Source organism: Sphingobacterium sp. UBA3519 (genome assembly GCF_002377215.1).
In the GTDB taxonomy this organism is placed as follows: Bacteria; Bacteroidota; Bacteroidia; order Sphingobacteriales; family Sphingobacteriaceae; genus Sphingobacterium; species Sphingobacterium multivorum.
The window spans coordinates 1-230686 of sequence record NZ_DFPI01000011.1 but is presented as its reverse complement, the minus strand read 5'-3'; the positions used below and the strand labels follow the sequence as shown (position 1 = coordinate 230686).

Genomic DNA, 230686 nt, shown 5'->3' with positions numbered 1-230686 from the left:
GCTGACTTCCGCAATTGCTCTATATCTTCTGCTGACTTATAAAATACTTTAGACATCTAAAGAAATTAAATTGCCGAATGATCCATTCCCTCAACAGACGCGGCCGAACGACCTTTAATACGACCTGTTTTCATTAATCCATCGTAATGACGCATCAATAAATGAGATTCGATCTGTTGCAAAGTATCCAACACTACACCTACTAAAATCAATAATGACGTACCACCGTAGAAGTGCGCAAATTGATTATTAATACCAAACAAACTTGCAATAGCAGGTAGAATAGCAATGATCGCTAAGAAAATTGCACCTGGAAATGTAATATTTGATATTACGCGGTCTATAAAATTACTAGTTTCCAATCCCGGTTTAATACCCGGCACAAAACCTCCGTTCTTCTTCATGTCGTCCGACATCTGTTGTGGGTTCACCATAATCGCTGTATAGAAAAACGTAAATGCGATAATTAACACCGCAAATGTCACGTTATATGCTACAGAAGTATAGTTACTCAACGAAGTCAAAAATTCCGACTGAAGATTTGGGAAGAACTGTCCTAAACTCATTGGCACAAACATGATTGCCTGCGCAAAAATGATAGGCATTACACCTGCAGCATTTACCTTTAAAGGTATATACTGACGTACTCCACCGACTTGCTTGTTTCCAACGATTTTCTTCGCGTATTGTACAGGGATCTTACGAACACCTTGTACGATCAAGATCGTAAAGATCACAACAAAGAACAAAGCTACAAATTCAAGCAACAATGGAATTGGACCACCACCACCTTTCGCCATTCTAGAAACCCATTCCGCAGTGATACCACTTGGCAATTGAGCGATAATACCAGTCATGATGATCAAAGAAATACCATTACCGATACCTTTATCCGTAATTTTTTCCCCTAACCACATCACAAATAAAGTACCGCCTGTCAAAACTATAGCAGTTAGAATAGTGAATAATGGGTCAGCTATTGTCTTAGCACTTGGCTCGATTTGAGTACGTACATAAGCAAAAGCCTGAAGCAAAGTAATCCCTAAAGTTAAATAGCGAGTAATTTGATTCATTTTTTGACGACCACTTTCCCCTTCCTTCTGCATCTTTTGGAAGTAAGGAACCGCGATGCCCAGCAATTGAACAACAATGGATGCCGAAATATATGGCATTACCCCTAAAGCAAAGATAGCCGAACGAGAGAAAGATCCCCCCGCAAACATATCCAGTAAGCCCAATAAACCCTCTTTTTGACCAGAAGCCAAAGCATGAGGATTTACACCTGGTAATACCACGTGACATCCAATACGGTAAATCAAAAGAAAAAGTAAGGTATTTAGAATACGCGTACGTAAATCATCGATTTTCCAAATATTGGTTAAGGTTGTGATTAGTTTCTTCATTTATTAAATTTTAACGATAGAACCGCCTGCAGCTTCAATAGCTTTTTGAGCAGAAGCAGTAAACGCGTGCGCTGTTACTTCAACTTTAGCTTTCAATTCACCGCGACCCAAGATTTTAACTTTGTCATTTTTAGACACTAAACCATGAGCTTTCAATGCATCGAAATCTACAGCTGTTAAATTGTGTTTCTCGATCAACGCTTGTAAAGTATCTAGGTTCACACCATTGTACTCAACACGGTTGATGTTTTTGAAACCAAATTTAGGCACACGACGTTGCAAAGGCATTTGACCACCTTCGAAACCGATTTTCGTAGAGTGACCTGAACGAGAACCAGCACCTTTGTGACCACGTGTTGAAGTACCACCACGACCAGAACCAGTACCACGGCCAATACGTTTGCTACTTTTTACTGCACCTTTTGCAGGTTTTAAATTACTTAAGTTCATTTTAAACTAAATTGTGCTAGCCCTTCGCTCTCACTAAACAGGTACTAGCGATTAAAAAATAATGATTATTAATAACAAGTAATGGAAGAAGCCCAAAGACCTCTTCCATATGCTAATATTAAATAGTTTCGATAGCTACTAAATGGTTTACTTTACGTACCATTCCAATAATTGATGGAGTAGCTTCAACTTCTACTGAGTGGTTGATTCTTTTCAAACCCAATGCCTCAATAGTTTTCTTTTGGCGCTCGCTTCTGTCGATAACGCTCTTTATCTGGGTGATTTTAATTTTTGCCATGATAATTAACCGTTAAATACTTTATTTAAATCGACACCGCGGTGTTGGGCTACTGTATATGCATCGCGCATGCTTGCTAAAGCTGTTACAGTTGCTTTTACCACGTTGTGTGGGTTAGAAGAACCTAATGATTTAGCCAATACGTCTTTGATACCAGCAGACTCCAATACTGCGCGCATTGCACCACCGGCTAAAACTCCTGTACCTGCGATAGCTGGTTTAACCAAAACTGAACCACCAGAATATTTACCATATTGCTCATGCGGAACAGTACCTTTGATAATAGGAACTTTCACCAAATTTTTCTTTGCGTCGTCAATACCTTTCGTGATTGCTTCTGTTACCTCTTTAGCTTTACCTAAACCGTAACCAACAATACCGTTTTCATCACCTACTACAACAATTGCAGAGAAGCTGAAAGTACGACCACCTTTAGTAACTTTAGCTACACGTTGGATACTTACTAAGCGATCTTTTAATTCAATTTCGCTTGATTTTACTCTTTTTATATTGCTTAATGCCATTTCTTTCTATGATTAAAAGTCTAAACCGCCTTCGCGAGCACCTTCAGCCAAAGATTTGATACGGCCATGGTATAAGTACCCATTACGGTCAAAAACTACTTTATTAATACCTGCTGCTAATGCTTTTTCAGCCACTAGTTTACCTACAGCTTTAGATTGATCAACCTTGTTACCAGATGCAACAAACTCTTTTGACAAGCTAGATGCAGCAACTAATGTTTTACCTGCATTGTCGTCAATGATTTGCGCATAGATACCTTTGTTACTTCTAAAAACCGATAAACGTGGACGTTCAGACGTTCCAGCAAGGTTTTTTCTGATTCCTTTTTTGATTCTCTCTCTACGAGATGCTTTTTGTCCTGCCATGATTATTATTTTTTAGCTGATTTACCTGCTTTTCTTCTCAATACTTCACCTGCAAACTTAACACCTTTTCCTTTGTAAGGTTCTGGTTTACGGAAGCCACGGATTTTTGCCGCTACCTGTCCGATCAATTGTTTGTCAGCACACTCCAAAGTGATTGTAGGGTTTTTACCTTTATCAGCAGTAGTTGATACTTTAACCTCTTTTGGCAATACAAAAACAATCTGGTGAGAGAAACCTAAAGTTAACTCTAATACATTACCAGTACTTGAAGCACGGTAACCTACACCGACTAACTCTTGCGTAGTTTTGTAACCTTCAGTCACACCGTGAACCATGTTAGCCAACAGGGAACGGTATAGACCGTGTAATGCTTTGTGTTTCTTTTGATCAGTTGGACGTGTTACAACGATATTGCCCTCTTCTTGAGCAATCGTGATGTCACGATCAACTTGTTGTGTTAATTCGCCTTTAGGACCTTTTACTGAAACTAAGTTTTTGTCCGAAATAGTAACAGTTACCCCAGCAGGGATAGCGATAGGCGCTTTTCCAATTCTTGACATTTCTTTGTGCTTTTACCTAGATTAATAAACGTAACATAAAACTTCACCACCAACATTTTGAAGTCTAGCTTCCTTATCTGTCATTACACCTTTAGATGTTGACAAGATAGCAATACCTAAACCGTTCAAAACTCGAGGCATAGTATCAACGCTTGCATACTTTCTTAAACCAGGTTTACTCACACGTGTCAACGTACGAATAGCCGGAATTTTGCTAATTGGATTATATTTCAATGCGATTTTGATCGTACCCTGTACGCCATTCTCATCGAATTTGTAATTAGCAATGTAACCTTTGTCAAAAAGAACTTTCGTGATCTCTTTTTTAAGGTTCGATGCAGGAATTTCAACAACCCTGTGGTTGGCCTTGATGGCATTCCTTACTCGTGTAAGGTAATCCGCAATTGGATCTGTAGTCATTATATATGAAAATTTGTGACAGCGGTTTCCCTCCCAACCATTGGTATGGGACCTTCTATCTGTTAAACAATTTTAAAATGCAAAAACCCCGGCAATCCTCAGTTGAATTGCCCGGGCAAAATTAAGTATTTTTTTTTAATTACCAAGAAGCTTTTTTCACCCCTGGGATTTTGCCATCTAAAGCCATCTCACGGAATGTTACACGAGAGATACCGAATTGACGCATATATCCTTTAGGACGGCCAGTCAATTTACAACGATTATGTAAACGTACTGGAGAAGCATTTTTAGGCAATTTATCTAATGCAACGTAATCGCCAGCAGCTTTTAATTCTGCACGTTTTGCCGCATATTTAGCTACCAATTTAGCGCGTTTTACTTCGCGTGCTTTTAATCCTTCTTTAGCCATTGTTATTAGTATTTTGATTTTTAAATGGTAAACCGAATTGTTTCAACAATTCTAAAGCCTCAACATCATTTTGAGCAGAAGTCACGAAAGTGATATCCATACCTTGGATCTTGTTGATTTTATCAATGTTGATCTCAGGGAAAATGATTTGCTCAGTGATACCTAAGTTATAGTTACCACGTCCGTCGAAACCTTTATCGTTGATACCGCGGAAGTCACGAATACGTGGAAGCGATACTGCTACCAAACGATCCAAGAATTCAAACATATTGTTGTCACGTAAAGTAACACGTGCCCCTACAGGCATACCTTTACGTAATTTAAAGTTTGAAATATCTTTTTTCGATTTTGTAGCAACGGCTTGTTGACCTGTGATTAAAGTCAACTCAGCAATAGCGTTATCGATTAATTTTTTGTCAGCTGTTGCAGCTCCTACGCCTTGTGAAACAACGATTTTCTCAAGTTTAGGAACCTGCATAATACTTTTATACTGAAATTTTTCTTGAAGTGCTTTACGGATTTCTTCCGCATATTTCACTTTTAATCTTGGTACGTAAGTCATTATTTAATTTCCTCCCCTGATTTTTTAGCGTAACGAACTAATTTACCATCTGCATTTAACTTACGACCTACACGTGTAGTTGCACCTGTTTTAGGATCGATAACAGCTAAATTAGAGATGTGAATACCAGCTTCTTTCTCAATGATACCACCATTAGGATTAGCTGCACTTGGTTTAGTGTGTTTTTTTACGATGTTAGCGCCCTCAACGATAGCTCTATTTTTATCCACTAAAACAGTTAATACTTTTCCTTGAACACCTTTAGAGTTACCAGCGATAACTTTCACTAAATCACCTTTTTTAATTTTGATTTTGTGCGTAGTTGTTTTTGTTTTTTGTGCCATAATTATAAAACCTCCGGTGCTAATGATACAATTTTCATGAACTGTTTCTCACGCAACTCTCTAGCAACAGGGCCAAAGATACGTGTACCACGTGGTTCATCATTATTATTTAATAATACAGCGGCGTTGTCATCGAAACGGATATATGAACCATCTTTACGACGGATTTCCTTTTTCGTTCTAACGACTACTGCTTTAGAAACGGAACCTTTTTTCACGTTTCCTGAAGGCATAGCGCTTTTCACCGATACAACAATCTTATCTCCGATTGATGCATAACGCTTGCGCGTACCGCCCAATACACGGATTACTAAAACTTGTTTAGCACCGCTATTGTCAGCTACATTAAGTCTTGATTCTTGTTGTACCATGTTATTTAGCTCTTTCTATAATTTCTACTAATCTCCAGTTTTTTGTTTTACTCAGCGGACGAGTTTCCATGATTAATACCGTATCGCCGATACCGCAGGTATTAGTTTCGTCATGAGCTTTAAATTTAGTAGTTTTTTTAACGAACTTACCATAGATCGGGTGTTTCACTTTACGTTCCACTGATACCACGATAGACTTGTCCATCTTGTTGCTAACTACTAAGCCGATTCTTGTTTTTCTTAAATTTCTTTCCATTTCGACTTTAAATTTTACGCCTCAGAGGCTGTTTCATTTTTAGCTGCAGCTTTGCGTGCACTGATCTCTGTACTGATACGAGCGATAGTTTTGCGTGCTGCTTTGATCACGTTAGGGTTCTCAATAGCTGAAACAGCATGTGCAAATTTCAATTTTGTAAGGGCTGTTTTCTCTTCTACAAGACGAGCTTTTAAGTCCTCATTAGATAATTCTAAAATTTCTGAATTTTTCATGTTTTTTCAGTTGTTATTTGGGTTATCATCGCTTTATATATAGCGTTAGGGGTAACGGCCCTAACGCTTAAATGATGACATTACCAAGATTTTTATGCTTCAACGTAGTCTCTACGAATCACAAACTTAGTTTGAACCGGAAGTTTTTGAGCTGCAAGGCGTAAAGCTTCTTTGGCAATTTCCAAAGGCACACCTTCTGCTTCAAATAACATACGGCCTGGGCGTACTACTGCTACCCAGTATTCTGGAGCACCCTTACCTTTACCCATACGTACCTCTGCAGGTTTTTTCGTAACAGGTTTGTCAGGGAAAATACGAATCCAAACTTGACCTTCACGTTTCATATAACGTGTAACCGCAATACGAGCTGCCTCGATTTGACGACTAGTGATCCATGCTTGCTCCATTGTTTTGATACCGAAAGAACCGAAAGCTAACTCCGCTCCACGAGAAGCGTTACCTTTCATGCGGCCTTTCTGCATCTTTCTGAACTTCGTTCTTTTTGGCTGTAACATGTTCGTATACTTTTTAAATCTGCTTTTTCAGCAGGTTTTTGTTGTAATCTAAATAACTATTAATCTTTTTTCGGACCACGGTTGCTTCCACCACGGTTGTTTCCACCACGGTTATTTCCACCGCGACCACCTTTGTTGTTACGGTTGTCACGACGTTCGCCACCACCTTCGTGGTTGCCACGTGATTTTACACCAGATGCTTGACCAATGTTTGGAGATAAGTCACGTTTACCGTAAACCTCACCTTTACAGATCCAAACTTTGATACCAATTTTACCGTATGTAGTCAATGCTTCAGCTAAAGCGTAGTCGATATCAGCACGCAATGTGTGTAAAGGAGTTCTTCCTTCTTTGTATTGTTCAGTACGCGCCATTTCAGCACCACCTAAACGACCAGAACACATGATTTTGATACCTTCTGCACCCATACGCATTGTAGAAGCGATTGAAGTTTTCATTGCACGACGGAATGAAATACGTGCCTCTAATTGTTTAGCGACACCTTCAGCTACTAACTTCGCATCTAACTCAGGGCGTTTGATCTCGAAAATGTTGATTTGAACATCCTTTTTAGTCAGTTTTTTCAACTCTTCTTTGATCTTGTCAACTTCTTGACCACCTTTACCGATAACGATACCTGGACGAGCAGTGTGAATTGTAACAGTGATACGTTTTAAAGTTCTTTCGATAACAACTTTAGCTACACCACCTTTTGCAATACGAACAGAAAGATATTTTCTGATTTTTTCGTCTTCAACTAATTTATCGGAATAGTTTTTACCTCCGAACCAGTTAGAATCCCAACCTTTGATGATTCCTAATCTGCTACCTATTGGATTTGCTTTTTGTCCCATTTCTCAATAAATTAGTTTTGTTCAACGTTTAATTTGCTATCAACTACCAACGTAACGTGATTTGAACGTTTACGAACTCTGTATCCGCGACCTTGAGGAGCCGGACGCAATCTTTTCAATTGACGACCACCACCTACTGATACTTCTTTTACAATTAGTTCGCTTTCTTCCACTGATTTACCTTCGTTTTTGGCTTCCCAGTTTTTGATTGCAGATAATAATAATTTTTCTACACGAGCAGCAGCTTCTTTACTTGAGTGTTTCAAAATGTATAATGCATTTTCCACACGTTGACCGCGAATTAAGTCTACCACTAAACGCATCTTACGAGGCGAAGTAGGGCAGTTCAATAATTTGGCATCCGAAGCTCCTCCTTTTTGAGCTTTCTCTTGCTCTTTGCGTTGTCTAATTAAGACAGACTTTTTAAGTTTTTTTGTTGCTTCCATTACCTATTATTTTTTCTTTTCTGCGTGGCCTCTGAATGTACGCGTAGGCGCGAATTCACCAAGCTTGTGACCTACCATATTCTCTGTTACATAAACAGGGATAAATTTGTTCCCGTTGTGCACTGCGAAGGTATGGCCAACAAAATCAGGTGAAATCATTGATCTACGAGACCATGTTTTGATAACTGACTTTTTGTTAGTTTCATTCATAGAAAGAACTTTTCTTTCTAAGTTGTGATCGATATAAGGACCTTTTTTAATTGAACGAGCCATTATTTTTTCCTTCTCTCAATGATGTAACGATTCGATGTTTTCTTCTTGTAACGTGTTTTGAAGCCTTTAGCTAATACACCTGTACGTGAGCGTGGGTGACCTCCTGAAGTACGGCCTTCACCACCACCCATAGGGTGATCTACTGGGTTCATCGCAACACCACGAACTCTTGGACGACGACCTAACCAACGTTTGCGACCTGCTTTACCTAACACTTGGTTAGATCTTTCATGGTTCGATACCGAACCAATTGTAGCAACACAAGTCAATAAGATCATACGTGTTTCGCTCGAAGGCAATTTGATGATGGCATATTTACCATCACGAGCAGACAATTGAGCATAAGTACCAGCCGAACGAGCAATTGAACCACCTTGACCAGGATTTAATTCAATGTTGTGGATGATAGAACCCAATGGAATGTTTGCTAATGGTAATGTATTACCAACTTCTGGGGCAACTTTATCACCTGCAATTACAGTTTGACCAACTACTAAACCAGCTGGAGCAAGGATGTAACGTTTTTCACCATCAGCGTAATGCAACAAGGCAATACGAGCAGTACGATTTGGATCGTACTCGATAGTAGCTACTTTTGCAGGGATATCTTTTTTATCGCGTTTGAAATCAATTAATCGGTATACTTTTTTATGTCCCCCACCGAGATAACGCATAGTCATTTTACCGGAGTTATTACGACCGCCTGATTTCTTGTTGATTTTTACTACTAACGATTTTTCAGGAACGTTTGTAGTAACATCAGAGTAGTCAGCGCCTACTCTAAAACGAGTACCAGGGGTTACCGGTTTGAATCTTTTAACTGCCATTTTTTATTATATAGTACTGTAAAAGTCAATAGTTTCGCCGTCTTTAATAGTAATGACAGCCTTTTTATACTTAGGAGCTCTACCAGATACGAAACCTGCTTTTGTGTAACGGCTTTTTGCTTTACCAGCTACTACTGCAGTGTTTACAGCAAGAACTGTAACACCAAACATAGCCTCAACAGCTGCTTTAATCTGGATTTTGTTTGCTCTGTGATCTACTTTGAAAGCGTAACGGTTTAATTTCTCCGTTAACAAAGAAGCTTTCTCAGTCAAGATAGGTTTTTTAATAATTTCCATATTACTTAGCTAATGCTTCCTCCAAAGATTTAACAGAATCTGTAGTCAACAATAATTTTGTTGCGTTCAATACATCATATGTATTTAAATCAGATGCAACAATAACTTTTGCTTTTTTCAAGTTTCTGCTTGATTTATAAACAATTTCATCGTAAGCTGGCAATACCAACAATGTTTTCTCATCAGCTACATTCAACGCATTGATTAAAGCAACATAATTTTTAGTTTTGATAGCATCGAATTTTACTTCATCCAATACCACAATGTTATTATCTTTTGCTTTGTAAGATAACGCTGATTTACGTGCCACTTGTTTCAATTTTTTGTTCAATTTGAACGAGTAGTCACGAGGTTGAGGACCGAATACACGACCACCACCATTAAACAATGGAGATTTGATAGAACCCGCACGAGCACCACCAGTACCTTTTTGTTTGTGTAATTTACGAGTAGAACCCGCGATTTCGTTACGTTGTTTAGATTTGTGAGTTCCTTGGCGTTGGTTCGCTAAGTATTGTTTCACATCCAAATAGATCGCATGATCGTTAGGCTCTAACCCAAATACCGACTCAGGAAGTTGCACCTTGGCACCTGTTTCTTTACCTGATAAATTTAAAACTTTAACTTCCATCTCTACTATTTGTCTACGATTACATAAGAACCTTTAGCTCCTGGAATGGAACCACTAACAACGATAAGGTTTTGCTCAGCGTAAACTTTCAACACCTGTAAGTTTTGAACTTTAACTCTGTCACCACCTGTACGACCAGCCATGCGCATACCTTTGAATACGCGTGAAGGCCATGATGAAGCACCTAATGAACCTGGAGCACGTAATCTGTTGTGCTGACCGTGAGTCGCACCACCTACACCACCAAATCCATGACGTTTCATTACACCTTGGAAACCTTTACCTTTTGAAGTACCGACTACATCTACGTACTCACCTTCTTCAAAAAGAGTAACGTCAACTACGTCACCAAGTTGTTTTGCATCTGGGAAAGTTTTAAACTCTACCAACTTACGCTTAGGCGTTGTGTTTGCTTTCGCAAAGTGCCCTTTCAAAGGAGCTGTCGTGTTTTTCTCCTTAGCTTCGTCGAAACCAAGTTGAATTGCCGAGTAGCCATCCTTTTCTTCCGTACGTATCTGCGTAACCACGCACGGCCCGGCCTGAATCACTGTACAAGGAATATTTTTCCCATCAGCGTTAAACAGGCTCGTCATTCCTACTTTTTTTCCAATAATACCTGACATGTTGTAAATTAATTAATTAAAAGTCCTTCGAAGCAGTAGGGCTTCGCTCAAGACATACTATTCCCATTAAGGGACTGCAAAGTTACAAACATTTTTATAACTGTCAAATAATTAGTGAATTATTTTTTTTATTTTCTAGATCTTTTCTTTATCCGCGTCAAATTTCCGAATAATACCTGTCCAGCTCTCCGCTCCGATTAAATCACCTCCAGAAAAATAAAATTACTTGCATTTATTTCTGCTGCCATACAGTTGTCACAGATCACCCTAATTTTGAACTATCGTACAACGCAGAAGGCGATGTATTGCTTACTATAAAAACTTTAAAATACGAGAATCATGAAAACAGAAATCATTTCCAAAAACGAGCTACTTCAGCATTGGTTAGGCCACAGAAACCTGACAAGACAGACTATTGAAAAATTTCCAGAAGAAGGATTGTTCAATTACAAAGTAGAAGGCATGCGCACTTTTGCAGATATGATTAAGGAGCTATTAGGTATTGCTGCGCCAGGTCTCCAAGAAATTGTCACCAACAAGAGCGGCGAACTCAATGAGAATCTCAGTTATTCGACCAAAGCACAATTGCTTCAGGCCTGGGATGAAGCTACTCCTCAGATCAGTGAATTGTTCAATCAAATTCCAGAAGAACGCTTTGCCGAAGAATTCAACCTATTCGGCCAGTACAAATCGCCAGTCATTCACAGCATCCTTTATTTTATCGATAATGAAATCCACCACCGTGGCCAAGGATTTGTTTATCTAAGATTACTTGGTATAGAACCTCCATTTTTTTGGGAAAGAGGGTAGTTAGTCACCTCCTCAAAAACTCATACTCGCCCCGATTATCCATTGCGCCGATCTTGAGTCCGTGTTATTCCCACTATTTGAGCATCCTTCGATTTCTATTCGCCCCTCTTTCTGGTCTGATTCGTGCCCTATCGCACATAAATGCGGGGTGAGAAAGAAGTACAACCGTGGTGACTCCGAGTTTAACTCGGAGTCACCACGGACTCATGTCAGACTCACCACGGATACAAGCTGACTCTGACACGAAGCAGGCTCGAACAGATACCGAAGGCATATCGAATCTCTGCATCCGCAGTTGCTCAAAAAACTACTGTAAATTAGGTTATGGATAGTATCTTTTAGATTTGTTCCAAAGCCGATGAAAGCAGACGCTTTACGACCTCTTTTAACGATTCGGGTTCAATAATTGTTCCTTTATCAGCAAACATCAGATACCAGCGCGCAAAGCCGTTCTCCATATTAATGCATTCGAAATGCATCTCTACATAATTATCGGTGACAGTTTCCTTTTGGAAACCAAAATAGTGACGATCCCATTCCATATAGCGGGCCATATCCTTATCTACTTGCACAACGACTTTTGTCGTGGGAACGTCATGACGTTTATTCAGAAAGAAAGATAACTCGGGATGCTCTTTTCCAAAATCTTCGGCAAGTATTCTAATATTGTTTATTCTGTCCAAACGGAATTGCCTGTAATCTTGTCTTAATCTACAAAAAGCGAGGACATACCAAAACTTGCTCTCCACAAAAATACCCACAGCTTCGATTTCACGCCTTTCTGGAGTTTTATCCGAAGGTTTGGAATAATAGATTTCCACACATTTTTTAGCAGCGATGCTTTCGATCAGTATATTGGTGCCATAGGTTAGCTTCTCATTGAATTGATGACGCCCACCGCGCACCAAAAAGTTATCCCCAACTAAGGCTACCTGTTCTTTTTCGTTACCCCGTAATATGGCTTTCATTTTCAGCAATGCTGTTGTAAAATGATGCGCAAGATTCCGATCTGTATACTTTTCCACCAGTTTCTCCGCCGCCACAAAACTCAATGCCTCCTCTCGGGTAAATTGCAGAGGTGGCATTTTATATCCCTCCACCAAAGAATAACCGCTTCCCGCTTCACCGTAAATCGGAATCCCTGCTTGCATCAGGGATCTGATATCACGATAAATCGTACGCGGACTTACTTCATAGCGTTCTGCCAAAGCAGCAGCAGTGACCACAGGTTTAGCTTGTAGATGCATATAAATAGCAAGTATGCGGTCGAATCTCTTTTGAATATCGGTCATTGGGATAAAAGTACAACAAAAAATACACCGATTTAAGCTTTAAAGTGCAAAGTTAGCTCTCAAACATAATGATAATTCGCTATTCGAAAACTACAATTACAACTATCATATTCTAAATTCATATCCATAGTCCAATCTTAATTTAACCAGGTATTTTTTTCCGATCGTGTAACTTCCAGTAACCATGAGCTCTTCTTAAGGTTCCAACTAGCTTCTGTTTAAATTTGGGTGTACCTGAGAAGTCTAATTTCTCTAAAAAGCTAATAAAAATTGTATTCTGTACCTTCTTATCAACCAAAGGCAAATTTTCGTTAAGAAAAGCTACCACAGCATCAAATAGATCTGAGTTGTCATCATCTATAGCTTTCTGAATATACCGTTTAAGACTTCCCATTTGTAAAGTAATAGAAAAACTATAATCTTCATCCAGAATTTCTTCTTCTAAATTTGGAAATATCCTAATCAAATCGGCGATAAATAAATCTTTATTTTTCATAGCACAATATCAAAACATATTATTCATATCTCTTCTAGCTCTATTTAAGTTGAATAATCTCAAAAATGGCAAAGCTTTAAATTATAAAGCCTTGCCACTAATCTTATCTTTGCGCATAACATCTTTCTAAGCCAGCTTATGGACTCAGTCGAAAACAACTATATAACCCCACAATAGATGGAATTCGAGAAGTCTCCCTCCAGTGTATCCCACACACCAACATAAACATGGAGATCACCTGTTTTTCTGCTTATCTCCTCAAATTGCAACGAGCAGGTGCCCTGATTGACATTGGCAATAGAGGTTCTTAGATGCGACTCGGCATCTAAGCTTATCAATCCCAGATTGATTTTATATATGCTACTTTTATACTGATCATCTACAGTCCAGCTAAGATCAATCTGGTCGCCATCCAAGCTTACTTGACAGTTGGCTAATGGGGTAAGCGGACCCGAAAACAGCAATAGCTTTTCAAGGTTAACAAAAGGCTTATTCTCTTCATCTAATTCAAGAGTTTCTTTAAAAATGTGGCGCTGTGCCAATTGGAAAGCACCTACACGACTTCCCTTTTTCGCTAGAGACTGATAGCCAAACTCAAGAATTCTTTTATTCCATGCGGCAAACTTACCTGCAATTTTCTGTTTTTCTCTATTTAATAGCTCGGCCTCGCTAGGCGGAGACGTTCGTTTTCTTTTACCGCCGCGTATGATATTTTGGCCATTCAATAGGTAAGCATTCACCGAACCAAATTTCCCAACAATAGGGCCGTTCGGACCATTTTGTAAAATTGCCATAAAGTTTCTCTCCTTTTGTTTATAATTAATTGGTATATAAATTATTACCAAGATAACACCAAATTCCCTATTAAAAGAGGAGTAACACTATTTTTACTAGGGGTTAGCAGGGGGTTAACCCCCTGCTAACCCCCTGTTATACCCCTATAAAAGCCCTGTTAATATAGAAATTGATATAAGCTAGATATTGTTATGTGCACTAGACGAAAGAGCCTGTATTTGACAGAGAATAGGATCAAATACTACATGAAGAAACATGTCGTAAGATAGAGCGGGTTCAATCCTATAAAACAAAAAAAGTGAAGTACCTTACATACTTCACTTTTCCACATCGTGTTAATAACTTTGTTGAAAACTCAAAAAAACAGCTCTTATTGCTTGATTACCTTTTCTCCAAGGGGCAACCGGTCATATCGCACCAATGTTTCTACATAGAAGAAATGGACATAGGTCAAGCACACATCAACTTCTGTTTTATGTGGAATGGATCCAACACCATGTTTCAAGATATAGCCACCGGCTTCTTTATAATAGCTGCCCCAATGAAGACATTGAGACAGCAACATTAACTATTATGCGTAACTTAATTGCTTCCGACATCTAATGATGTACAGCCAGTATCGCTCAAATAGACATTTTCGAAAGTGTAATATTGTCCGGAGCCCGAATGACCGCAACTCATCGCATATTACATTGTTAACCAACTAGGGCAACTTGCATAAATATCATAATTTCCACTTTGAATATTAACGGGATAGGAAAGCGTATTCGCAGCGACTACAACATGCTGTGTGGTTCCTCCTGGAAAATCCCCACTAAAGGTCAAATAAATGGGGGAATTACTAAAGTTATACACATAGAAGTCGAATGTGCCACTTAGCGTTTTAATATTCGTTTTGGTATTTTTTTTTGCACCAACGTTTTCCGTAGAAATTACATTTCGTTTATTAGATAGTTTGACAACTGGTACACTCAAATCTCTAGCTTGAACGAACAAACCAGTGACAATAAATAACGCAAAGGCTATTACAAATGAATTTTTTAACATAATTTAAAAGTGTTTATAAATAATTGACTATTTCAATAAGCTTTTTTGAGATATAGCTTATCAACAATTGGCTTTTATCTTAACTAAATCATAAGGGCCTCCTTTCTTTTAGATAAATTGACTAAAGTTTCTCGATCATTAGCGAATGATGCCTCACCATTAATAATTATGGTTGAAAGATCAACGGCACATCGCTTTAAAAAATTCTCCGTAAAAAAATAGGTGTATTACCTACTAATACGTCCAAATGATTACTTGATCAGAATATACAATTTTGAAATACAAGAACTTACCGACCCCTAAAAAATACAATAAGTGTAATCTCAATAAATCTGACTTTACTATTTGTTGTTTTCATTCTTTGTTAGATTTATGAAATTGGCAACGTATAAACGGAGCGGTATAGATCTGACACATCCGGGTGACAGATCTCGCCAAATATTATGTGTCTATCGCGACTATTACAACAGGAGATGCTCCAATGAAAATTTGGGATTGGTTGGAACTGCATTTTTCCCAAGAGCACAAACGACTAAAACTGTTCCTAAAACAACACTTATTTTAAGAACTGTTTAAAAGTGCCTTATCGTCTATTGTTTAATCACCTTTTCTCCGCGGAGCAATCGGTCATACCGCACCAATGCCTCTACATAATAGTAATCGGCATAGGTTAAAGGCACATCCACCTCTGTTTTATGTGGGATTGAACCGACGCTATGTTTCAAAATATAGCCCCCGGCTTCCTTGTAATCTGCTTTGTAGGGTTTAGAAGAAAGCGAGCGCAACATCTGCTCAGCCTTCGAGATATACAGCTGGCTTTCACTGCCTGTTGTGTATTGTGCCAGTTCCAGCAAAGCCGAAGCAGTTACTGAAGCTGTCGACACATCACGAAGATCTTTCTGGCTATAATATTTACTATCTGGAGTAAGCTTGTTCTGGTCCATATCCCAATAAGGAATCAGGTCTTTGGGAAGATTAGGATGATTCAGATAAAACTGTGCAATATGCCTAGCCTGCTCCAAATATTTCTTGTCGCCAGTCTCACGATACATCATCGTATACCCATAAAGTCCCCAAGACTGTCCCCTAGCCCATGCAGACTCATCAAAAGCTCCTTGGGCAGTTTTTCTCGAAATAATACTTCCATCATTCGGATTGTAATCCACCACATGGTAGGAACTATAATCTTTTCGGTAATGATTGATCATCGTTGTATTGGCATGTTGTACCGCAATATCACGATAACGCTTATCACCTGTCATTTTGGAAACTTCCGTCAAAAACTCCAAGTTCATCATATTATCGATGATTACTGGATAGGTCCAAGGCTGACCATCCCAGTTTTTTCCACCGTCCCATGAACGAATTGTTTTCGGTGCTTCATGGAAACGTGTTGCCAGAGATGCTGCTCCAGTACTTAAAATTTCCTTATAAGCAGCCGAATCTCCCGTCAAACGTAATGCATTCCCAAAACTGCAGTATAACATAAAGCCCAAATCATGTGTTCCTTTGTTATTTTTTTCTTTTTCCAGCTGCTTCAATTTACGTTTAGCCTCCGTCAAAAGTTTTTCATCCTTGGTATACTCATATAGATAAAGCACTGTGCCGGGATAGAACCCAGAGCACCACCAGCTTGAACCCCAATTCACATATTTACCATCTTTATAGGTCGTGGGCATATCGGATTCATTGATCGATGCGGCAAGATAGGCGATTTGCTTATGTGCATGCGCTAAATTTGAATGAACGAATTCTTTGTCAAGTCCCAACTTAACGGTTCCTAAATTCCGTTGACTAGAACAAGAAATCCCTTGCATTCCCAGCCCAATTATTAGGGCTCCCGTAATATAATGTTGTATCTTCATGTTTATATAAAATTTAGAACCCTCTATTCTTGTTTAATTTAATAGCTTACATAATAGTCCTTCGGAAATTGCTCGGCACTCCAGCATTTCTGAGAAGTCCAGGGTTGTGAAGCACAGGTCCAGAACTCATCGTCTGCTGGTAATCCCAAAGGCAAGAATGACAGGGAGGCCACATACATAGACCCTGCATTTGTATAGTAATCTGTGAGATTGGATTGTTTATCACCCACCACTCCCATACGCAGCCATCCTGACGGGGCAAAGGTTTTGTCTATATAAATATGCCTTAATATCGCTGTAAGAGCTGCCCGGACCTGTCCTTTTGAGATATCTTCAGGTAGCTTGTTTTCTAAAGCAACTGTCGCCAAAGGTTGGAACGCTGCATTCTTATAAGTTGAGGAGCGTCCAACAACTACATAGTGACCTTCTGGAGAAATCATACGTTCCAAATGATGTGCATATCGCTGCATTCGTTTATACGCTCTATCATACATTTCTTTATATTTTCCGCCGGCGGTAATATTATGGCGTAGCGACTCCACCTGCATGCAGTGAATCACATACCCATTGTAATGATCAAAACTAAAACGGGCGCCGTCGCTGTACCAGCCATCTCCGACATACCATTCCTGATCAAATTTATTGACTGCATAATCGATCTTCTCACGAGCGCACTCCTCCCCGATGCTATAGAGAAACGTCTCTGTCATCGCGGCAAACAGCAACCAATTATTCTCGTTCGGCTTGATCTTCCGCAACAGTTTGAATTCTTCAACTACTCTTTTTTTAGTCACTTGGTCCAAAGGCTGCCATAAAGCCTGTGGGGCCCTCAAAAAAGCCAGCGCAAGATGCGCCGCATCGACGAGTGTTTGGGATGAAGGGCCTCGCCAGGTAAAATAATCCGGCGATTTAGGATCGACACCATATTGTATACCGAGTAATGCGTGGTTACGTAATTTTTTACGCAATTGACCTTCTTCAGTTGCGTCATCCGGTAAGGCCAACCAAGGAGCCATACCTGCCAACAAGCGACCGAAAGCTTCCAAATAACCGACTCCAGGGTCTCGACTATCAAAAGTAGGGCTCACTTCCATCGGCATATTTTTACGCCATTGTTGCTTACTGATATTGCCTAATATTGGAGCAGCCATCTTATGTAAAATAGATACCCAATAGGCGCAATCGTTCTCGCTGTAATTATTTCCTTCCGACGCAGCAACATTGGCTTTCGCCTCACCAGCAAAAGATGTCGCCAGTGCGCCTATCCCGGCACCGCCCAATAGTTTTAATAAGAGTCTTCTTTTCATTGACATTGGTTTATAACGAACACAATCGAAGTGTTACACAAAACATTAAAAATCTTTATTTTAAGCTAAAAAAACAAATCAAAAAAAATCAATCGCTCTAGCAAACGATTGCGTGAGCGATTGATAACAACTTCTTTACTTAATAAACCCAGCCTGGTGTTGGCTTCAAATTTTTATTTAACTCTATTTCAGATTTAGGGACTGGCCACGTGTACCATTGGTCACCTATCCATTCATAAGTGGTACCGCCCGTATTTTCTGTACCACCCCAAGCATGTTGTGCAAATTTTTCGTTGAACTTTGTCTCTTTCAGTGTTTTCCAACGCATTTCATCAAAAAAGTTAACTCCCTCACCAATTAATTCCCGACGCCGCTCGTCTCGTACATAATTACGTGCTTTGCTTTGATCTGAAAAAGAGGAGGCCATTGTTGGAATTCCAACCCGATCTCTGACCTGTTTTACTTTTGCCATAGCACCAGGTAAATCATTCATCTCGACTAACGCTTCTGCCCACATCAACAAAACATCTGCATAACGAATAATAGGCTCGTCTACTGGGTTTTGCTCACGACGAGCGTATTCTAAACCTTCCCCCACAAACTTGCGATGGATATACTTAAACTCAGCCTGTGCATTGGCGCTTCCCGAAGTATAATAAGTACTAGGTAAACTACTATTCAAATTAGGCTCAGCTCCAGATTGGTCCACATAGTATTTACCAGTGACCGGGAATCTATAGGTATACATACCTGCAGTAGTGGAATTGCTGTTTACTCCCTGGAAAGATGCATAAGGAGTTACCACGTTATACGCTAAACGTGGATCCCTATTTGCGTAAGCTGCTTTAAGGCGTGCTTCATTCCCTTCTGGTAGGTAAAACGCCCGCGCAGTACTATTCAATTTATTCAATTCTGTATTGATTACCGTGGTAACAGTAGAATGGACATCATTTCCGTTAACTTTTTGATCCCGGATAAAAAAGACTTTTCTATTGGGAGCTCCTAAAGCATTTACCGTATTCCATTCAGGAATATAGTCTGACCAACTAAAAGGACGTACGGTAGTTCCATCAATTATTTCTTCATACAAATTAACCAAAGCTGGGGTCACTTGGAGATCTGTCCAACATCCCCGGCTATCTTTTGCCCCCTGTTGAAATGCGGCGGTATACTTCTGTACGGCCGAACCGTATCCTGAAGGTTCCTCTATATATTGAACGCTCAAAATCATCTCTTCACAACGTTCATTGGCAACTTTAAATAATTGCTTATAATTTGAAAAGAGTTTATAGCCGTTCTCTCCAACTTTCGCAAAATCAGCTACTGCCTGATCGTATTTTTTGGTCATAAGATAAGCACGGCCACGTAGTGCATAAGCGGCACCTTTACTCACACGTCCTTCTCCTTGGATTTGATTGTTCGGCAAAGCACTCTCATTGATTGCATCTGTCAAATCTTTAATAATAAGTGCCCAAACCTCCTCTTCTGAACTCTGCCCTTTGTTACCTTCTGCAGGACTGATAGGCTCGGTGTAAATAGGAACACCTAAACCATTCCGACCGTACAGTTCATTGAGCCGCATGTAAAAAAAGGCGCGTAACACTTTACATTCGGCTACTAATTTATTCTTTTTTTCCTGAGCCATCGTCGCACCGGGAATATGAACAATTGCATCGTTAGCGCGATGTACACCATCGTACAACCATTTCCATTGGAATGAAAAATAGGAATTACTTGGATTCACAGCGCTGGAGAATAGGTTATTTAAGTTATATTCACCTTGACCAGTCATACCAAATGCCTCATAAGCATAATACCCAATATTTGCAGATGTCCCTACGATTCCGTCACTTCTTACCGGACGTTGTAATGAATAGTAAACACCTATTACCCCTTGATCAACCAGCGTTTCCGTTGACCACATTGTTCCCGAAGATATTTTGTCATTAGGTGCAAGGTCCAATATTTTCGTACAAGACGATAAAGAACTTGCTATACCAATTGCTATGACAGATTTTAATATTTTTTTCATCTCTATTTCTATTTTATTTGACTAAACAGAATTAAGATTAAGATGCTAGTCTAAGTCTTACTCTATTGAAAACTCAAATTAACTTATCCTTCTGTTCTGAGATTAAGTTAAAAAGTTACTGATACCCCGGCGGAATATAGCTTCGCGATCGGATAAACAATCAATGAACCACCTAATTCCGGGTCCACTCCTGGAAAGTCTTTATGTTTAAAAGTCAATAGGTTTTCTCCTGTTACAAATACCCTTAAGTCTTTAATTTTAGCTTGATTAATCCATTTTTTAGGAAATGTGTACCCCAACTGCAAAGACTTTAATTTTAAATACGAGGTATTATACAGGTAGAATGTATTAGCCTGCATGATTGAACTTGAAGAAAGTAAACGTGGATATTTACCATTTATATTTGCATTTGGATCTGTAGCAGGATCATAATTATCATAATCGCTATTTGCTCTTACTGCATCATAAGAATAATATTTGGTCCAGGCATCTGCTGGCAATTGATCACCTGTATTTGCCAATATTGATCCATTAGATCCACGCTCATTAATATAATGATAAGATCCGACACGTCCCGCCAAAAGCATGTTTAGATCAAAGCCCCTGTAGGCTGCTGTCAGATTTAAGCCAAACACAAATTTGGCAACAGAAGACTTCCCAGTGAATTCACGGTCATCATCATTACCGTACTTACCATCACCGTTCGCATCTGCCATAAGCATTTGGCCATACCAAATATTTGCTGCTCCTGGCCCCACTGTATTGTTATTGAAAGAATAATTTGCAGCTATCATGGATTTCACCCACTCCAGATCGGCTTTAGTACGAATCATTCCATCTGTTGGACCACCATTAGGATCTACACTTCCATCAGATTTCATATAAGTTCCAGTACCTGCGTAAGGCCTTCTTAAAAACCATTCGTCAAGCATATGTTGTTCAACACGACGTTCGTTTCCTCCTGTAGATACATCTGCTAAATTCGTATAGCGCCAAGTTGGATTACCCCAAATATCGAGAGTCGATGGATCTTGTTCATACTTTAACGTTCCTTTAAATCCGGAAACTCTGTTCATGTTGTAAGAGATATTACCACTAACTCCATACCTAAAATCTCCGATTTTGTCGTTCCACCCCAAATTTAGTTCTATCCCTTTATTATTCATTGAAGCGGTATTGGACATCGGTGCATTGATATTACCCATTGTCAAATAAATAATAGCTGCTGTTAAGATATCAGAAGTCTTTCGGGAGTACATATCGGCTTCGACACTCAAACGACGATTTAAGAAACTGGCTTCCAACCCAACATTATATGTCGTTAGTTTCTCCCATGATAAACTAAGATTTTGGATAGTTTGCTGAATAACCCCATTCGCAACCGACTCGTTAAATACATTATTCACTTTTTGATAAAGAGTCTGCCAATCGTAATTCCCACTTATTGTATTCCCTAAGGTTCCATAGGACCCTCTAAGCTTTAAGTAATTAACCGTTGTTTTGGCTGGGTCAAAAAAACGTTCGTTACTGATTACCCAACCTGCTGAGAAAGAAGGGAAAAATCCTGTGCGATGTCCGGGAGCAAACTTAGATGACGCGTCCGAACGAAAGTTTCCTTCGAACAAATATTTACCATCATAGGCATAGTTTACACGGCCAAAATAAGAAATCATTGCGTTCTCCGCTTTAGCGTCACCTCCAATTGATTCCATTGTCGCACCTGAAGTTATATCCGTTACGTCCCAGTCTAATAAGCCCCTTTTTGTAGCGTTAAACCCACTTGTCTTTGAATAATATTGCTCGTATCCTACTAATCCGCCAACATCATGTTTCCCAAAAGTATGCGCGTAACGCAATAATGCATTCGCTGTATAACTGGAAGATTTATAAGAGTATCTATATGTCGTTGCCTGGTCTAAATTCCCTATCCCCTCTTTAGGCTTCTCAAAGCTTTCTCTAAAACTATATCTCGGCAAGTTTTGGGAATAATTTTCATCCTCACGCATATAATCACTATAGTTAAAGCGAGCTTCTGCAATAATTCCTTTCCAAAGATCCGCGTTAACATACCACGTGCTATTGATACGTGTGTAGTTGTTTTCTCCACCATTCGAAGCCACCTGTTGGAGAATATTATCCTTATTTGTTGTGTTGGGATCTTCACTGGATCCATATTTTCCCTCATAAATTGGTGTCATTCCCGGAAAAGCTTGAAGCAAATAAGTCATTGAAGTGCTACCTGGCTGCTTATACTCCTTTGTTGCATAGGTTTGTGTTCCAAAAGTAATTCTATCCGCAATTTTTGTTTCCAAATTGGTCCGAATGTTGAATCTCTTCATTCCAATATTTGCCAACGTTCCAGGATTATTCTGGTATCCGGCGGACATGAGATAAGAAGATTTATCACTACCCCCAGTTACTGAAACACCATATCGCTGATAATATTGGGGCTGGAAGAGAACCTGCGCCCAATCTGTGTTTGGATATGCCAACCAATTAGGGATGCTATTCCCAGTGATCGGATTAGTATAAATACCATTAGGATCAGCATTTGCTTTGCGCCACTCTTCAATCGTTGAAAGTGTATAATCAGGAGATGTCGAAGTTGGGTTAGCATTCACCTTAGCGATGTTGTGTAGTTCCATCCAATCTGCGGTACTTGACATAAACTTCAAATCAGTTTGTGCTTTCTCACGTGCATACAATGCATTGAATGTTATATTAGGGGCCTCACCTTTCCGCCCTTTTTTAGTAGTCACGAGAATGACACCATTAGCAGCACGAGATCCATAAATTGCTGCCGAAGCCGCGTCTTTCAAAATAGAAATATTCTCGATATCATCGGTATTTAATGGAACCATATCGGCGACAGCACCATCAACAAGAATCAGTGGGTTATTATTATTGAAAGATCCTGTACCACGAACACGAATGGAAACATCCTCGCTTCCAGGATTTCCATTGCCCTGCGTAACACGTATACCGGGTGCAGTTCCACCTAGAGCCGCAGCAAGGTTCATTATCGGCCTATTTGTAAGTTTATCTGCGCCGACAGTAGCGACAGATCCAGTCAAATTGACTTTTTTCTGCGTGCCATAACCAACAACAACAACTTCATCAAGTGCTGAGGTATTTTTTTCCAGACTGATATTAATTATCGAACGCCCTTTAGGATTGATTTCTTGATCCTGATATCCTATATATGAAATCAGTAATGTAGCATTTTCTAAAACAGAAATGGCATATTGACCTGCCTCATTTGTTGAAGTGGCGGTCTTTCCGCCCTTTTCTCGAATCGTTACACCCGATAAAGGTGCTCCCTGACTGTCTGTAATCCGCCCCGTAATTGAAATTTTCTGTTGTGCCATACTCGCACCCACAGTAAACATCATCATAGCAGACAGTCCAACTTTGTAAAACTTTGCCATACTTTAGGAAATTAGTTTTATAATAAAAATTGGTTGTTTAATAGGTCAAAGATGGGTTTATGAGCAAATTAAGAGGGGTGAAATTCATAAATATTTGGGGGTAAAATCTTAAATTTGACACAAATACCCCATAACCATGAGCATACTACCTATTTTATCGCGACAATTTCTGCTGTTGATATCCATCATTTCCCTTTGTCATGCCCAGAATTTAAAATTTGAGACATTAAGCCAGGAGAACGTATTGGATAAACAGGCGGTATTAACAATTGCTCAGGATAAACAAGGTAAACTTTGGTTCGGCGGCGGAGCCAACCTTTTTGTATACGACTCCCAGAATATCACTAATATTCTCGTACAGGATACGGTATTTAAAAAGGTAGATTACATTAACAAGATTGCCATCAACGCAAACAATGACCTTTTCATTGCTACCGCAACGCAGCTATTTATTTTCGATATCGACAAACGCAAAGCGGTATTTAAACAAGGAAAACCTTTTCAAGAAAAAATTGCTGTCGCCGACATACAGTTCCTTTCAGACAAAATATTTCTGTGCACCGACAAAGGGCTCTATCAGGCTATCCCCACAGCGGGTACCTACAATCTCAAAAAACTCATTAACCAATCCCGGGTACAATCGATTATTCAGACAGGACCTGAAACCTATATCATGGCGAGCATGGATGGCATAACGTCTTTTTCATTGAAAAATAATCAAATTTCTACGAACCAGAATCTTATAGCATCTCCCCTGCCGTTAAAAGAGCAGATTTTCAGCACAATGTATCTTCATAAAAACATCCTGTGGGTTGGCACAAAATTGCATGGAATATTCCAATACAACTTCGTTGATAAAAAATGGAATAACCTAACAGAAACAAATAGCAATCTGCTCAGCAATAACATCCGGAAAATTGTCCCAACTAAACAGGGAGACCTACTGATCGGTACATTAAAAGGACTCTCTATCTTTAATGGGGCACCACATTTCTTAAACTATAAACATAATACCTCCGTCAAAAACTCATTGAGTCAAAACTCTATCTATGATATTTTTATTGATCGACAACAGATCACCTGGATAGGAACTTATTTTGGGGGAATCAATGCCATCTACCCCGATCTGATCCCCATACAGCATTATTCAACGCGTTCGCGTCCTGGGCTCAGCCTTAATAGCGATATCACCGGCAGTTTTGCAGAGTCAGAAAATGCGTTTTGGATTGGAACAGAAGAAGAAGGAATCAACAAAATTGACAAAAGAACAGAAACGACCTCTCCTTTGTCTAAATTAACCCAGTCAAACCTGATCAAGGATCTATACGTTAGAGATAACAAAATTTATGCAGCACAGTATGGCGGTGGTTATTCCATTATCGATGCACAATCTGGAAACACACAACACTTTTACCTTGAAAAAGATCTCCTGAATCTCAAAAACAATATTTATAGCATTTACGTCGATCCCGTACATCGCATTTACCTCGGAACCAATAAAGGGCTTTACATCGTCGATCCCGGAAAGCCTGCAGCATATAACGCTGCCTTAAAAACAGGTACAATTGATGATATCCAAGCTGATCATAAACAGCAGACCTATTTTCTTAGAGGCGGGACACTTTTTCGCAAAAAACCGAATGAATCAAACATACGACCAATAAAATAGCTTGATACATTAGCCCTGGGTGGATTTTATGTGCATCCGAATGGTGACATCTGGCTGACGTCAAAAGAAGATCTTTATCATCTTGATCAGCACGATAAGCTTACCAAAGTATCACGTTTTCCAAACAATTCCTTAGGCTGGCCCATCATTGTGAACAATCAAGTGTGGCTTACAAGTAAAAATGGATTAATATGCTACAATCCCAAAACAAAACAGCGTTATCTCCTGAATCAATATGACGGTTTACCGGTCAAAAATCTACTTGGTGCCAAAGTCTTTGCCAGCAAAGCAGGAACACTATTCGTCACGACACTAAATGGTGTAGTTTCTCTAGATACCCGAAAAATTATCTTTAATCAGAACATCCCCGAAGTACTCTTTCGAAATATCTTTCTCGAAGACACGCCATTGAACTACGGACGTTTACAGAAAACGTCAGACCCCAACAGCTACCAGCTCAAACTCCGACACGATGAAAACTTTGTAACGATTAATTTCTCAGGTTCCAATTTCATCAAACCGCAGAAGAACAGATACCGCTATAAGCTCGAAGGTTTCGACAAGGATTGGGTTGAAACAAATACCCCCTCTATACGATATACCAATATTCCTACAGGTATGCACACCTTGACCATTTTCGCCAGTAACAACGATGGTATCTGGAGCAGCATACCCCTGCGGATCAATATCGATATTAAACCTCCCTTTTGGAGGACCTGGTGGGCCTATCTTTTGTATGCCGGCTTGTTTACTCTCGGTGTACATTTTGTTATCAAGTTTGTTGTCGAACGTGAGATGTTGATCAACTCAGAACGGGAACAGGAAAAGAAAATAAAGTTCTTCACACAGATATCCCACGAAATCCGTACACCACTGACTTTGATAACGGCTCCTTTGGATGAAATTATTTCCGAAACAGCCAATCTTACTTCTACCCAGAACAAGGTAAAACGGATAAAAAAGAATGCCAGTAAACTCCTGGGTGTTATCAATTAGCTACTGGATTTTAAAAAATTCGATGACAAACACTTTGTACTGAAGAAAACAGACATCTCTTTTCGGGAATATATAGAAGATACATTCTACCTATTAAATGACCTTGCAAAAGCAAAACACCTCAACTACTATATCCGGCAGCTGGATGCTGTGGGGCTACAATCCATAGATACTGTACAATTTGATAAAGTCATGTTTAACCTCTTATCAAATGCGATCAAGTACACACCAGAACATGGCACAGTTTATCTGGATCTTATCGAAAATGATCACACAATAGCGATCAGTATTATCGATAATGGTATCGGTATCGCTACCGACAACCAATTTAAAATATTTGAAGAGTACTATCGTGAAGAACAGGCTAATGACGTGATCGGAACAGGTATTGGTCTAGCACTTACCAAACAAATTGTGCAGCAGCACGAAGGAGATATTCGCTGCTCAACGATGAATGATGAAAAAGGCCAATGGACTGTATTTACTGTTAGTCTCCCCAAGCAAATAAACCAAAAAACCGGAGTTATACCGCTAGAAATATTAACAAAAGAGACAGAGGAAGCAAACACAACGAATTTAGGCACGCTGGATATTTCCTTAAAGCAGACCATCTTGATTGTAGAGGACAATAGCGAATTATTAGCAGCCGTTGTCAGTCTATTTGAGGAGAGCTTCAGCATTATTACTGCTGTCAATGGTGAGGAAGCCCTTTCTAAAGCATTGGAATATATCCCTGATCTGATTATTTCGGATCTGATGATGCCTTACATGGACGGTGCTCAGCTATGCCAGGCCATTAAAACAAATATGACGACCTGCCATATACCATTCATCTTGCTGACTGCTGTAACCGACAACGATTCCCAAACTTTGGCCTTAGAGCATGGCGCAAACATCTATTTGACAAAACCTTTCGACAATAAACAGCTTTTTCTTTCTGCACACAATCTCATAGCGGTCAGTCAGAAAAGAAGCAAGGAATTTGAAGTCAAAACGGCTATATTCGACAATGAACTCGATGCACAATTTATCTCATCCCTAAATCAGTTGATTGAAGAAAATATCCAATCAGATGGCTTTGATGTCAATTTTATAGCGCGAACAATGGGAATGAGCGCACCAATCCTCTATCGCAAGCTAAAAGCCATATCCAATTTGTCACTCAACAATTATGTAAAAACGTATAGGCTAAACAAAGCGAAAGAGTTACTAACATCCGCAATGAATATCAGTGAAATCGCTTATGCCGTAGGCTTTTCCGACAGGAAATACTTCAGTAAGGAATTTAAAAAACAGTTCGGATACAATCCGTCAGAGCAAACAACAAATTCTAGCCAGACCACTGAAACTTAGTGATATTTCAAAGTAGTCTAGATCCTATCCCATAAAAAAAGAGATGTCTCTAACATCTCTTTTTTTATCTATACCTGTGTACTTAAAACGAGTTAATTTATCAACGACAAGCTTTCTTTGATGGTCCTATTTAGCGATCTCTTTGATCATTGGCTCTCCTGACAATAGGCGTTGATAACGCACCAAGGCTTCAACATAGTAATAATCTGCATAAGTCAAAGGCACATCGATTTCGGAATTCAATGGCAACGCTCCAACACTATGTTGTAAAATGTAACCGCCATTTTGACCATAAGGAGCAAGATAAGGCGCCTTCGACAGGTTTTTAAGAATAATTTCTGCTTTGTTAAAATAGTTCACAGCCTCACTTCCCTTTGTGTATTGCGAAAGTTCTAATAAAGCCGATGCATACAATGCCGCTGCCGACACATCCCGAAGGTCCTTATTTGGATACATTTTGTCCGACTGCGCAATTTTATCTTTATCAAAATCCCAGTAAGGAACCAGATCAGCAGGCATATTTGGGTTACTTAAGATATATTTTGCGATTTGCTGTGCCTGCTTCAAAAATTCTTTCTTCTTGGTTTCGCGATACATCATCGTATAACCATAGAGTGCCCATCCCTGCCCTCTTGACCATGCCGATTCATCAAATGCACCCTGATGTGTTTTTTTTCCAATAGCCTTACCAGTCTTCTTATCATAATCGATCACATGGTAGGAACTATAATCTTTTCTGAAGTGATTTTTCAAGGTTGTTTCGGCATGAGCTACCGCAATGTCATAGAATTTTTTATCTCCAGTCATTTTAGATACCTGTGTCAAAAATTCCAAATTCATCATGTTATCAATGATTACAGGATATTGCCATGATCCGTGATCCCAAGAACGAATTGTTTTGGTAACGGGACTATAGCGAGATGCTAGGGAATTCGCACCAGTGCTGAGTATCGGCTCATACTTTTGCGTATCTCCCGTGAGACGAAGTGCATTTCCAAAACTACAGAATAACATAAATCCTAAGTCATGCGTACCCTTGTTGTTCTTTTCTTTCTCCAGATACGTCAATTTCTCAGTTGCTTTCTTTAATAATCCCTCATCTTTGGTGCCTTCATATAAATACAGCAATGTCCCCGGATAGAAGCCCGAACACCACCAACTGGATGAAGAAAATACCTCTTTCCCATTTTCGAAAGTTTTTGGAAACTTTTCTGCCGGCGTTTCATTCGCCAGGACTTTTATTTGCTTTGCTGCAGCATCTAACTGTTGCTGAATGAACTCTTTGGATAGATTCGGTTTTGCTGTTTGGGCCTGAACGACAGTCGAAGTGCCCAAAACGGCCAATAATAACACAGAAAGTTGTTTTAATTTCATTATTTTTTATTCGTTTATTTTTATTTGGTCAGCGCATGAGCGCGTCAATTCTATAGTTAAATAATCAGCTCTTTTCTCCATTTTAATATGGAGCGTGGGTTCAAAGCATCTGCCTATCCAGCTTTTCCTGTCTTCCTTTCTCTAAGCTCGATTATCCATGTGCGTTGATCAAAGCGACTGCTCCCTTATCGAGCTGCAGATCAATTATTCCGTCTTGCGCTACAGTAAAGGTACCTTTTCCCTGTATTTTTACCTCTGGTGTTCCGATATCGGATTTTAAACGTAGACGACCGCCATATTGACTTCGGATTTGGATGCCGACCGTTTTTCCATTTTTACGCTCCGCTGATACGAGATTTCCACCATCTGTCAAAAAATTGGTAAAGGAAACATCCTTCCATTTAGAAGGAATTGCAGGAAACACACGTAATATGCCATTCCAATACTGCATACACAGTTCTTGAATACTCGCCATCGCTGCGAGTGGGGTTTCTATCACCGGACCGCTTTCGGCATATAGTGTATTGGATTTAAAATATTTCTGTAACAAAACATCCAGCGAAGCCAAAGCCGAATTTCCTCTCCCCATCATGGCATACATTGAGGCAGCACCCGTAAATGAATAGCCCTGTAACCATTGCTTTTGGCTCTGCCAATGTGCAATAGAACGTTCAATAAGCGCTTGGTTATTTGCCTGATCCCAGTTTATGTCGTAAAACGGATAAATCATCATGAGATGCGAATAATGACGATGCGACTCACCATAGGGAAGGTCTCTTGCGATCATAAAGCCATCGGCATCTTGTGGATAATCAATCAAGTTGGCTAACACGTCTTTCCAGACCGCATAAAGTTTATCCTTGCCGCCTCTTTCTTGATCCAGCTCTATAAGTGTCTTGAGTCCCCACCTGAAAATGGAAAGATCATAATTTGTATCATAAGCATAACCTTTAGGGTATTCCGGTGAATAGGTTTTCACCCCGATATGGTATTTACCCTGTTGGTCCTTTTGCAATAAGTGCAAATGATAATTTATAGCTTCCTTCAGTAGCGGGAACAAGCGATCATATACTTCCTGAGAAAGGGTCGCTCGATAATACTGATAATAACTATGCAGAAGCCAAACGAGATTTCCCAATTCTTTTTCTCCATCGGAAGCGCCTTCCAGCGCAACATTTTTTGCCAGAAGAACCGGACTCCATAAACTTGGTCCCGAGGAGCGACCTACAGCCAAACTATTATAGCGATAAGGCTCGGGAACATTTTGTCTTAGCTTATCTTTATTTCGATCAATCATCTGGATCAACGAGTTTGCAATACCGAGCTGGTTGGCTTTGAAAACTGGTGAATAAGCAAGTTGCATATTAAGATTAAGCCAGTAAGCTGGCCAAGGAGTTGGACTCGTCCATGGCCCCTGTAAATCCATGGCGGGTTTATCTGACCTTGTTGCACTGGCAAGCTTATACAGTTGCATATCATAAAACCGCTGATAAACCGTATCTGGCAATTCTAGCGTCGATGCCTTAAAATAGTTTGTCCACCACTTGCGATGGGATGCCAGTCCTTTCGTTAACTGTAGAGCATTAAAATTCCGAACATAATGAATCGCCTTTTTGAAATAAGCAGTCCCATGCTGGCTATAATCTACAGTAATTAAATAGGTATCCACTTCTTTATCAGATTTGCTCCAATAAGCCGTTACATACCCTCCCCCCGCTAAGAGAGGCTGGTCAAAATATTTAATTCCGCCTTGTGTACCAAAACTGCCTTTTGGATTTGTCGGATAGTTTTTCGGTTTTTGCGTATAGCTGAATCCCATCCTTGGGCTGATGGCTTCGTCGGGTTTCCATGTAAGCTGGTAATTCCCGTTAAAATCTTTTTTAAATACCTCCAGCAAGATAATATTGTCATTCGATAAGGTGGTTGTCCGAATTCTCATTATGCCCTTATCCGTGCTGACTTTCGCCTCTGCATAAGCATCTTTTAAATAAATTTCTCCTTGTGCCTGTACAATCGGGCTTTCAAATTCCATTTCAAAATGACCTAACGACATACGCGCCTGATCAAACAATTTATCGGCCGAATTCGCGCGATGATCATAAACATCAGTTCGTCCAATATCCACACGCATTGAATTCTTGCCGGCTAAGTAAGTCATCGTTCCCAGTAGACCATTTCCGGTAAATACACCTTCATAGATCGTATGACCCAACACGGGAATTCTAAATTGAGCTGATCCTCCAAATGGCCGGCATAGGATGCAAACGAGTAAAAATAGTATTCTTAGATTCATCATTAGGATTTAATGCTATCAGAGCGACCATAAAGATGCTGGATTATTCGACTGAAATCAAGCCTCTTTTACGAAAACGATTGAGAAAAATTGATCGGTAGGGCTTTCCGAATCTATCCGACAGGTCGGTTACCAAGCTGAAATGTAACAATTTAGCAGACACAATGACGTGGCATAGGCAAAAATTGGACACTATATATGAAAGAAATGAATTCAACAGTATTCTTTTGTTATTTTTTAATAAAACACAAATAAACAATACGTAAAATTTTAGTTATCAGTTTACATTTATCAGTTTTTTATCTATTTTTAAGATTAAATATCCAATGCCGTTATTTTTAACAGCCTAATAGTGGATCAATTATAAAACAACTAATCCAACCAAAATGAAAGAACAGAATTCATCAAGGCGTGATTTCATAAAAAAATCCGTGGTCGGTGCTGCGGCATTTTCTATTGTACCACGCTTTGTACTCGGAGGACAGGGCTATCTTGCTCCGAGCGACCATCTAACCAAAGGTGTAATTGGTGTCGGCAATATGGGGCGTGGACACTTTGGCTACGCCGGAACTAAAACAGTAGCTATTTGTGATGTGGACAAAACCCATCTGGCGGCAGCACAAGCAGACTTAGGCGGTGGTGTGAAGGAATACCATGACTTTAGGGAGTTGATTAAATCTCCGGAAGTAGATATCGTACATATTGCTACTCCGCCACATTGGCATGGACTGATGTCCATTGAAGCGGCAAAAGCAGGAAAAGATATCTGGTGTGAAAAACCGATGACACGCACTATCGGTGAAGGTAAAAAAGTGAAAGAAGCCATTGCACAGCATGGTAATATCTTTCGTTTAAATACCTGGTTTCGTTTTAAGGATGATTTTTATGGAATGAATGTTCCCGTAAGCAAAATCAAAAAATTAGTTGATACAGGGATGTTGGGTTGGCCTTTGAAAGTGACGATAAGCAAACATACGGGCTTTGACTGGAAATTTTATTGGGTAGGAAAGGAAAACCTACCGGAAGAGAAAGTACCAGCGGAACTTGACTACGATTTTTGGCTAGGCCCAGCACCATACAAACCTTATAATAAGCACCGTGTACATACGACCTTTAGAGGATATTGGGATTATGATGGCGGCGGCCTAGGAGATATGGGACAACACTATATGGATCCTGTTCAATACTTCTTAGGAAAAGACAACGAAAGTCCCGTTACTGTTGACGTTGATGCTCCGCAGCAACATCCGGATGCCGTGGGCACATGGAGACGAATTACATTTACCTATGCCGATGGTTGTCAGATCATTCTAGATGGTGAAGCGAAAGATGAAAAGGCAGCCTATATTGAAGGTCCAAAAGGTAAATTATATCGAGGGTTTCAATCAGATATACCAGATTTGGAAAGAAAACTTGCACAATATCCTGAACCAGCACCACAGATTACCGACTTCCTGGAATCTGTGCGCACAAGAGAAAAGTTTGCACTGAATGAAATCAATGGACACCGTTCTTGTACTTTGGTCAACATGGGGTTAGCAGCATTGCGACTAAACAGATCATTAAAATACGACTCTCAAAACGAGCTATTTATTAATGATGACGCCGCAAATAGACTGATTCACCAACCAATGAGAGGCCCTTGGTCTATTTAAAAAGAAATCCCAATGAAAAGAATATTCAATTCGCTGACTGTATTGCTTCTTATATCTAGTGCAACTTACGCTCAGCAACCACAAAATAGAACGACTGCAACCAAAATAGCAGACGTATTGGCACAGCAGCCTGCCGAAGACAAAGAAAAATTTTTGCTTGCCATGCATGAGTTGGAAGGTTTTTCGTCTGACGACGTTGTCACTTTCCTCAAGGGACTTAAAGCACCGGGAAGCAATAATGCTCCGATAGAATTTGCAGCAAACAGCTATTCATTCTATGTAAATCAACCAGGTAAAGAACAGCATAAAAGAGTTTTTGTTGAAGGTTTGGCAAAATCCATCTCGCAATTGAGTGAACCAACAAATCAGGTCTTTGCCCTACGCCTATTACGTCAATGTGCAGATAATACCGCTATACCCGCTGTCGCAAATTGCTTGGCAAACGATTATCTTGCCGATGCTGCAGCGAGAACTCTGGTATCTATTCGTACCCCTGAGTCGACAGCAGCATTAGAAAAAGCTTTAGCTGCGTCAACGACAGAGAAAACTGCTATTGCCTTAGTTACTGCACTCGGAGATTTAAAGGATAAAAATGCTGAAAATGCTATTTTGGGATTGACCAAAAAATATAATTCGGACGGTTTTCAACGGACAGCATTAATCGCATTAAGCAAAATAGGTGGCACAGCTTCTGAATCGCTGTTCCAGGAAAAACTAACTGCTGCAGGTTACAGCTACGACAAATTTGATGCGGTTGGTCTTGGTATCGACTATGCCCAAGCATTGATCGACAATAAGCATGATCAAGATGCAATCAAGTTTCTGAACAAATTTTTCCAAGAATCCCAAAAAGCCAAATCAATCAACGGTCAAATTGCATCGCTTAAATTATTGACAACTCTTGACCCGGCGAAACAACAAAAGAACTTATTAGCAGCAGTTAAGAGCGATAATGGTGCTTACCGTAACATTGCTTTACAATTACTCGGAAAATACGGAAAGGGCAGCGACGCAAAAAGCTTGCTTGCTTTAGCAAGCAAGGGTACGCCTGAAGTTCAAGAAAGTGTATTGAACTACTTAGCCCACAATGGTTCGGCAAGCAGTTTAAAACTAATCCAGGCGTTAGTAAATAAAACACAATCTCCAGTAACTAAATTAGCTGGATTAAGTGCACTAAATACACTATCACAGGGAAAAGAAACCAATACTTTAATCCAGGCTCTCAACACAGATCAACAGTTCAACAATTCGGTAAAGGCGTTGATCCTATCATCTAAAGATGCAAATGTTGTTACCGATGTCAACAATGCGCTCGCCACGGTAGATGACGACAAAAAGATTCAATTACTGGATATTTTAAGTAAACGTTCCAACAATGCGTCATCCAAAGCTGTATTAGCAATAAAGAGTTCAAATCCTGCTGTCGAAGAAGCGATCAACAAAGCACTTCCCAATGTTGCCCAGGAGTCGGATTTAGAAGAACTATTCAATAGGCTAAACAATACGACAGATAATAAATCTGCCGTTCTATTGCAGCGTGCCATTGTCAATGTGATTCAGTCAAGCACAAATTCAAAAGGATTAACAGAAAAACTAGCAACTAATATAGCGAAATCAGCAGCGCCTAATACCGCTAAATATTTCCCTATTTTTGCTGGGCTTGGTGACGCACAGTCATTGAAAGCTGTAACTGCATACCTTAACAATAATAATACAAGTCTACGGTCAGCAGCAATTGAATCTTTGGCTGGCTGGTCTTCCTCCAACGCACTTCCAGAATTGGTATCTCTTTCCCGAACAGAAAAAGACGATAATCTGTTCAATACGGTATACCGGGGATTAATTAAATCAATTTCTTCTTCTTCGAATACGCCTGAACAGAAAACGTTGTTATTAAGAGATGCATTCAGCGTTGCCAAAACAGCAGATCAGAAAAAAGCAGCATTATCGGTGTTACAACCTACAGGAACATACCAGTCTTTAGTTTTTGCCGCCGACTTAATGAACGATGCACAACTGGGCGGAACTGCTGCCAATGTAGCAATGAACATTGCAATGGACAACAAGTTCTATGGAAAAAAGGTCAGAGAGGTTCTTGAACAGGTAATCGGTAAATTGTCGGGTAGTGAAAGTGGATACCTTAAAGAAGCCGTTGTTCGCTATCTCGCTGAAATGCCCATCAAAGAGGGTTACGTTTCGATGTTCAATGGTAAAGACCTAAGTGGCTGGAAAGGTTTGGTAGCGGATCCGATCAAACGTAGTAAGATGAAGGAGAAAACTTTAGCAGCAGAACAAGCTAAAGCCGATGACATCATGCGCAAAGGCTGGACAGCATCCAATGGCGAAATTACCTTCAGTGGTAAAGGAGATAACCTGGCTACCGTAAAAAAATATGGCGATTTTGAAATGCTTGTAGATTGGAAATTGGAGAACTATGGTGGTATAGAAGGTGATGCCGGTATTTACTTGAGAGGTACTCCACAAGTACAGATTTGGGATATTGCGAATACAAGAGTCGGTGCCCAAGTTGGCTCTGGTGGATTATATAACAACCAGAAAAATGAAAGCAAACCATTGAAGGTTGCCGACAATGCTACCGGCGAATGGAATACGTTTAAAATCAAAATGGTAGACGATAAAGTCACGGTTTGGTTAAATGGACAGTTAGTAACTGATAATATTCCTCTTGAAAACTATTGGGATAGAAACCAATCCATTTTCCCTACCGAACAAATTGAGTTACAAGCGCATGGTTCAGTTGTTTATTATAGAGATCTTTTTATCAAGGAATTCCCAAGAAAGCAAATCTTTAAATTGAGCGATCAAGAGAAAAAAGAAGGTTTTGAAGTACTTTTTGATGGAACAAACCTCGACAAGTGGACAGAAAACCAAGCCTATGTCATCAATGACGAAGGTTATATCTGGGTGTATCCAAATGCAAAATTTGGTGGAAACCTCTACACAAAAGAAGAATACGCAGACTTCATTTATCGCTTCGACTTCAAATTGACCCCTGGTGCCAACAATGGTGTGGGAATAAGGGCTCCTCTAGAGGGGGACGCCGCATATGAGGCAATGGAAATCCAGGTACTTGATGATGGCGCAGATGTTTATAAAGACTTGAAGCAATACCAATATCACGGTTCGATTTATGGTGTTGTTCCTGCCAAAAAAGGTCATTTAAAACCTGTAGGTGAATGGAACTCCGAGGAAATAGTCGTGAAAGGAAATCGTATCAAAGTTACACTAAATGGCGCTGTTATTGTTGATGCGGATATCGCCGAGGCAAGCAAAAACGGAACCTTGGATGGCAAACAACATCCTGGACTTAAACGAACCTCTGGTCATATCGGGTTCCTTGGACACGGTACCGAAGTATTCTTTAAAGATATTCGAGTAAAAAAACTCAAATAGTCTTAACTTATACGTAGAAAGGGGATAAGGAATCTTATCCCCTTTTTGCTAATTAGCCCACTTGTTTGTCAAGTGAGAAAAATAACCAAATGATTCCAAAACTTTTGCTAAATTAAAGCCCTGAGGATTCTATTTCAAAATATGATGTTTTATGACTAAAGCCGTAAACTTACTGATTAACAAAAAATTGGAGAGTAAACCTGAAAAGAAAAATCTGTTCAATAAAATCTCCATTATAAAATTAATAGCCGAATTAGGATCTGTATCGGTAAATGACATTGTAAAAAACCTCTATTTAAGCCTGCCTACGGTGAATAGCCTCATTGCAGAGTTGCTGGAAGATGATTTTATCCGTCAATTTGACAAAGGAGAATCTATTGGCGGACGTAAACCCAATTTATATAAGCTATGTGATGGATTGTTTCAGGTGCTTTCGATTGAGCTCCAACGTTTCTCTATCACTATGAGCATAATGGACAACAACCAGAACATTATTGCTGAAACTGTTGAGCTGGATAATGAATTATCTCGCAATGGAGAAAATCTAGCCGCTATCACACAAATCGTTGATCAATATCTTATCGATAAATCAGTTGATATCGAGAACCTAACAGGGATTATCATTGGTATGCCTGGGCTAATCAACGCTGAAGAAGGTACCAACGAGACTTTTTTACATGACGACAATCAATCCATAACAAATTATTTTGAGCGCATATATAAAAAACCAGTCTTCATTCTCAATGACGTCAAAGGCGCTGCTTATGCTGAATTGAAATTTGGATTGGCAAAAAACACAAAAAACAGTTTAATTATCCTAATGGATTGGGGGATTGGTTTAGGAATCGTGTCCAATGGCGAAGTCTATCTGGGACGTGATGGCTACTCCGGCGAAGTGGGACATATGCCCTTTATCGATAATGGCGAACTATGCTACTGTGGGAAAAGAGGTTGTTTGGAAACCGTAGCTTCCGGAATTGCTTTAGTCAACAATGCGAAACAGGAAATCCAGAAAGGAGAGCTGACTAAATTAAACGAATTGCAACCCGATGAATTACAACATTTAACACCAACGCATATTATTGAAGCTGCAAACAAAGGTGATCAATTTGCAATAAACCAGATTTCAAAACTAGGGACAAATCTAGGGAAAGCATTTGCATCCTTGATACAGCTCCTCAACCCCGAATTGATCGTATTGGGGGGGAAAATTGCAAAAGCAAATGAACTGATCACGATTCCGATACAGCAAGCCATCAATTCTTATACCATGGCAATATTGAAGGAACATTGTGACATAAAAGTGTCAAGCCTAAATCTCGACAGCAATACCGTGGGACTTACAAATTATTTTATCACGAAGTACCTATCGGTTGAATTGCTTCATAAATCCAAAATCTAAAACTGCCCTGTACTCAACAAGACAAGAGTACAGGCTCTTTCTGTCTTAATACCGTGCTCCATAGCGAGCTGTTCCAATGCTGAATTCTCCGCACCAGGATTAAATATTATTCGTTTTGGCTTCGTCGCTAATATATAATCGTAATATTCTTTCTGATTAGGCTCACTAAGATACATTGTCACCGTATCAATATCTGTATGGATATCACCTTTCTTTTCAATAGGAACTCCGGCGGCTTCTCCTCCACTCAAGCCAATATTAACGATAGCATGCCCATGTTTATGCAACATATTTGCGGCTTTATTCGAATAACGTGAAGGATTGGTACTAGCACCTAAAATCAATGTTTTTTTCATCCCTTTTTATATCTTTTGTGTTTACCTGTTGCATGCATACTCAGGGCATGTAGATTATCTTCTTTGCCTTCTCGTTACAATAGGATAAAGAAGATAATCTAAATTCTCAAAGTAGCATCGCTCAAAAATTACTCATCGATGATAAAATCACCATGGTTGCTATAGGCATTTTTACGCAATACCGGCATTCCCATGATTTTATAAAGCTCATCCAATTTGACCAAGCTTCCATTGGTCATATTAGAAAGTAAAACAATAACAATGTTTCTTTTTAAATCTCTTACATAAATATGTCTAAAACCGTGCCACCAGCCTGTATGGTATACGATATGATCATTACCATGCTCAAAGGTACGCCAACCATAACCATAGCTAAAAATTCCTTTTTTGGCATCGGGATATCCTCGGTATGCTGAATCCAATGTTGACTGCTTTAACAATCGTCCATCTCTCAAAGCCAGATCAAAACGATAAAGGTCACGCACTGTACTATAAATTCCTTTGTCACCAAGCGGTCCATCCTGAAAATTTTGCACCACCGATCTTCGCCATACCTTATCATGCCCGATAACGTTGGTCGGAATTTTATCATACACGGCCTTAGAGAGTGCGGCTGTATTTGTCATTCCGGCAACATTGAATACGCTATCTTTCATATACGTCGCATAATCTTGCTTTGATATCTTTTCAATAATGGCCCCTAAGACCATAAAGTTCGAATTATTGTAAAAGAAACGGCCTCCTGGCGCACCATAGCGATTAGGCTTAAATTCGGTCAGCATTTTCATCACATCTTGATTTGTCATTCCTTTCTTGCGATCAGGCCAATGTTCCTCCGAAAAATAAACGTAATTAGGTAATCCCGAGCGGTGTGTCAATAACATTTTTATGGTAATACCAGGATAAGGAAAATCCGGATAGAAGTCATTGATCGTTTGATCGAGACGTAGCTTTCCTGCCTCCACTAACTTCAAAATTCCGACAGCTGTTAACGGTTTAGAAACTGAAGCGAGTTCAAATTTGTCATCTATTTTTAGACTATCCCGTTTTAAGTAATTGGCCCAGCCGAATATATTCTGATATAAGATTTTCCCATCTTTAGCAACAAGAACGTTCCCATTGAATGCAGCTTTTGAATGAAGGTTTTTCATAAAAGCATCGATTTTCTGATCTGCATTATTTGGATTATAGACGAGTCTCGTGCTATCTGCTTTTGCCTGCGCTATTGCTGCTTCCTTCTGTTTTTTCTCTTTTGAACTACAAGCCACTGTAGATACCATCAAAAGAGCGACCATTCCCTTTAAAAAAAATAATTTCACTATACTAAGTCTCCCGGATTTTTGTGTTTTATGTATTGTTTATCAATAAATACCTCCTATTTCCTTTGTTCTAAACAACATTAAATTATTGAAGCTCGTAATAGAAGGACCAGCCTACTGATAATAATGCTAAAATGAAGATTTTAGTATAAAAAAACGAATTTTTCACCACAATAATTGATATTCATCGGATATGTTACCTTTTTTATGTGCGCAGTCTCTTTCACTCTAGCAACGGACAACCTGGGCTTACTTCAAACAAATGGATAACGATGGAAAACTATAGGTAAAAAAACTTTTCCCTATCATAAGATTAACCAATTAAGGCCATAAAAAAAGCCACCTTATTACTAAAGTGGCTTTTAATTCCTCAACTAAAGGATTATGCTAATAATCTTACTGGATTTTCAACCAAAGATTTTAATGTTTGCAAAAATGCAGCTCCAGTTGCACCATCGACCACGCGGTGATCACAACCCAATGTCACTTTCATTACATTACCAGAAACTACAGCACCGTTTTTAACAACAGGAACTGCTTGAATAGCACCAACAGAAAGGATTGCTCCATCTGGTGAGTTGATAATGGATGTAAATTCGTCAATTCCAAACATACCTAAGTTGGACACTGTAAATGTAGATCCTTCCCAATCGGCAGGCTGTAATTTTTTAGCTTTCGCTTTTTGAGCGAAGTCTTTCACCTCTGCAGAGATATGCGACAATGATTTACCATCTGCAAAACGCACAACAGGGACTAATAAACCATCTTCAACAGCCATTGCAACACCAATGTTGGTATGCTCATTGAAACGGATTTTATCACCTTGCCATGAAGAGTTTACGGCAGGATGTTTTTTCAAGGCAACAGCAACAGCTTTTACAACGATATCATTGAAAGAAACTTTTACTGGAGCAACCTCATTAATCTGCGCACGAGCAGCCATTGCATTGTCCATGTCAATTGATACAGTCAAATAGAAGTGTGGAGCTGTAAACAATGACTCTGCTAGACGACGCGCAATAGTTTTACGCATTTGGTTAACTGGTTTTTCAGTATAACGCTCTTCACCAACAAATGTAGGTAAAGTGATTGCTTTTGCTTCTGTTGCAGGAGCGGCTGCAGCTTTTGTTTCCGCAGGTTGTGCAGCAACAGGAACAAATGATTCTACGTCTTTCTTCACAATACGGCCACCATCTGCGGAACCTTTGATATCACTTAAGTTGATACCTTTCTCCTGTGCAATTTTACGTGCTAAAGGAGAAGCTTTCACACGAGAATCATCGCTTGAAGTCGATGCTACCGGTGCGGCAGTTACAGCAGCAGCTGAGTCAGCTTTAGGAGCTTCAGCAGTTTCTGCCTTTGCAGGTGCAGATTTTTGATTTAACAAAGGTGTGATATCAGTTCCTGCAGGACCAACGATCGCGATGATGTCGTTAACCTTTGCCGCTTGTCCAGCTTCAAGGCCAACATATAATAAAGTACCATCAGCATAAGCTGTAACTTCCATTGTCGCTTTATCAGTTTCTACATCAGCAATAGCATCGTCAGATTTAATCGTATCACCAACTTTGAAGTTCCATTGCGCAATGACACCCTCTTTCATGGTATCACTTAACAAAGGCATTGTAATTACCGTACATCCCAATTCCTCAGGAGTTACAGTACTAGCCGAAGATTCTGGACCAGAAACTTCTTCTGCTTTTTTTTCTTCTGTTTTTTCCGGTGCTTTTTCAGCTGCAGGCGCATCACCGCTCAACAATGCTTGAAAATCTTCACCTGGCTCACCTAAAACAGCAATAACAGCATCAATAGCTACTGCTTCGCCTTCTTTAGGACCAATATATAAAAGAGTTCCTTCTTGGTAAGACTCAAAGTCCATTGTAGCTTTATCTGTTTCAATCTCAGCTACTAAATCACCAGAATTTACTTTATCACCAACTTTTTTGTGCCATTTCGCGATGACCCCTTCGGTCATTGTATCGCTCATTTTCGGCATTCTTACTACTTCAGCCATTCTTTATTATATTATCAAGTTAAAGAGTATTAATCTAAAATAAATGGATAGTCTTGTTGTACATATACATCTTTGTACAATTCATCTGCAGTTGGATAAGGAGATTCCTCTGCAAATTTTACAGACTCTTCAACGACCTTTTTCACATCAGCCTCAACCTCTGCAAACCAAGCGTCATCCGCATAGTTGTTTTCTAAAATAGCATGTTTAGTCGACAACAATGGATCACGGTCTTTATACGCTTCAAGCTCTTCTTTCGTACGATATTTAGCCGGATCAGACATTGAGTGTCCTTTGTAACGGTATGTACGAATTTCTAAGAACGTTGGACCTTCACCTGCACGAGCACGTTGAACAGCTTCGTCCATCGCATTGTGTACAGCAACAACATCCATTCCATCAACCGGAGCAGAAGGCATATCGAAACCTAAGCCCATTTTGTAAATATCCTGCATGTTCGTTGTACGTTGTACAGAAGTACCCATTGCATAACCGTTGTTTTCACATACGAAGATAACAGGGAGTTTCCACAACATCGCCATGTTCAATGTCTCATTGAATGCACCTTGACGCACAGCTCCATCACCCATATAACAGATATTTACATTATCTGTACCAAGATATTTTTCAGCAAATGCGATACCAGCACCTAAAGGAATCTGACCTCCAACAATACCATGGCCACCCATGAATTTGTGCTCTTTGGAGAAGAAGTGCATAGAACCTCCTTTACCTTTTGAACAACCAGTGATCTTTCCATATAATTCAGCCATACAAGCATTTGCAGAAACGCCTTTAGCCAAAGCGTGGGCGTGATCACGATAAGCAGTGATTAGAGAATCCTCAGGTTTGATTACTGACATCGTTCCAGCGACTACAGCCTCTTGTCCTATGTACAAGTGACAGAAACCACGAATCTTTTGCTGTCCGTAAAGTTGACCTGCTTTTTCTTCAAACTTACGCATAAGTAACATAGACTTATACCACTCCAAATATGTCTCTTTTGTTATAGGTGTTGAACTCATTTCAAAGTTTTGATTTTCTTACTATTCTAGACTACAAATCTAATAATTTTGGACGAATTTCCTTGCCCAAAAATCAATTTTATTTATACTTTAAGACACTTCTAAGACATTTGATTTAAAGTATATAGCATTTGATTACAAATAAATGAACGGCACAATCAAATAAATCAAAAACTTATGAAAATAAAAAAGCCAAAGAACTTAATAATCATTTGGCTTAATCTATTTTATGCAAACTGTTTGCTATCGAAGTTTTTGGATCAGCTCACTTTCAGTTACCTTTACCTGCTCCCCGCTTTCCATGTCCTTTAAGGACAATTGCCCCGATGCAGCCTCCTCTTCACCGACTAATAACACGTAGGGAATACCCTTCCCATCCGCATAACCCATTTGTTTTTTCAATTTTACAGGAGATGCATAGAGTTCCGAAGCGATATTTTCCTTGCGAAGCTTGTTGAGTAAGCTCAGGGTATAACTTTCCAGCTGTTTGTCAAAATTGATGATCAGGAGCTTGGTAGAATCAGCTTTCCCAGCAGGAAATAAGTTCAACTCTTCCAGCACATCATAAATGCGGTCTGCACCAAAGGAAACGCCTACACCGGTCAGTCCCTTCAAACCAAACATTCCTGTAAGATCATCGTAGCGGCCACCTCCACCGATACTTCCCATGGCAACCTCATTCGTCTTGACCTCAAAGATACAGCCCGTATAATAATTGAGACCTCGGGCCAATGTAATATCCAGATCTATAATTTGATGAAGCAACTTTTCTTCAGCACCTAATTTGGCCACATAGTCAAACACATCCTCAATCTCTGCAATACCATTTAAGCCGACAGAAGAAGTTGCTAAAATCGCTTTTAAGGAAGCAAGTTTCTCATCATTTGAGCCTTCCAATAAAATTATAGGTTTCAAAATAGCAAGATCTGCTTCTGTAAAACCCCTTTCCAACAGTTCTTTGTTGACACCTTCCAACCCGATTTTATCCAATTTATCGATCGCGACAGTCATGTCTACGATCAGCTCCGGTTTGCCGATGATTTCAGCAATACCCGAAAGAATTTTCCTGTTGTTGATTTTGATATTAAAATCTTTCAGTCCAAACCGTTCGAAGGCTTCTTGATAAATCAAAATAAACTCCGCTTCATTCAATAGACTTTCTGACCCGACAACGTCGACATCACATTGGTAAAACTCGCGGTATCTTCCGCGCTGCGGACGATCTGCACGCCATACAGGTTGCACCTGAAAGCGCTTAAACGGTAAAGTAATATCATTTTGGTGCATCACAACATAGCGCGCAAAGGGCACCGTAAGATCATATCTTAGTGCTTTCTCGGTTATATGCGGAATGAGCTTATTGGAATTTTTATCGTGAAGCAGGCTGTCGGGCGCTTTTGTCAGGTAGTCACCCGAATTAAGAATCTTAAAGATCAATTTATCACCCTCGTCGCCGTATTTACCGGTGAGGGTCGTCAAATTTTCAAATGAAGGGGTCTGTATTTCATTATAGCCATATTTTCTGAATACCGTTTTCAGTGTATCGAAAATATAGTTGCGTTTGATCATTTCGGAAGGCGAAAAATCACGCGTTCCTTTTGCCAAAGAAGGTTTTACTACTGCCATATTTGGCAAAGTTAATAAAATCCTTTATTCTACTTCCAGAATTTTAAGGAATTCACAGGCTTTTTCGGCGGCAGATTTCTCGGCAGACTTCTTATTAAAATCACGGCCAAGTCCACAAACAATACCATCCACGACCGCTTCAATACTAAACATCTTAGAAGATTCCCCTTCCGGGTTGTCTGTTTGCCGAAATACAATCTCTTTGCCAGTATGTTGACACCACTCGATCAACCGACTTTTAAAGTTTGTTTCCGTCTGTTCCAATAGGTGAATATCGACGTGCGGTTTAATAATTCGATTCAACAAAAAGCTCTTGGTAAAAACATAGCCCCTATCTAGATAAACTGCCCCAATCAATGCCTCAAAAGCATCACCCAATAAAGATCCTTGTTTATTTGGAAAACTGATCATTCGCGCATCAAACTGGATAAGCTCATTAAACCCCAACTTTCTGGAAAGCTGGTTTAGATTTGCTCTACTGACAATTTTTGAGCGCATTTCAGTCAGGAACCCTTCGTCTTTATAAGGATATTTCTTAAATAACAGTTCAGCCACAACCGAACCCAAAACAGCATCACCTAAGAATTCTAAACGTTCGTTGCTATTTTTTGCGCCCTCTTTAATTGTAACGGCGACAGACTTGTGTCTAAACGCCATCTTGTACAGATGTACATTTCCGGGAACAAATCCTAGCAGGTTTTTTAGTTTTCTAACGTATTCCCGATCTGGCGAAAAATATAATTTATATATCCTTGCAAAAGGCATCTCTTCTAAAAATAAGGCGACAAGTCCTAGTTAAAGAACCTGTCGCTAGCTCATATTATCAAACCATGTTTGAAGGATCAAACATTAAGCTTTATATTTTTTCACAATAACGGTAGCATTATGCCCACCGAAACCGAATGTGTTGCTCAAAGCGGCATTAACGATACGTTTTTGCGCTTTGTTGAATGTAAAATTCAAGTTGTTATCAATTTCCGGATCGTCTGTAAAGTGATTGATTGTCGGAGGGACAATATCATTTTGAACAGCCAATATAGAAGCGATAGTTTCAATAGCCCCTGCAGCACCCAAAAGGTGCCCTGTCATTGATTTAGTTGAACTGATATTCAATTTATAAGCGTGTTCACCAAACAGGTCAACAATAGCCTTCGTTTCACTAATATCACCGACCGGTGTAGATGTTCCATGAACATTGATATAATCAATATCTGAAAAATCCATCTCTGCATCATTTACAGCCATTGTCATAGCCAGTTTTGCGCCCAATCCTTCAGGATGCGAGGCTGTGATGTGATGTGCATCTGCACTCATTCCACCCCCTGCAATCTCTGCATAGATTTTTGCTCCACGTGCTAAGGCATGCTCCAAACTTTCTAAGATCAATGCACCCGAACCCTCTCCCGAAACAAAACCGTCTCTGTCTTTATCAAAAGGACGTGATGCTGTTTTAGGATCATCATTCCGGGTTGACAACGCATGCATAGCATTGAACCCACCAATTCCAGCTTCATTGACTGTAGCTTCTGATCCACCTGTAACAATCACATCAGCTTTGCCCATACGAATATAGTTAAAAGCATCTATCATTGCATTGGTAGCCGAGGCACAAGCCGATACGGCAGAAAAGTTAGGGCCACGTAGACCATGACGCATTGAAATATGTCCTGGAGCAATATCAACGAGCATCTTAGGAATGAAGAAAGGATTGAAACGAGGTGTTCCATCTCCCTTTGCAAAGTTTGCAACTTCTTCAGTGAAAGTTGTTAAACCTCCAATTCCTGATCCCCAAATTACTCCGATACGATTTGTATCTAATTTTTCAAAATCTAAGCCAGCATCTTTAATTGCCTCATCTGTTGACGCAATTGCATACTGGACAAAAGGATCGACTTTACGAGCTTCCTTTCGATCCATAAATTCATGCGGATCAAACCCCTTTACCTCACATGCAAACTGAGTCTTGAATTTTGACGCATCAAAATGCGTAATAGGAGCAGCTCCGCTTACACCATTTATTAACGCCTCCCAGTAAGCTGAGACGGTATTACCAATTGGTGTAAGGGCGCCTAATCCTGTTACTACTACTCTTTTAAGCTCCATTTATTACGATTAGCCTAATTAAATTAGTTAGTTAACGTTTTTTTCTAAATAAGCGATTGCTTGACCAACAGTACCAATAGTCTCTGCTTGATCATCAGGAATAGCAACGTTGAATTCTTTTTCAAACTCCATGATCAACTCAACAGTGTCAAGTGAATCAGCACCTAAATCATTAGTGAATGAAGCTTCTGGTGTTACTTCGTTTTCGTCAACACCTAATTTTTCAACGATAATTGCTTTTACTCTTGAAGCGATATCTGACATGATTTTATAGTTTAATTGTTTAATAAATCTGTGCAAAGAAAAATAAATTTCATCAAAATTCAAACCTAAATTGATATTTAGATGAAAGTCACCATGTTAGGCGACCGAACTTATTCGCGTCTTATACTAGCTAACCCACTCTATATTAACTTAGTTCAAGTATAACAAAAAATATTTTGTATTCCAAACGCTCAGCTAATTAACTCAAATTTTACACAAAAAGTATATTCCTACCTCAAAATTATTAGTACCTTCGTTAGCAGAGGGACATATATTTAAACATTAAAGTGGTCAATAAGTTAGTAGCAAGATTGGATATGGACATGAATGAAGAGTTGGATTTTACCCTACTCGCCATCACCTGTTCGTTGAAAGATTACCGACTCTGCCATTTCATCAACAAGGAGACTAACCTGAATTTTTCCAGAGGAAAAGAAAGCAAGTACGACCATGATGGTCGACAAAAAAACAAAACCGAAGAAGAGCTTGAATATCACATTGTCTTTGATCCAAAGAAAAAAATAAGCTACCACTTCACTGCTTTTCATTACCTTATCGCCGATGCCGACACCGAATATTTCTTGATCAACAATAAGAGCATCGAAGGCACTTATTTAATCCCGGAAAACCCCCACTTCGATTTTTTTATCATCATTAAAAACTACATCTGTGAGGATGACGTGGAACATATTATCAAAAGGATCAACAAATTACCCGAAGTCGTCATTGCAAAAGAAATATCACCAAAAATATTGAAATCTAAAGAAAATCTCATATTTTAGCAAACTGTAGGTTAGTGTAGCAAATACACCCCAACTTAGATCTAAATTAATTCGATTTAGTTTTGACAAAACACAACAATATAGTAGGCTATTTGTTGTGATTAATGAAGAACATTTAAAATACAAAATAACAGATGGAAAAAGTTCAAAAAAGGACTAAAATTGTCGCAACATTAGGCCCTGCCTCGGCAGACAAACAAGTTTTGACCAACATGATTGCCAAAGGGGTTGATGTGTGCCGGTTGAATTTCTCTCATGGCAGCCAGGAAGATCACCTTAAGGTAATCGAAACTATAAATGCAATAAATAATGAAACAGGATTCAATGTTGCCATCTTAGCCGATTTACAAGGTCCAAAAATTAGGATCGGAAAAATGAAAGAAGGTGGAGCTATTCTCGTGAATGGTTCAAAAGTTGAAATTACAACACAAGAACTCATCGGAGACGAAAACAGAATCTACATTACATACGAAAACTTTCCAAACGATGTTGAAGCCAACGAAATCATTTTACTTGATGACGGAAAACTTCAACTTCGTGTTTTAGAGACCAATCATAAAGATACTGTTACCTGTGAAGTTGTACACGGAGGTGTCCTTACTTCACGTAAAGGCGTTAACTTACCGAACACCAAAGTATCTATCCCATCGTTGACGGAAGAAGATTTAGACAACTTGAATTTTGCCCTGGATCATGGTGCAGACTGGATCGCGATGTCTTTCGTACGTTCGGCAGAAGATATTTTTCAATGTAAAAAAATCATCGAGGCAAAAGGAAGCCATGCTCGTGTCATCGCAAAAGTTGAAAAACCGGAAGCGATTGAAAATATTGATGCCATTATCGAAGCTACAGATGCTGTTATGGTTGCTCGTGGTGACTTGGGCGTTGAGCTTCCAATGGAAGAGGTACCAGGACTTCAAAAGATCATCGTACAGAAATGTAGAGATCTTTCAAAACCGGTAATCATTGCGACACAGATGTTGGAAAGTATGATCACTACACCACGTCCTACACGTGCTGAAGTAAATGACGTAGCCAACTCCGTATTGGATGGAGCGGATGCTGTGATGTTAAGTGGCGAGACTTCAGTTGGTGAATTCCCTGAAATCGTTATCGAAACAATGAGCAAAATCATTATCCACGTGGAACAAACTTCTTATCCTTATTATAATGAGAAAGTTAGTGAAATCCACGACGGAACACTTATTCCGGACGCGATTTGCGCATCTTCGGTTTATCTTGCTCAAAAAACAAATGCATCTGCAATTGCGGTATTGACATCATCTGGTGCAACAGCGTTTGAAATTACAAGTTATAGACCAAATGTAGATATCTTAGTTTTCACAGGAACACAAAAATTGCTGAAACAACTCAGCCTACTTTGGGGCGTAAAAACTTTTATCTACGACAAGTTCGAAAGCACAGATGGATCTATTCATGATGTTAACAAATTTATTGTAAAAAATAACTACGTTAAACCTGGATCTATCATTATCAATACAGCTTCGACACCGTTAATCGAAAAAGGTAAAACAAATACAATCCGTGTTTCCCAGCTATAATGGACAATAAGGATTAAAGCAAAAAAAATAGCGTTCTATCTAGAACGCTATTTTTTTTGCTTGTTTGGATACAAGGAGTCGATTTTTAATTTAAAGTCCTTCACCTTTAGCGAATCATTCAAGCGCCTAAAAGGAAGATTGTTTTCTTTCTCATCACCTTTGGGCATTTTTTCCGTTCCTGGCATTGGGGCTAGACCGTCCACACGATTTGGCTTCTTAATGGGCATATGATACTTTTCATCTGAAGAATCCAATTTAAAGACAGGCATCTTTGATTCTTTTTCCTCCATTAAAGGAATCTGCGGTTTCACCTTTACTTGTCCTAAAGCAATGGTCCCTATGGAAGACAATACCAATAATAATACGTAGCTTTTCATCTTTATATAGTTATTAAAGAGCACTCATTGTACCAATGAACGCGTCATATTCGGCTTATTCACTTCTCCAGCAGTTAGACTCAACCGCGTAGATTAAAATTTGTCCACAGCGCAATTCAGCACATAATCCATTTCTATTCACTAATTTACAAAGAACAGCATCTATATTTAAACAGATTGCTGTTAAACATTGTTAAAACAGCTACAAAACACATTAGCATCTTTATATTTGTAACAATTTAAGAAAAAATGAGCTATCGCACCTTAAATGGCCGCTCACATGGCATAAGGGATGAATACGCAAATGGTAAATAAACTGAGCGCTATAAACTTTTTGATATATTCAAAATACATTTATTTAATACCCAATACTAATGAAGAAAAATAGCATTGTATTAATCATTGGACTGATGTCTCTCGCTCTAATTGGGGTATTGGCCATGCAATTCTATTTTCTGAGAGATTCTTATCGCCAAAAGTCTCAATTATTTGATGAGTCCGTCAATGCTGCGATTACAGCTGTTGCCGGTAAGCTTGAACGACGGGAGGTAGTTGACTTCGCTAAGGTTCAACAGGAGCGTAACATTGAAAAATCCAAGCAGGAACAGGCCAAACAACGTCTTTTGGCCGAGCAACTCGAAATACAGTATAGAATTGAAGAATTAAAAAACAAACAACATGTTGTTTTCTCAAACTTTAAAGAGCAAGAAGACCAATTACGTGCATTGTATCCAAATGTAATTGAAATCAAAAATTCATTCTACGAAACATACATCAAAAGACCGGAGTACCAGAAATTTATCAAATTTTCTGTTTCAAATGAGCTTACCGACGATAATTTGGTACAGGCTTTTATCATGTTAAATGCTTCAAAGGTAGATGATCAGATCAATGGGAAGGACGATAGCACGCGGTTTGTTATCCCCCTAATGGACCCACTGGTCAATCAACAAACAAAATTCCGGGTAGCCACATTACCTCCAAGAGAGAATGCGAAACTTGCGAAAACAATTTCTGATTTGGAAAAAAGATTGGATATCCTCAACAGAAAAAACGCGTGGAGTGGCTTTAATGTATATGATTCCGTTGCCATGCTGGGCGGCAAAAAAGCAGACTACATCGAAGATATTGCTATTGGAATGGAGCTTGCTAAACGTCCATTAAAGGATCGATTGAATGTGATCATCGTTCAAGAACTTATCAAAGAGGAGTTGGCTCAACGCGACATTAAAGCTCCTTTCAATATTGAAATATGGAGCACAAACAATATATTACTAAATAATATTTTAAACGAAGCCGCTTTAAATAACCCAACAAATACAACCAAATACTCAACGGCACTTTTTAAAGGTGATATCGGTGCTGCGCCAGGAAAATTAACCATCTATTTCCCCAATAAAAAGGCGATAATTGCCGATAATATGGGCTATCTGTTGCTGCCCATGCTGGCACTGCTTTTCTTGTTGGTGGGGTGTTTTGCTTATACACTGATTATCATCTTCAGACAAAAGAAAGTTTCGGAAATGAAGACGGATTTCATCAACAACATGACGCATGAGTTTAAAACACCTGTTGCAACAATTATGATTGCCAGTGAGTCACTTAAAGATCCAGACATCAATGCCGACCACAAGCGCGTTCAGAAATTGGCTAATATCATCTACGACGAAAATGTTAGACTCGGAAATCATATTGAACGTGTGCTCGATTTGGCAAGACTAGAAAAAGAAACGCTAAAACTCGACCAGGTAGAAGTATGCATCAATGATCTTGTTTCGGCAGTAACGGATAGTATGCAGCTACGGATGCAAAATATTGGCGGGAAATTCAGTATAGATCTTGCAGCGACCAAGGATGTTGTCGTTGGTGATGAGTTACATTTTTCCAATGTATTTTACAATCTTTTGGATAATGCCATCAAGTACAGCAAAGGAGATTTACATGTCAACATCAATTCAAAAAATGTTGGCGACACCATTGTTGTCACCATAGCCGACAATGGTATTGGGATGAGCCGGGATCACCTGCAAAAGATTTTCGACCAGTTTTACCGTATTCCAACTGGGAATGTTCATAATGTCAAAGGATTTGGCCTTGGCTTAAGTTATGTACAGGACATTCTGAGAAGGCTGAACGGAAAAATTACAGTTAAAAGTGAAAAAGATAAAGGCACGACCTTTGAAGTAATTTTGCCTATTAAAAAATAAAACGTTCCTTTTTTGTATATTTCCTCTTTAAAAAATTTCAAAGGTTGAGGAAGGCTGATTTATCAGCATCAAGGGACATTGGTGAAAATTAATATATTCATTATGCAAAAGATATTATTAGCAGAAGATGATCCTAATTTGGGGGATCTTTTAAAAGACTATCTCGAATTAAAGGGAAAATTTGACGTCACATTATGCACGGATGGAGATGAAGCGATTTCTCAATTCAAAAAAAATAACTACGACCTTTGTATTTTTGATGTCATGATGCCAAAAAAGGACGGATTTACAGTTGGACGTGAAATCAGAAAAACAAACAATACTGTTCCTATTATCTTTGCCACAGCAAAGGGGATGATGGAAGATAAGACCGAAGCCTTTGAGCTAGGAGGAGATGATTATATCACCAAGCCTTTTCGAGTGGAAGAATTATTGCTCCGCATCAATGCTTTGCTGAAACGCAGTGTTCGAGACAAAGAAGAAGAAGTGGTTGCGGATAAATTTGAAATTGGCGATTATTTCTTTGATTATACAAGTCAGCAGATTTCTTACAAAGGACAGATGCAAAAACTCTCCACGAAAGAAGCTGAACTACTCCGCTTGCTTTGCTTAAAGAAAAATGATGTGCTGACCCGGGAAGAAGCGTTGTTAAAAATATGGCATGATGATAACTATTTTACGGGTAGAAGTATGGATGTATTTCTCAGTAAACTTCGTAAATATCTAAAAGAAGATAGCAAAGTTGAAATTGTCAATGTGCACGGAAAAGGTTACAAACTTTTGGTCAGCTAAAAAAAGGGGAATGAAAAATATAGTCATTCCCCTTTTTATGCTACACACGTATTCAAGCGTGACTTACTCGAATTCGTGGATGAAAATAAAAGAACAAAACAATTTCATCCTTAGTAGAATATAAAAAATTGACGCACTTTTATAAAAAATTTGCATTTCAAAAAGAAATGTTCTAACTTAGCGTCGCTTATAGAGAAAGGCAGAGGGAATAGACCCGATGAAGCCTTAGCAACCTGTCCCTTGACAAGGTGCTAAATTCTACCCTACTTGATATGGGAATGATAAGCCGAAGTCACCAAATTCTAGTGTGTCCTTCTCTCTCTAGCAAGAAATATAGTTGAAAAAGAAATATTAAAAACATTCATTATGTTATTGACTAACAATTTAGGTTACCCTCGTGTGGGCGCGTTCCGCGAATTGAAAAAAGCCAATGAGGCCTATTGGGCTAAAAAATCTTCTGTTGAGGAATTATTGGACACAGCAAAAAAAATTCGTGAAGGCAATTGGAAAACACAAAAAGATGCTGGAATAGATTTGATCCCTTCCAATGATTTCTCTTTTTACGATCAAGTATTGGATTTAACCCTCACTGTTGGTGCAATTCCTGCTCGCTACCATTCTTTATTGAATAAAGTAGACAACAATTACAGTTTAGATCTATATTTTGCCATGGCGCGCGGTTTCCAACAAGAAGGAATCGACGTGACTGCAATGGAAATGACCAAGTGGTTGGATACGAACTACCACTACATGGTACCAGAATTCACCAAAGATCAAGAATTCAAATTGACTTCCGAAAAATTCTTAAATGAATACAACGAAGCAAAATCATTGGGCATCGATACTAAACCAGTTCTATTAGGTCCTATTACATACCTTTTGATCGGTAAAGAAAAAGAAGCTGGCTTCGACCGTATCGATTTATTGGATAAACTTATTCCAGTATATGAGCAAATACTAGCTAAACTAGCTGATGCTGGTGCACAATATGTTCAGATTGACGAGCCTTTCTTAGCATTGGATTTAGATGCTAAAGTAAAAGCTTTATATCAACCTACTTTCGAAAAATTAGCTGCAGCAGCAAAAAATATCAAATTAATCGCAACGACTTACTTCGAATCTTTAAAAGACAACGAAGATATCGCAGTTAACCTACCTATCCATGCTTTACATTTGGATCTGGTACGCGGTGAAAATCAATTGGATACGGTATTGGCTAAAGTTCCTGCTTCATTAACATTATCTTTAGGTATTGTTGAAGGCCGTAACATCTGGAAAAATGATTACGAAAAATCATTGGTTAAAATCAAACAGGCTGTTGATGCATTAGGAAAAGACCGTGTATGGGTAGCTCCTTCTTCATCACTGTTGCACGTTCCTTTTGACTTAGACAATGAACACAATGAACAATCGCTACCAGCTGAAGTAAAAAACTGGTTAGCATTTGCTAAACAAAAATTAGCTGAAGTAAAAGACTTAGCCGTACTAGCGGAGGGAGAAGTTGATGCTGAAACAGCAAAACGCTTCGAAGCGAACAAAGCGGCTGCTGAAAGCCGCCGTACCTCTCCATTGATCCACAAACCAGAGGTTAAAACACGTACAAGCAATATTACTGATGACGATGCAAAACGCACTTCAGCATTTGCAGACCGTAAAGCAGCGCAACAAGCGAAATTCAACTTACCGGCGTTCCCGACCACAACTATCGGTTCATTCCCACAAACGAAAGATGTTCGTAAATGGAGAGCAGATCTGAAAAAGGGTGCTATTACGCAGGCAGAATACGATAAAGCAATCGCAGAAGAAACAGAAAACACCATCCGTCTTCAAGAGCAATTGGATATCGACGTATTAGTACACGGCGAATTCGAACGTAATGACATGGTTGAATACTTCGGTGAACAATTGGCTGGTTACGCTTTCACACAAAATGGTTGGGTACAATCTTACGGTTCACGTTGTGTAAAACCTCCGATTATCTATGGTGACGTATACCGTCCTGAAGATATGACTGTCCGTTGGTCTTCATATGCACAATCATTGACAAATCGTCCGGTTAAAGGTATGTTGACTGGTCCTGTAACAATCTTACAATGGTCTTTCGTACGTAACGATCAACCGCGCTCAACAACGACTTACCAAATTGCATTGGCGATCTTGGATGAAGTACAAGCCTTGGAAAAAGCAGGTATCAAAATCATACAAATCGATGAACCAGCTATCCGTGAAGGATTACCGTTACGTAAAGCTGATCAAAAAGATTACTTGAACTGGGCAGTACGTGCTTTCCGTGTCTCTTCATCAAATGTTGAAGACGATACACAGATTCACACACACATGTGTTATTCTGAGTTCAATAATGTGATCGAAGATATCGCTGCAATGGATGCCGATGTTATTACGATTGAGACTTCACGTTCTCAAATGAAATTATTGAATGCTTTCGCCGGTGATTTCAAATATCCAAATGATATTGGTCCAGGTGTTTATGACATTCACTCACCACGTGTTCCAAGCAAAGATGAGATGGTAGATCTATTGCGCAAAGCAAAAGCAGTAGTTCCAGCAGAACAACTTTGGGTTAATCCTGACTGTGGTTTGAAAACTCGTGCTTGGCCAGAAACCAAAGCGGCTTTAGAGTCTATGGTTGAGGCTGCGAAAATCTTAAGAGCAGAATAATTCTTAAACTATATTGATAAAGCCCTAGCTGAAATTTCAGCTAGGGCTTCTTTATTGGGCTTCGTTCAAAATAAAAACTGTTATCCGAATAAGGTGAGATTATTTTCGGCTGTTCTTCCGTTCTTTCTTGTTTTCCTTTTCGTTCCCGTTCTTAATTTCCTGTTTTCCTTTAATCCGATCTTCAATCGCCTTCAGGTTTGACGAAAAATCGAGGTCAACATTTTCAAGTTTAGCCTTTTTTAACGCCTTCAATGCCTTTTTGTATTTTCTCATTTTTTCAAATAGCAGTGCTTTCTTGATCCAGATTCCTGTCAAGGGCATGGCCGGAAGTGTCAAAGCAAATTTGATCGTCTTTTTTGCAGCTTCATACTCCCCCATATCAATCAATGTCTGAATGAAATAAGGATATACTTCCAGTGCCTGCACATTATGCACCAAAGCTTCCTGGAAATACCTTTTTGCCTGCTCATAGTCCAATAGCTGTTCGGCATGAACTCTTCCCATCAAACACAGCGCCATTGTATTGGACTCATCATAGGATAGCGCATAGGATAAGGATTCCATGGTCTCCTCCAAATACATCGGATAGTTATCCAGCGCCTGAAGGACATATTTATTTACTGAATTCATAAAATTTTCTAAAACATAACATTCATATCCAGCTTTCACGATAACTTTGAAAGTAACTGGATTTTTAAAACTCCTGAATAAGCTAAGCATATTGGAAAAGTGGACTACCATTTCGAGCGCCACGTTTTAGCCAATATCAACCTAGGTTACTTAACGTATTAAGAAGAAGATTAGGAAAGGGCCGTATTCCGAAGAATATTCCCGAGAATCTTCTCTGTGGACGAAGCGGGATTTTCTAATATTGCAAACATATTCTTCCGTTTTTATTAATTACTCTATTGAATTGCAAAGATTCAAAATATTTACCAAATTCCAAAAACTTTTGATTATTAATCTGTTATATTGTTCAGCACGATATTGGCATATTATTGTCGCATCAATTTCACTAAAATTCACCGACTATTTCCCCATATTTGAACCATGGAAAGTCAATCAGCTAATCAATTAATCAAACTAGCAAGAAAACGTAAGGGACTAACGCAGCAGGAACTCGCCGATCAAGCGGGGGTATCGCTAAGAACAGTGCAACGCATAGAAAAAGGCACGGAAGAAATCAGTGGATTTAGTCTCAAACAGATCAGTCAAATTTTGGAAATACCATTAGTACAACTCATTATGCCAAATGTAAATCAAATCAGTATCGACAACAATCAAACAGGAAGTATTAAAGCGCTATACTTATCATCGCTCACCTTTTTGGTCAATCCATTATTAGGGCTATTGGTCCCAGCAATTATGGGTTATACGAAACAAAACAAAGACGCCTTATACAGTAAGCACCTAAAAAAAATAATTATAATACACGCTGTTGGACTATTTTTTCTCGGAAGTTTCATAGGCTATATCATTATTGCAGATTTTTTTAAAATTGCACTACCGTCTTTTTTAACCAATATCTTTAATAGCGCCTATTTTCTACTCATCCCAGTATGCTATTACATATTGATTCTAACGTTTACTATTTTTAATTATATCGCAATAAGAAAAGCCAAGCTCAGTTCTGCAAACTAAACCAATACATATGAAATGTTGCGATCAATATCACAGCGGTTTCTTTTGAACAATCAATACCCAATCATTCTCCAACAACAGATAGCCTGTTTCGTAAATAAAGTTATAGGTCTGCCCCTTGTTATTGGAAAAAGTATGTGTATGAAACTTAAAATCAAATCCCAACCGCTTTAACTTTTCACGTTGGATCTTCACCATACCCTCCCCACTCAATGCATCTAATAAAATACGGCGGTTTTTTCGTAGGATATTATTCACATTGCGCACCAGATTGGTCTGGTCGCTATTTAATTTATTGTTATAGGCGTTCCGGCAAGCATCATCACAAAATCGCTTGTCCGAACGGCCATATATTACTTTGCCACATTCAAGGCAGACTTTTTCTCCAGAACTCATAACGGAAGATTAAACGACAACAAACGGTTACAACCGACTATAGTCGAATACAAATGGTAAATAGACGACTATAGTTATTTCCCCGCCCCACCTTTGCTTAAGATCATTCGGCGTTCATAGCCAATGACCATCAACTAAAATAAGAATTATTAAAAACTTTTAAAAATTAGACACATGAGCACATTACGCAACAAAGTACAATTGGTTGGGCATTTAGGAAACGACCCGTTAATCAAAACAACTTCCACTGGCACCAATTACTCCATATTACGTCTCGCCACCAATGATCTTTTCAAGAACAAAGCCGGTGAATGGGTTGAAGAAGTTCAATGGCATACACTCGTGGTTTGGGGTAAGCAAAACAATACCATTGAAAAGAAATGCCAACGTGGGACCAAACTCATGGTTGAAGGCAAACTCACCTATCGTAACTATGAGAACGCAGATGGGGTAAAACAATATGTCACAGAAATTAAAGTAGATAATTTTATGATTTTATCTGATTCGAACGGCGCCAAAGATGACATCCCAACACCTCCAGATGAAAATGAAGACGATCTGCCTTTCTAGTATGATCAACGAGGTAGGTTTTCAAGCCCCTACCTCGTCGATTGTTTCCAACTTATTTTGTCAGGCTTGCAGTCAACGCTCTTCCTAGGTTCTCTGCATACGCCTTCCATAATTTAGCATCTTCTGGCGTAAACTTAGCAACAGCTTCAGTTTCTTTGGCCGCCCATTCCTGTCGCTTCGCTGCAAGCTCCTTGAGTTTAACAACATCGCCGCTTTTAGCAACAGCGATAAATTCTTTGATATATTTTGTATAATCCTCCGCCAATTTTTGTGTCCCAGCAGAACTAAACTTCGGTATTGGCACTTCGCCACCGCTATTTTCTACCGACGTTTCGGCCGTATCTTTTTTTAAGTCAATAGCGGCAGTTGTATCTTTTACTTCGACTTTTTTAGTCGCGGAATTATTGCAGGAAATAACAAAAAATCCAGCAATTAATGCTGATAAGGCTACTTTCTTCCTTTATTTAAATTTAGTTTTTTATGTCTGGTCATTTATTCGTTTATGCGTGTTGCTCTAAAGCTAAATAAATCACTCTAGTTTTATCGGATCGACAAGTTCACCATCATCTTAATCACAACCCTACCTTTTTGTAACGTTACTTTATTATCGAACTAATTTAATTACAATGCCCGACTCTACGAAATTTTTTGTGGACACTCACATTCTGCAGGCCTGAGTTAGGAGTCTTCTTTTCTTGTAGGCAAGTCAACATCAGATCAACTCCAAGGCCGTACATATTAGGGGTATTACAAGGGTAAACCCCTGCAAACCCCTTGTTAATACCTTGTAAATGGACTGCGATTACATAATTAACCACGGATATGATAACAACATGGAAATACGCCCGATACCGGCAAAACCGAATAAACAATAGGAAAAAGTTCCACGCAATTAGATTCGCTCAAACCTGCCATACAATTTCCAGAAATATGCTTTCTCCCCCATAGTGAGATCAATCTTCTTCCAGGCATTTAAGGCTAAACTAATCTCCTTTTCCTGCAAACTGTATTTTCCAATAAAGAACTCTTCTTCGGAAAAATACAAACCAAATGCTTTATCCAACGTATGTAGGCTCTGAACATCTACCTCTTCAAAAAATAAAATGGATTGAGGGCCAGCCAAAAAATCACTCGGCACCGGAATAGCGTCAGCGTATTCGATTGCGATGAGGCGGTTCCTACTTTGCAAAGGAAATTCAATTATTGGAAGCTCTTCTAATTTCGAAAAATAACTACCCGCCTCAAAAATACCATCTCGTTCCAGCAGCGGGATTTGTAACAATCTTTTACGTCCAATAAGAGAAACATTTGGATCAAAATAATCATTGAAATTAAGAATTTCATTGACAGATAGATTTTTTTCAATAAGATGCTGCACAGGAATGCCAAAATAATTTGCAATTTTTAGAACAATCTCAATTTTTGGCTCTGCACGCATTTCTTCGTAAGACGAAATATTACCTCTAGTAAGATTAAAAATATCCCCAAATGCCTGTTGACTCATTCCTTTCACTTTTCTTAATTTCTTAATATTGTTGCCTACGTTGCTCATTTTAAAAAAAATTGAATATTTATTGCAAAATATTTTTGCATTTTTATTACCTTTATGCAAAGAATATGTGCAATATATAAAAAACTTGATTATGTACTTCTCAAAAATTGAAAATTATATCGCCAATATCGGTTACACCATCACCCATAAGGATACAAAAGAAGGAATCTTTGTCATCGAAAATGAAGACGACGGAATCCGTAACCTGATTGTAGGCATTGCCCAACCCATCCTGATTTTTGAGCAATATCTTTTTACAATCAGCAATGACACCATGGATATGTTCAAATCACTATTGATAAAAAATAGAGATATTATACACGGTGGGTTTGCATTAACAGAAGATGGTACCAAAGTTATATTTCGGTATACCTTACAAATACATAATCTCGATCAGAATGAGTTTGATGCAGCCATTAATTCGCTGAGTCTTTTGATGAGTGAATATTATAATCAGTTAATAAGTTTTTCAAAATTATAGAATAATGAATATTTTTAAGAGAATTTTCAGAATTGGTCAAGCCGAGATCCACGCAGTCGTGGACAAAATGGAAGACCCTATCAAAATGACGGAACAGGGTATCCGTGAGATGAAAGAGGACCTGGAACAATCGTTAGAAGCCTATGCTAAAGTTAAAGCGTTAGCCATACGTACCCAAAACAATTGTGAAAGGAAAAAAGAAGAAGCCAATGAATTCGAAAACAAAGCTATTCTATTACTCCAAAAAGCACAAAAGGGAGAATTAACGACAGAAAAGGCAGAAGGTCTTGCAAAGGAAGCGCTGTTGTTGAAAAAACAGTTATTAATCGAAGCTGGTGAATTGGAGAAACAAGCCGTGATTCATCAAAGTTCATCGGATGAGCTACACAAAAATGTAGACATTCTCAAATTCAATATATCGAAATGGGAAGGTGAACTCTCTACTTTAAAGGCACGTGTAAAGGTATCCAACGCAGCTAAAATGGTCAATCGTCAGCTCGCTAATATCGATTCCAATAGTACGATTTCCATGTTAGAACGTATGAAAGAGAAGGTCGAGGAAGACGAGGCACTAGCAAAGGCCTATGGCGAGATTGCACTAGGTAACAAAAGTAAAGTTGATGAGATCAACGAGACCATCGGCGGGTCTGAAGCCGTCAACAACGAATTAGAAGAACTAAAAAGAAAATTAAATAATGATGAAAAGATTTGAATATAAAACGCTAAAAATTGAACCTAAAGGTTTTTGGGGAACAAAGTTGGATCCCGAAAAAATTGATGAAATCTTAAATGATCTTGGAAATCAAGGCTGGGAATTGGTAACCATGCAGGACCTTGAAGTCAATGGGAATTCCTGGTCTTTTCATTATACTTTCAAGAGAGAGAAAATTTAAACAATAACACTATGACAGAACTAATCAATATCTTATTCAATCCATTGTCCAATGGAATTATGACAGTCTTAACTGGCATGTCTGTAGTGTATTGGTTATTTATGTTTCTGATGGGTGATGGAGTACATCTATTTGATGCCGATGCAGATATAGACCTCCATCCTACACCTGATGTCACGGACGTTGATGGCTCACATGATATCGCAACTGAGGGCGGCGATCATGCACACCATCATCATACGGATACGGACGCTAATACAGAACCTGGTTTCTTTGCAAAAGCAATGGATTACATCAATGTTGGCAAAGTACCCATCATGCTTATTGTAACACTGTTCAAATTTATAGGCTGGATAATTACCATTGTTTCTTCGCTCTTTATCGACGTTGCTTCATGGGGGATAAAGTCCGTATTAATCCTGATCCCTGTTTTTATTGTTACATTTATTTTAATGCATTTTCTGACCAAACCTTTAGCTAAAATGTTCAAAAGTATAGGTTACAATGGCGAAGAAAGTCACGATTTTCTTGGTCGCATGGGTAAAATGAGAGCCAGTATTGAAGGCAAGAAAATAGGTTCTGCCGAATTTATCATCCAACAGGATCCTATTCGCCTCAATGTTGTCAGCCATAATGGGGAGAAAATAGGCTATGGAGACGATGTCATTATTGTTGACGAATCCAAGGACAAGAAATATTATTATGTGACCAAAGAAATCACGATAGACAATATTTAATGGAAAAGGAATAAACGCAAAGCCCCGACACTAAACAACTGTCCTAAAAGAGCGAATCTTTATCCTTTTAAATTCTAATCGTAAACCCAAATATTAAAATCTAAATAAATACAAATCATATGCTATATCAACCTCTTTTATTTTTAAGTGGCTTAAACGGAATTATACTTTTAATTGTCGGTTTGGCTGTCTTTTTAATTTTTGCATTCTTTGTTGTATTGAGTGCATTCTACAAGAAAATTCCACAAGGGAAGGCGATTGTACGAACCGGTGTTGGTGGTACAAAAGTAGCATTCAACAAGGGAATGTATGTTGTACCTGTATTTCACAAGATGGAGATCATGGACATCTCAATCAAAAAAATTGAGATTGCCCGTATGCAGGGTGAAGGTTTGATCTGTAAGGACAATATTCGTGCAGATATCAAAGTTGCTTTCTTTGTTCGTGTCAATAAAAATGTAGATGATGTGATCAATGTAGCCCAAAATTTAGGTTGCGACCGCGCCAGTGAACCAGAAACATTAAAAAGTATTTTTGAATCTAAATTCTCCGAAGCACTCAAAACAGTAGGTAAGAAATTTGATTTCATTGAATTATACGAAGCCCGTCGCGAATTCCGTGATGAGATACTCGACGTCATCGGAACTGATCTTAATGGTTATATTTTGGACGACTGTGCGATTGATTACCTTGAACAGACCGACATCGAACATCTCAATCCAAATAATATCCTAGACAGTGAGGGTATCAAAAAGATCACCGAATTAACAGCCAAACAAAATATAAATGCCAACTTCATTCGTCGTGATGAGGAGAAACTAATCAAAAAACAAAACGTGGAAGCAAGGGAAGCGATTCTAGAACTAGACCGTCAGCTTGCCGAAAAGGAAGAGAAACAAAAACGGGAAATTGACAACATCAGAGCACGCGAAGAAGCAGAAATAGCAAAGGTACGCGAAGAAGAACGTCTCAAGTACGAAAGCGTCCGGATTTCTACCGAAGAGCAACTCGCTGTTCAAGAAGAAAATAAACTGCGGCAGATTATCATTGCTGAAAAGAATAAACAACGTACCGATGCTGTGGAGGCCGAACGTGTAGAAAAAGATCGCGCCTTAGAACAAACAGAACGCGAGCGCATTGTTACCTTAGCACAGATCGACAAAGAACGCTCGATCGAAACCGAAAAGAAAAGTATCCAAGGCGTTATCAAAGAACGTGTACAATTGGAAAAAGGTGTTGTTGAAGAGCAACAAGGCGTCAAAGACATCGAAGTATTCCGTGAAGTAGAACGTAAAAAACAAGCGGGTGTTATTGCGGCATCACAAGAAGCAGAAGAAAAATTAATTTCAACTGTTAAAGCTGCCGAAGCTGCAAAAATTGCGGCAGAACAGGAAGCAGAGAAAAAAGTAATCGACGCGGAGGCTGCTCGTAAAATCGCCGAAAAGCGTGCACAAGAGCTATTGATCGATGCGGAAGCGAAAAAAGAAGCATCACTCAAAGAAGCCGAAAGTCGTAAGATTATTGCCGAGGCACAAGCCAAAGAAGAAGCTGCACTTGGCTTATCCGAGGCCGAAGTTATGGTTGCCAAAGCTGAAGCTGAAGAAAAACAAGGTACTGCAGAAGCTAGTGTCATTGAGAAGAAAGCAGAAGCGATGCGTAAAGAGGGCTTAGCACAGGCGGAAGTTGTGCGTGAGAAAGCGCTTGCTGAAGCCAAAGGTATCGAAGAGAAAGCTGAAGCGATGAAGAAATTAGACGGCGTGGGCAGAGATCACGAAGAATTCAAATTGCAATTGCAAAAAGAACGTGATATTGAACTCGCACACATCAATATCCAAAAAGACATTGCTCAAGCACAAGCCGGCGTATTATCGGAAGCACTTAAAACAGCAAAAATCGATATTGTTGGTGGTGAAACCATGTTCTTTGAGAATATCGTCCGTCAAGTATCCAACTCCAAAGGTTTTGATCACTTGATTGACAACTCCAAACATGCCACAGCTATTAAAAATTCTTTGATAGGTCCAGATGGACAAGGAGACCTCGCAGATAAGGTGCGTGGATTAGCCGATAAATATGGAATTTCCACAAACGATATTAAGAACCTCACCGTTTCAGCAGCATTGATCAAACTTCAACAAGCGGCGACTGATGCTGAAAATGGCGAAGATACAAGCTTCATTAATTCTTTGTTCGGATTGGCGAAAAACTTGGGCATATCAAACAAAAAACTGTCCTAGTCCCTCCCCAATTCATTATTGCTTGCAATGATAATTACCATTGCAGGCAATAAACAAAAGATTTTATCACATATACCAAGTCGAGAAAGCTCATTTTATGCCAGAAGAAAACGTAATAAATCAGAACGACTCCCTTGATCAAGGTGCATACGAGATTATTCGGAAGCGGCTTCTTACACAAAAAGAAGAGCTTACTATCAAACTCCAACAACTAAATAATGCCCGCAAGGAAATATTTAATGCGACAAGTTTTATACTCAGGGCCAATCAACGGATCACCACAGAAAATAACTGTGTTGCTCGTGGTATTTTAGCCCTGGACAAGCTATGTATATTTGGTTATAATGTCCATTTTGGGTTACGCACCGAAATTAAACTCGAAGATGTTTTCAGTGTATATACATTCGAAAACAATCAGTTTATCCCACAATCACTCGATCTGATCAATGATCCTAATTTCATTGGCGATTACCAAAATTTATACAAATACTATCGCGACTCGATCTTTTCCAAGTTTCGACGTACGGAAAACTATCTTTATATGATCTTTCAGACCAGCAAAAATCCTGCTGACCTGAAGGCATTCAAGTGGTTGATTAAAGACGGAAAGCTCCAATATCAGGACGACCGCAGCATCCATGAAGTCAAATTACCCAACCAATTTGAATTTGAATGGACAAAAACAACCTTGGAAGACCGTCGCCTCGGAAAACACCCACACATATCCATTAAGGACAAGATCTTTATAGAAGCGATCAATGGCGATATTACTTTCAAAATTGAAAATAACACCGATACAGGGAAAGGAATCTTCTCCGAAAAAGTTTCAAACGCCGACCAACAATTGGATGATGCGGATTACTACTATGCAGACCTTGGCAATTTGATTGCCGTTCGCATCAAACCGTATCAAGAAGATTTCCGTGCATTTGTCTTTAATCAACGGACAAAAGAAGTGGTGAATCTTAAATCCCTTAATGAATCAGCCATTTTACTACCCGATAATCAAGGAATCATTTTTTCTAACGGATACTACCTGCAGAATGGCACCCATAAAATCTTTGACGTCCAGTTTGACCGGGTTAGTTTCCTTAGACGCATCGCATCACCAAACGGTGAAGACTTCCTCTATATCTTTTGTCAGGAGGAAACGAATACCTACATCTTACTGTCTTATAACATCATTCAGCAGCATGTCGAAACGCCGATCATCTGCAATGGATTCACACTTTTTAAAGACGGTAGTTTAATTTACTTCCATACAGAGGCCGAAGCAACAAGGCATCATCAGGTTCAGATCTGGGAAACCCCTTACATGGCCGTGCTCAAAGAAAATGAGTTAAAAAAAGACGACCCGCTTTATAAGGTTGGTAATAAACAGATCGTACAGGCCATGGCCGAAGCACAAGAAGTCATACAGCTCATCAACAAAGAAGATAGTTATGAAGGCCTTTACGAGGATATACTCAAAAAATCGACTGTCCTTCTTGACTCTTATTTTTGGATAAAGGATGAAGCCTTGTCCAACCTTGGTCAGCCATTAGCTCAGATCAAGGAGGTCGCTAATACGGCAATTGACGAATTTGTTAAGGTCCAAGCCCAACGTAAATACGCTACAGAGCTCAATAGCACTGCCGAGAAGAAAATGGAAGAGCTTACCTTTTCCATCAATAGTACTGTAGTCGAAAAGCTTGACCAACTTGTTCATCAACTGGCAGATTCACGACGTTTACAGGGCGAAATCATTGACCTCAAAAATGTCAGATATATTGATATAGTCCGTATCGATGCTTTACTCGAGAAGCTGCAGTCAATCACCACCGAACTTGCGGAAAAGACAATTGCTTTCTTGCTCCGCGACGAGGCTTTACAACCCTATGAGCAGAAAGTGGAGCAGCAGAAAAACAATGTTGCTGCAATTGTCAAAGTCTATGACGCCAAAGCGATTGAGGAAGCCAATTCGGCTATATCGAGTGAATTGGAGCTGTTGATCGATATTCTAAACAGTTTAAAAATTGACGACTCCACCCAAACCACCAAAATCATCGAGAAGATAGCCGTTATTTTCTCGTCCTTGAATGAGGTTCGGGCGCAGCTTACGCGTAAACTCAATTCATTAAAAAGTACGGAAGCCATTGCAGAATTTTCCGCCCAACTTACGCTACTGGAACAGTCTGTCACCAATTATCTTGAACTCTCTACGACAACTGAAAAAGTAGACGAGTATTATACCAAGGTCATTGTTCAACTGGAAGAACTCGAAAGTAAGTTTTCAGAATTTGAGGACTTCGCCCTGAAAATAGCAGATAAACGCGATGAGATCATCAAAGCATTTAATTCCCGCAGAGAGCAAATCGTTGAACAGATCAACAAACGTAGCTCTTCACTCGAGCAAATTGGACTTCGCGTATTAAAGAATATCGAAAACAAATCAAAGACATTTGCAACGCGTGAGGAAATCCTAAGTTTCTTTGCTTCAGATTTGATGATTGACAAAATCAGACAGCTTGTGCAAGAGCTGAAAACGCTCAGTGATGTTTCAAAAGCCGAAAATCTTGAAAACCTGCTCAAAAAATCTCAGGAGGATGCATTACGCATTTTACGTGACAAGAATGATCTTTTTGTAGATGGAGAGAACATTATTGCGCTTGGCAAGCATAAATTTGCCGTCAATAGTCAGTCACTCAGTTTAACACTCGTACGCAAAAATGACGAACTATTCTTCCATCTTACCGGAACGAGCTTCTATCAAAAAGTCAAAGGATCCGAGATCGAAAACTTTAGCGATATTTGGGATCAGGAACTGATTTCCGAAAACAAGGACGTATACCGGGCTGAATATCTCGCCTATAAAACATTCCTTGCTTCCAAAGGACAGTTAGATTTTGATGCCAACCTGTTTATCAATCAGACTGTCGAGCAAAGTTATTCGGAAGGTTATGTCAAAGGAGTGCATAACTTTGATGCCTTGGTAATCTATGATACCATCAAGCAGCTAGATAGCAAACTTGATCTTTTACGTTACGATGCTCATTTGCGTGCTATGGCACAATTGTTTTGGCATTCACTTGCGCAAGACGAGCAGGAAAAACAGACAGCGTTGATTCAATCTACACATTCGGTATTAAAAGCATTTCCAAATTCCACACGCTACCAATCTGTCGTGGATGAACTCACAAAATTATTCATCAATTGGGACACCCATTTGGATCGTTCGACATTTCATGCGGAGGACGTCGCGAGCTATCTCTTCCAGACTTTCACAAGCTACAGCAAGTTTGTCGTCAGTGAGCAATCGGATGAACTTAAAAAGGCTTTCATCAGGCTATTGGAAAACAAGAAGAGTTTTAAACTCTTTGAAGCAGATATTCAGCATACACAATTTAGTCTCGTAGACCGCTTCTATTTGACCTTAAATTGGCTAAATTCTTTTATCGACGAGAACGACGATTACCAGGCTTTCCAAAAGTACGTGGAGGAAACTGCAGTCACGCTTCTTTATCCGAAGGATGAATACCAATTGATCATCGCCAAAGACAATGCACTCATCCAGGGATTAAAGGGAAATCACGTGATCTTGAACAATGGAGAAGAGCAAATTCAATACCATCAATTTCTGCGTAGATTGAAGACTTTTGCAGAATGGAATGTTCCTCGTTTTCAAGAATTCGCTTCTTTGAAGGAGCAGCTTGGAAAAACATACGCCAAGGAGCTGAAAATCGGAGAATTTGAACCAAAAGTCCTAACATCTTTTGTCCGAAATAAGTTGATCAACGAAGTTTACTTCCCATTGATCGGAAATAATTTGGCCAAACAGCTGGGGGCAGCTGGCGACAATAAACGTACCGCCAGGATGGGTATGCTTCTCCTCATTTCTCCGCCAGGTTACGGAAAGACAACATTAATGGAATACCTCGCGAAAACCATGGGATTACATTTTGTAAAAATCAACGGACCTACAATAGGGCATTCCATTACTTCAATAGATCCTGTGGAAGCGAAAACCTCTGGTGAACGTGAGGAACTTAAGAAGATCAATCTTGCTTTCGAAATGGCCGATAATGTGATGCTTTACCTCGATGATATCCAACATTTGAATCCCGAATTCCTTCAGAAATTCATTTCATTGGCTGATGGGCAACGTAAGATCGACGGTATTTTTGAAGGTGAGAGTAAAACATACGATTTGCGTGGGAAAAGATTCTGCATCGTAATGGCAGGAAACCCTTACACCGAAAGTGGGTCCAAATTTCAGATTCCAGATATGTTGGCCAACCGTGCGGATGTATACAATCTTGGGGATGTGATCGGTGATACCGAAGCACTTTTCAATCTCAGCTTAATTGAAAATGCGGCAATTGAAAACAGCTACCTTGAAAAAATAGCAAGCAAATCTTTCAACGATTTCTATGCTTTAGTGAACTATGCACAATCGGTTGTAGATCAACTTCCCGATTTAGAAGGCAATTACCTGAAGCAAGATATCGATGATTTTATCACAGTATTAAAACATGTATTAAAGATCAGAAACGTTGTCATCAAGGTCAATCAAAATTATATTCAAAGTGCGGCCATGCAGGACAATTACCGAACAGAACCGCCGTTCAAACTGCAAGGGTCTTATCGGAATATGAGTAAGCTCGTCGCCCAAGTTGTGCCGATGATGAACGAACAGGAAATCGATCAAGTTCTCCTCGCACATTATGAAAGTGAGTCACAAACCCTTACTGCCGATACGGAAAGTAATCTTTTAAAATTGAAAGAACTTGCTGGATTAATCAATACAGTGGAACAAGAACGGTGGGAACACATCAAAGAAATATTCCGCAAGAACAATAAACATGGTGGACTTGCCAAAGATGATAAGGTCTTTGCACAAATGCAGGACTTTAACGAAAACCTGGAGGGCATCATACAAGCTATCCGTGCTTATAGGAATTAATATTCGTCCTGATTATTCCAGCTGACGTAATTGGAAGCGTCAGCTGGAATAATCATTACCCTAAACAAAGACATAACTTTTCACTGCTAAGAATAGCGGAATGGCTACCCATTTACCGTCCCTGAAGACACCGTAAATATGCCAAAGTCATCGATCAGCATACGTTCCTTAACAACTCCATTGTACGCCATCAGACGATCTAATTCTTTCTGCGAACGACGACGCATCACCCAGTCCTTTTTCTGATGACTGTTTAACACGTAAGCAATCATCTTTAACTGTGGATGCCATGGCTGTCCAGTATAAACCAAATGACTGCTTGATTCGCAAATCGAAATTGCGCCTTTTACAGCCCTACTTGCCATTTCATTGTCACCAAAAAGTTCAAAAATACCTGAGATAATAACAATATTAGGCTCGAATTCCAGTTTGGAATAGGTAGCTGGATCAAAACAATCGTAATTGGTAAATCGTATCCCCTGCAATCCATTTCTACGGATAATCCTCTCTCCCACCTCAATATTGGACAACAGGAATTCATTAATCACGATTTCGGCTTCGGGATATTTCGCTTTGATATCAAATAAGTAATTGCCGGTGCCACCTGCAATATCCAATATCTTCACGGTCTTTCCAGCAGCTTTGACCTTCGCGATATTCTCTTCCAATAACTGTAATAAGTGCTGTTTTCGAATGCGAATTCCTTTCCATCCAATCGCCTCCAGATAACCTCGGTCGAGGATACGACCGAACCGATTTTTACCCTGCGATTCATTGCGATAGACGTAGTCCAGCGATATCCCCGAATCAAATCCAAACTGCAGGCCTAAATTCATTCCTTTACTTAAGGAACCTATTTTGCCCAATGCCCATTTCTGGACAGCATAGTTCAATTTTTCACCTGCAGGAAGTAATTTATGGTATAATTGTTCATACTCTTTCACCGAAAAATCATCGGGTTCGAGCGTCAGTTCAGGACTTTGTCGGGCATAGGCTTTGTCGATAAAATTTCGCAGATAGTGATAAACTTTCTGCCGATTTGTTTCAAATAGAATCCCGTGGTAGAAATTACGTAAAGTGATAAAAGTCTTCAACTTTGAAGCTATTGTCACAAAGAATTTTTTCTGCACCGAATTTTTGACCACATAATCTTTTTCAGCAGAAAGGACAATTACTGGGATATCAATCGCCGCTGCGTCTTCAACGATACGCTCGCCGGCTTTTAATAGATCAACCAACAAAGCGCCATTGATAGATTTGGAAATCAACGGATCAGCATCGTAAGCCTTCTGCTGATCGATATCGTGAGTCAACACCTTGGATTTGACGTAACTCTGGATAATCAGATCTTTTTTTAGCTTTGTTCCCAAAGCAATCATCCGATTGGCTAGGGGCACATATAATTTAATTTCAAATGCAGGTGCCAACAATGCAATACCTGCGACTTTAGGCGCAAAATCGTGTACCCACGCACTGACAACAACCCCCGCAATACTATTGGCGATAACGAAGATGTCTTTCGAATCAACCAAATATTCACGGCCTATATAATGAAAGAAACTATCCAAATCACGCACATAATCCATAAAGATCGGTGAAACTGGTTCTTTCGTATAACCATGTCCGCGCAAATCAAATGCAAAGATGGAGTGATCGGCAAACTGTGGATCCGTAGCCATCTCCTGCAGACGTTCCGAATGCTCATGCCCCCGGTGCAGTACGACCAATGCCCGCTGTCCGGCCTGATAATTCCAAACGCGATATAATAACTCTCCTTGATCAAAACTCTTGAAGTAACCTGATTTCATGTATAATTTTTACGTACTAATATCAAATAGTATATTTCATAACAAAGATCATGCAAAGGACCGTCTAGCTATTTCTCTCGACCAGCACCTCCATCAACTCAAGTGCATGTCTATGCAATACAAAATGCTTATTATGAGATTTAACCCGATCTATAGCATCCGTTAAATCTAAAGATAATATTTTTTGTGACAATAGAACAGCAAAAATCATACTCCTGCTGTAACCCATTGTACAATGTATAATCATATTTTCACCTCGCTTCAATTGTTGATAACTGATTACGAGCGCTGCCAATATCCTTTCGGCATCCGACAATTTAATTGCTGCTATATCCAACAATGGAAACGAATGATAGTTTTTCTCTAAATGTAGAATAGGTATTTCTTCCAATTCAGCAGCCAGATCAAAAACAACCAGATGCTTATTCAGACCAAGCACACGGAGATCTCCTGCAGTCATCCTCGGCCCCACATAACAACCTGGTAAAATTTCAAATAAAGGCGGATTATTGCTGCGTCTGACAAAACGCCACAGTAACCAATATATGCATTGATATGGACAATAAAACCATTTTTTAAATCTAGGTATCCAACCTTTTTCATTTTTTAAAAACCTTGGATTATTGATAACATAATTCCTTCCTACCGCAATGCAGACCAGGGATGGCCAACACAGAAGATATAATCCAAAAGCATGAGCTCCGCCCCACAATGCCAGTAACAATAAACTCCAGCCAATGGCATAGTAAACGTTACCAATTCTTTGGTTTCTACGACAAATCTCCGTTTCGAGGTCTAATTTCGTCTTTTCGTATAAATTTGCCTTTTCGGTACCAGCCAAAAAGGGAAAATTCCCAGCCTTTAACATAGATAATGCACTGTCATGAAGCAGTCCCGATGGAGATGGGAATAGAACGAATCCCATATGAACCAAAATCAATGCGGTCAGCACATCCACCAGATGGTGCTGATAAACGGTGAGTGTAGCAATGCCCATGAGTAGTAGCCAAATTCCCACTACCCAGCGTTTCCAGCCTTTTAGCTGCTTACCGAGCACCGACCAAAACAGACATGCATAGGCCACATGCAACGAAGGTGCTTGATTAAATGGGGAATCGTACTTCCCTAAAAAGGCGAAGAAAAATTCAAAAACTGAATGCTCAACGCTAGGCCTATCAAAAGAAAATCGCAAGGGAAAAATAAAAAAACAACAAATAGAGAAGATGGTAATGAAACTGAAACGCTTCGTATAGACCCAAAGCTCTTCTCGACTTCGACAACAGAAAGGAACCACAGCGAAGAACAAACCACTGCTCATGTAGGGGATAATCATCCAAGAAACGAACGGCATAAAGTGTTCAAAAGGAAACACAAACGAAGATACAGTAGTCTGATTTGCAGCATGGACCGCAGCAGCAGAATAAGTCACCTGGAAAAATAGCGCACAATAAAGGAAAACAGCAAATTGCAGTCCCCCATTTTTCAGTCGTTTTTCATCCATTTGGCCTTCCTCGACATAATTTTATTCAATACGATATTTGGAAGTAGTCCCAGCGATGCCATTAACCACTTCATACGCTTCGGAAACACTACTTGCTTCTTCTTCTGTTCGATAGCTGCCATTATACGCTGTGCCGCATCGCCTACGGGGATTAAAAATGGCTTTTTAGACAAATCTTGCTTATTGAGCGCTCTCAGTTTATCCGTATCAACATAGCCCGGGGCGATAACAGTAACCGCAATTCCATACGGCTGGAGTGCCCTCCGATATGCATCAGCCACTTGGATTGCAGCACGCTTGGTCTTACTATATAGGCTTGAATTGGGAAAATGAAGCGTTCCCGATACCGATGCGACGATTGCAATCTGTCCTTCCGACTGACCCTGCATAACCATTCTTGCCGCTTCGAAACAATTTATCGTACCCATCATATTCACCTGTAGCATGGCAACCGCCTCCTGATAACTTATCTGTTGAGCAACGTCATCTGCGTAACTCCCGGTACAATTGATAAAGAGGTCCAAAGATGAATGTGCACAAAATGTGCTGACCGCATCCTGCAGACTGTTTGATTGACATACGTCTACTTCAAAACTTTTAAGGCTATGCGTCCAGGAATATGCTGACATTTTCGGCAGATCACGTCCACATACCGCTACCTCTGCTCCTTGATCAAGATAACGCTTGGCCAAAGCAAGGCCTATTCCACTTGTACCACCGGCAATAAATACTTTCATCCAATTACTTCTTAAACGAATTTAAAGTCACCTGATAACCATAACTCCATTGCGCTTCCATCGCTTCAGCAAATTCTTCCAGATCTCTCGGGAAAGAAAGCGTAACTTCAAATTTACGCCAATCAATTCCTTTTTTACAGTATTTCCCAGCTAATTGTTTCGCGGCATCCTGTGTATCTATCCAATGTGCATACGGAAAATGTTGTTCCAAATCTGCTAACCGTTTATTTCCACTAAAGCCCAATACTGCCCGTACCAACGCTTCTTCTTGTGGTTTGTAAGGTTGTTTTCGCTCACATATAATGTTTTCAGCAAGCACATTTGCTAGCTCCATTGGAACGAGATCAATTGCTCCACCAGCGTAATGAGTATTATTGGAACATACAGGTTCAATATAAAACATATCGGACATTGAAATACGGGCCGCCTGTAGCACAGAAAATTCAGCGCTCAAACGAACTTCTTCAGCCACTGCACTGTGCACATAATTCTCATCCGCAATGCCTATTGCCTCAACAGGCACATTGGCCAATACATCCTTAGTTCCCATCAGCATTTTTTGATAGAGTTTCCGATCTCCACGCCGCTGCCCTACTTCAGACGGGCTGAACAGCATTTTAGCGCCGACCACCAGTGCCGGTATTGCTGCCGAGAATGGTCTATCCAAGGTAGGCAATAGTAAGGAAAGATCCTGTTCCATATCTACGAGATAGCGACTAAAGACATCCTCGATAAAGGGCGCCCGTTTTTTGTTCAGCTGTTTTTTCAAAACATACACGCCCAGCTTCCCCAAACGACGCTGTTCAGTGAGCCGATGATGCAAGAAAAATCGATAAAGTTCTTCAGATTGTAGATAGCACTTGCGGGCTTCATGTGTAGCAAAGGCCTGTATAACAGCGACTGCCATTGAACCTCCGCAGCTCGCTATAAGCAGATCTGGTTTTAAGCCCAGCTCATCTAACGCAGCGTACATGCCCAGATATAGACTGAACCGCGTTCCACCCCCTGAAAATAAAACAGCACGTTGATAAGCCATCACATTGAAATTTTAATTAACCTTCTCTCTACTACATTCATCCAATCCTATTAGATTCCCAACAACAGGATAATCAAAGCATAAAACAGTGGTGCATTGAAGATCAGACTATCGATACGGTCCAATAAGCCACCATGCCCGGGAATCAATGATCCAGTATCTTTCACTCCTGCCTTTCTTTTCAGATAGGAAAAAAGAACATCTCCCCAGAATCCCAAAATACCGAAGAACAAACCGAACAACGAAAAGTATAGAAAATTCTGAAAAGGCAGTAGGAAATACCCCAATAAATTACTCAGTATAATTGTTAAGCCGATACCGCCCACACATCCAGCAATTGTCTTATTTGGGCTAATACGCGGAACGATTTTACGTTTGCCGAAAAACTTGCCCATCAGGTATTGAAAGACGTCATTCAGCTCCGTTAGCACAACAATGTAACCAATTAATTTTAATCCCACCATTACGTTGTTATCCATTTTTATGGATCGGATAAAAGCTAAATGGCTAAAGGCAAGCAAACAAGCTACTGCTCCAAAAAACAGTCCAAATACGGCTCCCTTCTTAACCTTTAAACCATAGTTGAAAAATAAAGCAGTCCCCAAACACATGAAGCTGGCCAACACTAAATATTCTTGATAGGAACAAAAGTAAAGGAGCAACGCTTGCAACATTGCCATGGAAAGAAATACGAATGGATTCGCCTTCCATTCAGGGATAAACATACGCGCAAACTCGCACATCCCTTGAAAGGTTATCCAGGCAACAAACAAAGGTGATAATGTTGGTGGGACGAAGGCAACCGCCAGCACCAAGACAATGTATCCCCAACTTCTAACGCGAACAGGAACATCTGCGAATTTGCCATTGGCATCAGCCATGCGCCAAAGCCTTTCTCAATCGAGTTACCGAACTCAAAAGTAAGAGTAAGCACAAAACGCCAAAAATATAGCCCGAAATAGCAACGATAGAAATATGCAATAATGCTAAAATTCCATATACGCCCAACAGCAAAGCACGATCACTTTTGCCCATCGGCCCATCGTAACGACGATCATTGGCAATTACCTTCCCTATCAATCCACAAAATTCATTCACAACACTCAAGACAATAAAAGCGACGATTGGATACACGCTTTCCGGATGAAACTTCAACAAAGGAAAAAATAGCACGACATCCGAAACAATATCTCCGACTTCGTTCAAAACCTCTCCGGTCTTGCTGGTCTGATTAAAAAGCCTCGCCATCATACCATCTAAGGCATTCAAGGCCATGCGTATTAACAATCCGATTGGCAGGACCAAAAAGAAAATCGGGAAACGATCAGCATACCAAAAAAACAAAGCAATGATCAACGAGAATACGATCGATCCAATTGTAATTTGATTGGCCGTTATCTTCCTGTGATGCAAAAAATTCAAGATCGGCATCAGCAACTGCTGAAATTTTGGTTTCAATTTATAAACAGAAATCATATAGCGTTAGCTGTAACTTATTTTTTATTTTTTTTAAAAAAAGTTTGCATAGTGTAATAAATACACTATATTTGTGTCATCATAATTTAGGTTTATAATTGGTTATTTAAGGTTTTCATTCTCCCCGTTTGGAAACCTTTTTTTTGCCCTAAATTACGGATTACCATCTTCCGCCTGCACCACCGCCACCAGAAGATCCGCCACCAAAACTACCACCACCGCCACTACTACTCGATCCTCCGCCAGAGCTACTCGATGTTGAGCGCACTTTAACTGGAGTTGAATGTTCACCATGGGATACCCGATGGCCACAGTTCTTGCATAAGTCAAAGCGTTCTTCCAATCCCTGCGAACTATACGTTGCTGCACGTATCGTCTTGGTACGCCCGGTCTCAAAAGTTCTGTAATGACATGCAGGACAATCACTGAACCCAACATTTTCATCCCAGGGAACCAGCTTTGTTTCATTGGTCGTCTGATCTATCCATATTTCGTACGAACGGCTACCGATTTTTTCCTCCAAAAGCTGCCCCTTATCCAGGTATGCACTTTCTCGGGTAGACACATCATCCTTATTCATGCGCAACCAACGTCCAGATTGATCTGGAGGGGCCAATCGAAGTTGATTCTTCCGAATGCGTTTATTTAATCCAATGAGATCAAATAGCGCCAATGGACTAAGCAATAGCGGAATTAAGCCCCAAACACGAAATTTGCGCAAAGCTTTTTGTATATTTTCTTCGTCCTGATAAGAATTGACAATCTGCGTACGACTTGCATTATACTTCATCGCCAAGGTAATACTACCAAAAACACCAATAAAATAAGGTAAATTTTTCCACTGATAGACCTCCTCAAAATTATTGAGGGCAAATGCACAGATAAACACCGAGATAAACATTACTATCCCCATACAGCCGCATCCGCTGACTAAAGGCGGGAAATATTTACTTTTTTTGGTCAACTTCCCTTTGATCGCTCGGGTCACCTCACCCAACCAGATATAACAGATTGCAAACAAACCTAAAACCAACAGTGAATTTCGCAGGATTGGACTTTTAAAGCTCCAGACAGGTGTTGCCTCTGGCATTAAGCGTTCCAGCTCGGCTTTACTATCCGGTGAGGTGAGAATGGTCTTTATAAATTCTGAAGCCTCCATAACACCCCGGTCGTAATCCTCATTCCTAAAATTAGGTACGAGATATTTTTCGCCAATGCGCTTTAAATAAGCGTCGGGCAAAATACTTTCCATACCATACCCAGTGATAAAACGGTATTCATGGCGGTCTTTAGCAATAAACAACAAAAGCCCATTGTTACTTTCCTTCTTACCGATCCCCCAGGCATTGAATAATTTTAAAGCAAATTCGAAATCACTGTCGCCAACGTAATCGTTCACAACAACGATGGCAAATTCACTTTTTGTAGTAGCCTCAATCTGCGTTGATAAACCATCTAATTCCGCCACTGTACCCGAAGATAGAATCCCATCGGGATTGGACACAAAATAATCCTGCCCCTTTATTTTTGGACTGGGCAAATTGTCTACTGTATAAGCAATTGATTGTCCAAAAGACGGTAACCCAGATAGGCAGCTTACCAACAGGATTGAGCAAAGTATATAAAATCGGTGTAATCTCCACATAATTTTAGAACAACAAAAATTTGGTTCATTGTCACGATATTAAGAAAAAAAAATCAAACAAAGGTTTCCGTCAAAAAAAAGCCCATAATCAACCGATTATTGGCCTGTATAATTCAATATTCGTTTGAGCTATTACTATACATCCTTACGATTACTTCATATCATCACTTTGTTGAGCTACCGTGACAGTACACGATCGTGTTTATGTTGTTTATAAAAAAGCAATGCTTAGAAAGCCAAGAGTATTAACTAAAGATGTATGACAATAGGAAACTTTCCCATTCGCTGTCAATGACCAAGCCAATGTAAAATCAAGACGCCAATCAATCCAACAACAGAAACGAGCGTTTCCATCACCGTCCATGAGCGAAACGTATCCTTCATGCTCACTCCAAAATAAGATTTAAACATCCAAAACCCAGGATCGTTGACGTGTGAGAACATAAGACTACCCGCTCCCGTCGCTAGCACCATTAATTCAGGAGTAACCTTTCCTGCCTGCACAATGGGAAGCATAATGCCCGCTGCCGTGAGCCCAGCAACACTAGCCGAACCGATAACTAGGCGAATGATACCGGCTATTAACCATGCAAGTACAAGAGGCGACAAGCTCAGGTCTGCGGTTATGTCAGCGATGTAGTTCGCTACACCACTGTCTACCAAAATTTGCTTAAAGGCGCCTGATGCCGCAATGATAAAAAGGATCATCATTATCCCGCGGATTGCTTCCTCCACACTTTCTGATTGCTCCCGCAAACTTTTACCTTGGCGGATACCCATTGTGTACATCGCCATTAGCGATGCAATCATTAAAGCCACAACCGGGTCACCCAAGAAACGTAGTGCCTTCAGCCAAGAGGAGCCTTCTGGAAATATTAGATGTGAAAATGAACCAAAAGCAATTAAAATTATTGGAAAAAGCCCCGTAAATATGCTAATTGCAAATCCGGGAAGCTCTTTCCTATCCGCTTGATTGTGTTCAGGAAAAAACTCGGTCGGTGGGTTGGTCGGAATATGCTTAAGCATCCTTCCAAAGAGCGGTCCACCGATAATGATGGCAGGAATTGCCACAATAATCCCATAGACCATTGTTAAACCGATATCCGCTTTGTAGGTAAGCGCTATGGCCGTAGCTCCCGGATGTGGTGGCAAATAACCATGTGTCACGGACAGCGCTGCCAGCAACGGAATGGCTATGTAAAGCAAAGGCATTTTATTGGAAACACATACCATGAAAACGAATGGTACTAAGACGATAAAACCGACATTGTAAAATAAGGGAATTCCTACTAAAAAGCCCGTGAGAACCATTGCCCAAGGTAAGTTCTTTTTACCAAATACAGCCGTTAGTACCGTTGTAATCTTTTCTGCAGCACCACCCTCCGCCATCAATTTTCCCAGTAAAGACCCGAAAGCCAACAATAGTGCCAACTGGCCCATAGTGGTACTCACTCCGTTTTCAACAGATTTAAGGATGTCGACGGCACTCATATTCATAGCAAAACCGACCGCAACAGAGGTTATCAGTAATGAAAAGATCGTGTTTAACCTGACGACGGTAACTAAAAGAAGTAGTAAAGCTACTCCCAAAATAACGATGATTAGAGGCATAATAATTTATATTTAGTTAAAACTCACCTTCCAATATATGGTACAGGCGTTCAAATTTCCGGAAGTTTTTAATATATACAGCGTGATTCTCCGCACTCGGTTTATAATAATGCTCGGTCTCTTGCGCTCCTTCCGCTTGTTTGTTTTTTATAGTAGGCTCACATCCCTGAATACCCAAGGCTTCCAAGCCTATCAATGCTGCTCCCCATGCAGAGCTTTCTACTGTATTTTTGGTGAATACAGGTTTATTGAAAATGTCTGCAAGCATCTGCACGAACAACGATGACCGCGCCAAGCCGCCGCTTGCAAAGATCGTATGAATGGGACCGGTGTTCTCCTCTAACGCGATTCCTACACTGTAAATTGCAAACAACATCCCTTCCATCATGGCACGTGCAAAGTGCGCCCTGCCATGATGCAACTGTATTCCAAAATAAACACCTTTAGCATTGGAATTCCAATGTGGTGCCCGTTCACCAGTTAAATAGGGCAAGAATATCAAGCCCTCTGCCCCCGGAACGACGGAGCCGATCAAAGCATCTAACGACGCCGAAAGATCTCCATCTGCTTCCATTTGGGTATATTCGTTCAAAAAGTTGTCTCGAAACCAGTTTCGTAATACACCGCCATTATTAACCGCACCACCAATTATATATTCATTTGATCTCAGTAGGTAGGTAAATAGTCTTTGTTTTTTTTCTTGATTTGCCTGCGAGCTTGCTACGCGAATAGCTCCACTGGTACCTACAGTTACCGAAGCCACTCCAGGACGTATAGCTCCTACTCCGAGATTAGCCAAACAACCATCGCTACCACCTATAACAAAAGGGGTATCTTCAGGGATATGCATCATGGCCGCAATTTCTCGGCTAGGCATATTTAAAATATAATTGACCGGAACTGGAGATGCTAGCTGTTCTTCCGATATGCCCGCCAAGCTTAACGCCTGATCAGACCATCTTAGGTGATGTATGTCGAAAAGCCCTGTTGCAGATGCAATGGAATGATCGACCACATACACGCCAAAGAGCCGGTAAAAAAGAAATTCTTTGATACCGATAAACTTGTACGATTGAGCAAATAATTTTTGATCATTGGCCCCTATCCACATTAATTTGCAAAGCAAAGACATGGGATGTATTGGTGTGCCCGTCTGCTGATAAAGCAACCTGCCCGCCTCACTTGCCTCCAAGGCAACCGCAATATGCTCACTTCTGCGATCTGCCCATATAATGCAATTGCTAAGTGGCTGTCCTGCCGAGTCAACAGCGATCAGTCCGTGCATAGCACTGCTCACCGAAATACATACAGGTTTCGGTATCTCCCCACTAGATTGCCTTAAGCTAATCATGACATGCATAATAGAATCAATACATGCGCCATAAACAATCTCCGGATCTTGCTCATACCACCCTTCCAACGGGTTTATTATAGGATAAGGTATACTATGCTGGGATAAGATGTTACCCGCGTGGTCAAATGCAACAGCTTTCGCAGATGATGTCCCAATGTCTAATCCAATGATCATAAATAAAATTGATGTTTAGGAAAGTTCAATATACGGAATATCTGTTAGCTTACAACAAAAGGCTCAATACCAGCAAAGTAATTGGAGCGAGAAAATCGCCGCATACCGATCTGCTGATAATTGTCTTTCGTAGTATCAACATAAATGGTAAATTTCAACTTAGAAAAATGGTATTAAACGATGAGTATAGACAAAAAGAATAACTACGATTTTGGAATAGTTGGACTCGGCGTAATGGTATTGATCGGGAAGGTGTCTTTCACACACTTTGGGATTAAGGAAAAAAAGCTTGAAGGCTCGATTAATATTCTTTTAAAACATAAAAAGCGGCTTTTATATCAAAAAGCCGCTTTTTATAACTGAGCCCCTATCGGGTTTTACACGACGTTTATCTAGATGCTAACGTTCAATATCTTTCAAGCTACTCATCTTCTTGTATTCCAAGAAACCTTTAATATCTTCAAAATGCTCCCGTACACGTTTATTTCCGAATTCAAAGACTTTCTCTGCCAAACCATCCAAAAAGTCACGGTCGTGCGAAACAAGGATCAATGTACCATCGAAATCTTTTAAAGCATCTTTGATAATGTCCTTTGTCTTCATATCCAAATGGTTTGTGGGCTCATCAAGAATCAATACATTGACCGGTTCCAACAACAATTTTATCATCGCCAAACGCGTTCTCTCCCCTCCAGATAATACTTTCACCTTTTTAGTTGTATCATCGCCGCTAAACATGAAAGCCCCCAAAAGATCTTTCATTTTAACACGTACATCGCCTACTGCGATTTGATCAATGGTATCAAAAACAGTCATTTCACCATCAAGTAAGGCTGCCTGATTCTGTGCGAAATAGCCAATTTTTGCATTGTGGCCAACTTTTAACGTACCTTCGAAATCGATCTCACCCATAATTGCTTTGATCATGGTAGATTTACCCTCACCGTTCTTTCCGACAAAAGCAACCTTTTCACCACGTTCGATAACCATATTTGCTTTTTGAAACACAACATGTTCATCATAAGCTTTGGTTAGATCCTCAACAATAACAGGATATTGACCCGAACGCGGAGATGGTGGGAACTTAAGACGCAATGCGGAAGTATCCACTTCGTCAATCTCGATGATTTCCAATTTCTCCAACATCTTTACACGTGATTGTACCTGCAATGTTTTAGAATAGGTTCCTCTGAAACGATCAATAAACTCCTGATTGTCCGCAATAAAGCGTTGTTGCTCTTCATATGCTTTTAGCTGATGCTGGCGACGCTCCTGACGTAATTCCAGGTAATGACTATACTTGGCACGATAATCATAAATCCGTCCCATCGTCACCTCAATGGTCCTATTGGTGATATTGTCGACAAATGCCCTATCGTGCGAAATAACGATAACTGCTTTAGCCGAATTGACCAAGAAATCTTCCAGCCATTGAATACTCTCGATATCCATGTGGTTGGTTGGCTCATCCAATAAAATCAAATCCGGCTTCTTCAATAATATTTTAGCTAATTCGATACGCATCCGCCAACCACCCGAAAACTCAGAAGTCTGTCTTGTAAAATCAGAACGCTCAAAACCGAGTCCCTTCAAGACCTTTTCAACTTCTGCATCATAATTAACTTCCTCAATTGAATAGAACTTTTCGCTTAATTCGGATACACGTTCGATCAATTGCATATAATCATCAGACTCATAGTCTGTACGGATATTTAATTGCTCATTCAGGTTTTCCAACTCATCACGCATACCATAGACTTCTTCGAAAGCCTTTGACGTTTCCTCAAAAACAGTCACGTTATCCTCTGTTAGCAAATGTTGCGGTAAATAGGCTATAATGGCATCTTTCGGACCAGCAACATTACCTGTAGTAGGTTTACCCACTCCAGCGATAATTTTCAATAAAGTCGATTTACCGGCGCCATTTTTACCCATCAATGCGATCTTATCATTCTCATTGATGGAGAAGGATACATCTGAAAAAAGAGTTGTTCCCCCAAAGGAAACAGAAATATTATTTACGTCAATCACTGTATATACACTTAATTTTGGCACAAAGATAAGCGAATCAATCTTATAAATAGACAATGGTGCATTTTTGTGTATCTTTGCCCCATGCGTTTTGATATTATTACGGTCTTACCTGACCTCTTGGAAAGTCCATTTGCACACTCTATTTTGCAACGAGCAAAGAACAAAGGCTTGGCTGAAATATATGTCCATAATTTAAGAGACTATTCAACAAATAAACACAAAAGTGTCGATGATTATCCGTACGGGGGCGGATCGGGCATGGTCCTTCAAATAGAACCCTTTGCCAAGTGTATTGAGGAATTGCAGTCTGAACGGGAATACGATGAGATCATTTACATGACTCCCGATGGTGAAACATTCAATCAGGATATTGCGAACGGATTATCGACAAAAGGAAATATGATGATTCTCTGTGGGCATTACAAGGGAATAGATCAACGTATCCGTGATATTTATGTAACAAAGGAGATATCTGTAGGTGATTATGTATTGTCTGGAGGTGAACTTCCAGCGGCGATTGTTACAGATGCTGTGATCCGTCTGATTCCCGGAGTTTTGTCGGATGAAACATCCGCGCTTTCAGATTCTTTTCAGGATGGATTACTTGATGCACCTATCTATACACGCCCTGCAGACTGGAAAGGCCACAAAGTGCCTGATATTCTCCTTAGTGGTCATGAGGCAAAAATCGCTGCATGGAAAGATGAACAACAGTTAAAAAGAACACAAGAAAGACGTCCTGATTTATTAAATGATTAAGAAATAAGGTGAATTTTTGTTTTTTTGTCACAAAAAGTTTGCTTATTTATTTTTTTTTATAAATTTGTGTAATAATGACACGAAGATATACAAATACAAATTGGTGGTGGCCTGAAGCAATAAGCATCGGGAACTAATTGGTATTGTCATAATATTTCATAATCAACCAAAACCATTTATGGAAATTCCAACCCCGATGCTGACCAGTATCGGGGTTTTTTTATACATAATTTACAAAAAGAAGATAAGACACAAAAAATGAAGTATACATTCAAAACACAAACCAGAAAGTTGCTTGCGGATACAACTACCCCCGTGAGCATCTATCTTCGTCTAAGAGATATCTTTCCAAACTCCTTGTTACTGGAAAGCTCCGACTACCATAGTCGCGACAACAACATAAGTTATATCTGTTGTCAACCAATAGCTGGAATCCAGCTCGATGAGGAAGAGCTGACGCTCACTTATCCGGGTAGAGAACGTATCGCAAAAAGTGCACACGAAATCGAATTACGTCAAGAAGTTTCCGATTTTAGAAATTCGTTCGAAGATCATACAATTGCTGAACTTAACTTGATCTCCAATGGCCTATTTGGTTACTTCACCTTCGATTGTATTGAACACTTTGAGGACATCAAACTCACAACAACGGTAGATCCAGCACGGAAAATACCGTTTATGCAATATCATGTTTACAAATATGTCATTGCCATCGACCACTTCCGTAATCAACTCTATATTTTTGAACATCTGCTGGACGACGAAGAATCAGAACTTGAAAGAATGCAGTTCCTTATTCAGAACAAAAACTTCCCTGAATATACCTTCAAACTAGCTGGTGAGGAAAGCTCCAATCGTACCGATGAAGAACACCGTCAGCTGGTCAAGAAGATGAAAGAGCATATCCAACGTGGCGATGTATTCCAGATTGTTCCATCCAGAGGCTTTAAGACACCATTCTCTGGTGATGAATTCAATGTCTATCGTGCACTCCGCTCCATCAACCCATCACCTTATCTTTTCTATTTTGACTACGGTGACTTTAAACTTTTCGGATCTTCGCCTGAGGCTCAACTGCGTATTCACGGAAAACAAGCGACGATTTTCCCTATTGCAGGAACATTTAAACGGACAGGCAACATGGAAGAAGATCAAAAAATAGCCACCAAACTCAAAGAAGATCCAAAAGAGACTTCAGAACATGTTATGCTCGTAGATCTTGCCCGCAATGACTTAAGTAGACATTGTACCCAAGTTAAAGTTGAGTCCTACATGGAACCACAATATTACTCCCATATTATCCACTTGGTCTCTAAAGTAACGGGCACATTAAAAGATAATATCAATCCATTTGACATCGTAGGCGATACGTATCCAGCGGGTACACTTTCAGGTGCTCCAAAACATATGGCGTTGACACTGATTGATCGTTACGAAGGATTACAACGCTCATTTTATTCTGGTGCAATTGGATTCATGGGTTTTAACGGCGACTTTAATCATGCCATTATGATTCGTTCCTTCCTAAGTAAACAAAACACCCTACACTATCAGGCCGGCGGTGGTATTGTACTAGATTCAGATCCTGAAATGGAGCTACAAGAAGTAAATAACAAAATTGCTGCTCTACGAAAAGCATTACAATTAGCAGAAACATTATGATCAGACCATTGGAATACTGTGTCAACAAGCAACATATCCATGATTCGGTAGACACTATTGACAACCGCATCGTTGAGCTATTGGCATTACGAAAAACCTATATCGGTAAAGGTAAGGCCTTCAAGGATGAGCAAAACGAAGAGCAGCATATTATTCGGAACCTGGGCAGTAATTATGGAGTGCTGGCAAAAAGATTTAATTTGCCAACCGAATTTATTCAATCTATATTTCAGGAAATTGAAAATTATATTAATCAAGATTTTATAGTAAAAGGTTATGAGCAACAATAAAATAGTCGTTATAGACAACTACGATTCGTTCACTTACAACTTGGTCCATTTGTTACAGGAATTAGATCAAGAGTATGTTGTATGGAGAAATGATAAATTCAAACTGGAAGATATTGATGCTTTCGATAAAATACTTCTTTCGCCCGGACCAGGCATTCCGGAAGAAGCTGGATTATTGCTTGATGTTATCCGTACCTACGCTCCACATAAAAGTATATTGGGCATTTGTTTGGGCCAACAGGCGATCGCAGAGGTTTTTGGTGGTACGCTATTCAATATGGAAAAACCTTTGCATGGCGTAGCAACAAATATTACCGTTGTTGATGAGTCAGAAAAATTGTTTCGCGACTTCCCAAAAGATTCCAAAATAGGACGCTATCATTCTTGGGCCGTAAACAAAGACACCTTACCGGCTAGCCTCAAGGTAACGGCGATCGACGAGAATGGCATCATTATGGCCTTAACCCATACTGAATACGATGTAAGGGGAATGCAGTTCCACCCAGAGTCGGTATTGACCACAAATGGTAAGAAAATAATTGAAAACTGGTTGGGAATCTAACATCTAGAAAAATGACTATACTTGATAAAATCATTGAACGAAAAAAAATAGAAGTAGAACAAGCAAAAGCTTTAGTTCCTTTGGAGGAATTATTAAACTATCCCTATTTCAATGTGGCTTGTCTATCGTTGAGAGAATCTATTCTTGATCCTGAAAAAACAGGAATTATAGCTGAATACAAAAGAGCATCGCCATCAAAAGGAGACATCAATAGCACTTCAGCAGTGGAAGATGTTGTAAAGGCATACGAGGAGGCAGGTGCTTCAGCGGTGTCTGTTCTGACGGATGGGGAATTTTTCAAAGGCAATTTAGAAGATCTATCGAAAGCACGTAAGGCTATTAGCATTCCTATCTTAAGAAAAGAATTCATCGTCGATAAGTATCAGATCGCCGAAGCAAAAGCGTATGGCGCAGACATCATTCTTTTAATTGCAGCATGTCTGAAAAAGGAGGAAGTTCAGGAATTTGCAGCCTATGCACATCAATTGGGTTTAAATGTCTTACTTGAGGTGCATAACGAACAGGAACTGTTGGATAATCTTTTTGATGACATTGACGCAATCGGTGTTAATAATAGAAATCTGAAAGATTTTTCAGTCGACATTCAGCATTCCTATGATCTCCTAGACAAAATACCAACAGAATATATTAAAGTATCTGAGAGCGGCATAGCTGATCCTTCGACAATTAAAGCCTTAAAAAAAGCTGGATTCCAAGGTTTTCTAATTGGTGAAAATTTCATGAAGACAGCCGATCCTGGACAAGCCATCAAAGACTTTGTAAAAGAAATATAGGGAAATCGAACCCTGACAGCAGGACGGCTATCCTCTCCTTTAATTATCGATTTGGCGGGCTTAGCGATTTGAACAGTCAACGTTCGACAGGGTCTGAAGAGATCAAAAATAGGCTTTAAACTCGTGACAGTGAGTTAACTTTATACTAATGCCAAATTTTGTACCTTTGTAAAAAATTATCGAAGATGTCGGTCAAGATTGGTGAAAATATTGATTTGGGTAAATTCCCTTTGTTATTAGCTCCGATGGAGGATGTAAGTGATCCTCCGTTTCGCTATGTGTGCAAACAGAATGGTGTTGATTTAATGTATACTGAATTTATTTCTTCGGAAGGGTTAATTCGGGATGCTGCAAAGTCAATTCAAAAATTGGATATTTTTGAGTATGAACGTCCTATTGGCATTCAGATCTTCGGTGGAGATATTGAAAGTATGCGTCAATCTGCTGAAATCTGCACAAAAGCAGGACCTAATTTAATCGACATCAATTACGGCTGCCCAGTTAAAAAAGTAGTCTGTAAAGGAGCTGGTTCATCCCTGCTACAGGACATCGATAAAATGGTTGCAATGACAAAAGCTGTCGTTGAGGCTACGGATTTACCCGTAACGGTGAAAACACGTCTTGGTTGGGATGACAACACAAAAAATGTATACGAAGTTGCTGAAAGACTACAAGATGTGGGGATCAAAGCACTGGCTATTCATGGACGTACGCGCGCACAATTGTATAAGGGTCAGGCGGACTGGTCCATGATTCGGGATATCAAACGTAATCCGCGTATCAAAATCCCAATTTTTGGCAATGGCGATGTAGACTCTGTCGAAAAAGCTGCGGCATGGCGCCAGGAGTTTGAAGTGGATGGCATTATGATTGGCCGTGCAGCAATCGGATACCCTTGGATCTTTAGAGAAATCAAACATTTTTTCAATACTGGCGAACGTTTAGAAGGACCTACCATTGCTGAACGTGTCGAGGTTTGCCGAACACATCTCAACAAATCCATCGAATGGAAAGGTGACAAATTGGGTATTTTTGAAATGCGTAGGCATTATGCGAATTACTTCAAAGGAATCCCCAACTTTAAAGAACACCGCATGAAATTAGTCAGCTTACAAAGCCAGGCAGAGATTCTTGAGGTACTTTATGAAATTGAACACAATTTCTCCGCAGAAATGGTATAATACTGAAGTCTACAATTTATAAAGAAAAAGGTCGTGCTAAGTTAACATTAGCACGACCTTTTTTCTTTTAAGCATCTTTCTTGATAAATCGCTTGAGCTGATTTCGTTCCATCAAAAATACACCTCCCAGGTAAGCGATTAAAAGTCCATTACCAATAAAAACATTATGATGAAATACAAAGTAAGAAAGGTAGGAGAAACATATTCCCGCAAATATATACATCAGGATCTTTCCCAATTTATAAGGTATAGGGTAATGTTTTTGCCCCCATACATAAGATAGCACAACCATAGCAAAGTAGGCTAAAAACGTGACTATTGATGCTCCCACATAGCTGTATCTCGGAATCAGATAATAATTTGCCACGATGGTTATTCCTGCGCCTACCAATGAAATATACAAAGCGTACCGCGTTTGATCAGAAAGCTTATACCATACCGAAAGATTCATATAAATCCCCAGCAGCACATAATTGAACAGCAACAAAGGAACAATGAAAAGTCCAGACCAATATAAGTCACGTGTTTCCACATTTCCTTTAATAAAATACTTCAGCCAGTCAATATTCGCTGTAATCCCCAACATAACTAACATCATGGCAATGACGAAATATTCCATAATTAACGCATAGGTCTTTTTCGCATTTGCATTTTTTGCATAAGAAAAGAAAAATGGCTCTGCCCCCAATCGAAAAGCCTGAACAAAAATACTCAGAAACATCGCCAATTTTCCAACGGCTCCATAGATCCCCAAATCGCGATCACCAATATCCTTAGGCAGGTAGATTGGCAATACAATTTTATCTAAATTTTCGTTGATGATATAAGAAATATTGGCTATTAAAATCGGAAAGCTATAGGATAGCATCTTTAAGATTAGCTGCTTTTCGGGTTTAAAATAAAAACCTCTCATTTCAGGCAGAAGAAATAGAAAGGTCGCTGCACTTGCCACAATATTGGAAATAAATACATAACCTATCCATTCATTTCTGTACCAACCGGAACACCAAGAGCCCAATGCACCTCCATCTTTTATCAAATAGGGAACCAGAGCAATAAAGAATAGGTTAAGAACAACCATAATACCGATATTGGCCAATTTAATAGCACCAAATCGGATAGGTCTTCCCTCCGATCTCAATTTCGCAAAAGGAACAATAGCTAAAGCATCCAATGCCAATATGAGGGCAAAATACTTCACATAGCTCTCGTAATCGGCATTGTAAGTTCCCTTATTCAACCAACCACCAATAGTGCCAGCAAAGACAATGGCCGTTATAAAAAATAATGTTGCCAGAGTGGCAATGACGATAAAACTATTATTGAAAACCTGCTTCTTATCCTTTTCTTCGACTTTTTGGAGAAACCTAAAAAAAGTAGTTTCCATACCAAATGCCAAAACGGCATTGATCATGGACGCCCAGGCGTACATATTGGTAAATATTCCGTAGGACGCAGGTGGATATTTGAGGACATAGAGTGGCGTCATAACGAAATACAGCATACGTGCTATAATCGTACTCAGGCCATAAATCATGGTCTGTCCAGCGAATTTTTTAAGTACTGACAAGGTGAAAAGACTTAAGATTGAACTCTTTTAACTACTTCAAAATTGGAAAAGCCCTTCATTTCGCCTTCCTTTACTTCAACACTTTCAACAATTGCACCCTCGGGCCCTTCTTGGCAGAACTCCAACAGTGAATCTAGTGCAAACTCGTCGCCCTCGCCCTCAATATAGACAGAACCATCTTTTAAATTGACAACAAAGCCCCTAACACCAACTTGATCTGCAACCGCCTTGGTTGTCAATCTAAAAAAGACTCCCTGTACTTTACCTCTTATTGAAATATTCAAATGTTTCATCTGTAACTTATTTTTTCTTCCATCGGTCAGATGGAACTTACCATGACTATAGTTCCGTTATTATAGTCATGGACGGTTCAATAAGAGCAAAAGTACAGAAGTTTTGGGGAATTAAATACTACGCTAAACGTTTTACCTTAACATCTTCATGTAGGCGCATGTGTTCCATACCTTGCAACAATACAATCCCAGGCTTTTTACCCACTTCAAGTGAGCCAAATTCATCCTCAATGTTCAACGCGATCGCACCATTAATCGTAGCCCATTGAATAGTCTGCAAGAAATCGAGATCCTCAAAGTGCGCATGCAATACCTTTAGTTCCTCCAAAATGGATAATGTATCATTTGAAGCTAAACTGTCCGTTCCGATTACTAAACGCTGTCCGGCATTCATAAAATTCTGAACCTTTGGTAATGTTCCTTCAATATAAAGGTTGGCTTTTGGACAAAGACACCACATCACATCACGATCCATGCGCTCTACAAAATCCAGATCTTTAAGAGAAGTATAGGTATTATGAACCAACAATAATTTATTGGGATATGGCAAATAAGGAAGATAGGACTGAATCGAATTTCTTGCCTGCGCCTTAATCGCATCGGCGTTTTTTCCTATACTTTTATAAAAGTCCAGGAACTCCCCCATTTTATAACGAAACAGTTTATTCTCCTCTTCACTTTCTTGATTGTGGATACTGATAATATTTGTTTCCGGAACCATCTTCTTGAATTTTTTGAAAAGTACTTTCGAACAAGAATATGGCGCGTGTGGCGTAATGGATACATGCCCATTCCTAAACTCTTGAGTCAACGATTTAGCCTCTTTTAACTTAAAGTCAGCTTCGTCAGGTTCAATTCCGAGCACCTCCACAAACGTATGATATAAGATCTGAGAATCTTCCTTCAGTTTCGAGGAATTATCTGTGTTGGCATGATCTCCGACTGCAACAATACCATTTTCATACATCTCTCGATCGGCTTTTGCCATAGCGTCGTCTATTTTTTTCATCGACGCCGACCGCGTTGTCATCACCTTACTAAGAAAACTCGGAAGTCCCGTACCTTTAGGGACAATACCTTTCATATGCGACAATTCAATGTGGCAATGTGCATTGATAAAACCTGGAATTATCACTCCTTCATATCTCTCAACCTTCGTTTTGTCTGAAGGTGTAAATGAAGTTGGGTCATAGATACCTTGAATTACCCCCTCCTCATCTACCGAAACAATACCATCTTTTATTGGCATTGAAGTAATCGGCAGAATATAATTAGCGCTTAAATATTTTAACATTTTATCTCCTCACTATCAATTTAGTAACTAAAAATTTTTGACCTGTATGAATACATACCTCTAGTAGAAAAATTCATGCCAAGGTACCTAAAAAGAACAATAAATACCAAAAACAACAATTTGCACAAATTTTTAACCAAAAAGAAATAAAGCCGTAAATCCACTCTTTTGTATTTGTCATAAATTACTTCTTTATACTTCATTTCAATTTTAAATTTATATATTCGCAGCATCGAATAGGGGTGCCTTGTTTTGTCAGGAACACAAATAAAGGCTGAGATTATACCCAACAGATTAAATTCTGTACACCTGATCCAGATAATGCTGGCGTAGGGAGAGGTTAGTTAAATAGTGCGTTCATAGTAACCCCTTGCTATGATTTGTTTAACTCAAACAAAATACATTACCATGATCAAATTTTTGATTTGTAGCTCCTTAGCTACTATTTCAAGTCAAATTGCCATTGCGCAACAAAATCTGACAATTAAAGCTGTAGACAATACCAATCAGACTCCCTTACAGTACGTTTCCATATCCATCGATGGACAAGCATCCTTCGCTGGCCAATCGGACAAAAACGGACTGATTAAACTATATCGTATCAATACAGGTAAGCATCAGATTCAGGTATCTTCTCTTGGATATAAAACATGGAGCCGAAATGTGGATATTAAAGACAATTTGGAACTTACGGTAGCATTAGAACCTAGTACAATTCAAATGGAAGAGGTCCTTGTTCAATCTACCCGTGCCAAAAGAAATGCTCCTACAACCTTTAAAAACATCTCCAAAGAAGAAATAACACGTAACAATCTCGGTCAGGATATCCCATTTCTTTTAAATCAGACCCCGTCCGTGCAGGTAAATTCCGATGCCGGTGCGGGTATAGGTTATACAGGAATGACGATCAGGGGATCCGACAATCAACGAATCAACGTAACACTCAATGGAATCCCCTTAAATGATGCAGAGAGCATGGGTTCCTTTTTTGTAAACCTTCCCGACTTTGCCTCTTCTACCGAGAGCATCCAAGTTCAGCGTGGTATTGGGACCTCGACGAATGGCGCCGGATCATTTGGAGCCTCATTAAATATCCAGTCCAATACTCTAGTAGAAACCCCTTACGCAGAACTCAACAATTCATTTGGCTCTTATAATACTTGGAAAAATACGGTCAAAGTCGGTACCGGACTAATTGACGACAAATTTGCCTTCAATGCCAGATTATCTCGAATAAGTAGCGATGGTTACATCGAAAGAGGTAGTTCAGACTTACAATCTTTCTATGTGGACGGAGGGTATTATGGCAAGAAACATATTTTAAAAGGAATTGTATTCTGGGGAAAAGAAAAGACCTATCAAGCCTGGAATGGCGTTCCTGAACCATTGATTACAGGAGATCGGTCGCGCATGGATGATTATGCAGATAATGCACTCGAAATTTCCGGTGCCGAGAAGGATCGTTTCATGAACGCTGGCCGTAATTATAACCTATACACGTATAACAATCAAACAGATAATTATACGCAGAAACATCATCAACTTCATTATACCAATATACTGAACGACAAATTGACGCTCAATACAGCCTTACACTATACAAGAGGTTATGGTTACTATGAAGAAATGAGACCGGGAGATAAACTAAGTAAATACGGTTTGCCTAACGTCATTATTGGTAAGGACACCATTCAAAAAACAGATCTTGTCCGCAGGAGATGGCTGGATAATTATTTTTACGGAATGACTTATGCTCTGAATTACAGGCCGAACGATCAGCTTGAAATTACTTGGGGTGGAGCTTATAATCAATATAAAGGAAAACATTATGGCCAGGTGATTTGGGCACAATATGCATCAACAGGATTTCTTGACGACAAATATTATTTTGGGAAATCACAAAAAAATGATTTCAGCAATTTCTTAAAAATCGATTACAAACTAGACAAATGGATATTAATGGCCGATATTCAATATCGGAATGTAGATTACCACATGTATGGTGATGATGATAAGGTAAAAAATTATAATTATCATCCTAAGTTTAATTTCCTGAATCCTAAAGCCGGTGCAACTTATCTGCTAAATGACCATTCAAATGTATACGCTTCTTATGCCTTTGCACAAAAAGAACCTGTCCGAAAGGATTTTATAGAGAAAAATAGCGCCTTACCAGATCCTACCCCAGAGAAAATGCAGGACATTGAATTGGGCTATCGTTTTACAAATGAAAAATTCAACATCGGATTAAATGGATATGGCATGTTTTACAAGGATCAGTTGATCCCAACAGGTGAAATTAGTGATACAGGCTCTCCAATTCGACAAAATGTCAATGATAGCTATAGAATAGGTCTTGAATTCGATGGATCATGGAACATCAGCAAGCAGTTCAATTGGAAAGCAACAGCTAGTTTCAGCCACAATAAAATTAAGGACTTTGAAGAGGTCATCGGCGATACAAGGATATTTTATTCGAAAACAAACATTGCTTTATCACCGGGAACTATTTTGTCAAGTAATTTCTCTTATAGTCCAATAACATCACTTACATTTTCGCTTCTATCCAAATTTGTAGGAAGACAATACCTGGATAATTCTTCTGCAAAAGAGAGAAGCATTTCCGCTTATTTTGTCAACAATCTGTTAGCAAACTATAACTTTACAGCATTAGGTATCAAAAACATCAGTGCAACCTTACAGGTCAACAATATACTGAACGAGAAGTACGAGGCCAATGGCTACACCTTTGGCTGGATGGAAGGAGATACCCGGAAGTATTATAATTTCTATTTCCCACAAGCCCCAACGAATTTCTTACTGGGCTTGAATTTCAAATTCTAAACCACCCTTTATAAAAGCCTCCTGATTCCAAACGCATTAGTAGCTGGGAAGGCGGACTGAAGGTCGCTTCTGATCAAATCCTTTAGCATAATTAGCGTCCCTTTTTCCTTCGGGAGAAAGGGACGTTTCTATATATACCTTGGAGAAAACTGAATTTCCCATCGTGTTTGACAATCGGAATTTTTACCTTTGGTTTTATACTTTTCACTATGCGCGCAGTTATACAACGAGTTACCAAAGCTTCTTGTACGGTAGATAATCAGATAACAGGCCAGATCCAGAAGGGTCTAATGATTTTATTAGGAGTTGAAGAAGCAGATACAACGGAAGATCTGAAATGGTTAGGACAGAAGTTCATCAACTTACGCATCTTCGAGGATGAACAGGGTATGATGAATAAGTCGATACAAGATGTAGACGGAAATATCTTACTCATCTCACAATTCACGCTCTTTGCTCAAACAAAAAAAGGAAACAGGCCTTCCTTTATCAGAGCAGCAAAACCGGACAAAGCCAAACCAATGTATGAAGAGATGGCTTTACTGCTAAGTCAATTGCTCCAAAAAGAGGTTCAGCTTGGCATATTCGGAGCCGATATGAAAATCGACCTACTGAATGATGGTCCAGTTACCATCGTCATGGACACAAAAGATAAGGACAACTTTTAATTTTTAATTGAACACAAGATGACTATTAAAGAAGCACAAGAGATTATTGACAAATGGATCAATAGTACCGGAGTACGTTATTTCAACGAGTTGACAAACACCGCCATACTCATGGAAGAAGTCGGTGAAGTTGCCCGAATAATGGCTCGGCAATACGGAGAACAATCTTTCAAAAAGTCAGACAAAGAAGTTAATTTAGCAGATGAAATGGCCGATGTATTATTCGTTTTGATGTGCCTTGCCAATCAAACGGGAATTGATCTAACAGCGGCTTTGGAACAAAATCTTCAAAAGAAATCAATTCGGGATGCCGACCGCCATAAAAACAACGAAAAACTTAAATAACCAAGAGTAGTATTGTTTGTACACCTCTTTGAGATAATATTTAATTTTAAATCGCGTACGATGTATAAATTCATAACCTATTCGCTCATAGCAAGCATATGCTTTGCCTCTTGTGCGACAAGACAGCAGCTAAATACTAAGGTTGAGCAGGCCAGTACTTTTAATAAGGCTGCCGTTGTCACAGCACATCCTTTGGCTTCAGAAGTCGGGGTAAAGATTTTAAAACAAGGTGGGAATGCAATAGATGCTGCAGTTGCCGTACAATTTGCTCTTGCAGTTGTTTATCCCAATGCAGGAAATATTGGCGGCGGTGGCTTTATGCTCTACCGCGATCATCGGGGTAATTTAGATGCCTTAGATTTTCGTGAGAAGGCTCCCCTAAAAGCATCCCGGGATATGTATCTCGATGCCCAAGGCAATGTTATTCCGGAGTTGAGCCTTTATAGTCAATTGGCCTCTGGTATCCCTGGATCTGTTGCTGGTATGTGGGAAGCCCACAGAAAGTACGGCAAATTACAATGGAAAGATCTCGTACTCCCAGCAATACAGCTAGCCAGAACAGGGTTTAAAATCAGTCAACGACAAGCCAATGAGTTTGAAAGCCATAAAGAGCGTTTTGTCAAACTGAATCCCGCTGGTGCTGCAATTATCAAAACCACAGTTTGGCGAGCAGGTGATCTATTTATCCAGGAGGAACTTGCAAAAACACTGGAAAGAATCGCAATCGAAGGCCGAGACGGTTTCTATAAAGGTAAAACGGCCGATTTAATTGTTGCCGAAATGGACAAAGGGAAAGGCATTATTAATCATCAAGATCTACTGGATTATCAGGCACTTTGGCGTACCCCAATTTCCACAAATTATAGGGGCCACAAAGTTATTTCCATGCCACCACCTTCGAGTGGGGGAACATCTCTTTTAGCCCTGCTCAAATCAGTCGAACAGTTTCCACTTCAACGCTGGGGCTTCCAAACCGATTCAACCATTCGTGTTATGGTCGAAGCTGAACGCTATGTATATGCCAATCGGGCTAAATATTTAGGAGATCCTGATTTTATTAAGGTACCTGTCGAACAGCTTATTGACTCAAGCTCAAATGCGCATAAACTCCATTCAGTCAATTTCCATAAAGCGACATCAAGCAAAGATGTCAATGCAGATGTCATTCCGGGTTATGAAAGTGAACAAACGACGCATTTCAATATTGTAGACGAGCAAGGGAATGCAGTATCCATTACAACAACACTTAATGATTCTTATGGCTCAGGAGTATTTGTGGAGGGCGCAGGTTTTCTCCTAAATAATGAAATGGACGATTTCTCCGTAAAGACCGGTATCCCAAACATGTATGGGCTTACTGGGGAAAAAGCGAACGAGATTCAGCCCGGCAAAAGGATGCTCAGCTCCATGACACCCACTATTGTAGAAAAAGATGGCAAACTATTTATGGTTGTAGGAACCCCTGGAGGATCAACCATCATTACCTCTGTTTTTCAGACCATCCTCAATGTTATTGACTTCCGACAAAATGCCCAATCAGCTGTGAGCCTGCCAAGATTTCATCATCAATGGCTTCCTGATCGTATTGACGTTGAAAATAACGCAATCGATGTCAATCTACGTGATCGATTGACAAAAGATGGCTATACGATAAATCCGAGAGGGACAATCGGCCGCGTGGAGAATATACTTGTATTACCAAATGGTAAATTACAGACAGGAGCCGACCCGCGTGGAGACGATACGGCAAAAGGCTATTAAAGAACAAAAAGAAAGGCTCATTTGGAATTCCAAATGAGCCTTTCTTTTTTATTTAGAAATGGGATGATCTTACATCATTCCACCCATACCGCCACCCATTGGAGGAGCACCAGCACCTACAGGGTTTTCTTCAGCTTCGTCAGCCAATACACACTCTGTAGTTAATAACATTGAAGCAACTGAAGCTGCATTTTCCAATGCTACACGAGATACTTTAGTTGGATCAATTACACCAGCAGCGATTAAGTTTTCGTAACGGTCTGTACGTGCATTGTAACCGAAATCTGCAGTTCCTTCTTTCACTTTTTGAACGATTACTGCGCCTTCGATACCAGCGTTATTACAGATCTGACGTAATGGCTCTTCGATAGCGCGTTTGATGATGTCAATACCGATTTGCTCATCTTCGTTGTCACCTTTAAGGTTTACCAAAGCTTCAGTTGAGCGAATGAAGGCAACACCACCACCAGCGATAATACCTTCTTCAACAGCTGCACGAGTTGCGTGTAAAGCATCATCAACACGGTCTTTTTTCTCTTTCATTTCAACCTCAGTAGTTGCACCGACATATAACACGGCTACACCACCTGACAATTTTGCTAAACGTTCTTGTAGTTTTTCGCGATCGTAGTCAGAAGTTGTTGTTTCGATTTGTGAACGGATTTGAGCAACACGTGCTTTAATATCCTCTACATTACCAGAACCATTGATAATCGTTGTGTTATCTTTGTCAACTTGAACTTTTTCAGCTTGACCTAAGTAAGATAACTCAGCATTTTCTAATTTGAAACCTCTTTCTTCAGAGATAACAGTACCACCAGTTAAGATAGCGATATCTTCTAACATTGCTTTACGACGGTCACCGAAACCTGGAGCTTTAACAGCCGCAACTTTCAACGAACCACGGATTTTATTAACAACTAATGTTGCCAATGCCTCACCATCTAAGTCTTCAGCAATGATTAATAATGGTTTACCAGTTTGAACTTGTTTCTCCAAGATAGGCAACAATTCTTTCATGTTGCTGATTTTCTTGTCGTAGATCAAAATGTATGGATTATCTAATTCCGCTTCCATTTTGTCAGAGTTGGTCACAAAATATGGAGACAAATAACCACGGTCAAATTGCATACCTTCTACAGTTTTTACTTCTGTTTCAGTACCTTTTGCCTCTTCAACAGTGATAACACCGTCGTTACCTACTTTTTCCATTGCTTGAGCAATCAAAGCACCAATTACTTCGTCGTTGTTTGCAGAAATAGTAGCAACTTGTTTAATTTTATTATTGTCTTGACCAACTTCTTGAGATTGAGATTTCAAGTTAGCAACAACAGTTGCAACAGCTTTGTCAATACCACGTTTTAGATCCATTGGATTAGCTCCAGCAGCCACAGATTTGATACCTGGAGCAACGATTGCTTGTGCCAATACAGTAGCAGTAGTCGTACCGTCACCAGCTTGATCTGCTGTTTTAGAAGCTACTTCTTTTACCATTTGTGCACCCATATTTTCTAAAGCGTCTTTCAATTCGATTTCTTTCGCTACCGAAACACCATCTTTAGTAATTACTGGAGCACCAAATTTTTTCTCAATAATTACGTTACGTCCTTTAGGACCCAATGTTACTTTAACTGCATTCGCTAAAGTATCTACACCTTTTTTAAGGGCCTCGCGAGCCTCAACGTTATATTTTACTTGTTTTGCCATTTTTATATGAGTATTTAGTATTTCTAAGAAGTGTAATTCGAGTTTAAATTAAACCGTAAACCGATTTATTTTTTACACGTCCAATTTTACAGCTTCACTAAAATAACCTATTGAATTTTTAATTGAGCCAGTAAGCTCGTTTTAAATAAACTGTTCCTATTAATTAGATAACCGCGTAAATATCAGACTCACGCATAATTAAGTACTCTTTTCCTTCGTAAGTAATTTCAGTACCTGCGTATTTTCCGTATAATACTTTGTCACCAACTTTCACAGTTAACGGTTCGTCAACTTTACCTGTACCTACAGCAACTACTGTACCTTGAGATGGTTTTTCTTTTGCTGTATCGGGGATATACAACCCTGAAGCTGTTTTTTCTTCTGCTGGAGCAGCTTCTACTACTACTCTGTCTCCGATAGGTTTGATACTTAATGCCATAATTAATTTACTTTTTATCTGTTATTGAATTTATTTTAATGTTATAATCGCTATAAACACATCATCTTTTATGCCAATTGTAATTAAGACAGCTTATAAGACAATTTTTCACAGAAAAGTTAATATCTCCATCGACAAAAATTCATTTTGCTGTCACACTGTCATTCCCAGTCTGTCAGTCTTACTTCCGTCGACAGATAGACTAATAAATTTATCGCTACATACCTGTCTTAAACAAAATATCGAACATAAAAAAGCCCCGTCTGTACAAACAAACGGGGCTCATCATTTTTTACTGACAACTATTTCTTAGCTTCTTCTGCTGGTTTTGTTGTCGGTGTAGCCGCTGGAGCCTTTTCTTGCGATTGAGCCGGAGCAGCTTGCCCTTGTCCCGCCGGAGCGCCAACAGGTTGTTGTCCAGTACCCAAGTTCAATGGACCTTGTTGTTTAGGCGCTTCGATTTGACCCCCCAATCCACCTTTAGATGTACTTGGAGACGTACCAATAACATTTACACCTAAGCTAAATACCATAATGGCAATAACCATGATCCAGGTACCTTTTTCCAAAAAGTCACCTGTACGTTTTACTCCCATAAGATTCGTTCCACCTGAAAAACCAGATGACAAACCTCCTCCTTTTGGATTTTGGATTAAAACCAAAAACGCCAAAATAATACTAGCTAATATGATTAGACCGATTAATAATCCTTGCATCTCTTTATGTTATTAATTTAATTTCTTTTCTAATTCTGTTATGCGTGCCGCAAAGTAAGCATTTTTTTCTGGATATTTCAAAACTAATTTTTTGTAAACATCTATTGCTTTTGGATATAAGCCCTGTTCCACATAGATCTTTGCAAGTGTTTCGGTAACAAGTGAATGCTGATCTTCCGAACTTTTTCTAGCTTTATTCTCCAAGTCTAACTTTTCTGCTTGCAGGGGCTGAATCATAGGTTCTTCACGAATAAATTTTTCGATTACCTCGTCTGTTTTACGCGGTATTTGAAAAGAGATTGTCGTTTTAACCTCATCACTTAACTTTGCTTCAGGCGATTGTAAATGAAAGATATTTTCCCGGATCTGTTGATCGAGTAGCTGATTATCCAGCTTCTCATGAATTTTAGCAATATCGTCATTCGAGGGCGTCATTGGGCGTAATGAAGATTTTACATAGGGCTGATAGGTATCAGCATATTCTAATCTCGTCTTATGCAACCACCACAAGAAACTGTAGGGCATGGTATCATCATCATAGACCGAAACACGCTCCTGACCATCATCCATTGTATTGGCAACAGCTTCCGCTACAACAGGTGCTACTAATGCAGGTTCCTCTGAATCGACACTATTTTCTTGCTGCTGATCGTTTGACCGAAAATAATCTTTTGCAACCCCGGCTTGAATCAAACGATCCAATTCATCAACCTCAATCTTGGATAAAACTGGTTCAGCTACCGTTTCACGCTCAGCTTCAATTTCGATAGTCCCATCATCGTCGCGAAGTGCTCCATCCACTGGAATTTCATCTGACGGCATGAATACATCAGGCTCTGTCGTTGGTTTACAATGCATAAATTCATACAACCAACTCGGAGAAGATGCATAGAGCAAAGTAGACGATAAATTCTGAACTGAACTATGCTTGCCAAAAACTTTGCGTTCATAGATAAATCGCAGGCTTTGGGCATAAGGGTATTTTTCAATCAATGCTAAAACAACATCTTCCGCCACAGTGTCGGGATGATTGATTGCTTGAAAAAAAAGCTCGTTATTGGATAATGATATAATAAGATTCATCTTGGAAATAGAATTACCAATTAGCAAACGCTTTATTGTATATATCCTCAGTTAGCATTTGAATAATTTCTTTACCCAAGGTCTCTTCTTGTGCACTCTGAAGATTACCTGCAAACTCTTTAAATCGCGTAAAAGGCTGTTCAAAATCATCCTTCGGATTAATTTTATTATGATAACTAACCTTGATTGTAATCGTCAACCTATTCATCGCTGCACGATCTGTCCCAGCTTCAACAGCTGCAGGACTTATCGAATACTCTGTAATAAATCCCTCAAAGGTAGCATCACCGTCTTGATTCACCTGACTCAATCGAGATTGGTTACGGATACGTTCTTTCAGTGCCTCCGTAAAATTCTGACTTAAGGTTGGATAAACCAAAGGAGCTATATTTTCGAAATATTGAATATTAACTGTTTTCATTCCCTCAGGAATGGATCCACCAGTAAATCCATATTTTACCCCACAACTATTCATTACAAACAAAAAGATTGTGGTGAGAAAAGCATATAAAATTTTTCTTGACAACATCTGTAAACCTTAATCTAAATTTAAGTCTTTAATTTTTCTGTACAAAGTTCTTTCAGAAATCCCCAACTCTTGCGCAGCAGCTTTACGTTTACCTCGGTGCTTTTTCAGCGCTTTTTTAATCAGATCAGACTCTTTATCAACAAGCGATAAAGATTCCTCAACTTCTTGAGCATCCTGCAGGTATTCATCCTGTGCAACAGGACTTTTTAATACGTTTGTTGTATTTGCTGGAGAATGTATGGTGAGCGTTGGGGTTGTATTATAATTTTCTGGTTCTGCTTTCAATTGTGGTTCAATCTCCTGGTATAACTGATTAATGTAAGGGGAATTTTGATCAAATGTGCTCGAATCGACACCTTTCTGAATTAATTCAACCACCAGTTTTTTCAGATCAACCATATCCTTCTTCATATCAAATAAGACCTTATACAGCAAATCTCTTTCGGAGAAATCCTCTTTTCCACCATTATTTGAAGGAACTACCGCTGGCAAACTCGTTCGGGATTCATTGGGCAGATAATTTTGAAGTGTATAGGCATCGACAACGCGTTCTTTCTCCAAAACTGCAATTTGCTCCGCAACATTTTTCAGTTGACGCACGTTTCCGGGCCAGCTATAGTTGCGCAGCATATTTTGTGCATCCTCTGTCAATTGAACCCCAGGTGTACGGTATTTCTCAGAAAAATCTACAATAAACTTGCGAAATAATAAGTTGATATCTTCAGGTCTTTCACGTAATGACGGTACACGCAACGGTACAGTATTCAGACGATAATAAAGATCTTCGCGAAATTTACCTTTTTGTACAGCTTCAAATACATTCACATTTGTCGCAGCAACCACACGTACATTTGTCTTCTGTACCTTGGATGACCCTACCCGTATATACTCACCTGACTCCAATACACGTAATAATCTTGCTTGCGTACCCAAAGGCAACTCACCTACTTCATCCAAAAAGATTGTTCCACCGTCAACGACCTCAAAATATCCCTTTCTGGCTTCATGGGCACCTGTAAAGGAACCCTTTTCGTGACCAAATAACTCAGAGTCAATGGTCCCCTCTGGTATAGCTCCACAATTGACCGCAATAAAAGGGCCATGCTTACGTGAGCTTAATTGATGGATAATATGCGAAAAAACCTCTTTACCACTCCCACTTTCACCTTGTATTAGTACGGAGATATCAGTTGGAGCCACTTGTCGTGCAATATCAATAGCACGATTCAACAAAGGCGAATTACCAATAATTCCAAATCTATTCTTTATATCTTGGTTATCCATAAATTTCCAGTTGGAAATAAAACAATCTAAGTTTTCTTAATCAACAATCTTTCCCAATAATGTCGCAGAGGTACATGACTCGATAAGTACATTCACATAATCGCCTTGTTTAAATCGAGGATCAATTGGAAATACCACCAATGCATTTTGATCATTACGGCCACAGAAATCAAACTCAGATCTTTTCGAAAATCCCTCAACAAGCACTTTACAAACTTTGCCAATAAAATGTTGATAACGGTATAAACTATGATCGCGCTGTTTATTGATCACTTCTGTCAAACGACGTTTTTTAACATCTTCAGGAATATCATCTGCGTATCTTTTTGCCGCCAATGTACCTGGTCTTTCTGAATAAGCAAACATATAGGCGAAATCGTATTTGACATAATCCATCATAGACAATGTTTCTTGATGCTCCTCTTCTGTTTCAGTACAGAAACCTGTAATAACATCTGTGGAAATAGCACAATCCGGAATAATACGACGGATGGCATCGACACGCTCCATATACCATTCACGGTCATAGGTACGGTTCATTAATTCCAATACTCTAGAGTTCCCTGATTGAACTGGCAAGTGAATATAATTACAGATGTTTTCATGCGAAGCGATTGCATATAAAACTTCATCTGTAATATCTTTTGGATGGGAAGTAGAGAAGCGAATACGTAAAAGCGGGCTGATTTCAGCAACCATTGTAAGCAAGCTAGCAAATGTTATGGTTTCACCCGGTTCCTCCCCTTCAGCTACTGGAGCAGTATATTTATACGAATCCACATTTTGTCCCAACAACGTAACCTCCTTATATCCGGCATTGAAAAGATCTTGGGCTTCCTTCACGATAGATTGTGGATCACGACTACGTTCACGTCCACGTGTAAAAGGAACAACACAAAAAGAACACATATTGTCGCAACCGCGCATAATCGAAATAAAAGCTGTCACACCGTTCGAGTTTAAACGGACAGGATTAATATCGGCATACGTTTCCTCCCGAGATAATAAAACGTTTACAGCTTTAGCTCCATCGTCAACTTTATCAATCAAATTTGGTAGATCGCGATAAGCATCTGGCCCCACCACGACATCCACCAACTTTTCTTCTTCTAAAAATTTCGATTTCAAACGCTCCGCCATACAGCCCAGCACACCAACGATCATTCCGGGATTTTTTGCTTTAGCAGCTTCAAATTCCTTTAGACGATTGCGTACCCGCTGTTCTGCATTTTCGCGGATTGAACAGGTATTAATAAAAACCACATCAGCTTCCTGATAATTCTTGGTTGTTTCAAATCCCTTATCCAACAAAATAGAAGCAACAATCTCACTATCCGAAAAATTCATCTGGCAACCGTAACTTTCAATATACAGTTTGCGTCCATTACTTAAAATCGGATCCTGTTCTAATAATAATGCCTCACCCTGACGAGATTCGTCGTGTTCCTTAGTGGTATGTGTTAAATCTAGCATAGCTCGATATTCAATAGAATATAATTTTTATTATTTTCGATGGAATAACTAACGCAAATACTCATCTTTTGCTGATCTGATTTCAAGCCCTTAGTTATTTCAAAGACTACAAAGTTAGAAATTTAAATCCATATAATGACAGTTTGTCAGACAGAAATATGGTTTATACTTTGTCAAATTTTAGGCGTAAATGGGCCGTATAAAAATTCGGACGGCTGTATTCCACAAAAAAAGCGCTGAATTTATCAGCGCTTTTTCTATGATTCGCAATCAAGTCAAACAGACTCCGAAAAGACCAAAGTCCTGAATCAGATTTATTGACCTGCTTGTTGTTTTGCTTCTTTCTTCATTTGATCACCTGCCACAATCACGATTTCAACACGACGATTTTGAGCACGTCCTGCTTCCGTATCGTTACTTGCAATTGGCTCAGAGAAGTTTCTACCTTCAGTTCTAATACGCGAAGACGCTAAGCCTTTAGATACCGCAAATGCACGTACAGAATTTGCGCGGTCCAAAGACACTTTTTCATTCGCAGCCAACGTACCTACATTATCTGTATGTCCGATAACCAGGATTTCAGTACCTTGTTCTTTGTTCAAGGTTGTTACCAAATTTGCGATATTATCTTTAGCTGACGCTTTTAAATCTGATTTATTGAAATCGAATAAAATACCTGAATCAAACTTAACCACGATTCCTTCCGCAGATTGTGTAACTTCCGCGCCTTCAACAGTTTTAGAAATCTCAGCGGCTTGCTTATCCATTTTTTTACCGATCAATACACCTGCAGCACCACCAATGGCAGCACCAGCCAAAGTACCTATTGCCGTATTACCAGCTTTACCTCCGATCAATGCACCCAATGCACCACCGGCAACACCACCGATTACGCCGCCTTTAGTTGTATTATTTGTATTTTGGATGGTAGAACAACTTCCAAATAACATAGCTGAGGTTGCAACTGTTAAACCTAATACAGCCAATTTTCTATTCATTTTCATATGTATGCTATCTAAGACTTTTAATATTCAAATTAAATACCGTTCTACTAAAATCAAACAAAGTGCCAAAAGATATTTTTATCAACTTTTTTGTTACAAAACACGACAAAAGGCCCTTAAAACTTCCGAAAATGACGTTGATACGCTACAAAATTTTAAATCACCTTTTCCGACCTTACAATCAGCTAACAGTAACAAAAGCAAAATGTTTTTATTTTTCTTGAGTCTTTACTTCAATATCAGGTAAAAGAGCCCCTTTAGGCCTTCCCTTGGCATTAAAGTCGTCCATAGACTGCTGTACGTAATGCATTAGATCGTACTGTCCCCAATGCTCAGCAAGATCAAACGATGGACGATAGCGTATCATAAAAGCATCTAATTCTGTACTATCCAGTTTCGTCAGGTTTTTAACAGCCTCCCGAGAAAAAATACGATCAACTTGCAACTCATCCTTCTCCCTATCCATAAAACGCCCAAAGCGTTTGGCGTTCTTGGCTTCCCGTCCAAAAAGATTATAAAGCGCTGTTGCCGGGCTACCCAGATAGGTCCCGAACTTATTTTTACCCCCATTATAAACGCCCTTTTTAGCGTAATTACTCATGGCATCATTTAATTCGGCCTCCTTTGTTTTTCGTTCAACGATGACAGTCTCCAATCGGATCCCTTCTTGCAACTCCACATAAAACTCGTTCAGGTTGGTCAGCACAGTTTTAACCGGTGAATACCCAACTTTTGTAAAAGACAAGGAATCTCCTACCGATGCATCAATCGTAAAAACACCAAAAGAGTTACTCAACGTAGACCTGTGTGTACGCATATTAAGCACCACAGCATCTCCAATGCGATTACCGTTACCTTTTTGCAGCACCATCCCCGAAACCTTCTGCAACTGTTGCGCAGTAGCACCGAAATAGGTGAATAACAGTAAAAAAAGCCCTAATATATGTATCTGTATTATTTTCATCCTAATATTTCTCTTCAATTACCCCAATTGGTTTCAGTGCGATTGTGATTCTCAACAATTTTATTGGGTCAAACATTTATTTCCGCAAGAACAGTTTATAATTTATTTCAATTTATTAATTCCCTGTTACACCTAACCTACTTTGCTAAAAGTAGTAATAGTTTGACACTTGTACTGTTAAAAAAGTTTAAATATTCTTTGTTGATCACTTGTATGGATAAAAAACAAAATTAGCGCCTTCAGCAACGACAACAAATAAGCACATATAGTCTTTCGCAGGTTTATAGTTCTGAATAAAAGAAGCCTTACGATCTTCTTGAATAATATCCATTTCTACAAACTCTTCCAATGTAGAGGCATTTATACTCCATTTCGTTTCCAATTCTTTACGATCCAATATCAGTTCACCAACAGAAACTTCATGCTGATGTGCAACAAAAATAGGATAGTCAGAATAACCTTCTTCAACAATCTCCTGCGCTACCTCACGGATTGATTCACTATAAAAATCGAGATCTACCTGCAAACTCTTCAATGGACTTTGCGCTGTAGACGCTGCATTTTCTTCTCTTGCAGATCCTGCAAATAAATCTTCTACTTCCATATGGTATCCTATTACTTCTTTAACTCCAATAAAACGACATTCTCAACGTGTTGCGTATGCGGAAACATATCTACCGGCTTGATCCGCTTCACCTCATATTTTTCGCCTAACAACACCAAATCGCGGGCCTGTGTAGCAGCATTACAACTGACATATACAATACGCGGCGATTCCATTTCTAACAAACGCGCTACAACGTCAGCGTGCATTCCTGCACGTGGTGGATCGGTAATAACCACATCCGGTTTACCGTGTTCGGCGATAAAGGAAGGGGTCAACACATCTTTCATATCACCGGCGTAAAACTTTGTATTCGTGATATCATTGATCGACGAATTCACTTTAGCGTCCTCAATGGCAGTGGGAACATACTCTACACCCACAACTTCTCTTGCCTTCTTAGCGACAAAGTTTGCAATTGTACCTGCTCCTGTATACAAATCATACACCAGCTCATCCCCCTTTAAATTGGCAAAGTCACGTGTGATTTTATACAGCTCATACGCTTGTGCAGAGTTTGTTTGATAGAACGACTTAGGCCCCACTTTGTAACGCAAGCCCTCCATCTCCTCATAGATAAAGTCACGACCTGCATATACATGAATATCCTGGTCGAAGATTGTATCATTGCGTTTCTGGTTTACGATATATAACAGGGAAGCGACTTGAGGAAACTTTTCTTTAACAAATTCCATCAACAACTCAACCTGTCCTTCTTCAGGATATGCAAACACAACGATCACCATCATCTCCCCGGTAGACGAGATACGGATAATCAAATTGCGCAATACACCGGTGTGTTCACGCAGATCGTAGAACGTCATACCTTGACTAAGCGCAAAATCACGAATGCTGTTGCGAACTTCATTTGACGGATCTTCTTGCAAAAAACAATGATCAATATCTAAAATCTTATCAAAACGCCCTGGCACGTGAAAACCTAGCGCATTCATTTCCAATTGGGACGCATCTTCATCAACTGAAGTCAACCATTTTTTGTTGGAAAATGTATATTCTAATTTATTTCTATAGTATTCCGTTTGCGCAGAGCCCAAGATACTTTCCATCGCTGAAGTATCCACTTTCCCAATACGCGATAGGGCATTATCGACAGATTGTTGCTTGAATTTTAATTGAGCATCATAGGTCATATGCTGCCATTTACATCCACCACACACACCGAAATGTTCACAAAACGGATCTACGCGATAAGATGAAGCCTCTTTTAAACTGGTTACCCGAGCTTCCGCAAAATTCTTTTTCTTGCGCATAAGCTCCACGTCAACAACATCACCGGGAACAGCTTTTTCTACAAACAAAACCAAATCTTCGGTTTTTCCAACACCTCTACCCTCTTCGGCAATATCAATGATGGCAATATCTTTCAAGAACTTTTTCTCTTGCGGAATTCTTCTACTCATAGGGTGCAAAAATACAAATTTATACCGATTTTTCATCTGCATAAATGATTTATAGCCATTGATTATCACTGGCATAAACGAGTACCTGACGGGTATGATAAGTTTCAAGCGAATAAAATACGGGGATCAGATTCGGACATTGTTCGTACCTTATTCGGATGCGATACAGATTGTGTACCAATACTGACCAGATTCTGACCTGACTCTGAACAGGAATTATCTGTTCCGAGTCAGGTCAATAATAGTTGCAAGAGTGTTCATCTCCGAAGGTGGTACGAACACAATACGAATACAACCCGGCAACAGCATGAACGTTGCAGAGCATCATAAAAAAGTGAGCATGCAAAAAAGATAAGATGTAAACCTTTTTCAGGAATGGACATAACGTCGCGAATTAGAAAGGGATGCGCGCGTTATAACAACTTTACTGAACTGTTGCCTGAACAAGATAAGGAAGGATTTCTTTCTGAAACGAAATAAAGTTTTTCCGCACATCGGCATCTGAGACAGCCGTAAAAGCAAAAGAAAACACAATACTTTTACTGGACTTGATCAAAAAGGTTAGCTTCTCTTCGCTAATCGCTTCATTTATCTTTTCATTCTGAATGAATGTACTTAAGAGCAGAAACTCCAAATCTTCAGACAGCGTTTTTAAATATTCTTGGGCGTTTGCAGATTCCCGGATAAATTCCCAGCCGATCAATTCATTGCAAGCCGTATAGGTCAGTCGGCTTACCCGCAATATTGTAGACGCCAAAAACGAAGCCATATCATCTTCATATTTGGTTGTTTTCAAAATATCCTGCAGACTCGCACGAAGATAATCCATGAGAATGGCATGCAGGATCATTTCTTTACTATCAAAATACTTGTACACTGTCGCCTTCGCAATCTTAGCTTTTTTTGCCAATGTGTTCACACTGGTTTTATGATAGCCATTTTGACGAAAGAGCTCACGTGCTGTTCTTTTTATGGATTCAATAATATAATCTGGTTCCATATACGTTAGATCGTACGAATGTTGAAAGTCATCTACAAAGCCTAAAGACCAAAAAGCATCACATTGTTCTCTTGCCTAGTTATCGTAGAGAATAATGTGATGCCACAATCTTTACAATGAATAATTTATATTAATTCAGTCTCAAATTGAGACAAGAAACGTGTGTCATTTTCTGAGAAAAGACGTAAGTCTTTAATCACATATTTAAGGTTTGTGATACGTTCTATTCCCATACCAAAAGCAAAACCAGAATACTTTTTACTATCTATACCACAGTTATCAAGCACGTTAGGATCGACCATACCGCAACCTAAAATTTCTACCCAGCCAGAGTACTTACACAAGTTACACCCTGCCCCCTTGCAGATTGTACAGGAGATATCCATTTCGGCCGAAGGTTCAGTGAAAGGAAAATAGGACGGACGGAAACGCACTTTGGTACCTTCACCATACATCTCTTGAACAAAATGATATAACGTTTGTTTCAAATCGGCAAAAGAAACATTTTCGTCTACATATAAACCTTCTACCTGATGAAAGAAACAGTGCGCACGGGCTGATATAGCTTCATTTCTATAAACACGTCCAGGCATTATCGCACGAAATGGCGGTTTACCGGCTTCCATTAAACGCACCTGAACCGAAGAGGTGTGCGTTCTCAATGTAATGTCATTACCTTCTTGTTTTTTGATAAAGAAAGTATCTTGCATATCACGCGCAGGATGTTCCGGCGGAAAATTTAGTGCGGAGAAATTATGCCAATCATCTTCAATTTCCGGTCCTTCTGATACAATAAAGCCTAATTTCTTGAAAATTTCAACAATTTCTTTACGAACTAAAGAGATGGGATGTCTAGACCCCAGCTGAAAACCTTGACCAGGCAATGTTAAATCACCCGCTAGTTCCTGGGATTTTTGCTTCTCACCAGACCCGAACTTTTCTTGTGCTTCTTTGAATGTATTTTCTGCTAACTGCTTAAATTCATTCAACACTTTTCCCAAAGTACGCTTCTCTTCAGGCGTAACTGTTTTGAATTCATCAAAAAGATTTTTCACAATCCCTTTGGAAACCAAAAACTTCAATCTGAAATTTTCTACATCGGCTGAAGAAGCTGGCGCAAATGCCTTAATCTCTTCAGTATACTGCGTAATTCTATCTTGCAACATAATTAGAGCAAACATAGCCAAAATTTCCACCAAAAAGAAATTTTGAACTTCGACCGGGCATTAAAAACATCACAACAGAAACAGCATGCTCGCTTGGGAGAAAGGAATCAGATTATACGGCTAAAACGCTGATAAAACAAAAGAGCGGGCTTAGTTGCCTGCTCTTTTGTTTTATCGATGATTTTACAATAGTTATTATACATGTAAAGTTTTTACATAATCTCAAATTCTTCAGCTTAAAATGGTAATGGATTATCCTCCTGATCATTCTCCGTAAAATCGACCTCCACTTCCTTATCTTCGACTTTTTGCGCCTGCGTGTTTGCTGTATTACCAGCACTTACACCAGCATTCGGTTCAAAATCCGATTTACGACCTAAAAGCGTGAAGGTTTCAGCGACAACCTCTGTAGCATATCGTCTAATACCCTCCTTATCCTCATAAGTACGCGTCCGCAGTCGACCTTCAATATAAACTAACTTCCCCTTTGTTAGATATTTTACAGCCACGTCAGCCAGACCTCGCCACATTACAATATTGTGCCATTCGGTTTGTTCTACTCTTTTCCCGTCTTTGTTATACGTTTCTGATGTTGCCAATGGAAAACTGGCAACAGAGACATTACCTTCTAAATAGCGAATTTCGGGATCTTTTCCAAGATGTCCCACTAAAATGACTTTGTTAACTCCTGACATAATTTAAAAGCATAAATGGTTAAAAATTTGACCTTTCCAAAAAGGTAAAGATCAACTTGTGTTTAGCTAATTTATCTAAATCTTTTAGAAATACATAATCCCAATTGGATTTTTTTTGAATTAGATCGCCTTTTAACCGCACCTCAAAAAATGTCGCGTAGATATTCTGATGACTCAGGATATGTTTTGTCTGCTGCTGTAAAACATAAAGTTGTGCATCGGGGCCGAAACAGGAAATAAACCACTCATCGCTAAGAACATCCGGAATAGACAAGCTGTAGTTAGACTCCAAAAGCGGAAACTCATATAGGTTCTGCCAAACGTCACTTGCACCGCGTTTGGACATCAGTATCCGATCGTTGTCCTTCAAGATAAAATAATTAAAGTATCTATCTTTACTTGCCTTGGCTTTAAGCTTTACAGGCAACTGCTCTACCTGCCCCTGACTCAGCGCATAACAGGAAGGACGAAACATACAGAATTCACATAAAGGCAGCTTGGGCTTACAATGGGTAGCCCCAAAATCCATAATTGCCTGATTATACAATGCCGGGTGTTTACGATCAAGATTTTCTTTAGCGATAGCTGTAAAAATCTTCTTTCCTTCTGTAGAATTGATAGGTGTTTCTATGCCATAGTATCGCGCTAGTACACGAAACACATTTCCATCCAATACCGCCTGGGCTTCATCGTTCGCAAAAGAAGATATCGCCGCAGCAGTATACTCACCTATTCCCGGAAGCGTTATTAATGTTTGATAATCTACCGGAAAGACACCCTGATACTGATCGCGAACAATTCGGGCAGCCTTATGCATGTTCCGTCCTCGAGAATAATAACCCAGACCTTGCCAAAGATGGAGAATATCATCTTCTTCTGCATTCGCAAATTCCACAACATTCTTAAATCGCTCGACAAAACGTACATAATAGGGTAAGCCCTGTTCGACACGAGTCTGTTGCAGAATAATTTCAGAAAGCCATATTTTGTAGGCATCTTTTGTTTCTCGCCACGGCAGATCTCGTTTATGCTGTCGATACCATGCTTGCAATTCCTCGCCAAATTTCATAGCGACAAAAATGCGCAATTTTTCGCTAAAACCAACATTTCATCATTCGAGGATAGGCCTACGAATGTAGGTAATCTGCTCATCAGGTTCCAAAATCGTATTTTCCAACGTGATAAAGCCCTTGTATTTTTCTTTTAGCGCCTGATAGAGACGTCCGTCATAGGAAACAGCAAATCGCCCATCTGCTTTGAGATAAACTGGCAGATGCCGATTGCCCACGTCGAAGCAGAACTCGCCCACAACTGATAGATTCTGACAATCCAACAATACACAAAGACAAGGTAAAATGTTGACCTGGATAAATAAATCACCGCGATGATAAATACACTGTCCTGAACGCAGTGCGCTGCTATCATCGCGCTGTATGCGCACCAGATTACCCTTTCTTGTTTTTCGCTGGATAACGCGCTTATTTACTTCATAATAGGAAAGATCCAAAATATCTGAATCGCGGCCCAGCTTCAATTGGTCAAAATCAGGGATAACATCAATCCATATCTCCTCGTGCAGGCTCTCCTTATGCATAATTAGTTCCTTCCACCACGACAGCTTCCATCAACTCGGGCTTACTTTTTCGACGGGGTTTGCGCTGTTCAATGACGCTGATTTCCTCGGCCTTCGATTTCTCATCTTCCGCTATCGCTTCAACTGTTGTCTCTTCCTTCTTTTCAGAAAGCTTATATTGTGTAAAATCCCAACACAATTGGCCCAACATGTGTAAGAAGTCGTACAATAACTCTCCATCAGTACCCAAAGCACGCAGGATAACCACATCTTTTGAAGCCTGTGTAAAACCATAAGAAATATCGTTGTATTCGACAGTTAAGATTTCATCCAATTCATATTTTAATTCTTGCGCAAAAAGAGCCGAGAACACAAAAGTGGCCTGATGGGTGTATCCCTCAAAAAACAACATCTTCTGTATCGGCTGACTTTTGGGCCGCAAAACCTGATTGTCAATAAAAGACAGTTTACCATTTCTAAAAATCTTGGTTTGCGTATGCAGACTATCGAACTCAAATGCCTCTTTCATGTGGATTCTACCCACACTAATAATATCCCCCCACATCAAAACCGCATCTTCAGCCAAGTGAATATGATTGCTTGCCTTGAAAATAGAATCCTTAAACGGCGTTACTGGGTGTGGAATGTAATGAAATAGGCCTCCGGCATCCACATGCACATCCGTATGTTGCTTTGCTCCCGTTTTCATGGGGTGAAGCTTATTGAAGGACTGTGTAAAAAGCTTCAATTGTGCATCTTTTTTCACACGAACATCAATATGCAAATAATCCGTATCCATAATACCAGGCGATGCACTCATGATGATCATTTCCAAATGGTTGGTCAATCCTGCAGCGCCATAATGCGTTAGTTTATAAGGTGCATTATGATAACTCTCCTTCAATCTGCTTCTGCCGTCCTCTTTGGCAACATTTAATACGATTTTGCTATCCATATACGATAAAATTTAGCCTACAGGCTCCAACAAAGCATACTTTTTGATCCATGATTTTACATCTTCCAAACCTTCTAAAGTCATTAAGTTTGTAAAAATAAATGGTCGTTCACCGCGCATGCGGATGGTGTCCTGACGCATCACTTCCAAGTCCGCATTTACATAAGGGGCAAGGTCTATTTTATTGATCAACAACAGATCCGAGCGCGTAATACCTGGCCCGCCTTTACGTGGCATTTTTTCGCCTTCAGCAACATCAAGAACGAATATGGTCAAATCGGCTAGATCCGGACTAAACGTGGCTGTCAGATTATCACCCCCACTTTCAACAAATATCAGTTCCACATCCTCAAAACGATGCGCTAATTCTTCTACAGCTTCAATATTCATCGAAGCATCTTCACGGATTGCCGTATGCGGGCAACCTCCTGTTTCAACACCAATAATACGTTCAGCGGGCAGTGCCGAATTCTGCTGTAGATACATCGCGTCCTCACGCGTATAAATATCATTCGTTACAACACAAATACTATAATCTGCCGACATCGAACGTGTCAACCGTTCAATAAGTGCCGTCTTGCCAGAGCCCACAGGACCAGCAACACCAATTTTCACGTAATTTCTCTTAGACATCTTTATTTCAATTTTTTTACGAAATGTAAATTCTCGTGTATAATTTTTCATGTTGCATGCATCGAATATCCTGAGCGATACAACAATTTCCAATTAGATCCTCATCCAGTTCGGGCTGTAATCCGACCAATTTATTAATCAAGGGCTGCAGTTTAAACAAAATCTGCTGTGCATCCATTTGGCTAATGGGAACCAGTTTGGCACAATTCGTCATAATACCATTCAAAGAATTATAATAAAAAGCGCTCAGTGCGTCTGCATAACTAATTTCCTGTGCATGGGCAAACATGGCAAATGCCATTGCATAGTGACCATGCAGTTCTTGCGCATTGATAGCCTTTAGATAAGCCGAACAACGCTTGACCGGTTTTAACTTTTCTGTTAATTTCAAAAACCGTATTCCCAATTTTTTACTGGCATCCCGAATCTCATAGGGGGCTTTGAAAGCAGTAATTAATGCATCCAGTTCAGCGATCTTTTTCTTGGTTGCTCTTGATTCACACAATTGCCAGGCCTTATGAAAAAAAGCGGCATCGTTGTAATAGAAGCTATGCTCCAATAAAGTCTGTGCATATTCTTTTGCTGTTTTAGCATCATGTACAATCTCTTTATTGATATAGGTTTCCAAGCCATAGGAATGTGTGAAGCCTCCAATCGGAAATACAGAGTCGTTAATCTGCATTAATGTCAACAATGGATTCATATGTAATCGTTATTAATTAAGTATTAAAGCCCCTTGGCCAAGGTAATTTTATGCTGGACTACAGCATACTGATGTATGCGTAAAGTATGGGTTCTTTCAATCACCCGTAACTCTTTCGTCGGTGTAAAACCGGCCCTTTCTAAGATTTCCCAGAGGGGGTTTTCATACGCTGCAATAATTTCATGTGCAGCGTTTATGAAAACAGGGATATGTTTATTGCCAATTTCGAGACATATCCGAGCCATATCCAAGAGGTTTTTGGGGCGTACAACAAGGCAAGGACAGGGCAATATTCGAACAGCGATGCGCAGGTCCTTTGTTTCAAACAAAATATCACCGTCGAACAAGGATTCCGTTCCTAAATTTTTAAAGCCTATTTCGCGGCCTGCAACAGTGAAGCCCCGGATAATACGTCTTTCCGTATCGAACCATTCGAGTTCCAAAAAATCAAGTTCAACGCCGTCCTGATCGGTGCCATCGGTCCAAATATTCCCCTTAATGTCTCTTGCTAACAACATAAATAACCAATTAGAATAAGAAGTACCGTTGGGCCATTGGAAGTTCCTTCAACGGTTCACAGGTTGCCAACACACCATCTACTGTCACTTCGTATGTTTCTGGATTAACGACGATATTTGGTGTAGCATGATTATGGACCATATCTTTTTTCATCACCGTACGACATCCCTCCACAGGCAGACATTTACGCGATAAATTCAATTTTTGAATATTTCCGTTCTCCAACGAAATTTTCGAAACGAAATTGAAGCATAGTTTTGAAACTGCTTTACCGTAATTTCCAAACATTGGCCTATAAATAATAGGCTGTGGTGTCGGAATCGACGCATTGGCGTCCCCCATTTTAGCACCCAAAATCATACCTCCTTTGATGATCAACTCGGGCTTTACACCAAATAATTCCGGTTTCCAAAGGATCAAATCGGCATACTTTCCTTTTTCAATCGAACCGATATATTGATCAATACCATGTGCTTTAGCAGGGTTGATTGTAAATTTAGATACATAACGTTTGACACGGAAGTTATCATTTTCTTTGCCTTTATCTTCAGCTAAAGGGCCGCGTTGGATTTTCATCTTATGGGCCGTTTGGAATGTACGGGAAATAACCTCTCCCACACGTCCCATCGCTTGGCTATCCGAACTCATAATGGAGAATACACCCATGTCTTGCAAAATATCTTCGGCAGCGATGGTCTGAGGACGGATACGTGAATCAGCAAATGCTACATCTTCTTTCACATTTTTATCCAAGTGATGGCAGACCATCAACATGTCCAAATGTTCTTCAGCAGTATTTACCGTAAAAGGTTTTGTTGGATTGGTAGATGCAGGGAGGATATTGGGATACATGGCGATCTTAATAATATCCGGAGCGTGTCCACCGCCAGCTCCTTCCGTGTGGAAAGTATGGATTACACGACCATCTATGGCGGCAACAGTATCTTCCAGGAAACCGGCTTCATTCAACGTGTCGGTATGGATTGCGACTTGTACATCGTATTTATCAGCAACTTTCAATGCCGCATCAATTGTTGCCGGAGTAGCCCCCCAATCTTCATGGATTTTGACGCCCAGTGCTCCAGCTTCAATTTGTTCTTCGATAGGTTTAGTGGTCGATACGTTACCTTTTCCGAAAAAGCCAACATTGATAGGAAGGTTTTCAAAAGCTTCAAACATACGCTCGATATACCACTTTCCTGAAGTCACTGTCGTGGCCAGTGTTCCGTCGGCTGGTCCCGCACCGCCACCAATGAACGTGGTTACTCCAGAATATAGGGCTGTTTCAATCTGTTGCGGCGAGATAAAGTGAATGTGCGTATCAATACCGCCGGCAGTTAGTATATAGCCTGCTCCCCCATGTACTTCCGTAGACGCACCGATGATCATGCCCTCGGTTACACCATCCTGTACATCTGGGTTTCCAGCTTTACCAATACCGACAATTTTACCATCCTTAATTCCGATATCACCTTTTACGATACCCCAGTGGTCGATGATAATGACATTAGTGATGCAAAAATCCAATACCCCCTCATCACGCAAGGCACGGGCAGATTGTCCCATACCGTCACGAATGGTTTTACCACCGCCAAACTTGTTCTCTTCTCCGTAAACATTGAAATCTTTTTCAATTTCAATGAAAAGCTCTGTATCTGCCAGACGAACCTTATCTCCAGTGGTGGGTCCAAAAAGAGCAGCATATTTGTCTCTTGGGATATAAAGTTCCCCATCAACATATTTTACAGATGATTTATCTAAACCTAGTTTATCTAAACCAAGCGCATGTAGACCAACAGTAGTTCCCAACGTGGTGAGTCCTACGACTTTAATCCATTCGCGTCTATTCCATCCTCCCATAGTTACTTCGATTGTCTGAATTTTAATTTTTTCATTTTATCAATGGCTTTGCTTTTCACCGATTGATCTGTATACTTACCATTTGTCAATCCATTAAAACCGTGGATTTCCTTACTTCCGCCAAATTCAACCAGAACAACTGATTTTTGTTCCCCTGGTTCAAAACGAACAGCGGTACTGGCTGGAATATTCAAGCGCATCCCAAACGCTTTCTCTCTGTCGAAGGAAAGCAACTTGTTGGCTTCAAAGAAATGATAGTGTGAACCCACCTGAATAGGTCGGTCACCTTCATTTTTCACAACGATGCTTGTGGTTCTGTGCCCAACATTAGCTTTGATTTCCTCTTTTTTTAAAATGTATTCTCCTGGAATCATATCATTCAATATTTATTAACGAATAGGATCATGGACAGTCACCAATTTAGTACCGTCCGGAAAAGTTACTTCGATTTGAACATCATGGATCATTTCGGGGACTCCTTCCATGACTTGGCTCCTTTTCAATAAAGTAGTACCATAAGACATTAAGTCCGCCACAGACCTCCCGTCCCTAGCCTCCTCCATGATCTGGGCACTGATGTAAGCGATACACTCTGGATAATTTAATTTTACCCCGCGTTTCAATCGCTTAGCCGCCAATTCGCCGGCCAAATGCAACAGCAGCTTTTCTGTTTCTCTCGGTGTTAAACGCATAAAAAAATAGTTATTTGTTAATTTGTTAAAGGAATTATTATAAAACTGGAATGGTAAAATATGCCCCAAAGGCTAAGCGGTTGTACTGACTCTTGGCCATATCCATATAGTCCTTATAGTTTACGGTGTTACCGACGTAACCTAGATAGAACCGAAGATCCTGGTTATGAAACGGCTTATGTTGCAAAGCCGCAAAATAGGTCCAGTTTTGGCGAAAATTCTTGCCGAGTTGCTTATCATCCCGCGATCCCGCAATCTCATAGCCACCTTTCAACGCCAGCTCCCATTTTTTACTCAAAAATTGATCATAGCGCAGTATGGCAGAGCTGTAGTTTACATCTTTGGCCAATACACGGTTCTCGCCAGTTCGACCATAAAATTCGTTGATCGCGGAAGATGCAATCATTGCATGATCGACAGCAAGATAAGAGTACTGTAAATCAAGATATAGCATCTGCTTTGCTGTTTTGAATTTATTCGCTAATGAAATGGCATGATTGGTATGTCCCTTTGCGAACTGAGCGATGTTGTAAGACCATTTCGTATTAAAACGTTTGTCCATAAATGCACCCACCCATGTGAAATAGGCTCCCATAGGCACAGTAGAGCGTTCCAAATCACCTACAGCAAAACCATTTTTTGTATGAAGCTCCATAAAACTATCATTGGTTGTGTTGTAAACTTGGGCATGCAACGAATGATTCGGGTTGACTTCATAGGATAACATTCCTCCGACGACGAAGAGATTCAATATACGGTCTACATAGTCTGTGAACTTATATTCGTAAATTGGGTTATTTTCGAACTCATAACTCCCGACCATTGCACTTTGTTTACCGGCCGTAACAGACCATTTGAGATCCTTGCCAAACTTGTACTTAATATAAGCCATATCCAAGGCACGCGATCCATTATCCTGACTCGTTGGAGCAAATGACCTATTGAAGCGAAAACGTACTTTATAGGATAATCGATCATTGTATTCCCCGCTCATCAGAATACGGGCGTCATCAAGGTTTGCTTTTGCTTGAGAAGCACCCTCGCCATTGTCCGTTTGCAGACCTGCTCTTAACAGGACATCCAATTGAAATGATTTTGCTCTCGCGGGTTCTTTCAGTAGCAAGCTGCTTCTCTGTGCCTGAACAGAGTCCGTTTGGACCTGCTCCTGCGCATGCAATGATGCTACGCCAATCCCAAGTGTTGTAAAAAGTAAACGTGTTTTTTTCATCCTTATAGTGTATTCCTCTAGGGTAAAGAAGCCATCCCGCAGTTTCAAAACAGAATTCGATTCAAAACAACAAGATAGATCCATGCTTTATACTTATCTCCGGTACAAGTATATCACAGCCACCTAAAAATGGAATAAGGATGAGATTAAAATGAAATTAGAAAGGAGTTTTTGGGATTGTAACAACGACCAAAGTGCCTTGACCTTCCGCTGAATGGAGGAGCAATTCAGCACCATGGAGGTCAAAGATATTTTTGGCTAAAACAAGCCCCAAACCATTGCCATAGATATCACCGACATTAGAAGCACGGTAAAAAGAGGTAAAAATATGTGGCTGGTCTTTTTTAGGAATACCGATCCCTTGATCAAACACTTTTATCGTAATATTTTTGCTATCGCTACTTATTGCTACGCCAACCTGCAGTCCATTGCCGTACTTAAATGCATTTGAAATAATATTGCTAAAGGCAATAAAAAACAGATCCGGATTCGCCAAAACCGTAAGTTCATCACTATCTTCCGGGATTTCCGTTAGATCAAAAGAAAGCTTGAGGTCCTTATGAATACTTTTTTCCGCTTTATAAATTTCATAGAGTAACTCGTCAATTCGAATAATTTCTTTATTGTCCACTTCCCCCTTGAAACCCATGCGAGATAGCTGCAAAAGATTATTGATAATCAACTCCATTTTATCCGCATATTTTGCGATAGTCTCCAGGGAATAATAGGCTTCATGCTCTTTCGACAAGAGCTGTTGCGCCAATTCGGCTTCTCCCCCAATAATTGTAAGTGGGGTTTTTAGCGAATGTGAGGCATTTCCGATAAAACTCTGTTGCGATTGAACCGAAATATCCAATCGGTTAAGCATTGAATTTAAGTTCGCAATCAAAACACCCAATTCATCTTTGCTATTACTGAATTTACTGAACAGGCGATGGTCTAAATGGGCGATATCAACTTTATCTAAATCATTGTTGATATCTTTAATAGGTTTCAATAATCGGTCAGCAAAGTAAAAAGACATGAGTACGATTAAAAAAATCGCCAAAATCCCACCTGTGATCAGTGTCCGATCCAATTGACACTGTTCCTCATGACCGTAATCATCGATCCCTTCCGATACAACAATCAAATTCTCGTGGTGAAGATGATCTTGAAAGAATACCGCTACAAAAGCAGTCTTACCATGCATGTATCTTCCCTTTCCATGGCGAATTACGTCGGTATAGAATGTTTCGGGCATGGGCAACTCAGGCCGCATTTGAACACGATCACTTCCTTTAACAACACGAATAAGATGGTCTGTTCCCTCAGATAACTGTTTCAGGTATTTACGTTTTACCTGAATATAGAGCGCTCTATTTTCATCCTTCTGATGGACGATGTGATCTCCAACAATCACGGCATTCTCTTCTAGCCGATGAAAAAATTTAGTTTGCAGACTGTCGTACGTGAAATAAGACACATAAATGGCAAAAACAACAAGCAGCAGGGTACTGATGATCGAAAATAGAAGAACTATTTTGGTCCTAATTTTCATGACGGATTACATAGCCCATACTAATCACTGTATGGATAAGTTTACGCGAAAATTGTTTATCGATCTTTTTCCGAAGGTAATTCACATATACGTCAACAACATTGGTACTTAAGTCAACATCCATACCCCATACTTCCTCCAGGATATCGATCCGGCTCAATACCTTATTTCGATTGAGCATTAAAAATTCAAGTAGACGAAATTCAGTAGCGGTAAGAATAATAGGAGAATTGGCACGTTGAACCGATTTGCTGTCTCTATCCAATTGAAGATCGTCAAATACCAATATATTTTTCTGCTCGGTCACTGTTTTGGATTTGCGGCTGTAGCGGCTGATTCGAGCCTTTAATTCCTCTAAACGGAAGGGCTTCGTCAAGTAATCATCCGCATCCCTGTCAAATGCCTCGACGATGTCCTCCGTTTGATTTAATGCCGTCAAGATAATAATAGGGACTTCGTTGTTTGACATCCGAATGTTTTTACAGACATCCAAACCATTCATACCAGGCAACATTACATCCAACAGGATGAGGTCATAATGATTCAATCCCGCCATTTTTAGACCAGTATAACCGTCCATAGCAATACTAATATGATAGCCTTCTTCTTTTAAGCCTCTTTCGATCAATGATATGACAGATGGTTCGTCCTCAATTAGTAATAGTTCCACAGGTATCTCTTTTAAACAGTAAAAAATTCGAGGTTTGTAAAATACAAAATTAACATGTCACCTTTTCTCAAAAAGCTACATTCTTAAATTATTTTCGCTTTTTCTTGACGATTATATGATAATAACACATAAAATAAGTATAAAAACACATACACCCTCAAGATCCCTTAACCACCGCCCTAATATCAATTTACTTTACATGATATAAAAAATATGTCCCCCTCTAGGTCTCTACTCAAAGGACGAGGCTACGTCTATCCCCAAAAAAATAAGCACAGACCAAAAACCGGATTTAAGCATTCGAATACAATAATATCTATTTTTGAAAGAATTTCCACAAATAACGAAAGATTATTTCAAAAATCAATTGAATTTCAATATTTTTGTAGCTCAAAATCACACAATGAAACAATTTATCCTTTGTTTACAGTTTGCGTTTTTACTCCTTATAGGACAAGGACATGCTCAGGAGAAACTATATAAAATTTCATACCAATTTGCTGATCCTGAAACGGGAACAGATACGGCATCTTCAGAATTCATCAAAATATTGGCTGGAAATAATGAAGCGTTAATGCAGGCCTTCATCGCGAAAGACCAGATGCGCATTGAAAGTTTATTATTTGGAAAATCGATACAGATCAGCAATATCCGCGAAGGCAGTTCTTTTCTACTGGATGAAGTAAATAAAACCTATACCGCAACAGAACTGGCCACGGGCAAACTCATTGAGACTTTCGCAAACGAAGGCGATAATTATGCCTATTCAGGGGATTTTGAGATCAGCTTAATTCCTAATCAAAAGAAAATAATTGCAGGAATCACCTGCGAAAAAGCAACATTCAATCTAACAGGTAGTCAAGACCAACAAACAGAAATTACCGTTTGGTATGCACCCAAATTACCAAAGTTATACTGGGGCACTTACGATTATCTCGAAAAAGTACCTGGGGCAGCGCTCTATATCGGATCGGCGGGTTTAGGAATTCAGGCCACTAAAGTCGAGGAGATACCATTCGACCAATCGCTCTTTGAAATTCCAGCGGATTACGAAGAAGGTGAAGCTACAGATGAAGCTGTAGATTCCACGTTAAACGACCATCTATCTTGGTATCAAGATTCCAGCACATCATATTTTGGTGTACAGGACAGCTTAGGAAACAAATTAACACCAGCAAAATATACGGCAATATATAGCTATGTAGGAGACTATGCCATCGTAAACGATGCAGCGCAAATGTTTGGCTTGATAGACCTCCATGGCAAAGAAGTTATTCCATGTCAATATGAATCGCTCAGTTTAGAAACCGAAGGCGGTCCTGTGGTTTATATGAGCGATCTTAAGTATGGACTTCTGGATACAAACGGTAAAATATTGCTGAAAGCGAAGTATGACTTTATTTCAGTACCTAGCCCAGCATATGGACTTTTTACGGAAGGAGAATACACGGGTATTATTGATCAAAAAGGCACTGTTTTACTTCCTGCCAAATATGAGACCATTTCAGATTATCGCGATAATCTCGCGTTAATTATAGTAAACCAATCCTACCAGCTTATTAATAAAACGGGGCACAATCAACTTAAGAAGGACTATGAATTTCTGTCTTTTGCAGGAGAGAAACTTCTTCTGGCCTTTAAAGACGACAAGTATGGATACATTGATTACACAGGAAAAGTCGTGGTCCCAATTAAATTTCAGAATGCCCAAGCTTTTGAAAACGGGCTAGCGCTTGTAACGGAGGATCTAGAGAATTTTTACTATATTGACGCAAAAGGGAAGTTTATCAAGAAATATGAAGAGTAATCCACAGACATTCCACTTGTCGACATTGCATCGTGGAAAATACATGTTAATCTTGCTGGTTTCAATCTTTTTGATCGGAATGGTCATGTCTAAAGTTCCCATACAAGAAATTCTCAAGATTATTGTTGCTCTTTTAATAATCCCTTTAGCACTGTATTTGGCCATAAAGTGTTCGACTTTATCATCGACTTGGGTCTTGGACGAAAATACACTGCAGATAAGCAATGCTAAAAAAACAATCGTTTTCCCTCTGAATAATATTTCTCATATCAGGAATCTTAAACGTTCTGGCGGAAACCTGATCATTATCAACCAAAACAAAGGACCGGCTTTTCGTACTTGGCGCAACAAATTGTTTCAAAAAGAAGATGATCTTCCTCTGCTAACCGAAGCCTTAAAGACCGCAGACATCGAATATTACGACCTATAAATTCTTTCTTCCTTCGGTAACATTTGTTACAGGCTTTTGCAAAGGCAGTATGTACCTTTGTAACATCACTTAAGAACATTGTTATGCTATTGGAATACATTAAACAACCATGGCCCTGGTATATTTCAGGACCTTTAATTGCGCTAGTCATGTACCTGCTGCTCAAACAGGGGAAGGATTTTGGCATGTCCAATAATCTACGCACCATGTGTACTGTATTAGGTGCCGGAAAAACTTCCTCTTTTTTCAGATTCGATTGGAAGACCCAATCATGGAATTTATTGGTGGTACTCGGGACAGCCATTGGCGGTTTTATTGCACATCATTTTCTGAGCGATGGCGCTGCAAGCCAGATTAATCCCAAAAGTATTGCCGACCTAAAAGAGCTGGGTATTATCGACCAGCTACAAGGCTACCTTCCTGAATCCATATTCGTTTTCGACGGATCTTTGTTTCAGTTTCTAATTTTAAGTATTGGCGGTGTATTGATTGGATTTGGAACACGCTATGCTGGTGGATGTTCATCAGGCCATGCTATTTCTGGACTTAGCAATTTTCAGCTTCCTTCTTTGATTGCTGTTATAGGTTTCTTCCTAGGCGGGATCATCATGGTTCATTTTTTATTCCCACTAATTTTCGCATAAATGAAAGCACTAAAATTTATTTTCATCGGTATATTGTTTGGAATCATCTTATACAAATCGGAGGCCGCGTCATGGTATAGAATCTACGAAATGTTTCAATTTCGTTCCTTTCATATGTATGGCATCATCGGTACAGCACTGACCACAGCAATTAGAATCGTACAGATCATCAAGAGAAAGCGAATCAAAGATAGTAACGGGATGCAAATAGCATTCTATGACAAAGACAAAAGTATTACACGATACCTGGTCGGAGGAACAATCTTTGGCTTGGGATGGGCATTGACAGGTGCGTGTCCGGGCCCCATGTTTGCCCTAATCGGTGCCGGTTATTGGACTATTGGAATCGTCCTTCTTTTTGCTTTGTTGGGTACTTGGCTTTATGGGCTGTTGCGCAATAAGTTGCCGCATTAAGTTGAACAGACTTTGTTATGAAACTACCTCATATATCCGAAATCTGAGGCCTGTACCTGGAGTTTAAATTTTAGAAAGAGAACATGGAATTAATATTTATAGCTGGTTTTATATTAGCTGTTCTGGTCGGGCTATCAATGGGCTTGATGGGTAGCGGCGGAAGTATTCTAACATTGCCCATCTTTGTTTATATTTTTCATATAGAACCTCAATATGCATTGGACTATTCGCTGTTTTCTATAGGAATATTAGCCTTGGTCGGATCAATTTCTCCGTTGAAAAAAAGAGAAATTGATCTGAAAACTACTGCCATTTTTCTCTTTCCATCGCTAATTTCTGTCTTTCTGACCAAGCGTTATCTGCTTGTAGCCATACCAGAGTCATTTCACCTGGGCGAAATAGCGGTTTCCAGAAACCATATCATCATGTTACTTTTCTCGATGGTGATTCTGATTTCTGCAACAGCAATGGTGCGAAAACGTAAACAGGTTCAGCACGATCAATTCAGAAGCGGAATTGGTCAGATTTTCAACGTTTTCCTCGTCGGATTGCTCGTCGGTATCATGACTGGCTTGGTGGGCGCGGGAGGAGGCTTTATCATTGTACCTGCCCTCGTTTTACTCTTAGGAATCCCACTTAAACAGGCCATTGCCACTTCGTTGTTTATAATCGGTTTAAACGCTTCATTCGGTTTGATCGCGAATTATCAGTTCCTGGAACATATGAATTGGTTTATATTGGTTACCTTTACGTTAATCACTTTAATAGGCCTCCAAATTGGTTCCAAATGGAAAGACAAATTAGATGCAGCAAAATTGAAAGGTATTTTTGGGTACTTTTTAATTAGTATTGGCATCCTAATTTTTGCTTTCGAATTCATTCAATTTGTAAATCATTAAAATCACACGCTATGTTTTTTCAACACATTTTTGAGTCATCTTTAGCACATTCAAGTTATATCATTGGTTGTCAAGCCAAGGGTGTCGCTATTGTCATTGACCCTAAAAGAGATGTAGACAGCTATCTTGAGATTGCACAAAAGAATAATCTGACCATAACGCATATTGCGGAAACACATATCCATGCCGACTACCTTTCAGGTACGCTAGAGTTAGCCGCATTGACAGGCGCCAAACCTTATCTATCCGATGAAGGTGGAGAAGATTGGCACTATGAATTCCCACATATTGGATTAAAACATGGCGATCAATTTCACGTTGGAAATCTGATTTTCCAGGTTATCCATACACCCGGACATACGCCCGAGAGTATCAGTTTTGTATTGATTGATACGCCTGCAACCATGGAGCCGGTCATGCTATTTACAGGTGACTTTGTGTTTGTTGGCGATATCGGACGCCCAGATCTGTTGGAAAATGCAGCGGGAATGGTCGGAACCAAGGAAATTGGGGCCCACCAAATGTACCGATCGTTACAACATTTCCTGACGCTACCTGATCATATTCAGGTATGGCCCGCGCATGGGGCCGGATCCGCTTGTGGAAAGGCGCTGGGCGCCGTTCCGAGTTCAACGGTTGGTTATGAAAAAATACGCAATTGGGCACTTCAATACCAAAACAACGAAACAGCCTTCGTGGAAGAACTATTATCAGGACAGCCCGAACCGCCACGCTATTTTGCCATGATGAAAAAACTCAACAAAATAGCGCGGCCATTGCAAACGGCAGTTCCTCAGTACAACAAGTTAACGAACGAAACTTTTCTGGATTTATACCAGCAAGGAACAACCGTCATTGATACACGCTACAAGTTTGATTTTGCCAAAGGGTATCTCCCCAATAGCATCAATATTCAGAACAACAAAACATTTAATACCTGGGCTGGCTGGATCCTTAATTACACAGATCCGTTTATACTCATTGTAGCGGAAAGTCAATTGGACGACATTGCCCGCAAGCTTATGCGCATTGGATTGGATCAAGTCGCTGGATATGTTACGCCAGATACGATCCCGCATTTGGGAATTGCATTGGAGCACCAGCAACTCATCGGTTTCGAAGAGATGAATAGTGTATTGGGCAGATCCGATATCCAAATACTTGATGTACGCAATTCTAGTGAGTTTGCAGAGGGGCATTTACCTCATGCTACTCATATCTTTGTCGGTACAATTGCAGACAATCTCCACAAAATTGACCAAAACAAACAGCTGTACCTGCACTGTCAGTCTGGAGACCGCGCAACAATAGCAGCATCCATATTGGCAAAAAACGGTATTAAGGACGTCAAAATTTACAGTCCTTCCATCAATGAATGGAAATCAAAGGGCGGAACTTTGGTGCAATAACCTTAAGAAAAAGATCCCAGAATAAACATTCCTGGGATCTTTTTTTAGAGAACCAAACGATACCATCGAATTTGAGCTGCCAATGCATGATAAGGAGCAACTCAACTCGGCAGTATATTTCGTTTATAGACTATTTCTATTGATCCGCAAAAATTCGATAACCTCATCCTTCTTCTCTTCCATCTTGCCTTTCTTTTCCGTAAACTGATGATTATAGATGGTCAGATACTGATGGTCGTCCGTTTCAGATCCATATAATTCGGCCGTGGCAAAAGAGAAATGCTCTTCTTCATCTGAAAGATGATCATACACATAGGCAAAATCATGATTCCCCAAGGAGCTTACGACGGCATCTTTATCCGCCACGAATTTCAACCTTCCGGGCAATGTCCGCTTATTCATCCATACTTCGTCTTTTTCAGAAAAAGGATAAATAGTAATACCGCGGAAAGCCATAATAAGCGGCGTAATCAGAATAATACCCATCTCAATCGCCCAAACGGCCCACAACATACCACCCGAAACCGGGCTCTTTTTCAAGGTAAAGGTACCGACTTCGTTTAAACCTTGCATCGCTTCCCAAATAAATGAAGGGTGTAAGAAAAAGGCTTTGAACCCTTCCAGATTGAAAGATGATTTTACCCAGGTATCTCCGCCCATGGTTCCCTCCGCATTGTACATCAGCGAAACGAAAAGAGCCCATTGCGCATAAAAGGCTAAAAGCGCGACTAGCAAAGTAATCAATAGTGCAATGCCCTTATTTCTTAATTTCCATTTTTTGAAACAGAAATTCAGCAAATAGAATATCCCAGCACCAAATCCCAATGTAATAAATACATTAAAATAAATAATAGGGATAAACCACTGCAAAGCGATGTAAACAATTGCCAATACAACGGCACTGATTGTTCCTAGCACAAGAGATCCGATAAATGCCAAAGCAGGAGCCTTTCCCGAGGGCTTATAATATAGATTTTCCATAAAAACAGTAAAATTGATTTTTAACTTAACAGTTAAATTCCCTAACCAAAACCAAGCCAATTCCCAAAGAACAGTCAACTTTCGTCAAGATTTGATGACATTAACTTCGTTACATTCGTTTAAGTGCCATTTATTGAGACAATTTTGTAAGTTTGGGGCATGAAAATCAAAATAATATCCTTTTTTACACTTGCATGTGTATTGAATATTTGGGGGGCAGTAGCGAAGGCCCAAAGAAAAGGATTCTGGCAACAGAAAGTTGACTACCATATGGATGTCAACGTGGATGAAAAAGCATATCAGTACGATGGAAAAATGACCTTGAAGTACAGCAATAATTCAGGGCAATCACTTAAAAAAGTATATTTCCATCTATATTTCAATGCTTTTCAACCAGGATCGATGATGGATTACCGCTTAAAAAACATCAGTGATCCAGACAAGCGCATGGTGACCAACCTTGGCACAAAAGAAAAGCCGGTATATCAAAGCCGCATCGGAGAGCTTAAGACCAATCAAATTGGTTATCAAAAAATCAAAAGCTTAACAATGAATGGGGCTAACGCATCATTTAAAATTGACGGAACGATCTTGGAGGTCGCTTTACCAACTCCTATCCAAGATGGCGAAACAGCACGTTTTGATATGGAGTGGACCGCACAAGTTCCGGAACAAATCAGAAGAACTGGCCGGAATTCTGCCGAAGGTGTAGCATTATCTATGGCGCAATGGTATCCGAAGATGGCCCAATTCGATGAATTCGGCTGGCATTTGGATGAATATACAGGTCGTGAATTTATTGCTCCTTTTGGCAATTTTGACGTCACCATACACCTCAATAAAAATTATGTTGTTGGTGCCTCAGGTGTTCTTCAAAACCCATCAGAGGTCAAAGGTTATCAACAGAAAGCGAAAGTAAAAGCCATCGACAATAAAGCGACCTGGCACTATAGAGCCCAAAATATCCATGATTTTGTCTGGGCCGCAGACCCCAAATTTGTTGTGGATTCCGCTTCAAGTAAAAATGGTATAAAAGTATATACCGTATTCTTGCCAACTGACAAAGAAGTTATTTCAAATTGGAAAACGGCAATAGGCCTTTCTACCGAATTCTTTGACTTCTGTAGTGCGAAGTTTGGTAAATATCCATGGCCAACTTATACCATCATTCAGGGTGGCGATGGTGGTATGGAGTATGGCACAGCTACTCTGATCACAGGCGGCCGCAATCTAAAAAGTCTTGTTGGTGTCATATTCCATGAATCGGCACACTCCTGGTACCAACAATTGTTTGGGATCAATGAAACCGTAGATGAATGGTTTGATGAAGGTTTCACCTCCTATGTCGAAGAGTTGGCCATGCAACATATCTTTGAAAAAAGAGGTGCTATTGCCTCCAACCCACAAATTGCCGCCTACCGTGGCTACTATAAATTGGCTCTTTCAGGTAAAGAAGAACCGATGAGCTTACTGGCAGATTATTATAACACCAACTACGGCTACAGCAACGAAGCATACAACAAAGGTGCCGTGCTTGCAGAACAGTTGGGTTATATTATTGGTCAGGAAAATTTGGAAAAAACCTTCCTGAAATTTTATGACATCTGGAAATTTAAACATCCGACACCAAATGATTTTAAACGCGTTGCTGAAGAGGTTTCCGGTATAAACTTAAAATGGTATTTCAATCTGTTTATCAATACAACACGTCAAATTGATTACGCCATCGAAAAAGTAACAGACACCGACATTTTATTGGCTAATAAGTCAAATTTTGCCATGCCACTGGATGTTCTGGTAGAATACACAGATGGAAGTAAAGAACTATTTTATATTCCTTTGCGTGAAATGCGGGGAGAAAAACCGGAAGAACATTTTGACATATACAAAGGTGTTAAAAGGACCGTGCTTGAAGATTGGTTTTGGACCAAACCCGACTATACTATCCATGTGTCGAAAACACCAAAAGCGGTAACTATTGATCCTTCACTACGCTTAGCGGATGTAGAATCGGCAAACAACAGTTTTAGCAAATAACTCGTAGATTCCCATTATCTGAACAGATCGGGGCAAAAAAAGCTTCCAAACCACTTCACATATACCTGGTTTGGAAGCTTTTTTTCTAATCACCTAACCTGAATTAGGTATTCTTAAGAGGAATAACCATATTCCATGTGCGTTCAAATTGATAGGGCGCCGAACCATCTCCCGTAGCAGCAAACAAATGCGTAGGTTTCCCATTTTCAAATAATAAAAACGGTCGTTCAAAATTGGCCTGATGACTCGTTGTGCCGTCATCCCATTGAATTGTTTTAGAATAAGCTTTTACAGACTTTGAAAGATGCCAATCTATACCATCTTTCGAATAAGCGTGTATCCCGCCCCCCTCTTCACCGCAGATCTTTCCGTAACGGTCCTTCATAATAAGTTCAAACTGCTGACCATTATGCCACACAAATGGATCTTCTACATCATTTTCATGGTTTTGGTCCGTATGGAATGAAAAAATGGGTTTTTCCGACAAACGGCGATAAGGTCCGAGAAAAGAATCTGCTTGTGCAGCTCCCAATAGAAGTGGCGGATTATAATTTAGTGGGGAAGATTTATACACTAAATAAACCTTTCCGTTCGGTAAGACAACTGGCGAAGGGTTTGATGTAATGGAGGCATCCCATTCTCCTTTCCGCGGATTCAGAATCGGTTGATCAACTCGTTTCCATGGCCCTGCAATTGATCTGGAATAGGCCATCCCAATACGTTTATGCATCCAGGCTTTCTGGCCTAGGCCCGACTCCCATACATTTTCTGTAAAAGCAGGAGTTGGCTCATCATAATTATTGCCAAAGTAATAAAGTACATAATAGTCACCGCTTTTTACAATGCGCGGATTGTGTGTTGTACAACCATCAAAATATTGCTTCCCCCGAGCGGGCAAAACAACTTCAACAAATTCGTATGGCCCTTCAGGGGTATCTGAAATAGCCCTGACGACTTCTGAGTTTGTGACCCAATTACCAAAACCATATTGTTTGCTCCAACGCGAAGCAAACATATGATATCGTCCATCCTCTCCTTTTATAACCGAAGGATCCCAAATCCAATAATCTTTCATCGCAAATCCGCCGCCTTTTGGTGCCGGTAACAACCGATCGATAAAAGAGTCCTGATTATTAAAAAAGTCTTTAGGAATAGCCCCAAACGCATATCCATGGTTTGAAAACAGGAAGAGGCCGGAAACACCGGCAACGTTTTTTAGAAAGTCTCGACGGGAGGTTTTCATACATTTTACTTTTATTAGAAGAAAATAATTCGTTTTCTAATCTATTTGATCGGCTCCCATGAAATAATTTACACGAGGCTGATACCCACAATTTTTTAGAAAGAAACTCTTGAATTCACTTTCCTTCATCAGACATGAGGTGTTATATTGGTACTTCTACAAAAATATCGACAACAAGATAACGAATAACCAGCTCGTTGTCAACCTTCTTGTGGATGATTCTTCCATCCTATTGCACTTTCTTTTTAAATCCTTTAATGAACTGCGGAAAAGTCCAACAGCTATCTTACCCGGAATTTATTCGGCTAGTGGCTACCGGAAATAGTTAAACCTATAAATTCCTCTTGCATCTAGGCATAAGTCTAGAAAAGATTTCCGGTATGCATACTCGAAAGAAGAAAAAATAAGGAGCGATTTGGTCAGGTCTTGGTATATTTGTCCCCATGATTTATGTCCATATTCCCTTCTGTAAACAGGCTTGTCATTATTGTGACTTCCATTTTAGCACTTCACTACAATACAAAAGTGAGATGATCAATGCCATACGACGGGAAATTGAACTCAGGGCATCCTATTTGGAAGACAAAAAGGTCGAATCGATCTATTTTGGTGGCGGTACCCCTTCCTTACTGGAAGCGGATGAGATCGCCCAGATCATCGATACGATAGGGAAGCATTTTGACATCGCAAATCATGCTGAAATTACACTGGAAGCTAATCCCGACGATTTAAATGCCGCCAAAGTAAACAGTCTACGGAATACAGTAATCAATCGATTCAGCATAGGCATACAGTCTTTCTTTGAAGAGGATCTTAAATGGATGAACAGAGCACATAATCAACAAGAAGCACTGGCTTCAATTATGCGGGTGCAAGATGCGGGCTTTGAAAATATTACCTGTGATCTTATTTATGGCTATCCGTTACTGACTGACGAGAAATGGCGCCACAATATGCAACAGCTGATTGACTTTGAAATTCCCCATATTTCTTCGTATTCCATGACTGTAGAAAATAAGACAGCATTGGATCACTTCATTAAAAAAGGCTTAAGTCCAGCAATTGATTCGGATCAGGCCGCAGATCAGATGAGTCTCCTTATCCATACATTGAAAGCTGCGGGATATGAACAATATGAAATTTCCAATTTTGCAAAAAATGGCCTTTATGCGCGTCACAATACAAATTATTGGAAAGGTAAACATTATCTTGGTATAGGCCCTTCGGCACATTCGTTCAATGGAATTTCCAGAGCCTGGAATGTTTCCAACAACGCGAAATATATGACCGCAATCAATTCAAACCAACTTCCCCTGCAAATTGAGGAGCTTTCAACATTGGACCAAATCAACGAAAGTATCATGACTTCGCTGAGAACCATGTGGGGGCTCGATTTGATTGCGCTGGAAAGTAAATTCGGGCAATCTATCAAAAACCGCGTATTGAAGGATGCAGAGCCATTTCTGGAAGAGGGCAATCTTGTTTTGGAAGAAAGTAAATTACGTTTAACGGATGCAGGTAAATTAATGGCCGATCATATTATGTCCGACCTATTTGTTATAGAAGATTAATAAATAAAATAGATAAAAATTACAAAAACAATAATAACAACCGTGTTTATGTTTTAAATATTACGAAAATAAAAATATAGGTTATTTTTTTTGGCTCTTTGTGCTATGTTTGCAACATAATCTATTATAACATTATTATGTCACACAAGCCATCTTTTGACTTAGAGATCAAAAGTTACAGAGAGCAACAAAACGCTGCCGTAAGCTTAATTCAAATTGTCAGTAACCTGTGGTATAACCGCGCTATTGAACTTGTATTTTTTCGAAATCAACTCATTGATGTAAAATCGAGTTCAATTCTTAACCTGGTCAAGGAAAGCGTCCTCCTTACCGAAGAGCCATTCGATATTTTTGACACTCTTCAGGTGGCACAGGAATTGGAAAAGCTCACCCTATCTCCTGCACGTATCGATATCGGAAAACTTACCTTACAGGTCAAGAAACAGGCAATTGACAACAACGACCTGCCGAGTTTTATAACAAATGAATTAAAGGACATCAATCAACAAGCGGAATTAAAACCACGCGATGTTGTTCTTTATGGATTTGGCCGTATCGGCCGTTTACTCGCCCGAGAGCTTATGCATAAAGCCGGTGCCGGACAGCAGCTTCGCCTTCGTGCCATTGTAACCCGGGACGCCAATGACAGCAAGTCCATATTGAAAAGAGCGACACTATTAAAAACAGATTCCATACATGGTGCATTCGAGGGCGACATACAGGCCGACATTCCTAATCAGGCACTTATTATCAATGGTATCACTGTCCACCTTATCTCAGCCAAACAGCCAGAAGATATCGATTATACCGAGTATGGAATACAGCATGCTTTGGTCGTCGACAATACGGGCGCTTTTCGAGATGAGCAAGAACTAAGTCGTCACCTGCAATCCAAGGGTGTCGCCCAAGTTTTATTAACAGCACCGGGGAAAGGTGTTCCAAATATCGTATATGCAGTCAATGAAAATAATATTGACTTGCAAAAGCATGCGATCTTTTCCGCTGCTTCCTGTACGACGAATGCAATATCCCCTATTTTGGCGGTGCTTGAAAATAAAATAGGCATTGAAAAAGGACATATCGAAACCATACATTCCTATACCAACGACCAGAATCTTGTCGACAATATGCACAAAAAGTCCAGACGGGGTCGTGCTGCGGCGCTCAATATGGTGATCACAGAAACTGGAGCGGGCGCTGCTGTTTCAAAAGTATTGCCATCGCTAAAGGGCAAACTGACCTCCAATGCCATTCGCGTTCCCGTGCCAAACGGATCATTGGCAATTTTAAATCTCGAAATTAAAGCCAAAACTACGGTCGACGAAATCAATGCACTTTTAAAAGAGGCATCTCTGCAGGGTGACCTGGTCGAACAGATTAAATTTTCTAAAGATCATGAACTCGTTTCTTCGGATATTATTGGTTCCACTGCCACCGCAATCGTGGATGCTCCAGCGACGATCGTTTCGGGAGATGGCAGGAATGTTATTTTATATGTCTGGTACGACAATGAATACGGATATTCCCATCAGGTGATGCGCTTATCGCGTCACATTACCGGTGTAAGAAGATATACCTATTATTAGGAGGCAGTCAAGCATCAAGAATAAGAAACCACGCGTAACCTGCAGAATATAGGCGGCGGCAGTACAGCTACCGCTTATATTTTCACGGAATTGCTTTTGAGGTATTTCATTATAATTGCTGTTGCTCCGGCCTTCTGCAGCACATACGCACGGGCCAGTTTTCCCGCCTCTTGACGGACAGCCTGATCTTGTAGAACAGCAAAGATTTTCTTTAGTTCTTTAGCACTACCAATGGCGAAACCGGATCCATTTTGCACGAGCTCTTTCGCCTCCTGAAACTTCTTGAAATTTGGACCAAATAGCACCGGTATGCCATACGTTGCAGCCTCGAGTGTGTTATGTATCCCTACGCCAAAACCACCACCAATATAAGCCAGTTGGCCATAGCCATACAAAGACGAAAGCATACCAATGTTATCGATAACCAGCACCTTTGAATCGGCAACTAATGCGGCATCGTAGCTAGCCATCTCCGAAAAGCGGAGCGCCTTCGGCCAAAGGTTAAAAATGCTCGCCAAATGTGATTCATTGATTTCATGTGGCGCCAAGATCAGCTTATAGTCTGAATAACCCTGAAGCAATTCCTGTAGAGCCTGTTCATCTTCCGGCCAGGTACTTCCTGCGACAAGCGTCGGACTTTCACCAACAAATTGGCTGATCTCGGAAATCATTTTTCTATTTTTAGGAATGTCTACCACGCGGTCAAAACGTGTATCTCCGGCTAACCCAGCATTCCGTATCCCATATTCTTTCAAAAGACGTACACTTTCTTCATTTTGCACAAAGAAGTAAGTCACAAAACTTAAAATTTTCAGAAAAAAAGTACCATAAGCCTGAAAAAAGATCTGATCGGGTCTAAATATTGCTGAGATCAGAAACAAGGGAATGCCCCGTTTATGTAGGCCTTCAAAAAAATAATACCAATATTCATATTTCGTGAACACAGCGAAACTTGGATTGATCAGGTCGAGAAAAAGCCGTGCATGCTGAGCAGTATCATAGGGGAGATAAAAAACATAATCGGCCAAAGCGGTGTTTTTTCTGATTTCGTAACCAGAGGGAGAGTAAAATGTTACAATTATTTTATGATCCAAATAATTATTTTTCACCGCTTCCAGGACAGGTCTTCCCTGCTCAAATTCGCCCAATGATGCAAAGTGAAACCAAATATGTTTTTGGGAAGAATCAACCGTTTGTTTCATCCTCGAATACCAGTCTTTTCGCCCCTCTACCATAAGCTTGGCTTTGGCGTGAAAAGGAGCCAAAATACGCAGTAAGAGTCCATAAAGAAAGATTCCAATTGAATAAAGCAAACGCATGTTTTTAAAATAATGTTTATCTTAGTCAAAGATATTAAACCCATTTCATTAAACGGAACCATTGAGTGGAAAATAAACATCGCAAACGGATTTTGATAACAGGAGCAGCTGGCTTCCTCGGTTCTCACCTTTGCGATCGCTTTATTGCGGAAGATTACGATGTCATTGGAATGGACAACCTGATTACCGGAGATCTACAGAATATAGCACATCTATTTAAGTTGGAAAATTTCGACTTCTATCATCACGATGTATCGAAATTTGTCCACGTTCCCGGACACTTGGATTATATCTTGCATTTCGCTTCGCCAGCCAGTCCCGTTGATTATCTTAAAATTCCGATACAAACATTGAAAGTCGGATCTTTGGGAACACATAATCTCTTGGGCCTTGCACGCGCCAAACAAGCACGCATATTAGTCGCCTCCACCTCTGAGGTTTATGGCGATCCACTTGTTTCGCCACAATCCGAGGACTACTGGGGCAATGTAAATCCCGTTGGACCTCGCGGTGTATACGATGAAGCGAAGCGTTTCCAGGAGGCAATAACAATGGCCTATCATAATGCACATGGTCTGGATACCCGTATTGTCAGGATATTTAACACCTTTGGTTCTAGAATGCGCCTCAATGATGGCCGCGCTATTCCTACCTTTATCGCACAAGCGATTCGGGGGGAAGACATTACGATTTTTGGGGATGGTTCGCAAACACGATCATTCTGTTATATTGACGATCAGATCGAAGGCATTTATCGCCTACTGCATTCGGCATGTGTCACACCGATAAATATTGGTAATCCGAACGAAATCAGCTTGCTGCAATTGGCCCATGAAATTGTCGAATTGACAGACAGCTCGAGTAAAATCGTCTACGAACCATTGCCGGTTGATGATCCAAAACAACGGAAACCGGATATTGGCCTGGCGAAATCTAAATTAGCCTGGGAACCTCAAATAGATCGAAAAACAGGATTGAAAAAAACCATAGCATTTTACAAAAAGATCCCTTTGAATACCTTATCACATAAAGACTTTACTTACTATAATCAACAATAATGAACAAAAAAATATTAGTCACAGGAGGAACAGGTTATATCGGTTCGCACACAGTGGTCGAACTACATCAAGCAGGATATGTGCCTGTCATCGTGGATGATCTGTCCAATTCAAACATCAAAATTTTGGATCAGGTTGAGAAGATCATCGGCGTTAGACCTGAATTTCACCAGTTTGACCTTTGTGACACAGACCGCGTGAATGAATTTGTAAAAAACAATACCGATATCTCGGGCATTATCCATTTTGCGGCCTCTAAAGCTGTAGGTGAATCTGTACAGAAGCCCTTAAAATATTACCACAACAATTTTTTCTCGTTAATCAACTTATTAGAAGCATATCAAAATAAGCCGATTAATTTTGTCTTTTCTTCAAGCTGTACCGTATATGGTGAGCCAGACTATTTACCTGTCGACGAAAGTGCTCCCGTGAAGAAGGCCACCTCTCCTTATGGCAACACAAAACAAATTGCGGAAGAAATTTTACAGGAGACTGCCGCTGCATATGATAACTACAACATTATCGCACTCCGTTATTTCAACCCAGTAGGTGCACATGAGTCGGCTTTGATCGGTGAATTACCAAACGGTGTTCCTCAGAATCTGCTTCCATTTATCACACAAACTGCCATTGGAAAAAGAGAAAAATTAACGGTATTTGGCTCTGATTACGACACACCGGATGGATCTTGTATCCGCGACTACATCCATGTTGTTGACTTAGCAAAAGCTCACGTTGCAGCAATCAGATTGTTGGAACAAGGCAACCCCAACGGAAAATACGATGTCTTTAATGTGGGAACAGGAAACGGGTATTCTGTCCTTGAAGCGATCAAAGCTTTTGAGAAAGCTTCTGGACAAAAACTGAATTACGAATTTGGTCCACGTCGTGATGGAGATATTATCAAGGTTTATGGCGACGTTACTAAATCAGCTAATCAGTTGCATTGGAAAGCAGCACTTGGTATTGATGAAATGATGGCTTCTGCCTGGGCATGGGAAAAAAATCTAAAAGAAAATCCCTTGGATTAAACAGTAGCCTATTGTGCGGCAACAAAGCATAATACTTAGCTTAACGTTATATGACCGTCTTAAAAACTAAGACGGTCATATTTTTGGCAGTACGAGTCCTTCGACATCCCTTCTTTCGAATCCTTCCAACCACATCATTCAAGCTGAAAAGCAGTTAGAATCGAAGCTGGATTAAAATCCTTCTCGTTGAGTATATTTGGCCGACGACGATCCTTCGCCAGATACAAAATAGTAAAGCCAACAAAAATAGAACTGCCTACAAAATCGCCACATGCTATGGACAAGGATTTTTCCGGTATGATGTTCTCTTTATACTTCACATCATATTCCCATTCCGTGTCTTGAATGACGACAGATTTAAGTTGATCAAAATTGAATGCGAATGCTTGAAATTTGAATACAATGGCATTACATCTTTTAGGAAGGATCATGGCTCTTTTCATATCAAACTCCGGAAAAGATACCTTCAGTTATTTCTTTTTGCTCAGTGAAATGGCAGGATCGATAAAAAGATAGTCCTGTGTTGGACAGTTTTCATTGAATTGAAAATTTACCAAGCGATCCAGTACACAGTTACTCAGTGTTCGACTGCCTTTTTCGCGATCAAGATTTGTCTTTATCGCACGGTAGATCTGCCTATTAAGGCGATTGCCCATCTGCCCATCGTGGAGCTGCTGATGGATTTCACTAAGATACGTTCGAATCAGTGCACCGGCACGGCTCACCGTTCCAAACTCCCGCCCTGCTTTTTTTGTATCTTCCTTTTGTTTGACAGGTTTTGGCCTACTCTGAACATAATTTTTGTCACCAACTTTTCTATTTACGAGAGGACCAACCAGCCCCCTGATAAATCCATTATCATTGACTCCCATACTTCAATTTACTAAGGGAAAGCCTGAAAACCAAACATCAGCTTGATTTTTAGTGATTTACAAATAGCAGTCAAACGAGGATTTTCAATCTTGCAATTTTCAAGGGTCTTTTTTGCAAATACCTTATAGCCAAATTCGCCTTATGTTCTGCCTGCTCCCAACTTGTAAAAAACGTACCAGCACAATGAAAGCACTTAAAAAGGTAGACTCAACGTGGACTCACTGTAGACTCACCCTGCATACAGGTCGAAGTCGACCACAATACGATCTCAACTTGGCATCCAAAAGGCCCCTCGGCCAACCGATGATCGACATTAAACAAACTCTTTGTCGGAAATGTAATCCATAAGCACCCCAGCTTGATCTCCAAGCTTCTTTTTCAAGCGCTGCATAGATTTTTTTATGGCGTCTGGAGTGACCCCCAATACATTGGCTACTTCCTTATTATTTAACCCCAGTTTCATAAGTACAATTACCCTCAAATTGGATTCCGTTATATCGCGAAATCTGGATTGTATATCCTGCAGTAAATTGGGAAACTCTTTTACAATCAATAATTTAAATTCCTGCCATTTCTCTTCGGTGATGAGATGTGACTGCAACAATATTTTTAGTTCCTCACGATCTTTTTCAACAACATTCCCTTTTTCCTCAAGCATAGCAGAAAGCACATTGATCTGTTCATTATTCCGCTTAAGGTAAGCGACGTACTCTTCCACCTGGCTTTTAGAGCTCACCAGTTCCCTGTCCAATTCCGCTTTTGTATACTTTAAATTAAGAAGCTGATATTCATAGTCACGTATACGTTTTCTCGCACGGTATCGAACCGCATTATAAATAAAAAAGAATACCACCAGTACCAACAAACTTATTATGACCCATAATCGTCTCTCAGCTTGCTTTTTCTTAATAACAGCTTGCGCCAGCGATAACTTATCGGCATACTTTTGCTTATCGGCCATAAACTTCAACTGGGTCAATACTGGATCACCATCTAAAAAGCGTAGGGAGTCTTGGAGGCGTTCTATCCGTCTTCGTGCATTCAGCTCACGACCGATATCGTTACTTTGCATGGCCAAATTCAACTTGTGAATTTCCAGTTCAAGTATGGTCTTCTTATCATCCGAGCCTGACAAAAGCGATTCAGCTTCCGCAATCATAGGACGGACATCTTTCGTTTCCTTATTCGCTATATCTAAACGAATTCGCATCATTAAGGCGAAAATTGTATTTCTATCATTACCAAGTGATCTTGAGATCTCAATATCCTTATCGAGGAGCAATAAGGCTTTATGGTAGTCCTTCATCCCTTCGAACACAGCAGCCTGATTACCTAAAATCTTCGCGTAGCGTAATGAGTCATTTTCTGAAAGTGCCAACGTCTGCGCCAATTCAAAAATTTTCATCGCCTGCAAGGTATCACCACCACTTTTCAGCGTCAATACACCTAAATTGTCTAAGATTTCAGCTTTCAATCTCGGCGAAATTTGTTCTTGTCGTTGCCCTAAATCCAGATATTTAATTCCAGAAATATAATCACCTAAGGTTCCAAAAAAATAGCCAAGCTTCTTGTACGTTTGAGTTAGGTCTAAAACAAGTTCTTTAGGTACATCTTCTAATCCTTTCTCCCCTTCCAAAATAAAAGGTAATGCCTCAGAGGCTTTCAGGCATCGATATAGGTAAAAGCCATACATCACTTTTACCCAAACGCGTACATTTTGGTAGCTATAGCCTTCTTCAAGGTCCAGCGCTTTTAAATAGTATTTATCACTAAAGTTATTTCTTGTACCTTCATCATTAAACGACTGATCCGCCAGTAAACAATAATAGATTGCCAAAAGCGCCTTATCATTTTTTCGTACCGCCTGACTAAAATAGGGTGCAAGATATTTACTCAATGACAGACTGGAGGATTGATACTGCGCTGATTCTTTTATAATTGTTTCGTAAAAGTTCTTCTCTTCTATCGAGGAATTGGAATCCATTAAATCCATCCCATAGACCACATGACAAGGTATGATTGCTAGGAAAAGAAAAAATAGAAGATATCGAAACATATCGGCGCAGGCATTGAATTTCGCAATAAAAATAAAAAATAATTTTAATTAAATCAGCATGCGACAAAATCAACCAACTACTTATCAAAAAAATGATAAATATGATCTGGCGTAATGGCCTGCGTCAATTGGACATCGTATTCATTTTTATCCGCAATAACATCAATTGGATCAAAAAAAGATAGTCCAACACGCTGCACATCAACTTTACAGGACGCGAAAAAACGGTCGTAAAACCCTTTTCCGTAACCTACTCTGTAGCCCAAAAGATCAAAAATTAACAAAGGAACTATAATCATATCAATAAGCGATGAATTCACCTTAATGCCGGATACTGGCTCAGGAATACCCCAGTTGTTCGTCTCAAATAGGGTATGCTCATCCAATATGAAATGTTGCATCGAATAGTCCTCAAAATTAGATCGCGAAACGACGATCTTTATCTGTGGAAAAGATTCTTGAATATAGTTGATTATTAAATATGTATTGGGTTCGTGATATTTCCCTATGGGAATGAAAATATGCAAAAATTCGACCTCCGACAGATCAAGCTTTGTAAACTGCGAAAGTAGTCGTTCATTGAGCGTAGTTTCTGTCTCTACAGACAATTGACAACGCTTAGTTTTATACTCAAGCCGTAATTCTTGTTTCGATTTCATTTGTACAATAGTTATTTTTAAATTTTATTTCCCTTCTTCACCAAAATCCCCATTTAAGTCTACCACTTATGCCACGATTAATCAAAAATAGCATTCCTCCCAATTCAATTTTTATTTGATCTTCAAAAGCCATTAGAAATTCTTATTCTGAATCGAAAACCGTATGCTCAACTCAGTTGAAACTTTTGTAAAAAAAAACGGCCTTGTAGCGAGCGCTAACAAGACCGAATAATCAACCTAAACCTAAAATCTTTGTATTATTTTACGCGCTCGATATAATTACCTGTTTGCGTATCAACTCTTACTTTCTCACCTTGATTAATGAACAACGGCACCATAATTTCAACACCAGTCTCTACAGTTGCTTTTTTCAATGCATTTGTAGAAGTATCTCCTTTTACAGCCGGTTCAGTATATGTAATTTCCAACTCAACACTTTTTGGAGCTTCTGCCATGATAGGCTCATCACTTTCAAAAGCAATAATTACAGTCATTCCCTCTTTCAAGAAACGAGCTGAATCACCGAACAAAAATTTAGGAATATTGAATTGCTCGTAGGTATTGTTATCCATTACCACGAAGAAATCTCCATCCTCATACAAATACTGATAATCGCTAGTTTCTACACGCGCTATTTCTACAGATTCGTCAACTCTAAAACGGTATTCAACTAACTTACCAGTTTTAACATTACGCATTCTCGCTTGATAAAACGCGCGTAAATTACCTGGTGTACGGTGTATATATTCTTCTACGGATACTAATTCTCCGTTAAATCTTAAGATATTTCCTGATTTTACCTCTGATGCCTTAGCCATTCTTTGAATTGAACTTTAAACGGTTATCTCATTATTGAGTCGTCAAAAGTACAAAAACTAATTGTGTTATTAAAATTTCATTCGCTACTTTTTTTCTGAACCTGTTTGTTTTTATTGGCCGGAGAGAACCTTCAGTTCACTTTTGTAGCTGCTCATGATGATACAGTCTTGACGGTTTTATTGAAAGTAGCTATTTTTAATACAGGACAAGAACTTTTCGCCTATTTTCGATGTGATAGCAACAAATTGTTGATCTCCCTAAGGCTTAAAATCGACTATAGAAATACTTTCATCGCAGAATTCATACTCTTTTTTTTGGTTCGAACAGACGATAAACAATCTAGACTCCAATTTTGTACGCTCAATTAAACGAAGATACCATTGTTCACCCGCACTATCCAAATTACTTGTAGGCTCATCCAACAAAACCAAGGCAGATGCAGAACAACAAGCTAGCGCTAGCTTGACACGTTGACGCATACCTGATGAAAAAAAACGGATCTCTCTGTCAAGCGCAAGTTCCAATCCCAATAGCTTTACAACAGTTGCTTTATCAAAAGAAGGAAGATAATTTTTAAATTTAAAATGAAAATCAATCAGCTCGTTTAAGGTAAATTCCTCGATCAGTTCAACATAAGGAGCTGCGAGAGACAGCTGCTGATATATCGTATCCACACCCAGGACTTGGTCTCCATCGGTGTAGATCAGTTCACCCGCTGAGGGTGTCAAACTACTTGAAAGCACTTTTAAGAAAGTGGACTTTCCGGAACCATTATGGCCAAGGATGGCATAACTCTTGCCGGACTCGAAGGTATAGTTTATATGCCTAAAAATCCATTCATTGTTATACCTCCTACCAATATCTTTTAATGTAATTTTCAAATTCACTAGAATCGACAAAGCGACTACATCGCTCTATTATTGAATCCTTTCATGATACCCCGGCCTGAGTTTCGAATAAAATCCAAAATTTCATCACGGATTTCCGTTGCCTGATATTCAGCTTCTATAATTTCTATTGCTTTAGCCAGATTTCTGTTTTGAACAAAAAGAATGCGATAAAGATTCTGAATCTCGGCAATTTGCTCTTCCGAAAATCCTCTTCTTCTCAATCCAACAGAATTAATACCCGCATAAGAAATCGGTTCACGTGCGGCCTTAACAAAAGGTGGAATATCCTTACGTACCAATGAACCACCGGTAACAAATGCATGCGAACCAATTTTAACAAATTGGTGAACAGCGACCATCCCAGCAAGTACAACATAATCGCCTACTGTAATATGTCCAGCAAGTGTACTGTTGTTCGAAAAAACACAATTATCACCTACTTCACAATCATGTGCAACATGACTATACGCTTGGATCAAACAATTTTTTCCAATGACCGTTCTATACCTATCCTTAGTTCCTCTATTGATTGTTACACACTCACGAATGGTTGTATTGTCTCCAATTTCGGCTGTCGTAATCTCACCATCAAATTTTAAATCTTGAGGTTCGCCAGAGATTACTGCACCGGGATATATTTTACAGTTTTTTCCAATTCGAGCTCCATCCATGATCGTCACATTTGATCCTATCCAAGTGCCTTCGCCAATGACGACATCTTTATAAATGGTTACAAATGGCTCGATGACCACATTTTTAGCAATTTTTGCATCCGGATGAATATAAGCTAATGGCTGTATCATCTATACTACTTTAGTTGTTATTTACTCTTACGATCTGTGCCATAAGCTCCGCTTCGCACACAATTTTCTCTCCTACCATAGCCACACCTTTCATTTTTGCGATACCTCTTCGGATCGGCTCCATCAAGTCGCATCTAAAAATAACAGAATCCCCTGGAGTTACCTGCGCTTTAAAACGTGCATTTTCAATTTTAAGGAATAAGGTCAACCAATTCTCTGGATCAGGGACCGTCTTCAGCACTAAAATTCCTCCTGTCTGTGCCATAGCCTCTACCTGCAAAACACCGGGAAATAATGGCGCACCAGGAAAATGTCCCATAAATAGATCTTCGTTCATGGTAACATTTTTCAAACCCACCACATGTGTTTCCGTCAACTCAAGAATTTTATCGACCATAAGCATGGGCTGACGATGCGGTAAAATCTTCATGATTTCTACTGTATCGTATAATGCAGGCATATTGGGATCGTAAACTTTAATTTTTTTACGTGTTTTATCTTTTTTGATCTGCTCCTTTATCTTTTTTGCAAAAGCCACATTCGCTGCATGACCTGGTCGTGCAGCCATAATATGCCCTTTCAAAGGTCTTCCGACAAGTGCTAAATCTCCAACCATGTCCAACAATTTATGTCGAGCAGGTTCATTTTGGTAACGCAATTGATTATTGTTTAATATTCCTTCCTTAGCAACTGCAACGGTTTCTTTATGAAAAAGATGCGCTAATTTCTGCAATTCCTCGGGAGAAGTCTCCTTATCCACAATAACGATTGCATTACTCAAATCACCACCTTTAATTAGGCCATGATCAACCAACATTTCCAATTCGTGTAAAAAACAAAACGTACGTGAAGAGGCTATTTCTGATTTAAAGTCCTCAATCGATGTTATTGCGGCATGTTGGCTTCCCAACACCGGCGAGTTAAAATCGATCATACAAGTCAAACGATACCCGTCCATCGGCATACCCAGTATTTCAACTTTGCGATCTGGCTCTGCATAATGGATATTATTGGATATCTCATAATAATCCCGGTCAGCATCTTGTTCTTCAAATCCCGCTTCCTCCAGCAACTTCACAAAAATAGCTGAGCTACCATCGAGTATGGGTATTTCAGGGCCATCAATATCAATCAGCACATTATCGATTTGTAAACCAATTAACGATGCCATCAAATGTTCAATTGTACTCACACTTGCTCCATTCTGCGTTATTGTCGTCCCTCTGGAGGTATCCGTCACATTATCCGCATCAACCAAAATTTCTGGTTGTCCCGCTAAATCTACACGTCTGAACTTAAACCAGTGATTTTCCGGAGCTGGCTTGATCGTCATCGATACAATTTTCCCTGTATGAAGACCTACCCCCGAAATTTCAACCTCGTTTTTGATGGTTCGCTGTTTTACATTCATTTCTAATAACATATTTTTAAATCAAAACTTCTTTTGACAAAACATTTATCCCTTAAGCTACATCGATGTTGCCATAGCCGTGCCTGGAATGCTTATTTCATCACCATTAAAGAACAGTTTATTTTCAATGAAAAATAATTATTTCAATTTTTTTTCTACTAACTTTTCTAACTCTTGGATTCGTTTTTCCAACTCAGGGAGGCGTGCAAAAATCACATTAGAACGCAATTGGGGCTGATAAGGCATCACCGGTGTACCGCCCCACTTTTTACCTTCTTCTTTAATCGATCTATTCACTCCTGATTGCGCCTGGATTTGAGAGCCCTTTGCAACAACAATATGACCAACAACCCCAACCTGGCCTCCTAAAACCACATGTTCTCCAATTTTTGAGCTACCAGAAATACCTGTTTGCGCTGCGATCACAGTATTCTTTCCAATATCAACATTATGTGCAATTTGAATCAAATTATCCAACTTAACACCATCACGCACGATTGTAGCACCCATTGTTGCTCTATCGATTACTGTATTGGCGCCGATCTCAACATTATCCTCCACTTGCACATAACCAATCTGAGGTACTTTTTTATATGTTCCGTCTTCTTGTGGTGCAAATCCAAATCCATCCGATCCGATCACAACACCAGAATGTACGACGACATTTTTCCCAATCTTACAATCATGATAAATCTTCACCCCTGGATAGAGTGTTGTATTATCTCCAATCGTTACTTTATCGCCAATATAGACCTGTGGGTAAATTTTCACGTTATCTCCAATGGAAGCTCCGCGTCCAATATATACAAATGCACCGATATAACCTCCTTGGCCGATCTCCGCTTCAGTATGTATAAAATGAGGCTCCTCACGTCCGCTTTTGTCAAGACGGAACTCATTATACATATTCAGAATAGTAGAGAAAGCAGCATATGCATTCTTCACCCGTATGATCGTTAAAGTCGGCTTAGTTGCTTGGGTCAATTGTAAATCTTCATTCACAATTACAATCGAGGCGTCAGTAGTATAAATAAAATGCTCATATTTTGGATTTGACAAAAAAGAAAGATCGCCTTTTTTACCTTCCTCAATTTTGGCAAGGTTACCTACAGTAACTTCTGGATTTCCTTCAATCCGTCCTTCTAATAATGTCCCTATTTGTTGAGCAGTAAATTGCATGGTACAAATCTATGTTTTTTTATTAAAAAATAACTACTTGATGGAAGTAATTGCAACATATCCCACCTCTTTTGGATAACATAAGGCGTATTTAGCCACATTTTTCGATAGTGCTTCTAAATTCCCTAGATCAGAAGCCTCTGTTATATCCACGAGCTCACCGGATTTCAATAATATTTTTATTTGATCCTTGGAAGAATTATAGGCACGGTTTTGAATTTCCTGCATAAATACATAATAATGAATATCCTCCTGAGCCACACCCAGCTCAGCTTGTACTTTCGATTTCACTAAATCTACATATGCTGGCGAGAATGGTTTATTGCTCATGACAGAGCGATATAGATTACGTTTCATAACGCGCTGGCACATTGTACTTAAAATAGAATCCTCATGATGTTCCCATGTTTTTATCGCAGACATAATATCCGTATCATCTAAACGAGTAAACCAATCCAAATGTAACGGATCATCCAAAAAATTAGTTTTGTTGACCTGCTGGCTTAAAAACCAATGAAAAGCCGGGGTAGAAAAGAGCTTATGACCAGTAGCCGTTAAATATTTTGCCCGCTGCAGAATTTTAATCAATAATTGTTCAGCACCGATAACGGTCTTATGTAAATAGACTTGCCAATACATGAGCCGTCGTGCAATCAGGAATTTCTCCACAGAATACAGCCCTTTATATTCCACCACGATTTCATCCGCCACGACATTGAGCATTTTTATGATACGATCAAATGAGATCACGCCTTCCGATACACCGGTAAAAAAACTATCTCTATTGAGGTAATCCATTCGATCAACGTCCAATTGGCTCGACACCAATTGATGGAGAAATCTGCGTTCATATTTATTGTTAAAGATTGTAATTGCCAAGCTTAACCTTCCGTCCAAATCCTGGTTGATACGATCCATCAACAGGGAGGACAATAACTCATGTGAAACTCCTTCAATCAAACTATGCTCCAAAGAATGGGAAAAAGGACCATGACCGATATCATGCAGTAAAATTGCCGAAAGAACAGCCTCCTCTTCATCCGCAGAAATGATGACACCTTTACTCCGCAAAGTTTCCAAAGCCATTGACATCAAATGCATCGCCCCTATGGCGTGCTGAAAACGAGTATGTAAAGCTCCGGGATAGACAAGATGCGTCATGCTCACCTGCTTAATATAGCGGAGCCTTTGAAAATAAGGATGTTGCACTAAGTCGAAGACCAATCCTGTAGGAATAGCGACAAATCCATATACCGGATCATTAATAATTTTATTTTTGTTCAACGTGGCGACAAATTAATACGATCATCAACACTATAAATTATGAAACCGAGCGCTTTAATTACGAAGCCTTGGGTAACACTAGTATAAACTTAAAACAAAGATAGTTAGTTCACCGTTAAGAAATGTTAAAAATAAAATCTAAAGCACGATATTTGCTTATGTTAGCATGAGATCGAAAATCCGATCCTCCCCTCTACTAATAGACATATAATAACAAGATGCAAAAAACACATATCCTTTGGGCTGACGATGAGATTGACTTTCTAAAACCACACATATTATTTTTAGAAAGCAAAGGTTACAAAGTTGACACGGTCAACAATGGAAATGATGCCGTTGAAGCCTTTAAGAATGGTTTTTTCCACCTCGTTTTCCTAGACGAAAATATGCCTGGGCTAACCGGGCTCGAAACACTTGCTATACTCAAATCGATCAACCCTACTGTCCCTGTTGTTCTGGTTACAAAAAACGAAGAAGAACATGTCATGGAAGATGCCATCGGCTCCAAAATAGATGATTATCTGATCAAGCCGGTCAACCCCAAGCAGATCTTGATGACAATTAAAAAATTAACGGAGAACAAGCGTCTTGTCAATGAGAAAACATCCATGGCCTATCAACAAGACTTCCGCAATTTAGGGATGATTCTAAATGACAATTTGGATTTCAATCAATGGTCAGAAGTCTACAAAAAATTGGTCTACTGGGAATTGTCTCTCGAAAAGCTTGAAGATAACAATATGCATGAAATTCTGACGATGCAAAAATCCGAAGCAAACATGCAATTCTCAAAATTTATTGAAAACAACTATATACAATGGATTAATCGTCCCGAAAACGCGCCCATTCTATCCCACCAGCTATTTAAGAAGAAGGTATTTCCGACCATAGAAGATCATATTCCGACATTTTTCTTTCTAATAGACAATTTGCGTTTCGATCAATGGAAAATTATCAATGAGGTCATTACCGATTATTTTAGACTTGAGGAGGAGATAACCTATTACAGTATTTTACCAACAGCAACACAATATGCTAGAAATGCCATCTTTAGTGGCTTAACTCCACTGGAAATGGAAAAACGCTTTCCGAAATTATGGCAAAACGATGAAGATGAAGGCGGCAAGAATTTATATGAGGATAAATTTTTGGAAGATCAGATCAAACGACTTTACCGCAAGTCCATAAAACACTCCTACACGAAAATTTTGACCCTGGAACAAGGAAAGGATGTGTTAGACAATCTTGGTAATTTGATGCACAATCAACTGAATGTATTGGTGTATAACTTTGTTGACATGCTTTCTCACGCACGTACAGACAGCTCTATGATTCGTGAATTAGCAAACGATGAAGCGGCATATCGCTCGCTTACATTGTCATGGTTTGAACACTCACCTTTATTAGAGGTTATAAAATGGCTCTCTCAAAAGAAAGTTCGTGTGATCATTACAACCGACCACGGCACGATCCGGGTAAAAAAACCAAGTAAAATAGTTGGTGACCGCAACACAAATACAAATTTGAGATATAAGCAAGGGAAAAACCTGAACTATATTGACAAAGATGTTTTTGCTATCAAAAATCCCCACGAGGCACAGCTGCCTAAACTTCATGTAAGTTCAACATACGTTTTTGCCAAAGAAGATTCGTATTTTGTTTACCCTAACAACTACAATCAATTTGTCAATTACTTTAATGGAACATTCCAACATGGTGGAATATCGCTGGAAGAAATGATTATCCCCTTTGCGACATACCTACCGAAATAGTAATTTTGCAACATGGAAATTATTGTAAATACCACAGCAGATCTATCTCAAGCGGCTCAGACACTTTTAAATAGTTTTCCAAAGGACCGGATTTTTCTATTATATGGTTCCATGGGAGCAGGAAAGACAACTTTTGTAAAACACCTGTGTAAACAATTGAATGTACAAGATAGTACATCTAGTCCAACATTCTCCATTGTTAATGAATATGAGTCTCCAGCTGGCCCCGTATATCACTTTGATTTTTACCGCATTAAAGATGAACAGGAGGCATTCGATTTTGGTTATGAGGAATATTTCTATTCCGGTGCTTATTGCTTTGTTGAGTGGCCGGAGAAAATCCCCAACTTACTTCCTGAAGAAGCAAAAGAGATACATATTAGCATCCTAGATGCAACAACACGTCAAATTTCTATTCGTTAACTACCTTTTTTTCGACTCCCTACTATGGCTCATTCATCCTCTTGTCAATATATTCCAACTGATATCCATGTGCCCGGATTAGCGGCTATACATGCCGAACACTTGAGCTTTTCCTTTCATGAGAACAATATGCAGTTTGCTGTTGAAAATAGTTCTTTCGATATCGACGAAGGAAAAATAACAGCGATCATTGGTGAATCTGGTAGTGGAAAAAGTACCTTGCTTAGACTTATATACGGTCTTTTGGAACCAACTGGTGGCATTGTGCGCTATAAAGGTTGGCAGGTCCCGACGCGCAAGGACAAGCTGATCCCCGGACATGATGCCATGAAATTAGTCTCGCAAGGCTTTGACGATTTGAATACGTATGCCAATGTATGGGATAATGTTGCTTCCCAATTGCCAAACACAGATATCAAACGCAAACAAGACAAAACTGCGGAAATATTACAACGTCTACGGATTGATCACCTCGCTAAAAAAAGAGTAGCCGACATCAGTGGCGGAGAAAAACAACGCGTCGCAATCTGTCGTGCACTAATCAACGAGCCTGAAGTCTTACTTATGGATGAACCATTCAATCAGGTCGATGCCTCTTTTAGGGATACCTTACAACAGGACATCAAGGATATTGTTAAAGAAACCGGGCTAACCGTCATTTTAGTTTCACACGATCCGACGGAAGTACTTGCCCTGGCAGATAATCTTATTGTGATGAAATCTGGCAAAATCCTGGATCAAAACAACCCACATGTGTTGTACAGCAATCCATCGCACCCTTATACTGCCCAATTATTGGCAAAAAGCAATATATTACAGGTTGAGCAAGCTCAAAATTTAGGCATAGCAAGCGAAAAACCAATCGCGATACATCAAGAATGGATCTCAATCAGTCCTGCTGAGCAGTCTACTTTTTTTGTGAAAGATGTCCGATTCAGAGGTTTTTATTATGAAATCGTCGTCAGCAATAATGAGATTAACTTACATGCGATTATTACATCGCAAATAATTCCACAAAAACAACAGGCTGTTGACCTAACAATATCCCACTGGATCTCTTTTGACCATTAATTGCATAGCTTAGTCCTGTGTATCAAGCCAAGATAAAAATGCGTCAAACCATAACTTATCCGAAGTTTTGTTAATTAATCCAAAACCGTGTCCCCCTTGCTCAAAGGTATAAAGCTTGTTGGGTACTTTTGACTTGTCCAGAGCAGCAATCATTCTATAACTGTTTTCTATCGGTACAGCTGTATCGTCTTTGGCATGTACAAAGAAAACCGGACAAACTTCAGGAGATACCTGCAAATTGGAAGAAAAAAGGTTGATTTGGTCTTCTGAAGGGTTTTCTCCGATGAGATTTATACGCGAACCTTTGTGTGTGATATCATTTTGCATAGAGATTACAGGATAAATTAATCCAGCAAAATCAGGTCTTAGGGATACATGTGAAGGATTCACTATATAGTCTTTCTTAAACTTCGTTATTAAAGTGGAAGCCAAATGTCCGCCTGCGGAAAATCCGATAACCCCCACCTTTCGAAGTCCGGGGTGCAGGGTTCTGATCAATTGCATTGCCCGCTGCGCGTCCTGAAGAGGCCCTATAGATTTGTCACGCATGATATTCGGCGAAGGCAATCGATATTGCAAAACATATGCCGAATACCCATTTTTCACCAACTCTTTAGCAACGGCATGTCCCTCATGATCCATTGCGATATGAGCATACCCGCCCCCAGGAATAACCAGTACGGCGATATTTTTATCGACACTTTTATCTGCTGTATAGGCAAATAGCTTGGGGACGTTCTTTTCTAAATTTACCTGCTCTTTATCAGTCGCATTTGGAATAGAATCTGCATAAAGGTTGATTGCCTCCTGCGCTTTAACAAGCGAGATCAAGGAACATAAAATCATAAAAACTTTTTTCATTTAAATAACATTTAAAAAAGATCGCAAAATTATATTTACTAGAAATATCCTTCCATTTTACATGCAACATCTGCATGGAGTAGATCAAGAAGCAGCTGGATACGCTTAGAATTTATAACGAAGAGACGACTAATAAATCTAAATCCTTTGCTGTCATATTAAACCTGGAGGCCATATCTATATTCGTCAGATTACCTTGATACAAATAAATGGAACTTCGAATACCAGGGTTCTTCCAAATGGCATTTTTCAATCCCCCGAGTTCAGCAAAATCGAGTAAAATCGAAGTGAAGATATTGCTCATGGCATAGGTGGCTGTTCGCGCTACCCGAGACGCTATATTAGGAACACAATAGTGAATAACATCAAATTTCCGAAAGATAGGTTTATCGTGAGAGGTCACCTCCGAAGTTTCAAAATTGCCCCCTTGATCAATGCTTACATCTATAATAACGGAATTGGGTTTCATTTTAGAAACGGTCTCTTCCGAAATCACGCAAGCGGAACGTCCATTAAGCGCTCGTAAAGCACCGATAACAACGTCTGAACTGATCACGGCTTTGTTTAAAATAATAGGTTGTATAACAGATGTAAACACAAGACTACCCAGGTTATTTTGTAGGCGTCTAAGTTTATAAATCGAATTATCAAATACTTTTACCTCTGCTCCTAGCGCCAAAGCCGTCCGAGCAGCTTGTTCACCAACGGTCCCTGCGCCGATAATAACAACTTCGGTCGAGGCTACCCCGGTAACGCCGCCGAGCATCAGTCCCTTGCCTCCAAATGCATTGCTCAGATACTCTCCAGCAATTAAAGTTGCCGTCGCCCCTACGATTTCACTCATAGCACGAACCACAGCTAGGCAACCGCCCTCATCTCTTAAATATTCGTAAGAAATTGCGGTAATTTTTTTATGCATTAATGCCTTTAAGACATCCAAGTTCATAAGTGAAGGTTGCTGAGAAGATAATAAAAGCTGTCTTTCTTTCATCAGCTTGACTTCACTAATTACAGGGCTGCCAACCTTGATGATCAGATCCGCTTGGTACACTTCTTCTCTTGAAGATACAATACGGGCTCCCTGCTCACTATAATGGTGATCCAAAAAATTGGCTCCTGCTCCTGCTCCCGTCTCAATGATTACTTCGTGCCCATTTTCTACCAATAATGCAACCGCTAATGGTGTCAGGCAAATTCGCTTTTCCTGAAGCGAGATTTCTTTTGGAATGCCAATAAATAAACTTTTTGCATTCTTTTTCTTCTCAAACAGCATCTCTTTTGGAGAAATCATAGCCTGACTCGCAAGCTTTCCTAACTCATTCATCTTGTAAAATTGATCGTTAGCTAAAATTACAATAAATAATCAATCTTATCAAACGAAGATAAATTTGGTTTGGCACAGCTTTGGAATGAAACAAATTTATCTACATTTGTTTTAAATTAATCAGATATAATACCATGCTCAGTAAAGTCAATATAGTGCCACGGTGGATCATTTTTTTATTGGACATCTTTAGTGTATCCGTCGCTTATCTCCTCGCAAATGTCATTTATTATGATTTTAATTTCGATTTTTTACTCGATATTAATTTTAGCATTCGTTACATTTTATTTATCGGTGTATGTTCTTTGTCGTTCTATCTCTTTAAAATGTATACTGGGATCGTGCGTTACACAAGCGCCATCGATTCCATACGTATATTATCAACGATAACATTCAGTGTGTTTGTTCTCCTCGTTATAAAACTAGTTATCCAAGCAAATGAAATCGAGCGCAACATTCCAACGGCACTCATTATCTTCTTTGCCCTATTCTCCTTCCTTATTTTAACTGTATATAGAACAATTATTAAGATTTTCTTTCTATACACCAAAAAAGTCAACGGTTCCAGAAAAAAAACACTGATCTACGGAGCTGGTGATTTGGGGATTGCTGTAAAAAGAACCTTAGACCATGATGTACGTTCCAAAAATGCTATTGTAGGATTCTTGGATGATAATGATCAAAAAATCAACAAAGTAATTGATGGGACCAAAATTTACTCTTCTCAAAAGTTTAGCCACCTCATCAACACACTAAATATTGAAGAGGTCATCATCGCGTCACACAACATCCCTTCGGACCGCAAAAATGAAATAACAGATGTCGCGCTCGAAAAAAACGTCAATATTTTAACACTTCCGCCCGTTAAAAAGATCATGAATGGCGACCTTAACCCCAATCAGATTCAGAAAATAAAAATTGAAGATTTGTTGGAAAGGGAGCCGATCAAGATTAACGACGACCACATCTTAAGCCAGACGAAGGGCAAAAGAATCCTTGTTACTGGAGCAGCCGGTTCTATCGGAAGTGAAATTGCAACCCAATTGGGAAGATACGAGCCCCAGATGATTATTCTTTGTGACCAAGCAGAGTCCCCCTTACATAATCTCCAGCTTGACCTTCAAGATGAATTCCCAAATCAAGTCTATCATACTTATATAGCAGACGTCCGAAGTACAAAAAGGATGCAATTGCTTTTTGACACGTTCAAGCCGCACTATGTTTATCATGCGGCAGCATACAAACATGTGCCAATGATGGAAAACCATCCTTTGGAAGCGGTACAGACCAATGTTATGGGAACAAAGAATTTGGCGGATTTAGCCGTAGAATTTCAGGTTGAAAAATTTGTCTTTGTCTCTACCGATAAAGCTGTAAATCCCACGAATATCATGGGGGCGACAAAACGTATCGCAGAAATCTATGTACAATCGTTAAACAATCATTTGGAAAATACATTGGGGGCAAGTGTTCACACCAAATTTATAACAACACGCTTTGGCAATGTCTTAGGCTCCAATGGATCTGTTATCCCCCGATTCAGGGACCAGATTCAAAAAGGTGGCCCTGTAACCGTTACTCATCCAGAAATTACACGGTATTTTATGACCATTCCCGAAGCATGCCGACTAGTCCTTGAAGCTGGAACAATGGGACAAGGTGGCGAAATTTTTGTCTTTGATATGGGTAAATCTGTAAAAATAGTAGAGCTAGCTAAAAAAATGATTCGCCTTTCGGGATTTAAACCGAATGAAGATATTGAAATAAAATTCACGGGATTAAGGCCTGGTGAAAAACTATATGAGGAATTACTAAATGATTTAGAGAATACCTTACCGACGCACCACGAGAAAATCATGATCGCCAAAGTCAGAGAAAATAATTATGATAGGGTGTGTATGAAAATCGGAGAATTGCAACAGCGTTTAGCGACGCAGAACAAAAACGAAGTTGTCTATCAAATGAAAATTATTGTACCTGAATTCAAAAGTAAAAACTCCATCTACGAACAGCTAGATAAGGAAATTGAACTATCGAATGAGTCGGAAAACCAAAGTTAATTCACGTTAAAATTTGCAAAACACTTGCAAATTTGCTCGAAAAGTGTATTTTTGCAATCCATATTTTACTGATTAGTAATGTCTAAAAACACAAATAATACAAATCAAGGTTTCAAACCTTTAAAAGGATCTTTTTTTCAAGATAACCAAAAAAGTGTCGTGTTCATTTTAGGTGGTATCGTTGTATTGATCTTACTTTATTTTGGTTATCAAAAGCTTTATCTAGATCCAAGAGCAGAAGAAGCTTCGAATCGTATGTACAAAGCAGAACAGCTTGCTACAATTGATTCGTTACAAAGCAAAGCAATCATGGGCGATGGTGCATTTCTTGGATTTAAACAAATTGCGGACGAATATTCCAATACAAAATCCGCAAATATTGCAAACGCATATTTAGGAGGTTTGTATTTGCGTCAAGGTAAATTCGATGAAGCTGCAAAAGCGCTTGAAAAATATGCTCCGACAGGAAGTCAAATTCTAGATCCACTCGTAATTGGTTTAACAGGTGATGCTTATTCAGAATTAAAAGACTACAAAAAAGCTGCAGACTACTATAAGCAGGCTTCTGAAAAATCAAGCAACTCGTATACAACTCCACTCTTTTTGAAAAAACTAGGACTTGTATATGAAGCCCAAAATGACTACAAAAGTGCAGAGACAGCTTACAAAAAGATTAAAACAGATTTTCCGGAGAGCCAAGAAGCTTCAACAATTGATGGTTTATTAGGCCGTGTACAAGCACATTTATAATAGAATAATTATAAAAATATACTAAAAAGAGGCTATTTGATAGCCTCTTTTTTTGTGACCATCTAAAATCACTATCTTTGTTCCTATTATGGCAAGTAGCATTAAAAATTTATCCGACTTTTCGCATATTCAGGTTGCGGATGCAAGTCCATTCAAATTTGCAATCGTTGTTGCACAATGGAATGCAGAAATCACAGGTGCATTATTGAATGGTGCAATTACAGGCTTAGAGAAGCATGGCGCTCAAGAAAAAAATATCCAAGTCATCGAGGTTCCTGGAAGTTTCGAATTAATTTCGGGAGCAGATCTTGTGTTCAGAAACCAGAATTTTGATGCTGTTATTTGTTTAGGCTGCGTCATTCAGGGTGAGACGAGACACTTTGATTTTATCTGCGATGCAGTTGCAAATGGCATTGCCAATGTAGGGCTCAAATACAATAAACCGGCCATTTTTGGTGTATTAACTACTGATAACCTTCAGCAAGCATTGGATCGTGCTGGTGGAAAACATGGCAACAAAGGTGAAGAAGCTGCTATTACAGCAATACAAATGGCTCATATTGCCAAAAAATTCTAGTTTGGTATTAATTTTGCCTACCATTCAATGATGAAAAGTATTACTGAGCACAGCTTATTACTCAGTTACTTATATTTTATACAAATCGATTAATAACATATTCAGTTATCTTATTAATCGATTTTTATTTTTTCACTGGAATAAATTGTTATTGAATTGTTTTGATTGTATTGTAAATCAGATGTACAACAATCGATAGTTTTATAGACAATGACGCAATGATGAAGTTTATCCCGATCAATTTTGATACGGCTTACTTGATGATTGTTTCTTAAAAAAATAGGATTATGAAAACATTATCGAATGTACTCTTGGTCGTTATGCTGACGTTATTCTGTCAGCTGGATCTAGTGGCGCAAGACGATAGTCTAAACAAGCAGATTTGGCAAAGTATTGGTGGCCAGGAAAAATGGGATTCTTTGCAATATTTGGCATTCTCAGCAAAGGGAAATACCATCTCCGACCAATTGTCAAAAGAAGAGCGAAAATTCTTGTTCAATCGCAGCACCGGAGCATGTCGATTTGACGGCTATAGCGCCACAGATCAGGTGACCTATCTGTTTAATTTTAAGAATCCAGGGGCCGATAAACTCTTTATTGAAGGGAATATAGCTGGAGATGGGCCAGAGCTAAAAAAGTCAATTAAAAACCAGCTATTTTCGGATCTCAATCTACTACTTTTACCCACCTTGATCGGACAGAAGAATGTGCAGCTAAAAAGTCAGAAGGAAAGTTTCAGCGCTGGACAAAAATTAACGATAGCAACTATCAGCTCGTCAGGCCCTATCTTTGGTTCAAAGATGGATGGTTTGCTTTACATTGATCAAAATACCGGTGAGATTGTACGTTACGAATACACAGATAAGGGCGAAAAAAACACTTATGAAGTGAGCAAATATAAGGAGATTGGCGATGGTATACGTTTACCTAGTTTCTTCAATTCGACAAGCAATGACCAAAAGAGTTGTATATTCTCCGCTATTTCGTCTTTTGTACAAGTAGAACAGAAAAAATTTACAGAACTATAATATGATTAACTGGATAGAATTAAATACAGAGGAACAGTTACAGGAGCTTTATCAATCTGATAAAGTTGCAGCCATCTTTAAACATAGCACGACTTGTGGTATCAGCAATATGGCTAAGCGCAGTCTTGAGCGTATGTCTGCGACGTCAGACCATGATTATGCAATCTATCTTTTAGATCTTTTGCGCTACCGTCCATTATCAAATGAGATTGCCCAACGTTGGAATGTAACACATCAATCCCCTCAGATACTGATTGTTGAAGGAAAAGAAAGTCTATATGATGCTTCCCATGGCGATATCCAATTTGATGAGATTGAACAATACCTGACGGCAATTTAAATAGTATAGGCCGTAATCGCTGTTCAATAAAAAATAGTTAACAAAATTTATCCCAAGGGGTTAATATGTTATATTGATCCCTTGGGATATATTATGATGATGAAAACAGCTGTGCTGGCTATTTATAAATTTCTACTGTTATCTTACCGTCTTTGGTCACGGTACCCCGGTACATCCCGGCAGTATTAAAAGGCATAGCAACATGTCCATTTTTATCCAGTGCGATCAGGCCGCCATTTCCGCCCATTTCACCAATCCGATCGATCACTTGCCGGCTCGCCTTATCAACATGTTCACCTTTGTATTCCATTAAAGCCGACACCGAATATGCAGCCACGGTGCGGATATAATATTCTCCCCATCCAGTACAGGAAACAGCACAGGTATTATTGTTCGCATACGTTCCAGCACCAATAATTGGCGAATCTCCGACACGTCCAAACTTCTTGTTTGTCATCCCTCCTGTAGATGTACCGGCGGCCAGGTTACCTGCTTTATCCAAAGCAACACAACCAACTGTACCAAATTTAGCATCCTTATTGATGATTCCTAAACGTGAGCTTTGTTTTTGATCGTGATCTAGTTGTGTTTGCGTACTGTCCTCCCTGTTCACTTTCTGCAAAGCATCCCAACGTGCTTTAGTCCAAAAATAAGAAGGATCTACGATGGTTAGCCCCACTTTTCTTGCAAATTCTTCGGCACCTTTCCCCACCATCATAACGTGCTCAGACTGTTCCATCACCGCTTTTGCTGCTGAGATTGGATTTTTGATCGTCGTCACTCCTGCAACTGCGCCCGCAGCCAAGGATTTACCATCCATAATGGAGGCATCCAGCTCGTTGCGTCCGTCATGTGTAAAAACCGCTCCTTTCCCTGCATTAAACAAAGGTGAGTCTTCCATCACATGGATAGCCGATTCGACGGCATCCAAACTGGATTTACCTTCTTGCAACTTTTGGTAGCCTATACGAAGTGCTTGCTCTAAGACAATCCGATAAGCTTGTTCCATCGAATCTGTCATATTCTTTTTCAAGATCGTCCCCGCTCCACCATGGATCGCCAAAACAAATCCGCCCTCTGTCACGTTTACAGATTTTTTATACGACTTACAGGAGATAGCCAACAGGGCTCCCGCAATTATCACAGCACTTATCTTGAGCTTATTCATCTTCTTTCTCCCACCATTCTGAAGATTGTAAATCATCTATCTCACGACGGTCTTTTTTCGTAGGACGCCCTGTACCGCGATCGCGTTTTAGGACAGGAGCATGAAATACGGATTTAAACCCTACCGTTTCTTCTACAGGCGTCTGATCTTCGTAGAATTGAACAGCAGTCTTGGCGTCAACACGACGGTCTAAAAGACCTGTCACCTGCACCACTTTTTTTTCAATTCCCTTTTGGATATGGTATACATCTCCGATCTTAACTTCATAAGAGGGTTTTATATTTTGGCCTTTGAGTTTTACTCGTCCAGCCTTACAGGCCTCTGTTGCCAAGGTTCTTGTCTTAAATAAGCGAATTGACCACAAATATTTATCAATTCTCAATTTTTCTGATGTTCCAGCCATATTTACAAAAATAATTATATTCAGAAACTATCGGGGCCCCTTCCAGGTAAATTAACATATTTCCGTTATAAATATATGCTTAAAGCACAAGGAGCCATGGATAAAGTTGCTTTTAACTGCAACTTTATCTAAGTTTGTACATCAAAATAAACTAATTCAAATAAGCAAACAAATAATATGGTAGAGCCACTTAAAAAATTGATTGAGGAAGCTTGGGAAGATAGACAATTATTGGAGTATAAAGAATATACAGAAGCGATCCGCGCTGTTATCATGAAGTTGGATAGCGGTGAAATCCGTGTGGCTGAGATGATCGGTACAAGATGGCATGTAAATGATTGGATAAAAAAAGCGGTCATCTTATATTTTCCAATCAATGATATGCGCGAAATGACTGCAGGTCCTTTTGTGTTTCATGATAAAATGAAATTAAAAACAGACTACAAGCACACAGGTGTACGTGTTGTACCTGGAGCTTCCGCTCGTTTAGGTGCATATTTGGCTAAAGGAGTGATTATGATGCCTTCTTACGTTAATATCGGTGCTTATGTAGACGAAGGTACCATGGTGGATACCTGGGCAACTGTTGGCTCTTGTGCGCAAATTGGGAAACATGTACACTTAAGTGGCGGCGTCGGAATTGGAGGTGTATTGGAGCCGGTACAAGCAGCCCCGGTTATTATTGAGGACAATGTTTTTATCGGTTCAAGAGCGATCGTAGTAGAAGGCATTCGTGTAGAAAAAGAGGCTGTATTAGGTGCCAATGTTGTATTGACAGCCTCAACAAAAATTATCGACGTTACGGGACCTGAACCTGTAGAATATAAAGGTTATGTACCTGCCCGCTCTGTTGTTATTCCGGGTTCTTACACCAAGAAATTTGCAGCGGGGGAATACCAAGTTCCTTGCGCTTTGATCATTGGTCAACGTAAAGAGTCTACAGACAAAAAGACTTCATTAAATGACGCACTACGTGATCATAATGTAGCTGTATAAAGTTAAAACTAGTATAAAGATAAGATGAGTGCATTCGTAGATCGTGAGGATTTGAATAAGGCCTTGGAGACGTTAAAAAACGGCGGATTAATTCTATACCCCACCGACACCATTTGGGGGATAGGCTGTGATGCCACCAATCCAGAAGCCGTGGAGAAAGTTTTCCAACTAAAAGGAAGAGATAAATCCAAAAGTCTGATCGTCCTTTTACACAACGACAATCAATTAGCGAGTTATGTCAATGAAATCCCGGATGTGGCTTATCAACTTATTGAATATACAGAAAAACCCTTGACAATTGTCTATTCGAATGCCAAAAATCTTGCGCCCAATGCAATTGCTGAGGACGGTTCAATTGGCATTCGAATTGTCAAACACCCTTTTTGTGAACAGCTTTTGCAACGGTTTCGCAAACCGATCATTTCAACTTCGGCAAATATCAGTGGTGAGCCAACGGCAAAAGATTTTGACGAAATATCGGATGCCATCAAGGATGGGGTAGACTATATTGTTACCTATGACAGAAACGTAACAACAGATGGGAAATCATCTACTGTCATGAAGCTGGACCCTAGTGGTAAATTTGAATTTATTAGAAAATAGCATGAAAAAGATCGTTTTATTTTTTGCATTAGCCTTTGCTGTTACCAATATATCTTTGGCACAGCAAAAGGATATTCCCGGCGCCAAACCTGGTGTAAAATATGGGAAAGAAATCTCTGCGTCCAATGCGATTTCAGTAGCAAAGCTTGAAAAAGAACTTACGCAAAAGAACGCATTCAACGGAAAGGTAGCCGGTAAGGTCGTTGAGGTATGTAAGAAAAAAGGCTGTTTCATGACGTTGCAACGGGAAGGTGAAGAGCCTATTACCGTTCGTTTTAAGGACTATGGTTTCTTCATGCCAGCAGACATTGTCGGTAAAACGGTTGTTGTCGAGGGTATTGCGAAGAAAAAAGAAGTTTCCGTAGCGTCGTTACAACATGCGGCAAAGGATCTGGGTAAATCACAGGCTGAAATAGATCAGATTACTCAACCTAAAAAAGATATTAGCATTATTGCCGACGGCGTTTTGGTTGTCAAATAAGCCCTTCTCACCAAGCCTAGCATTGTTCTGATGAAAATATTCCAGCCTTCACCCTGTCATTCCATACTGGTCGATGGTACCTTAATGGCTTTCGAAAAGCCCATTATTATGGGGATACTCAATGTGACTCCAGATTCATTTTATGATGGTGGCGACAATACAACCGTCGAACTTGCGGTAGAGAAAGCCAAGAAGCTATTGCTTGAAGGTGCTCAAATCCTTGATATTGGCGCCTATTCCTCACGTCCAGGTGCTCCATTGATTTCATCACAGGAGGAAATGGATCGAGCTCTTCCTGCTATTCGGGCGATTAAAACTGCATTTCCTGACGCAATTTTATCAATAGATACCTTTAGGGCAGACGTTGCCGCTGCGGCAATCGATGCGGGAGTGCACATCATAAATGATGTTTCGGGAGGTACACTCGACGATAACATGTTCGCCACGGTAGCAAAATATCAAGTTCCGTATATTCTCATGCATATGCGCGGTATTCCCGAAAATATGCAGGAAAAAACCGATTACAACGATATTGTAACTGACGTAGCCACCTTTTTAGGTGACCGCATTGCGACGCTAAGAAGTATGGGGGTGAAAGATATTATTCTTGATCCGGGATTTGGTTTTGCAAAGACAGTGGAACAAAACTATGAGTTACTCTATCGTGTCAATGAACTTCATTACTTTGAATTACCAATTTTGGGCGGAATATCCCGTAAATCCATGATTTATAAAAAAATCGGAATCACTGCCCAGGAAGCTTTAAACGGCACCACTGCTTTAAATACGCTACTTCTCGAAAGAGGTGTACAAATTCTCCGCGTACATGATGTAAAGGAAACGAAGCAATTGGTTGATCTCTTCTATTCGTAAATCAGCATTATTTGCCTACAAATTTCGGATCACTTAATGTTTTAATAAAAGCGATGATCGCTTCCTTTTCTTCTTCTGTCATAGGAATTCTTTTTCCATTTTCTTTCAAAATCGGATCAAGGTTAGCTGCATCCAAAACACCCTTGTCGAAATAATCCAGCACAGATTTCAACGTTGGGAACTGCCCAAAACTTCCATAAGGCGCTGTATACTCCGCATTTCTTAAAGAAGGTACCCGAAAAGCCATATAGTCTGTATCAATACCTGTGATACGTGCTCGCCCGGCCTCATCTGGATGTTTGTTTAACGGAAACCCGACATTTCTAAAACTCTGATCGGTAAATAATTCTGATGCATGGCAGCTTTCACATTTCAATTTAAACAGCTGATACCCCCGTTCTTCCTCAATAGTGAATTGCTCCCCTTCACCTCGTTTTACCTTGTCATATTTACTGTCGGCTGAAATTAGGGTATACTCATATTGTCCAATGCTTTTATAAATTCGTTCAGGTGTAATATTCTCATCGCCAAAAGCCTTCTTGAACAATACTTTGTAGTCAAAATCCCCATTAATTTTGCCGATAACCTCCAAGATAGAAGAGTTCATCTCTTCATGCGTGATAATTGGAACTAAAGGTTGCTTTTCCAGTTCGAGTATATTGCCATCCCAATTATAAAATTTCATAAAAGCCAAATTCTGCAAAGGCGGCGTATTCCGAAATCCAACACGATCATCTATCCCTACCGCCTGCATTTTTCCATCGGAAAAAGCCAATGCGGGGTTATGGCAACTGGCACATGATATCGTATTATTTCCACTGAATCTTTTCTCATGAAACAGCTTTCCCCCCAATTCAACACCATATTTTGTTGGCTTATTGCTCTTAAACGCATTATTTAGACTCGGAAAATCCGCAGGAATGTTGAAAGTGACTATAGGGTTATCTTCCAGCTTAGAATCAACAATATCATCCCTACTACAGGATAAAGCAATCACTATAATGGTCAGGATTAAGATGACTTTTTTCATCCTATTAATTTTATCAAGGGTTGATGAATATTCAAAATGTACACAATAGTCTGATGCAGAAAGCATCCGTTCGCTTTTATGCCTAATGTGTTTTCCATAAATGGCTACAATCGCATTCCAGATCATAGCCATTTACATCATATTTAGTTAGAAACACCTTCAACAGTGAACATCCCTGCTGTATCGCTGCTTCCGTTGCCGCCAAGATTATCAACAAACTTCACCATTTCCACTGCTGAATGAATACTAGGTGTAGCATTATTGGCCCCCAAGGTGATGGTATTCGTTTTACCGCTTAGGAGCTTATCGAAATCTGCCCTGATGTTAATCTGTGGTATACTTTTTCCAACAGTAACTATGGAAGGTAAATTCAAGGTAATGTCCCGGTAAGCATCTACGCCCTGTTTATAAGTGGATTCATCGCCGTTTGTACCGTTGACCGTACTCCCTGTGTGAATAGACAACTCTTTATGATCAACACCATAAAAGCCCTCCAATTTCGTAAATCGGTAACCTGTCCCCCATTCCCAATGCATTTTAGTATCATTTGCTCCTGCTGTTGCATAGAAAACTGGGAATCTCAGTTGATCCAGAGTATTTATTTCCTGTTTTACCCCCAAACCGAATTTGATCTGTTTATACTCGCCAACAGGTATATTACTCAGTACATAATTTAAAGTTGCTGCTTTCGCCTGATCAATTACTGTAGCCCCTTTATCCAGGTCATTTACATTATAAGGGATCTCAGACCCGTCGGCTTTAATAAGTCTGATATTGCTAATTACATACTTTAGCTCAGAAAACTGATACAGTTGTCCGCTGGCGGATGTATTTGTCGTGGCAGCTGGGGAATCTGCACTACCCAGCACAATTGTTGTATTTTTAAATGTATTGTTGAAATGTAAGTTAACACTGTTAGCGACGTCTTCACTTTTGCTACAAGAAACCATAACCAAAGAGATCATCAGGAGTTTAATTGCATTGTTTTTCATTTTATTTTTAAGTTCTAAGGTATTTAAAAATTGATTTTTAAGGATGTAAAGATATTCCTACCCATGCGTGGTATATTTCCCCAATCCGCATAGGTACTATAGTATTCATTGAAAAGGTTCTCCGCACCGACCTGAAACGCGGCATTTAATTTCCCAATATTGAAGTTATAATCTGCCGAAACATTCCAAATCTTATAGGATGCAGTTTGGTCCTCTCCGTATTCAGGACTAAAATTGACTTGACTAAAGTCCCCGTTCATTGAAGTTTGCACGCCGATCATTTTGTATCGGTAATGCACTGATGTTTGATAACTTAAGGGACGTATAAAGGGCAGGTTTCCGCCCATATTGTCTTGCCCTCTGGCATAGGTAAGTATAGCTTTCCAATCTAGACCTGGCAAAATTTGATATTGCGCATTGAGTGCCAGATTAAACAGCGTCGCATGATCTAAAGAGGTATAGCCTTTTACGCCTACCGATTGATAGTTCATGGGGCTACCCAAACTCAAAATCCGGCCAATAATGTAGTCTTGTATAAAGAAATAATTGGCCTTGGCCCCAATGCTTAGCTTTCCGGTCTTAAATCCGGCACTGGCATTGGCTTCATAAGAAACTTCATTTTTTAAATTTGGATTTCCGATATAGTCATAACGATCGAAACTGTTATAGATGTAGTAACCATACGCTTCCGAAACAGAAGGAGCACGATGCCCAAACCCTGTTCCTAGAGAAAAGTCAAACTGACCAATATTTAACTGATAGCTAGCATGTAGGCTCGGCAGAATTCTATTTTTCTTCTGTGGAGAACCCGGATGGAAGATCCAGTTGAATTCAACGTATTTCGAATAGTTATAGTTCAAACCCAATGAACCCCCAAAGACAAGTCTACTGATATCAGAAAGATCTAACGAGTTATTAATGGCTACACTCGCGAATCGTGTGGTCACCCATGGCCAGCTATAGGCAAACATGGTCTGTTTGGATCGATCTTGCGGATACATACGCATCTCAGCTATCGATAGATTATCGTAAGCATTTACCTGTATTTCCGAAGAATAACGATCTTTCTGCAGATTAATTTTAGATAAAAGACCGTAGGTCGTACTCCAGCCTGGCATATCCATATGGACCAAATTCTCCGGACGGGTTGTATCATCCATATAGTGCTCAACAGCATTAAAATAAACTTTGGTGTCCCATACTTTTACCAAGCCCTCTTCAAACAACTGTTTGTATGTAGCGGAAGTGATGATCGCTCTGGATAAGGATAGGTCCATTGGTAAAGCTGGAAATCCCACATCTTTTGCCCGATCAAAAATAGCATCCACCCTAACGGCAGAGAGCGGACTTGTTTTATAGGCCAAGCCCAAAGACGCATTGAATTTATTATATTGCGAATGCCGTACTTCATCGTCATTTCCATCATAATAATTTCCAGCCTTCCGGAAGGCAATACTTCCATCTGCCACAAATTTGTCGCTCGAGTAATATAAATTTCCAAGATTGAACGTCTGCTTATTATTGAATTCAAAACCTGTCTGATAGGCTCCGCCAATTTTTTTCTGCAGCCCAAACGAGGTATTCCTTCTTTTTAGATCTATACTGCCCGCGACCGTAGCGCCATGCAGATTACCCTCCTGCCCCGATTTAATATCGATGGCAGCAAGATTATTACTTTCTACATAAGAGGTTATCGGGTCCATTTTATCCGTACATGCTCCAAAGACATGCATCCCGTCGATCGTAATTATCGAACGCTCGCTACTCATATTATTGAGTAGGGGTTCCCAAGCGTAGGCACCACGTTTGATGAAGCTGATATTACTTGCAGAAGCCAAATATTCATCCACGGAGACTGTCATCTTTAGATCGTTTTCGATCCTCCTTTTAGTAGCTGCGGTGACTGTAACCTCCGCTAGACGTCTCGTGGTATCGCGCGTAATAGGATTGTTTTGTCCGTGTACGTTCCATCCCAAAGACAACATAAAGAGCATAACACTTATTTTCTTCATAGCCTCTAAAATAGAATGTCGATGTATAACTCACTTTTACGCCCTTCTACCCCAGGTGTAAAGTCTTTGGGTACCTCAGTTCCTGCTATTACCCTTCCATTTTGGTTGACCAAAATAAAATTCAACGTCCAGTTGCCTGTCATGGTGTAATTGACAACACCTTGGTACAATCCGTTGGCCTGTTGGACCAAGTCCTTATTATTGGGGGAAGAATGGTTACCCATCGAAGGTTCTGGCATACGCGGATCTAACTGCAAGGTGTATCCGTTGACTCTTGTATAAGACAATTGCGCAGTGTCTAATTTATAAATACCTGCGACCAGTTTATTTTCAGCAACATTTGGTTTCCAAGGAGCAATCAAGGCGATTAAATAGTGTTCGCCATCTTTCCCGGTAAAGGTGGTTATATTACGATTTTTATTGGTCTGCGGCATTACAGTTACATGCTGTGCAGCAGAGAAAGTCTGATCGCCAATTTTAAAATCGATTTCCAAACTCCAGTTTGCTGCTGCAGAACTTTCATCTGTAAACACACTGTAACCCGAAAAGTAGCTCCCATCCAACGTATGGTCCATTACGGACTGGTTTGGACAAACAATTTTCATTCCTTGCATATTGGTTTGGATGGGCAGCAATTTGACTGCGGAAACGGCTACAGGTTCATTATTTTGCTGCTTATTGATTTTCACGCGGATATCATTATAACCGCGGTACAATACCCCGCCCGGGGCTTCAATATGAATATTGTACCCTGAAGAAATAAGGCTTGTAACCTCTTTAAACTCCATATTCTCTTCAACAGTATTTCCTCGTTCGGCCTCATAGTCTGTTTTCGCCTTGGTACAGCCGACTACAAGAAGACCTATAATCGCGATATAAAAACCCGCTTTTTTTATAAATAAATCTCTCATCTATAATATTTCATGTATAAGGAAGCTTTCCGATTTACTTCGTGAACTCGCAAGCCCGGTTTAAATAAATCATGCTGGCATCCTATATGACAAATGGATATATTTTTGTAGCGAAATAAAATCATCCTGTTGATTTTAAGTAGATTACTAACCACGATCAACATTATAATGATTCAGAGCCACATCGCAATGTAGTCCAAATAACCATATTGGTTTCTTTGAAATAAATACTGAATAAGTAGTTTAATCGGAAGATTGATTACTTTGACAAGACATCGCTAAACGCATTTTGACAACGCAATTCTAAAGCGATGCTAGCGTTAGCATACACTGTAAATCATCATCAGCGATCGATTACTTATTCAAATAAATTACTAGCTGGATTTAAACCAAAGGGGGATGAAATATTGTAAAGATGGGATTATAGGAATAATCTTCTTTATATACTGGAAGCAGGCGCTCCACAGTGTCTTCATAAAGAGCCGTGTTTTTAAACGTAAAATCTTGCGTATTATTTATAAAAACAACATCAATGATACGTAATTCAAGATTTTTTTGTTCCTTTTCCTCATGTTCGCGCATTTTCTTCATCAAAATACACTGGCCTCGACAGGCAAGCGCATTATCGTTAAAACGATTGATACATTCGTAACGTGCGATATAATCTCGATTCAACTCGAAGACTGTCCATAGCCATACCGTTGAGAAGCTCTGCAGGAGCATCAAGGGTAATAGAATCCATATAAACAGTCTGATTTTCATTCGAATATTTTATTCTCAATAGCAGCTTACATCAGGAAGATTACTTCATTATCTTGTAAACTGGCCAACTCATGATAATCTGTGTGAGTTTGGGCAAATATAACAAATGAATCTTGGAATAAACAAATGCTATTTAAAAGAAAAAGTCCTAGGAAGACTACTACCTAGGACTTATAAGACTCAATTATAATTATTTTGTTGCAATCGTCAAGACAGCTTTCTTATTGCCTGCAGCTAAATCCAATGTAAAAACATAGGTTTTACCGGTCTCTAATACTTTAGCGGTTTTGATGCCAAGATTGCCCGAGTCGCGTCCATTCTTTCCATCCCCCACAAAAACGATATCACTTGTCGTTGTCAGGTCTGTGCCACCAAATTCACCGCCCCATCCTTTTTGATGGAAAAATTTGAAATTGATGTTATCAGAATTTATAGACTCTCCTGCCTTAACAGTTATCTGGTATTTCTTGTTGCCTAGCGGCACCAGACAAAGCGCTTTATCTGTGTTCCAGCCTACCTGATTACTGGATACCTTAGGTTTTCCGATTCCTTCACCAATAATCCAAACCGCCCCACTTCCGTCATCTTGTAATTTTGCTAAATCATTACCTGTCATCGCTTCAACCACAAAATATTTTAAGGTAAAGTCCGCAGTAACGCGATACTTACCGTTCATTCCGTTGAAAGCGATTGATCCGTCAGGAGCTTGTGTAAAATAGTCCGGATCAATCCACCAATTCTTCAGATCTTCTATTCCGTCAATAACCACCTTCTCGCCTTTTACCATATTCAACTCTGCCTTAAAGTGCTCATCATCAAGGCGACTGAATACCGTTCCATTAATGGCATAAGCAATAATAAACGGTGAAGCTTGATAAGTTGAGGTATTAAATGCGATGCTATAGGTTCCAGAAGTTGAATTTGAAAATGGGATTTCAGCCGTAGACCCTAGGTTTATAACATTATTGACCCAACCAAAATTCATCAGATTGCCTTGTGCGCCCACTTTTGGTGCTTGAATATAGCCCTTTACCGAAAATGGAAAATTCTCTTTTGCCGCATATTGATTACGCCCTACCCTTTCCATGCGATAGGACTTAGATGCTGTGACTAAAGTTAAATATGGAAAGTCGGGTCTGCTCAGATTAATATCAAAAGATTGTTCCGTTATTTTTTGGCTAATATTCTGTAAGACAAACTTAAGGGTTGCTTTTCCATCGGGAATATCTTTCAGGAACGGAACATAAATTTTTCCAGTATAATCTCCATTTTGTTTGGTACGAATGACGGTTTCTGTTACCTTGTCGTCTGTAAAATACAATTGTGCTTTAACCGTAGACAGCGCTACTTCACTATCCGACACGTGCAGCTGAAATTCGAGACTGTCCCCAAAGTTTGCGGCTGAAATAGGTGATTTCAATTCGATTTTAGGATCCCCTATTTGATAGGTATATTTTTCATCCTTTTTACAGGAACTGACTGCGGTAATTGCAGCAGTTCCCAATAGTATATTGATGAGATATCTTTTCATTTGTTCATAATTTATGCGCTATCCATGTGATAGCGCTTAAGGTTTATCATCCTCCAATTAATAGGTCCAGCGGTAAGAAACAACCGACTTAGCTGGTACATCATAGCTAAAATGATGTTTACCATCTGCCAAGGTAATTTTACGACTATCGCCCGATTCGTTTAACAGAACAACAGCATAGGTTCCGTCTGTATTTTGGAATGCAGTATAAACCAACCCTTCCGCTGTATATCCAGAAGCGCCAATCCGTGTGGCCCCTGATTTGACCACTGAGGAAAGATGACCAACAATATAATAGTGCGAATTACGTGTTATATTCTTATAATTTGCCTTACTGATATCCACGGCGCCATAACATGTCTGACAGCCACCTTCGCGATTTGGCCCTTTGTCGGTATCAAGCATCAGGTTCCATACAATGACGCCCTTGCTCCAATTGTTGACGGTGCCCAATGCAACTTCACGCATATCCTCCATCAAACGTTTTTCAAGATTGCGTCCATCATTCCATTCCCCAATAGATGTTTCTGTAAATACCAGTTCCTTATCTGGGCGTTGATTATGAATATCGATAAGTTCAGCCTTATCCCCACCATAATTATGGTACGCCGCTCCGGCGAAGAATGAAGCCGCTCCGGCATCGTTATAGATCTTTACAGGGTAATCAGCCTGATCAGCAATGTTATCATAGTTATAATTATGATCAAATGCATAGATCTTTGTTGATAAGTTAGCCGCTTTTAACTGTGGGCCTAGCGCTTGTTTGACAAAAGCTTGTTGCTCTTGCCATGACATATAAAGCGAAGCGGAATTCTTTCTGTTCAATGGTTCATTTTGAACAGTAATCGAATAAATATGAATGCCTTCTTTCTTCATTGCTTGGATCCATTGAACGAAATACCAACCATAGTCCTGATAATACTTTGGATTTAACTGACCACTGGTCCACGAATCAAAGGGCTTTAAATCAGTTAAGTTGTTAACTTTCATCCATTTCGGTGGAGTCCATGGGGAGCCCATGATTTTTATGGATGGATTGATGGCAAGTATTTCTTTCAGCACTGGAATGATATATTGTGTTTCTTCCGACTGTAGTCCAAAATTTTCCTTTCCTTCCTTATCCCAGCAGGTATATTCACTCAAAGAGAAGTCGGAACATCCAATAGCAATACGGATGTAATTCATTCCCATTCCATCTTTATCTGAGAAAGTCTCCGTAAGAAATTTTGTTCGATCTTCCTTACTCATCTTCATCAGATTATAGCAGGTAGACCCTGTAACTGCTGCACCGAAGCCGTCCATTGTCTGAAATTTCTTAGCTGGATCTAGCGTAATTGTATTGGGCGACATGTTAAATTTGGAACTGAAATCAACAAAGCGTTTTCCAAAATCCAAAGACCGACTGCCTGTCGTCGTATAAATGGTAACATCACCACTTTTTTTAATTTCATCACCTTGTGAAGGTATATAGCTGTCACGGTTACAAGATGTTGCCGTCACTAGACAGGACAACAAGAATGTATATATCATAGTTTTTTTATTATTGCGTTTCATCTGTTAATAAATTTTTCGCCATCCATCAAATGAGGATTTCCGTTGTTAAATCAGTTAATACCCCGGATTCTGAACTAGATTAGGATTCTGATCAATTTTTGGTTGCGGAATTGGTAAACGGTAAGAGTTCTTCGTGAAGGGATACACCTGTGCCTTTCTTCCAGCATCTTTAGCATAAACAGCATTCATGACAGATTCCACCTTATCTAAGCGCACGAGATCAAACCATCGTTGTCCTTCGAAGGCCAATTCAAGACGACGTTCTTTCAAATAAGCGTCTAATAAAGCATCCTTATTTGAACGTACGGCAGCGGATATTTTAGGCAATTTAGCACGGGTGCGAATTTTGTCAATAATGTCTGCCGCTCCAGATAGATCTGATCCCTGCTGAATTAATGCTTCCGCTTTTAACAATAAAAGGTCTGCGTAACGAAGCTTGACAATACTATTAAATGCAGAACGTAATTTAAACATGAATGGATAATGGTTTGACGGATAATAGTTGCTCCAAGTAGTGGAATAATAAACAATAGATTGCCCCAAACGAACCTGGTCCCCTTCATTCGTATACGCTTGAATCAAGTCCCGAGATGGGGTTATCCATTTGGCCCATGTGAAGTTATTATCATAATTGGACAAATCCCTTCCAAACATCCAAGTCGCCCAATTACCTCCACCCGAAGTAAACTGTGCTTCCAAAATCGATTCTTTCGTATTCCGCTGTGCAAGATCTGTGTTGCTTGCATTCATTGCATATAGATCTGAGTAATTGGTATTCAGATCAAATCCATCCGCAGCCAATGCGTCAACATATTGGATAACTTTAGCGTAATCGCGAATTGGTTTTTCGGCATAGATCTTTGCCAGCATCGCTCGTGCGACGGATTTGGTAAATAAAGTCTTATTCCCATTATTGTTGGCTGGTGCATCAGCCAATCCGTCCATCAAGTCTTTTTCGATCTGCTTATAGGCTTCTTCTTCTGTGGCTTGTTTTGGAAAATATTGCGGATAAACTTCATTGACATTGTCACCTGTAATATCGGGTGCAATTGTGGTAATGACAGGGATAGATCCGAATATACGGACCATATCAAACATCGCCAATGCTCTGAATAGTTTAGCTTGTGCCTTATACGTTCTAATATCCGTATCGCTCAACGATTTATCAGCAACACTATCAACGTAAATGATCAATCGATTTGCACGTCCAACATCTTCCAGATATCTTCCCCAATCCCGGTCAACAACCGAATTAGACCCTTCAATAGAATTATTTTCAAAAGGTACAACTTCCGCTCCCGTCGTTCCCGCATAGGAATTATCGGCATGGGAATCTCCGATTAGGAGCAGATCGAGATACCAATGTTCCTGCCGATCTTTCATTTGCTGATAAATCCCCGCCAAATAGGTCTCAACCTCAGCTCTATTCTTAAAAACAATCTGCGTTCCTGTCTCGGTCTTCCCTTGACTCACATCCGAATAATCTGAAAGTGGATCACGGTTCAAAGAGCAAGAAAATAAAAACAAAGAGCCGGATAGCAAAGAAAGAGCATTACTTATATATTTTTTCATGATACAGACAATTAAAACTCAATATTAAGACCTAAAACAAATGAACGATTCTGTGGATAGGTACCCCAATCTATACCTTGTATTCTCGAATCGGATCCGCCCGAATATTGGTTTACTTCCGGATCCATACCCGAATACTTAGTCAAGGTAAACAGATTGCTTACAGATAGATAAGGCTGAATTTTATGGATACCAATACGCTTCAGTCTCTCCGGAGAAATGGAATAGCCCAAGGACACATTTTTCATCCGCAAATAACTACCATCTTCAACAAAATAGGTTGAATTCTTCATGTCAAACCCAGCTTTAGGAACATGGGTAATCTGTCCCGGTACCCGCCAACGATCCAATACAACTGTCGTTTGATTTCGACCATCATACATCCCTTCTGTTTCCATACGGCTGGCATTGAAGATGTCGTTTCCATAAGTTCCCTGAATGAATACGCTTAGATCGAAATTTTTCCAGGAGAAACTATTTGTCATACCATACACAAACTTTGGCAGGGGATTGCCGATATACGTACGGTCGCTTGACGAGATCTTGCCATCTCCGTTCAGGTCGCGATACATGAGCTCACCGGTTTCAGGGTTTACGCCATCTGAAATATAACCGAAGAATCCTGCAAGCGATCTTCCGGGCTCATTTTTCACCACAAAATCATTGACATAATCGTTCGTTTTGACATCATAATACACCTGTTGTAAGTCGAGCTGCTGAAGCTTATTTCTGTTGAAAGAGATATTAAAATCTGTGTTCCAAGTCAAGTTACCGGTCAGATTTTTCGAATTTACCGCAAATTCAAAACCATGATTATTCAACCTTCCACCATTTCTTTGGATTGTAGTTGCTTGCTGTCCTGCAGGCAAGCTCGCATTCATTAAAAGATTCTTGGTATCCTTGTTGTAGTAATCGGCGCTGATGCTGAGTCGATTATTCAACATCGTGACATCAAAACCGATACTGGTTGTGCTTGTCGTTTCCCAAGTTAAATCCTTCGCTCTTAAGATTGTTGGTTTATTGATATTTGGTACAGCATTGTCTTTTCCCTCAACAAACCATTGTTGACGTTGGATACCGCTCAATTGCAGGTAAGCATAATCGCCTAATCCGTATTGATTACCTGTCTGTCCCCATCCCCCCCGGATTTTTAAGTCGTTTATCCAGGTTACATCTTTCATAAAATCTTCAGCAGAGATTCTCCAAGCAGCCGATACCGATGGAAAATAGCCCCAGCGTCGTTCTGGACTTAGCTTGGAAGAACCATCGGCACGCATATTTGCGGTCAATAAATACTTGCCATCATAATTGTACATTGCGCGTGCGAAATAGGACATAATCCCCCAATTGGATGCTGTAGATCCTGTTCTATCCCAAGAGATCTTATTTGCAGCATTAAGTGTCTCAATGATTCCATTTGCATAGTTTGAACCATAGATATAGCTTCTGGAGTACTTAGAATCCGTCCATGACGAACCGCCCATTACTTCCAAATTATGCTTTCCGAAGCTCTTCGTGTACGTCAAGAAATTGTCCCACGTTAACACGGTATTTGTATTACGAATATCCGAAGCTTCCCCGAATTGATTTCTTCCCCACGCTGTCGTCCAAGGATCCAAAAAGGTGGTCATCACCCCGGATCTTCGATCTAATGAAAATGAAGTTTTCCATGTTAAGTTAGGCATAAAGGAAATCAATGCACTTCCTGTGGCAACAAGACGGTTTTCGCGGTTATTATTATTTCTTGTCCGGGCTAGGTTTTCCAAAGGACTGGTGATGTTGTTGATCCCATAAAAATTATTATAGAATCGATCTGGATTTGTTGGATCCCATACAGGGGCGTAAGTAGGTGTTGTGATTACAGATGTAACTACTCCACCACGGTTAGAACCCAATCCGGAGGTAATTCCATTATCATTGTTATCGGAATAATTGATATTCGCATTCACCTTTAGCCATTTTCGAACTTGGTTATCAATATTAGCACGAAAATTATATCGTCTAAAAAAGGATCCTTGTAATGTTCCTTTTTCGTTCAAGTACCCTCCACCTAAATAGTAACGAAGCTTCTCATTACCATCCGAGATGGATATTTGATGATTTTGTTGAATACCTGTCTTGTAGGTTTCTTTGAACCAATCCGTTTGATCCAACAATCCCTCCGGCAGATTGATCATACCTATTTCATCCTGTAAGTCTTTGTATTGACTGGTATTTAAAACTTTAACCGTGTTATTGACAACATTGGCCGTCCACTGTGTTCCAAGCGTAATTTTTGCTTCGCCGGCTTTTCCTGATTTTGTCGTAACCAAGATGACACCGTTTGAACCACGCGAGCCGTAGATCGCTGCCGATGAGGCGTCCTTTAGAATTTGAATGTCCGTGATGTCATTGGGAGACAAGAACTTAATATCTTCCACAGGAACTCCATCAACAACATATAAAGGAGTGGTATTACTATTAAAAGACGTTATCCCCCGAATTTGTATCTGAGGTGCTGCACCAGGCTGGCCACTCGGTTGAATAACAGTGACGCCGGCAGCCTTACCTTGAATGGCTTGTCCAAAATTAGTCACAGGTCGCTTTTCAAGGTCTTTCGTGGAAACAGAAGAGATTGCAGTCGTGACATCTTTTCTTTTAACACTACCATAACCGATTACAATGACATCCTCCAGCATATTGGTTGATGAATTCAATTGGACGACCATGGTACTGTTGGCAGGTAATTCTTTGCTGTCGTAGCCAACAAACGTAAATTGGAGTATACTGCCGATGCTAGCAGAAATTTGAAAACGCCCATCTGCATTACTGGAGACTGCATTATTACTTCCTTTTTGTGTAATGGTTACTCCAGAGAGTGGTTTCTGATCTTGAGCATCCAAGATACGTCCACTGACTTGAACTCGGTCTTGGGCAAATACCAAATTCACCAAAGTAAACAAGAAAGCTAGCCCCATTGAAAAGGCAACTTTTCGTGTAAAGTAAATCATATGAAATAAAAAAATTGGTTATTGTTTAATCTTTTGGTTATTCCAAAATGGCAATGAGTTTCCCCTGCTTCATTGCTCAAAACAAAACTAAGATCACCAAGACGGAGAAAAAAGAGCTAGTACTGAAAAAGTACCAGAAAAAAAATGCAAACAGCTAACATAAAGATTATTACAAATTAAATACAGCATTAAAAAGTACCTACAGGAGCGTACAATCGTCTTTAAAACAGCCAATTTTCGGGTATTACCCTACATTTTAGGCCCGGTCGATCACCGCAATCTGACACACAGCAGCTTCAAAAGCATCGCGGTTTCCCGCAGCCTTATTACGCACTTTTGTTCTATAATTATAAACTGTCCGAAGAGAATATCGAAGGAAACTTGCAATCTTCACAGAATCATCGATCCCTAATCGAATCAATGCGAAAATCCGAAGTTCAGTATTTAACAATTCAGTTTTTTTGGGATAGATTTTCTCGTCCTCCTGAAGTAAGGCATTGAATTCATCAACAAAGGTTGGATATAGATTTAAAAAGATACGGTCAAAATTAACATAGAGTTGCTGCACCTCTCTTTCTTCCATTTGCGTTGACTTTAACTGTTCGCGTAAGGCATCCCACTGCTGATTCGTCGCTTTTTTCAACAGTGCTTTTCTGATATCTTCCATTTTATCGATATAACTCGAACACATATCAAAGAATTGCGCAATATATTCTTCTTTAATATGATTGGATTCAGATAATTTAAGGTTAGTCTGGTTTATTTCATCATTCAATGATCGAAGTTGTTGGTTTGTAGCCGATAATTCCGATCGTATCCTTCTCAAATGTTGCACTTGTCTATAAATAATGACAAGTCCAATGATTACACCAATCAATAAAATACTGACGATAATGACCAAGCCTACCAGTTGCCGATTTTGGCTACTGATTTTCTGCTGATAGGCGGCATTGATTATAGGATAAGAAGAGGTACCTTCAATAATGCGATACCGCACTTTACATAACATCGCATCGTCTATGGCTTTTTCAATAAACTGAAAAGCGCGATCGAAATCCTGTTGGTCGTAATACGTTAGCGCCAGATCATGAAAAGATGCGTTGTCGCGATTAGCCATTTCAATATCTGCACTGGCTGATATGGAAAGATAGTAAATTTGACTTTTTGTATCCTTTTCATATTTGTAAATGAGCCCCATAAAATAGGCTATCAGCGCGCGCTGCTCAATATCCTTTTTGTTCTCATTCCAGAGGACCAACAATTGCTTTTTAGCATCCTCACGATTACCATTAAAAAGTGTTTTTATAGCAATGGTTGTACGATACTCCAAGGAAGACTTTGGTAGTACAGTTAACAGAGAATCACGATACTTTTCACTTGCCTGGTAATATTCCGATCGATTATTGCTCTGACCGTAATGACTATAAAAGGAGCTGTAGGTATCGTAATATTTCGCCAAGAGATCCCGGCCAAGATGAGCGGGCTCAACTTGCTTTAACAATTGTGAAGCTTCTATATACCGTCCAATGGTGGAATACACCCAGGCCAAATCGAGATGAATAACCGCCTGTAAGGAGTCATTATTCGGTGGAGCGAGCTTTTGACACAGTAAAATATAAGTAAGTGCTGCGTCAGAATCAAACTTCTTATAATTTTCAAAGATTTCGTAGTTCTTCTTCAAAAATTGAACAGGATTACTTTCTAATGCTTTGGCCTCCTGTTTTAATTTCTCCAATTTATCTTCACGGTTCTTGATGTAAATTTTCTGATTTTCCATCAAATATTCCAATCGTTGCAAAACCCGGGTACTATCGGAATCTACTTGCGCAGATAGGTAAAGACTAAAATGAGCAAAAAGAATAAAAAGAAAAATGCGCTGCAACATAATAAACTCGGTTCAACATCGTGTAGACTAAACTACATAAAAATAACAACAAAAAAGAGGACGTCTCCCGACGGCCTCTTCCCCCGACCCAGTTAAGGGTCCAAGAATTAACAAGTTAATTCTTTATCGCATGAAAAATAGTTTTCTTTTTAATGTATGGCAACCTATTGCCAACCTCCTCCCAAGGCTTTGTATAGTAGAATCTGGTTTAACGTGTTTTCTTTCTCCAATTCTACTTTTCCGATTTGGGCTTCCAGCGACTCCTTCTGGGCTGTAACGACGTCCAAAGAGGTCACCCGTCCAGCAATAAATAGTTCCTGTGCGGCCTCGATAGAGAGCTTTAATGCTTGAACATGCTCATCGACAAAACCACGTCGTCTACCTATTGCCTCTTGCGTCATAATCACATTAGAAACCTCATTATAAGCATTCAGAACCATTTTTTCATAATCCAAAAAAGCAATCCCATAGTCCGCTTTTGCAATCTCGTACTGCGTTTTCAGTTGCCTTTGGTTAAATATCGGAAGCGTAATACCGCCAAATAAGTTATAAGCAATAGATTTATCCAAATTAAATAACTTGTTAAAGCTAAAGCTCTGCAATCCGATAAATGGACTTATTGCTACAGAAGGCAGAAAAGCCAAACGTGATGCTTCCTGATTATTCGAAGAGGCAATCACTTTCAAATAAGCAGCCTTGATATCGGGACGTTGGTTGACAAGATCATCCGGTGTACCAAAATGCATTGCATGATATAAATCCGCATTTTCAGCATATGTACTTCGTACAATAGGTTGATAAAAACGTCCTAATAAACCGTTTATATGGTGTTCCCAAAGTGCTATCTCTTGGATCAATTGTTCTTTAGCAGCTTTAGAATTGGCCAAAAGCGCTTTAAACTGTTGTACAGAAAGCTCAGTCGCATAACCAGCATCTTTTTTTACTTCAACAACTTCCAGTGCATTCTTATGCAATTCAATATTCCGATTATATACTTTTATCTTTTGATCCAAAGCAATTAGTTCATAATAAGCTGTTGCAATATTAGAGACTAATTCCGTTTCCAAGAGACGCTTTCCCTCCTGCTCTGCTAGGAAGCTAAAATAAGCAGCTTGTTTTTGGCTCTTTAACTTTCCCCAAAGATCAATCTCCCAAGATGAACGAAGTCCGATAAAATAATCTGGGATAAATGGTTCGGGTAATTTTTCATCATTTTTCAAATTCTCCGAGAAATTTGAATCGTAATTACCGATCCCTGACTCAGTATAGTGGCCATACTTCCGTATTCCTCCTTCTACTGTGGCCTCGACCCTAGGACCTAAAGCGGCTTTCCGTTGCTTAAAATAAGCTTGCGCAGATTCCAAACGTAGGATGGATTGACGAATATCCAAATTGTTCTGCAACGCCGAATCAATTAAGGAAACCAACTGCGAATCTTTAAAAATTTCCTTCCAAGGCCGGCTTCCCACATTTAAACTATCTGGCGAAAGATGTTTAGAAAAGGAATTCGGTACGTTTACTTTCTCCGGTTGGAGAGCTTTTTTGGGAACCGAACAACTTCCAAATAAAATAAGTGCGGCAATAACCAAAGAGGCTTGTTTCACAACTTGTTTCTTATTCTCTTTTTTTGAAAATAAGATCACTAAGCCTGGGATGACAATTACCCCCAGTATGGTTCCAATGAGCATTCCACCCACAGCAGCAGTACCGATACTTCGATTACCCAATGCTCCCGCTCCACTGGCCATCATCAAGGGTATCAAACCTGCAATAAAAGCAAAGGAAGTCATTAATATCGGGCGTAAGCGGGCAACAGCTCCTTCGATTGAAGCGGTCACGATATCCATTCCTTGCTTATATTTCAAATTGGCATATTCCACAATCAGAATCGCATTTTTACCTAACAAACCAATCAGCATGACCAATGCGACCTGCGCGTAGATATTGTTTTCCAATCCAAAGACCTTCAAGAAAATGAAAGCACCAAAGATCCCCGCCGGAAGACAGAGCAGAACTGGTAACGGCAATAAGAAGCTTTCGTACTGTGCACATAACAACAGATAAACAAACAGAAGACAAAGTGCGAAAATATACAAAGCCTGATTTCCAGAGATTTTCTGTTCCCGAGTCATACCAGACCATTCGATACTATAACCTTGAGGAAGAGATGACGCTATTTTTTCCACTTCTTCGATCGCTTGTCCAGAACTAAAGCCTGCTGAGGATTGTCCTGTAATCATGGCCGAACTAAACATATTGTAACGGGTAATTTGTTCAGGACCATAAATTCTTTCCATCGAAATAAAGGCATTGTATGGTACCATCTCACCCGTCTCATTCTTCACATATAAACGTAATACATCTTCTGGTCTTTGGCGATATTCGGGACCAGCCTGTACCATGACCTTATACATCTGTCCGTAACGGATGAAATTTGTCGCATAAAGACTTCCCATTAAGGTCTGCAGCGTATTCATGGCATTCTCCACCGATATTCCTTTTTTTGCAGCCATATCGTAGTCCACCTTCAGCATATACTGTGGAAAGTTCACATCAAAACTGGAGTTGATATCCTGAAGAACATCACTTTTTTCCATATCGTCCATAAACTTCTGCAGCACTTCGGCCGTCTTATTGAGATCTTCATTACCACTACGGTCCAATAGACGTAGTTCAAAACCTGATGAGTTACCAAAGCCTGGAACTGTTGGTGGAGGAAAGAAATCAATTTCCGCATCGGCAAAGTCCTTGGTTCTCTCGCGTAAATCTTTAATGACATCATCTACTGTCTGATCTCGCTCTTTCCAGGGCTTCAGATTGATCATCCCCATCCCGTAGGAAGCGCCGGACACTTCGGTAATAATACTATATCCCGATAATGTAGAAACGGTTTCCACAATATCAAGCTGACGTGATACAGAGTCAATTTTATCCAAAACACGTTCGGTACGGTCCACCGTTGCTCCAGGAGGTGTGGTTACAGCGACATAAATCATTCCCTGATCCTCGGTTGGAATAAAGCCCGAAGGTAAGATCGCGCTACTTCCCCAGGTGGCGACAAAGAAAACGCCAAGTAAAAGCAAGGTCAATCCGCGCCGTGCACTTGTTTTTACCAAAATCCCCTTGTAACCAAAGGCTGTCTTATCATAAACTGCGTTGAATTTTTTAAAGAAACGATCGAGCCAATTATTCGATGGTTTGCGATCGTGAGGCGATTTCAAGAAAAGCGCACATAAAGCGGGTGTCAATGTCAACGCGTTGATACCTGAAATAACAATGGCAGCCGCGAGCGTCAATGAAAATTGACGATAAAAAATCCCTACTGGCCCCGATAGAAAGGCAACCGGAACAAATACCGCAGACATGACAAGTGTAATAGCCACAACAGCGCCACCGACTTCTTTCATTGCTTCCAATGTAGCTTCCATAGGCTGCAAATGTTCTTCTTCCATCTTTGCGTATACAGCTTCGACGACCACAATACCATTATCGACCACAATACCTATTGCCAGTACTAGTGCAAATAAGGTCAGTAAGTTGATCGAGAAACCGAGCATCTGCATAAAAAATAAAGCCCCAATTAAACAGACCGGGACAGCCAAAATAGGAATAATAGTCGCCCTAAAATCCTGTAAAAAGATAAATACAACAATAAAAACCAAAAGAAAGGCTTCCAGTAAGGTCTTGATAACGGAAGAAATCGAAGCATCTAAGAAACGTGATACGTCATAGCCCATTGTATAGGTCATTCCGCTTGGAAATTGTGTCTGTTTCAATTCTGCCATGCGATCTTTCACACGTTGAATAACCTCCTGTGCATTTGACCCTGGTAATTGCTTCAACATAATGGAAGCTGAAGGCCGACCATCGGTTTTGGAAACCATTTCATAGTCCAACGAGCCAAATTCGACATCTGCAACGTCTTTAATACGGATAATGGAACCATTGGAATTCGCCCGAATAGGAATATTAGCATATTCCTCTATTTCGGTGAATTTACCAGGATAACGTAACACATATTGTTGCATATTGCGCATCTTATCCGAGCTAATCCCTGTTTGCCCCGGTGCAGCCTCAATATTCTGCTTTCGCAATGCTGCCACCACATCTTCGGTGGAAATATTATACGCTGCCATACGATCAGGTTTAACCCAAACACGCATAGCGTAATCCCGCATTCCCATAATCTGAGCGAGACCGACGCCTTCGATCCGTTTCAGTTCCTTTAGAATGTTGATATCTGCGAAATTGTAAATGAATCTTTCATCCGCAGTTTCATCATCGGTAAAAACATTCAGATACATCAGCATGGAGTTGACCTCTTTTTCGGTGGTTACCCCTGCTTTGATGACCTCTTCAGGGAGTTCATCCAATACCGTTGTTACCCTATTCTGTACGTTTACAGCCGCAATATCTGGATCTGTACCAACTTCAAAAAAGATTTGAATAACCGTGCTGCCGTTATTGGTAGACACTGAATTCATGTAAGTCATCCCAGCTACACCGTTGATTGCTTTTTCCAAAGGAATAGCGACAGCATTTGTACTCACCTCAGCATTGGCACCTGTATAATTGGCATTGACGACGACCGAAGGTGGTACAATGTCCGGAAATTGCGTGATGGGCAATGTAAATAAGGCCAACAACCCTAAAAGTGTAATAAACACCGAAATAACCAACGACAATATGGGTCGTTTTATAAATGTTTCAAACATAATTTATCCTCCCCTACAGTTTCCTCATTTTTGGATTAATCTTCATTCCACTCCGCAGTCCCTGTACTCCCTCATAGACAATCTTGGCGTTGGGATCTAAACCTCCATCCACAATGTAATAATGCCCCACACGTGGGCCCGCTGTAAAAGGTGTCATTTTTACGGTACTATCTGCCTGTACAGTATAAACGTATGTTTTGTCCTGAATTTCAAATACTGATTTTTGGTGTACAAAGGTATGTTGCCCTGTCTGCATTGGCACTGCAATCTTACCTGTTGCACCATGCTTTAGGATATGCTCGGCATTGGGAAATTGAACCCGAAGGGCAATGGATCCAGTATTGGCTTCAAATTCACTTTCTACCAAATGGGCAATTCCCTCGTGTGGATACAGTTCACCATTAGCCAAAATTAACTTGACCGATTTTTGCGTCTCCTTACCGTCCAACTTATCACGCATAAGTGTCAGATACTCCCTTTCAGAAATATCAAAATAAACGTTCACTTTACTTAAATCGGAGATCGTCGTAATTAAGCTACCCTCGGTCAATAAAGAGCCTTCTCTCAATAAGATACGGTCTATACGACCGTCAAAAGGAGCCTGTATAACAGTATAGTCCAATCTTGTCTGTGCCTGATTTACCAAAGCTCGGGCTTCTTCGATTTTAGAATTGGCCGCTTTTAATTGAATTTTCAATAAATTATATTCGGAAGAGCTCACAATATTCTTGTCAACCAATTTTTGAGTTCGTTCCATTTCCAGCTTGATCTTTTGTGCTTCCGCAATGGCATTATCATACTGTGCTTTGGCCTTGGCTAATTCCGAACGATATTCCTCATTATTATATTTAAATAAAATCTGTCCTTTCTTTACCCAAGCACCTTCATCGACATAAATTTTATCCAGAAAACCATTTAATTTCGAGCGAATCTCGACGTTTTTCAAGGCCTGGATATCTGCAATATATTCTTGATAAACAGTTGTGTCCATCACCATCAAAGAGGCGACGGGTATATTTTTGAGTTCTTCTTTTTGGTCAGCATTAGCATTTGTGGAGCGGCATGAGGCCAACATCCCGACCGCGCCAAGCAAAAGGCACAGTATTCGTAATTTGTTCATATGGGAATAATCTTTTTTTAAAGGTCATATGGAATACCCAGTTGTTTTTCATCCACGTTGGTGTTTGCCAAACATTGGTATTTCATAAACGATAAAAAATGTAAAATGTTAAACCCTCCTACGGCATTTTAAAGTCAGTCGTTAGGAGAATGTATTAGATAGGAGCTACAGCAATTGTATAGGGCAAAGAGCGGCCTAAGGCCTTCCAAACCATAGATAGAAATAAAATAAAACTATTGCAGCCTCCGATAGAAAATTATTGGAGGTAACTAGAATGGCCTAAAGCGGGATAGGAATCGATAATACCCTGGTAAGCATAGGGTTTTAGATCGATAAAAAGGATGTTCATCATCTTTTGCAAAACATAATGCCGTAAAGACGATTCCAAAAACAAAAATAAAAATTGGTAGTACTTGACTATTGAGCGAAAATATACGATAATCATCTTGCAATAGTACTTTTTCTTCTTGGGAAGAATGAATGGGTTCCAAATCCAATACGTCATCCAAAAAATACTCCACAATGGTCTCACCTGCATGCAACACCTGTCCAGTTGCCGAGGAGAAAGACTCATAGGTCAACAGATTAAGGTATGCAAAGAGTGTTAAAAAATGAAATATTTTGCCTAACATATCGAAATTTCGAATCACAAAGGTATGACTTTAAATAGCTAAGATTATTTTATTCATGTAAAAAAACCATGACAGCCTAAAAAATTAGCTGTCATGTCCTTAAATATCTCTAGTTTATTAGATTAAAGTCGATAAATTTCAAATGTTACAATTTGATTTTCACCACTAATGGAAAATGATCCGATGGTAATCTTGTCTCGTACTGTTTAAAAGAAAGTTCTTTAGGGAAATCCCCCTTTTTAACCTCTTCACTATTTTCTTTAGCACTACGATAAGATTCTGTTAAAACAGCATAATGCTTTACTTTAATCCGAGGAGTTACGAATACATGATCTATACGGCTGTCTGTCCAAAGATTATTATCGAAAGCATTAAATGTACCGTTCCATGTAAATTTAGTCGGAGCAAGCTCAAAACTATCTTCTATAAAATCGGATTCTTGAAGGATGTTATAAATTTCATTATTTTGATCGACATTGAAATCACCGGTCAATATAGCTAGTTCCCCTTTTACAAACTCTTTCATTTTTTTGACAACCAACCGACTACTTTTTTCCCGGGCTTTGACACCAACATGATCCATATGCAAATTAAAGTACCAAAATTTCTTCCCAGAATTAATTTCCTGCAACTGCACCCAAGTACAAATACGAGGTAAGGCAGCATCCCAACCTTTTGAAGGGCGATCTGGCGTCTCAGAAAGCCAGAAGACGCCACTTTTTAATTTCTTAAATTTCTTCTTTTTGAAAAATATAGGCGCAAACTCTCCCGCAACTTTACCGTCATCCCGACCAACACCAACATAATCATAATCAGTAAGACGTTTTTTCAAATCTACCAATTGATTTACCAAAACCTCCTGTGCTCCAAAAACATCGTAATCCACAAAATCAATTAAAGAAGTGATTACTGGAAATCGCTGATCCCAACCGTTACCATTTTTACGATCTCCGTCATTGTCATAACGGATGTTGTAGCTTCCTACTGTAAGACCTATTGAATTTTGTGAAAAGGCATTTAAAACAAATAAATTGATTACAAAAATAAGACTTAGCGATATAATACGTAATTGCTTCATAATATATTATTTTATTTTTTCGTTACTAAAGGAATATGGAGCATCTTCTTTTTTTGTACCTCTATTTTTATTCGGTTCTTCGCTCATTTTGAAATCAAGTTTGGCACCCTGCAATAAATCTTTATAACGGATATAATTATGATTATAAGGCTTTCCATTCCAAGTTAGTTGATCTACGTAGACCTGATTTGCTCCCTGTTGTTTAGCTTGGATATTCACTTTTTTCCCATTTTCGAGATTTAGTGTCACCTTATCGAATTGTGGTGAACCAATCACATATTCGCCCGAGGCAGGAGAAACTGGATAAAATCCCAGCGAAGAGAAGACATACCAGGCTGAAGTCTGCCCGTTATCTTCATCACCACAATAGCCATCTGGTGTAGGCAAATAAAGTTTATCCATTATTTTGCGTACCCAATATTGTGCTTTCCAGGGCTCTGCAGCATAATTATACAGATAAGGCATATGTTGGATAGGCTGATTTCCATGCGCATACTGTCCCATATTCATCACCTGCATTTCACGCATTTCGTGGATCATTCCGCGACTTTTCATACCCTCATAACTCGGAATAACAAACACCGTATCCAACATGGACACAAATGATTTATTACCACCCATCAAATTAATTAAACCTTGAGGGTCATGGAACACACAAAAACTCCAATGCCAAGCATTTCCCTCCGTATATTCTCTTGACCAGGCACTTGGATCAAAATCTGAGACGAACGATCCGTCTGCTTTTTTCCCACGCATAAGTTTTGTACTTGGGTCAAACAGATTTTTATAGTTCATCGCGCGTGTTGCATAAATAGCTGTTTCAGCTTCCGGTTTGCCCAATGCTTTGCCAAATTCATAAATACACCAGTCATTGTATGCATATTCCAATGAACGTGCTACATTTTGGTCTACTTTTACATCAGCAGGTATATAGCCCAATTTATTGTAATATTCATAACCGAAGCGTCCCGTCGAAGAGTGTTTCGGATAGGCACTATTGGCCCCATGCTTGAGCGCTTCCCATAATAGGTCTTTATCATAGCCTTTCCGATCAGTGATCAAGGCATCTGCGACAATAGAAGCGGAATTGTTTCCAATCATCGATGCACGATGTCCTGGCGAAGCCCACTCCGGAAGGTAACCACTCTCCTTATAAGCATTGACCAAACCTTCTTGCATGCGATCGTTCATGGATGGATATAATAAATTCAACAGCGGAAACAAACTTCTGAATGTGTCCCAAAAACCTGTATCTGTAAACATTTCGCCAGGCAGGACCTGCCCATTGTAGGGGCTATAATGCATACGCTTGCCTGTTCCATCAATTTCAGAAAAATCCCTTGGAAAAAGTGTTGAACGATAGAGGCTGGAATAAAATGTACGTAACCGGTCAATATTATGGTCTTCAACCTGTACACGTCCGAGGATTTCGTTCCACTGTGCTTTACCTTCGTCAACAACCTGTTGAAATGTTTTGGACTTCACTTCTTTTAAATTAAGTTCTGCCTGCTCAAAACTTATAAAGGAAGAAGCAATACGGGCTGTGACCTTCTCCCCTCTTTTCAAGGAAGAGAAGCCCACAACTGCTCCGGCGTGATTGTCCTGAATTTCCAATTCATCTTTACTTATCGCTCCGCTTTTAACAGCAGCTTTGTAGGAGAATGGTCTATCGAAAGTAATGACGAAGTAATTCTTGAAATTCTCCGGAACACCACCGCTATTTTTTGTTGAATACCCGATAATCTTATTTTCCTGCGGAATTACTTTAATATAAGACCCCTTATCAAATGCATCAATAATAACATAAGCACTGTCTGTTTTGGGGAAGGTGAACTGAAAGATTGCTGCCCGTTGTGATGGAGACAATTCTGTTGTCACATCGTGATCCGCAAGGTAGACGCTATAATAATAAGGTTTTGCAATTTCCGCTTTATGTGAAAACCAGCTTGCCCGCTTTTCCTGATCAAATAGCGGTGTGCCTGTTATTGGCATGATTGAAAACTGACCATAATCATTGTTCCAAGGGCTTGGCTGGTGCGTTTGCTTAAATCCTTTAATTTTATCAGCCGTGTAAGTATATACCCAACCATCGCCCATATTTCCAGTCTGCGGGGTCCAAAAATTCATACCCCAAGGCCGAGCGATCGCAGGATAAGTATTGCCATTAGACAATTCATACTTCGATTCTGTACCGATCAACGGGTTAACGAAATCAACAGGTGAGGTTTGTTGCGCCATTCCAGCATGCGTCGCGAATAGAAAAAGAATACTACCTGTTAGTTTTTTAATATTAAACATAAATGAAGCGTTTGGTTAAGCTTAAAATTATTAGCAAAAAAGCTAAAACGTATTAGTAAATATAGGTAAGAAATTTAAATATAGTAGATTACCCAGGTCTTTTTCACAAGATGGTTACAAAAAAAACCGCAATCAAATGATTGCGGTTTTTATATCACACTAATACTACCACCCAGGGTTCTGCCCTAATGAGGGCGATTTTTGGATCTCTGAGTTTAAAATAGGAAATAAGTAATGAGTTGGAGCAGTAAAAACTCTACTTTCAACAAAGAAACGTTCCATTTTATAACGTTTATCACCGATTTGGATTTTACCATTTACATCTTCAACAGCTCTCATACCATTAATCATATTTTGAAGTTTCGGATAAGCTGTATTATTATTCTTCCAGTAGTTTATACTTCGTTCATTATTTGTACTACCTGATGCAGTAAAGGTCTGGTATTTAGTTTTCTCCACCGAGCTACTGGGCTCTAGATATAGGCGACTATCAAAAGCTCTCTTATTCTCATAGAAGAATTCGACCCTTCTTTCACGGTAAATGTACTCACGCATCAAATTTTTATCAGCAAGCGTTGTCATAGGCATTGGTGCCATAAAGGATCTAGATCTTACCTGATTAATTAAATCATAGATCTCTTGTGTTGGTCCATCAACTTCGTTAACCGCCTCAGCATAAATGTAAATAAAGTCTGGCAAACGCCAAACTGGAGGCGCACTAATGATAACACTGCCATTCTTATTCCAGGCTTCCTGCAAAAATTTCCTCAGATAATATCCCGTGCGCGTTGCATTATTCGCTCCGATCTGATCGGCACCACTCGCAATATTTGTCTGGGATGGATTATTGTTACCGCCGCGGAATGCTGCACCATGAAATATAATGTCGCGATAAAAACGTGGATCCCTTTTTACTGAAGTATAAGGATTTGCGTCATCATACCCGTCCTGTTTAGCCTTGGTACTATAAATCGGGTAACCAAAGCCATCTGGCGACAAGTACTCATACTCATCTACTTGTTCTTGAACGGGCATCTGACGAGCTCCACCACCGCGGCTTGGCGGATATACATCACCAAACCACCCTTCACCCTTATAGCGCGTAAAAAACAAAACATACTCATTTTTGAACGCCTCCATATCATAAAACATCTGCCATAAGCGTGTATAAACTGTTGAGTTACTCGTGTTTTGACCACCACTATCTCCAAAATCGGTATTTGAGTATTTCTGGTAAAGACTATAACGTTTTCCACCTGCAACCTTACTTTCAAGAACTGCCTTAGCAGCCTCTTTAGCTTTCACCCAACGCTGAGGATCATATGTAGCGTATTCGGACTCAAACTTACGTGTCCCATTATAACCTTTTGCGGCAGCTCCATTCCAAAGTGGTGTAGCGGCCATCCACCGTGCTTCTGCTATCAGCCCAAGACATGCCCCTTTATCGATACGTCCAAAATTCTGCCCCTCCCATTTTTCCGGGACAGCATTATATGCTGTTGTTGCATCAGCTACAATTTTGTCAATAACTTTATGAACTGACTCACGCTCGAAATTCATGTTCTCTGTTGCCGTAACAACATGATCTATGTAAGGTATCTCACCATATATACGAACAGCCATTAAATGAAAGTAAGCTCTTAAAAAGTAGACCTCACCCACGCGCATAGGCAGTGAACCTGGTTCTAGGATATCATCTGGTGTACTATATTTTTTAATTCCTTCCAAAATAACGTTTGTTCTGCGGATCCCGTCAAACATACTATTCCAGAATTGCCCATTGTCTCCGGGTAGTTCATTGATATTCCAATCACCTGTATTATATCTATTTGTAATATTTCCCTCTACTGTAGAGCCTTCAGCCTCATCGGTTATCGCGGCACTCGAAAAATGATAGAACCACGAGATAGGCTGATTGACACCCTTCGCTTTAGCATACACATCCGTAACGAGCTGATTTACTTTTTCATAACGAGTAAAAACCTCATCTTCCCGGATCTGATCGTCGGGTAATTTGTCCAAATATTTGTTGCAACTTGCGATCATAAAAGCAACCACACCTGCCATAAAAAAAAGTATTTTTTTCATCTTCAATACATTCATAAGGTTAGAAATTAAGATTTATTCCAAAGTTGTAGACTTTTAGAATCGGGTACCAATAACCGCTCGTATTTCCCATTTCAGGATCTATACTTAAATCCTTTAAACCTGACCAGGTAAATAGGTTCATCCCTTGCGCATAAACGCGTAATTGGTTCAAACCAATTTTTTTAATAAGATCTTTCGGTAAATTATAACCAATCTCTATATTTTTGAGCCTTAAATATTTAGCATCATATAAAAACAAACTACTGTTACTATTTTTATTATTCTCGGAATTGCCAATATGTAGAGCGGGGTAAGTAGCAGTTTCGGCCGTTTCCGGTGTCCAACGTCCCATATGAATTGGTCGAACGGAGCCGAGTTTATCTTGATCAAAAGTCGGGAAATCCCACACAGCCGCATCTTTCAATAAAATTGAAGAATTTAACGCTCCTTGAAACAAAAGACTAAAATCAAAACCCTTGTATTGCAGCGATATTGGTAAACCAAATTGAATCTCCGGGCTCCTAGGATTTCCCATCACTGTGCGATCCCCTAAATCTGTAATTTTACCATCACCATTCAAATCCTTATATACGACGTCGCCAGGTCCTACTGTTCCCCAAGGTTGAAAATTACTCTGATTTAATTTGTCCGCCTCGGCCTGATCTCTAACGAAGTGATCGAAAACATAGACAAAATTTTCATAAAGTCGTTTGCCCGTTGCTTGTCTGTATTCATATTGTCGTGGCACCTCTTGTCGGTAGATCAACTTATTTCTAGAAAAGGTGAAATTAGGTTTTAGAGAAAATCTGAAATTATCCCCAATCATATCTGAATAACTCATCTCAATATCAATACCACGGTTGCGGACCTTTCCAATATTGATCAGCGGAGAGCCTTTACCAACTACGCCAGGAAAACCAATGTCATCCGCCCCCAGTTCAGTAATAATATCATAACGATAATCTTCAAAAACATCAATACTAAAGTTCATCTTATTCTTTAAAAAGCCCATATCAAGACCGATATTGGTTTTTCTAGATTTCTCCCATGTTATATTTTCGTTTGCCAGGCGTCCTTCACGAAGGCCACTTAGTCCATTGTTAAAATTCTGTTCCCCAAAACTATAACCATCTCCTCCCTGAAAAAATGCGAGATATCCGAATCGAGCGTCACCTGGCATTTTATCATTACCCACAAGCCCCATCGAGGCCCTCAGCTTTAAAAAGCTAAGCCAGTCTTTGGTATTCGACATAAATTTCTCCTTGCTAACCACCCAACCCAATGCTCCAGCCGGGAAAAATCCATAACGTTTTCCCTCTATAAAATTTTCGGATCCATTGTAACCAAAGTTAAATTCCGCCAAATATTTTTCTAGATAATTATAGGTAAACTGTCCTGTCATACCTTGATAACGGATATCAACACTGGCTCTTGAATTCGCCGCATCATAGACAGACTGGCTCGAGCGATTGAAAAGCAACATTCCAGTAACATTGTGTTTATCTTTAAATAGACGGTTATAGTTTATTTTTCCTTGAATGAAAGTTCTATTAAAAGGACTACTTTGTGTAAATGAATTTCCAACAGTTTGATCTACCCTATATTTGTTCCCATTTTTATAAGTACCCTCATAGTATTGCGGATTCATAAAAATATCGATACCATCTGTAGGCTGAAAAGTCGCATAATTGGGATATACCCTATATCCTTCACTATAGGTACCCAGCTCGCGTCTGACCCATTGTTGCTCTCTAGCATCATAGGAAAATATTCCGTCAACAGAAAGTCCCTTGGTAATAAAATCCATATTCCAGCCGGCAGCGAAACTTCCTTCCAAATAGGTGTTTTTTTCTGTATGATATCCTGACCTAGTCAACTCCCCAAGAACATTAAATCGGTAAATTTGATTACCAAACAACAAGCCCGAGGGATTATTCAGCAGATATCCCTGTGTAGAAGGTTGGCTATTGGGTTCGAGAATGATGGGTAAATACGGGGGCTGTGTCATTGCTAGAGTCATCAATCTACTTGCGGAAGTTCCAGGTGAAGTTCGATTGGTAATACGAGCACCTAAATTGAGTTTTACCCACAAGTTTTTAGTAATGTTGACATCAATATTGGACCTAAAATTATAGCGCTGAAATTTAGGAGAGACATTATATTTAGATAAGTCAACATGGTCATAATTATTATCTTGTCCCATATAACCGCCCATCACAAAATATTTCGCAATATCATTACCACCCCTTATTGATAGATTATATTCGTGCTGAGGTGCAGTTCTAAAAATATAATCGAAATAGTCCCAGTTATAACCTAACCCGTCCGAATTATCACCCTTTGCCCTTCGAAAATTGTCTATAGCATCCTGACTAAATAATTTCAAGTTATCGATATTTCCACCAGACCGCTTCGCATCATTCATTAACGCTTCATTGTAGAGAGTCGCGTAATCTGCAGATCCCAAAAGCATAGGCAATTGTGCGGGCGTATTTAGGCCATACGACGCTTTGAAGTCTACGGTTGCTTTATCGGCGGATTGTCCTCGTTTTGTGGTAACAACGATAACCCCATTCGCTCCACGAATTCCGTAGGGTGCCGTAGCTGCTGCATCCTTCAAAATGGAAACAGTCTCAATTTCGTCTGGAGCCAAATAGCTCATATCGCGTTCAATTCCATCCACAATTACAATGGGGGATTGATTACCATAAGTTGACTTACCACGAATAAACAATTCTGAACGATCTACTCCTGGCTCTCCTCCAGCATATTGGTTGACAACCAGTCCTGGTAATCTTCCTGCAAGCATGTTATTAATATTTGCTGCAGGACTCTGTACAAGATCCTTAGTCGTAATCGTTGCGACGGCGCCAACAACATTTCTTTTCTTCTGTGTTGTGTATCCAACAACCACAACATCCTCTAGTGCTTTTACATCTTCTACTAGGCTAACCTGTAACGTTGACCTTCCGCCCGCCACAATTTGTTGAGGCTGAAAACCAATATACGAGAAGGTCAATACCGCATCCTTATAGGGAATTTCTATTCGATATCGACCTGATGCATCTGTTTTCGTTGATTTGCCACTCGCCTTAACCACAATGGTGACACCTTGCAAAACTTTCCCTGTCGAACTGTTTAAAACTGTTCCCTCTACAATAATACCCTCTTGTTGGAAACTGAAGTGGATAGACGCAGCTTTCAATTCGGTCCACAAATTGAACGTGCTACACACCGAAAGCGTAAAAAATAATGGAATTACCTTTCTTTTCATAAATAATAATTAATGATTGGTTTACTAATACAAAAATTGGTCATCAATTAGTTATTCCTTTGGAATGAACATCTCCAAAGAAATCAACCTTAAGCTGATAAACTAATTCGTTTTAGTAAAATTAAAAAGAAAGAAAAGAGAAAGTTGTTAATCGATTGTTAATGACAATTATTGAAATCGACCTCTAAAATAAATCCCACCTTATAAACAGTTTTAATAGCAACATACCGCGATCTTTTCAGCATTTTTCTAATCTTGCATATAAAAACATCAAGACTTCGTCCCAAAAAATAATCGTTATCTCCCCAAAGAGCAAGTAAGATCTCTTCTCTTTTCAAAACAATATTCGGTTTGCTTGCTAAGAAAGTCCAAAGTTCAAATTCACGTGGTGATACAACCTGCCGAGATTTATCATTAAATTCTATTGCAAGTAAATTACGGTCAAGTTTAATGTCACCAATATTGAGTTGTAATTGACAAACAACAGGCTGCTTAACCATATAATTTTGAAGTTTCAGAGACAATTCTTCAACATCAAACGGTTTTGTTATGTAATCATTGCCCCCTAGACGGAGGCCCTTTAATCGATCTGGTTTAGACAGTCTTGCTGTAAGAAAAAGCACAAACTGGTTTTTATTTAACTGAGAAATATATTCAACGAATTGAAACCCATCCCAGTTGGGAAGTTGTATATCTACTACAAGGATATCATATTTATTAATCTTATAATAAGATATTCCTTCTTCAGCAGACATTGCATGACTAACATCAAATCCGAAATTTGACAGATAATCTATGAGCATTGTCGCTAAATCAAGATCATCCTCAATCAGCAATATATGTCCATATTTTGGTATCATCTATTTTATTATTGGTATTGAAATAGAAAATATTGTTCCAGGTTGGGTATCTGATTTAACGTCAATTTTCCATCTATGAATCCGCATGACTTCCTTTACGAAAAAAAGCCCCAGGCCCAGCCCATTTGAAGTAGCTTCTTGTTTACCCCGATATCCCTTCGTGAAAATATACGGCAATTGGTTATGTGAAATACCTATTCCATTGTCTTGTACAGTCATCACCACCGTATCTCTAGCGCCAATACTCAAACGAATATGAATATGCTTTATTCGCTCTTTATTATACTTCAGGCCATTATCGACCAAATTGTTTACCGCGGTAACAAACATAAATGGGTTGACAAGCACCCTAGCCTCTTTAACGTTTTGATCCACTAAGATTTGAATCGTCGCACTTTCTGATACTAAAATCGCAAGATCTTGTTCTAATTGATCCATAAGTTCTACCAAAAAGTGTTCCTCTAGACTCACCTCTTCTTGATTAAACACACTCAAATCAATCGCTTTGTTAACTAATCGATCCAAACGGTTTATCTGACGCATCAAGGTGTCCAAAGTTGTTGACATTTTTAACTTATCATCTTTCGAAACTTTTACCGCCAAATTGGTTAAACCAATTCGTATGGTTGTCAATGGTGTATTGAACTCATGTGTGACATTGTTAATAAAGTCGGAAGCCATTTCTGCCATTCTTTTTTGCTTTATCCAGCTACTATATGTCATCAAATACAACCAAACAATACCAATTATACAGCAGCCCGATAGTAATAATAATGGTAAAATGGCTTTTAATACAGAAAAATTTGTATCAATATTCCCAACATACAACGTAAAAGCCACACGGTTCGACATCTTACTATTTGCGGTTATTGCAATCGACGATACGATATTGTCTTTGTCAATAAACCGAAATTCCCCTCCAATAGGAATATGCTGATCTTTGCCAAAGTCCAGGATTGGTATAAAGGTCTTCGCATCAAAAGTCACCGAAATATCTCTCAACACAATGGCATAACCAAAGCCTTCACCCAAATTGACTTCGGATCTGATGACCTGGAATAGGCTATCCATCGCAGGATGATTTCGAAGCCTCATTATCAAGGTCTTCGCGATACTATCTTTCAGACTATTGAAAGCATTTCTATCGTCTTGATAATAAGATCTCAGACGAACTAAATGAGGCATTAAGGTTGAATCGACAAGTTTCTGTCCGCCCGGGAATATCTTATCGTTGGAAATATGCTTATCGTAAACAACCTTAATTTCCTTTTTTTCTTTTTGAAATAGTTCGCCTCTTTTGATCTCATATGATCTTGCAATCATGAGATACTGTAATATCAAAAACAAAACTAAGCAACAGATAGCTATCCATTTATATACACCTGACCGTCTCATTTTTGCAAACAGACTATTATTTGTTTGGTTTATTGCTCATCTCGAAGATTAATTCACCACCATTTATAATGCTACTATAGGGTAATAGAAAATCAGCCAATTTCCGCCCATTTAAAGAAACGGATTTAACGTAAACATTCTTTTCAGACTGGTTACGGGCAACTATGGAAAGACTGCGTCCATTTTCAAGGTTAACCTTTGCCGATTTGACCAAAGGACTACCAATCCAATAACTATCTTCCCCAGGTGCCACTGGATAAAAACCCAATGCAGTAAATAAATACCAGGCAGACATTTGTCCACAGTCATCATTTCCCCCTAAACCCGCATGGCCATTGTGATACTGATTCCGTATGATCTGTCTGACGCGGGCCTGAGTTTTCCAGGGACTCTTGGTTATATTGTATAAGTATGCCACATGATGGGAAGGTTCATTTCCGTGCACGTAATTTCCGATAATACCATCCCGGGTAATATCCTCCGTATGTTCAAAATATTTATCCGGTAATTCCATGGTAAACAGTGAATCCAAATAAGACTCTAAACGTTTTTTGCCTCCCATTAATGCCATCATTTCAGTAGGTTGATGCGGTACATACAGGCTGTAATTCCATGAATTACCTTCAATAAATCCTTGCCCATGTGTATCCAAAACATCGAATTTCTCCTGAAATTTACCCGCTGAATTCTTCGGACGCATAAATCCAATAGCGGAATCATAGAGTGATTTCCAACTTTCAGCCCTTTTGGAAAAGGTCGTGTAAATATCCTCTTTTCCCAATTTTTTCGCTAATTGCGCTATACACCAATCGTCATACGCATATTCCAATGTATTAGAAACAGATGTTCCCGATACATCTGCAGGAACATACCCCTTATCAATGTAAGCGCCGATTCCCTCATACTGACGTTTATTTGCCGTTTGTACGCAAGCCGCTAGTGCGGCTCCTGCATCGCCTTTGTAAATGCCCTTAAGTATTGCATCAACAATAACAGACACCGAATGATAGCCGCTCATGCACCAATTATCATTCGCATAATGCGACCAAATCGGCAACATCTTCAATACACTCTGGTCATAATGAGCCATCATGGATGCTACAATATCAGCATTACGAGAAGGGTTAATTAAATTCAACAGCGGATGAAAAGCCCGATAAGTATCCCACAGCGAAAATGAAGTATAATTCGTAAAACCTTTGGCGCGGTGCACCTCCTGATCCAAGCCTTTATATTCACCATTCGTATCCATATAGACTGTCGGCATTAAGCTTGCATGGTACATGGCTGTATAAAAATTGACCAGGTCTTCCTTGTTCAACATTTCAGCTTCTATCTTATGCAGCTCCTTTTCCCAAGCTTCTTGGCCTTTCTTAACGTAGCCATCAAAATTCCAGTCCGGAGCCTCAGCCTCCATATTGGCCAATGCATTCTTCATGCTTACTGGACTTAAAGCTACTTTCAGAAGGATGGATTCTTGTGCTTTTGTATCAAAATCCAAGTGTAGCTTAATATTGTGCGCTGCAAGGTCGGGGAAATTATTTTGTTGATCAAACTTACGCCAGAAACCATTATACACAGATTTTCCATCTTCATACTTGGCGCCATAATTCTTAAAAGCTTTTGAGGTCTTTATTGCAAAGTATACGGTGCGCGTTCTCGACCAACCGTTTGTTTGACGGTAGCCTACCAGTGTTGAATCGTTCAATACCTTGACAACGGTCCAAACATTCTTGCCATCATAATTATAAATCCCAGCAGTTAGATCTACGATAAGATGTGAAGCGTCAGACTCTTTGAATGTATAACGGTGGAGCCCTACACGCGTTGTAGTCGTTAATTCAGCCTTAATCTGATGTTTATCCAGTAGAACACTGTAATAATTGGCCTCAGCTCGCTCATTGGCATGTGAGTAGGATGATCGATAACCGTCTTGCGGTCGATCAGCTGTACCCGGATTCAATTGAACTTTTCCTTGTGTCGGCATGATCTGTATATCACCAAGATCGGAGTGACCAGTGCCACTAAAATGTGTATGACTAAACCCGACAATCGTCGGATCATCATACTGATAACCAGCACAATATTTATAAACATCACCGTTGTACCGTCCATTGACAGCATAAGATAATGTATCCGTATCAGGACTTAATTGTACAGCACCGAATGGAACTGTCGCCCCCGGAAAAGTATGTCCCATTTTCGCCGTTCCGATGAGTGGTTTGACATACTGAACTAATTTAGTTTCTTGTGCCTTTAATAGATATGGGACACTAATTAATCCCAAAAAGACTAAACTTCTGATATTCATCGCTTATGAATTATAGTGTGGGATTTTGGCTATAATCGGCCCATAGCTCATCAATAGTTTTACCCGTCTCCACTTTCCAAAAAGCATCACTATAGCTTTTGCTACGCATCGCTGCATCCAATTTTTTGACAAAATCCTTCTTTACATGTAGATTGATCCAGTACAAAAAGCGCGCTGTAATACGATAAGAATCGGTGTATTTCTGCTTTTCGTTATATTCTGGCAGCTTCCAGTTTGCCCTCGCATTATCTATGCCATCATCAAATCGGACAAAATCGGCTATCCCTTCCGTAATCCACCACGGGCCCGCCCCATCGGGGTATGCTTGAACAATATGCATGACTTCATGGGTAACCACGTCAATATCCCCTGGATTTTTGGCAAACCAAGCTGGACTGTAACGGACAATCCCACCCGCTGTCGCTGCCACACCTTTATAGTCCGGATCAATAACGAAAGACACCTTTTTTATGGTCTTTTTATTATATTTCTTGGCTAGTTTAGGGTAGTTTATAAAATATGCTGCCACCAATCTTTCTTTTAAAGGAGCACTAAAATCTTTGTCTTTATTAATCCAAATTAGGGTATAACCACCTTTACTGATACTATCAACATCCACAGCCACCTTGCGGTCGTTTTCTGTATGTTTCCAGTTATCCTGCGCGAAAAGTGAACAAGAGTATGCCAAGCCAAATACGGTAACAACTACTTTTAAGTTTTTAAAGTTTATCATAACCCAATGATTATTTCTTTTTGTTCGATTTCAACTTGATATTTGTTTGCAAATCCGTTGTCATTGAATAAGGCGCTGAATTTTTGGACGATCCCCTCGTATAATTGGGTTTTGCCGCCATGTCAAAATTAAGTGTGCCACCTTCATGCAATGCTTTGTGACTTAACCAGTTTTTACCATAAGCCTTACCATTCATTTGCAATGTGTTTACATATACATTTTCAGCTGAGTTCTTCGGTGCATCAATGGTCAATGTCTTACCATTTTCAAATGTTAGGGTCGCTTTTTTAAATAATGGAGCTCCCAGCACATATTCATCCGTCGCCGGACAAACAGGATAGAATCCAAGCGCTGAAAAAACATACCATGCAGAGGTTTGACCATTATCTTCATCACCACAATAGCCATCAGGTGTAGGCTTATACATTCGGTCCATCACTTGACGCACCCAATATTGTGTTTTCCAAGGTTGGCCAGCGTAATTGTACAAATATGGCATATGCTGAATTGGCTGATTACCATGTGCATATTGCCCCATATTCGCAACTTGCATTTCACGTATTTCATGGATAATACCACCATAATAGCTGTCGTCGAAATCTGGGGACTGAACAAACACCGAATCCAACATGCCCACAAAAGTCTTTTCCCCTCCCATCAGATCGATCAGCCCCTGAACATCGTGAAATACGCTCCACGAATAATGCCAGCTATTGCCTTCTGTGAATGCGTCACCCCATTTCAATGGATTAAAAGGAGCTTGGAATTTTCCATCTTTATTCTTTCCACGCATAAGATTGGTCGATGGATCAAATAAATTCTTATAGTTCTGTGCACGCTTAGCATACAAATCAATTTCAGCCTTCGGACGGTTCAATGCTTTTGCCAATTGGTAGATCGTGAAATCGTCATAGGCATATTCCAATGTACGCGCTGCATTTTCATTGATTTTAACATCATATGGCACATAACCCAAACTATTGTAATATTCAACGCCTTTTCTTCCAACAGCACTCATTGGTCCTTCGTTATTAGCACCGTGTTGTAAAGCTTCATATAACTTATTGATATCATAACCGCGCAATCCCTTCATATAAGCATCCGAAACCACCGAAGCAGAGTTATTACCCACCATGATATCAGCATACCCCGGACTGCTCCATTCAGGAAGAAAGCCTCCTTCTAAATAGGCATTGAGAAGACCTTCCTGCATTTCCTTATTAATGGAAGGATACATAAAATTTAAGAATGGGTACAACGCCCTAAAAGTGTCCCAAAAACCTGTTCCTCCAAATAAATAACCAGGAAGTGTTTTTCCATTATATGGACTGTAATGTACAGCCTTTCCTTGCGCATCAATTTCATATAACTTGTTCGGGAAAAATAAAGTCCGATACATGGTCGAATAAAATGTACGCAGCTGATCGATATCATCACCTTCTACTTTAATTTTCCCTAAGGTCGAATTCCAGATCTGACGTCCGTCTTCTTTTATTTGATCGAAAGATTTGTTACCTAACTCATTTAAGTTTAATAAGGCTTGTTCGGCACTGATAAAGGAAGACGCCACTTTCACCTGCACTGGTTTCGTTTTGTCTTTTACCTTAAACCCTACAATTGCACCAGTGTGATCACCTTTGATCTGAAGTTGTCCATCCTTCTTCTCTTTGCCTTCCCAAGTAGCGACACTTGCAAAAGGTTGATCAAAAACCAAAACAAAATAATTCTTGAAATTAGCTGGCAGTGGACCGCGTGCATATTTCGAAGAATAGCCAATTATCATATTTTTTTCTGGAATAATCTGAACTTCAGATCCCTTTTCATAAGCATCCAAAACAATATAAGCGTCGTCTGTTTTATTAAACGAGATCCTAAACATGGCTGCGCGTTCTGTTGGTGTCATCTCTGCAGTCACATCGTGATCCGCTAGATAAACCGAATAATAATACGGTTTTACAATCTCCGCTTTATGCGAAAACCAGCTCGCACGCTCATCTTGATCAAATACAGGCTTTCCAGTTACAGGCATGATAGAAAAAACACCGTAATCATTCATCCAGGGTGATGGCTGGTGAGTCTGTTTTAATCCACGAATCTTATCAGCGGTATATTGATACTGCCATCCGTCGCCATTTTTTCCTGTTTGTGGTGTCCACATATTCATTCCCCAAGGTCTCGCAATCGAGGGATAGGTGTTACCATTGGACAACTCAAATTTGGATTCGGTACCCATTAATGGATTAACAAGATCGACAGCTTCTAGCTGCTGTCCTCTAAATTTCTGAGCCAAAACCGGTTTTGCGTAAAACAAACCCAAAGACAATAACGACCCTAGAAAAACACTTAAAGATTTCTTCATTATTTAGGATATATAAAAATATTTCTACTAAAACGTATTAGTAAAGATATAAAAAAGAATATTAAATCAAAATAAAGACCTGGAATTGGACAAACACGTCTTATGATTTTTACAATTCAATTTCTATATATTCATTTGCTGTCCCATTTTAGCGTCGCATCAATTTCGTTGAGATGATATATTCTTTTGGTGTGGATATCCCCTGATCTATTTCCTTTAACAAAACTTTCACACAAGTTTTAGCTAGAGCTTCCAATGGTTGTTGTATACAGGAGATTTTAGGATTCAAAATATCAAATAATTCATGGTCATCAAAAGAAAACATCGGAAAATTATAGCTATTCTCAGGCGCCGACCGCAATACCTTCAATCCGAGAATACAAAGATAATTTGTGGTAAAAAATAGACCATCTAAGCCTATCTGCTTAGCAGCCCAATTTTTCAACATACGCGAACCTTTCTGCTTCAGGTGCTGATAAGGTAATTGCAATATGCGAGGTTCCATTCCGTATGTGTCACAAAACTCCAAATAAGCACGTTTACGTGCCAACATTTGTGGTTGATCAGAATCGATGGTTACGAGCCCAAAATTTATACAACCAATAGATTTCAAATAGTCACATGCATTCTTCCCACTAACTTCATTGTCAATATGTATATAATGGGTTTCCACTGTTGGAGAATTTCTATCAAAAACGACCAACGGAACCTTATGTTCCAATATTTTGCGCTGATATTCTTCCAGATCTACTGTCGGAGCCAAAATAATACCCTCCACTTTCTTTTCCAACATCGAATCGATGATATCGCGTGCATTTTGCGAATCTCCAAGCGTACTACTGTAGAGGACATGATAATTTTTCTTTCGGAACAATTCCTCTACATACAATGCAAATGGACCAAAAAAAGAATCCCCAATATTCTCTACAATTAGACCAATAGTATTTGACCGCCCCGTTGCTAAACTCTTAGCGAGAGCATTGGGCTTATAGCCAACTTTTTCAACGTATGCAAGTACGCGGTTTTCCAATTCCTTGCTAATGCGGGCTCGCTCGGCTTTGTGATTAATGACTAACGAAACAGTTGATTTAGACACATTGAGTTCTTGTGCTATTTCTTTAATTGATTTGGCCATAAGAGCATTTTCATAAAATTAGGGTGAAATTAGAAAATAAATATGAACATATCGGAGATTACAATTGATAGCACACACTAAATTATTACACAATCGTATGCGTAGGCAGCAAAAAAGAACAGATTATCCAATTAAGGCTCTTTCATTACCGTTGTTATCCCTCCACGAATGCGAGCGAATACGATCAAAAAGATATTTTTGACTAAATTTAACGCTCATTCTTTTTAGAGTAATACTTCTTTAAAATAGAAGTATTACTCTAAAGAACATACGAACCATTATAAATAAAATTAAATAGGACCATAAAATTAAATAGGACCACCTGACTGTTTTAATGGATTAAGTTGCACTGCGATATAAACTAGTGGACAATCTTAGCGATGAAAAAAATTAATTTTAAGAAATAACCGAATGCAAATGAAAATATCTTTTATGTTATCTCTTTTTTTGACTCTAGCCTCTCTTGCTATAGCTCAAAAGAAGGACCAAAGGCCGAATATTGTACTTATTATGGCAGATGATCTTGGTTATGGAGACCTTGGTGTATACGGTCAGCAAAAAATTGAAACGAGGCATATCGATTCATTGGCTGCCAAAGGGATGAAATTTGACAACTTCTACGCTGGTACATCTGTGTGCGCTCCGTCGCGATCATCTTTAATGACAGGACAGCATACCGGCCATACCTACGTACGCGGTAACAAAGAAATTGAGCCCGAAGGACAACAACCGCTAGCCGACTCTGTACAAACTTTCGCTATGCTTCTACAACAAGCAGGATATACAACCGGTGCGTTTGGCAAATGGGGACTTGGCATGGTCCATACAACAGGTGCTCCTGATCAAAAAGGATTCGATGAATTCTATGGCTATAACTGCCAACGTCAATCCCATCGCTACTACCCAACTCACCTCTGGCATAATAACGAAAGGATAGAACTCCACGGCAATGGTTTAATGGCCCAAGGACAGTATGCTCCAGCATTAATTCAAGAAAAGACCTTGAAATTTATTGATGAAAATAAAGAAAAACCTTTTTTCCTTTATGTACCTACAGTTCTTCCTCACGCCGAATTATCGGGTCCGGATGACAAATATTATCAGTTATATGCAGACAGGTTTGATGAAAAACCACATAAAGGAAATGACTATGGCCCACAAGCGACTGTTTCCGGTTACGCTTCGGTAGAAAAACCGCATGCCATGTATGCGAGTATGGTAAGCCGTATGGATGCTTATGTCGGTCAAATTGTTGATCGTTTACGCGAAAACAAGCTATTGGATAATACAATTATCATTTTTACAAGCGACAACGGATCGCACAAAGAAGGCGGAGCCGATCCCAATTTTTTCAATAGCTCTGGCGGGTTACGCGGCAACAAACGCGACCTCTATGAAGGTGGCATCAAGACCCCTTTCATTGTTTATTGGCATGGTAAAGTTGCGGAAGGAAAAACCTCAAACTACCTGGGTGCTTTTTGGGATATTATGCCGACGATGGTCGAGCTTGCCGGGACAAAAAAAACGCATTATACAGACGGAATTTCATTTTTACCAACGCTGCTAGGTAAAAACAAGCAACAAAAACAGCACCAATACCTGTACTGGGAATTTCATGAAGATGGGGGTCGTCAAGCCCTGCGCCAAGGAGATTGGAAACTTATCTTACAAAAAGTGACAAGTAGCCAACCTACAGCCGAACTATATAATCTCAAACAAGATCCAAAAGAACAACACAATATTGCCCAGGAAAACCCAACGAAAGTAAAAGAATTACGTCAGCTGATTGAAAAAGCGCATGTCGAAAGTGATATTTTCCCATTAACAAGTGTAAATATGCACATAAAATAAGGTTTGGGGAGTAGCAAACTCAGCGTTATTTTCCCCAAAAAACATTAAAATTCCGGAAAGTATAGCAACAGGAAAAAGATACCAAGAAATAGAAATGATTGACTTCCTATACAGGCACAAAAAAAGATCCTAGCCCACTGTAGAACTAGGATCGTATAGATAAAGAAGTACCGCCAACAGATACCATTTATCAATGAATCGTTAGCTTATTATCCCAACTGAGGGTCAGTTTTCGAATGATTACCCGTTTCCACACGCCCCGCAAACTGGCGTTCAAATTTGGTTCCCCCCACGTGCAGCGTCACATCATACCAACCATGGGTTTTATGAGATTCCACAATCCACTTCGTAGATTTCCCTGCCGCAAGTACAATAGATTTCTTCCAGGTGCTGTAAGCATTATCTTCTACATGTACATGAAATGATTTTTCCCCTTTGTTATGGACCTCCAGTACAAGATTACCCGTCAAAAGACCTTTCTTCCCGATTTCATAGGTCGCTCCAACAGATAAGGGTTCCTCCTGTCCTTTAAATCCGCGCATAAAACCATTAGGTCCGTACACAGTCAAATCGTAAAGGTGATCTTTAAAGTCCGCCAAGTTCCAGTCAAAGCTTAGTTCCTGACCAGCAACAACTGCAAATGGCCAAAATTTCACTCCGTCTTTATAACTCGGGCCACTATAGACATTAAATGGGCTATTTAGCGATTTACTACCAAATACCTTATTGCCAACTTCTAATCTTAAATGAATTCGGTTGCCTTCTTCAGCAAAGGCCTCTTGAACATAGAGCTCATAGGCCAACGCACTAGAATTTTTCTGACCTTTCTCCTGTCTCGCCAGTAAAGTTGAATGACCCTTAGACCGTAATGCTGCGGCATCCTCTTTCGACCAAACGTGAAAATTATTGGGCAGCGGTTTCGCTTTCGCCTGATCAATCGCATAGATCTGCTGATTCCGATCGAGGAAAGGCAAATCAACTGTATTCGATCCTTCAGCTTTCCGAAATACCGATGTCAAGTCACCTGTAATGGCCCGGCGCCAAGAGCTTATATTTTCCTCTTTAACCTGCTTACCCAACTTTTTCTCGAAAAAATGCTCCATAAACTGAATCGTCGACGTGATATCACAGATCTCCGAATTGACCCATCCGCCTTTAGACCAAGGGGAAGCCACAATCAAAGGGACGCGGTAACCAAGCCCCACTGGGCCCTCCGTTGCATTATCTTTTTCTTCACCATCGGCAAGCTCCTGTGCTAAACTCACATATTCTCCACTATAATCTAATTCCGGAGAAGTTTTTCCAGAACGGCTATCTGCGGGGTTAGGTGCTACAAAAGGAGGAATATGATCAAAGTAACCATCATTCTCATCATAGTTCAAAATAAAAATGGTCTTCTTCCAGATTTCCGGATTTTCTGTCAAAATATTCAATAGCTCCGACACATACCAAGCTCCATACATGGGCGCGCTCGGATGATCCGAAAAGCTTTGTGGTGCTACAAGCCAGGACACGGCAGGTAACTTCCCGGATTTCACATCATGTCTAAATTGGTGGAGTACATCGCCCTTAGGCACGGTAATCTTTTCACCCTCATGTGTCACCACGCTTGTCTCACGATAGAAAGAATCTCCCTCGTTCGTCTGAAAAGCGCGTTCATGCAAAGCACGCTGCTCTTTAGGAAGCTGCTGAAAAGCAAGCTCCGTAAGACGTGCCAAATGTTTTTGGTAGCTATTCAGCTGTTCCTGCTTCTGCTTGAGTTTATTCTGCGTTTTTTGTACACTCTCGGTATTATTAGTCGCTAATGCTTTTTCTAGTTCTTGAATCTCGGCTGGTAGCTCTGCAACACGTTTACGCATAAAATCAAGATGGCTTTTCTTGAATTCAATATGATATTGTGCAAACCATTCCAAATTGTTGTCCGTGAAATTACCCAACAGATCCTCACCGTCTAAGCCACTTTCTATGCTGACTTCATTTTGGTAGACTTTCCAAGAGATCCCTGCTTCTTCCAGTCGTTCCGGAAAAGTCTTCCAGTGTGCCCAACGGTTAAAATAGATATCTGAATTCCGCACCAAAGGTTTAGCCCCTTTATGTGGCACACAGGTTCCCGTCCAGAAAAAATGACGATTAGTTGTTGTACCCGTAATAGACGAACAGAAGTGCTGGTCGCAGATGGTAAAGGCATCAGCCAATGCATAATAAAAAGGGATATCCTCGCGTGTATAATAACCCATTGTTAGTGGAATCTCTTTCAAGACCTTTCCTCCTGGCCGTTTTGCTTCGATCCAGTTATCGTGTTTACCCTGATTTCGGGCGGCCATCTGATTTTCCCAGGAATGTGGTAAATTTCCGGTCCAGGCAGCATTTGAGTTTTTGATATCCAGTCGGAACGGCGAATAGGTCTTACCTGCAGCCGACGATTGCAACCATACAGGGTTACCACTAGGCAATTTAATCGCCCGTGGATCATTAAACCCTCGAACCCCACGAAGTGTTCCAAAACTATGATCAAAAGAACGATTCTCTTGCATTAATAATACAATATGCTCGGCATCTAAAAAGGTACTTCCGGTGATCGGTTCAATCGCCAATGCACGTTGTATCGCATCTGGCATAGCACTCTGTAACCCAAAAACACCAGCTAACAATGAAGCCTTCTTGATAAAATCTCTTCTGCTATCCATAAATTAATTTGTTGTCTCTCTTATAAATTCAATGGTCTACAGCGAATATATCCATTCGCCGCCGTTTTTCATGTAACGTTTTTAACAAAAATCCCCGCAAATGATTGATCTCATTTGCGGGGATTGTTTTATTCGAAGGACTTATTTCAAAAGCCACATCAATTGGTTGATTTCATCCTTACCCCCATATTGACGGGCGAGCGCTTCATCCAGATTTTGCCCGTTATAATTGTATTCTGTAGATGGATATCGCCAACGAACAGGTATCTTGGTCGGATCATCCGCGTTCAAACTGGATGCTGGATTGATTTTCCATTTTGGGTAACCTGTACGACGATAATCGTAGTAGGGATTCATTCGTCCTTGCAAGAAACTAGCCAAATACTTTTGGGTCATAATTGCTTCAATCTGTCCTTCTTTAGTAGTAGGGAATTGATCACCATAAGAAGCAGTTGCACTAGCAATATAGGTTCCGTCTAAAGGCATATTGTGTGTGTATTGACTGGTATTTGGGGTGTTGTCGGCAATGAATTTCATCGATGCTTCAATACCCTTTTTATACCAATTGACGGAAGATTCTGTCACCCAACCTCTTGCTGCTGCTTCAGCAACCACAAAACATAAATGCGCATAGCTGTACTGTTGTGTTGGTTCACCACTTACGAGCTCGGTGTAACGATCATTCAGTTTAGAATAGTCATTTTTCTTCTTCAAATCCGCAATATCGCCAAATGCCAAGGATGGATCAATACCAACATATGCATCGAAATCACTCACTTGTTTACCATTGGCAATTTGCAAAGCTGATGGATTTGCATAGAAAAAAAGCCTTCTGTCCTTATATTGCTTCAAACGGTCTATAATCTCCGTAGACACAACTGGATAAATAACGAAACTATTACTGATTTTATAAAAAGGATAGGTTTGACCGCTTTTATCCGAACGTACCAACTGAAAGTTATCCCCATTTGAAGTAAATAATGGCTTATTTGAAAGAATAGACTGAAACCTTCCCTTTAAATTCAAGTCTGCATCAGCTTCCTTTTTGCTCAATTGGATCAGTACATTCAACGCGAAACTGTTGACAAGCTTTCTCCATTTTGTTATATCTCCACCATACATCGGATCGCCTGCGAATTTTGCTCCGCCTGCAAAGAGCTGATCTGCTTTTTCCAGTTCGTTAAGTATACCCAAAAAGACCTCTTTTTGCGTATCGTATTTTGGAAAATATGTTTTGTCTGATTCGCCTTTTAAAGCTTCTTTATAAGGTACGTCGCCTACACTCATGGTAGCCTCATAAAATTTTACAGCTCTGGCAAAATACATTAACCCATTGTAGGAATTTGCTAACACATCTGTTGCAGCGTATTGTCCCATGAAGTGAGCATCATTGATTGCGCTCATTGATATACCCCCTTCACCGAATCCATTATATTGATACCCCTCCACCAATTCCGTCCATGCAATCTCCTTTGTTAACAAATAGGGCTGCATAAATGATTTCTGAGTAGGCTGATTCGCTAAATTTAATATGATACGAGTCGCTAGCATCGAAGAATTCACTTGCACAGGAGTTTCCGGATTCGTGTTTATCTCATCAAATTTTGAACAACTTGCCAATGAGATTAAACTCCCCATGGCAATATATATACACATTTTTTTCATTTTCATCTTAATTTTACTGGTTTTTAGAAAGTTACATTTAAATTAAAACCTATGTAACGCATAGATGGTGAGTTCAAATCTTCTGAACCTACATCTGGATCAGAAAAACGGTATTCTTTTGTCCAAAGAAGCAAATTCTGCCCAGTAACACCGACACTGGCACGCTTAGCTTTAAATTTAGATGCTAATTTCTCAGGGACGCGATAATTGAGCGATAGCTCGCGAAGTTTAATAAATGTCTCATCCCAATAATTACGTCTTCCAGAATACGCAGATTTCCAATAGGTCTCATAAGAAACTACTTTATCATTGTCTGCAAAAACACGTGTGTCTTCTGCAACTTGTCCGTATTTATCATACGTAACACCTCCTGAAACGATCTTCACACCAGGTGCAACAAACGTTTTATTACCATTAACGACCTCTTCGTAACGATATGGATTGTCTGAATCAGGATGCGCACCAGTCTGCCATAAACGAGCGTTCATACCTGAATAAGACATTCCTTTTATTCGACCGTCAACACTCAAAGAAAGCGAGAAGTCTTTGTAACGAAATTGATTTGTCAATCCACCGAACCATTTTGGTGCAGTATAACCATACAACTGAGCAGCATATTTTGCAGATATTGGCATTCCCGAAGCATTGTTAACAATCTGACCGTCAGGCGATCTTTCCCAATCCTTTACTGTAATATAATCCGTCCTAGCTCCCTTTTTAACGTATAATGCATCTGCAGAATAAACGGGATCAAGCTTGTGGAAGAATTCCAAGTTTTGCGACATATTTAAAATAATATCCCATTGGAAATTTTCCTTTTTGATAGCAGCTGTACCCAATGTAATTTCATGACCTTTGGTCATTTTCTCCTCTTGCGTATTAATTAACCGCGAAGTAAAGCCCGATGACCCCGATATGGTTGCATAAGTTGTTACATTATGTAGTAGACGATAATAGCGGGTATAATTACCATAGAATCGATTTTTCCATAATCCAAAATCAAAACCGAACTCTGTTAAATCGCGCTGCGTAGGTGATATGGAGTAATCCTTGATTGAGTTCGGATAAGAAGCGGTTGGCAATCCATCCCACACATTGTTGCTAATTGTAAAGGCCTGGTTTATTTCATATGGAGAAGGAACTGTCTTCGTAACGGCCCAAGATCCACGGATTTTAAACATATCCAACCAAGCCGGCTTATTTCCTATAAGATCACTTACGACTATACTACTTGAAACTGAAGGATAAAAATAGGAACGTTGTTCTTTAGATAAAGCCGAAGACCAATCGTTACGTCCTGTCGCTTCTACAAAAACAGCATTACGCCAGGAGACAGAAAGGCGTCCATAGGTGCTGTTGACCATTTCTTTTGTTTTACTTTCAACAGTCGACACTGGATCAATTGAGTTTCGAAGTGAGTAAAACCCTGGAATCGATAACCCATTGACTGTCGTAGCTGTAACGGCATTGTCACGTCGATAAAAAAGAGCACCGCCCAATAATCCGTCGAAGCCAAAATCACCAACTTTCTTTTTCGCTGTAAAGATTACGTCATTAGTTGTACTAAAACCATCCTGATTTTGCATCCAATACTTTCCTTTACTATCAAAGCCGGAATATCCACCCCTCGTACCGTAAATGCCCATGGGATTACGTTGCTCCCGTCTTTGTCCATAGTAATCATATCCTGTACGTACCATAAGTTTCCCCCAATCAGAAACCTTATAATTCAAGGTCAAGGCGGCGTTCATCTTATTGACCAACTCAGGAGTAACTTTTTCATAAGCCGTTAAATATGGATTATCATACCAGGCTTTATACATCCAATTCTGCGATTGATCTTTAATCAACCAATAATCTTTATAATCTTGTAAGTTATACTCAGGTCCAGTCCAAACGAGAATATTATAAATATATCCCTGATCATTATATCCCGCTCCAAAATTACTTGTTGCTGAACGACGGTTATAGGCGAGGCGCGTTTCGATATCAACTTTTTCGCTAATCTTAGTCTGCCCAGCGACAGACATGTTTGTCATGTTCAGCTTTTGGTTTGGATATTGCCCTTTATTATAGATATGATTTATTGACGTTCTGATACTTCCATGTTCACCCTGATTAGTAAAACTGACGGAGTTATTGGATATAAATCCGGGTTCAAGGAAGTTCTTAAAATTATCCTTGCCACGGGAAAGCAACTCCATCTCCTCCAGTTGTTTTGTCAGTGGATTCCATTGTTTGGCTGTACGCCCAATATCCAGTTTATCTCCCCACACATAATCATCATTATTGAACTTTCCCCCTTCACCTGAAGAGTATCCATGTTGTACCTCCGGCAAAGCCAGGTAACCCGAAAAAAACATGTTGTTGCTATTGACGGAGATCTCCGTTCCTTTTTCGGCGAGCCCTTTTTTCGTCGTAATCATAATAGCGCCACCAGCCCCCATGCTACCGTACAATGCCGTTGCGGTTGCTCCTTTCAAAACGTTCATATCCTCGATATTATCTACCGGAACATCACGTAGGGTGAGATTTTCATAGGCAACACCATCGATCACCAAAATAGGTGTTAGTCCCCTTACTTGGATTTGAGGTGTACTGTTAAACTCCGTACTGTTCAAAACACGTACACCCGATATTCGTCCGGTCAATGTAGTTCCCACATCAACCCCCTTTACCCGAGTCAAATCATCACCTTTGATGTTTTGCGTCGCATAACCCAGTGCTTTTTGTTCTCTCTTTATCCCCAGTGCCGTTACAACAACTTCACCAAGCTCTTCGGACGATTTGCCTAACTTAATGACATCAGCATTTGAAGCGGATACTTCACTTGTCTGATAACCAATATAGGAAACTAATAAAATGGCATCGTCTGCCACATTAACAAATCGAAAAGTGCCTTGCTGATCGGTCGTTGTTACTTGTGTACCCCCTTTTACCCGCACGGTCACTCCAGCGATAGGCTGTCCCGTTTCTTGATCGACAACCTTACCTTTGATCTCTTTGGCCGCGTTAGAAACGGGCCTTTCGTTTTTCACCCTAGTTTCGTTGCCAGTTTTTCTCGAAATCACATAAAGCTTCTCATCAATTTTTTTAACCTCAAGATTTCCCTCTGAAATTGTCTGAATAAATTGAACAATTTGCTCCTTTTTCAATTTATCAAGATCAGCGGCTTCATTGATCTTTTGGTTCGAGATCGAAGCGTCATAACCAAATTTGACGTTGAATTTCTGTTCCATTCGCGTGAGGATTTTCCCGATTCCTTCACTGGTAGAAAATTGTGAAGCCATGGTCTGAAGTGCGAGCGACTGAAAGAGCAGCGCACTTCCCATAAGTTTTAAATAGTAATTGGTTCTTTTCATAAATTACTTTTTATGGATAATTGTTTGGTTAAATGCAGTATTGAGCATCTTGAGAGACTTCTCCAAATCGCTAGCTGGTAGATACCCAGTATAACTTTCAGTTCGGAAAGAATCGATTAATTCGAGATGACTATCAGGATAAAGATTATTTAGATCGTCTACGATCTGAGAAAGAGGCACCTCTTTAAATGACAAGAGATCACTCTTCCAGTTCGATGCAGTGCTCGTATCCGCATTGGCTATATCAAATTGTCTTTGTCGCATATCATAGGCAACTTTTTGGCCAGGCTTAACAAATGAATATTGCCCGTCGCGCGAAACGCGGACTTTACCATGATTCAACACCAGGCTACTACGTCCTTCAGAACAATTTAAATTAAATGCCGTACCCAACACACGTACATCAAAGTCCCCAGAACTGGCTATTACAAAAGGTTGTTCAGTATTCTTAGCTACCTCAAAAAATGCTTCCCCAGAAAGCTTTATCCGACGTAAACTGTCTGTATCAAAATCTGACAACAATTCAATATGTGCACCTTGCCGAAGAGAAACATGTGTACCATCGGGCAATACAAGTTGCTTAACAAATTTTGTCGGATTGGAATAATGAACAATTTCAGAAACTTTATTAATCTCTTGTTGGTCCTTAAATTTAAATTGGAACAGGCAAGCAAGGCCGATCAACAGTAAACAGGCGGCGGAAATGACAGACCAACGCCTTTTCCAAATAGGTATTACTGCTGTAGTCAACGAGGCCCCTGTAATCGTAAAGAAGATATCCTCGGAGGTTGTTTTATTTAGTTCACAATCGCGATCGTCCAGCGCAACGACTTCCTCAACATCTGGAAGTTCATCCCTATCACAAGAAGTCAGTAAATCAAGAAATATGGCGTTTTCCTCGGGACTAAGTTCCCCCTTAAGGAATTTTTTATATAAAGCAGCTATTTTGGAATTCATCATCTATGCCAATCTTTAAATACATATACGTATCCAGATGGCCGAAAGACGATGCGGCTCTAAAAAATATTTAAAAAAATCAACAGGGCTATTGAAATCTCAAAATGATCAATAATATATTGGCGAACAAACTTGTTGCCTTTAACTAATTGATCACGGACGGTATTAACGGAAATCCCAAGCCTATCTGCAATTTCCTGATTATCCAAAAACTCTTCTTTACTCAGAAGAAAAATTTCGAGTCGCGCTTTCGGGAGTTTTGAAATGGCCTCACGATAAACTCGCTCCAAATCTTTAAACCGAATAGCCTCCTCATTCGAATTGTCTACCAATTTGGTCTGGTCGATATCTGCAGTCTGAAATTGGAATCGAACCTTTTGTTTCCGTAATTCATCAAACACCAGATTTCGGGCAATCGTATAGAGGTAAGACTGCGGATTTTTATTGCCATCTAATTCCGCCCATTTTTTCCAAATTCGGGAGAATGTTTCCTGGACTAAATCTGCGGCAGCTGGTTCTTCTTTCAGATGTAAATAAGCATATTTGTACACTTTGTCCTTATACAACAAAAAGAAAGTTTTAAAATCCAGGGCATTATTATTTTCAATAGGCATTCTTTATCACATATAATTGATCCTACAAGTTTAGTGAGAATTTTTTAAAATATGCCCATGAAATGCGTAGGATGTGCGACATGTAAGCTCAAGCAAGAACAGCGGTAACAATTTAATTATAATGAATTTACATTAAATTAACACTAGTATCATGGGATATTCGATCAACAAAATAATGGCCATGAGAATGCACAATCTTATACCGCAAAGAATAGTTTGGCTTAAATACATAAAAAATTCCATGACATCTATGCCATGGAATTTTTTATGTATTTCTATTGATTACAATACTGCTTCCTATTTTAACAAAGGAAATGGCCCCAGGAAGTAAGTTCCTCGCTTATAGAAACGGAGAAAGAAATCAAGCACCGCATCGTTCACTGGAAAGAAGAACTGCTTATCCACCTCCGCCTTAAATAGATTAACATAGTACTTCGGCAACTCACTTGGGAAGAAATCTTCAACCAAAAGATTCAAAAAATACCGTGCATAAGGTACCTCACTTTGATCATCTTTCTGTACAAAGTTGTTATTCTTTAATGGAAAAAATTCCGCTATACCGCCAAAAACTTCTAAACCCGTTTTTGGATTAAAGAATACCGTAACTTGGGCATCTTCCGTAAGATCCAAATTTGATTCTGGAAGTGGAGATTCTTCTTTGCTCGGGTATTTTTGTTGATACTTCTTAAAGAAATCTGTTGCAAACTCCTTCACTTCTTTTCCTTCCATAAACGCAACAGCCGCCTTATGTTCTGACTGGAACAATTTGCCCATATCTTTCAGCTGCTTTTCCGTTTTCTTCAAACTCTTATCCTTACCATTCAAGGCCTCAATGCGATAAGTCATCTCATACTGCTCCGGTAAATCAAAATTTACCTCATCGGTATTCACAACGGTCATGATTCCAGAGAGATTCCAAGCATCTTTCCATGGCACAATTTCCATATAGAAAGATAAGGTTTCCGTAGGTTCAACAAATTGCTGTATAGAGTCCTTAAAGATTTTAAATGCTGTCTTTGTACCGATATGTTTTACATGCACATAAAGCTCGTCCGCTTTTACATATTCAAAAAAACTATTAATACGATTACCTAAAGTTTTGACAATACCATATAGCGCATGTTCTTTGCCAACCACCTCAGCTACAAATTCAGATGCCTTCAATGCAAACAGATGCAGTCTGTAATTATTGAAATGGTTATCTCGAACGCGATAGATCATCTGTTGTAACTGATTCTGATCGTGTTGATATCGCCCTATCTCCGCAACTTGCATCAAATGATTGAGATTGGTGTTATATTCACCCGCTGTCAGGTAATTTGTGGCAACAAGCTTTTCAATAAAATTACGGACTTCAAAATAGTTCGCCCCTTCGTCCAAAACATATTCTAGTTTTAACTTTTCATTTTCAGGAGCAACTTCATAATGTTCTTCCAAGATCGAATAGGCCAAATCTGTAACCAATTGGATCAAACGACCACGGGGATCAATAAATAAATGTGGATTACGTTCACTGAAAAATAACCAGGTCAATACAGCTATATCTTCACTATTAATATCCTCAGCATAATAATCCGTTAGGTCATTATCATTATAAAAAGGCAAAAGTTGATTGTATAGTTCTGTATGGATCGTTCTAAAAGCAGCAAAAATTCCTGTTTTCGCAATAACGTCTTCTAAGTAACACGTTAGATAGATACTCAATGTCTTTAAAGCATCGGTATGGATGAGATCATTTGTCTCTTGCTCCTCAAACCATAGTGTAGATAAACTATCATTGATTTCATTTGCAACGCGTAAGTAATAACTATCTATTTCGTTTGTTTTTTGATAAGTATGGTGTGCTATCCAGTCTTGAATAAAAATTCTGTTTCCTCTCATATGAAAAATGCTAAAACCAAAAGTAGCCAAATTTTCGAAATATCCATACGGGCAAAACACAAGATAGCAGAAATAGGACTCACTATTCGCCACTTTCCTTAACAACAAAATATATTAAGACGAATTAGACTAATTATTTTAGGAATAATAACTTCAAAACTACTAACCAGCAACGTTCACACTATCAAGTGTTAAGTGATCTTGAAGCGACGAGTTAATTATATTACAAGTTTTAAGTAAATCTCTAACAGGATATTTTGCAACGACCTCTTCCAATGCAACTAGATGGCGTTGGTGATGAGTATCTGTTCCGACAAAATCATACATACCCGATTTGATCATGGTTAATGCAGCAGATTTAACTTCAACACCGTAATAACGACTTATCGATAACAAATTTAATTGTAGCATACATCCTGCATCCTTAATCTGCTTATACATATTAAAATTATAATGATAATAGTTATAACGCTCCGGGTGAGCTAAAATTGGTTTATATCCCAAATTCTGAATATCAAGGATAGTTTTAAATAACGCTCTAGACTCTTGAAGATATGACATTTCAATAAGCACATAACCGCCCGGCATTACACACAACTCATTTGAACCGATTAATTTCTCAATCCCATCATCTACCATATGTTCAGCAGCATGAAATATCTCTGGAGAATTTGGTATCTTTTTCAATTCTTTGACCAACAAATCCTTTGATTTTTCAATTGTACTCAAAGTGTTAGGATGAACACCTTCTATTATATGCGGCGTACAGATAAATTTATCAAATCCCATTCTGTTTAAGCCTTTAATTAACTCTATCGACTGATCAACAGATTGACTTCCATCATCAATTCCTGGTAAAATATGGTTATGCATATCGACCTCTAGAAAGGCTAATTTTCCTACAACCTTTATCTTTGAATCCTTTTTCTTGCCCGTAAACAATTTTGACAATATCCCCATATACTAATCAAATAATTTTAAAGTAATTTAATAGAAACTACAAATATAACGGAAAACATAAACAAAACGCTACAGTTAAACATAATTTATTTAAAAAACCAATTCCTTTCTATAGAAAAAACTAAATTAATAGTTGTAACTAATTTTTGTAAAAGCTCAAAATATTACATTATAACCTTTTATTTACAGTTTATGCAGAAATGCTTTGAAACTGCTTTTCAAAAAAACTCCAAATTAATACAGCAAAAAGAGTACCAACAAAAAAGCACCAATACTAAATATTGATGCCTTTTAATAATTGATATAATATCTGATAACTAGCTACTTTTTAGCAGATTTAAATAAATTTCGAAGAAAGTCGAATCTTCTACTACTCTTATCTTCTCTCTCACCATAACCATAACCGTAGCCATAGCCATAGCCATAACCTCTGGCAAAATCGACATCATTAATTACAAAAGCCATATTTTTCAATTTACTTTGTTGATAAAGCTCTTTAGGCACTTGTAACAATCTTTTATCGAGATAATTTGCTCGTGACACATAAATAGTTAAGTCGGCATTATGGGCAATTAATACAGTATCAGTCACTAAGCTCACGGGAGCCGTATCAACCAAAACATAGTCATAATTTCTACGTCCGTACTCAATAACGTCGTCAAAATGACCGTTCATTAAAAGTTCCGCGGGATTTGGAGCGACATAACCCGAATAAATAATATCAAAATTGTAATTCCCAGGTTTCTTTATTACGATATTATCAAGTTCCATGTCGGGATTAATCATATACTGCGTGATACCTATATTGGTGTGTTGAAGGTGAGCAAGTCCCAAATAATCCAAAACTTTAGGACTTCGGATATCTGCACCGATCAGAAGTACCTTTTTCCCAGACATGGCAAGAATTTTCGCTAGATTAGTTGACACAAACGACTTCCCTTCTCCAGACGTTGTTGAAGTAATAAAAATAACTTTCGAATCATTTTTATTAGGTCCCAACATGAAGGACATATTTGTACGGAGTATTCGAAAAGCCTCGGCTAATGAAGAACGATCATTCTCCTGGATGATAGGATGCTCACTTCTAGGAATCTCTCCCAATATAGGAGCTTTTATAAGATCTTCAATATCCTTCCTAGACTGAATTTTGTTATCCAATAAAAACTTTAAATATAATATACCAAATGGCAAGATCACGCCAACAATTAAAGCTCCTAACAACACAATACTTTTCTTAGGAGATACTGGAATATTGGAGCCAAAGGCTTCATCAATAATCTTTAAATTGTCCGGTGTTGCTGCGGCCTTGATCTCATTCTCTTCTCTTTTTTGTAATAAAAAAAGATAAAGAGATTCGACAATCTGCTGCTCTCTTGAAATATCTTTAAATCCACGTTCTTGTTTAGGAAGATTACTCAATTTACCTTGTAACTCCGATTTCTTAGCTTGGGCAGAATTTAGGGCTAATTGTGTAACGTTTCGGTAATTATTTAATGACTTTATCACATTGTTATTCAAGACCCTAATATTATCATTGATATTTTTAATGACAGGATTATCAATAGTAGAAGACTTCAATAAATCATCTCTTTCTAATACCATCTTATTATACTCAGCAATTGTCTTTTCAATTGAAAGATCCTGAAGGCCGATATTTGTAGGCAAAAGTTCGGTATTGTTGGATTGCACATATTGCTTCATATAATCAACCAACTGAAGCTGAGTTCTTTGTTCTACAACTTTCTTATCTGATTCTGAAGCATTTTCAAGAAAAAGCTTCGCTTCAGATTCAACATCAATTAGACGATTCCCTTCTTTAAAACTTTCAGCTTTACTATCGACATGAGACAAATCCCCAGAAATTTTATCGAGTCGCTCGTTGATAAATTTAGACGTAGCCTTAGTAAGTTTATCTTTATCTTGAGTAAGATCTATATTATATTGATTAATTAATTCATTAATAATTTTAGAAGCCTGTAAGACTGAGGCAGAAGTAGTTGAAAAATTAATAATATAGGATTGCTTTTCTTGATTAGGAGTCACATTTATATCCTTCACTAGATTCTCTAATGCATTCAACCTAGGAAGAACTGTAATGTTTATACTTTTATTAATAAAAGACTGAATAATTGGAGTTTGAGGCAAAAGAATAATCTCACCTAAACTTGACTTAACTTTTGTTCCAAGAAGAATCTCTTTTGTATTCTTTCCAAATTCATCTTCGAGAATTACTTTTGTGGGAGAGAGTATATCAACACGAAATCGTCCTTTTATTGTATCTTGGTAAGATATATTTGAATTTACCAAAAAGAGGCGAATTGGGGATTCTTGTTGTGCTAACATTTCTTTCTTAAATCTACCTTCAGAATAAGAAATGTTCAAATTCAGCGTATCGACAACTTTTCCCGCCAATCTTCTAGATTTAAGAACATCAATCTGATCCATTACTTTAGCCGTATTACCAGTACTACCAGTGATAGATGCGAGATCCGCTAGGCCAGCCAACTCACCTTTACCTTCATTTTCATTTGGCAGCAGTATTTTAGCATCTACTTTATATTGTTTAGTTGCAAATTTAAGATAAAGAAATGCACTAAATAATACGATTGAAATAGACAAAACAAACCATTTCCAATAGTAAAAATATTGCTCAAAAAGGGCTTTTATATTTATTTGCTGGTCTTCTTGTGAATCAGAACTCAATTGAGATAAATTATCAGGCATAATAAAATTTGTAAATTTTTAACGTACAATAACAGAAATAACAGTGATAATCAAACCAACTACTGAGATCAACACATTCGTATTCTGACCATAATTAGCATTTCGAATTTGAGATTTATTTGGTTCAACATACACAACATCATTTTGTGCTAAATAATAAAAAGGGGAATTTAAAGCACCTTGTTTAGAAAGATCCACTCGATTAACCGTTTTTTGTCCATTTACCTCTCGTATGACCAAGACGTTATTTCTTACCCCTTTCATCGTCATATCTCCAGCCATACCTAAGGCCTCAAGCAATGTTATACGCTCATTTTGTAATGGAAATGAGCCCGGACGAGCCACCTCCCCAATCACCGTCACTTTGAAATTATTGAATGACATATTAACCCCTGGATCAACAATATATTTCTTTAATTCTCCCCGCAATTTATCCATCGCTTCCATTCTTGTCAAACCCTCCAAACGAATCTTACCTATTACAGGGAAATCAATCATACCCATTTGGTCGACGGTGTAAGTTGGCTTCATTGCCAAATCGGTACTAGTAGCACTATTCATTTGATAGGGGCTAACTTGATTAAATGGCATAGCAGCTTTCAAATCAGCAGCAGAAACAGTTATTGATAAAATATCATTAGGTTGTATACGTGGAATGTATTTTTCGTAATCATTAACAATATTTGTCGAGTCGGATTGGAGGTATATTATACTTTTTCGAGAGCCACATGATGTTAGCCCTAAAACTATGCTTGTTAGCAATAATAATTGAAAATAATGTTTAAACTTAAAATAAGTATGCATGAATAAAGTATTATTTGTATAATTCGTGGTAAAAATATCATTTTTTTATTGAATAATCATCTCAAGATTACAATTAGGTTGCTACTTGAACCCCATCACTATCAAAATCCAATACACTAAAATCTGAATTTTGGGATTTAAATTCTGGAACAATCTCTTTTAAAACTTTTACCAAGGACATTGCGTCCATTTTTTGCAATGAGGTCATAGTAACAAGTTCTTTCAATTTTTCACATTTAAATGTTAGATTTTCATGATTAATTTTTGCAATCATAATTTTAGGATGATGAGTTTCCAAGGTATTTTCACCATTTGCTAACAGCTCTTCAAAGATTTTTTCACCAGGTCTAAGTCCCACTATTTTGATATCAATATCCTCAGGATACCGATATCCTTTTAAACGAATCATCCGTTTAGCCAAATCCATAATTTTGACAGAGCTACCCATATCAAAAACAAATATCTCCCCGCCTTGGCCCATAACGGCAGCCTCCTGAACTAATTGACAAGCCTCCGGAATAGTCATAAAATAACGTGTAATATCAGGATGCGTAAGTGTAAGTGGACCTCCTTCAGACATTTGCTTCTCAAACAAAGGAATAACTGAACCATTTGAGCCTAATACATTTCCAAAACGTGTAATAACAAACGATGTATTACCCTTACCATAACAACTGCTGACATAAATCTCAGCAGCTCTCTTCGTTGCTCCCATCACATTTGTAGGATTTATCGCCTTATCAGTAGATATCATAACAAATTTTTTGACATTATACTTTAAGGAAAGGTCTGCAAGATTCTTAGAACCAACAACATTTGTCCAAATAGCTTCGTAAGGGTTATCTTCCATTAGAGGAACATGTTTGTAAGCAGCAGCGTGAAAAACGATATCAAAATTATACTGATTAAATAAATGATCTAAGAATACAAGATCCCTAACATCGCCAACAACACACTTTATTTTATCAGAATTATTCAGGTTCAATGATTGCTGCAAATCATAAAGTGGAGATTCGGCCTGGTCTAATAAAACCAGTTTTTTAAATCTTTGTTTTGCAATTTGACGAGAAAGTTCCCCCCCGATAGATCCTGCAGCGCCCGTTATCAGAATTACTTTATTCTCAGTCTCAGCTGTTATTGCAGGATTGTTCAATTTTATATTTTTCCTCCCTAATAAATCTTCTACTTTAAGAGGCCTAATTTCTCTCTTGATACCCGAATTTAACAATAAATGGGCCGGAGGCATAATTTTCAACTCAACTTTCAATTGCTGAAAAGCATCTGTTATTTTGGCCAATCTTTCGGGATCGTCATTTTCAACCGCTATAATAACATCAGAGATATCATTCCCTCGAATAAAATCTTTTGTTAAACTAGAAATATCGATTATAGGCAACCCCGCAATACGCTTCCCCACACGCGAGGCCTTATCTTCAACAAATGCGATAACTTGATATTTTGTCCTCTGATCTTCTTTCAGTAAAGAGAACGCAACCAAACCTGGTCTTGAAGCGCCAAAAATCAACACTTGCTTCATTTTTCTATTCCTCAGAAACAAACTTTCATATATTGTACGATAAAAAACTCTGGAGGCAACCAAAGAAACCATCGTAAAAAAGGTATGCATTAAAAGTACACCATATGATAATCTAAGAAAACCAAATATATTCTGATCTTCACCGAAGAAAACCCGAACTATCGCACTTAATAATGCCAAAATCATAAAAGCAAGCCAAGATGTTTTAAATATCTTAACAGCATCACTTAACCCTGTTTGCCTTACAATACCTTTGTAGGTTTGCATTATGACAAAACAGCTGAGATAAATCATTAATACGATAGGTGCTTTCCACATCATATCAAATATATCTAGACTTCCCTTAAAGCTATTAACAATAAAATTCGATAAGATATAGCAAAACAAAACTATACCCAAATCAAATATTAATACAACCCATCGTGGATTTTCTTTGCGAAGCCTTCTTCTTATATATGATAAATTCATAAAGATCAAATTTTCCTTGGATTACAAAACCGCCTCAGAATTATCAAAAAACAAACCAAAAAAGAAGGTTATCAATATTTTCTTTGAACCGAAAGCACATTGCATAAAACGAACAAATATACACCAAATTTAGAATTTGATGTATACTAAAAACGACACTTCGTAACTAATTATAGAATTTCATATACCTTTTATACTTTCATAACACATTTTTATAACAACAAAATAAATAATCCACTTTGGGGAGCCGCTACATTTTATTTAATTCCGCCAAAATTTGATCGAGTAAATAACTGATCGCACCATCACTGGTCTGCGGCAATCTTGTCGACATTTCAACCTCAGCACGGTTACCAACCACACCTTTGGAAGTAATTGCGGTACTGCCATATTGATTGAGTTGTGCCAGTGTTGTTTCCCATTGTTTATCCGGTGTAACCCCCATTTCCTTTAACATTGTCGGTAGCTTTTGTAGGTCAATAGCTGTTGACATCTTGTTTTGCTTCATCAGTTTTACAAAGTCTTTATTTCCGGGAGCATTCATCTTATTCTGACGGATATCATTTAGGGACAATGAGTCATTACTAACCATTACCAAATCTTCTTTCAAGAGAACATACATTGGAAAATCCTTGGCTTTCTGTTTTGAAAACGCATAAATGCCATCATAGACCTGCCCAACTTGCTTTGAAACAGCCATGTCCAAGCCTTTTTTTATCAGACGTTGATCCTTTGATGTGAACATCCAAATAAATACTGGAAGTGTTTCTTCCTTGGTCTTTTTCACTTCGATTGCATTGTAATCATCGTCGTAGGTGTAATCGATATAATCTTTTTTGAACTTACGAAGACCGTTAACAACCACGAGGTGGTCTCCTGGCATTACCTGGGCAATGGCCTTTTCATCTAGTGCTATTTCAAGAGCCATCAGTCCCCATTCGACAAGGTCCTGTTGAGGCCCCAATAAACCGCTATAATATTTTGCCATATAGGCAGGCATTTCTCTCAGATAAGCCTCCGAATTAATATTCACATTAAAAAAACCTAAGGTTTTATCCGTTAAATATTTACTGAACTTCGAATTAGGTTTTCGCGCATACATTCTTTTGGTCATCTCAGAAAGGGTGTTATCTAAACCCACAGATCCCTTTAATTTCAGCACATTCCCCTCTTGCACTAAATCCAATAGACCGTCTTGATAACCCGTCTTGAACTTATCCAGTTTAATTCCCATATAATAATAAGGAAGAGAGGTGGTATAAGGCAATAGACCACGGTACAGATCCTCTACATGAGGAACATACAATCGAATAAGCCCGAGATTCTTTAAAACCTTCTCCTGATCTGCAATTGACAAAGACTTATAACTCCCTGAAACCAAACGGGTAACTTCATTCAATAACCATTTATCACGTAAGCCGTTACGAATCGAATCGTTTTTCCGATTTTGATCTTCATAGGCCGTATAAAGCGAATCATAATAACCGGGATCATGCATGTCTGCCGCGTCAGCCGCTGCATCCGCAGCCGCAGCCGCAGCAATATCAACAACTGGTGGCAGTACTTCTGTAGCACCTACTATCGTAACAGGTTCCGCAGCTATAGCAACCGGTGGGGATACTGGCACCGCTAGATTTTCATCCGCATCCCAGACTACGGCAGCAGAGTCCATTGCGGCTACAGTTGTATCTGCCCAAGCATCTTCGTCATCAGCTGGACGCCCAACGTAATCCACCTTTTGGATTCCATAACGACTAGCAATCGAATCATTGTCCAAAAAGCTGGTATTTGTCGTTGCCGAAACAAATCGAGCGATAAGATCGTTGTATACTAACATACTCCCCGCCTTGAGGCCTATGCTCGTATAACCATTGGCAAATGCCTTGGGTTCACCCGCCTCATGAAGCAGTTTCTCAAATTGCCCCCTGTTGTTCAAAGAAAATATAAATTCCGTAAAACTGATACTATCGGTTTTCCTGGTATAAAAATAGGCCGTCTGGGATAAGTCTACTCCTAAATTTTTAATATCATTGCTCGCTGAGATTCCTGATTTTTCAAAAAAACCTGCTTTCTGAAGCAACTCGTTCAGTTTATTTGCATTTGCTTTCTGCATAATATCTTTCATATGGAAAGCTGCAATCATTTCTGCATCTTCAGGGATCTGTTTGATCAAGTCCTGTGCCTTTACACCCGTCCCAAAAGACAAACAGGCTAATCCTAGCAGTATAAATTTTGATTTCATTTTATAAATAATTTTTCAGCTACACCCAACCTACGCTATAGAAGCGCTTTCAGCAACTAAATATGGCCCTGGTTTCACCAATGTTATTAGGTTATTTTGTTAATGTGATTTTATTTGCCAAACTCGATTTACCATAGACCAAATCCATAAAAGGTAGCTTTAGCAAGACCCCTTTCTTATTTCCGGCAACCTTTCCCTGGCCGTTTGCCTGAGATGCTATCGATTTTTCAAAACGAATAATCTGCGTGTAGAATGCATCTGCAAACTGGGTCGTATTATCGCTTCCCAACTGATTGAATTTTGTCTTCCAGTCAGCAGAAGCCACAAATTTGCGTTCAAACACATTACTTTGCGCGTTATAATAATAGCGGTTTGAATTCGATATCTTCGTTTTAAATCGATTTGCCAATATATCTGAAAAGGCATTCAACGATTCTATCTGACTAAAGTCACATGAAATATTAACGATATAATTGGTAAAATCTGTGCTGTACTGCACATTAGAAATACCTTTAGTCTGCTTGAGCAGCTGAACAGCAGATCGAATCTCTTTCTCCATATCGGCTTGAGAAGGGATCTGTATGCCCTTGATACTTTTCATCTTCATTAAAGAAGCTACCTTGGTCTTGCTTTTACTTAAATTCAATGTCGCTGCAATATGCCCAGAACCATTCGTTTTTAAGTCGATCTGCTCAACAAAATCAAAACAGCTCGATAATGTCAACGCCATTACAACGGCACAGATCATCGTATAAAACCTTTTCAATTTTCCTTTCACTTTAAGTACTTCTTCCATTACAACGTTGTAACGATTAAAAATTTGTCAAATCAATATATGTTTTGACATGAACAGCAAACATTGTGCTATTTTTTTCCTATTGACAAATTTATTAAAAACGAGAATGCAGTTTACTACCTGATTTCAGGGAAAAATGAAGAAAACCAATGCAATGCTATTACTCCTTCACAAAGGAATTAAAACTGCTATCCTTAGCCCGACGCATCACGAGGACAAAAGCAATATTATTGTCTTAACAACTGTTTAAAAATGCTAAATATACATCCAATGAGATGCTAAAAAACCTGAATAGTCCCTAAAATATCTATCTCAAGATCAATTGAATACAAATCTTACAACCAGTAGCACTGAAAATATAGCTATAATGTATAGTCAACTTGCCTATTTTTGCCGTCACTTTATCAATATATACGAACTATTCATATGACGAACAAGAACACAGCAATCCCGGATCAAAATATATTCTGGATAGCTTACTTTATAATTGCATTGCTTACTTTTAGCTCTTGTCAGAAAACCGAATCTAGAATTGATCGAGCAGCGGTACAATTTACCTCCACCATTGTAGGCCAAATCAATACAAAAACGACAGGGACTTCTTGGGATAAAAATGATCAAATTGGTGTTTATATGTACAGAGCCGGCCAGTCTTTGGTAGCAACGTCGCTTATCAACCAAATCCAAAATCACCCCTTCACGTTTAACGGTTCGCTTTTTCAAAGTAGTAGCCCAGTCTTTCTACCTAATGAAAAAGTAGACTTTATCGCCTATTATCCTTACAAATCACTAGTAGACTTTCAATACCCCATCAATGTAAGTGATCAGTCCAATGTTGCAGCTTTAGACCTGATGTATGCAAGCAATGCCAAAAATATCGATAAAAGCAACAACACAATACCCCTTATTTTTGTACGACAGTTGAGCAGAATCAACATTAATCTATCCATTACCAATACAGCCGCATTGGAGACCAATCAGATTATAGTAAAAATGCCAGCGATAAGCATCCAAGGAGGATTCGATTTGACAACAGGAAAATTGGATGTTAATTCTACCGAGAAAAAGGATGTGCAAAAAAAGGTATCTGTAAATGCCAATAAAACCACTCGCATAGAGTTTGTGCTACTGCCCGGAGAAGATATCACAGGAAAAGCGATTAAATTTATTGCCACTAATGGTGAAACCTATACCTGGACAGTACCCCATAATCAGCAGTTAAAGAATTTAGTAGCGGGTAGCCAGTATAGTTTTAATATCAACATTGACAATGGAAAACTGACGGGAGAAATTGGTGATTCACAAGCTTATCTAGAAATACCCAAAATGAGTAATCTCAGTAGTGATGAGATATTTATACAACATTTTATGCCAGACGCAAGCGATAGTAGGAATTATGCAATGCTATATGATAAAAAGCTAAAAATGGCGTATTGGGTTGCATATCCCTTGTACAACAGCATTTTAGGCTCAGGCAACCGTACGGATGCCTGGGGTTACGACCCTGCTGTATCAACAGCATTTCAAGCCAATCTATTTAAGGGATTTCAACCAACAGGCTACGACAGAGGGCACCAGTTGCCAAGTGCAGACAGGAATTTCAATATCGCTCAAAATAAAACAACATTTTATTTTACCAACATGACAGCACAGGTTTCACGCCTTAACCAAGGGATTTGGGCAAACCTGGAAACGAAAGTCAGAACCTGGACCGCACAGTGTGACACGATGTATGTTGTAACTGGCGCAATACCTAAGACAAACTCTGATAACAGCCTCGATTTTGCGCAGGACAACGACGGAAAAGATATTGCGAAACCAAAATACTATTTCAAAGCCCTGGCAATGAAAAAAGGAAACGAATATTATACCATTGGTTATAAGATAGACAATGTCATCCCTCCCGCAGGAAGCACGTTCGAAAATTATAGGTTAACCGTAAGCGAGCTGGAAAAAATAACTGGATTCACTTTTTTCCCTGATCTAAATGATACGCAGAAAGGAAGTATAAATACCTCCATTTGGAAATAATTAGGTTCCTTTTAATCTCATCATTCCACTATGGTCCTATCTCAATTTTCACTAGATTTATCAGATGAAGCTTATTATATTTGATCTGGACGGAACACTGCTAGACACATTACAGGACCTCGGGGACAGCTGCAATGCTATTCTTGAACAATATGGATATCCAACCCATCCCCTTGTTGCTTATAAGAAATTTGTCGGCAACGGTGTCCAAAAACTTATCGAACGCGCATTACCGCAAGAAGCACGGACAGAAAATATCATCTCAACTTTACTCCGTGCCTTTAAAGTGTATTATGAACAAAAACCTGTATCGCATACACGACCCTACACAGGGATCATACCGCTACTACAAGAACTGAAATCATTAGGCTATCTCATCTCGGTAGCATCAAATAAATACCATGAAGCGGTGATACCTTTGATGGCCGAATACTTTCCCGATATTTCATTTGATCTCGTCCTGGGGCATCGAACAGGTCGCCCCGCCAAGCCTGATCCCGATATTGTCTTCGACAGTATCCAAACACTCGGTGTTAGCAAACAAGATTGCTTTTATGTAGGCGATTCATCCGTGGATATGGATACCGCCAATAATGCAGGGGTAACAGCTATTGGTGTTACTTGGGGCTTTCGGGAAGAGAGCGAGTTAAGACAACACGGTGCACAGCATATTATCCACCATCCACAGGAACTGTTGGAAATTCTATAAAAGAAAAGCGGGACCTAAATCAACACTGATTTAAGTCCCGTTTTTTTCTCGTTCACTCCCAATGGTCTCGAGTAGCGCTCATATACATTTGAAATGCCGATGAGATCGCGAAAAACTTCGCGCGAATGCCACGAATTACATTTTCTCATCCATGAGTTGATCACTCTGTCCTTTTGGCTTACCAAACTTCATTTTTACAACAAAAGCTTTATCTGCACTAAACGTTGCCGGAAGAACAATATCATAATATGTATTCTTATCAAGATCCAAACCAATGTGGGAACGTTTAAGAGCTAATGATTGACCATTTTGCAACAAGACAGCTTCTACCGGAATTACCACGATTCTATATAGTCCAACTTATTCAAAGACAAACAACACAACTATTCGGGACGATCAATATACTGTTTCTGTAAAAAAGTATTAACCGATAAAAGCGGGTCGTTTACCGAGATTGTCTCGAGATTGGCCTAATGCCCCTCTTCAGGGCCATATTTGCTTCCTATCTTTGAGTCATCAAATAAGAAATAAAAAAATTAAAAAATAAACATCATGGCAACTAAAACAACATTCAGCATCAACAGTAAAACAATTACTAAAGTTTTTCAAGATCTTTTTGATTCCTTCAAAAGCTCCCGTTTAAAAGTTTCCTCCAAGAATGGACAAGAATACTTAAATATCTCCTTGTTATTGGCTGTAATCATCGGAATTATTTTCCCTGTAGCTTTCATTGCATTGATTATTTTAAGTCTGATTGCACCGATTGAAATTGCAATCCTTCAAGAAGTAAAAGAAGAGCATGCTAATCAAAAGATGATTGAGCTCAAATAAATAAAGCTTCTATACCTTATAAAGAGCTAGGGCTTTCCAACGGTTGGATAGCCCTAGCTCTTCTCTTATTTCCTTTCTATCTTATCAAACGCTGTATTAGGAGACAAATTAAATGTAAAATTTCCTTTTGAATCCACACCGCCAACGCCTCTAACGCGGGCTTTGATTTCGTATTTCGATTGGGGATTATAATTCGTCACTGTAAAATTGTAGTAAAAAGGTTTGATCTTGTTGGTTCCCCTAAATTTATCCGCAAGCGCATGATGTCCATCCTCTGCAATGACCTGCCCGTCCTGTAGCAATTGTACGGCATCAATTTCCAGAAAATTCTTCCCCTCCACAAAGAAAAATCCAGCTTGCGCTCGTCCATTATCGTAAATCTTCCTGCTCACGTCAAAAGTTAGAAAACTATACGTTTCCTTGATATCATTAGGTCCCCATGATCCCGCAATATATCCCCCGGGACGATAATAATCAATACGCATGGAATCTAATCTTGGAAGATTGGCATCCAATCGATGGCTGAACGCTGAATAATCTTTTGCTGACTTAGCAGCCCATCCAATTTCAGCAACCGCAAGCAATCGCGGAAAATTCTGCACATTCAGGTCTTTAATATCCTGGGCCAACGCTGTCCACATATTTCCCTGAACACCGAGGACAAGCTGATCCTCAGCCGGACTAAGCCCTGCAGAAGGATCAAATTCATACACTCTTTTCAGCGAGTTTATCTGCGGATAGGCCAGGTCAGTCATAGTCCCATCATTCCGATCGGCCTGTGTAATATCAAAATAGAGATGCGATGCTGGTGTGGCCACGGCTTTAAACCCATCTTTGGTCGCTTCCTTGATCGCTTCTTCACCAAGCCAGCTCATAATCGCTGTACTCTTTGGTAAGTTTTCAGCATCGGCCAAAATATCATTCCACCCGATCGGTTTTTTCCCTTTCTGGACAATGATATCAGAAACGCGTTGAACGAAATAGCTCTGAAGGGCTTTGACATCCTTAATCTGGTGCTGCTTCATAAAATCCTGCACGTGAGCCTCTTTTTCCCACAAATCGTGACGAACCTCATCCCCTCCAAAATGAATATAACTACCTGGGAAGAGATCAGCGATTTCAGTGAACACATTATTTAAGAATTCATACGTAAACTCTTTTGTCGGATCCAATGTATTGGGGGTAAATTGATTTCCCCAATATCCCCAAGATGACACAAAAGGAAAGATGTGATTCGGGTAGGAATTTTTGTTTACCCCAAGTTCAGGATAGGCTAATATGGTTGGCCATGAATGTCCAGGAACATCAATCTCGGGCACAATCGTAATATTACGCTCTCGAGCATATTGAACAACTTCCTTGATCTGCTCCTGTGTATAAAATCCACTGCGTTCTGCAGGTTGCTTTTCTGTTCGATGAAATACCGTCGCATTTTCCATGGTCAATTTGGGATATTTCTTTATTTCGATCCTCCAGCCCTGGTCATCCGTCAAATGCCAATGGAACGTATTCATTTTGTATAATGCCATGACATCCAAATACTTTTTCACGGTTTTCACATCGAAGAATGTCCGGCTCACATCTTTCATATAACCGCGCCAATGATAGCGGGGATAATCTTTAATTTTCACAGCCGGAATATTCCAGCTTATTTCTTTGGTTGGGTTACTACCCTCGAAAGCTGTCGGTAAAAGTTGCCGCAGTGATTGCGTTGCATTGAAAAGCCCATGGGAGCTTTTTGCTGTCACGACCACTCCCCGATTGGAAACCTCAAGCTGATAGCCTTCATCATTAGGTGTTGTCAATTTAGAGTCTAGTCTAAATTCAATACTATTGCTCGCCTGTTTCTTTATGTTCAGGGGATAATGCGTTACTTTTCTCAGCTGCTCAACAAACAAAGACACATCTTTCGCATCGCAGTTCTTAAAAATTAAGGTAGTTTGTGGATTTAACAGAAACTGGCCCGCTCCCATATTGATTTCCTGAGGCTTGGGGATAATAGCAATCCCAGACTGCGCATGGAGCCCTTGCACAAATAAAAGGGATAACGGTACTGAACAGAGGAGTGTTTTCATTAAATTTAAGTTTTTATTTTTAAATAAACAGACAAAAAAAGACCGTTTATTGGTTTCGTTATGCAAAATAAAAAATAAAAAATGATCCTTCTACTCCAACTTTCAATCAAACGATTGTGTAAGATTTTCAAAAAGTAGCTCGTTGACTACAGGCACATCAATAGGATATCATTTTTTAGTATTAAATTTGACTTCCAGACAAAACAAAATAGGCTATAGTTAACTTTTTGGGGTGAAAGAACAATAACGTGAAAAACAGTAAAAAATTATTTATTATCAGGACAGTTTTAATTGCTTTTCTGATTCTTTCCTTGGTTTATATCGGTTCGATATTTACCTATCAATATATTGAGTACCAAAGGACCGAAGCCCGTTTAAATAAAGCATATAGTTCTAAAAATCAATTGACGAATCTTTTCTACGAAGCTCATTAGTTATATTGATATTGATCCCAACATCTCAATCAAAAGCGGAACATATCGTGTACGTCAGATTGTTTCCAATCTGCTGAGCAATGCGATTAAATATACAAATAAAGGTCAGATCGAGGTGAAAGCATTTATCAGCAGCGATCAGAGCTCCAAATTACATATAGTAGTTAAGGATACAGGAAAAGGTATCTCTGCAAAAGATCAAGGACATATTTTCGAACAATATTATATGACCGATCAAAAATCCAAGCATAGTTTCGGATTGGGCTTACATATATCTAAGCTTATGACCGAGCAACTAAACGTAACCTTAAGTGTTAGAAGCCAACAGGGTAAGGGATCCATATTTACATTAGTCGTTCCATTAACCGAAGAAATTAAATACATGAAACAAATAACGAGCTTAGACAAACTTTCAAAAAACTTACGTTTTGTTGTTGTTGACGATAACCCAATTAATAACTTATTTGTTAAACAGGCATTACTACATTTCTATGATGTAAAGATTTTCGAAGATTCCTCCACTGCAATCGCATACCTCGAAAAGAATAACGCTGACATTATCATTACTGATCTCAAAATGTTTGGCCCTACCGGTTGGGACATTTTGAATACTGTCAAAGACAGTAATCTTAAACAGGAATGGAACAGCAAGGTTATCGCCCTCACTTCAGACGAGTCACAAGTAACCGTACAAATTCCCGAGGGGCAGCTACATCAATTTGATGGCGTCATGACCAAGCCTCTGGACAAGGCTATCCTTGCTCAGCTTATAGCAAAGATTTTGTAAGCGTGCTAGTCAAAAACATTAGGGAAGGTNNACCTTCCCTAATGTTTTTGACTCCTACTCGAGTTTACTTGCGGTATTTAAGTAAAGACATTACTCTTCAATACCTGTGTAAAAAAAACTACCTGCCGTATCAAGATTCTTTACGGAATTGGATAGCCTTCCTATTCTTGCTTAACTCCATTTTTACAAACAAGGACCATATAATCCACCGCTAGCATAGGCAAAAGCTACAAACCTATTACGAAGCTGTTTATAGACAACATAAATAGCAATAAAGGCCGATGCCAATAGTACTAATTCAAAATTTCGCCATATTGTAGCTATCTCCCGCAAAGGGATGAAAAGAGTTTCTGAGGAATATCCGGTTATTCGGGAAGTGATGCAGCAGCTTCAGGTTTAAAGAAAAAGGCATTGGGTTTAAGTGAGATAGGAGCAATGTACCATTACCACTGAGCACAGTAACAGTTGTGGTTGCAGGACTGCTACCGTTTGCGGAACAGCTGCCGATGGGCAGGGCTCACCGACGGTCCCGTGCTGCGATAACCGATAGGCGGAGGATATGCCATAGCCTGTACATGGAAATACGGAAGTATTTAAAC

The 230686-nt window shown here is 39.5% G+C and carries 198 protein-coding genes and 1 riboswitch (1 of these 199 cut by a window edge); of the genes, 59 read left to right on the top strand and 139 right to left on the bottom strand.

All coding sequences use genetic code 11. From position 1 onward, the window contains the following. The 22 genes from map to rplC all read right to left on the bottom strand — a co-directional run. Positions 1–56: the beginning of a type I methionyl aminopeptidase gene (map, locus tag B3297_RS06525; RefSeq protein ID WP_046674883.1), read on the bottom strand. It extends 727 nt beyond the left edge of the window; the window shows 56 of its 783 coding nt (coding positions 1–56); its start codon is at positions 54–56; its stop codon lies off the left edge, out of view. Between the two features lie 9 nt (positions 57–65). Beyond that, complete coding sequence (gene secY / locus B3297_RS06520; RefSeq protein ID WP_046674882.1) at positions 66–1403, bottom strand: preprotein translocase subunit SecY; 1338 nt, start codon at positions 1401–1403, stop codon at positions 66–68. 3 nt (positions 1404–1406) lie between these two features. Continuing rightward, complete coding sequence (gene rplO / locus B3297_RS06515; RefSeq protein WP_070570400.1) at positions 1407–1853, bottom strand: 50S ribosomal protein L15; 447 nt, start codon at positions 1851–1853, stop codon at positions 1407–1409. A 118-nt stretch (positions 1854–1971) separates the two neighbouring features. Further along, a complete protein-coding gene (rpmD, locus tag B3297_RS06510; RefSeq protein ID WP_046674880.1) occupies positions 1972–2151 on the bottom strand; it encodes a 50S ribosomal protein L30 in 180 nt (59 codons plus the stop codon). Between the two features lie 5 nt (positions 2152–2156). Continuing rightward, entirely contained in the window at positions 2157–2675 is a 519-nt protein-coding gene (gene rpsE / locus B3297_RS06505; protein WP_070570402.1) for a 30S ribosomal protein S5, read from the bottom strand. 12 nt (positions 2676–2687) lie between these two features. Then, positions 2688–3050 carry a 50S ribosomal protein L18 gene (gene rplR, locus B3297_RS06500; protein ID WP_172462327.1) on the bottom strand — a complete coding sequence of 121 codons (363 nt, stop codon included), beginning with the start codon at positions 3048–3050 and terminating at the stop codon, positions 2688–2690. Beyond that, the gene (rplF, locus tag B3297_RS06495) at positions 3047–3601 is read right to left on the bottom strand and encodes a 50S ribosomal protein L6 (RefSeq protein WP_070570404.1); all 555 of its coding nucleotides are present in this window, start codon (positions 3599–3601) and stop codon (positions 3047–3049) included. The genes rplR and rplF overlap by 4 nt, the downstream gene beginning before the upstream one ends. A 21-nt stretch (positions 3602–3622) precedes the next feature. Beyond that, positions 3623–4024 carry a 30S ribosomal protein S8 gene (gene rpsH / locus B3297_RS06490; protein ID WP_223584601.1) on the bottom strand — a complete coding sequence of 134 codons (402 nt, stop codon included), beginning with the start codon at positions 4022–4024 and terminating at the stop codon, positions 3623–3625. A gap of 136 nt (positions 4025–4160) precedes the next feature. Then, on the bottom strand, positions 4161–4430 hold the full coding sequence (gene rpsN / locus B3297_RS06485) for a 30S ribosomal protein S14 (protein ID WP_028071569.1): 270 nt from the start codon (positions 4428–4430) through the stop codon (positions 4161–4163). Beyond that, positions 4423–4992, bottom strand: a complete 570-nt coding sequence (gene rplE / locus B3297_RS06480; protein ID WP_046674875.1) for a 50S ribosomal protein L5 — start codon at positions 4990–4992, stop codon at positions 4423–4425. Before rplE ends, rpsN begins: the two co-directional genes overlap by 8 nt. Next, complete coding sequence (gene rplX / locus B3297_RS06475) at positions 4992–5336, bottom strand: 50S ribosomal protein L24 (protein WP_070570406.1); 345 nt, start codon at positions 5334–5336, stop codon at positions 4992–4994. The genes rplE and rplX overlap by 1 nt, the downstream gene beginning before the upstream one ends. A gap of 2 nt (positions 5337–5338) precedes the next feature. Then, on the bottom strand, positions 5339–5707 hold the full coding sequence (rplN, locus tag B3297_RS06470; protein WP_046674873.1) for a 50S ribosomal protein L14: 369 nt from the start codon (positions 5705–5707) through the stop codon (positions 5339–5341). Between the two features lies 1 nt (position 5708). Then, the gene (gene rpsQ, locus B3297_RS06465) at positions 5709–5963 is read right to left on the bottom strand and encodes a 30S ribosomal protein S17 (protein ID WP_046674872.1); all 255 of its coding nucleotides are present in this window, start codon (positions 5961–5963) and stop codon (positions 5709–5711) included. Positions 5964–5977: 14 nt separating this feature from the next. Further along, positions 5978–6196 (bottom strand): 50S ribosomal protein L29, encoded by a 219-nt coding sequence (rpmC, locus tag B3297_RS06460; protein ID WP_046674871.1) that lies wholly within the window; start codon positions 6194–6196, stop codon positions 5978–5980. 92 nt (positions 6197–6288) lie between these two features. Further along, positions 6289–6711, bottom strand: a complete 423-nt coding sequence (rplP, locus tag B3297_RS06455; RefSeq protein ID WP_046674870.1) for a 50S ribosomal protein L16 — start codon at positions 6709–6711, stop codon at positions 6289–6291. Positions 6712–6770: 59 nt separating this feature from the next. After that, the gene (rpsC, locus tag B3297_RS06450) at positions 6771–7565 is read right to left on the bottom strand and encodes a 30S ribosomal protein S3 (protein WP_046674869.1); all 795 of its coding nucleotides are present in this window, start codon (positions 7563–7565) and stop codon (positions 6771–6773) included. An 11-nt stretch (positions 7566–7576) separates the two neighbouring features. Next, complete coding sequence (rplV, locus tag B3297_RS06445; RefSeq protein WP_070570408.1) at positions 7577–8011, bottom strand: 50S ribosomal protein L22; 435 nt, start codon at positions 8009–8011, stop codon at positions 7577–7579. A gap of 6 nt (positions 8012–8017) precedes the next feature. Continuing rightward, positions 8018–8284: a 30S ribosomal protein S19 gene (rpsS, locus tag B3297_RS06440; protein WP_002997495.1), complete on the bottom strand. Its 267-nt coding sequence runs from the start codon at positions 8282–8284 to the stop codon at positions 8018–8020. After that, positions 8284–9111: a 50S ribosomal protein L2 gene (gene rplB / locus B3297_RS06435; protein ID WP_046674867.1), complete on the bottom strand. Its 828-nt coding sequence runs from the start codon at positions 9109–9111 to the stop codon at positions 8284–8286. Before rplB ends, rpsS begins: the two co-directional genes overlap by 1 nt. A gap of 6 nt (positions 9112–9117) precedes the next feature. Then, positions 9118–9408: a 50S ribosomal protein L23 gene (gene rplW, locus B3297_RS06430; RefSeq protein ID WP_046674866.1), complete on the bottom strand. Its 291-nt coding sequence runs from the start codon at positions 9406–9408 to the stop codon at positions 9118–9120. A gap of 1 nt (position 9409) precedes the next feature. Continuing rightward, positions 9410–10039: a 50S ribosomal protein L4 gene (gene rplD / locus B3297_RS06425; RefSeq protein WP_075990873.1), complete on the bottom strand. Its 630-nt coding sequence runs from the start codon at positions 10037–10039 to the stop codon at positions 9410–9412. 5 nt (positions 10040–10044) lie between these two features. Then, positions 10045–10662, bottom strand: a complete 618-nt coding sequence (gene rplC, locus B3297_RS06420) for a 50S ribosomal protein L3 (RefSeq protein ID WP_046674864.1) — start codon at positions 10660–10662, stop codon at positions 10045–10047. 339 nt (positions 10663–11001) lie between these two features. Here rplC and B3297_RS06415 point away from each other — a divergent pair, with 339 nt between their 5' ends. Further along, entirely contained in the window at positions 11002–11472 is a 471-nt protein-coding gene (locus B3297_RS06415) for a DinB family protein (protein WP_075990872.1), read from the top strand. A gap of 338 nt (positions 11473–11810) precedes the next feature. Here B3297_RS06415 and B3297_RS06410 read toward each other — a convergent pair whose 3' ends face one another. The 9 genes from B3297_RS06410 to B3297_RS06370 form a co-directional block, all read right to left on the bottom strand. Continuing rightward, the gene (locus tag B3297_RS06410; protein WP_286778591.1) at positions 11811–12764 is read right to left on the bottom strand and encodes a helix-turn-helix transcriptional regulator; all 954 of its coding nucleotides are present in this window, start codon (positions 12762–12764) and stop codon (positions 11811–11813) included. Between the two features lie 142 nt (positions 12765–12906). Further along, the gene (locus B3297_RS06405) at positions 12907–13260 is read right to left on the bottom strand and encodes a DUF7674 family protein (RefSeq protein WP_088160088.1); all 354 of its coding nucleotides are present in this window, start codon (positions 13258–13260) and stop codon (positions 12907–12909) included. Positions 13261–13418: 158 nt separating this feature from the next. Beyond that, positions 13419–14054 (bottom strand): hypothetical protein, encoded by a 636-nt coding sequence (locus B3297_RS06400; protein WP_088160087.1) that lies wholly within the window; start codon positions 14052–14054, stop codon positions 13419–13421. Between the two features lie 371 nt (positions 14055–14425). After that, positions 14426–14620 carry a hypothetical protein gene (locus B3297_RS06395; RefSeq protein ID WP_286778590.1) on the bottom strand — a complete coding sequence of 65 codons (195 nt, stop codon included), beginning with the start codon at positions 14618–14620 and terminating at the stop codon, positions 14426–14428. A 122-nt stretch (positions 14621–14742) separates the two neighbouring features. Then, positions 14743–15102 carry a hypothetical protein gene (locus B3297_RS06390; RefSeq protein WP_286778589.1) on the bottom strand — a complete coding sequence of 120 codons (360 nt, stop codon included), beginning with the start codon at positions 15100–15102 and terminating at the stop codon, positions 14743–14745. A gap of 590 nt (positions 15103–15692) precedes the next feature. Then, complete coding sequence (locus B3297_RS06385; RefSeq protein WP_286778588.1) at positions 15693–16967, bottom strand: glycoside hydrolase family 88 protein; 1275 nt, start codon at positions 16965–16967, stop codon at positions 15693–15695. A gap of 38 nt (positions 16968–17005) precedes the next feature. Next, the gene (locus tag B3297_RS06380; RefSeq protein WP_286778587.1) at positions 17006–18274 is read right to left on the bottom strand and encodes a DUF2264 domain-containing protein; all 1269 of its coding nucleotides are present in this window, start codon (positions 18272–18274) and stop codon (positions 17006–17008) included. 139 nt (positions 18275–18413) lie between these two features. Further along, complete coding sequence (locus B3297_RS06375; RefSeq protein WP_286778586.1) at positions 18414–20306, bottom strand: RagB/SusD family nutrient uptake outer membrane protein; 1893 nt, start codon at positions 20304–20306, stop codon at positions 18414–18416. A 107-nt stretch (positions 20307–20413) separates the two neighbouring features. Beyond that, positions 20414–23734, bottom strand: coding sequence for a SusC/RagA family TonB-linked outer membrane protein (locus B3297_RS06370; RefSeq protein ID WP_070561555.1), 3321 nt, complete (start codon positions 23732–23734; stop codon positions 20414–20416). Between the two features lie 136 nt (positions 23735–23870). Between B3297_RS06370 and B3297_RS06365 the strand changes: the two genes are divergently transcribed. The 3 genes from B3297_RS06365 (at position 23871) to B3297_RS06355 (ending at position 27752) form a co-directional block, all read left to right on the top strand. Then, positions 23871–25403, top strand: a complete 1533-nt coding sequence (locus tag B3297_RS06365) for a ligand-binding sensor domain-containing protein (RefSeq protein WP_286778585.1) — start codon at positions 23871–23873, stop codon at positions 25401–25403. Positions 25404–25433: 30 nt separating this feature from the next. Beyond that, positions 25434–26399, top strand: coding sequence for a triple tyrosine motif-containing protein (locus B3297_RS06360; RefSeq protein ID WP_286778584.1), 966 nt, complete (start codon positions 25434–25436; stop codon positions 26397–26399). A 150-nt stretch (positions 26400–26549) separates the two neighbouring features. Then, a complete protein-coding gene (locus B3297_RS06355) occupies positions 26550–27752 on the top strand; it encodes a hybrid sensor histidine kinase/response regulator transcription factor (RefSeq protein WP_286778583.1) in 1203 nt (400 codons plus the stop codon). Between the two features lie 126 nt (positions 27753–27878). Here B3297_RS06355 and B3297_RS06350 read toward each other — a convergent pair whose 3' ends face one another. Further along, positions 27879–29126, bottom strand: coding sequence for a glycoside hydrolase family 88 protein (locus B3297_RS06350; protein ID WP_070561558.1), 1248 nt, complete (start codon positions 29124–29126; stop codon positions 27879–27881). Positions 29127–29277: 151 nt separating this feature from the next. Further along, positions 29278–31422 carry a glycosyl hydrolase family 95 catalytic domain-containing protein gene (locus tag B3297_RS06345; RefSeq protein WP_070561559.1) on the bottom strand — a complete coding sequence of 715 codons (2145 nt, stop codon included), beginning with the start codon at positions 31420–31422 and terminating at the stop codon, positions 29278–29280. Between the two features lie 383 nt (positions 31423–31805). On the opposite strand from B3297_RS06345, the gene B3297_RS06340 reads away from it, so the two are divergent. From B3297_RS06340 to B3297_RS06330, 3 genes are all read left to right on the top strand, one after another. Then, positions 31806–33074, top strand: coding sequence for a Gfo/Idh/MocA family oxidoreductase (locus B3297_RS06340; protein ID WP_046674856.1), 1269 nt, complete (start codon positions 31806–31808; stop codon positions 33072–33074). Between the two features lie 12 nt (positions 33075–33086). Then, the gene (locus tag B3297_RS06335) at positions 33087–36488 is read left to right on the top strand and encodes a DUF1080 domain-containing protein (RefSeq protein WP_070561560.1); all 3402 of its coding nucleotides are present in this window, start codon (positions 33087–33089) and stop codon (positions 36486–36488) included. A 151-nt stretch (positions 36489–36639) separates the two neighbouring features. Then, positions 36640–37890: an ROK family transcriptional regulator gene (locus B3297_RS06330; protein WP_046674854.1), complete on the top strand. Its 1251-nt coding sequence runs from the start codon at positions 36640–36642 to the stop codon at positions 37888–37890. Here B3297_RS06330 and B3297_RS06325 read toward each other — a convergent pair. The 8 genes from B3297_RS06325 to B3297_RS06290 all read right to left on the bottom strand — a co-directional run bounded on the left by B3297_RS06325 (position 37887) and on the right by B3297_RS06290 (position 46597). After that, positions 37887–38246 carry a CoA-binding protein gene (locus B3297_RS06325; RefSeq protein ID WP_070561561.1) on the bottom strand — a complete coding sequence of 120 codons (360 nt, stop codon included), beginning with the start codon at positions 38244–38246 and terminating at the stop codon, positions 37887–37889. The two genes, B3297_RS06330 and B3297_RS06325, sit on opposite strands and share 4 nt — an antisense overlap. Positions 38247–38374: 128 nt before the next feature. Further along, on the bottom strand, positions 38375–39565 hold the full coding sequence (locus tag B3297_RS06320; protein ID WP_070561562.1) for a serine hydrolase domain-containing protein: 1191 nt from the start codon (positions 39563–39565) through the stop codon (positions 38375–38377). A gap of 382 nt (positions 39566–39947) precedes the next feature. Next, positions 39948–41579: a pyruvate dehydrogenase complex dihydrolipoamide acetyltransferase gene (locus B3297_RS06315; RefSeq protein ID WP_286778582.1), complete on the bottom strand. Its 1632-nt coding sequence runs from the start codon at positions 41577–41579 to the stop codon at positions 39948–39950. Positions 41580–41608: 29 nt separating this feature from the next. Then, positions 41609–42604: a pyruvate dehydrogenase (acetyl-transferring) E1 component subunit alpha gene (gene pdhA, locus B3297_RS06310; RefSeq protein ID WP_046674850.1), complete on the bottom strand. Its 996-nt coding sequence runs from the start codon at positions 42602–42604 to the stop codon at positions 41609–41611. A gap of 243 nt (positions 42605–42847) precedes the next feature. Further along, the gene (gene hisS / locus B3297_RS06305) at positions 42848–44230 is read right to left on the bottom strand and encodes a histidine--tRNA ligase (RefSeq protein WP_070561565.1); all 1383 of its coding nucleotides are present in this window, start codon (positions 44228–44230) and stop codon (positions 42848–42850) included. 24 nt (positions 44231–44254) lie between these two features. After that, complete coding sequence (gene rnc / locus B3297_RS06300; protein ID WP_046674848.1) at positions 44255–44995, bottom strand: ribonuclease III; 741 nt, start codon at positions 44993–44995, stop codon at positions 44255–44257. A gap of 84 nt (positions 44996–45079) precedes the next feature. Next, positions 45080–46333 carry a beta-ketoacyl-ACP synthase II gene (gene fabF, locus B3297_RS06295; protein WP_046674847.1) on the bottom strand — a complete coding sequence of 418 codons (1254 nt, stop codon included), beginning with the start codon at positions 46331–46333 and terminating at the stop codon, positions 45080–45082. A gap of 27 nt (positions 46334–46360) precedes the next feature. Beyond that, positions 46361–46597 carry an acyl carrier protein gene (locus tag B3297_RS06290; RefSeq protein WP_028070665.1) on the bottom strand — a complete coding sequence of 79 codons (237 nt, stop codon included), beginning with the start codon at positions 46595–46597 and terminating at the stop codon, positions 46361–46363. Between the two features lie 287 nt (positions 46598–46884). Between B3297_RS06290 and B3297_RS06285 the strand changes: the two genes are divergently transcribed. Beyond that, complete coding sequence (locus B3297_RS06285) at positions 46885–47379, top strand: IPExxxVDY family protein (RefSeq protein WP_236560104.1); 495 nt, start codon at positions 46885–46887, stop codon at positions 47377–47379. 134 nt (positions 47380–47513) lie between these two features. Beyond that, a complete protein-coding gene (pyk, locus tag B3297_RS06280; protein WP_070561569.1) occupies positions 47514–48941 on the top strand; it encodes a pyruvate kinase in 1428 nt (475 codons plus the stop codon). A gap of 47 nt (positions 48942–48988) precedes the next feature. Here pyk and B3297_RS06275 read toward each other — a convergent pair whose 3' ends face one another. Then, positions 48989–49318 carry a hypothetical protein gene (locus B3297_RS06275; RefSeq protein ID WP_070561571.1) on the bottom strand — a complete coding sequence of 110 codons (330 nt, stop codon included), beginning with the start codon at positions 49316–49318 and terminating at the stop codon, positions 48989–48991. Positions 49319–49692: 374 nt separating this feature from the next. Here B3297_RS06275 and B3297_RS06270 point away from each other — a divergent pair, with 374 nt between their 5' ends. The 3 genes from B3297_RS06270 (at position 49693) to metE (ending at position 54996) form a co-directional block, all read left to right on the top strand. Continuing rightward, positions 49693–51525, top strand: coding sequence for a sensor histidine kinase (locus B3297_RS06270; protein ID WP_115047017.1), 1833 nt, complete (start codon positions 49693–49695; stop codon positions 51523–51525). Positions 51526–51627: 102 nt separating this feature from the next. Then, on the top strand, positions 51628–52317 hold the full coding sequence (locus tag B3297_RS06265; RefSeq protein ID WP_172840643.1) for a response regulator transcription factor: 690 nt from the start codon (positions 51628–51630) through the stop codon (positions 52315–52317). 184 nt (positions 52318–52501) lie between these two features. Further along, positions 52502–52605: riboswitch (SAM riboswitch) on the top strand. A 78-nt stretch (positions 52606–52683) separates the two neighbouring features. Beyond that, the gene (metE, locus tag B3297_RS06260) at positions 52684–54996 is read left to right on the top strand and encodes a 5-methyltetrahydropteroyltriglutamate--homocysteine S-methyltransferase (RefSeq protein WP_070561576.1); all 2313 of its coding nucleotides are present in this window, start codon (positions 52684–52686) and stop codon (positions 54994–54996) included. Positions 54997–55095: 99 nt separating this feature from the next. On the opposite strand, the gene B3297_RS06255 is transcribed toward metE, so the two are convergent. Then, positions 55096–55626, bottom strand: coding sequence for a hypothetical protein (locus B3297_RS06255; protein ID WP_070561792.1), 531 nt, complete (start codon positions 55624–55626; stop codon positions 55096–55098). A 420-nt stretch (positions 55627–56046) separates the two neighbouring features. On the opposite strand from B3297_RS06255, the gene B3297_RS06250 reads away from it, so the two are divergent. Beyond that, positions 56047–56637 carry a helix-turn-helix domain-containing protein gene (locus B3297_RS06250; RefSeq protein ID WP_070561578.1) on the top strand — a complete coding sequence of 197 codons (591 nt, stop codon included), beginning with the start codon at positions 56047–56049 and terminating at the stop codon, positions 56635–56637. Positions 56638–56667: 30 nt separating this feature from the next. Here the strand turns inward: B3297_RS06250 and B3297_RS06245 are convergent, their stop codons facing one another. Further along, the gene (locus tag B3297_RS06245; RefSeq protein WP_070561580.1) at positions 56668–57033 is read right to left on the bottom strand and encodes a hypothetical protein; all 366 of its coding nucleotides are present in this window, start codon (positions 57031–57033) and stop codon (positions 56668–56670) included. 174 nt (positions 57034–57207) lie between these two features. Here B3297_RS06245 and B3297_RS06240 point away from each other — a divergent pair, with 174 nt between their 5' ends. Then, the gene (locus tag B3297_RS06240; RefSeq protein WP_070561582.1) at positions 57208–57603 is read left to right on the top strand and encodes a single-stranded DNA-binding protein; all 396 of its coding nucleotides are present in this window, start codon (positions 57208–57210) and stop codon (positions 57601–57603) included. A 52-nt stretch (positions 57604–57655) separates the two neighbouring features. Here B3297_RS06240 and B3297_RS06235 read toward each other — a convergent pair whose 3' ends face one another. Together B3297_RS06235 and B3297_RS06230 are read right to left on the bottom strand one after the other, a co-directional pair. Beyond that, positions 57656–57907: a hypothetical protein gene (locus B3297_RS06235; protein WP_139144888.1), complete on the bottom strand. Its 252-nt coding sequence runs from the start codon at positions 57905–57907 to the stop codon at positions 57656–57658. 588 nt (positions 57908–58495) lie between these two features. Continuing rightward, the gene (locus B3297_RS06230) at positions 58496–59155 is read right to left on the bottom strand and encodes a helix-turn-helix domain-containing protein (protein ID WP_070561585.1); all 660 of its coding nucleotides are present in this window, start codon (positions 59153–59155) and stop codon (positions 58496–58498) included. Between the two features lie 91 nt (positions 59156–59246). Between B3297_RS06230 and B3297_RS06225 the strand changes: the two genes are divergently transcribed. The 6 genes from B3297_RS06225 (at position 59247) to B3297_RS06200 (ending at position 68445) form a co-directional block, all read left to right on the top strand. Continuing rightward, on the top strand, positions 59247–59636 hold the full coding sequence (locus B3297_RS06225; RefSeq protein ID WP_046674974.1) for a YbjN domain-containing protein: 390 nt from the start codon (positions 59247–59249) through the stop codon (positions 59634–59636). Between the two features lie 4 nt (positions 59637–59640). Further along, a complete protein-coding gene (locus tag B3297_RS06220) occupies positions 59641–60348 on the top strand; it encodes a PspA/IM30 family protein (RefSeq protein WP_070561586.1) in 708 nt (235 codons plus the stop codon). After that, a complete protein-coding gene (locus B3297_RS06215) occupies positions 60332–60529 on the top strand; it encodes a DUF4177 domain-containing protein (protein WP_083295781.1) in 198 nt (65 codons plus the stop codon). The genes B3297_RS06220 and B3297_RS06215 overlap by 17 nt, the downstream gene beginning before the upstream one ends. Positions 60530–60540: 11 nt before the next feature. After that, a complete protein-coding gene (locus tag B3297_RS06210) occupies positions 60541–61266 on the top strand; it encodes an OB-fold-containig protein (RefSeq protein WP_046674834.1) in 726 nt (241 codons plus the stop codon). 119 nt (positions 61267–61385) lie between these two features. Continuing rightward, positions 61386–63503 carry a flotillin family protein gene (locus B3297_RS06205; protein ID WP_070561587.1) on the top strand — a complete coding sequence of 706 codons (2118 nt, stop codon included), beginning with the start codon at positions 61386–61388 and terminating at the stop codon, positions 63501–63503. Between the two features lie 97 nt (positions 63504–63600). Next, positions 63601–68445 carry a DNA repair ATPase gene (locus B3297_RS06200; protein ID WP_070561589.1) on the top strand — a complete coding sequence of 1615 codons (4845 nt, stop codon included), beginning with the start codon at positions 63601–63603 and terminating at the stop codon, positions 68443–68445. A 104-nt stretch (positions 68446–68549) separates the two neighbouring features. Here the strand turns inward: B3297_RS06200 and B3297_RS06195 are convergent, their stop codons facing one another. The 10 genes from B3297_RS06195 to B3297_RS06150 all read right to left on the bottom strand — a co-directional run bounded on the left by B3297_RS06195 (position 68550) and on the right by B3297_RS06150 (position 81818). Next, entirely contained in the window at positions 68550–70253 is a 1704-nt protein-coding gene (locus tag B3297_RS06195; protein ID WP_070561591.1) for a bifunctional alpha/beta hydrolase/class I SAM-dependent methyltransferase, read from the bottom strand. 64 nt (positions 70254–70317) lie between these two features. Next, complete coding sequence (locus B3297_RS06190) at positions 70318–71754, bottom strand: phosphatase PAP2 family protein (RefSeq protein WP_286709456.1); 1437 nt, start codon at positions 71752–71754, stop codon at positions 70318–70320. Then, positions 71736–72491, bottom strand: a complete 756-nt coding sequence (locus B3297_RS06185; RefSeq protein ID WP_286778581.1) for an SDR family NAD(P)-dependent oxidoreductase — start codon at positions 72489–72491, stop codon at positions 71736–71738. Before B3297_RS06185 ends, B3297_RS06190 begins: the two co-directional genes overlap by 19 nt. A gap of 4 nt (positions 72492–72495) precedes the next feature. Beyond that, positions 72496–73527, bottom strand: a complete 1032-nt coding sequence (locus tag B3297_RS06180; RefSeq protein WP_286767398.1) for a patatin-like phospholipase family protein — start codon at positions 73525–73527, stop codon at positions 72496–72498. Positions 73528–73577: 50 nt separating this feature from the next. Next, a complete protein-coding gene (locus tag B3297_RS06175; protein ID WP_070561599.1) occupies positions 73578–74408 on the bottom strand; it encodes a phosphatidate cytidylyltransferase in 831 nt (276 codons plus the stop codon). Next, positions 74401–74985, bottom strand: a complete 585-nt coding sequence (locus B3297_RS06170) for a CDP-alcohol phosphatidyltransferase family protein (protein ID WP_286778580.1) — start codon at positions 74983–74985, stop codon at positions 74401–74403. The genes B3297_RS06175 and B3297_RS06170 overlap by 8 nt, the downstream gene beginning before the upstream one ends. 178 nt (positions 74986–75163) lie before the next feature. Beyond that, entirely contained in the window at positions 75164–76648 is a 1485-nt protein-coding gene (locus B3297_RS06165) for a TPM domain-containing protein (protein ID WP_201303456.1), read from the bottom strand. A 288-nt stretch (positions 76649–76936) separates the two neighbouring features. Next, on the bottom strand, positions 76937–78259 hold the full coding sequence (locus tag B3297_RS06160) for a gluconate:H+ symporter (RefSeq protein ID WP_070561604.1): 1323 nt from the start codon (positions 78257–78259) through the stop codon (positions 76937–76939). 16 nt (positions 78260–78275) lie between these two features. Beyond that, positions 78276–79787, bottom strand: coding sequence for a gluconokinase (locus tag B3297_RS06155; protein WP_286778579.1), 1512 nt, complete (start codon positions 79785–79787; stop codon positions 78276–78278). A 399-nt stretch (positions 79788–80186) separates the two neighbouring features. Then, positions 80187–81818, bottom strand: coding sequence for an ABC-F family ATP-binding cassette domain-containing protein (locus B3297_RS06150; RefSeq protein WP_046674822.1), 1632 nt, complete (start codon positions 81816–81818; stop codon positions 80187–80189). 84 nt (positions 81819–81902) lie between these two features. Here B3297_RS06150 and trmD point away from each other — a divergent pair, with 84 nt between their 5' ends. The 6 genes from trmD (at position 81903) to dusB (ending at position 87069) form a co-directional block, all read left to right on the top strand. After that, positions 81903–82580: a tRNA (guanosine(37)-N1)-methyltransferase TrmD gene (gene trmD, locus B3297_RS06145; RefSeq protein ID WP_070561607.1), complete on the top strand. Its 678-nt coding sequence runs from the start codon at positions 81903–81905 to the stop codon at positions 82578–82580. 258 nt (positions 82581–82838) lie between these two features. Further along, the gene (locus B3297_RS06140; protein WP_070561608.1) at positions 82839–84242 is read left to right on the top strand and encodes an anthranilate synthase component I family protein; all 1404 of its coding nucleotides are present in this window, start codon (positions 82839–82841) and stop codon (positions 84240–84242) included. Next, complete coding sequence (locus B3297_RS06135; protein ID WP_070561610.1) at positions 84239–84532, top strand: chorismate mutase; 294 nt, start codon at positions 84239–84241, stop codon at positions 84530–84532. The genes B3297_RS06140 and B3297_RS06135 overlap by 4 nt, the downstream gene beginning before the upstream one ends. After that, on the top strand, positions 84519–85094 hold the full coding sequence (locus tag B3297_RS06130) for an anthranilate synthase component II (RefSeq protein ID WP_112373957.1): 576 nt from the start codon (positions 84519–84521) through the stop codon (positions 85092–85094). Before B3297_RS06135 ends, B3297_RS06130 begins: the two co-directional genes overlap by 14 nt. 11 nt (positions 85095–85105) lie before the next feature. Next, positions 85106–85888: an indole-3-glycerol phosphate synthase TrpC gene (gene trpC / locus B3297_RS06125; RefSeq protein ID WP_112373958.1), complete on the top strand. Its 783-nt coding sequence runs from the start codon at positions 85106–85108 to the stop codon at positions 85886–85888. 185 nt (positions 85889–86073) lie between these two features. Next, the gene (gene dusB / locus B3297_RS06120; protein ID WP_070561616.1) at positions 86074–87069 is read left to right on the top strand and encodes a tRNA dihydrouridine synthase DusB; all 996 of its coding nucleotides are present in this window, start codon (positions 86074–86076) and stop codon (positions 87067–87069) included. 67 nt (positions 87070–87136) lie between these two features. Here dusB and B3297_RS06115 read toward each other — a convergent pair whose 3' ends face one another. The 3 genes from B3297_RS06115 to B3297_RS06105 form a co-directional block, all read right to left on the bottom strand. Continuing rightward, the gene (locus B3297_RS06115) at positions 87137–88606 is read right to left on the bottom strand and encodes a lipopolysaccharide biosynthesis protein (protein ID WP_286754847.1); all 1470 of its coding nucleotides are present in this window, start codon (positions 88604–88606) and stop codon (positions 87137–87139) included. Between the two features lie 44 nt (positions 88607–88650). Further along, complete coding sequence (locus B3297_RS06110) at positions 88651–88932, bottom strand: acylphosphatase (protein WP_070561618.1); 282 nt, start codon at positions 88930–88932, stop codon at positions 88651–88653. Between the two features lie 118 nt (positions 88933–89050). After that, on the bottom strand, positions 89051–90226 hold the full coding sequence (locus B3297_RS06105; RefSeq protein ID WP_070561620.1) for an amidohydrolase family protein: 1176 nt from the start codon (positions 90224–90226) through the stop codon (positions 89051–89053). Positions 90227–90634: 408 nt separating this feature from the next. Between B3297_RS06105 and B3297_RS06100 the strand changes: the two genes are divergently transcribed. The 4 genes from B3297_RS06100 to ggt all read left to right on the top strand — a co-directional run bounded on the left by B3297_RS06100 (position 90635) and on the right by ggt (position 95844). After that, positions 90635–93070 carry a TonB-dependent receptor gene (locus tag B3297_RS06100; protein WP_286778578.1) on the top strand — a complete coding sequence of 812 codons (2436 nt, stop codon included), beginning with the start codon at positions 90635–90637 and terminating at the stop codon, positions 93068–93070. A gap of 209 nt (positions 93071–93279) precedes the next feature. After that, entirely contained in the window at positions 93280–93738 is a 459-nt protein-coding gene (dtd, locus tag B3297_RS06095; RefSeq protein WP_070561625.1) for a D-aminoacyl-tRNA deacylase, read from the top strand. Positions 93739–93756: 18 nt separating this feature from the next. Then, a complete protein-coding gene (locus tag B3297_RS06090; RefSeq protein ID WP_070561627.1) occupies positions 93757–94083 on the top strand; it encodes a nucleotide pyrophosphohydrolase in 327 nt (108 codons plus the stop codon). 60 nt (positions 94084–94143) lie between these two features. Then, a complete protein-coding gene (gene ggt, locus B3297_RS06085; RefSeq protein ID WP_070561629.1) occupies positions 94144–95844 on the top strand; it encodes a gamma-glutamyltransferase in 1701 nt (566 codons plus the stop codon). A gap of 69 nt (positions 95845–95913) precedes the next feature. Here ggt and groL read toward each other — a convergent pair whose 3' ends face one another. The 26 genes from groL to B3297_RS05955 all read right to left on the bottom strand — a co-directional run bounded on the left by groL (position 95914) and on the right by B3297_RS05955 (position 120302). Beyond that, entirely contained in the window at positions 95914–97551 is a 1638-nt protein-coding gene (groL, locus tag B3297_RS06080; RefSeq protein ID WP_070561631.1) for a chaperonin GroEL, read from the bottom strand. Between the two features lie 163 nt (positions 97552–97714). Continuing rightward, complete coding sequence (locus B3297_RS06075) at positions 97715–97990, bottom strand: co-chaperone GroES (RefSeq protein ID WP_028070710.1); 276 nt, start codon at positions 97988–97990, stop codon at positions 97715–97717. A gap of 302 nt (positions 97991–98292) precedes the next feature. Next, positions 98293–98706, bottom strand: coding sequence for a preprotein translocase subunit SecG (gene secG / locus B3297_RS06070; RefSeq protein ID WP_070561633.1), 414 nt, complete (start codon positions 98704–98706; stop codon positions 98293–98295). 12 nt (positions 98707–98718) lie between these two features. Next, positions 98719–99789, bottom strand: coding sequence for a hypothetical protein (locus B3297_RS06065; RefSeq protein WP_286778577.1), 1071 nt, complete (start codon positions 99787–99789; stop codon positions 98719–98721). Between the two features lie 13 nt (positions 99790–99802). Further along, a complete protein-coding gene (locus B3297_RS06060) occupies positions 99803–100318 on the bottom strand; it encodes an LptE family protein (protein WP_070561637.1) in 516 nt (171 codons plus the stop codon). A gap of 9 nt (positions 100319–100327) precedes the next feature. Then, positions 100328–101602, bottom strand: coding sequence for a sigma-54 interaction domain-containing protein (locus B3297_RS06055; protein ID WP_070561639.1), 1275 nt, complete (start codon positions 101600–101602; stop codon positions 100328–100330). Positions 101603–101638: 36 nt separating this feature from the next. Then, positions 101639–103075 carry a tRNA (N6-isopentenyl adenosine(37)-C2)-methylthiotransferase MiaB gene (miaB, locus tag B3297_RS06050; protein ID WP_115046985.1) on the bottom strand — a complete coding sequence of 479 codons (1437 nt, stop codon included), beginning with the start codon at positions 103073–103075 and terminating at the stop codon, positions 101639–101641. A gap of 314 nt (positions 103076–103389) precedes the next feature. Then, positions 103390–104079, bottom strand: a complete 690-nt coding sequence (locus tag B3297_RS06045; protein WP_172462318.1) for an OmpA family protein — start codon at positions 104077–104079, stop codon at positions 103390–103392. Between the two features lie 211 nt (positions 104080–104290). Then, entirely contained in the window at positions 104291–105043 is a 753-nt protein-coding gene (locus B3297_RS06040) for a hypothetical protein (protein WP_070561645.1), read from the bottom strand. Between the two features lie 205 nt (positions 105044–105248). Beyond that, positions 105249–105647 carry a hypothetical protein gene (locus tag B3297_RS06035; protein ID WP_112373963.1) on the bottom strand — a complete coding sequence of 133 codons (399 nt, stop codon included), beginning with the start codon at positions 105645–105647 and terminating at the stop codon, positions 105249–105251. A gap of 11 nt (positions 105648–105658) precedes the next feature. Then, complete coding sequence (rlmD, locus tag B3297_RS06030) at positions 105659–107068, bottom strand: 23S rRNA (uracil(1939)-C(5))-methyltransferase RlmD (RefSeq protein WP_070561796.1); 1410 nt, start codon at positions 107066–107068, stop codon at positions 105659–105661. Between the two features lie 424 nt (positions 107069–107492). Then, complete coding sequence (locus B3297_RS06025) at positions 107493–108068, bottom strand: TetR/AcrR family transcriptional regulator (RefSeq protein ID WP_046674798.1); 576 nt, start codon at positions 108066–108068, stop codon at positions 107493–107495. Positions 108069–108193: 125 nt separating this feature from the next. Then, complete coding sequence (gene pheS, locus B3297_RS06020) at positions 108194–109234, bottom strand: phenylalanine--tRNA ligase subunit alpha (RefSeq protein WP_046674797.1); 1041 nt, start codon at positions 109232–109234, stop codon at positions 108194–108196. Positions 109235–109470: 236 nt separating this feature from the next. After that, complete coding sequence (locus tag B3297_RS06015; protein WP_046674796.1) at positions 109471–109929, bottom strand: single-stranded DNA-binding protein; 459 nt, start codon at positions 109927–109929, stop codon at positions 109471–109473. A gap of 19 nt (positions 109930–109948) precedes the next feature. After that, on the bottom strand, positions 109949–110998 hold the full coding sequence (gene mutY, locus B3297_RS06010; RefSeq protein WP_070561649.1) for an A/G-specific adenine glycosylase: 1050 nt from the start codon (positions 110996–110998) through the stop codon (positions 109949–109951). 42 nt (positions 110999–111040) lie between these two features. Beyond that, complete coding sequence (locus tag B3297_RS06005; protein WP_053003768.1) at positions 111041–111523, bottom strand: hypothetical protein; 483 nt, start codon at positions 111521–111523, stop codon at positions 111041–111043. Further along, positions 111516–112457, bottom strand: a complete 942-nt coding sequence (locus tag B3297_RS06000; RefSeq protein WP_112373964.1) for an urease accessory protein UreD — start codon at positions 112455–112457, stop codon at positions 111516–111518. The genes B3297_RS06005 and B3297_RS06000 overlap by 8 nt, the downstream gene beginning before the upstream one ends. A 12-nt stretch (positions 112458–112469) precedes the next feature. Beyond that, complete coding sequence (gene ureG / locus B3297_RS05995; RefSeq protein ID WP_046674969.1) at positions 112470–113090, bottom strand: urease accessory protein UreG; 621 nt, start codon at positions 113088–113090, stop codon at positions 112470–112472. Between the two features lie 16 nt (positions 113091–113106). Next, the gene (locus B3297_RS05990; RefSeq protein WP_070561653.1) at positions 113107–113793 is read right to left on the bottom strand and encodes an urease accessory protein UreF; all 687 of its coding nucleotides are present in this window, start codon (positions 113791–113793) and stop codon (positions 113107–113109) included. 23 nt (positions 113794–113816) lie between these two features. Continuing rightward, positions 113817–114311, bottom strand: a complete 495-nt coding sequence (locus tag B3297_RS05985) for an urease accessory protein UreE (protein WP_112373965.1) — start codon at positions 114309–114311, stop codon at positions 113817–113819. 10 nt (positions 114312–114321) lie between these two features. Beyond that, positions 114322–116172, bottom strand: coding sequence for an urease subunit alpha (ureC, locus tag B3297_RS05980; RefSeq protein WP_046674791.1), 1851 nt, complete (start codon positions 116170–116172; stop codon positions 114322–114324). A 2-nt stretch (positions 116173–116174) separates the two neighbouring features. Then, positions 116175–116546 carry an urease subunit beta gene (gene ureB / locus B3297_RS05975; protein ID WP_070561656.1) on the bottom strand — a complete coding sequence of 124 codons (372 nt, stop codon included), beginning with the start codon at positions 116544–116546 and terminating at the stop codon, positions 116175–116177. A gap of 15 nt (positions 116547–116561) precedes the next feature. Beyond that, entirely contained in the window at positions 116562–116864 is a 303-nt protein-coding gene (gene ureA / locus B3297_RS05970; protein ID WP_046674789.1) for an urease subunit gamma, read from the bottom strand. 37 nt (positions 116865–116901) lie between these two features. Further along, complete coding sequence (locus tag B3297_RS05965) at positions 116902–118092, bottom strand: porin (protein WP_286778576.1); 1191 nt, start codon at positions 118090–118092, stop codon at positions 116902–116904. Between the two features lie 157 nt (positions 118093–118249). Continuing rightward, a complete protein-coding gene (locus B3297_RS05960) occupies positions 118250–119632 on the bottom strand; it encodes a sensor histidine kinase (RefSeq protein ID WP_070561660.1) in 1383 nt (460 codons plus the stop codon). Then, on the bottom strand, positions 119622–120302 hold the full coding sequence (locus tag B3297_RS05955; protein ID WP_070561662.1) for a response regulator transcription factor: 681 nt from the start codon (positions 120300–120302) through the stop codon (positions 119622–119624). Before B3297_RS05955 ends, B3297_RS05960 begins: the two co-directional genes overlap by 11 nt. A 403-nt stretch (positions 120303–120705) precedes the next feature. Between B3297_RS05955 and B3297_RS05950 the strand changes: the two genes are divergently transcribed. The 6 genes from B3297_RS05950 to B3297_RS05925 all read left to right on the top strand — a co-directional run bounded on the left by B3297_RS05950 (position 120706) and on the right by B3297_RS05925 (position 125905). Next, positions 120706–122109 carry a WG repeat-containing protein gene (locus B3297_RS05950; protein WP_139144889.1) on the top strand — a complete coding sequence of 468 codons (1404 nt, stop codon included), beginning with the start codon at positions 120706–120708 and terminating at the stop codon, positions 122107–122109. Next, on the top strand, positions 122099–122539 hold the full coding sequence (locus tag B3297_RS05945; RefSeq protein ID WP_083295783.1) for a hypothetical protein: 441 nt from the start codon (positions 122099–122101) through the stop codon (positions 122537–122539). Before B3297_RS05950 ends, B3297_RS05945 begins: the two co-directional genes overlap by 11 nt. Positions 122540–122622: 83 nt before the next feature. After that, a complete protein-coding gene (locus B3297_RS05940; protein ID WP_254667645.1) occupies positions 122623–123183 on the top strand; it encodes a YeeE/YedE family protein in 561 nt (186 codons plus the stop codon). Then, on the top strand, positions 123184–123597 hold the full coding sequence (locus B3297_RS05935; RefSeq protein ID WP_286778575.1) for a DUF6691 family protein: 414 nt from the start codon (positions 123184–123186) through the stop codon (positions 123595–123597). It begins immediately after the preceding gene. A gap of 83 nt (positions 123598–123680) precedes the next feature. Beyond that, the gene (locus B3297_RS05930; protein ID WP_070561668.1) at positions 123681–124496 is read left to right on the top strand and encodes a sulfite exporter TauE/SafE family protein; all 816 of its coding nucleotides are present in this window, start codon (positions 123681–123683) and stop codon (positions 124494–124496) included. A gap of 11 nt (positions 124497–124507) precedes the next feature. Then, entirely contained in the window at positions 124508–125905 is a 1398-nt protein-coding gene (locus tag B3297_RS05925) for an MBL fold metallo-hydrolase (RefSeq protein ID WP_070561670.1), read from the top strand. Between the two features lie 123 nt (positions 125906–126028). Here B3297_RS05925 and B3297_RS05920 read toward each other — a convergent pair whose 3' ends face one another. Then, on the bottom strand, positions 126029–126886 hold the full coding sequence (locus B3297_RS05920) for a hypothetical protein (protein WP_070561672.1): 858 nt from the start codon (positions 126884–126886) through the stop codon (positions 126029–126031). 159 nt (positions 126887–127045) lie between these two features. Between B3297_RS05920 and B3297_RS05915 the strand changes: the two genes are divergently transcribed. Further along, the gene (locus B3297_RS05915; protein WP_070561674.1) at positions 127046–128923 is read left to right on the top strand and encodes a M1 family metallopeptidase; all 1878 of its coding nucleotides are present in this window, start codon (positions 127046–127048) and stop codon (positions 128921–128923) included. A 103-nt stretch (positions 128924–129026) separates the two neighbouring features. Here the strand turns inward: B3297_RS05915 and B3297_RS05910 are convergent, their stop codons facing one another. After that, entirely contained in the window at positions 129027–130166 is a 1140-nt protein-coding gene (locus B3297_RS05910) for a glycoside hydrolase family protein (RefSeq protein ID WP_217493508.1), read from the bottom strand. A gap of 109 nt (positions 130167–130275) precedes the next feature. Between B3297_RS05910 and B3297_RS05905 the strand changes: the two genes are divergently transcribed. The 3 genes from B3297_RS05905 (at position 130276) to B3297_RS05895 (ending at position 133323) form a co-directional block, all read left to right on the top strand. After that, positions 130276–130491, top strand: a complete 216-nt coding sequence (locus tag B3297_RS05905) for a hypothetical protein (RefSeq protein WP_112373971.1) — start codon at positions 130276–130278, stop codon at positions 130489–130491. Between the two features lie 118 nt (positions 130492–130609). Continuing rightward, positions 130610–131737: a radical SAM family heme chaperone HemW gene (gene hemW / locus B3297_RS05900; RefSeq protein ID WP_083295784.1), complete on the top strand. Its 1128-nt coding sequence runs from the start codon at positions 130610–130612 to the stop codon at positions 131735–131737. Between the two features lie 137 nt (positions 131738–131874). Continuing rightward, on the top strand, positions 131875–133323 hold the full coding sequence (locus B3297_RS05895; RefSeq protein WP_070561678.1) for a glyceraldehyde-3-phosphate dehydrogenase: 1449 nt from the start codon (positions 131875–131877) through the stop codon (positions 133321–133323). A gap of 74 nt (positions 133324–133397) precedes the next feature. Here B3297_RS05895 and B3297_RS05890 read toward each other — a convergent pair whose 3' ends face one another. Beyond that, positions 133398–134642 carry a 3-deoxy-D-manno-octulosonic acid transferase gene (locus B3297_RS05890; protein WP_070561680.1) on the bottom strand — a complete coding sequence of 415 codons (1245 nt, stop codon included), beginning with the start codon at positions 134640–134642 and terminating at the stop codon, positions 133398–133400. 65 nt (positions 134643–134707) lie between these two features. Between B3297_RS05890 and B3297_RS05885 the strand changes: the two genes are divergently transcribed. Further along, positions 134708–135700 (top strand): UDP-glucuronic acid decarboxylase family protein, encoded by a 993-nt coding sequence (locus B3297_RS05885; protein WP_070561682.1) that lies wholly within the window; start codon positions 134708–134710, stop codon positions 135698–135700. Next, positions 135700–136731, top strand: coding sequence for a UDP-glucose 4-epimerase GalE (galE, locus tag B3297_RS05880; RefSeq protein ID WP_046674775.1), 1032 nt, complete (start codon positions 135700–135702; stop codon positions 136729–136731). The genes B3297_RS05885 and galE overlap by 1 nt, the downstream gene beginning before the upstream one ends. Before the next feature lie 134 nt (positions 136732–136865). On the opposite strand, the gene B3297_RS05875 is transcribed toward galE, so the two are convergent. From B3297_RS05875 to B3297_RS05830, 10 genes are all read right to left on the bottom strand, one after another. Beyond that, positions 136866–137174 carry a hypothetical protein gene (locus B3297_RS05875; RefSeq protein ID WP_070561684.1) on the bottom strand — a complete coding sequence of 103 codons (309 nt, stop codon included), beginning with the start codon at positions 137172–137174 and terminating at the stop codon, positions 136866–136868. Between the two features lie 27 nt (positions 137175–137201). After that, positions 137202–137603, bottom strand: coding sequence for a hypothetical protein (locus B3297_RS05870; RefSeq protein ID WP_070561686.1), 402 nt, complete (start codon positions 137601–137603; stop codon positions 137202–137204). A gap of 314 nt (positions 137604–137917) precedes the next feature. Beyond that, complete coding sequence (locus B3297_RS05865) at positions 137918–139660, bottom strand: helix-turn-helix transcriptional regulator (RefSeq protein ID WP_139144890.1); 1743 nt, start codon at positions 139658–139660, stop codon at positions 137918–137920. Positions 139661–139737: 77 nt separating this feature from the next. After that, positions 139738–140319, bottom strand: a complete 582-nt coding sequence (locus B3297_RS05860) for a 5-formyltetrahydrofolate cyclo-ligase (protein ID WP_070561690.1) — start codon at positions 140317–140319, stop codon at positions 139738–139740. Between the two features lie 257 nt (positions 140320–140576). After that, positions 140577–141137 (bottom strand): elongation factor P, encoded by a 561-nt coding sequence (gene efp / locus B3297_RS05855; protein WP_046674772.1) that lies wholly within the window; start codon positions 141135–141137, stop codon positions 140577–140579. A 258-nt stretch (positions 141138–141395) separates the two neighbouring features. Beyond that, positions 141396–142025: an ABC transporter ATP-binding protein gene (locus B3297_RS05850; RefSeq protein ID WP_312128732.1), complete on the bottom strand. Its 630-nt coding sequence runs from the start codon at positions 142023–142025 to the stop codon at positions 141396–141398. 17 nt (positions 142026–142042) lie between these two features. Beyond that, entirely contained in the window at positions 142043–142831 is a 789-nt protein-coding gene (gene lpxA / locus B3297_RS05845) for an acyl-ACP--UDP-N-acetylglucosamine O-acyltransferase (RefSeq protein ID WP_070561692.1), read from the bottom strand. 10 nt (positions 142832–142841) lie between these two features. After that, the gene (locus B3297_RS05840; RefSeq protein ID WP_175441947.1) at positions 142842–144242 is read right to left on the bottom strand and encodes a bifunctional UDP-3-O-[3-hydroxymyristoyl] N-acetylglucosamine deacetylase/3-hydroxyacyl-ACP dehydratase; all 1401 of its coding nucleotides are present in this window, start codon (positions 144240–144242) and stop codon (positions 142842–142844) included. A 138-nt stretch (positions 144243–144380) separates the two neighbouring features. Then, the gene (lpxD, locus tag B3297_RS05835) at positions 144381–145421 is read right to left on the bottom strand and encodes a UDP-3-O-(3-hydroxymyristoyl)glucosamine N-acyltransferase (protein ID WP_046674769.1); all 1041 of its coding nucleotides are present in this window, start codon (positions 145419–145421) and stop codon (positions 144381–144383) included. A 33-nt stretch (positions 145422–145454) separates the two neighbouring features. Next, positions 145455–146705, bottom strand: coding sequence for an HD domain-containing protein (locus tag B3297_RS05830; protein ID WP_070561694.1), 1251 nt, complete (start codon positions 146703–146705; stop codon positions 145455–145457). 218 nt (positions 146706–146923) lie between these two features. On the opposite strand from B3297_RS05830, the gene B3297_RS05825 reads away from it, so the two are divergent. The 3 genes from B3297_RS05825 to B3297_RS05815 are packed head-to-tail and all read left to right on the top strand — an operon-like array spanning position 146924 to position 149971. Then, positions 146924–148477, top strand: coding sequence for a bifunctional response regulator/alkaline phosphatase family protein (locus B3297_RS05825; protein ID WP_070561696.1), 1554 nt, complete (start codon positions 146924–146926; stop codon positions 148475–148477). A gap of 12 nt (positions 148478–148489) precedes the next feature. After that, positions 148490–148900 (top strand): tRNA (adenosine(37)-N6)-threonylcarbamoyltransferase complex ATPase subunit type 1 TsaE, encoded by a 411-nt coding sequence (gene tsaE / locus B3297_RS05820; protein ID WP_070561699.1) that lies wholly within the window; start codon positions 148490–148492, stop codon positions 148898–148900. Between the two features lie 24 nt (positions 148901–148924). Further along, the gene (locus tag B3297_RS05815; protein WP_070561701.1) at positions 148925–149971 is read left to right on the top strand and encodes an ABC transporter ATP-binding protein; all 1047 of its coding nucleotides are present in this window, start codon (positions 148925–148927) and stop codon (positions 149969–149971) included. A gap of 9 nt (positions 149972–149980) precedes the next feature. Here the strand turns inward: B3297_RS05815 and B3297_RS05810 are convergent, their stop codons facing one another. Then, on the bottom strand, positions 149981–150832 hold the full coding sequence (locus tag B3297_RS05810; RefSeq protein ID WP_070561704.1) for an alpha/beta hydrolase: 852 nt from the start codon (positions 150830–150832) through the stop codon (positions 149981–149983). Positions 150833–150944: 112 nt separating this feature from the next. Beyond that, positions 150945–152156, bottom strand: a complete 1212-nt coding sequence (locus B3297_RS05805; protein ID WP_286767411.1) for an alanine dehydrogenase — start codon at positions 152154–152156, stop codon at positions 150945–150947. 134 nt (positions 152157–152290) lie between these two features. Here B3297_RS05805 and B3297_RS05800 point away from each other — a divergent pair, with 134 nt between their 5' ends. The 5 genes from B3297_RS05800 to ytxJ all read left to right on the top strand — a co-directional run bounded on the left by B3297_RS05800 (position 152291) and on the right by ytxJ (position 156911). Then, positions 152291–154216, top strand: coding sequence for a polysaccharide biosynthesis protein (locus B3297_RS05800; protein WP_286778574.1), 1926 nt, complete (start codon positions 152291–152293; stop codon positions 154214–154216). Positions 154217–154294: 78 nt separating this feature from the next. Continuing rightward, positions 154295–154966, top strand: a complete 672-nt coding sequence (locus B3297_RS05795; protein WP_286778573.1) for a tetratricopeptide repeat protein — start codon at positions 154295–154297, stop codon at positions 154964–154966. A gap of 88 nt (positions 154967–155054) precedes the next feature. After that, positions 155055–155543, top strand: coding sequence for a 6,7-dimethyl-8-ribityllumazine synthase (gene ribH, locus B3297_RS05790; RefSeq protein WP_070561710.1), 489 nt, complete (start codon positions 155055–155057; stop codon positions 155541–155543). Positions 155544–155830: 287 nt separating this feature from the next. Further along, positions 155831–156571, top strand: coding sequence for a hypothetical protein (locus tag B3297_RS05785; RefSeq protein ID WP_070561712.1), 741 nt, complete (start codon positions 155831–155833; stop codon positions 156569–156571). Position 156572: 1 nt separating this feature from the next. Beyond that, positions 156573–156911, top strand: coding sequence for a bacillithiol system redox-active protein YtxJ (ytxJ, locus tag B3297_RS05780; RefSeq protein ID WP_197084070.1), 339 nt, complete (start codon positions 156573–156575; stop codon positions 156909–156911). 118 nt (positions 156912–157029) lie between these two features. Here the strand turns inward: ytxJ and B3297_RS05775 are convergent, their stop codons facing one another. Next, positions 157030–158079, bottom strand: a complete 1050-nt coding sequence (locus B3297_RS05775; RefSeq protein WP_083295785.1) for an isoaspartyl peptidase/L-asparaginase family protein — start codon at positions 158077–158079, stop codon at positions 157030–157032. Continuing rightward, positions 158072–158482, bottom strand: a complete 411-nt coding sequence (locus tag B3297_RS05770) for an RNA-binding S4 domain-containing protein (protein ID WP_070561714.1) — start codon at positions 158480–158482, stop codon at positions 158072–158074. The genes B3297_RS05775 and B3297_RS05770 overlap by 8 nt, the downstream gene beginning before the upstream one ends. A gap of 177 nt (positions 158483–158659) precedes the next feature. Between B3297_RS05770 and B3297_RS05765 the strand changes: the two genes are divergently transcribed. From B3297_RS05765 to folP, 4 genes are read left to right on the top strand one after another with little or no spacing between them, the layout of a single operon-like run. Continuing rightward, the gene (locus tag B3297_RS05765) at positions 158660–159478 is read left to right on the top strand and encodes a 2,3,4,5-tetrahydropyridine-2,6-dicarboxylate N-succinyltransferase (protein WP_070561716.1); all 819 of its coding nucleotides are present in this window, start codon (positions 158660–158662) and stop codon (positions 159476–159478) included. Positions 159479–159502: 24 nt separating this feature from the next. After that, positions 159503–160081 carry an L-threonylcarbamoyladenylate synthase gene (locus B3297_RS05760; protein ID WP_070561718.1) on the top strand — a complete coding sequence of 193 codons (579 nt, stop codon included), beginning with the start codon at positions 159503–159505 and terminating at the stop codon, positions 160079–160081. A 1-nt stretch (position 160082) separates the two neighbouring features. Then, complete coding sequence (locus tag B3297_RS05755; protein WP_070561720.1) at positions 160083–160562, top strand: DUF4920 domain-containing protein; 480 nt, start codon at positions 160083–160085, stop codon at positions 160560–160562. A 30-nt stretch (positions 160563–160592) separates the two neighbouring features. Continuing rightward, the gene (gene folP, locus B3297_RS05750; RefSeq protein ID WP_070561722.1) at positions 160593–161435 is read left to right on the top strand and encodes a dihydropteroate synthase; all 843 of its coding nucleotides are present in this window, start codon (positions 160593–160595) and stop codon (positions 161433–161435) included. Positions 161436–161442: 7 nt separating this feature from the next. Here the strand turns inward: folP and B3297_RS05745 are convergent, their stop codons facing one another. The 23 genes from B3297_RS05745 to B3297_RS05635 all read right to left on the bottom strand — a co-directional run bounded on the left by B3297_RS05745 (position 161443) and on the right by B3297_RS05635 (position 200672). Then, positions 161443–162465: a cytochrome-c peroxidase gene (locus B3297_RS05745; protein ID WP_070561808.1), complete on the bottom strand. Its 1023-nt coding sequence runs from the start codon at positions 162463–162465 to the stop codon at positions 161443–161445. Positions 162466–162608: 143 nt separating this feature from the next. Continuing rightward, positions 162609–163457, bottom strand: coding sequence for an MbnP family protein (locus B3297_RS05740; protein ID WP_070561724.1), 849 nt, complete (start codon positions 163455–163457; stop codon positions 162609–162611). 23 nt (positions 163458–163480) lie between these two features. Further along, positions 163481–165469 carry a TonB-dependent receptor plug domain-containing protein gene (locus B3297_RS05735; RefSeq protein WP_070561726.1) on the bottom strand — a complete coding sequence of 663 codons (1989 nt, stop codon included), beginning with the start codon at positions 165467–165469 and terminating at the stop codon, positions 163481–163483. 5 nt (positions 165470–165474) lie between these two features. After that, positions 165475–166380, bottom strand: coding sequence for a hypothetical protein (locus B3297_RS05730; protein WP_070561728.1), 906 nt, complete (start codon positions 166378–166380; stop codon positions 165475–165477). A gap of 384 nt (positions 166381–166764) precedes the next feature. After that, on the bottom strand, positions 166765–167142 hold the full coding sequence (locus B3297_RS05725) for a hypothetical protein (protein ID WP_075990767.1): 378 nt from the start codon (positions 167140–167142) through the stop codon (positions 166765–166767). A 190-nt stretch (positions 167143–167332) separates the two neighbouring features. Further along, complete coding sequence (locus tag B3297_RS05720) at positions 167333–168673, bottom strand: DUF5125 domain-containing protein (RefSeq protein WP_070561730.1); 1341 nt, start codon at positions 168671–168673, stop codon at positions 167333–167335. A gap of 57 nt (positions 168674–168730) precedes the next feature. After that, positions 168731–170203 (bottom strand): glycoside hydrolase family 30 protein, encoded by a 1473-nt coding sequence (locus B3297_RS05715; RefSeq protein ID WP_083295791.1) that lies wholly within the window; start codon positions 170201–170203, stop codon positions 168731–168733. Positions 170204–170281: 78 nt separating this feature from the next. Beyond that, positions 170282–171799 (bottom strand): RagB/SusD family nutrient uptake outer membrane protein, encoded by a 1518-nt coding sequence (locus B3297_RS05710; RefSeq protein ID WP_115046913.1) that lies wholly within the window; start codon positions 171797–171799, stop codon positions 170282–170284. A gap of 11 nt (positions 171800–171810) precedes the next feature. Then, the gene (locus tag B3297_RS05705) at positions 171811–174756 is read right to left on the bottom strand and encodes a SusC/RagA family TonB-linked outer membrane protein (protein WP_286778572.1); all 2946 of its coding nucleotides are present in this window, start codon (positions 174754–174756) and stop codon (positions 171811–171813) included. Between the two features lie 289 nt (positions 174757–175045). Then, positions 175046–176674 (bottom strand): DUF6377 domain-containing protein, encoded by a 1629-nt coding sequence (locus tag B3297_RS05700; protein ID WP_070561736.1) that lies wholly within the window; start codon positions 176672–176674, stop codon positions 175046–175048. Between the two features lie 164 nt (positions 176675–176838). Beyond that, positions 176839–181389 (bottom strand): efflux RND transporter permease subunit, encoded by a 4551-nt coding sequence (locus B3297_RS05695; protein ID WP_115046909.1) that lies wholly within the window; start codon positions 181387–181389, stop codon positions 176839–176841. Positions 181390–181402: 13 nt separating this feature from the next. Then, positions 181403–182509, bottom strand: coding sequence for an efflux RND transporter periplasmic adaptor subunit (locus tag B3297_RS05690; RefSeq protein WP_201639782.1), 1107 nt, complete (start codon positions 182507–182509; stop codon positions 181403–181405). Positions 182510–182778: 269 nt separating this feature from the next. Beyond that, complete coding sequence (locus B3297_RS05685; protein WP_070561742.1) at positions 182779–183141, bottom strand: hypothetical protein; 363 nt, start codon at positions 183139–183141, stop codon at positions 182779–182781. Between the two features lie 145 nt (positions 183142–183286). After that, entirely contained in the window at positions 183287–184219 is a 933-nt protein-coding gene (locus B3297_RS05680; RefSeq protein WP_070561744.1) for an endonuclease/exonuclease/phosphatase family protein, read from the bottom strand. Between the two features lie 6 nt (positions 184220–184225). Next, positions 184226–186517, bottom strand: a complete 2292-nt coding sequence (locus B3297_RS05675) for a GH92 family glycosyl hydrolase (RefSeq protein WP_083295786.1) — start codon at positions 186515–186517, stop codon at positions 184226–184228. A 165-nt stretch (positions 186518–186682) separates the two neighbouring features. Beyond that, on the bottom strand, positions 186683–188605 hold the full coding sequence (locus tag B3297_RS05670) for a RagB/SusD family nutrient uptake outer membrane protein (RefSeq protein ID WP_070561814.1): 1923 nt from the start codon (positions 188603–188605) through the stop codon (positions 186683–186685). Positions 188606–188624: 19 nt separating this feature from the next. Then, positions 188625–191879 carry a SusC/RagA family TonB-linked outer membrane protein gene (locus B3297_RS05665; protein ID WP_286778571.1) on the bottom strand — a complete coding sequence of 1085 codons (3255 nt, stop codon included), beginning with the start codon at positions 191877–191879 and terminating at the stop codon, positions 188625–188627. Between the two features lie 158 nt (positions 191880–192037). Further along, the gene (locus tag B3297_RS05660; protein ID WP_070561748.1) at positions 192038–192739 is read right to left on the bottom strand and encodes a response regulator transcription factor; all 702 of its coding nucleotides are present in this window, start codon (positions 192737–192739) and stop codon (positions 192038–192040) included. Then, entirely contained in the window at positions 192740–194062 is a 1323-nt protein-coding gene (locus tag B3297_RS05655) for a sensor histidine kinase (protein ID WP_286778570.1), read from the bottom strand. An 88-nt stretch (positions 194063–194150) separates the two neighbouring features. After that, positions 194151–196445: a GH92 family glycosyl hydrolase gene (locus B3297_RS05650; protein ID WP_286778569.1), complete on the bottom strand. Its 2295-nt coding sequence runs from the start codon at positions 196443–196445 to the stop codon at positions 194151–194153. Positions 196446–196455: 10 nt separating this feature from the next. Continuing rightward, positions 196456–197178 (bottom strand): basic secretory protein-like protein, encoded by a 723-nt coding sequence (locus B3297_RS05645; protein ID WP_286778568.1) that lies wholly within the window; start codon positions 197176–197178, stop codon positions 196456–196458. A gap of 10 nt (positions 197179–197188) precedes the next feature. Next, a complete protein-coding gene (locus B3297_RS05640; RefSeq protein WP_286778567.1) occupies positions 197189–199537 on the bottom strand; it encodes a GH92 family glycosyl hydrolase in 2349 nt (782 codons plus the stop codon). A gap of 148 nt (positions 199538–199685) precedes the next feature. Continuing rightward, on the bottom strand, positions 199686–200672 hold the full coding sequence (locus B3297_RS05635; RefSeq protein ID WP_286778566.1) for a LacI family DNA-binding transcriptional regulator: 987 nt from the start codon (positions 200670–200672) through the stop codon (positions 199686–199688). Positions 200673–201083: 411 nt separating this feature from the next. On the opposite strand from B3297_RS05635, the gene B3297_RS05630 reads away from it, so the two are divergent. Continuing rightward, a complete protein-coding gene (locus B3297_RS05630) occupies positions 201084–202523 on the top strand; it encodes an arylsulfatase (protein ID WP_349678905.1) in 1440 nt (479 codons plus the stop codon). Positions 202524–202732: 209 nt separating this feature from the next. On the opposite strand, the gene B3297_RS05625 is transcribed toward B3297_RS05630, so the two are convergent. From B3297_RS05625 to B3297_RS05570, 12 genes are all read right to left on the bottom strand, one after another. Then, positions 202733–205210 (bottom strand): phosphocholine-specific phospholipase C, encoded by a 2478-nt coding sequence (locus B3297_RS05625; RefSeq protein ID WP_286778564.1) that lies wholly within the window; start codon positions 205208–205210, stop codon positions 202733–202735. Between the two features lie 141 nt (positions 205211–205351). After that, positions 205352–206875, bottom strand: a complete 1524-nt coding sequence (locus B3297_RS05620; protein ID WP_286778563.1) for a SusD/RagB family nutrient-binding outer membrane lipoprotein — start codon at positions 206873–206875, stop codon at positions 205352–205354. A gap of 23 nt (positions 206876–206898) precedes the next feature. Further along, positions 206899–210237, bottom strand: a complete 3339-nt coding sequence (locus tag B3297_RS05615) for a SusC/RagA family TonB-linked outer membrane protein (RefSeq protein ID WP_286778562.1) — start codon at positions 210235–210237, stop codon at positions 206899–206901. A gap of 3 nt (positions 210238–210240) precedes the next feature. Then, a complete protein-coding gene (locus tag B3297_RS05610; protein WP_286778561.1) occupies positions 210241–211197 on the bottom strand; it encodes a FecR family protein in 957 nt (318 codons plus the stop codon). A gap of 56 nt (positions 211198–211253) precedes the next feature. After that, positions 211254–211808, bottom strand: coding sequence for an RNA polymerase sigma factor (locus B3297_RS05605; protein ID WP_286778560.1), 555 nt, complete (start codon positions 211806–211808; stop codon positions 211254–211256). Between the two features lie 297 nt (positions 211809–212105). Further along, positions 212106–213689 carry a DUF3843 family protein gene (locus tag B3297_RS05600; RefSeq protein ID WP_201639788.1) on the bottom strand — a complete coding sequence of 528 codons (1584 nt, stop codon included), beginning with the start codon at positions 213687–213689 and terminating at the stop codon, positions 212106–212108. Between the two features lie 162 nt (positions 213690–213851). Then, positions 213852–214649: a tyrosine-protein phosphatase gene (locus B3297_RS05595; RefSeq protein ID WP_112374014.1), complete on the bottom strand. Its 798-nt coding sequence runs from the start codon at positions 214647–214649 to the stop codon at positions 213852–213854. Between the two features lie 321 nt (positions 214650–214970). Next, complete coding sequence (locus tag B3297_RS05590; RefSeq protein ID WP_112374015.1) at positions 214971–217373, bottom strand: GumC family protein; 2403 nt, start codon at positions 217371–217373, stop codon at positions 214971–214973. A gap of 18 nt (positions 217374–217391) precedes the next feature. After that, positions 217392–218177 carry a polysaccharide biosynthesis/export family protein gene (locus B3297_RS05585; RefSeq protein ID WP_112374016.1) on the bottom strand — a complete coding sequence of 262 codons (786 nt, stop codon included), beginning with the start codon at positions 218175–218177 and terminating at the stop codon, positions 217392–217394. Positions 218178–218250: 73 nt separating this feature from the next. Next, on the bottom strand, positions 218251–220182 hold the full coding sequence (locus tag B3297_RS05580) for a polysaccharide biosynthesis protein (protein ID WP_286778559.1): 1932 nt from the start codon (positions 220180–220182) through the stop codon (positions 218251–218253). A 250-nt stretch (positions 220183–220432) separates the two neighbouring features. Next, the gene (locus B3297_RS05575; protein WP_286778558.1) at positions 220433–222424 is read right to left on the bottom strand and encodes a hypothetical protein; all 1992 of its coding nucleotides are present in this window, start codon (positions 222422–222424) and stop codon (positions 220433–220435) included. Positions 222425–222515: 91 nt separating this feature from the next. After that, positions 222516–223220, bottom strand: coding sequence for a hypothetical protein (locus B3297_RS05570; RefSeq protein WP_070561817.1), 705 nt, complete (start codon positions 223218–223220; stop codon positions 222516–222518). Positions 223221–223646: 426 nt separating this feature from the next. Between B3297_RS05570 and B3297_RS05565 the strand changes: the two genes are divergently transcribed. Next, entirely contained in the window at positions 223647–225251 is a 1605-nt protein-coding gene (locus B3297_RS05565; RefSeq protein WP_286778557.1) for a DNA/RNA non-specific endonuclease, read from the top strand. A 64-nt stretch (positions 225252–225315) separates the two neighbouring features. Further along, entirely contained in the window at positions 225316–225960 is a 645-nt protein-coding gene (locus B3297_RS05560; protein WP_286778556.1) for an HAD family hydrolase, read from the top strand. A 135-nt stretch (positions 225961–226095) separates the two neighbouring features. Here the strand turns inward: B3297_RS05560 and B3297_RS05555 are convergent, their stop codons facing one another. After that, positions 226096–226302 (bottom strand): hypothetical protein, encoded by a 207-nt coding sequence (locus B3297_RS05555; protein ID WP_070561779.1) that lies wholly within the window; start codon positions 226300–226302, stop codon positions 226096–226098. Between the two features lie 210 nt (positions 226303–226512). On the opposite strand from B3297_RS05555, the gene B3297_RS05550 reads away from it, so the two are divergent. Further along, complete coding sequence (locus tag B3297_RS05550) at positions 226513–226791, top strand: DUF4342 domain-containing protein (RefSeq protein WP_070561781.1); 279 nt, start codon at positions 226513–226515, stop codon at positions 226789–226791. A gap of 65 nt (positions 226792–226856) precedes the next feature. Here B3297_RS05550 and B3297_RS05545 read toward each other — a convergent pair whose 3' ends face one another. Then, a complete protein-coding gene (locus B3297_RS05545) occupies positions 226857–228866 on the bottom strand; it encodes a beta-N-acetylhexosaminidase (RefSeq protein ID WP_286778555.1) in 2010 nt (669 codons plus the stop codon). A 411-nt stretch (positions 228867–229277) separates the two neighbouring features. Between B3297_RS05545 and B3297_RS05540 the strand changes: the two genes are divergently transcribed. Continuing rightward, positions 229278–230087: a hybrid sensor histidine kinase/response regulator gene (locus B3297_RS05540; RefSeq protein WP_312357103.1), complete on the top strand. Its 810-nt coding sequence runs from the start codon at positions 229278–229280 to the stop codon at positions 230085–230087. Positions 230088–230686 lie beyond the last annotated feature (599 nt).

Coding starts and splice junctions, on each gene's coding strand:
- secY (WP_046674882.1), bottom strand. CDS start 1,403: ATGAAGAAACTAATCACAACCTTAACCAATATTTGGAAAATCGATGAT.
- rplO (WP_070570400.1), bottom strand. CDS start 1,853: ATGAACTTAAGTAATTTAAAACCTGCAAAAGGTGCAGTAAAAAGTAGC.
- rpmD (WP_046674880.1), bottom strand. CDS start 2,151: ATGGCAAAAATTAAAATCACCCAGATAAAGAGCGTTATCGACAGAAGC.
- rpsE (WP_070570402.1), bottom strand. CDS start 2,675: ATGGCATTAAGCAATATAAAAAGAGTAAAATCAAGCGAAATTGAATTA.
- rplF (WP_070570404.1), bottom strand. CDS start 3,601: ATGTCAAGAATTGGAAAAGCGCCTATCGCTATCCCTGCTGGGGTAACT.
- rpsN (WP_028071569.1), bottom strand. CDS start 4,430: ATGGCTAAAGAAGGATTAAAAGCACGCGAAGTAAAACGCGCTAAATTG.
- rplE (WP_046674875.1), bottom strand. CDS start 4,992: ATGACTTACGTACCAAGATTAAAAGTGAAATATGCGGAAGAAATCCGT.
- rplX (WP_070570406.1), bottom strand. CDS start 5,336: ATGGCACAAAAAACAAAAACAACTACGCACAAAATCAAAATTAAAAAA.
- rplN (WP_046674873.1), bottom strand. CDS start 5,707: ATGGTACAACAAGAATCAAGACTTAATGTAGCTGACAATAGCGGTGCT.
- rpsQ (WP_046674872.1), bottom strand. CDS start 5,963: ATGGAAAGAAATTTAAGAAAAACAAGAATCGGCTTAGTAGTTAGCAAC.
- rpmC (WP_046674871.1), bottom strand. CDS start 6,196: ATGAAAAATTCAGAAATTTTAGAATTATCTAATGAGGACTTAAAAGCT.
- rplP (WP_046674870.1), bottom strand. CDS start 6,711: ATGTTACAGCCAAAAAGAACGAAGTTCAGAAAGATGCAGAAAGGCCGC.
- rpsC (WP_046674869.1), bottom strand. CDS start 7,565: ATGGGACAAAAAGCAAATCCAATAGGTAGCAGATTAGGAATCATCAAA.
- rplV (WP_070570408.1), bottom strand. CDS start 8,011: ATGGAAGCAACAAAAAAACTTAAAAAGTCTGTCTTAATTAGACAACGC.
- rpsS (WP_002997495.1), bottom strand. CDS start 8,284: ATGGCTCGTTCAATTAAAAAAGGTCCTTATATCGATCACAACTTAGAA.
- rplB (WP_046674867.1), bottom strand. CDS start 9,111: ATGGCAGTTAAAAGATTCAAACCGGTAACCCCTGGTACTCGTTTTAGA.
- rplW (WP_046674866.1), bottom strand. CDS start 9,408: ATGGAAATTATTAAAAAACCTATCTTGACTGAGAAAGCTTCTTTGTTA.
- rplD (WP_075990873.1), bottom strand. CDS start 10,039: ATGGAAGTTAAAGTTTTAAATTTATCAGGTAAAGAAACAGGTGCCAAG.
- rplC (WP_046674864.1), bottom strand. CDS start 10,662: ATGTCAGGTATTATTGGAAAAAAAGTAGGAATGACGAGCCTGTTTAAC.
- B3297_RS06415 (WP_075990872.1), top strand. CDS start 11,002: ATGAAAACAGAAATCATTTCCAAAAACGAGCTACTTCAGCATTGGTTA.
- B3297_RS06410 (WP_286778591.1), bottom strand. CDS start 12,764: ATGACCGATATTCAAAAGAGATTCGACCGCATACTTGCTATTTATATG.
- B3297_RS06405 (WP_088160088.1), bottom strand. CDS start 13,260: ATGAAAAATAAAGATTTATTTATCGCCGATTTGATTAGGATATTTCCA.
- B3297_RS06400 (WP_088160087.1), bottom strand. CDS start 14,054: ATGGCAATTTTACAAAATGGTCCGAACGGCCCTATTGTTGGGAAATTT.
- B3297_RS06395 (WP_286778590.1), bottom strand. CDS start 14,620: ATGTTGCTGTCTCAATGTCTTCATTGGGGCAGCTATTATAAAGAAGCC.
- B3297_RS06390 (WP_286778589.1), bottom strand. CDS start 15,102: ATGTTAAAAAATTCATTTGTAATAGCCTTTGCGTTATTTATTGTCACT.
- B3297_RS06385 (WP_286778588.1), bottom strand. CDS start 16,967: ATGAAGATACAACATTATATTACGGGAGCCCTAATAATTGGGCTGGGA.
- B3297_RS06380 (WP_286778587.1), bottom strand. CDS start 18,274: ATGAAAAGAAGACTCTTATTAAAACTATTGGGCGGTGCCGGGATAGGC.
- B3297_RS06375 (WP_286778586.1), bottom strand. CDS start 20,306: ATGAAAAAAATATTAAAATCTGTCATAGCAATTGGTATAGCAAGTTCT.
- B3297_RS06370 (WP_070561555.1), bottom strand. CDS start 23,734: ATGGCAAAGTTTTACAAAGTTGGACTGTCTGCTATGATGATGTTTACT.
- B3297_RS06365 (WP_286778585.1), top strand. CDS start 23,871: ATGAGCATACTACCTATTTTATCGCGACAATTTCTGCTGTTGATATCC.
- B3297_RS06350 (WP_070561558.1), bottom strand. CDS start 29,126: ATGAAATTAAAACAACTTTCTGTGTTATTATTGGCCGTTTTGGGCACT.
- B3297_RS06345 (WP_070561559.1), bottom strand. CDS start 31,422: ATGATGAATCTAAGAATACTATTTTTACTCGTTTGCATCCTATGCCGG.
- B3297_RS06340 (WP_046674856.1), top strand. CDS start 31,806: ATGAAAGAACAGAATTCATCAAGGCGTGATTTCATAAAAAAATCCGTG.
- B3297_RS06335 (WP_070561560.1), top strand. CDS start 33,087: ATGAAAAGAATATTCAATTCGCTGACTGTATTGCTTCTTATATCTAGT.
- B3297_RS06330 (WP_046674854.1), top strand. CDS start 36,640: ATGACTAAAGCCGTAAACTTACTGATTAACAAAAAATTGGAGAGTAAA.
- B3297_RS06325 (WP_070561561.1), bottom strand. CDS start 38,246: ATGAAAAAAACATTGATTTTAGGTGCTAGTACCAATCCTTCACGTTAT.
- B3297_RS06315 (WP_286778582.1), bottom strand. CDS start 41,579: ATGGCTGAAGTAGTAAGAATGCCGAAAATGAGCGATACAATGACCGAA.
- pdhA (WP_046674850.1), bottom strand. CDS start 42,604: ATGAGTTCAACACCTATAACAAAAGAGACATATTTGGAGTGGTATAAG.
- hisS (WP_070561565.1), bottom strand. CDS start 44,230: ATGGCAGTAGTAAAACCTTCTTTGGCAAAAGGAACGCGTGATTTTTCG.
- rnc (WP_046674848.1), bottom strand. CDS start 44,995: ATGCCTTTTGCAAGGATATATAAATTATATTTTTCGCCAGATCGGGAA.
- fabF (WP_046674847.1), bottom strand. CDS start 46,333: ATGGAGCTTAAAAGAGTAGTAGTAACAGGATTAGGCGCCCTTACACCA.
- B3297_RS06290 (WP_028070665.1), bottom strand. CDS start 46,597: ATGTCAGATATCGCTTCAAGAGTAAAAGCAATTATCGTTGAAAAATTA.
- pyk (WP_070561569.1), top strand. CDS start 47,514: ATGGAAAAAGTTCAAAAAAGGACTAAAATTGTCGCAACATTAGGCCCT.
- B3297_RS06275 (WP_070561571.1), bottom strand. CDS start 49,318: ATGAAAAGCTACGTATTATTATTGGTATTGTCTTCCATAGGGACCATT.
- B3297_RS06270 (WP_115047017.1), top strand. CDS start 49,693: ATGAAGAAAAATAGCATTGTATTAATCATTGGACTGATGTCTCTCGCT.
- B3297_RS06265 (WP_172840643.1), top strand. CDS start 51,628: ATGCAAAAGATATTATTAGCAGAAGATGATCCTAATTTGGGGGATCTT.
- metE (WP_070561576.1), top strand. CDS start 52,684: ATGTTATTGACTAACAATTTAGGTTACCCTCGTGTGGGCGCGTTCCGC.
- B3297_RS06255 (WP_070561792.1), bottom strand. CDS start 55,626: ATGAATTCAGTAAATAAATATGTCCTTCAGGCGCTGGATAACTATCCG.
- B3297_RS06250 (WP_070561578.1), top strand. CDS start 56,047: ATGGAAAGTCAATCAGCTAATCAATTAATCAAACTAGCAAGAAAACGT.
- B3297_RS06245 (WP_070561580.1), bottom strand. CDS start 57,033: ATGAGTTCTGGAGAAAAAGTCTGCCTTGAATGTGGCAAAGTAATATAT.
- B3297_RS06240 (WP_070561582.1), top strand. CDS start 57,208: ATGAGCACATTACGCAACAAAGTACAATTGGTTGGGCATTTAGGAAAC.
- B3297_RS06230 (WP_070561585.1), bottom strand. CDS start 59,155: ATGAGCAACGTAGGCAACAATATTAAGAAATTAAGAAAAGTGAAAGGA.
- B3297_RS06225 (WP_046674974.1), top strand. CDS start 59,247: ATGTACTTCTCAAAAATTGAAAATTATATCGCCAATATCGGTTACACC.
- B3297_RS06220 (WP_070561586.1), top strand. CDS start 59,641: ATGAATATTTTTAAGAGAATTTTCAGAATTGGTCAAGCCGAGATCCAC.
- B3297_RS06215 (WP_083295781.1), top strand. CDS start 60,332: ATGATGAAAAGATTTGAATATAAAACGCTAAAAATTGAACCTAAAGGT.
- B3297_RS06210 (WP_046674834.1), top strand. CDS start 60,541: ATGACAGAACTAATCAATATCTTATTCAATCCATTGTCCAATGGAATT.
- B3297_RS06205 (WP_070561587.1), top strand. CDS start 61,386: ATGCTATATCAACCTCTTTTATTTTTAAGTGGCTTAAACGGAATTATA.
- B3297_RS06200 (WP_070561589.1), top strand. CDS start 63,601: ATGCCAGAAGAAAACGTAATAAATCAGAACGACTCCCTTGATCAAGGT.
- B3297_RS06195 (WP_070561591.1), bottom strand. CDS start 70,253: ATGAAATCAGGTTACTTCAAGAGTTTTGATCAAGGAGAGTTATTATAT.
- B3297_RS06190 (WP_286709456.1), bottom strand. CDS start 71,754: ATGGATGAAAAACGACTGAAAAATGGGGGACTGCAATTTGCTGTTTTC.
- B3297_RS06185 (WP_286778581.1), bottom strand. CDS start 72,491: ATGAAAGTATTTATTGCCGGTGGTACAAGTGGAATAGGCCTTGCTTTG.
- B3297_RS06180 (WP_286767398.1), bottom strand. CDS start 73,527: ATGGCTTATCAACGTGCTGTTTTATTTTCAGGGGGTGGAACGCGGTTC.
- B3297_RS06175 (WP_070561599.1), bottom strand. CDS start 74,408: ATGGCTGATGCCAATGGCAAATTCGCAGATGTTCCTGTTCGCGTTAGA.
- B3297_RS06165 (WP_201303456.1), bottom strand. CDS start 76,648: ATGTGGAGATTACACCGATTTTATATACTTTGCTCAATCCTGTTGGTA.
- B3297_RS06160 (WP_070561604.1), bottom strand. CDS start 78,259: ATGCCTCTAATCATCGTTATTTTGGGAGTAGCTTTACTACTTCTTTTA.
- B3297_RS06155 (WP_286778579.1), bottom strand. CDS start 79,787: ATGATCATTGGATTAGACATTGGGACATCATCTGCGAAAGCTGTTGCA.
- trmD (WP_070561607.1), top strand. CDS start 81,903: ATGCGTTTTGATATTATTACGGTCTTACCTGACCTCTTGGAAAGTCCA.
- B3297_RS06140 (WP_070561608.1), top strand. CDS start 82,839: ATGAAGTATACATTCAAAACACAAACCAGAAAGTTGCTTGCGGATACA.
- B3297_RS06135 (WP_070561610.1), top strand. CDS start 84,239: ATGATCAGACCATTGGAATACTGTGTCAACAAGCAACATATCCATGAT.
- B3297_RS06130 (WP_112373957.1), top strand. CDS start 84,519: ATGAGCAACAATAAAATAGTCGTTATAGACAACTACGATTCGTTCACT.
- trpC (WP_112373958.1), top strand. CDS start 85,106: ATGACTATACTTGATAAAATCATTGAACGAAAAAAAATAGAAGTAGAA.
- dusB (WP_070561616.1), top strand. CDS start 86,074: ATGTCGGTCAAGATTGGTGAAAATATTGATTTGGGTAAATTCCCTTTG.
- B3297_RS06115 (WP_286754847.1), bottom strand. CDS start 88,606: ATGATTTATGGCCTGAGTACGATTATAGCACGTATGCTGTATTTCGTT.
- B3297_RS06110 (WP_070561618.1), bottom strand. CDS start 88,932: ATGAAACATTTGAATATTTCAATAAGAGGTAAAGTACAGGGAGTCTTT.
- B3297_RS06105 (WP_070561620.1), bottom strand. CDS start 90,226: ATGTTAAAATATTTAAGCGCTAATTATATTCTGCCGATTACTTCAATG.
- B3297_RS06100 (WP_286778578.1), top strand. CDS start 90,635: ATGATCAAATTTTTGATTTGTAGCTCCTTAGCTACTATTTCAAGTCAA.
- dtd (WP_070561625.1), top strand. CDS start 93,280: ATGCGCGCAGTTATACAACGAGTTACCAAAGCTTCTTGTACGGTAGAT.
- B3297_RS06090 (WP_070561627.1), top strand. CDS start 93,757: ATGACTATTAAAGAAGCACAAGAGATTATTGACAAATGGATCAATAGT.
- ggt (WP_070561629.1), top strand. CDS start 94,144: ATGTATAAATTCATAACCTATTCGCTCATAGCAAGCATATGCTTTGCC.
- groL (WP_070561631.1), bottom strand. CDS start 97,551: ATGGCAAAACAAGTAAAATATAACGTTGAGGCTCGCGAGGCCCTTAAA.
- B3297_RS06075 (WP_028070710.1), bottom strand. CDS start 97,990: ATGGCATTAAGTATCAAACCTATCGGAGACAGAGTAGTAGTAGAAGCT.
- secG (WP_070561633.1), bottom strand. CDS start 98,706: ATGCAAGGATTATTAATCGGTCTAATCATATTAGCTAGTATTATTTTG.
- B3297_RS06065 (WP_286778577.1), bottom strand. CDS start 99,789: ATGAATCTTATTATATCATTATCCAATAACGAGCTTTTTTTTCAAGCA.
- B3297_RS06060 (WP_070561637.1), bottom strand. CDS start 100,318: ATGTTGTCAAGAAAAATTTTATATGCTTTTCTCACCACAATCTTTTTG.
- B3297_RS06055 (WP_070561639.1), bottom strand. CDS start 101,602: ATGGATAACCAAGATATAAAGAATAGATTTGGAATTATTGGTAATTCG.
- miaB (WP_115046985.1), bottom strand. CDS start 103,075: ATGCTAGATTTAACACATACCACTAAGGAACACGACGAATCTCGTCAG.
- B3297_RS06045 (WP_172462318.1), bottom strand. CDS start 104,079: ATGAAAATGAATAGAAAATTGGCTGTATTAGGTTTAACAGTTGCAACC.
- B3297_RS06040 (WP_070561645.1), bottom strand. CDS start 105,043: ATGAAAATAATACAGATACATATATTAGGGCTTTTTTTACTGTTATTC.
- B3297_RS06035 (WP_112373963.1), bottom strand. CDS start 105,647: ATGGAAGTAGAAGATTTATTTGCAGGATCTGCAAGAGAAGAAAATGCA.
- rlmD (WP_070561796.1), bottom strand. CDS start 107,068: ATGAGTAGAAGAATTCCGCAAGAGAAAAAGTTCTTGAAAGATATTGCC.
- B3297_RS06025 (WP_046674798.1), bottom strand. CDS start 108,068: ATGGAACCAGATTATATTATTGAATCCATAAAAAGAACAGCACGTGAG.
- pheS (WP_046674797.1), bottom strand. CDS start 109,234: ATGTTGCAAGATAGAATTACGCAGTATACTGAAGAGATTAAGGCATTT.
- B3297_RS06015 (WP_046674796.1), bottom strand. CDS start 109,929: ATGTCAGGAGTTAACAAAGTCATTTTAGTGGGACATCTTGGAAAAGAT.
- mutY (WP_070561649.1), bottom strand. CDS start 110,998: ATGAAATTTGGCGAGGAATTGCAAGCATGGTATCGACAGCATAAACGA.
- B3297_RS06005 (WP_053003768.1), bottom strand. CDS start 111,523: ATGCATAAGGAGAGCCTGCACGAGGAGATATGGATTGATGTTATCCCT.
- B3297_RS06000 (WP_112373964.1), bottom strand. CDS start 112,457: ATGGATAGCAAAATCGTATTAAATGTTGCCAAAGAGGACGGCAGAAGC.
- ureG (WP_046674969.1), bottom strand. CDS start 113,090: ATGTCTAAGAGAAATTACGTGAAAATTGGTGTTGCTGGTCCTGTGGGC.
- B3297_RS05990 (WP_070561653.1), bottom strand. CDS start 113,793: ATGAATCCATTGTTGACATTAATGCAGATTAACGACTCTGTATTTCCG.
- B3297_RS05985 (WP_112373965.1), bottom strand. CDS start 114,311: ATGTTGTTAGCAAGAGACATTAAGGGGAATATTTGGACCGATGGCACC.
- ureC (WP_046674791.1), bottom strand. CDS start 116,172: ATGGGAGGATGGAATAGACGCGAATGGATTAAAGTCGTAGGACTCACC.
- ureB (WP_070561656.1), bottom strand. CDS start 116,546: ATGATTCCAGGAGAATACATTTTAAAAAAAGAGGAAATCAAAGCTAAT.
- ureA (WP_046674789.1), bottom strand. CDS start 116,864: ATGCGTTTAACACCGAGAGAAACAGAAAAGCTGCTGTTGCATTTGGCC.
- B3297_RS05965 (WP_286778576.1), bottom strand. CDS start 118,092: ATGAAAAAAACACGTTTACTTTTTACAACACTTGGGATTGGCGTAGCA.
- B3297_RS05960 (WP_070561660.1), bottom strand. CDS start 119,632: ATGAAAATTAGGACCAAAATAGTTCTTCTATTTTCGATCATCAGTACC.
- B3297_RS05950 (WP_139144889.1), top strand. CDS start 120,706: ATGAAACAATTTATCCTTTGTTTACAGTTTGCGTTTTTACTCCTTATA.
- B3297_RS05945 (WP_083295783.1), top strand. CDS start 122,099: ATGAAGAGTAATCCACAGACATTCCACTTGTCGACATTGCATCGTGGA.
- B3297_RS05940 (WP_254667645.1), top strand. CDS start 122,623: ATGCTATTGGAATACATTAAACAACCATGGCCCTGGTATATTTCAGGA.
- B3297_RS05935 (WP_286778575.1), top strand. CDS start 123,184: ATGAAAGCACTAAAATTTATTTTCATCGGTATATTGTTTGGAATCATC.
- B3297_RS05930 (WP_070561668.1), top strand. CDS start 123,681: ATGGAATTAATATTTATAGCTGGTTTTATATTAGCTGTTCTGGTCGGG.
- B3297_RS05925 (WP_070561670.1), top strand. CDS start 124,508: ATGTTTTTTCAACACATTTTTGAGTCATCTTTAGCACATTCAAGTTAT.
- B3297_RS05920 (WP_070561672.1), bottom strand. CDS start 126,886: ATGGAAAATCTATATTATAAGCCCTCGGGAAAGGCTCCTGCTTTGGCA.
- B3297_RS05915 (WP_070561674.1), top strand. CDS start 127,046: ATGAAAATCAAAATAATATCCTTTTTTACACTTGCATGTGTATTGAAT.
- B3297_RS05910 (WP_217493508.1), bottom strand. CDS start 130,166: ATGAAAACCTCCCGTCGAGACTTTCTAAAAAACGTTGCCGGTGTTTCC.
- hemW (WP_083295784.1), top strand. CDS start 130,610: ATGATTTATGTCCATATTCCCTTCTGTAAACAGGCTTGTCATTATTGT.
- B3297_RS05895 (WP_070561678.1), top strand. CDS start 131,875: ATGTCACACAAGCCATCTTTTGACTTAGAGATCAAAAGTTACAGAGAG.
- B3297_RS05890 (WP_070561680.1), bottom strand. CDS start 134,642: ATGCGTTTGCTTTATTCAATTGGAATCTTTCTTTATGGACTCTTACTG.
- galE (WP_046674775.1), top strand. CDS start 135,700: ATGAACAAAAAAATATTAGTCACAGGAGGAACAGGTTATATCGGTTCG.
- B3297_RS05875 (WP_070561684.1), bottom strand. CDS start 137,174: ATGAAAAGAGCCATGATCCTTCCTAAAAGATGTAATGCCATTGTATTC.
- B3297_RS05870 (WP_070561686.1), bottom strand. CDS start 137,603: ATGGGAGTCAATGATAATGGATTTATCAGGGGGCTGGTTGGTCCTCTC.
- B3297_RS05865 (WP_139144890.1), bottom strand. CDS start 139,660: ATGTTTCGATATCTTCTATTTTTTCTTTTCCTAGCAATCATACCTTGT.
- B3297_RS05860 (WP_070561690.1), bottom strand. CDS start 140,319: ATGAAATCGAAACAAGAATTACGGCTTGAGTATAAAACTAAGCGTTGT.
- efp (WP_046674772.1), bottom strand. CDS start 141,137: ATGGCTAAGGCATCAGAGGTAAAATCAGGAAATATCTTAAGATTTAAC.
- lpxA (WP_070561692.1), bottom strand. CDS start 142,831: ATGATACAGCCATTAGCTTATATTCATCCGGATGCAAAAATTGCTAAA.
- B3297_RS05840 (WP_175441947.1), bottom strand. CDS start 144,242: ATGAATGTAAAACAGCGAACCATCAAAAACGAGGTTGAAATTTCGGGG.
- lpxD (WP_046674769.1), bottom strand. CDS start 145,421: ATGCAATTTACTGCTCAACAAATAGGGACATTATTAGAAGGACGGATT.
- B3297_RS05825 (WP_070561696.1), top strand. CDS start 146,924: ATGCAAAAAACACATATCCTTTGGGCTGACGATGAGATTGACTTTCTA.
- tsaE (WP_070561699.1), top strand. CDS start 148,490: ATGGAAATTATTGTAAATACCACAGCAGATCTATCTCAAGCGGCTCAG.
- B3297_RS05815 (WP_070561701.1), top strand. CDS start 148,925: ATGGCTCATTCATCCTCTTGTCAATATATTCCAACTGATATCCATGTG.
- B3297_RS05810 (WP_070561704.1), bottom strand. CDS start 150,832: ATGAAAAAAGTTTTTATGATTTTATGTTCCTTGATCTCGCTTGTTAAA.
- B3297_RS05805 (WP_286767411.1), bottom strand. CDS start 152,156: ATGAATGAGTTAGGAAAGCTTGCGAGTCAGGCTATGATTTCTCCAAAA.
- B3297_RS05800 (WP_286778574.1), top strand. CDS start 152,291: ATGCTCAGTAAAGTCAATATAGTGCCACGGTGGATCATTTTTTTATTG.
- B3297_RS05795 (WP_286778573.1), top strand. CDS start 154,295: ATGTCTAAAAACACAAATAATACAAATCAAGGTTTCAAACCTTTAAAA.
- ribH (WP_070561710.1), top strand. CDS start 155,055: ATGGCAAGTAGCATTAAAAATTTATCCGACTTTTCGCATATTCAGGTT.
- B3297_RS05785 (WP_070561712.1), top strand. CDS start 155,831: ATGAAAACATTATCGAATGTACTCTTGGTCGTTATGCTGACGTTATTC.
- ytxJ (WP_197084070.1), top strand. CDS start 156,573: ATGATTAACTGGATAGAATTAAATACAGAGGAACAGTTACAGGAGCTT.
- B3297_RS05775 (WP_083295785.1), bottom strand. CDS start 158,079: ATGAATAAGCTCAAGATAAGTGCTGTGATAATTGCGGGAGCCCTGTTG.
- B3297_RS05770 (WP_070561714.1), bottom strand. CDS start 158,482: ATGGCTGGAACATCAGAAAAATTGAGAATTGATAAATATTTGTGGTCA.
- B3297_RS05765 (WP_070561716.1), top strand. CDS start 158,660: ATGGTAGAGCCACTTAAAAAATTGATTGAGGAAGCTTGGGAAGATAGA.
- B3297_RS05760 (WP_070561718.1), top strand. CDS start 159,503: ATGAGTGCATTCGTAGATCGTGAGGATTTGAATAAGGCCTTGGAGACG.
- B3297_RS05755 (WP_070561720.1), top strand. CDS start 160,083: ATGAAAAAGATCGTTTTATTTTTTGCATTAGCCTTTGCTGTTACCAAT.
- folP (WP_070561722.1), top strand. CDS start 160,593: ATGAAAATATTCCAGCCTTCACCCTGTCATTCCATACTGGTCGATGGT.
- B3297_RS05745 (WP_070561808.1), bottom strand. CDS start 162,465: ATGAAAAAAGTCATCTTAATCCTGACCATTATAGTGATTGCTTTATCC.
- B3297_RS05740 (WP_070561724.1), bottom strand. CDS start 163,457: ATGAAAAACAATGCAATTAAACTCCTGATGATCTCTTTGGTTATGGTT.
- B3297_RS05735 (WP_070561726.1), bottom strand. CDS start 165,469: ATGAAGAAAATAAGTGTTATGCTCTTTATGTTGTCTTTGGGATGGAAC.
- B3297_RS05730 (WP_070561728.1), bottom strand. CDS start 166,380: ATGAGAGATTTATTTATAAAAAAAGCGGGTTTTTATATCGCGATTATA.
- B3297_RS05725 (WP_075990767.1), bottom strand. CDS start 167,142: ATGAAAATCAGACTGTTTATATGGATTCTATTACCCTTGATGCTCCTG.
- B3297_RS05720 (WP_070561730.1), bottom strand. CDS start 168,673: ATGAAAAGATATCTCATCAATATACTATTGGGAACTGCTGCAATTACC.
- B3297_RS05715 (WP_083295791.1), bottom strand. CDS start 170,203: ATGATATATACATTCTTGTTGTCCTGTCTAGTGACGGCAACATCTTGT.
- B3297_RS05710 (WP_115046913.1), bottom strand. CDS start 171,799: ATGAAAAAATATATAAGTAATGCTCTTTCTTTGCTATCCGGCTCTTTG.
- B3297_RS05705 (WP_286778572.1), bottom strand. CDS start 174,756: ATGGGGCTAGCTTTCTTGTTTACTTTGGTGAATTTGGTATTTGCCCAA.
- B3297_RS05700 (WP_070561736.1), bottom strand. CDS start 176,674: ATGTTGCAGCGCATTTTTCTTTTTATTCTTTTTGCTCATTTTAGTCTT.
- B3297_RS05695 (WP_115046909.1), bottom strand. CDS start 181,389: ATGTTTGAAACATTTATAAAACGACCCATATTGTCGTTGGTTATTTCG.
- B3297_RS05690 (WP_201639782.1), bottom strand. CDS start 182,509: ATGAACAAATTACGAATACTGTGCCTTTTGCTTGGCGCGGTCGGGATG.
- B3297_RS05685 (WP_070561742.1), bottom strand. CDS start 183,141: ATGTTAGGCAAAATATTTCATTTTTTAACACTCTTTGCATACCTTAAT.
- B3297_RS05680 (WP_070561744.1), bottom strand. CDS start 184,219: ATGAAGCAATTACGTATTATATCGCTAAGTCTTATTTTTGTAATCAAT.
- B3297_RS05675 (WP_083295786.1), bottom strand. CDS start 186,517: ATGTTTAATATTAAAAAACTAACAGGTAGTATTCTTTTTCTATTCGCG.
- B3297_RS05670 (WP_070561814.1), bottom strand. CDS start 188,605: ATGAAAAAAATACTTTTTTTTATGGCAGGTGTGGTTGCTTTTATGATC.
- B3297_RS05665 (WP_286778571.1), bottom strand. CDS start 191,879: ATGAAAAGAAAGGTAATTCCATTATTTTTTACGCTTTCGGTGTGTAGC.
- B3297_RS05660 (WP_070561748.1), bottom strand. CDS start 192,739: ATGATACCAAAATATGGACATATATTGCTGATTGAGGATGATCTTGAT.
- B3297_RS05655 (WP_286778570.1), bottom strand. CDS start 194,062: ATGATTGCAAGATCATATGAGATCAAAAGAGGCGAACTATTTCAAAAA.
- B3297_RS05650 (WP_286778569.1), bottom strand. CDS start 196,445: ATGAATATCAGAAGTTTAGTCTTTTTGGGATTAATTAGTGTCCCATAT.
- B3297_RS05645 (WP_286778568.1), bottom strand. CDS start 197,178: ATGATAAACTTTAAAAACTTAAAAGTAGTTGTTACCGTATTTGGCTTG.
- B3297_RS05640 (WP_286778567.1), bottom strand. CDS start 199,537: ATGAAGAAATCTTTAAGTGTTTTTCTAGGGTCGTTATTGTCTTTGGGT.
- B3297_RS05635 (WP_286778566.1), bottom strand. CDS start 200,672: ATGGCCAAATCAATTAAAGAAATAGCACAAGAACTCAATGTGTCTAAA.
- B3297_RS05630 (WP_349678905.1), top strand. CDS start 201,084: ATGCAAATGAAAATATCTTTTATGTTATCTCTTTTTTTGACTCTAGCC.
- B3297_RS05625 (WP_286778564.1), bottom strand. CDS start 205,210: ATGGATAGCAGAAGAGATTTTATCAAGAAGGCTTCATTGTTAGCTGGT.
- B3297_RS05620 (WP_286778563.1), bottom strand. CDS start 206,875: ATGAAAAAAATGTGTATATATATTGCCATGGGGAGTTTAATCTCATTG.
- B3297_RS05615 (WP_286778562.1), bottom strand. CDS start 210,237: ATGAAAAGAACCAATTACTATTTAAAACTTATGGGAAGTGCGCTGCTC.
- B3297_RS05610 (WP_286778561.1), bottom strand. CDS start 211,197: ATGATGAATTCCAAAATAGCTGCTTTATATAAAAAATTCCTTAAGGGG.
- B3297_RS05605 (WP_286778560.1), bottom strand. CDS start 211,808: ATGCCTATTGAAAATAATAATGCCCTGGATTTTAAAACTTTCTTTTTG.
- B3297_RS05600 (WP_201639788.1), bottom strand. CDS start 213,689: ATGAGAGGAAACAGAATTTTTATTCAAGACTGGATAGCACACCATACT.
- B3297_RS05595 (WP_112374014.1), bottom strand. CDS start 214,649: ATGGGGATATTGTCAAAATTGTTTACGGGCAAGAAAAAGGATTCAAAG.
- B3297_RS05590 (WP_112374015.1), bottom strand. CDS start 217,373: ATGCCTGATAATTTATCTCAATTGAGTTCTGATTCACAAGAAGACCAG.
- B3297_RS05585 (WP_112374016.1), bottom strand. CDS start 218,177: ATGCATACTTATTTTAAGTTTAAACATTATTTTCAATTATTATTGCTA.
- B3297_RS05580 (WP_286778559.1), bottom strand. CDS start 220,182: ATGAATTTATCATATATAAGAAGAAGGCTTCGCAAAGAAAATCCACGA.
- B3297_RS05575 (WP_286778558.1), bottom strand. CDS start 222,424: ATGAAATCAAAATTTATACTGCTAGGATTAGCCTGTTTGTCTTTTGGG.
- B3297_RS05570 (WP_070561817.1), bottom strand. CDS start 223,220: ATGGAAGAAGTACTTAAAGTGAAAGGAAAATTGAAAAGGTTTTATACG.
- B3297_RS05565 (WP_286778557.1), top strand. CDS start 223,647: ATGACGAACAAGAACACAGCAATCCCGGATCAAAATATATTCTGGATA.
- B3297_RS05560 (WP_286778556.1), top strand. CDS start 225,316: ATGAAGCTTATTATATTTGATCTGGACGGAACACTGCTAGACACATTA.
- B3297_RS05550 (WP_070561781.1), top strand. CDS start 226,513: ATGGCAACTAAAACAACATTCAGCATCAACAGTAAAACAATTACTAAA.
- B3297_RS05545 (WP_286778555.1), bottom strand. CDS start 228,866: ATGAAAACACTCCTCTGTTCAGTACCGTTATCCCTTTTATTTGTGCAA.